Source organism: Priestia aryabhattai (assembly GCF_023715685.1).
Lineage (GTDB): Bacteria > Bacillota > Bacilli > Bacillales > Bacillaceae_H > Priestia > Priestia aryabhattai_B.
The window spans coordinates 115,343-346,028 of the sequence record NZ_JAMBOQ010000004.1 but is presented as its reverse complement, the minus strand read 5'-3'; the positions used below and the strand labels follow the sequence as shown (position 1 = coordinate 346,028).

246 protein-coding genes, 1 other RNA gene, 2 pseudogenes and 3 riboswitches (2 of these 252 cut by a window edge) are annotated in these 230,686 nt (G+C 38.0%); of the genes and pseudogenes, 68 read left to right on the top strand and 181 right to left on the bottom strand.

Translation table 11 applies throughout. The features are described 5' to 3' along the window. The 3 genes from M3225_RS20340 to M3225_RS20330 all read right to left on the bottom strand — a co-directional run. Positions 1–95: the 5' end (the start) of a hypothetical protein gene (locus M3225_RS20340; RefSeq protein WP_251396630.1), read on the bottom strand. Its footprint begins 184 nt before the window's first position; the window shows 95 of its 279 coding nt (coding positions 1–95); the start codon lies at positions 93–95; its stop codon lies off the left edge, out of view. 120 nt (positions 96–215) lie between these two features. Continuing rightward, complete coding sequence (locus M3225_RS20335) at positions 216–1,718, bottom strand: NAD(P)H-hydrate dehydratase (RefSeq protein ID WP_251396629.1); 1,503 nt, start codon at positions 1,716–1,718, stop codon at positions 216–218. An 11-nt stretch (positions 1,719–1,729) separates the two neighbouring features. Beyond that, a complete protein-coding gene (locus M3225_RS20330) occupies positions 1,730–2,770 on the bottom strand; it encodes a C45 family autoproteolytic acyltransferase/hydolase (protein ID WP_251396628.1) in 1,041 nt (346 codons plus the stop codon). Between the two features lie 142 nt (positions 2,771–2,912). Here M3225_RS20330 and M3225_RS20325 point away from each other — a divergent pair, with 142 nt between their 5' ends. The 3 genes from M3225_RS20325 (at position 2,913) to M3225_RS20315 (ending at position 5,806) form a co-directional block, all read left to right on the top strand. Beyond that, the gene (locus M3225_RS20325; RefSeq protein ID WP_251396626.1) at positions 2,913–4,790 is read left to right on the top strand and encodes a terpene cyclase/mutase family protein; all 1,878 of its coding nucleotides are present in this window, start codon (positions 2,913–2,915) and stop codon (positions 4,788–4,790) included. Between the two features lie 105 nt (positions 4,791–4,895). Then, positions 4,896–5,435 carry a GNAT family N-acetyltransferase gene (locus tag M3225_RS20320; protein ID WP_251396624.1) on the top strand — a complete coding sequence of 180 codons (540 nt, stop codon included), beginning with the start codon at positions 4,896–4,898 and terminating at the stop codon, positions 5,433–5,435. A gap of 101 nt (positions 5,436–5,536) precedes the next feature. Next, the gene (locus tag M3225_RS20315) at positions 5,537–5,806 is read left to right on the top strand and encodes a hypothetical protein (RefSeq protein WP_251396622.1); all 270 of its coding nucleotides are present in this window, start codon (positions 5,537–5,539) and stop codon (positions 5,804–5,806) included. On the opposite strand, the gene M3225_RS20310 is transcribed toward M3225_RS20315, so the two are convergent. From M3225_RS20310 to M3225_RS20295, 4 genes are all read right to left on the bottom strand, one after another. Next, on the bottom strand, positions 5,733–6,518 hold the full coding sequence (locus tag M3225_RS20310; RefSeq protein ID WP_251396621.1) for an ABC transporter ATP-binding protein: 786 nt from the start codon (positions 6,516–6,518) through the stop codon (positions 5,733–5,735). The two genes, M3225_RS20315 and M3225_RS20310, sit on opposite strands and share 74 nt — an antisense overlap. A gap of 18 nt (positions 6,519–6,536) precedes the next feature. Continuing rightward, positions 6,537–7,019, bottom strand: a complete 483-nt coding sequence (locus M3225_RS20305) for a GNAT family N-acetyltransferase (protein WP_251396619.1) — start codon at positions 7,017–7,019, stop codon at positions 6,537–6,539. Positions 7,020–7,177: 158 nt separating this feature from the next. Beyond that, positions 7,178–7,654: a site-2 protease family protein gene (locus M3225_RS20300; protein ID WP_251396617.1), complete on the bottom strand. Its 477-nt coding sequence runs from the start codon at positions 7,652–7,654 to the stop codon at positions 7,178–7,180. Between the two features lie 146 nt (positions 7,655–7,800). Beyond that, positions 7,801–8,619 (bottom strand): AraC family transcriptional regulator, encoded by an 819-nt coding sequence (locus M3225_RS20295; RefSeq protein WP_251396892.1) that lies wholly within the window; start codon positions 8,617–8,619, stop codon positions 7,801–7,803. Between the two features lie 138 nt (positions 8,620–8,757). Here M3225_RS20295 and M3225_RS20290 point away from each other — a divergent pair, with 138 nt between their 5' ends. Further along, positions 8,758–11,862 (top strand): glycoside hydrolase family 2 TIM barrel-domain containing protein, encoded by a 3,105-nt coding sequence (locus tag M3225_RS20290; RefSeq protein WP_251396615.1) that lies wholly within the window; start codon positions 8,758–8,760, stop codon positions 11,860–11,862. Between the two features lie 36 nt (positions 11,863–11,898). Here M3225_RS20290 and M3225_RS20285 read toward each other — a convergent pair whose 3' ends face one another. The 4 genes from M3225_RS20285 to M3225_RS20270 form a co-directional block, all read right to left on the bottom strand. Beyond that, positions 11,899–12,810: an EamA family transporter gene (locus tag M3225_RS20285; RefSeq protein WP_251396613.1), complete on the bottom strand. Its 912-nt coding sequence runs from the start codon at positions 12,808–12,810 to the stop codon at positions 11,899–11,901. Between the two features lie 98 nt (positions 12,811–12,908). Next, entirely contained in the window at positions 12,909–14,825 is a 1,917-nt protein-coding gene (locus M3225_RS20280; RefSeq protein WP_251396611.1) for a vWA domain-containing protein, read from the bottom strand. A gap of 11 nt (positions 14,826–14,836) precedes the next feature. Continuing rightward, entirely contained in the window at positions 14,837–15,727 is an 891-nt protein-coding gene (locus M3225_RS20275; protein WP_251396610.1) for an AAA family ATPase, read from the bottom strand. Positions 15,728–15,882: 155 nt separating this feature from the next. Further along, positions 15,883–16,113: a YkvS family protein gene (locus M3225_RS20270; protein ID WP_013056869.1), complete on the bottom strand. Its 231-nt coding sequence runs from the start codon at positions 16,111–16,113 to the stop codon at positions 15,883–15,885. A gap of 421 nt (positions 16,114–16,534) precedes the next feature. Between M3225_RS20270 and M3225_RS20265 the strand changes: the two genes are divergently transcribed. Further along, positions 16,535–17,029 carry an RNA polymerase sigma factor gene (locus tag M3225_RS20265; RefSeq protein ID WP_251396608.1) on the top strand — a complete coding sequence of 165 codons (495 nt, stop codon included), beginning with the start codon at positions 16,535–16,537 and terminating at the stop codon, positions 17,027–17,029. After that, positions 17,026–18,216 carry an anti-sigma factor gene (locus tag M3225_RS20260; RefSeq protein ID WP_251396606.1) on the top strand — a complete coding sequence of 397 codons (1,191 nt, stop codon included), beginning with the start codon at positions 17,026–17,028 and terminating at the stop codon, positions 18,214–18,216. The genes M3225_RS20265 and M3225_RS20260 overlap by 4 nt, the downstream gene beginning before the upstream one ends. A 28-nt stretch (positions 18,217–18,244) precedes the next feature. Here M3225_RS20260 and M3225_RS20255 read toward each other — a convergent pair whose 3' ends face one another. Continuing rightward, complete coding sequence (locus tag M3225_RS20255; protein ID WP_251396604.1) at positions 18,245–18,697, bottom strand: helix-turn-helix transcriptional regulator; 453 nt, start codon at positions 18,695–18,697, stop codon at positions 18,245–18,247. Between the two features lie 149 nt (positions 18,698–18,846). Between M3225_RS20255 and M3225_RS20250 the strand changes: the two genes are divergently transcribed. From M3225_RS20250 to M3225_RS20235, 4 genes are all read left to right on the top strand, one after another. After that, complete coding sequence (locus tag M3225_RS20250; RefSeq protein ID WP_251396602.1) at positions 18,847–19,230, top strand: hypothetical protein; 384 nt, start codon at positions 18,847–18,849, stop codon at positions 19,228–19,230. Positions 19,231–19,236: 6 nt separating this feature from the next. Beyond that, positions 19,237–19,458: a hypothetical protein gene (locus tag M3225_RS20245; protein WP_251396600.1), complete on the top strand. Its 222-nt coding sequence runs from the start codon at positions 19,237–19,239 to the stop codon at positions 19,456–19,458. 109 nt (positions 19,459–19,567) lie between these two features. Next, positions 19,568–19,745: non-coding RNA, 6S RNA (ssrS, locus tag M3225_RS20240), on the top strand. 146 nt (positions 19,746–19,891) lie between these two features. Beyond that, entirely contained in the window at positions 19,892–20,320 is a 429-nt protein-coding gene (locus M3225_RS20235; protein WP_013082985.1) for a pyridoxamine 5'-phosphate oxidase family protein, read from the top strand. A 27-nt stretch (positions 20,321–20,347) separates the two neighbouring features. On the opposite strand, the gene thiE is transcribed toward M3225_RS20235, so the two are convergent. The 5 genes from thiE to M3225_RS20210 all read right to left on the bottom strand — a co-directional run bounded on the left by thiE (position 20,348) and on the right by M3225_RS20210 (position 24,735). Beyond that, on the bottom strand, positions 20,348–20,992 hold the full coding sequence (gene thiE / locus M3225_RS20230; protein ID WP_251396598.1) for a thiamine phosphate synthase: 645 nt from the start codon (positions 20,990–20,992) through the stop codon (positions 20,348–20,350). A 13-nt stretch (positions 20,993–21,005) separates the two neighbouring features. Further along, positions 21,006–21,812 carry a hydroxyethylthiazole kinase gene (gene thiM, locus M3225_RS20225; protein ID WP_251396596.1) on the bottom strand — a complete coding sequence of 269 codons (807 nt, stop codon included), beginning with the start codon at positions 21,810–21,812 and terminating at the stop codon, positions 21,006–21,008. A 74-nt stretch (positions 21,813–21,886) separates the two neighbouring features. Further along, positions 21,887–21,995, bottom strand: a riboswitch (TPP riboswitch). A gap of 191 nt (positions 21,996–22,186) precedes the next feature. Continuing rightward, positions 22,187–23,404 carry an MFS transporter gene (locus M3225_RS20220; RefSeq protein ID WP_251396594.1) on the bottom strand — a complete coding sequence of 406 codons (1,218 nt, stop codon included), beginning with the start codon at positions 23,402–23,404 and terminating at the stop codon, positions 22,187–22,189. A 96-nt stretch (positions 23,405–23,500) separates the two neighbouring features. Continuing rightward, a complete protein-coding gene (locus M3225_RS20215; RefSeq protein WP_251396592.1) occupies positions 23,501–24,100 on the bottom strand; it encodes a TetR/AcrR family transcriptional regulator in 600 nt (199 codons plus the stop codon). Positions 24,101–24,270: 170 nt separating this feature from the next. After that, positions 24,271–24,735 (bottom strand): GNAT family N-acetyltransferase, encoded by a 465-nt coding sequence (locus M3225_RS20210; RefSeq protein WP_285885778.1) that lies wholly within the window; start codon positions 24,733–24,735, stop codon positions 24,271–24,273. Positions 24,736–24,905: 170 nt separating this feature from the next. On the opposite strand from M3225_RS20210, the gene M3225_RS20205 reads away from it, so the two are divergent. Continuing rightward, complete coding sequence (locus M3225_RS20205) at positions 24,906–25,412, top strand: hypothetical protein (protein ID WP_251396590.1); 507 nt, start codon at positions 24,906–24,908, stop codon at positions 25,410–25,412. 93 nt (positions 25,413–25,505) lie between these two features. On the opposite strand, the gene M3225_RS20200 is transcribed toward M3225_RS20205, so the two are convergent. Continuing rightward, positions 25,506–27,005, bottom strand: a complete 1,500-nt coding sequence (locus M3225_RS20200; protein WP_251396588.1) for a UDP-N-acetylmuramoyl-L-alanyl-D-glutamate--2,6-diaminopimelate ligase — start codon at positions 27,003–27,005, stop codon at positions 25,506–25,508. A gap of 473 nt (positions 27,006–27,478) precedes the next feature. Between M3225_RS20200 and M3225_RS20195 the strand changes: the two genes are divergently transcribed. Continuing rightward, positions 27,479–28,087, top strand: a complete 609-nt coding sequence (locus M3225_RS20195; RefSeq protein WP_251396586.1) for a DNA-3-methyladenine glycosylase — start codon at positions 27,479–27,481, stop codon at positions 28,085–28,087. 69 nt (positions 28,088–28,156) lie between these two features. Here the strand turns inward: M3225_RS20195 and M3225_RS20190 are convergent, their stop codons facing one another. The 5 genes from M3225_RS20190 to M3225_RS20170 form a co-directional block, all read right to left on the bottom strand. Then, on the bottom strand, positions 28,157–29,125 hold the full coding sequence (locus M3225_RS20190; RefSeq protein WP_251396584.1) for a sugar phosphate isomerase/epimerase family protein: 969 nt from the start codon (positions 29,123–29,125) through the stop codon (positions 28,157–28,159). Position 29,126: 1 nt separating this feature from the next. Further along, positions 29,127–30,131, bottom strand: a complete 1,005-nt coding sequence (locus M3225_RS20185; RefSeq protein ID WP_251396582.1) for a Gfo/Idh/MocA family protein — start codon at positions 30,129–30,131, stop codon at positions 29,127–29,129. 12 nt (positions 30,132–30,143) lie between these two features. Next, on the bottom strand, positions 30,144–31,169 hold the full coding sequence (locus M3225_RS20180) for a Gfo/Idh/MocA family protein (protein ID WP_251396580.1): 1,026 nt from the start codon (positions 31,167–31,169) through the stop codon (positions 30,144–30,146). Positions 31,170–31,201: 32 nt separating this feature from the next. Next, positions 31,202–31,927: a ThuA domain-containing protein gene (locus M3225_RS20175; RefSeq protein WP_251396578.1), complete on the bottom strand. Its 726-nt coding sequence runs from the start codon at positions 31,925–31,927 to the stop codon at positions 31,202–31,204. An 88-nt stretch (positions 31,928–32,015) separates the two neighbouring features. Further along, the gene (locus tag M3225_RS20170; protein ID WP_251396576.1) at positions 32,016–33,047 is read right to left on the bottom strand and encodes a LacI family DNA-binding transcriptional regulator; all 1,032 of its coding nucleotides are present in this window, start codon (positions 33,045–33,047) and stop codon (positions 32,016–32,018) included. A gap of 252 nt (positions 33,048–33,299) precedes the next feature. Here M3225_RS20170 and M3225_RS20165 point away from each other — a divergent pair, with 252 nt between their 5' ends. Further along, positions 33,300–33,875 carry a cell wall hydrolase gene (locus M3225_RS20165; RefSeq protein ID WP_251396574.1) on the top strand — a complete coding sequence of 192 codons (576 nt, stop codon included), beginning with the start codon at positions 33,300–33,302 and terminating at the stop codon, positions 33,873–33,875. Between the two features lie 29 nt (positions 33,876–33,904). Here M3225_RS20165 and M3225_RS20160 read toward each other — a convergent pair whose 3' ends face one another. From M3225_RS20160 to M3225_RS20150, 3 genes are all read right to left on the bottom strand, one after another. Beyond that, on the bottom strand, positions 33,905–35,239 hold the full coding sequence (locus M3225_RS20160) for a sodium-dependent transporter (protein ID WP_251396573.1): 1,335 nt from the start codon (positions 35,237–35,239) through the stop codon (positions 33,905–33,907). 170 nt (positions 35,240–35,409) lie between these two features. Continuing rightward, positions 35,410–35,592 (bottom strand): hypothetical protein, encoded by a 183-nt coding sequence (locus tag M3225_RS20155; RefSeq protein WP_251396572.1) that lies wholly within the window; start codon positions 35,590–35,592, stop codon positions 35,410–35,412. Between the two features lie 304 nt (positions 35,593–35,896). Then, positions 35,897–36,643, bottom strand: a complete 747-nt coding sequence (locus M3225_RS20150; protein ID WP_251396571.1) for a TspO/MBR family protein — start codon at positions 36,641–36,643, stop codon at positions 35,897–35,899. Positions 36,644–36,869: 226 nt separating this feature from the next. After that, positions 36,870–36,968, top strand: a riboswitch (TPP riboswitch). Between the two features lie 95 nt (positions 36,969–37,063). On the opposite strand from M3225_RS20150, the gene tenA reads away from it, so the two are divergent. Next, positions 37,064–37,753 (top strand): thiaminase II, encoded by a 690-nt coding sequence (gene tenA, locus M3225_RS20145; RefSeq protein ID WP_014460308.1) that lies wholly within the window; start codon positions 37,064–37,066, stop codon positions 37,751–37,753. A 28-nt stretch (positions 37,754–37,781) separates the two neighbouring features. On the opposite strand, the pseudogene M3225_RS20140 reads toward tenA, so the two are convergent. The 3 genes and pseudogenes from M3225_RS20140 to M3225_RS20130 all read right to left on the bottom strand — a co-directional run bounded on the left by M3225_RS20140 (position 37,782) and on the right by M3225_RS20130 (position 40,291). Then, positions 37,782–39,183 (bottom strand): annotated as a pseudogene (locus M3225_RS20140) (aldehyde dehydrogenase). Between the two features lie 13 nt (positions 39,184–39,196). Further along, the gene (locus M3225_RS20135) at positions 39,197–39,499 is read right to left on the bottom strand and encodes an ArsR/SmtB family transcription factor (RefSeq protein ID WP_251396570.1); all 303 of its coding nucleotides are present in this window, start codon (positions 39,497–39,499) and stop codon (positions 39,197–39,199) included. Between the two features lie 12 nt (positions 39,500–39,511). After that, positions 39,512–40,291, bottom strand: coding sequence for an SDR family NAD(P)-dependent oxidoreductase (locus M3225_RS20130; RefSeq protein WP_251396569.1), 780 nt, complete (start codon positions 40,289–40,291; stop codon positions 39,512–39,514). 308 nt (positions 40,292–40,599) lie between these two features. On the opposite strand from M3225_RS20130, the gene M3225_RS20125 reads away from it, so the two are divergent. Beyond that, positions 40,600–41,832 carry a helix-turn-helix domain-containing protein gene (locus M3225_RS20125; protein ID WP_251396568.1) on the top strand — a complete coding sequence of 411 codons (1,233 nt, stop codon included), beginning with the start codon at positions 40,600–40,602 and terminating at the stop codon, positions 41,830–41,832. Positions 41,833–41,971: 139 nt separating this feature from the next. Here the strand turns inward: M3225_RS20125 and M3225_RS20120 are convergent, their stop codons facing one another. The 9 genes from M3225_RS20120 to M3225_RS20080 all read right to left on the bottom strand — a co-directional run bounded on the left by M3225_RS20120 (position 41,972) and on the right by M3225_RS20080 (position 50,955). Next, positions 41,972–43,393, bottom strand: a complete 1,422-nt coding sequence (locus tag M3225_RS20120; protein WP_251396567.1) for an FAD-dependent oxidoreductase — start codon at positions 43,391–43,393, stop codon at positions 41,972–41,974. Positions 43,394–43,509: 116 nt separating this feature from the next. After that, a complete protein-coding gene (locus M3225_RS20115; protein WP_251396565.1) occupies positions 43,510–44,100 on the bottom strand; it encodes a superoxide dismutase family protein in 591 nt (196 codons plus the stop codon). A gap of 127 nt (positions 44,101–44,227) precedes the next feature. Then, positions 44,228–44,713, bottom strand: a complete 486-nt coding sequence (locus M3225_RS20110; RefSeq protein ID WP_251396563.1) for a YusW family protein — start codon at positions 44,711–44,713, stop codon at positions 44,228–44,230. A 116-nt stretch (positions 44,714–44,829) separates the two neighbouring features. Continuing rightward, positions 44,830–46,212 (bottom strand): aspartate kinase, encoded by a 1,383-nt coding sequence (locus M3225_RS20105; RefSeq protein ID WP_251396561.1) that lies wholly within the window; start codon positions 46,210–46,212, stop codon positions 44,830–44,832. A gap of 197 nt (positions 46,213–46,409) precedes the next feature. Next, the gene (locus tag M3225_RS20100) at positions 46,410–48,281 is read right to left on the bottom strand and encodes a PTS fructose transporter subunit IIABC (RefSeq protein WP_251396559.1); all 1,872 of its coding nucleotides are present in this window, start codon (positions 48,279–48,281) and stop codon (positions 46,410–46,412) included. Positions 48,282–48,293: 12 nt separating this feature from the next. Then, positions 48,294–49,208, bottom strand: coding sequence for a 1-phosphofructokinase (gene pfkB / locus M3225_RS20095; protein WP_251396557.1), 915 nt, complete (start codon positions 49,206–49,208; stop codon positions 48,294–48,296). Continuing rightward, positions 49,205–49,957, bottom strand: a complete 753-nt coding sequence (locus M3225_RS20090; protein WP_251396555.1) for a DeoR/GlpR family DNA-binding transcription regulator — start codon at positions 49,955–49,957, stop codon at positions 49,205–49,207. Before M3225_RS20090 ends, pfkB begins: the two co-directional genes overlap by 4 nt. 382 nt (positions 49,958–50,339) lie before the next feature. Continuing rightward, positions 50,340–50,480 carry a hypothetical protein gene (locus M3225_RS20085; RefSeq protein ID WP_013056833.1) on the bottom strand — a complete coding sequence of 47 codons (141 nt, stop codon included), beginning with the start codon at positions 50,478–50,480 and terminating at the stop codon, positions 50,340–50,342. A 121-nt stretch (positions 50,481–50,601) separates the two neighbouring features. Continuing rightward, entirely contained in the window at positions 50,602–50,955 is a 354-nt protein-coding gene (locus tag M3225_RS20080; protein WP_251396553.1) for a YolD-like family protein, read from the bottom strand. Between the two features lie 248 nt (positions 50,956–51,203). Between M3225_RS20080 and M3225_RS20075 the strand changes: the two genes are divergently transcribed. Next, entirely contained in the window at positions 51,204–52,043 is an 840-nt protein-coding gene (locus M3225_RS20075; RefSeq protein ID WP_251396551.1) for a YitT family protein, read from the top strand. 31 nt (positions 52,044–52,074) lie between these two features. Here M3225_RS20075 and M3225_RS20070 read toward each other — a convergent pair whose 3' ends face one another. The 14 genes from M3225_RS20070 to M3225_RS20005 form a co-directional block, all read right to left on the bottom strand. Next, the gene (locus M3225_RS20070) at positions 52,075–52,809 is read right to left on the bottom strand and encodes an ABC transporter permease (RefSeq protein ID WP_251396549.1); all 735 of its coding nucleotides are present in this window, start codon (positions 52,807–52,809) and stop codon (positions 52,075–52,077) included. Continuing rightward, positions 52,810–53,517, bottom strand: coding sequence for an ABC transporter permease (locus M3225_RS20065; protein ID WP_251396548.1), 708 nt, complete (start codon positions 53,515–53,517; stop codon positions 52,810–52,812). Next, positions 53,492–54,427 carry an ABC transporter ATP-binding protein gene (locus M3225_RS20060; RefSeq protein WP_251396547.1) on the bottom strand — a complete coding sequence of 312 codons (936 nt, stop codon included), beginning with the start codon at positions 54,425–54,427 and terminating at the stop codon, positions 53,492–53,494. The genes M3225_RS20065 and M3225_RS20060 overlap by 26 nt, the downstream gene beginning before the upstream one ends. A gap of 85 nt (positions 54,428–54,512) precedes the next feature. Continuing rightward, complete coding sequence (locus M3225_RS20055) at positions 54,513–55,766, bottom strand: sensor histidine kinase (protein ID WP_251396546.1); 1,254 nt, start codon at positions 55,764–55,766, stop codon at positions 54,513–54,515. Positions 55,767–55,872: 106 nt separating this feature from the next. Beyond that, complete coding sequence (locus tag M3225_RS20050) at positions 55,873–56,547, bottom strand: response regulator transcription factor (RefSeq protein WP_308215759.1); 675 nt, start codon at positions 56,545–56,547, stop codon at positions 55,873–55,875. A gap of 76 nt (positions 56,548–56,623) precedes the next feature. After that, positions 56,624–57,619 carry a ketoacyl-ACP synthase III gene (locus M3225_RS20045; RefSeq protein WP_251396545.1) on the bottom strand — a complete coding sequence of 332 codons (996 nt, stop codon included), beginning with the start codon at positions 57,617–57,619 and terminating at the stop codon, positions 56,624–56,626. A 196-nt stretch (positions 57,620–57,815) separates the two neighbouring features. Next, complete coding sequence (locus M3225_RS20040; protein WP_013056825.1) at positions 57,816–57,968, bottom strand: Fur-regulated basic protein FbpA; 153 nt, start codon at positions 57,966–57,968, stop codon at positions 57,816–57,818. 348 nt (positions 57,969–58,316) lie between these two features. Next, positions 58,317–58,481, bottom strand: a complete 165-nt coding sequence (locus M3225_RS20035) for a YezD family protein (protein ID WP_013056824.1) — start codon at positions 58,479–58,481, stop codon at positions 58,317–58,319. A 371-nt stretch (positions 58,482–58,852) separates the two neighbouring features. Next, complete coding sequence (locus M3225_RS20030) at positions 58,853–60,232, bottom strand: sensor histidine kinase (protein WP_251396544.1); 1,380 nt, start codon at positions 60,230–60,232, stop codon at positions 58,853–58,855. Between the two features lies 1 nt (position 60,233). After that, positions 60,234–60,908, bottom strand: a complete 675-nt coding sequence (locus M3225_RS20025; RefSeq protein ID WP_251396543.1) for a response regulator transcription factor — start codon at positions 60,906–60,908, stop codon at positions 60,234–60,236. Between the two features lie 144 nt (positions 60,909–61,052). After that, entirely contained in the window at positions 61,053–61,940 is an 888-nt protein-coding gene (gene galU, locus M3225_RS20020; RefSeq protein ID WP_251396542.1) for a UTP--glucose-1-phosphate uridylyltransferase GalU, read from the bottom strand. Continuing rightward, positions 61,937–62,341, bottom strand: coding sequence for a GtrA family protein (locus tag M3225_RS20015; protein WP_251396541.1), 405 nt, complete (start codon positions 62,339–62,341; stop codon positions 61,937–61,939). Before M3225_RS20015 ends, galU begins: the two co-directional genes overlap by 4 nt. Then, entirely contained in the window at positions 62,334–63,299 is a 966-nt protein-coding gene (locus tag M3225_RS20010) for a glycosyltransferase family 2 protein (protein WP_251396539.1), read from the bottom strand. Before M3225_RS20010 ends, M3225_RS20015 begins: the two co-directional genes overlap by 8 nt. Positions 63,300–63,312: 13 nt before the next feature. Further along, positions 63,313–65,490, bottom strand: coding sequence for a glycosyltransferase family 39 protein (locus M3225_RS20005; RefSeq protein WP_251396537.1), 2,178 nt, complete (start codon positions 65,488–65,490; stop codon positions 63,313–63,315). A gap of 240 nt (positions 65,491–65,730) precedes the next feature. Between M3225_RS20005 and M3225_RS20000 the strand changes: the two genes are divergently transcribed. Beyond that, on the top strand, positions 65,731–66,303 hold the full coding sequence (locus tag M3225_RS20000; RefSeq protein ID WP_251396535.1) for a GNAT family N-acetyltransferase: 573 nt from the start codon (positions 65,731–65,733) through the stop codon (positions 66,301–66,303). Positions 66,304–66,371: 68 nt separating this feature from the next. After that, positions 66,372–66,827 carry a hypothetical protein gene (locus M3225_RS19995; RefSeq protein WP_251396533.1) on the top strand — a complete coding sequence of 152 codons (456 nt, stop codon included), beginning with the start codon at positions 66,372–66,374 and terminating at the stop codon, positions 66,825–66,827. A 164-nt stretch (positions 66,828–66,991) separates the two neighbouring features. Here the strand turns inward: M3225_RS19995 and M3225_RS19990 are convergent, their stop codons facing one another. From M3225_RS19990 to M3225_RS19980, 3 genes are all read right to left on the bottom strand, one after another. Further along, complete coding sequence (locus M3225_RS19990) at positions 66,992–67,849, bottom strand: STAS domain-containing protein (protein WP_251396531.1); 858 nt, start codon at positions 67,847–67,849, stop codon at positions 66,992–66,994. 259 nt (positions 67,850–68,108) lie between these two features. Continuing rightward, a complete protein-coding gene (locus M3225_RS19985) occupies positions 68,109–68,801 on the bottom strand; it encodes an LrgB family protein (protein WP_251396529.1) in 693 nt (230 codons plus the stop codon). Next, positions 68,771–69,175 (bottom strand): CidA/LrgA family protein, encoded by a 405-nt coding sequence (locus M3225_RS19980; protein ID WP_251396527.1) that lies wholly within the window; start codon positions 69,173–69,175, stop codon positions 68,771–68,773. Before M3225_RS19980 ends, M3225_RS19985 begins: the two co-directional genes overlap by 31 nt. Positions 69,176–69,366: 191 nt before the next feature. Between M3225_RS19980 and M3225_RS19975 the strand changes: the two genes are divergently transcribed. Beyond that, entirely contained in the window at positions 69,367–69,798 is a 432-nt protein-coding gene (locus M3225_RS19975) for a MarR family winged helix-turn-helix transcriptional regulator (protein ID WP_182420741.1), read from the top strand. A gap of 99 nt (positions 69,799–69,897) precedes the next feature. Next, on the top strand, positions 69,898–70,185 hold the full coding sequence (locus M3225_RS19970) for a phospholipase (RefSeq protein WP_306385328.1): 288 nt from the start codon (positions 69,898–69,900) through the stop codon (positions 70,183–70,185). A gap of 36 nt (positions 70,186–70,221) precedes the next feature. On the opposite strand, the gene M3225_RS19965 is transcribed toward M3225_RS19970, so the two are convergent. The 3 genes from M3225_RS19965 to M3225_RS19955 all read right to left on the bottom strand — a co-directional run bounded on the left by M3225_RS19965 (position 70,222) and on the right by M3225_RS19955 (position 72,663). Then, positions 70,222–70,734 (bottom strand): GNAT family N-acetyltransferase, encoded by a 513-nt coding sequence (locus M3225_RS19965; RefSeq protein WP_251396886.1) that lies wholly within the window; start codon positions 70,732–70,734, stop codon positions 70,222–70,224. Positions 70,735–70,890: 156 nt separating this feature from the next. After that, positions 70,891–71,079, bottom strand: a complete 189-nt coding sequence (locus tag M3225_RS19960) for a hypothetical protein (RefSeq protein ID WP_251396900.1) — start codon at positions 71,077–71,079, stop codon at positions 70,891–70,893. Between the two features lie 159 nt (positions 71,080–71,238). Further along, entirely contained in the window at positions 71,239–72,663 is a 1,425-nt protein-coding gene (locus tag M3225_RS19955; protein WP_251396883.1) for a phospholipase D-like domain-containing protein, read from the bottom strand. A 172-nt stretch (positions 72,664–72,835) separates the two neighbouring features. On the opposite strand from M3225_RS19955, the gene M3225_RS19950 reads away from it, so the two are divergent. After that, positions 72,836–73,102: a diaminopimelate epimerase gene (locus M3225_RS19950; protein ID WP_251396525.1), complete on the top strand. Its 267-nt coding sequence runs from the start codon at positions 72,836–72,838 to the stop codon at positions 73,100–73,102. A 2-nt stretch (positions 73,103–73,104) separates the two neighbouring features. On the opposite strand, the gene M3225_RS19945 is transcribed toward M3225_RS19950, so the two are convergent. The 3 genes from M3225_RS19945 to M3225_RS19935 all read right to left on the bottom strand — a co-directional run bounded on the left by M3225_RS19945 (position 73,105) and on the right by M3225_RS19935 (position 76,319). Then, complete coding sequence (locus M3225_RS19945) at positions 73,105–73,704, bottom strand: DUF3298 and DUF4163 domain-containing protein (RefSeq protein ID WP_251396523.1); 600 nt, start codon at positions 73,702–73,704, stop codon at positions 73,105–73,107. A gap of 111 nt (positions 73,705–73,815) precedes the next feature. Continuing rightward, positions 73,816–74,670, bottom strand: a complete 855-nt coding sequence (gene folD / locus M3225_RS19940; RefSeq protein WP_028408722.1) for a bifunctional methylenetetrahydrofolate dehydrogenase/methenyltetrahydrofolate cyclohydrolase FolD — start codon at positions 74,668–74,670, stop codon at positions 73,816–73,818. A 248-nt stretch (positions 74,671–74,918) separates the two neighbouring features. Then, positions 74,919–76,319 carry an alpha/beta hydrolase gene (locus tag M3225_RS19935; RefSeq protein WP_251396521.1) on the bottom strand — a complete coding sequence of 467 codons (1,401 nt, stop codon included), beginning with the start codon at positions 76,317–76,319 and terminating at the stop codon, positions 74,919–74,921. A gap of 202 nt (positions 76,320–76,521) precedes the next feature. On the opposite strand from M3225_RS19935, the gene M3225_RS19930 reads away from it, so the two are divergent. Both M3225_RS19930 and M3225_RS19925 read left to right on the top strand, forming a co-directional pair. Then, a complete protein-coding gene (locus tag M3225_RS19930; RefSeq protein ID WP_251396519.1) occupies positions 76,522–76,992 on the top strand; it encodes a staygreen family protein in 471 nt (156 codons plus the stop codon). 52 nt (positions 76,993–77,044) lie between these two features. Then, positions 77,045–77,524, top strand: a complete 480-nt coding sequence (locus M3225_RS19925) for a hypothetical protein (protein WP_251396517.1) — start codon at positions 77,045–77,047, stop codon at positions 77,522–77,524. A 33-nt stretch (positions 77,525–77,557) separates the two neighbouring features. On the opposite strand, the gene gltD is transcribed toward M3225_RS19925, so the two are convergent. Both gltD and gltB read right to left on the bottom strand, forming a co-directional pair. Then, the gene (gene gltD / locus M3225_RS19920) at positions 77,558–79,039 is read right to left on the bottom strand and encodes a glutamate synthase small subunit (RefSeq protein WP_251396515.1); all 1,482 of its coding nucleotides are present in this window, start codon (positions 79,037–79,039) and stop codon (positions 77,558–77,560) included. A 16-nt stretch (positions 79,040–79,055) separates the two neighbouring features. Beyond that, a complete protein-coding gene (gltB, locus tag M3225_RS19915) occupies positions 79,056–83,609 on the bottom strand; it encodes a glutamate synthase large subunit (RefSeq protein ID WP_251396513.1) in 4,554 nt (1,517 codons plus the stop codon). Positions 83,610–83,743: 134 nt separating this feature from the next. On the opposite strand from gltB, the gene M3225_RS19910 reads away from it, so the two are divergent. Continuing rightward, positions 83,744–84,646 carry a LysR family transcriptional regulator gene (locus M3225_RS19910; RefSeq protein ID WP_251396511.1) on the top strand — a complete coding sequence of 301 codons (903 nt, stop codon included), beginning with the start codon at positions 83,744–83,746 and terminating at the stop codon, positions 84,644–84,646. A 161-nt stretch (positions 84,647–84,807) separates the two neighbouring features. Continuing rightward, complete coding sequence (locus M3225_RS19905; protein ID WP_251396509.1) at positions 84,808–85,878, top strand: DUF3900 domain-containing protein; 1,071 nt, start codon at positions 84,808–84,810, stop codon at positions 85,876–85,878. Positions 85,879–85,949: 71 nt separating this feature from the next. Here the strand turns inward: M3225_RS19905 and M3225_RS19900 are convergent, their stop codons facing one another. Both M3225_RS19900 and M3225_RS19895 read right to left on the bottom strand, forming a co-directional pair. Next, the gene (locus M3225_RS19900) at positions 85,950–86,129 is read right to left on the bottom strand and encodes an H-type small acid-soluble spore protein (protein WP_251396507.1); all 180 of its coding nucleotides are present in this window, start codon (positions 86,127–86,129) and stop codon (positions 85,950–85,952) included. Between the two features lie 78 nt (positions 86,130–86,207). Then, entirely contained in the window at positions 86,208–86,567 is a 360-nt protein-coding gene (locus M3225_RS19895) for a hypothetical protein (protein WP_251396505.1), read from the bottom strand. A gap of 220 nt (positions 86,568–86,787) precedes the next feature. Here M3225_RS19895 and M3225_RS19890 point away from each other — a divergent pair, with 220 nt between their 5' ends. The 3 genes from M3225_RS19890 (at position 86,788) to M3225_RS19880 (ending at position 87,727) form a co-directional block, all read left to right on the top strand. Then, positions 86,788–87,096: a hypothetical protein gene (locus tag M3225_RS19890; protein WP_251396503.1), complete on the top strand. Its 309-nt coding sequence runs from the start codon at positions 86,788–86,790 to the stop codon at positions 87,094–87,096. Between the two features lie 141 nt (positions 87,097–87,237). Beyond that, positions 87,238–87,384, top strand: coding sequence for a hypothetical protein (locus M3225_RS19885; protein WP_013056796.1), 147 nt, complete (start codon positions 87,238–87,240; stop codon positions 87,382–87,384). Positions 87,385–87,514: 130 nt separating this feature from the next. Then, a complete protein-coding gene (locus M3225_RS19880; protein ID WP_251396501.1) occupies positions 87,515–87,727 on the top strand; it encodes a hypothetical protein in 213 nt (70 codons plus the stop codon). A 60-nt stretch (positions 87,728–87,787) separates the two neighbouring features. On the opposite strand, the gene M3225_RS19875 is transcribed toward M3225_RS19880, so the two are convergent. From M3225_RS19875 to M3225_RS19860, 4 genes are all read right to left on the bottom strand, one after another. Beyond that, positions 87,788–88,222 carry a MerR family transcriptional regulator gene (locus M3225_RS19875; protein ID WP_251396499.1) on the bottom strand — a complete coding sequence of 145 codons (435 nt, stop codon included), beginning with the start codon at positions 88,220–88,222 and terminating at the stop codon, positions 87,788–87,790. A gap of 525 nt (positions 88,223–88,747) precedes the next feature. Next, on the bottom strand, positions 88,748–89,356 hold the full coding sequence (locus tag M3225_RS19870) for a methyltransferase (protein ID WP_251396497.1): 609 nt from the start codon (positions 89,354–89,356) through the stop codon (positions 88,748–88,750). Positions 89,357–89,424: 68 nt separating this feature from the next. Beyond that, positions 89,425–89,601 (bottom strand): hypothetical protein, encoded by a 177-nt coding sequence (locus M3225_RS19865; RefSeq protein ID WP_251396495.1) that lies wholly within the window; start codon positions 89,599–89,601, stop codon positions 89,425–89,427. Positions 89,602–89,696: 95 nt separating this feature from the next. Further along, positions 89,697–90,311 carry a poly-gamma-glutamate hydrolase family protein gene (locus M3225_RS19860; protein ID WP_251396493.1) on the bottom strand — a complete coding sequence of 205 codons (615 nt, stop codon included), beginning with the start codon at positions 90,309–90,311 and terminating at the stop codon, positions 89,697–89,699. A gap of 391 nt (positions 90,312–90,702) precedes the next feature. Between M3225_RS19860 and cyoE the strand changes: the two genes are divergently transcribed. Beyond that, the gene (gene cyoE / locus M3225_RS19855; RefSeq protein WP_251396491.1) at positions 90,703–91,620 is read left to right on the top strand and encodes a heme o synthase; all 918 of its coding nucleotides are present in this window, start codon (positions 90,703–90,705) and stop codon (positions 91,618–91,620) included. Between the two features lie 25 nt (positions 91,621–91,645). Here the strand turns inward: cyoE and M3225_RS19850 are convergent, their stop codons facing one another. After that, on the bottom strand, positions 91,646–92,584 hold the full coding sequence (locus M3225_RS19850; protein ID WP_251396489.1) for a carbohydrate kinase family protein: 939 nt from the start codon (positions 92,582–92,584) through the stop codon (positions 91,646–91,648). 1 nt (position 92,585) lies between these two features. Beyond that, the gene (locus M3225_RS19845; protein WP_251396487.1) at positions 92,586–92,795 is read right to left on the bottom strand and encodes a cysteine-rich CWC family protein; all 210 of its coding nucleotides are present in this window, start codon (positions 92,793–92,795) and stop codon (positions 92,586–92,588) included. A 165-nt stretch (positions 92,796–92,960) separates the two neighbouring features. On the opposite strand from M3225_RS19845, the gene M3225_RS19840 reads away from it, so the two are divergent. Beyond that, positions 92,961–94,319, top strand: coding sequence for a D-serine ammonia-lyase (locus M3225_RS19840; RefSeq protein ID WP_251396485.1), 1,359 nt, complete (start codon positions 92,961–92,963; stop codon positions 94,317–94,319). Positions 94,320–94,350: 31 nt separating this feature from the next. Here the strand turns inward: M3225_RS19840 and M3225_RS19835 are convergent, their stop codons facing one another. The 3 genes from M3225_RS19835 to M3225_RS19825 all read right to left on the bottom strand — a co-directional run bounded on the left by M3225_RS19835 (position 94,351) and on the right by M3225_RS19825 (position 97,675). Beyond that, on the bottom strand, positions 94,351–95,733 hold the full coding sequence (locus tag M3225_RS19835) for a PH domain-containing protein (RefSeq protein WP_251396483.1): 1,383 nt from the start codon (positions 95,731–95,733) through the stop codon (positions 94,351–94,353). Next, entirely contained in the window at positions 95,726–96,208 is a 483-nt protein-coding gene (locus tag M3225_RS19830; RefSeq protein WP_251396481.1) for a PH domain-containing protein, read from the bottom strand. The genes M3225_RS19835 and M3225_RS19830 overlap by 8 nt, the downstream gene beginning before the upstream one ends. A 135-nt stretch (positions 96,209–96,343) precedes the next feature. Next, positions 96,344–97,675, bottom strand: a complete 1,332-nt coding sequence (locus M3225_RS19825; RefSeq protein WP_251396479.1) for an NAD-dependent malic enzyme — start codon at positions 97,673–97,675, stop codon at positions 96,344–96,346. 300 nt (positions 97,676–97,975) lie between these two features. Here M3225_RS19825 and M3225_RS19820 point away from each other — a divergent pair, with 300 nt between their 5' ends. Next, positions 97,976–98,554: an LOG family protein gene (locus M3225_RS19820; protein WP_251396477.1), complete on the top strand. Its 579-nt coding sequence runs from the start codon at positions 97,976–97,978 to the stop codon at positions 98,552–98,554. Between the two features lie 29 nt (positions 98,555–98,583). Here M3225_RS19820 and M3225_RS19815 read toward each other — a convergent pair whose 3' ends face one another. After that, positions 98,584–99,795: a cytochrome P450 gene (locus M3225_RS19815; RefSeq protein WP_251396475.1), complete on the bottom strand. Its 1,212-nt coding sequence runs from the start codon at positions 99,793–99,795 to the stop codon at positions 98,584–98,586. A gap of 282 nt (positions 99,796–100,077) precedes the next feature. Between M3225_RS19815 and M3225_RS19810 the strand changes: the two genes are divergently transcribed. Both M3225_RS19810 and M3225_RS19805 read left to right on the top strand, forming a co-directional pair. Continuing rightward, positions 100,078–100,809: a ZIP family metal transporter gene (locus M3225_RS19810; RefSeq protein ID WP_251396473.1), complete on the top strand. Its 732-nt coding sequence runs from the start codon at positions 100,078–100,080 to the stop codon at positions 100,807–100,809. Between the two features lie 83 nt (positions 100,810–100,892). Further along, positions 100,893–101,438, top strand: a complete 546-nt coding sequence (locus M3225_RS19805; protein WP_251396471.1) for a DUF4825 domain-containing protein — start codon at positions 100,893–100,895, stop codon at positions 101,436–101,438. Between the two features lie 20 nt (positions 101,439–101,458). On the opposite strand, the gene M3225_RS19800 is transcribed toward M3225_RS19805, so the two are convergent. Both M3225_RS19800 and M3225_RS19795 read right to left on the bottom strand, forming a co-directional pair. Then, positions 101,459–102,361: a GNAT family N-acetyltransferase gene (locus M3225_RS19800; protein ID WP_251396469.1), complete on the bottom strand. Its 903-nt coding sequence runs from the start codon at positions 102,359–102,361 to the stop codon at positions 101,459–101,461. A 155-nt stretch (positions 102,362–102,516) separates the two neighbouring features. Continuing rightward, positions 102,517–104,376: an N-acetylmuramoyl-L-alanine amidase gene (locus M3225_RS19795; RefSeq protein WP_251396467.1), complete on the bottom strand. Its 1,860-nt coding sequence runs from the start codon at positions 104,374–104,376 to the stop codon at positions 102,517–102,519. A gap of 472 nt (positions 104,377–104,848) precedes the next feature. Between M3225_RS19795 and M3225_RS19790 the strand changes: the two genes are divergently transcribed. Beyond that, a complete protein-coding gene (locus tag M3225_RS19790) occupies positions 104,849–105,229 on the top strand; it encodes a plasmid mobilization protein (protein ID WP_251396465.1) in 381 nt (126 codons plus the stop codon). 382 nt (positions 105,230–105,611) lie between these two features. On the opposite strand, the gene M3225_RS19785 is transcribed toward M3225_RS19790, so the two are convergent. From M3225_RS19785 to M3225_RS19730, 12 genes are all read right to left on the bottom strand, one after another. After that, positions 105,612–105,806 carry a hypothetical protein gene (locus tag M3225_RS19785; RefSeq protein ID WP_374109843.1) on the bottom strand — a complete coding sequence of 65 codons (195 nt, stop codon included), beginning with the start codon at positions 105,804–105,806 and terminating at the stop codon, positions 105,612–105,614. A gap of 46 nt (positions 105,807–105,852) precedes the next feature. After that, entirely contained in the window at positions 105,853–106,878 is a 1,026-nt protein-coding gene (locus M3225_RS19780) for an N-acetylmuramoyl-L-alanine amidase family protein (RefSeq protein WP_251396463.1), read from the bottom strand. Between the two features lie 96 nt (positions 106,879–106,974). After that, positions 106,975–107,511 (bottom strand): hypothetical protein, encoded by a 537-nt coding sequence (locus M3225_RS19775; RefSeq protein ID WP_251396461.1) that lies wholly within the window; start codon positions 107,509–107,511, stop codon positions 106,975–106,977. 135 nt (positions 107,512–107,646) lie between these two features. Next, a complete protein-coding gene (locus M3225_RS19770; protein WP_251396459.1) occupies positions 107,647–108,969 on the bottom strand; it encodes an LLM class flavin-dependent oxidoreductase in 1,323 nt (440 codons plus the stop codon). Position 108,970: 1 nt separating this feature from the next. Next, a complete protein-coding gene (locus M3225_RS19765) occupies positions 108,971–109,693 on the bottom strand; it encodes a riboflavin kinase (protein WP_251396457.1) in 723 nt (240 codons plus the stop codon). A 165-nt stretch (positions 109,694–109,858) separates the two neighbouring features. Further along, positions 109,859–110,632 carry an amino acid ABC transporter ATP-binding protein gene (locus M3225_RS19760; RefSeq protein ID WP_251396455.1) on the bottom strand — a complete coding sequence of 258 codons (774 nt, stop codon included), beginning with the start codon at positions 110,630–110,632 and terminating at the stop codon, positions 109,859–109,861. Then, entirely contained in the window at positions 110,629–111,339 is a 711-nt protein-coding gene (locus M3225_RS19755) for an amino acid ABC transporter permease (protein WP_251396453.1), read from the bottom strand. The genes M3225_RS19760 and M3225_RS19755 overlap by 4 nt, the downstream gene beginning before the upstream one ends. A 27-nt stretch (positions 111,340–111,366) precedes the next feature. Then, positions 111,367–112,065 carry an amino acid ABC transporter permease gene (locus M3225_RS19750; RefSeq protein WP_251396451.1) on the bottom strand — a complete coding sequence of 233 codons (699 nt, stop codon included), beginning with the start codon at positions 112,063–112,065 and terminating at the stop codon, positions 111,367–111,369. A 74-nt stretch (positions 112,066–112,139) separates the two neighbouring features. After that, the gene (locus tag M3225_RS19745; RefSeq protein WP_251396449.1) at positions 112,140–112,961 is read right to left on the bottom strand and encodes an amino acid ABC transporter substrate-binding protein; all 822 of its coding nucleotides are present in this window, start codon (positions 112,959–112,961) and stop codon (positions 112,140–112,142) included. A gap of 69 nt (positions 112,962–113,030) precedes the next feature. Next, positions 113,031–113,297 carry a glutaredoxin family protein gene (locus M3225_RS19740; protein ID WP_251396447.1) on the bottom strand — a complete coding sequence of 89 codons (267 nt, stop codon included), beginning with the start codon at positions 113,295–113,297 and terminating at the stop codon, positions 113,031–113,033. Between the two features lie 26 nt (positions 113,298–113,323). Beyond that, positions 113,324–113,848: a GNAT family N-acetyltransferase gene (locus M3225_RS19735; RefSeq protein ID WP_251396444.1), complete on the bottom strand. Its 525-nt coding sequence runs from the start codon at positions 113,846–113,848 to the stop codon at positions 113,324–113,326. Positions 113,849–113,858: 10 nt separating this feature from the next. Further along, on the bottom strand, positions 113,859–114,389 hold the full coding sequence (locus M3225_RS19730) for a hypothetical protein (protein ID WP_251396442.1): 531 nt from the start codon (positions 114,387–114,389) through the stop codon (positions 113,859–113,861). 327 nt (positions 114,390–114,716) lie between these two features. On the opposite strand from M3225_RS19730, the gene M3225_RS19725 reads away from it, so the two are divergent. The 3 genes from M3225_RS19725 (at position 114,717) to M3225_RS19720 (ending at position 117,048) form a co-directional block, all read left to right on the top strand. Continuing rightward, positions 114,717–115,742 carry an LLM class flavin-dependent oxidoreductase gene (locus M3225_RS19725; RefSeq protein ID WP_251396440.1) on the top strand — a complete coding sequence of 342 codons (1,026 nt, stop codon included), beginning with the start codon at positions 114,717–114,719 and terminating at the stop codon, positions 115,740–115,742. A gap of 131 nt (positions 115,743–115,873) precedes the next feature. Continuing rightward, positions 115,874–116,008, top strand: a complete 135-nt coding sequence (locus tag M3225_RS29660; RefSeq protein ID WP_285885754.1) for a hypothetical protein — start codon at positions 115,874–115,876, stop codon at positions 116,006–116,008. Between the two features lie 218 nt (positions 116,009–116,226). Further along, positions 116,227–117,048, top strand: a complete 822-nt coding sequence (locus tag M3225_RS19720) for a Cof-type HAD-IIB family hydrolase (RefSeq protein ID WP_251396438.1) — start codon at positions 116,227–116,229, stop codon at positions 117,046–117,048. Positions 117,049–117,096: 48 nt separating this feature from the next. Here M3225_RS19720 and M3225_RS19715 read toward each other — a convergent pair whose 3' ends face one another. Both M3225_RS19715 and M3225_RS19710 read right to left on the bottom strand, forming a co-directional pair. Next, a complete protein-coding gene (locus M3225_RS19715; RefSeq protein WP_251396436.1) occupies positions 117,097–118,440 on the bottom strand; it encodes a 2-hydroxycarboxylate transporter family protein in 1,344 nt (447 codons plus the stop codon). 143 nt (positions 118,441–118,583) lie between these two features. Then, entirely contained in the window at positions 118,584–120,293 is a 1,710-nt protein-coding gene (locus tag M3225_RS19710; protein WP_251396434.1) for an NAD-dependent malic enzyme, read from the bottom strand. Positions 120,294–120,791: 498 nt separating this feature from the next. Here M3225_RS19710 and M3225_RS19705 point away from each other — a divergent pair, with 498 nt between their 5' ends. Next, positions 120,792–121,196, top strand: coding sequence for a hypothetical protein (locus M3225_RS19705; RefSeq protein ID WP_251396432.1), 405 nt, complete (start codon positions 120,792–120,794; stop codon positions 121,194–121,196). A gap of 27 nt (positions 121,197–121,223) precedes the next feature. Here M3225_RS19705 and M3225_RS19700 read toward each other — a convergent pair whose 3' ends face one another. From M3225_RS19700 to M3225_RS19665, 8 genes are all read right to left on the bottom strand, one after another. After that, on the bottom strand, positions 121,224–122,714 hold the full coding sequence (locus M3225_RS19700) for a peptide MFS transporter (protein WP_251396429.1): 1,491 nt from the start codon (positions 122,712–122,714) through the stop codon (positions 121,224–121,226). 528 nt (positions 122,715–123,242) lie between these two features. Beyond that, complete coding sequence (locus M3225_RS19695) at positions 123,243–124,607, bottom strand: allantoinase (RefSeq protein WP_251396427.1); 1,365 nt, start codon at positions 124,605–124,607, stop codon at positions 123,243–123,245. Positions 124,608–124,860: 253 nt separating this feature from the next. Next, a complete protein-coding gene (locus M3225_RS19690) occupies positions 124,861–126,288 on the bottom strand; it encodes a sensor histidine kinase (RefSeq protein ID WP_251396425.1) in 1,428 nt (475 codons plus the stop codon). Beyond that, positions 126,278–126,952 carry a response regulator transcription factor gene (locus tag M3225_RS19685; protein WP_013056756.1) on the bottom strand — a complete coding sequence of 225 codons (675 nt, stop codon included), beginning with the start codon at positions 126,950–126,952 and terminating at the stop codon, positions 126,278–126,280. Before M3225_RS19685 ends, M3225_RS19690 begins: the two co-directional genes overlap by 11 nt. A 179-nt stretch (positions 126,953–127,131) precedes the next feature. Further along, positions 127,132–127,290, bottom strand: a complete 159-nt coding sequence (locus M3225_RS19680; RefSeq protein WP_014460408.1) for a hypothetical protein — start codon at positions 127,288–127,290, stop codon at positions 127,132–127,134. A 30-nt stretch (positions 127,291–127,320) separates the two neighbouring features. Further along, positions 127,321–128,196, bottom strand: coding sequence for a peptidylprolyl isomerase (locus M3225_RS19675; RefSeq protein WP_251396424.1), 876 nt, complete (start codon positions 128,194–128,196; stop codon positions 127,321–127,323). A gap of 25 nt (positions 128,197–128,221) precedes the next feature. Beyond that, a complete protein-coding gene (locus tag M3225_RS19670) occupies positions 128,222–129,223 on the bottom strand; it encodes an acyltransferase family protein (RefSeq protein WP_251396423.1) in 1,002 nt (333 codons plus the stop codon). 297 nt (positions 129,224–129,520) lie between these two features. Continuing rightward, positions 129,521–130,933: an amino acid permease gene (locus M3225_RS19665; protein ID WP_251396422.1), complete on the bottom strand. Its 1,413-nt coding sequence runs from the start codon at positions 130,931–130,933 to the stop codon at positions 129,521–129,523. Positions 130,934–131,293: 360 nt separating this feature from the next. On the opposite strand from M3225_RS19665, the gene M3225_RS19660 reads away from it, so the two are divergent. Beyond that, entirely contained in the window at positions 131,294–131,947 is a 654-nt protein-coding gene (locus M3225_RS19660; RefSeq protein WP_251396421.1) for a GntR family transcriptional regulator, read from the top strand. Between the two features lie 29 nt (positions 131,948–131,976). On the opposite strand, the gene nhaC is transcribed toward M3225_RS19660, so the two are convergent. Beyond that, on the bottom strand, positions 131,977–133,383 hold the full coding sequence (gene nhaC / locus M3225_RS19655) for a Na+/H+ antiporter NhaC (protein ID WP_251396420.1): 1,407 nt from the start codon (positions 133,381–133,383) through the stop codon (positions 131,977–131,979). A 323-nt stretch (positions 133,384–133,706) separates the two neighbouring features. Between nhaC and msrA the strand changes: the two are divergent. Continuing rightward, positions 133,707–134,621 (top strand): annotated as a pseudogene (gene msrA, locus M3225_RS19650) (peptide-methionine (S)-S-oxide reductase MsrA). 3 nt (positions 134,622–134,624) lie between these two features. On the opposite strand, the gene M3225_RS19645 reads toward msrA, so the two are convergent. Both M3225_RS19645 and M3225_RS19640 read right to left on the bottom strand, forming a co-directional pair. Further along, positions 134,625–135,320 (bottom strand): YqjF family protein, encoded by a 696-nt coding sequence (locus M3225_RS19645; protein WP_251396419.1) that lies wholly within the window; start codon positions 135,318–135,320, stop codon positions 134,625–134,627. Between the two features lie 19 nt (positions 135,321–135,339). Beyond that, the gene (locus M3225_RS19640; RefSeq protein ID WP_251396417.1) at positions 135,340–136,293 is read right to left on the bottom strand and encodes an NAD(P)/FAD-dependent oxidoreductase; all 954 of its coding nucleotides are present in this window, start codon (positions 136,291–136,293) and stop codon (positions 135,340–135,342) included. A 200-nt stretch (positions 136,294–136,493) separates the two neighbouring features. Here M3225_RS19640 and M3225_RS19635 point away from each other — a divergent pair, with 200 nt between their 5' ends. After that, positions 136,494–136,826 (top strand): hypothetical protein, encoded by a 333-nt coding sequence (locus M3225_RS19635; protein ID WP_251396415.1) that lies wholly within the window; start codon positions 136,494–136,496, stop codon positions 136,824–136,826. 35 nt (positions 136,827–136,861) lie between these two features. Here the strand turns inward: M3225_RS19635 and M3225_RS19630 are convergent, their stop codons facing one another. The 3 genes from M3225_RS19630 to M3225_RS19620 all read right to left on the bottom strand — a co-directional run bounded on the left by M3225_RS19630 (position 136,862) and on the right by M3225_RS19620 (position 138,755). Next, on the bottom strand, positions 136,862–137,695 hold the full coding sequence (locus M3225_RS19630; RefSeq protein ID WP_251396413.1) for a flagellar motor protein MotB: 834 nt from the start codon (positions 137,693–137,695) through the stop codon (positions 136,862–136,864). Continuing rightward, positions 137,688–138,482, bottom strand: a complete 795-nt coding sequence (gene motA, locus M3225_RS19625; protein ID WP_013056745.1) for a flagellar motor stator protein MotA — start codon at positions 138,480–138,482, stop codon at positions 137,688–137,690. Before motA ends, M3225_RS19630 begins: the two co-directional genes overlap by 8 nt. Positions 138,483–138,611: 129 nt before the next feature. Further along, on the bottom strand, positions 138,612–138,755 hold the full coding sequence (locus tag M3225_RS19620; protein WP_196767225.1) for a hypothetical protein: 144 nt from the start codon (positions 138,753–138,755) through the stop codon (positions 138,612–138,614). 140 nt (positions 138,756–138,895) lie between these two features. Here M3225_RS19620 and M3225_RS19615 point away from each other — a divergent pair, with 140 nt between their 5' ends. Beyond that, a complete protein-coding gene (locus tag M3225_RS19615; RefSeq protein ID WP_251396410.1) occupies positions 138,896–139,174 on the top strand; it encodes a hypothetical protein in 279 nt (92 codons plus the stop codon). Between the two features lie 13 nt (positions 139,175–139,187). Here M3225_RS19615 and M3225_RS19610 read toward each other — a convergent pair whose 3' ends face one another. The 7 genes from M3225_RS19610 to M3225_RS19580 all read right to left on the bottom strand — a co-directional run bounded on the left by M3225_RS19610 (position 139,188) and on the right by M3225_RS19580 (position 149,449). Beyond that, positions 139,188–139,847: a serine/threonine protein kinase gene (locus M3225_RS19610; RefSeq protein WP_251396409.1), complete on the bottom strand. Its 660-nt coding sequence runs from the start codon at positions 139,845–139,847 to the stop codon at positions 139,188–139,190. Between the two features lie 119 nt (positions 139,848–139,966). Continuing rightward, on the bottom strand, positions 139,967–141,253 hold the full coding sequence (locus M3225_RS19605; RefSeq protein WP_251396408.1) for a cytochrome P450: 1,287 nt from the start codon (positions 141,251–141,253) through the stop codon (positions 139,967–139,969). 107 nt (positions 141,254–141,360) lie between these two features. Next, positions 141,361–142,854 carry an aldehyde dehydrogenase family protein gene (locus M3225_RS19600; protein ID WP_251396877.1) on the bottom strand — a complete coding sequence of 498 codons (1,494 nt, stop codon included), beginning with the start codon at positions 142,852–142,854 and terminating at the stop codon, positions 141,361–141,363. A 128-nt stretch (positions 142,855–142,982) separates the two neighbouring features. Next, complete coding sequence (pulA, locus tag M3225_RS19595) at positions 142,983–145,964, bottom strand: type I pullulanase (RefSeq protein ID WP_251396407.1); 2,982 nt, start codon at positions 145,962–145,964, stop codon at positions 142,983–142,985. 79 nt (positions 145,965–146,043) lie between these two features. Next, positions 146,044–147,438 (bottom strand): L-cystine transporter, encoded by a 1,395-nt coding sequence (locus M3225_RS19590; protein ID WP_251396406.1) that lies wholly within the window; start codon positions 147,436–147,438, stop codon positions 146,044–146,046. A gap of 254 nt (positions 147,439–147,692) precedes the next feature. After that, the gene (locus M3225_RS19585) at positions 147,693–148,061 is read right to left on the bottom strand and encodes a hypothetical protein (RefSeq protein ID WP_251396405.1); all 369 of its coding nucleotides are present in this window, start codon (positions 148,059–148,061) and stop codon (positions 147,693–147,695) included. A gap of 104 nt (positions 148,062–148,165) precedes the next feature. Further along, entirely contained in the window at positions 148,166–149,449 is a 1,284-nt protein-coding gene (locus tag M3225_RS19580; protein ID WP_251396404.1) for an ATP-binding protein, read from the bottom strand. 325 nt (positions 149,450–149,774) lie between these two features. Between M3225_RS19580 and M3225_RS19575 the strand changes: the two genes are divergently transcribed. Further along, positions 149,775–151,151: a M20/M25/M40 family metallo-hydrolase gene (locus M3225_RS19575; protein WP_251396403.1), complete on the top strand. Its 1,377-nt coding sequence runs from the start codon at positions 149,775–149,777 to the stop codon at positions 151,149–151,151. Between the two features lie 164 nt (positions 151,152–151,315). Then, positions 151,316–152,794, top strand: a complete 1,479-nt coding sequence (locus tag M3225_RS19570; protein ID WP_251396401.1) for a potassium/proton antiporter — start codon at positions 151,316–151,318, stop codon at positions 152,792–152,794. 39 nt (positions 152,795–152,833) lie between these two features. Here M3225_RS19570 and M3225_RS19565 read toward each other — a convergent pair whose 3' ends face one another. Beyond that, entirely contained in the window at positions 152,834–153,601 is a 768-nt protein-coding gene (locus M3225_RS19565; protein WP_251396400.1) for a polysaccharide deacetylase family protein, read from the bottom strand. Beyond that, positions 153,602–153,745 carry a hypothetical protein gene (locus M3225_RS19560; protein ID WP_251396398.1) on the bottom strand — a complete coding sequence of 48 codons (144 nt, stop codon included), beginning with the start codon at positions 153,743–153,745 and terminating at the stop codon, positions 153,602–153,604. A gap of 139 nt (positions 153,746–153,884) precedes the next feature. On the opposite strand from M3225_RS19560, the gene M3225_RS19555 reads away from it, so the two are divergent. Continuing rightward, the gene (locus M3225_RS19555) at positions 153,885–154,394 is read left to right on the top strand and encodes a hypothetical protein (RefSeq protein WP_251396396.1); all 510 of its coding nucleotides are present in this window, start codon (positions 153,885–153,887) and stop codon (positions 154,392–154,394) included. Positions 154,395–154,414: 20 nt separating this feature from the next. Beyond that, entirely contained in the window at positions 154,415–154,990 is a 576-nt protein-coding gene (locus tag M3225_RS19550) for a hypothetical protein (RefSeq protein ID WP_251396394.1), read from the top strand. Positions 154,991–155,036: 46 nt separating this feature from the next. Here M3225_RS19550 and M3225_RS19545 read toward each other — a convergent pair whose 3' ends face one another. The 3 genes from M3225_RS19545 to M3225_RS19535 all read right to left on the bottom strand — a co-directional run bounded on the left by M3225_RS19545 (position 155,037) and on the right by M3225_RS19535 (position 158,954). After that, the gene (locus M3225_RS19545) at positions 155,037–156,182 is read right to left on the bottom strand and encodes a toxic anion resistance protein (RefSeq protein WP_251396392.1); all 1,146 of its coding nucleotides are present in this window, start codon (positions 156,180–156,182) and stop codon (positions 155,037–155,039) included. Between the two features lie 23 nt (positions 156,183–156,205). Continuing rightward, positions 156,206–156,850, bottom strand: coding sequence for a 5-bromo-4-chloroindolyl phosphate hydrolysis family protein (locus M3225_RS19540; RefSeq protein WP_251396390.1), 645 nt, complete (start codon positions 156,848–156,850; stop codon positions 156,206–156,208). A gap of 166 nt (positions 156,851–157,016) precedes the next feature. Next, on the bottom strand, positions 157,017–158,954 hold the full coding sequence (locus M3225_RS19535; RefSeq protein WP_251396389.1) for an LTA synthase family protein: 1,938 nt from the start codon (positions 158,952–158,954) through the stop codon (positions 157,017–157,019). Between the two features lie 669 nt (positions 158,955–159,623). Here M3225_RS19535 and M3225_RS19530 point away from each other — a divergent pair. Further along, the gene (locus M3225_RS19530) at positions 159,624–160,076 is read left to right on the top strand and encodes a hypothetical protein (protein WP_013056728.1); all 453 of its coding nucleotides are present in this window, start codon (positions 159,624–159,626) and stop codon (positions 160,074–160,076) included. A gap of 2 nt (positions 160,077–160,078) precedes the next feature. Here the strand turns inward: M3225_RS19530 and M3225_RS19525 are convergent, their stop codons facing one another. Together M3225_RS19525 and M3225_RS19520 are read right to left on the bottom strand one after the other, a co-directional pair. Continuing rightward, positions 160,079–160,537, bottom strand: coding sequence for a glycosyl-4,4'-diaponeurosporenoate acyltransferase CrtO family protein (locus M3225_RS19525; RefSeq protein WP_251396386.1), 459 nt, complete (start codon positions 160,535–160,537; stop codon positions 160,079–160,081). Between the two features lie 4 nt (positions 160,538–160,541). After that, entirely contained in the window at positions 160,542–161,636 is a 1,095-nt protein-coding gene (locus M3225_RS19520) for a glycosyltransferase (RefSeq protein ID WP_251396384.1), read from the bottom strand. 152 nt (positions 161,637–161,788) lie between these two features. On the opposite strand from M3225_RS19520, the gene M3225_RS19515 reads away from it, so the two are divergent. Continuing rightward, positions 161,789–163,285: a phytoene desaturase family protein gene (locus M3225_RS19515; protein WP_308215762.1), complete on the top strand. Its 1,497-nt coding sequence runs from the start codon at positions 161,789–161,791 to the stop codon at positions 163,283–163,285. 31 nt (positions 163,286–163,316) lie between these two features. Here the strand turns inward: M3225_RS19515 and M3225_RS19510 are convergent, their stop codons facing one another. Next, on the bottom strand, positions 163,317–164,069 hold the full coding sequence (locus M3225_RS19510) for an SDR family NAD(P)-dependent oxidoreductase (protein WP_251396382.1): 753 nt from the start codon (positions 164,067–164,069) through the stop codon (positions 163,317–163,319). A 220-nt stretch (positions 164,070–164,289) separates the two neighbouring features. Here M3225_RS19510 and M3225_RS19505 point away from each other — a divergent pair, with 220 nt between their 5' ends. Next, positions 164,290–165,663 (top strand): MATE family efflux transporter, encoded by a 1,374-nt coding sequence (locus M3225_RS19505; RefSeq protein WP_251396380.1) that lies wholly within the window; start codon positions 164,290–164,292, stop codon positions 165,661–165,663. 86 nt (positions 165,664–165,749) lie between these two features. Here the strand turns inward: M3225_RS19505 and M3225_RS19500 are convergent, their stop codons facing one another. Continuing rightward, positions 165,750–166,028, bottom strand: a complete 279-nt coding sequence (locus M3225_RS19500) for an AbrB/MazE/SpoVT family DNA-binding domain-containing protein (RefSeq protein WP_025752053.1) — start codon at positions 166,026–166,028, stop codon at positions 165,750–165,752. A gap of 374 nt (positions 166,029–166,402) precedes the next feature. Further along, the gene (locus M3225_RS19495) at positions 166,403–166,783 is read right to left on the bottom strand and encodes a helix-turn-helix transcriptional regulator (RefSeq protein ID WP_013056721.1); all 381 of its coding nucleotides are present in this window, start codon (positions 166,781–166,783) and stop codon (positions 166,403–166,405) included. Between the two features lie 229 nt (positions 166,784–167,012). On the opposite strand from M3225_RS19495, the gene M3225_RS19490 reads away from it, so the two are divergent. Continuing rightward, positions 167,013–167,447: an Hsp20/alpha crystallin family protein gene (locus M3225_RS19490; protein ID WP_251396378.1), complete on the top strand. Its 435-nt coding sequence runs from the start codon at positions 167,013–167,015 to the stop codon at positions 167,445–167,447. Between the two features lie 42 nt (positions 167,448–167,489). Here M3225_RS19490 and M3225_RS19485 read toward each other — a convergent pair whose 3' ends face one another. Continuing rightward, a complete protein-coding gene (locus M3225_RS19485; protein ID WP_308215761.1) occupies positions 167,490–167,948 on the bottom strand; it encodes an anti-sigma factor in 459 nt (152 codons plus the stop codon). A gap of 39 nt (positions 167,949–167,987) precedes the next feature. Beyond that, a complete protein-coding gene (locus M3225_RS19480) occupies positions 167,988–168,173 on the bottom strand; it encodes a hypothetical protein (RefSeq protein WP_251396374.1) in 186 nt (61 codons plus the stop codon). Positions 168,174–168,357: 184 nt separating this feature from the next. Here M3225_RS19480 and M3225_RS19475 point away from each other — a divergent pair, with 184 nt between their 5' ends. After that, positions 168,358–168,756: a thiol-disulfide oxidoreductase DCC family protein gene (locus M3225_RS19475; RefSeq protein ID WP_251396372.1), complete on the top strand. Its 399-nt coding sequence runs from the start codon at positions 168,358–168,360 to the stop codon at positions 168,754–168,756. A gap of 164 nt (positions 168,757–168,920) precedes the next feature. Here M3225_RS19475 and proC read toward each other — a convergent pair whose 3' ends face one another. Genes proC through M3225_RS19455 form a run of 4 tightly spaced genes read right to left on the bottom strand, consistent with a single transcriptional unit; the run spans position 168,921 to position 171,695 of the window. Continuing rightward, positions 168,921–169,724, bottom strand: coding sequence for a pyrroline-5-carboxylate reductase (gene proC, locus M3225_RS19470; protein WP_251396370.1), 804 nt, complete (start codon positions 169,722–169,724; stop codon positions 168,921–168,923). Positions 169,725–169,727: 3 nt separating this feature from the next. After that, complete coding sequence (bshB2, locus tag M3225_RS19465; RefSeq protein ID WP_013056715.1) at positions 169,728–170,390, bottom strand: bacillithiol biosynthesis deacetylase BshB2; 663 nt, start codon at positions 170,388–170,390, stop codon at positions 169,728–169,730. Positions 170,391–170,413: 23 nt separating this feature from the next. Then, positions 170,414–170,761 (bottom strand): YojF family protein, encoded by a 348-nt coding sequence (locus tag M3225_RS19460; RefSeq protein WP_251396369.1) that lies wholly within the window; start codon positions 170,759–170,761, stop codon positions 170,414–170,416. A 46-nt stretch (positions 170,762–170,807) separates the two neighbouring features. After that, positions 170,808–171,695, bottom strand: coding sequence for a 5'-3' exonuclease (locus M3225_RS19455; RefSeq protein WP_251396367.1), 888 nt, complete (start codon positions 171,693–171,695; stop codon positions 170,808–170,810). 242 nt (positions 171,696–171,937) lie between these two features. On the opposite strand from M3225_RS19455, the gene M3225_RS19450 reads away from it, so the two are divergent. Next, the gene (locus M3225_RS19450; protein ID WP_251396365.1) at positions 171,938–172,249 is read left to right on the top strand and encodes a hypothetical protein; all 312 of its coding nucleotides are present in this window, start codon (positions 171,938–171,940) and stop codon (positions 172,247–172,249) included. A 50-nt stretch (positions 172,250–172,299) separates the two neighbouring features. On the opposite strand, the gene M3225_RS19445 is transcribed toward M3225_RS19450, so the two are convergent. Both M3225_RS19445 and panE read right to left on the bottom strand, forming a co-directional pair. Beyond that, on the bottom strand, positions 172,300–173,100 hold the full coding sequence (locus M3225_RS19445) for a GIY-YIG nuclease family protein (RefSeq protein ID WP_251396364.1): 801 nt from the start codon (positions 173,098–173,100) through the stop codon (positions 172,300–172,302). Next, positions 173,100–174,029, bottom strand: a complete 930-nt coding sequence (gene panE / locus M3225_RS19440) for a 2-dehydropantoate 2-reductase (RefSeq protein ID WP_251396363.1) — start codon at positions 174,027–174,029, stop codon at positions 173,100–173,102. Before panE ends, M3225_RS19445 begins: the two co-directional genes overlap by 1 nt. 250 nt (positions 174,030–174,279) lie before the next feature. Here panE and M3225_RS19435 point away from each other — a divergent pair, with 250 nt between their 5' ends. Further along, positions 174,280–175,200, top strand: coding sequence for a CobW family GTP-binding protein (locus M3225_RS19435; RefSeq protein ID WP_251396362.1), 921 nt, complete (start codon positions 174,280–174,282; stop codon positions 175,198–175,200). Positions 175,201–175,231: 31 nt separating this feature from the next. Here M3225_RS19435 and M3225_RS19430 read toward each other — a convergent pair whose 3' ends face one another. Further along, positions 175,232–175,390, bottom strand: coding sequence for a hypothetical protein (locus tag M3225_RS19430; protein ID WP_013056708.1), 159 nt, complete (start codon positions 175,388–175,390; stop codon positions 175,232–175,234). A gap of 297 nt (positions 175,391–175,687) precedes the next feature. Here M3225_RS19430 and M3225_RS19425 point away from each other — a divergent pair, with 297 nt between their 5' ends. After that, the gene (locus M3225_RS19425) at positions 175,688–176,014 is read left to right on the top strand and encodes a MerR family transcriptional regulator (RefSeq protein ID WP_013082852.1); all 327 of its coding nucleotides are present in this window, start codon (positions 175,688–175,690) and stop codon (positions 176,012–176,014) included. 91 nt (positions 176,015–176,105) lie between these two features. On the opposite strand, the gene rarD is transcribed toward M3225_RS19425, so the two are convergent. From rarD to M3225_RS19355, 14 genes are all read right to left on the bottom strand, one after another. Further along, complete coding sequence (gene rarD / locus M3225_RS19420) at positions 176,106–177,032, bottom strand: EamA family transporter RarD (RefSeq protein WP_251396360.1); 927 nt, start codon at positions 177,030–177,032, stop codon at positions 176,106–176,108. Between the two features lie 135 nt (positions 177,033–177,167). Then, positions 177,168–177,737: a cob(I)yrinic acid a,c-diamide adenosyltransferase gene (locus M3225_RS19415; RefSeq protein WP_251396358.1), complete on the bottom strand. Its 570-nt coding sequence runs from the start codon at positions 177,735–177,737 to the stop codon at positions 177,168–177,170. Next, positions 177,734–178,159, bottom strand: a complete 426-nt coding sequence (locus tag M3225_RS19410) for a bifunctional adenosylcobinamide kinase/adenosylcobinamide-phosphate guanylyltransferase (RefSeq protein WP_251396356.1) — start codon at positions 178,157–178,159, stop codon at positions 177,734–177,736. Before M3225_RS19410 ends, M3225_RS19415 begins: the two co-directional genes overlap by 4 nt. Further along, positions 178,111–178,725: a histidine phosphatase family protein gene (locus M3225_RS19405; RefSeq protein ID WP_251396354.1), complete on the bottom strand. Its 615-nt coding sequence runs from the start codon at positions 178,723–178,725 to the stop codon at positions 178,111–178,113. The genes M3225_RS19410 and M3225_RS19405 overlap by 49 nt, the downstream gene beginning before the upstream one ends. After that, entirely contained in the window at positions 178,683–179,456 is a 774-nt protein-coding gene (gene cobS / locus M3225_RS19400) for an adenosylcobinamide-GDP ribazoletransferase (protein WP_251396352.1), read from the bottom strand. The genes M3225_RS19405 and cobS overlap by 43 nt, the downstream gene beginning before the upstream one ends. Next, complete coding sequence (locus tag M3225_RS19395; RefSeq protein ID WP_251396350.1) at positions 179,453–180,013, bottom strand: bifunctional adenosylcobinamide kinase/adenosylcobinamide-phosphate guanylyltransferase; 561 nt, start codon at positions 180,011–180,013, stop codon at positions 179,453–179,455. Before M3225_RS19395 ends, cobS begins: the two co-directional genes overlap by 4 nt. Beyond that, on the bottom strand, positions 180,010–181,089 hold the full coding sequence (cobD, locus tag M3225_RS19390) for a threonine-phosphate decarboxylase CobD (RefSeq protein ID WP_251396348.1): 1,080 nt from the start codon (positions 181,087–181,089) through the stop codon (positions 180,010–180,012). Before cobD ends, M3225_RS19395 begins: the two co-directional genes overlap by 4 nt. Continuing rightward, positions 181,064–182,050, bottom strand: coding sequence for an adenosylcobinamide-phosphate synthase CbiB (gene cbiB / locus M3225_RS19385; RefSeq protein ID WP_251396346.1), 987 nt, complete (start codon positions 182,048–182,050; stop codon positions 181,064–181,066). Before cbiB ends, cobD begins: the two co-directional genes overlap by 26 nt. 4 nt (positions 182,051–182,054) lie before the next feature. Next, positions 182,055–182,663, bottom strand: a complete 609-nt coding sequence (locus tag M3225_RS19380; RefSeq protein WP_251396343.1) for an adenosylcobinamide amidohydrolase — start codon at positions 182,661–182,663, stop codon at positions 182,055–182,057. An 88-nt stretch (positions 182,664–182,751) separates the two neighbouring features. Beyond that, on the bottom strand, positions 182,752–183,711 hold the full coding sequence (locus M3225_RS19375; protein WP_251396341.1) for an ABC transporter substrate-binding protein: 960 nt from the start codon (positions 183,709–183,711) through the stop codon (positions 182,752–182,754). Positions 183,712–183,970: 259 nt separating this feature from the next. Further along, positions 183,971–184,103, bottom strand: a riboswitch (cobalamin riboswitch). Between the two features lie 90 nt (positions 184,104–184,193). Continuing rightward, positions 184,194–184,529: a thioredoxin family protein gene (locus M3225_RS19370; RefSeq protein WP_308215760.1), complete on the bottom strand. Its 336-nt coding sequence runs from the start codon at positions 184,527–184,529 to the stop codon at positions 184,194–184,196. A 167-nt stretch (positions 184,530–184,696) separates the two neighbouring features. After that, positions 184,697–185,299 carry a YpjP family protein gene (locus M3225_RS19365; protein ID WP_251396338.1) on the bottom strand — a complete coding sequence of 201 codons (603 nt, stop codon included), beginning with the start codon at positions 185,297–185,299 and terminating at the stop codon, positions 184,697–184,699. Positions 185,300–185,679: 380 nt separating this feature from the next. After that, positions 185,680–186,459, bottom strand: coding sequence for a class I SAM-dependent methyltransferase (locus M3225_RS19360; RefSeq protein ID WP_251396871.1), 780 nt, complete (start codon positions 186,457–186,459; stop codon positions 185,680–185,682). A gap of 134 nt (positions 186,460–186,593) precedes the next feature. After that, entirely contained in the window at positions 186,594–187,031 is a 438-nt protein-coding gene (locus M3225_RS19355; protein WP_014460467.1) for a BrxA/BrxB family bacilliredoxin, read from the bottom strand. Between the two features lie 241 nt (positions 187,032–187,272). Here M3225_RS19355 and M3225_RS19350 point away from each other — a divergent pair, with 241 nt between their 5' ends. Continuing rightward, positions 187,273–188,139, top strand: a complete 867-nt coding sequence (locus M3225_RS19350) for a polysaccharide deacetylase family protein (protein ID WP_251396337.1) — start codon at positions 187,273–187,275, stop codon at positions 188,137–188,139. Between the two features lie 30 nt (positions 188,140–188,169). Here the strand turns inward: M3225_RS19350 and M3225_RS19345 are convergent, their stop codons facing one another. From M3225_RS19345 to M3225_RS19320, 7 genes are all read right to left on the bottom strand, one after another. Next, positions 188,170–189,294: a conserved virulence factor C family protein gene (locus tag M3225_RS19345; protein ID WP_251396336.1), complete on the bottom strand. Its 1,125-nt coding sequence runs from the start codon at positions 189,292–189,294 to the stop codon at positions 188,170–188,172. 63 nt (positions 189,295–189,357) lie between these two features. Continuing rightward, on the bottom strand, positions 189,358–191,256 hold the full coding sequence (locus tag M3225_RS19340) for an ABC-F family ATP-binding cassette domain-containing protein (RefSeq protein ID WP_251396335.1): 1,899 nt from the start codon (positions 191,254–191,256) through the stop codon (positions 189,358–189,360). Next, entirely contained in the window at positions 191,237–191,890 is a 654-nt protein-coding gene (locus M3225_RS19335; protein ID WP_251396334.1) for an HD domain-containing protein, read from the bottom strand. Before M3225_RS19335 ends, M3225_RS19340 begins: the two co-directional genes overlap by 20 nt. Positions 191,891–192,014: 124 nt before the next feature. Next, the gene (locus M3225_RS19330) at positions 192,015–192,491 is read right to left on the bottom strand and encodes a glutathione peroxidase (RefSeq protein WP_014460472.1); all 477 of its coding nucleotides are present in this window, start codon (positions 192,489–192,491) and stop codon (positions 192,015–192,017) included. Between the two features lie 61 nt (positions 192,492–192,552). After that, a complete protein-coding gene (locus tag M3225_RS19325) occupies positions 192,553–193,071 on the bottom strand; it encodes a hypothetical protein (RefSeq protein ID WP_251396333.1) in 519 nt (172 codons plus the stop codon). A gap of 168 nt (positions 193,072–193,239) precedes the next feature. Further along, positions 193,240–193,374, bottom strand: a complete 135-nt coding sequence (locus M3225_RS29655) for a hypothetical protein (RefSeq protein WP_285885750.1) — start codon at positions 193,372–193,374, stop codon at positions 193,240–193,242. 142 nt (positions 193,375–193,516) lie between these two features. Next, positions 193,517–195,205 carry a formate--tetrahydrofolate ligase gene (locus M3225_RS19320; RefSeq protein ID WP_251396332.1) on the bottom strand — a complete coding sequence of 563 codons (1,689 nt, stop codon included), beginning with the start codon at positions 195,203–195,205 and terminating at the stop codon, positions 193,517–193,519. A 352-nt stretch (positions 195,206–195,557) separates the two neighbouring features. Here M3225_RS19320 and metA point away from each other — a divergent pair, with 352 nt between their 5' ends. After that, a complete protein-coding gene (metA, locus tag M3225_RS19315; protein ID WP_251396330.1) occupies positions 195,558–196,469 on the top strand; it encodes a homoserine O-acetyltransferase MetA in 912 nt (303 codons plus the stop codon). Positions 196,470–196,742: 273 nt separating this feature from the next. Here metA and M3225_RS19310 read toward each other — a convergent pair whose 3' ends face one another. Beyond that, entirely contained in the window at positions 196,743–197,471 is a 729-nt protein-coding gene (locus M3225_RS19310) for a hypothetical protein (protein WP_251396328.1), read from the bottom strand. A gap of 103 nt (positions 197,472–197,574) precedes the next feature. Here M3225_RS19310 and M3225_RS19305 point away from each other — a divergent pair, with 103 nt between their 5' ends. Further along, positions 197,575–197,799 carry a hypothetical protein gene (locus tag M3225_RS19305; protein WP_251396326.1) on the top strand — a complete coding sequence of 75 codons (225 nt, stop codon included), beginning with the start codon at positions 197,575–197,577 and terminating at the stop codon, positions 197,797–197,799. Positions 197,800–197,856: 57 nt separating this feature from the next. Here M3225_RS19305 and M3225_RS19300 read toward each other — a convergent pair whose 3' ends face one another. From M3225_RS19300 to M3225_RS19285, 4 genes are all read right to left on the bottom strand, one after another. Then, positions 197,857–198,054: a hypothetical protein gene (locus M3225_RS19300; RefSeq protein WP_251396324.1), complete on the bottom strand. Its 198-nt coding sequence runs from the start codon at positions 198,052–198,054 to the stop codon at positions 197,857–197,859. 600 nt (positions 198,055–198,654) lie between these two features. Continuing rightward, entirely contained in the window at positions 198,655–198,855 is a 201-nt protein-coding gene (locus tag M3225_RS19295) for a hypothetical protein (protein ID WP_374109842.1), read from the bottom strand. Between the two features lie 367 nt (positions 198,856–199,222). Then, on the bottom strand, positions 199,223–199,411 hold the full coding sequence (locus M3225_RS19290; protein ID WP_013056683.1) for a hypothetical protein: 189 nt from the start codon (positions 199,409–199,411) through the stop codon (positions 199,223–199,225). Between the two features lie 84 nt (positions 199,412–199,495). Next, the gene (locus tag M3225_RS19285) at positions 199,496–199,906 is read right to left on the bottom strand and encodes a hypothetical protein (protein ID WP_251396322.1); all 411 of its coding nucleotides are present in this window, start codon (positions 199,904–199,906) and stop codon (positions 199,496–199,498) included. A gap of 160 nt (positions 199,907–200,066) precedes the next feature. Between M3225_RS19285 and M3225_RS19280 the strand changes: the two genes are divergently transcribed. Both M3225_RS19280 and M3225_RS19275 read left to right on the top strand, forming a co-directional pair. Beyond that, a complete protein-coding gene (locus tag M3225_RS19280; protein WP_251396321.1) occupies positions 200,067–200,798 on the top strand; it encodes a polysaccharide deacetylase family protein in 732 nt (243 codons plus the stop codon). A gap of 463 nt (positions 200,799–201,261) precedes the next feature. Then, positions 201,262–201,426: a hypothetical protein gene (locus M3225_RS19275; protein WP_013056680.1), complete on the top strand. Its 165-nt coding sequence runs from the start codon at positions 201,262–201,264 to the stop codon at positions 201,424–201,426. Positions 201,427–201,549: 123 nt separating this feature from the next. Here the strand turns inward: M3225_RS19275 and M3225_RS19270 are convergent, their stop codons facing one another. The 3 genes from M3225_RS19270 to M3225_RS19260 all read right to left on the bottom strand — a co-directional run bounded on the left by M3225_RS19270 (position 201,550) and on the right by M3225_RS19260 (position 203,129). Beyond that, positions 201,550–201,774 carry a peptidoglycan-binding domain-containing protein gene (locus M3225_RS19270; RefSeq protein ID WP_251396319.1) on the bottom strand — a complete coding sequence of 75 codons (225 nt, stop codon included), beginning with the start codon at positions 201,772–201,774 and terminating at the stop codon, positions 201,550–201,552. Next, a complete protein-coding gene (locus M3225_RS19265) occupies positions 201,768–202,244 on the bottom strand; it encodes a M15 family metallopeptidase (RefSeq protein WP_251396316.1) in 477 nt (158 codons plus the stop codon). The genes M3225_RS19270 and M3225_RS19265 overlap by 7 nt, the downstream gene beginning before the upstream one ends. Before the next feature lie 135 nt (positions 202,245–202,379). Beyond that, complete coding sequence (locus M3225_RS19260) at positions 202,380–203,129, bottom strand: Cof-type HAD-IIB family hydrolase (RefSeq protein ID WP_251396314.1); 750 nt, start codon at positions 203,127–203,129, stop codon at positions 202,380–202,382. Between the two features lie 245 nt (positions 203,130–203,374). Here M3225_RS19260 and M3225_RS19255 point away from each other — a divergent pair, with 245 nt between their 5' ends. Further along, on the top strand, positions 203,375–204,217 hold the full coding sequence (locus M3225_RS19255) for a sulfurtransferase (RefSeq protein ID WP_251396312.1): 843 nt from the start codon (positions 203,375–203,377) through the stop codon (positions 204,215–204,217). Between the two features lie 75 nt (positions 204,218–204,292). On the opposite strand, the gene M3225_RS19250 is transcribed toward M3225_RS19255, so the two are convergent. The 4 genes from M3225_RS19250 to M3225_RS19235 form a co-directional block, all read right to left on the bottom strand. After that, complete coding sequence (locus M3225_RS19250; protein WP_251396310.1) at positions 204,293–204,937, bottom strand: FusB/FusC family EF-G-binding protein; 645 nt, start codon at positions 204,935–204,937, stop codon at positions 204,293–204,295. A gap of 135 nt (positions 204,938–205,072) precedes the next feature. Next, positions 205,073–205,351 carry a CD3324 family protein gene (locus M3225_RS19245; protein WP_285885856.1) on the bottom strand — a complete coding sequence of 93 codons (279 nt, stop codon included), beginning with the start codon at positions 205,349–205,351 and terminating at the stop codon, positions 205,073–205,075. A 366-nt stretch (positions 205,352–205,717) separates the two neighbouring features. Next, positions 205,718–205,846 carry a YuzL family protein gene (locus M3225_RS19240; RefSeq protein ID WP_013056674.1) on the bottom strand — a complete coding sequence of 43 codons (129 nt, stop codon included), beginning with the start codon at positions 205,844–205,846 and terminating at the stop codon, positions 205,718–205,720. Between the two features lie 65 nt (positions 205,847–205,911). Continuing rightward, the gene (locus tag M3225_RS19235) at positions 205,912–206,592 is read right to left on the bottom strand and encodes a class I SAM-dependent methyltransferase (RefSeq protein ID WP_251396306.1); all 681 of its coding nucleotides are present in this window, start codon (positions 206,590–206,592) and stop codon (positions 205,912–205,914) included. A 104-nt stretch (positions 206,593–206,696) separates the two neighbouring features. On the opposite strand from M3225_RS19235, the gene M3225_RS19230 reads away from it, so the two are divergent. Together M3225_RS19230 and M3225_RS19225 are read left to right on the top strand one after the other, a co-directional pair. Further along, entirely contained in the window at positions 206,697–206,921 is a 225-nt protein-coding gene (locus M3225_RS19230) for a DUF3892 domain-containing protein (protein WP_251396304.1), read from the top strand. Positions 206,922–206,933: 12 nt separating this feature from the next. Further along, positions 206,934–207,080 carry a hypothetical protein gene (locus M3225_RS19225; protein WP_013056671.1) on the top strand — a complete coding sequence of 49 codons (147 nt, stop codon included), beginning with the start codon at positions 206,934–206,936 and terminating at the stop codon, positions 207,078–207,080. Positions 207,081–207,384: 304 nt separating this feature from the next. Here M3225_RS19225 and M3225_RS19220 read toward each other — a convergent pair whose 3' ends face one another. The 3 genes from M3225_RS19220 to M3225_RS19210 form a co-directional block, all read right to left on the bottom strand. Beyond that, on the bottom strand, positions 207,385–208,260 hold the full coding sequence (locus M3225_RS19220) for a helix-turn-helix domain-containing protein (protein WP_251396303.1): 876 nt from the start codon (positions 208,258–208,260) through the stop codon (positions 207,385–207,387). 224 nt (positions 208,261–208,484) lie between these two features. Continuing rightward, on the bottom strand, positions 208,485–209,576 hold the full coding sequence (gene ribD, locus M3225_RS19215; RefSeq protein ID WP_251396302.1) for a bifunctional diaminohydroxyphosphoribosylaminopyrimidine deaminase/5-amino-6-(5-phosphoribosylamino)uracil reductase RibD: 1,092 nt from the start codon (positions 209,574–209,576) through the stop codon (positions 208,485–208,487). After that, entirely contained in the window at positions 209,573–210,322 is a 750-nt protein-coding gene (locus M3225_RS19210) for a GTP cyclohydrolase II (protein WP_186317017.1), read from the bottom strand. The genes ribD and M3225_RS19210 overlap by 4 nt, the downstream gene beginning before the upstream one ends. A 356-nt stretch (positions 210,323–210,678) precedes the next feature. On the opposite strand from M3225_RS19210, the gene M3225_RS19205 reads away from it, so the two are divergent. Then, complete coding sequence (locus tag M3225_RS19205; RefSeq protein ID WP_071275285.1) at positions 210,679–211,002, top strand: winged helix-turn-helix transcriptional regulator; 324 nt, start codon at positions 210,679–210,681, stop codon at positions 211,000–211,002. 118 nt (positions 211,003–211,120) lie between these two features. On the opposite strand, the gene M3225_RS19200 is transcribed toward M3225_RS19205, so the two are convergent. Together M3225_RS19200 and M3225_RS19195 are read right to left on the bottom strand one after the other, a co-directional pair. Continuing rightward, the gene (locus M3225_RS19200; protein ID WP_251396301.1) at positions 211,121–212,332 is read right to left on the bottom strand and encodes an MFS transporter; all 1,212 of its coding nucleotides are present in this window, start codon (positions 212,330–212,332) and stop codon (positions 211,121–211,123) included. A gap of 208 nt (positions 212,333–212,540) precedes the next feature. After that, entirely contained in the window at positions 212,541–213,596 is a 1,056-nt protein-coding gene (locus M3225_RS19195; protein WP_251396300.1) for a tartrate dehydrogenase, read from the bottom strand. 209 nt (positions 213,597–213,805) lie between these two features. On the opposite strand from M3225_RS19195, the gene M3225_RS19190 reads away from it, so the two are divergent. Further along, positions 213,806–214,483 (top strand): GntR family transcriptional regulator, encoded by a 678-nt coding sequence (locus tag M3225_RS19190; RefSeq protein WP_251396299.1) that lies wholly within the window; start codon positions 213,806–213,808, stop codon positions 214,481–214,483. 12 nt (positions 214,484–214,495) lie between these two features. Here the strand turns inward: M3225_RS19190 and zwf are convergent, their stop codons facing one another. Together zwf and M3225_RS19180 are read right to left on the bottom strand one after the other, a co-directional pair. Further along, entirely contained in the window at positions 214,496–215,995 is a 1,500-nt protein-coding gene (gene zwf / locus M3225_RS19185; RefSeq protein ID WP_251396298.1) for a glucose-6-phosphate dehydrogenase, read from the bottom strand. A gap of 125 nt (positions 215,996–216,120) precedes the next feature. Then, positions 216,121–217,032, bottom strand: coding sequence for an AEC family transporter (locus M3225_RS19180; RefSeq protein WP_251396296.1), 912 nt, complete (start codon positions 217,030–217,032; stop codon positions 216,121–216,123). A gap of 257 nt (positions 217,033–217,289) precedes the next feature. On the opposite strand from M3225_RS19180, the gene M3225_RS19175 reads away from it, so the two are divergent. Next, the gene (locus M3225_RS19175; protein ID WP_251396294.1) at positions 217,290–218,807 is read left to right on the top strand and encodes an alpha/beta hydrolase; all 1,518 of its coding nucleotides are present in this window, start codon (positions 217,290–217,292) and stop codon (positions 218,805–218,807) included. Between the two features lie 41 nt (positions 218,808–218,848). Here the strand turns inward: M3225_RS19175 and M3225_RS19170 are convergent, their stop codons facing one another. Next, on the bottom strand, positions 218,849–219,538 hold the full coding sequence (locus M3225_RS19170) for a DUF421 domain-containing protein (RefSeq protein WP_251396292.1): 690 nt from the start codon (positions 219,536–219,538) through the stop codon (positions 218,849–218,851). Between the two features lie 135 nt (positions 219,539–219,673). Here M3225_RS19170 and M3225_RS19165 point away from each other — a divergent pair, with 135 nt between their 5' ends. Then, the gene (locus M3225_RS19165) at positions 219,674–220,303 is read left to right on the top strand and encodes an NUDIX hydrolase (protein ID WP_251396290.1); all 630 of its coding nucleotides are present in this window, start codon (positions 219,674–219,676) and stop codon (positions 220,301–220,303) included. Between the two features lie 3 nt (positions 220,304–220,306). Here M3225_RS19165 and M3225_RS19160 read toward each other — a convergent pair whose 3' ends face one another. The 6 genes from M3225_RS19160 to M3225_RS19135 form a co-directional block, all read right to left on the bottom strand. Further along, a complete protein-coding gene (locus M3225_RS19160; protein ID WP_251396288.1) occupies positions 220,307–220,705 on the bottom strand; it encodes a PaaI family thioesterase in 399 nt (132 codons plus the stop codon). A 112-nt stretch (positions 220,706–220,817) separates the two neighbouring features. Next, complete coding sequence (locus M3225_RS19155) at positions 220,818–222,971, bottom strand: DNA topoisomerase III (protein WP_251396285.1); 2,154 nt, start codon at positions 222,969–222,971, stop codon at positions 220,818–220,820. A 376-nt stretch (positions 222,972–223,347) separates the two neighbouring features. Continuing rightward, a complete protein-coding gene (locus tag M3225_RS19150) occupies positions 223,348–224,646 on the bottom strand; it encodes an arsenic transporter (RefSeq protein WP_251396283.1) in 1,299 nt (432 codons plus the stop codon). A 15-nt stretch (positions 224,647–224,661) separates the two neighbouring features. Beyond that, positions 224,662–225,012: an ArsR/SmtB family transcription factor gene (locus M3225_RS19145; RefSeq protein ID WP_251396282.1), complete on the bottom strand. Its 351-nt coding sequence runs from the start codon at positions 225,010–225,012 to the stop codon at positions 224,662–224,664. A 381-nt stretch (positions 225,013–225,393) separates the two neighbouring features. Then, positions 225,394–226,170, bottom strand: a complete 777-nt coding sequence (locus tag M3225_RS19140; RefSeq protein ID WP_251396281.1) for a YibE/F family protein — start codon at positions 226,168–226,170, stop codon at positions 225,394–225,396. Then, the gene (locus tag M3225_RS19135) at positions 226,167–227,159 is read right to left on the bottom strand and encodes a YibE/F family protein (protein WP_251396868.1); all 993 of its coding nucleotides are present in this window, start codon (positions 227,157–227,159) and stop codon (positions 226,167–226,169) included. Before M3225_RS19135 ends, M3225_RS19140 begins: the two co-directional genes overlap by 4 nt. A 545-nt stretch (positions 227,160–227,704) precedes the next feature. Here M3225_RS19135 and M3225_RS19130 point away from each other — a divergent pair. Continuing rightward, on the top strand, positions 227,705–228,271 hold the full coding sequence (locus M3225_RS19130; protein WP_251396280.1) for a peptidoglycan-binding domain-containing protein: 567 nt from the start codon (positions 227,705–227,707) through the stop codon (positions 228,269–228,271). Positions 228,272–228,495: 224 nt separating this feature from the next. Here M3225_RS19130 and M3225_RS19125 read toward each other — a convergent pair whose 3' ends face one another. Both M3225_RS19125 and M3225_RS19120 read right to left on the bottom strand, forming a co-directional pair. Next, a complete protein-coding gene (locus tag M3225_RS19125; RefSeq protein ID WP_221779773.1) occupies positions 228,496–228,816 on the bottom strand; it encodes a 2Fe-2S iron-sulfur cluster-binding protein in 321 nt (106 codons plus the stop codon). Positions 228,817–228,964: 148 nt separating this feature from the next. Then, positions 228,965–229,144: a hypothetical protein gene (locus tag M3225_RS19120; protein ID WP_013082801.1), complete on the bottom strand. Its 180-nt coding sequence runs from the start codon at positions 229,142–229,144 to the stop codon at positions 228,965–228,967. Positions 229,145–229,523: 379 nt separating this feature from the next. On the opposite strand from M3225_RS19120, the gene M3225_RS29650 reads away from it, so the two are divergent. Further along, positions 229,524–229,658: a hypothetical protein gene (locus tag M3225_RS29650; RefSeq protein WP_285885380.1), complete on the top strand. Its 135-nt coding sequence runs from the start codon at positions 229,524–229,526 to the stop codon at positions 229,656–229,658. 67 nt (positions 229,659–229,725) lie between these two features. On the opposite strand, the gene M3225_RS19115 is transcribed toward M3225_RS29650, so the two are convergent. Continuing rightward, positions 229,726–230,686 carry the 3' portion of an MFS transporter gene (locus tag M3225_RS19115; RefSeq protein WP_251396279.1) on the bottom strand. Its footprint extends 350 nt past the window's final position, so 961 of the gene's 1,311 nt are visible here — the last part of the coding sequence; its start codon lies beyond the right edge, outside the window; it ends in the stop codon at positions 229,726–229,728.

Below are 230,686 nucleotides of genomic sequence, written 5' to 3'. Positions count from 1 at the left end.
CCAAACTGCATTATCGCAAATAACACGACTGTGATAAAGAAGAAAAGTGTAGGCACAGCTAAATGAATGCCTCTTGGTCTCATTGAGTAGTACACAACATCACTTTCTTTCTATGTAAAATCTTACGTAAAGTAACGTTATCATTTACAAAGAGTTTTGACAACTTTTTGAAGGATTTTGTCAACAAATTTTAATAATATAGCAGAAATTAGAAATTACTTCTCACTCAGCTGCCCGAAGACTGCCGGAAGTGCAGAAATTACGTCGCTTGCTAACATATCTATCGTTGTATGAACCCTATCGAGTAGCAAATCTGCTGCTTTTCCGTGAACATATACCGCATTACTGATTGCCTCTTGAAGAGAATCATGCTGCATAATAAAAGCGAGGATGATCCCTATTAATGTGTCACCCGTTCCACCTTTCGCAAGTCCTGCGTTTCCAGTTGTATTTACGTATTGTTTTCCATCAGGCGTTGTAACAATCGTGTTTGGACCTTTTAATACAAGGTATACACCATTTTCCACTGCATATTGTCTAGATATTGAAAATCGATTCGCTTCTACTTCTGCGATTGTTGTGTCCACGAGTCTGGCCATTTCCCCCGGGTGAGGCGTTAAAATCGTTGCGTGTTCTCTTTCTTTTACTTCTTTCGCCAAATCCGGCAGATGAAAAAGAGCATCCGCGTCGACCACAACAGAAACCGGCTGTTGAAGCACTTGTTCGACGACTTTCTTCGTTTCTTTCGTTCTCCCAAGCCCTGGTCCAACTGCAATCGCATCATACTTCGCTTCTTCTAAAGAAATCTCGCCTGCAAAAAAGCCATCTTTGCTTGGACATGGTTTATACATCACTTCTAACATGTGCGCAGCTGCAATCGCATGAATATCACTCGGAAGCGCAAGAGTTAGAAGCCCTGCTCCGCTTGTGAGCGCTGCTTTAGACGTTAGCATCGGCGCTCCAGGCGTTTGAAGTGAACCTCCTATTACGATTCCTTTTCCGTGTGTACCTTTATTGGAGGAAGCATTCCGGATAGGAAAAGATTGTTTAATATGCTGAGTTGACCATACCTCCTTAGGAGATGAACTTTTTTCAATTGCTAGCGGCGGAATACCGATATCTACTACAATCAACTCACCATAGCTTTCTTTGCTCGGGTATGTAAATGCCGTGGTTTTGGGCTGCTGAAGCGTAATTGTAGCATCTGCGCGTATCGTAAGCCCTTGCTTCTGTTCCATTACTCCACTTGGGACATCGATGCTGTATATGTAAGCCTTAGAATCTTTTATTTCTTTGATAATGTCATCGTAAGGAGGTTTGATGCTGCCTTTTACCCCTATCCCTAATAGACAGTCAATAATGACCGTATACTTTTTCACAGAGAAGTTGTCTCCTGCGGATTGCCACGTGAATCCAGCATTTTCATAGATGATCATTGCTTTTTTAGCTGCGCCTTTTATTTTTTCCCGTGCAGGAACTACCGAGACATCAACTTCATATCCTTTTGACTTCAACGCACGGGCAATAACAAAGCCGTCTCCTCCGTTGTTTCCCGTTCCTATAAACAGCCCTATTTTTTCATGTTTTTCTATTCGCTCGCTCAGCACGTTTGCAGCAGCTTGCCCGGCATTTTCCATAAGGGACTCTTCACTCATCCCAATTGTATTCATCATATAATCATCTACTTGATACATCTCTTGATTCGTTACAATTCTCATTATGCTGCTCCTTACTGAAACGGAAATGGTTCGTCTGTATTTACCGTTCCTTTTATTTTCGTTATAGTTAATTGTTCTCCTTTCAACCAATCTTCAAACGAGAAAATGAGAGGTTTTGCTTTTCGTCCAATTCCCACAATGACTTGCAGCGTCTCCGGTACATATGCCACTGTATGAAGCGTTCCAGCAGAATTCCGATAATCTTCTTTAAAAATACCGTATTCATCTTCATTAAATAAAGAGAAAGCTTCAAGAGGCGATAGCTTTTTTTCAATATGATCTCGAATATGATCGAGCCTTTCCTTTGACTCTACTAAATGATGACGATTTTCTTCGACTAGCTGATTAAAATGATTTGTACACCCCATCATCGTTCCTCTTTGTACATGAACGCCTCGTCCAGACGCTTCAACTACCGCTCCCTGTCCGGTGCGGTCATAAATGGAATAATTAAACGCATGACGGTGCGGTGCTCTTTCTAAAATAGCAACAGCTTCTTCTGTCGTTTCGCATGTTTCTAAAATAAACCGAGCGAGCGTACAGCAAATAAATCCGTTCGTTTGACGGCGGCGATTGACAAAATGATAGCCAATTGCTAATCCTTTTTCATTCATTCCATCCATTCGCCCAATCATTCTCGTTCCAAACCCGACGCTTGCATATCCTTCATTTGGCTGAAAAAGCAAAAATCGTCCTTCGTAAGTCTTAGGGTGATAATCGTAATTTCGCACATACACGCCGTGCTGTATAAGAGCAGAACATCCCGTTTTCTTCCACTCTTGCTGATACCCGCTGTACTCATGAATAACATCTTCAAGAGGCCAATCTAAGCCTTCTGCTAAGCCCACTAGCTCATCCCATAGTCCAGGGGCAAATAAGTCGTAATAATGACGAGCTTCTTTTGCTATCGTTTGATAGCTTCGTAATGAACGTTTTCTTCTTTTTTGATGATTTTCAAACAGCATTGTTCCTTTATGTAATTTCCCTTGCATTTTACCAAGCTCTCGGTAAGAGCCTCGTCCTTGAATGACTTCTACCTGTATTTCTTTCACTTCTATCACTCCAATTTTCCAGTACCTTTATTGTGCAGCAAGCGCTCTATTCTTTGCAACTTTCTCCTCTCATAGAACTCTCTTCCTTTGAATACAGTTATAAAGAAACAGGTCGAAAGATTGAAAAGCATTATCATAAGAGGTGATCATATTGCTAAAGGAAGTTCAGCTAGAGATTCAGCGAAGAATCGCCTATCTGCGCCCAACACAAAAAAATGACGGGTCATTTCGCTACTGTTTTGAAACAGGCGTTATGCCTGATGCGTTTTTAATTATGCTTCTTCGCACCTTTGATTTAGATAAAGAAGTGTTGATTAAACAATTAACCGAACGAATCGTTTCCCTTCAAAATGAAGATGGTCTTTGGACGTTGTTTGATGATGAAGAACATAACTTATCGGCCACCATTCAAGCTTATACAGCTCTTTTATATTCAGGCTATTACCAAAAAAACGACCGGATTTTGCGAAAAGCAGAAAGGTATATTATTGATTCAGGAGGCATTTCTCGCGCTCATTTTCTCACAAGATGGATGCTTTCTGTTAACGGCTTATACGAGTGGCCAAAGTTATTTTACCTCCCGCTTTCTCTTTTGCTCGTGCCTACCTATGTACCGCTTAACTTTTATGAATTAAGCACCTATGCCAGAATTCACTTCGTTCCGATGATGGTAGCAGGAAATAAAAAATTTTCACTTACTTCTAGGCATACACCTTCTCTTTCTCATTTAGATGTAAGAACAGCGAAACAGAAATCGGATGAAACTACTCAAGAATCACGCGCTTCTATTTTTTTAGTCGACCATTTAAAACAGCTGGCTTCTTTACCTTCTTACATCCACAAGCTTGGTTATCAAGCAGCCGAGCGTTACATGCTAGAAAGAATTGAAAAGGATGGAACCCTTTACAGCTATGCCACTTCTACTTTTTTTATGATTTACGGTCTTCTCGCTCTTGGCTATAAAAAAGATTCGTTTGTAATTAAAAAAGCAATCGACGGTATTTGTTCACTAATTAGTACATGCAGCGGCCACGCACACGTAGAAAACTCAACGTCAACCGTTTGGGACACGGCGCTGCTATCTTACGCTCTACAGGAAGCAGGTGTACCGCAGCAAGATCCTATGATTAAAGGCACAACCCGCTACTTAAAGAAAAGACAGCATACGAAGCTTGGAGATTGGCAGTTTCATAACCCAAATACAGCACCTGGAGGCTGGGGTTTTTCCGATATTAATACGAATAACCCTGACTTAGACGATACGTCAGCCGCTATTAGAGCCCTTTCTAGAAGAGCGCAAGCGGAGACAGATTATTTGGAGTCTTGGCAAAGGGGCATCAACTGGCTGTTGTCCATGCAAAACAAAGACGGCGGTTTTGCTGCATTTGAAAAAAATACCGACTCTGTTTTATTTACTTATCTGCCGCTTGAAAACGCAAAAGATGCAGCGACGGACCCGGCTACTGCTGATTTAACCGGTCGAGTGCTTGAGTGTCTAGGGAACTTTGCCGGTATGAATAAGTCTCATCCTTCGATTAAAGCTGCAGTAAAATGGCTGTTTGATCATCAATTGGATAATGGGAGCTGGTACGGCCGGTGGGGAGTTTGCTATATTTACGGAACTTGGGCCGCTATTACAGGACTGCGTGCTGTAGGAGTTTCTGCTTCTGATCCGCGTATCATTAAAGCCATTAACTGGCTTAAAAGTATTCAACAAGAAGACGGTGGATTCGGAGAATCATGCTATAGCGCTTCTCTGAAAAAATATGTACCTTTATCGTTTAGCACCCCTTCTCAAACGGCTTGGGCTCTCGATGCTTTAATGACAATATGTCCATTAAAAGATCGAGCCGTTGAAAAAGGAATTAAATTTTTGCTGAATCCAAATCTTACAGAGCAGCAAATTCATTATCCAACGGGAATTGGTCTTCCTGGACAATTTTATATTAAGTATCACAGCTACAATGATATTTTTCCTCTTCTTGCACTTGCCCACTACGTAAAAAAACATTCTTCGTAAAGGAACAGCGCCTACAGCTGTTCCTTTTTATACATAAAAGCAGGTTTTTTCAGGAAACAAGTGGAATACTTTTTAAATGTTAATAAAGAAAGGATGCATGAAATAATGAATGTTTCACCACTTTTAAAGGGAAAAAACGTGCTGTTAAGAAAACCAAAAGACAGCGATGTGAATGATTATTTAGCATGCAAGCAAACAAAAGAACTTATTCGTATGTACGGAGGCAATACTCGAAACTTAAAGCCTCTTACACTACAAGATGCCGAGCGGCATATCCAGTACATAGAGTCACAAAAGCTAAATTGGTGTATTGAATATCAGCAGCGTTTTGTTGGAGAAGCCCGGCTGACCGTTAACGAATACGACCGGCGCGCACGGTATGCAATTGGTTTATTTGATTCTTCTGTTTGGAATCAAGGACTGGGCACTGAAGTTACAAAATTGGTACTTGCGTACGCCTTTGAACACCTTCACTTGCACAGAATCGATTTACGGGTGCTCGAGTACAACCATAGAGCCATTGCTTGTTATGAAAAATGTGGCTTTGTAAAAGAAGGAATGGAGCGTGAAGGTGCTTTTATTGAGGAAACATTTCGGACAGATATTATCATGAGTATACTCGAACAAGAATATTACCAGCTGTAGAAGAAAGAACCAGCTGTCATCATTTTACTTTTTTTAAAGTTCGTATAGCCCAAGCCTTTTGTGAATAAAGTAACATAACTATATAACCAAAGGAGCTAACGATGACAACTTATGATTCCTCTTCTTTTGTATTTGTAACCATTGATAAAAATGACATTGCTGCTTTTCTACTGCTTGATATTATTTGCAGCACCACTATTTATGTAGCATGTAAACATTACCTCCACAATGAGCTTGTTTCCATTGCAAGCAGCGTTCTTTTCCCCATGGTATGTAAGAAGATTTCTCGACGCTATATCAGCTTTTTACCGGTTCTTTTAGTGACAGCCAAGTACGTTCCTTCTGCTGCTGAATCTCTACGGAGTGATTAAAAAATTTAGAAAGATGCGGCTCAGTGAGCTGGTCTTTCGTTTTTCCAGAGGAAAACACTTCTCCTTGACGCATACAAAGCGTATGGGTAAAGCACGGCAAAATTTCTTCTACATGGTGGGTAACATAGATAAGCGTAGGAGCTTTTGGCTGCTCTGCCATTTTTGCAATCAGCTGAAGAAGCTGTTCTCGGGCCATTATATCTAGACCTGTACATGGCTCATCAAGTATTAAAAGCTTTGGTGAAGCCATAAGAGCTCGAGCGATTAGCACTCGCTGGCGCTCTCCTTGAGAAAGCGTTCCGTACGCCTGATTTTGTAAATCTTCACACTTTAGCAGCTGCATTAATTCTATGGCTTGGTTCATATCTTTTTGCTCCACTTGTTCATATAAACCAATAGATGCAAATTTTCCGCTTAAAACCATTTCTAAAACCGTGTCGTCATCTCGAAACCGCTGTTGAAGCGAAGAACTTACCCATCCAATTTCTCTTCTGAGCTCGGACAGATTTGTTTCCCCAAATCTCTTTGAAAGGACTTCTACTTGACCTTTTGTAGGCCAGATATATCCGTTGATTATATTTAAAAGCGTCGTTTTTCCGGAACCATTTAACCCAAGCAAACACCAATGTTCTCCTTTTTTAACTGACCACGACACGTTTTTTAAAATTTCTTTTTCTGCTCGTTTTACGGAAATATTCTTAATGTTAATCATGCTAACACTCCTTTATTCTCATTTTTCATTATATATACTATAACAGACTAATGATTTACCCCATTTGTTAACTTGCTTTTCTTTTTTCATGCCAATTCTTTCAGCCACTTTAATCGATGGGTAATTGGCAGGGTCTATTAATGATATAATCTTCTGAAATTTCAGCGTATGAAGGCCGTAATCTAGGCAAGCTTTTGCTGCTTCACTCGCATAGCCTTTTCCCCAGCGGCTGCGTAAAAATAAATAGCCAAGTTCTGGTTCTACCTTGCCGTCCACCTTTTGAAGAACCATGCCGCACTGTCCTAGAAACTCTCCTTTCTGCTTATCCTCAGCTACCCACATACTAATGCCGTATGTTTGATAATGCTGCTTCATCCATTGAATCCAGCGAAGTGTGTCTTGTTCATTTTTAGTAGAAGAATAATACTTCATTGCTTCAGCATCCTCAAAGATTTTTATTAAATTACCTGCATCGCTTTCAGTCATGGCTCGCAGCGTCATTCGGTCTGTCTCAATAATCGTATGAATCCTCTCCTTTCTTATATTCCACAGCGTAATATCTTTATTATCCGCTACTCTTTTCTTTTCGTAAAGTTTTCCTTTCCTTCTTTAATTGAGACAGAAAAAAATGAACCAAAAAAGGCTGCTACACACAGCCCTTAATCTGGATCACACGTTTTTCCGTACCGTAATACGTTATATATAGCACGTCCATCGCTTGCAGACGTCTCTGTATATTGAATGGGTAACAGCGAAAAAATAACATAATAGACTGAAAAATAAACAAATTGATAGCAAAATATATCTTCAGGCAGGATATTAGCCATAATTAATCCATTTATTATAAAAATAGTAAGCAAATTAAACAGTACACCACCCGCATACACCATTGCATGAGAAATGCGACTGTCGTTCTTAAGATTTTCATATTTACAAAACGAGTCTAAAAAATACACTGACTTAATTTTAAGCTTCCCCATTTTAAGAATGGTTTTCCCTCTACCTATAGTAAAATCGACCTTCCCTCCGAAAATAATTGCCATGACGGAATGCCCCAGCTGATGAATAAGTGATACAAGTGGCAATACAAGACAGAATGACCACACAAACTTTGGAAGATCATTTAACCCAAACACCCTTATCCCTCCTTTTTGTTTCCTTTCTCTACTTTTCCTCTCCATTTTTACTTAAAACTACATTTAAATTCTTTTTTAAAATTCATACGAAATGACTAGCATTTACCGTAAGTCTTATGTTCTAGATAAAAACCCATGGATAAAATTTATGAAAAATACATTTTTCGAAAAACAGTTGGTGTAACGTTCTCCTGTTCTTTAAAGCGCTTGATAAAATAGCTTGGATGCTCATACCCTACTTGCCTTGCTATGTCTTGTACAGAGATATGGTTGTTTTTAAGCAGCAGTTTCTTCGCTTTTTGAATGCGCACGCGCGTGACGTATTCAAATGGCCGGATGCCAAGAGATTGTTGAAAAAGCAAACACGTATACTGCTCCGTTACGTTGAGCTGCTTCGCTAGTACTTCTAGCGTTAACGACTGATGATAGTATTTCTCGATATAACGAAGAACTGGGTTTAGCTGAGTAATTTGCTGCAAACGACTTTTGCTTTCTATATATACGCTGTCTTGCCTAAGTTTCAAAATGACGCTATATATTAGTTCAGAGCACTGCATGGTGCTAGATGTATGATTTTCTTCTAATCGATTCATTAGCTCTTGAAGCATTCTGTAAAGACTTTCAGCACATGTAAGGACGATTTTCCCAGAAGTAATAAATTGAAGAGAAAGCATGATATCATCAATCACACTGCCGTTAAAAGAAACCCAGCATACTTGCCATTCGCTTGTAATAGGGTAGTATTCATGCGGAACATGCGGAGTCAGAAACATCCCTTCATTTTCTTTTATAATATAAACCTCGTCATTTACACGAAGCTCTCCTCTCCCTTTTATACATTGAATCCATTGATAATCAGGAAACTCTCCCTGACGTTTAATATGCGTTTGATGTCTCCATCTTCCAGCGCTTGTAACATAGAATGGCAGTTTCATATCTTCATCTGAAAGAGCCGGAAAGTACATACGGTCCACATTACTTCCCCCTTTTTATGTGAATATAGTTATATTATCATGAAAATAATTAGATTGATAAGGTTTTCAGAAAACGTTATCATTTTCATATAAAATAATAAACTAGCACTTTAGAAATGAGGGATCGACATGTTAAAAACCGGCAAGAAATTTAATTATACAGCACCTGCAAACGGATATCCTGAATGGAATAACAACCCTGAGATTTTTCAGTTAAACCGTTCTAAGGCACACGCTTTACTTATGCCTTATCAAACGATCGAAGTGGCCTTAAAAAATGATAGAAAATCTTCTGTTTACTATCAAAGCTTAAATGGTAGCTGGTATTTTCATTTTGCTGAAAACGCAGATGGCCGTGTCAAAAACTTTTTCGCTCCTGAGTTTTCATATGAGAAATGGGACTCCATTTCAGTTCCTTCACACTGGCAATTACAGGGATATGATTATCCTCAATATACAAACGTAACGTATCCTTGGGTTGAAAACGAAGAGCTCGAACCTCCTTTTGCACCGACTAAATATAACCCTGTAGGTCAGTACATTCGTACATTTACACCTAAGTCAGAATGGAAAGACCAGCCGGTGTACGTCAGCTTCCAAGGCGTCGAATCTGCTTTTTACGTATGGGTTAACGGTGAGTTTGTTGGATACAGCGAAGACAGCTTTACTCCAGCTGAATTTGATGTAACTTCTTACCTTCAAGAAGGTGAAAACACGATAGCAGTAGAAGTATATCGCTGGAGTGATGCAAGCTGGCTTGAAGATCAAGACTTTTGGCGAATGAGCGGCATATTTCGCGATGTGTATCTCTATTCTACTCCGCCGGTTCACATCTATGACTTTAGCGTTCGTTCACTGCTTGATACCAGCTACAAAGATGGTGAACTTACCGTTTCAGCTGATGTTTTAAATTACTTTCAGGAAGGTACTCAAGACCTAACATTTGAAGCCATGCTGTATGACGCTAATCATCAAGAAGTACTTGAAGCTCCGTTGCAAACAAATCTAAGTGTGAGCGATCATCATACAATCTCCTTGCGTACACACATTAAAAACCCTGCAAAATGGAGCGCAGAAAGCCCTAATTTGTATACGCTTGTACTTAGCTTAAAGAATTCTGCTGGCTCTATTATCGAAACAGAAAGCTGTAAAGTCGGCTTCCGTACGTTTGAACTAAAGAATGGACTTATGACAATCAACGGCAAGCGCATCGTACTTCGTGGAGTGAATCGCCACGAATTTGATTCAGTAAAAGGACGGGCAGGCATCACGCGAGAAGACATGGTTCACGACATTTTGCTTATGAAACAGCATAATATTAACGCGGTGCGTACATCCCATTATCCTAATGATTCAGTATGGTATGAACTATGTGATGAATACGGACTGTATGTGATTGACGAAACCAATTTAGAAACGCACGGCACGTGGACTTATTTACAAGAAGGTGAACAAAAAGCTGTTCCAGGAAGCAAGCCAGAGTGGAAAGAAAACGTATTAGATCGCTGTCGTTCTATGTACGAACGTGATAAAAACCACCCTTCTATCATTATTTGGTCGCTTGGCAATGAATCATTTGGCGGAGAAAATTTTAAGCATATGTATACTTTTTTTAAAGAAAAAGATTCCACGCGCCTTGTTCATTATGAAGGAATCTTCCATCACCGTGACTATGATGCTTCTGATATAGAAAGCACGATGTACGTTAAGCCAGCAGATGTAGAGCACTATGCATTAATGAATCCAAAAAAACCTTATATTTTATGTGAATACAGTCATGCCATGGGTAATTCTTGCGGAAATCTGTACAAATACTGGGAGCTGTTTGATCAATACCCAATCTTGCAAGGCGGTTTTATATGGGACTGGAAAGATCAAGCTCTTCAAACAACAGCAGAAGACGGTACATCTTACTTAGCTTACGGCGGAGATTTTGGTGATACTCCTAACGATGGTAATTTCTGCGGAAACGGCTTAATCTTTGCTGATGGGACAGCTAGCCCTAAAATTGCAGAAGTAAAAAAATGCTATCAGCCTGTAAAGTGGACAGCAATCGACGCTGCAAAAGGAAAGTTTGCCGTTCAAAATAAACACCTGTTTACAAACTTGAACGCATATGATTTTATTTGGAGTATTGAAAAAAACGGTGAACTCATTGAAAAACATGCGTCTCTTTTAGATATAGCTCCTGATGATACAGACGAAATGACGCTTTCTTATCCTCTTTATCAGCAAGAAAATGAAACCGATGAATTTGTTTTAACTCTTTCTCTGATATTAGCCAAAGATACGGCTTGGGCTTCAGCTGGATATGAAGTGGCGTACGAACAGTTTGTACTGCCTGCGCAAGTCTCTGTACCTTCAGTTAAAGCTGTTTATCCTGCTTTATCAGTTGACCAAAATGAGCAAACTCTTACGGTTACAGGAACTAACTTCACGGCTATTTTTGACAAACAAAAAGGACAGTTCATCTCTTATATCTATGAGCACACCGAGCTGCTTGCGTCGGGTTTCCGTCCGAACTTTTGGCGTGCCGTAACCGATAATGACCTCGGAAACAAATTACATGAAAGATGTCAAACGTGGCGTCAAGCAAGTTTAGATCAGCATGTGCAAAAAGTAACTGTTCAGCCGCAAATTGACTTTGTTATCATTTCGGTTGAACTGTCTTTAGGCAACTCTCTTACTTCTTGCTATGTAACGTATACGCTATATAACAATGGTGAAATGAAGATTGAACAATCTTTAGCACCTTCTGAGACAATGCCTGAAATTCCGGAAATCGGCATGCTGTTTACGATGGATGAGTCTTTTGATGCTTTAACATGGTACGGAAGAGGCCCTCATGAAAATTATTGGGATCGTAAAACTGGAGCTAAGCTCGGCCTTCATAAAGGCAGTGTAAAAGAGCAAGTTACACCGTATTTACGCCCTCAAGAATGCGGAAATAAAACGGACGTTAGATGGGCCGCTATTACAAACAAGCAAGGACACGGCTTTTTGCTAAGAGGTCTGCCAACAGTTGAGCTGAATGCTTTACCTTACTCACCTTTTGAACTGGAGGCTTACGATCATTTTTACAAATTACCGTCAAGCGATTCAGTAACCGTGCGGGTTAACTACAAGCAAATGGGCGTTGGCGGAGACGACAGCTGGGGAGCTAAAACACACCCCGATTACACACTATATGCTAACCGCTCCTATACAAATACGTTTACGCTAAAACCTCTGTAAAAGTAAAAAGGACTTTCGTTTGAAAGTCCTTTTTACTTATGATGTAACCTCTGGCTTTCGCTGAGAAAGCAAAAATACCGTAGCGATAATAAGAATTGTACCTAACCACTCCGTCCATCCAAATGTCACATGAAGCCACAGAACAGAGAGCGCCGCTGCCGATAAAGGCTCTGCTGAAGCAAGAACAATTGCTTCAGAAGCGCTAATATGCTTCAAACTTTCCAAATAACAATAAAATGCAATGAGCGTTCCGAAGATAATCACAAATAGCACCGCACACAGGGACAATGGCGACCACTCACCGGCTATATGCCACGGTGGATGAATAAATGAAAAACTTACGCCGCCTATCACCATTCCCCAACCTACTACTTCAATTGAGCTCCATTTCGCAAGAAGACGTTTAGGCTGAAGCGTATAAAAAGCAGACGTTACAGCTGCTCCAATCCCCCAAAACAATGCCCACCCTGTAATAGACAACTCGTTGAAATTTCCGCTTGTTGCAAGAAAAAATGTCCCCGTTATGACCAGCACAACAGAAATAATTTCTACTTTCACCGGCCATTTTCTTGCTTGCACGGCTAAATAGCCAATAATAAATATTGGCGACGTATATTGAAGCACTGTAGCTGTAGCAGCGTTTCCTGCCTCAATAGCTGCAAAGTATGTATACTGCACGCCAAGCATACCGATTACACCAAACAAAAGCAGCGAAGTCCTCTCTTCTTTTGTTTTCCAGATTGCAAAAATATTGCGCTGCTTAGAGGCTATTGCCAAAAGCAATAACCCAGATACTAGCATACGAACGACGACCAGCCACTCTGCGTTAAAACCCTTATGCTGAAATAAATATTGAGCTACCGTGCCAGATACTCCCCACATCGTAGCGCCAATGATTACAAGCAGCAATCCCCATGCTCTTTTAGATGACGTTTGAACTCCTTCCACTTGCCATTCCTTCTCTCTTTTTCATATATATTTAACTTACCGCGCTCCTCGTTAACGGTCAATAGCAAAAAAAGTCGAAGCACTATGCTTCGACTTTTTTAAATACTTTTATGAAGTAATTTCTTCAGTAAAGGAAATAGCACATCGGGAAGCTCCTCGATGTTTGGTACTAGAATACTATATTTCCCGTACATATTTTGAATGGTTTTCTTTTGTCCTTCATCAATTTCACCGTTGGATAAGAAAACGTTGATGACTTCAATTCCGTGCTTGCGCGCTTCCAATACCGCTTCGTGCGTATCTACAATGCCATTTTGTTCATATCCCATAGCGGCTGGTTCACCGTCTGAAAACACAAGTAAAAACTTCTGCTGTTCAGAACGCTGAAGCAAGCGGCGTGTCATATGACGAATGGCAAATCCATCACGGTTGTCTTCTTCAGGTTCCAACTGCATAATTTCAGGACCGCTCTTACGCTTTAATGATGCTTGGAAGTCCATAACCGTTTGCAAGTAGTTAGGCTGGCTCGTTTCGGTGGCATCATTTGTATCTTCCCAAAATCCTACAATTTGATGAGGCACCATAACAGATTTTAACGCTTCATGAAATAGGGTAATCCCAAGCTTCGTTTCATCCATTTTATCGTACATCGATGCGGAACAGTCAACTAAAAGAGAAAAGACAGCATCAATTTGGGCAGAATCTTCATCTTTTTTATAAAACAAACGAGGATTATCATCGGTCCAGAGCTTGAGAAGCTTTTTATTTAATCGCCCAAAGTGCAGTTCGCTTCTAGGAAACGTTTTTTTATGTTCAAGCGTTTTTTCAATCATTTGCTTTAATTTCTTTTGATACGATGCAATGATTTTTTTATTCTCATCATACTGAACAACGTGATCGTCGTTCGGAAGTTTAGAATCTACAAAAACAGCATAGGCATGCTTATTTTCTTTGCCATATTCATAATCCGCTTCCCCGTCTTTTTCAGGATGCGTTTGCTCCATGGCCTCTATTTGAGAGTAATCGTTCCGCGATGTTTTTTGAGAAGACCCTTGCACCATTCCCATTGCTTGATCTCCATCGTCGCCTTCACGTACACCATCGCCTAGCATATCTGTTTTTGAACCTTGATCCATATCAAACTGCAGAAAACTTTGCGTCGCTTCGCTTGTCTCTCGATGCCACATTTCCATTTTCTCTTCGTGAATGTCTTCATCTCCGTCTTTTTCATGCTCTAAAATGTCATCGTTCACTAATGAATCTTTGCGTTTTAAATCTTCAAATGTTAAACCTTCTTCTAACTGATCATACTGGAGTTCAGCCAAGAAGAAATAGGTATTAAGCATATCTTTTTCAATAATATCATCGAAAACATCTACGAGTTCAAGACAGATGCGCGATACGTCTTTTGTTGTTTTAGCTTCATATACATTTGTTAGCTGTCTGCGAATAAAAGGCATCGCTAAGTTAATCGATTCACTCATTGAAGGAATTTCTTCAAACGGATTTTCAGTCGTCAATAGCAAATAGATGCCGTTAAAAAGTGCATCCGTATACACGCTTTTTGTTAAATTCGCACTCATTTGTGTAGCGAAATATTTTCTGTAGAGCTGTCTTCTTACTGCGAAGGCTTTTTTTGTTCCAGGACGTTCACGTTTGCATAATTCTTCTAAGCGAATATCTTCAAACAGCATAAAAAACTGCTTAGCTAAGCTAGGTACAGACGTTTTATTTATTTTCTTTAAATATGAACTAATCTCTTTAAAGTTTGAATGCTTATAGCTTCCGATGCTTCTTAAAAAAACATCACTTTTTAAGCCGTACACTTTGTCTTCTTCTGGACGATTATCCCAAAAGTGACTGAGATAAATAATACCGTGTACAGGGTCATAGTAAGAAGAAACGCGATACTCTACTTCAATTTCATCATTTTTTGTTAATGTTTTCGTTAAATCTGCAAGCTCCATATAGAGAAAGGAATCTACATTTTTGTCGTTAAATTTAATAAATCGCATAGCGCCACTCCTTACTCAAATAATGTTTCAGCAATATTTTGAATGGCGGCTTTTTCCCTTTCATCTTCTAGCTTTTCAATAATACCGCGTTTAATCGCGCGAAGAGGCGGCATATAAAGAGCTAAATCACACGTATCAATAAGCGCACGAATAGACGCAGCTTCTTCTGATACATGGCCGCTTTGAACTTGAGTAATTAAATCTGCAGAGAGCGTGACCAATTTATCAATTAATTTTTCGTCTTTCAACTGAGACTGAGACATCAAAACTTGTTTTAAGCTGCCCCCTTGAATATATGGCACTTCAATGACAACAAAACGATTTTTTAACGCTTCGTTTAATGGAACAGTCCCAACATACCCTTCGTTAATAGCCGCTACTACGCCGAACGTTTGCTGACCGCGCACTACATCTCCAGTGAATGGGTTAGTAATCATTTTCCGGTAATCAAGTACCCCGTTTAAAATAGGAAGCGTTTCAGGTTTAGCCATGTTAATTTCATCAATATATAATAAATGGCCTTTTTTCATTGCCTGAATAACAGGTCCTTCTACAAACTCGATACCTGTTTTACCTTCTTGTTCAGAAATTGTTTTAAAGCCAAGCAGCGCTTCTGCATCTAAATCAACCGAGCAGTTAACGCTATGCATAGGCTGAGAAAATAAATGCGACAGCGTTTCAGCAAGCTTTGTTTTACCTGAACCTGTAGGCCCTTTTAAAAGTACGTTTTTCCCTAGTGACAAGGCAATAATGGCATCTTCTAAAATATCTGCTTCTTCTGCTGTATAGCCGCCTTTTCCGATTAATAGCTGATCAGCATGGGACAGATTTTCATATTTACGATTCGCTAAGAGCGAAAGAACCTCTTTTGGTAATGATAATTGTGATAATTGAATTGACATAACAAAAAATCCTTTCTTTCTGCATACTTTCTATAGTTTACTAAAAAACACTCTTCTTCTCAAAGAATTGCTTTACCTACGCGTTTTTCTAAGGTTTCCGATAGAAAAATCGCAGTCTTTAAACATATATTCAGTAAAAAAAGTAGGTTATTCACCTACTTTTTTACGATTTTATAGTTTTTATGATTAACGACCGTTTTCATGGATTCGCCAGTTTCAGCATCTTTCCCAAAATCTACGATAACCGAATTGTCTCGCACTACCATAACAATTCCTTTAAATCCTTTATAGTCGCCTTTTTTAGGCTGAATAGTATCGCCAACTTTAGCTGCTTTGACTTTAGGTGCTTGTTCTTCTGTACCTTGTGTATTTTCTACGTCCATCATGACCCCACCTTTTCCAATTTACCGTGTTTTTTATAAGTGAAAACACAATTTAAATTACTTTTTGTTGAAAATACTTAGTTTATTTTCCCACAATCATCCATGGTTAAACACTATGTGTTTGTCCATTTTTATTTTGCAAACAAACGCTGTATTTTTTATTATGTATGTAGCTGTTTTTTGTAAGAGCACATCCTTGTTCTATCATAACATTTTCTGTTTCCTTCGAACACCAATTACCCTTTAGTTTTTTAAAAAAATGACAAAATAAACGGAATTATGTCGAATTTCATATGCTTTTCTTTTTAGTGTGATAAGCTATATATCGTATTTTAAGCATCTTTTATCTATTACATACGATTTTTGATAAAAAAACCGAAACTTTTATCCATAAATTGCGTTGATTAAATGAAAGGGGGAGAAAATGGCACAACAGCATAACTTTGAACACATTTATAAACAGCATATGCATGATTTGCTGCGCTACCTTCTCTCTCTTACTCGCAGAAAAGAATCAGCGGAAGATTTAATGCAGGAGACCTTTTACCGGGCACTTTTACACTTAGAAACATATAAAGGCGAGGAAGTGAAGCCTTGGCTGTTCAAAATTGCTTATCACGCCTTTATTGACTGGTATCGAAAAGAAAAAAAACGCCCTACTGTCGAAATAGAAGAATGGCACTTTACTCCTCAGCCGAGTGCTGAAGAACAAGTGATGATTCAAAGTGAAATCGACAGCTGGCTTTCTGATGTATCTGCTTTGCCTCCGGCTAAGCAGAATATTGTACTGTTACGAGATTATCATGGCTTCACATATGAAGAGATTGCAGAAATGACTGGCTTTACTCTGTCAAAAGTGAAAATGGACTTGTATCGTGGTCGTCAACAATTGAAAAAAAGAAAGGAAGAGGACGGATGAGCTGTCAAGATATGAAGCATCAATGGGAAAAATATAAAAACGGCACTTTGACAGACAAAGAAGCAGAAGCACTTGAAGAACATACGGAAAATTGTGAAGCATGCTCAGCTCATTTAGAGCACTTGCTAACCGAAGATGAACCGTTATCGTCAACTCCATCAACTACTCCGCTAAGTGACGATACGATATTGGATAATAAAAAAGTTAAAAAGTCCATTTATATTGCCAAATGGAAGCAGCGCCTTTCAAATGTGACAACTGTCATTAGCTCTGTGGTTCTGCTATGGATTATCGGCAGCTTTTTATCTATTGTATACTATCATCAATCAAAAACCGAATACATAAACAGCGTGAATCAAGCGGCTATAGAATCTGCTTTTCCGAACGTTCATATACGTGAAACCACTTCTGATACACAGTCCTTTTTCCGAATGCAGTCGCAAATGGAAGCTTATAAGCAAATTGGACGTGAAGAGCAGGCCATTGGGACGTTTACATTTCATCAGCTGTTTGATAAAACAAGCGGTGTAGAAAAAGAATTTTCTGGCGGTAAATACGACCTTAACCTTTCCTTTGTCTATCCTGATCCAAAAAAACTAAAGCAGCATGCACAAGAGTATAAGGAATGGTCGAATGAAACATGGAAAGCATTAGAAAATCTACCAAAAGGAACGGTAAGCGAAGTAGCTATTTCTTTTGATGATACGTATTCGCTAAAAGAAGTTCAGCAAAAAATGAACGCCATCGACAGTCGTGATTTTTCTACCTCTTGGTACGCGCTTAATACAGGCCACGAGCAAAAAACAAGCACAAAAGATGAGCCATTAATTGACTTAACATCAACATTTGGCTTTCCAGAGTTTTTAGACTTACCTTACGATCACAAAGGAAATCAAACGCACTCTATTAGCAAGTCGAACGTTTTAAATATGATGAAACTATTAGCCGATAATGAAGAAACGGTCCAAAAAGTTCGTCAGCTAGACCATTCCGATTTGTTACTAAAGCAGCGATATTCTTATGTAAAAAAACATGGAGTCGGTGTGTACGGCGTTGTGATTACAGGACCTACAAAAAAGCTTCTGAAATTAAAAAATGATCCGTCTATCACATATGCGTCACTTGGAGATGTAGAGCTATGGAATTGGTTCAACCGCCCTTCATCCGGTACGTTAATGAATCAGTAACAAGCACTTGAAAACAAGTGCTTGTTTTTTATTCATTCGTTAATTCTTCAAACCTTTCTACCGCTTCGCTTTTATCAAATGAACTAAACCATCGATAATCTTGGTCATCTAAAATACGATAGTGCTGACTAATCATATTTTGCTGCAGACGAAAAGAACCTTCTTTTTGAATCTCTTTCCACCATACTCTTCCCCCGAGCGTTTTATCTTTTGGAGAAGATACGCCGTTATGAGCAATGATTTCTACTACTTCTAAAGGGACGTCTCCTAAAACTGATTGAAGGATTTCACTGTCACGAAACAAACCGCATACTGCAACAGTGGTCGTCCACCCTGCTTCCGTTCGTCCTTTTTCAATTTGAACCAATGTTTTTTTTGAAATACCAATGACTTCAGCCATTCTGTCTTGTGAATAGTTTCTTTCTAAACGAATTAATCGTATTTTATCCGATACTGATTTAATCACTTCTTGTTTATTCATTTTTACAGCCCTTTCTATACACGTGCCTGTCTTTAGTGTAATATTACACCTAATCAAAGAAGAGTTTCAAGCGTTTCCCTTCGTTACAAGACGGGGAAATATACAGAAATGTTCTTTGTACAATAAAACAATTAAAAGGAGTTGAGAGTATGTATATCATTGTATGGGCCATGCTTGTGCTATACGCCTTGCTGCTAGCTCCGGGAGCAAGCGCCGCTGATGATTTGCTGTTTAAAAAACTTATCACAGGAAATTTTCAACAGGTAGATCCGCTCGTTGTTACGGCATTCTCTTTTTTAGGACTTTTCCCAGTATTGTTCATGATAATGATCTGTAAAAAAGATACATACAAACTGCCTGGATGGCCATTTTCTCTTCTATCATTTGCGCTTGGAGCTTTTTCTCTTTTGTTCTATTCTCATTGGAAAGGACAAAAAGTTCGGACTCGCTCGCGTATTCCTTTACGTTTCATTGCCATCATTTCTTCTCGTCTATGGATTGGACTATACTTAGCACTCACGATTGCGGGTTGACTGTCTATGGGTTCAACCAAAGCTTATCAAGAAGCTTTTATCCAGTCACAGCTTGTTAGCGTGATGACCGCTGATTTTTTTGTTTTAACGTGGCTTTCTTACTCCGTTATGACAAAAGAAAAGATAGCGTCCCGGCCTTATCTGTTTTTATGTTTCATTCCAGTTGCGGGCCCTTTTCTTATTTTGTTACTGCTTCACCGCCAGCATGATAGAGAAATAAAATTTTAAATAAAAGTCTTGCGTTCCAGTCATTATTCCGTTATAATCATTTCTTGTACGATGAAAGTTGATTAATTAGAAAACATTTATATATCGGCATTTTATTTACATTTGTTATACATACCTGCGCTGTGCGTATACTCATGTTGTCTTAAACCTTTGAGTGTTATAAGGGAGCTCAAAATTTAGCTGCAGATAGCACGCCCTTCTTGGGACGCTAAACCCGGCTATGAGGGCACCCACCTAGTAGATCTGGGTATTTAAGACACTTAGGGTTACGGCAGTGCGGGCTTATTTTTTAGTTAGCTGTAGCTAGCTTTTTTTATTTTTAAATTTAACAGTTTACATAATAATTTTATTGTTAACTTATATTTTTTTAGACATGTATGTTTTATTTATCTTCGATTGAGGAACATAAAAAGTAATAAAGGAGATGGATAAAATGAATGAACAAAAAATTGCTAAAAAAGTAAATGAAGTATTAGAAGGAAATCGTGTAGGAACATTAGCCACAGTTGTAAACAACAAACCCCACTCTCGCTATATGACATTCTTTAGCGATGAAGATGGTATCGCTCTTTACACACCAACAAATATCAATACACATAAAGCAGAAGAAATCGAAGCCAATCCGAACGTACACGTACTATTGGGCTACAGCGGCGAAGGATATGGCGATCAATACTTAGAATTATCTGGTACAGCTGTTCTTCGTACCGGTGATCAGTTAAAAGGACGTATATGGAACGATCATATGAAAGAGTGGTTTGACGGTCCAAATGACCCTGAGTATGTTGTTCTTGAAATTACGCCGAACGAAATTCGCTTTATGAATGAAGGCGAAGAAACTCCTCAAACTGTTCAGCTATAATAAAAAAGCGCACATTGTGCGCTTTTTTTATTTTCCTAACGCTTCTTTTAATTGAGCTGCTTTTTCTTTTGGAGACGCAGCTAAGCTAATCGCCGTAATAATAGAAACGCCATCTGCACCTGCTTCTACTACTTGTTTGGCATTTTCAGGCGTGATACCACCGATTCCTACAATTGGAAAGTCAATATTCTGGTTTCGCACTTCTTCAATTAATTTCGTACCTTGCACTGCTTTTGCGTCTTTTTTTGTGGAAGTAGGAAAAACAGGTCCCATTCCTACATAATCCGCTCCGTCTTTCATCGCCTGCTTCAGCTCTTGTACATTATGAACAGAGACGCCCACAATTCCTTTTCCTATTTTCTCTCGAACAACGTGAGCTTTTTCGTCTTCTTGTCCAATATGAACGCCATCTGCTTGTATGCGAATCGCTAAGTCAAGATCATCATTTACAACAAAAGGAACGTTGTGCTGGTGACAAATTTGCTGCAGTTCTTTCGCCAGCTGATATTTCGCTTCCCCCGTTAGCGCACCTTCGCCTTTTTCGCGAAATTGAAACACGGTAATGCCGCCTTCAATTGCTTCTTTCAACACTTCTCGCGGATCTTTTGTACAGTTATTGCTGCCCATTATAAAATAAACTTGCAGCAGCTTTTTAATTTCTTCGTTTGTCATTTTCCGGCTCCTTTTAACGTTGATGTACTCTTGCATATGATTCAATATCCTGCCCAGATAAAAGATGAAGCTGATTTAACAGCTCAATTTGGAAGCTTCCCGGCCCTTCTTCACCTTTTTTCACTGCGGCGATTTCACCTGCCACTCCGTAAAAACTTAAAGCAGCAACGCTTGCCTCGACATATTCTTTCTCTACAGCGGCGAAAGCTCCTATAATTGATGTCAGCAGACATCCAGTACCCGTCACTCTCGTAAATAACGGGTGACCGTTGTCTACTGTATACGTTGTATTTCCATCCGTGATTACATCTTGTTTACCCGTGATAACAATCACTGTATCTAATTTGTTCGCTGCTTTCTCAGCAAGTTCAATGACATCTCCTTGGCCTTCTAATGAATCAACGCCTTTAATGAGCCATGACTCGCCTACTACATTTGCAACTTCAGCAGCGTTACCACGAATAACTGCGATATTTAATTCTTCTACAAGCTGACGTGCCACTTCTGTACGAAACGGTGTCGCTCCAGCTCCTACAGGATCAAAAATAACCGGCACGCCATTTTCATTTGCTGATTTCCCAGCTATTCTCATTGCTTCCACTTCTCGAGCCGTCAGTGTACCCATATTTAAGACAAGCGCTCCGGCGATTCGTGCCATGTCAGCCACTTCTTCCTTCGCATAAGCCATAACAGGTGAAGCTCCTAGTGCAAGCAGTCCATTTGCTGTAAAATTGGTTACCACAACATTCGTAATATTATGAACAAGCGGACTTGTATCTCTTACTTTTTCTAATTGAGCTGAAATTTTACTAATATCCATGTTCTCTCACTCTTTTCATTTAGTTTTAACCCTGCAAAAAAAGACAAAAAAGCACCTTGCATGCGCAAAGTGCTTTGGTATGTACTCACATTCCCTGCGCTGGCATTATCCAACAGGTTCAAATGGTCAACAGGCGTCCCTGTACTCTCAGCCTGCCCCGCGCAAGCTCCCATACTATTCTTGTTACGTTTAAAGTTTACTATTAACCTTTTTTATTTGCAACCATTTCACTGTTTTGCCGATTAAATAAAGCTTCGCTATAGGCTGAGTAGCGTTGTAAATCTTACACCTTTACTAAAAGAATAATCAAAAGACCTCCCATAAGCTACTAGAGGTCTTCTATTTTAAGAATTCTATCATTTTTTTCCTTCTCGTTATTTCTCTTGAACCGCCTGATTTCTCACAGCTGTTTTTCGGTCCTTCCCTGCTCTTAAAGATAAAAGAAAACAAAGCAGCAGAACAAGTGCAGCTGATACGTATGGATAATTAATGTTTATATCAAAGAGAAAGCCTGCTACAACGGGTCCAATAATATTCCCAAGACTTGTATAAGCAGAATTTAGTCCGGCTACATACCCTTGGTCGTCTTGTGCCATCATCGACATTTGCGTGCTGATTGCGGGACGTAAAATATCTGTTGCTAAAAAGACGATAAATGTCACAACAATAATAAGCCAGTATGTGTGCACAAATAGCGTAAGTAAAATAAAAAGTCCCGTCATCATCAAGCAAAACGAAATTACTCTTTTTTCACCGAACTTATTTAAAATCCAGCCAAAAATCGTAACCTGCACCACAGCCCCTGCAATAGAGCCAAATGTAATGACAAACGCAATATCTTTTGGTGTAAAGCTAAATTTATGATCAACAAATAGTGAAAAGATCGTTTCATAATTGGATAATCCAAACGATGTCACAAAAACGATAATTAAACTTAAAAAATAAGGTTCTTTATAGGAATTCATAAGCTGCAGTAGCAGCCGATCTTCTTTTGGATTCTCTTTATTTGAAACAGCAGGATTTTGTACAGGACGGGACTCCGGCAAAACAAACAGCGTAATCACTGCAGCCAAGCCTCCTGCTACTGCGGCCATATAAAACGGTACGCGCATGCCGTATTCAGCTAAAAAGCCTCCGATACCTGGCCCAATAATAAATCCTGTTGTAATCGCCGCCGTCACATAGCCCATTCCTTTAGCGCGTTCTTTAGCAGACGTCACGTCTGCTGTATAGGCCATAACAGCAGGCATAATAAGCGCGGCCCCGACCCCGCCTAACATTCTGGATACAAATAATAAAAGAGGGGTACTCACTGAACCAAAGAACCATTCAGACAGGGCAAAAACAATCATTCCCGCTACAATAATTTTCTTTCTCCCTAACGAATCTGATAACCGGCCCGCTAAAGGTGAAAACAGAAATTGAGTTAACGAAAACACCGCTACTAAAAGCCCCATCACGCTGCCATTGATATGAAGCTCTGTCATATATGTTGGCATAATTGGGATAACGAGACCGATTCCCGTAAAGATAATAAAAATATTTAGCATAAGCAGCAAAATCGCCGCTCGATTTCTTAACAATAATGACATATAAACCTCCTGATTACAAAAATACTGAACGTTCGGTCTATAAAAATACAAAATAATGAGGGATTACTCATTACCGCAATAAGCATCCCCGACTATTTAAGAAGACCTTGCTATAATTCCGTTTAAAAATACATCGATTGCTGAATGGTAAAGCTGCAGGGCATTTTCCGTGCTCGTTTTTCGAGACATGCGGCTCATCCCCACAAACAGCCCTTCTAAAACCACTGCAAGCTGTTCTGCATTTTTATGAGAAAACTCACCTTCATCAATGCCTTTTTGCAAAAGTTCGCGGTTAAACTCCACGTGTCGTTTCACCATCTCATCAATTCGCTCTTCGATATCGCTACCCTTTTCCTCGTTGTTAAAAAACTCATCGGCAGCTTTCGTAAGAGGATGATTCAAATCATCTAAAATGATTTGCTCCGCAATTCCAAAAAGCTTATCTCTTGTTGTTTTGTAAAGAGCCTCTCTTTCTTTCCAGTTTCTTTCCCACTCGAGATCCCATTCGTCTATTAAATAGAGAAAAAGTCCTTCTTTACTTTTAAAGTGATAATAAATATTCCCTTTACTGCTTCCCGTAGCTTCTACAATTTCCTCAATAGACGTAGCTTTATAGCCTTTTTGGGAAAACAATGCTTTAGCGGCATCTGCCACTTTTCTTTTTGTTTGTTCACTTTGAAGCTTTTTTTTATTCAAGCTATTTCCACCGCCCCGCACATTTATTATTTATACTGAACATTCGTTTTGTATTATCTGACACCTATACTACATAGGAAAAACCTTTTTGTCTAGTGAGAAAACCGAGTTTATACCTTTTTTATATGAATCATGACAAAACAAAAAAACAAAGCCTTTTAAAAAGGCTTTTAATCATTCAGTTCTTTTGTCATAAATACACTGTATGGATCTTCTTTGTAGGTAGAAAACGGTTCGCATTGGTAAAATCCAAAACTGGCGTATAGCTTTCTAGCCGGTTCAAAAGCGGGTGCGGATCCTGTTTCTAAGCTTAAGCGTCGGTACCCTCGTTTTTGTGCTTCATTTATTATGTACTGCAGCAGCTCTCTAGCAATTCCTTTCCGCAAATGGGCGGTGGCTGTTCGCATCGATTTAATTTCTCCGTGGTGCTCATCTAGCTCTTTTATAGCCCCGCACCCTGCTAGCTGACTTCCTTCCCACACGCTCCAAAACGTAATATCATGTTGTTTTAAGCTTTCAATATCTAGAGCATGAATACTTTCAGGGGGCGAATGTAAGTTCATTCCTTGAAGGTGAGAACTTACTAATTCAATAACTTCATTGTTCGTTAAATGGTCTCTTTTTATTTTAATCATCTTCTCTTCCTTCCTCCTACCATGGGGATATCAGCTACAAACCGACTTATGAATAAATTCACTGTCGACCTTCAAAAATCCTTTTATACACTCTCTTCTTTTTCTCCACTTATTAAAACCGACTTTGCCAAGCAGGTGTTTCATACATTGTTAAACGGAGGTGAAATTCGTTGAAGAAAGTTTTATTTTGTCTTGTCCCTCTTTTGTTTTTATTATCCGCCTGCTTTAGTGATCCTGTTCAAGATGATTTAATCGACTATAACAATCAAGATTTAAAAAAAGCCGCTCAGCTTGAAAAAGAAGCGATTGACGCATACGATTCTGTTACAGGCGCTAACTACACAAGTGACGCTGTTATGTACGATACGATGACGAGTGAAGTCATTCCTACCTATCGTAAATTTGTTGACGAACTGGAAAACATCGATGTAGAAACCGACGATCTTCGAAAGGTTCATGAAGGCTATATAAAGGCTGCCAATACCCAGTATAATGCTTTTATTAAAATCGTCAGCGCTTTAGAAAAGCAGGACCGCAACCTTATTGCTGAGGCAAACGCTATGCTTGATGAAGCCCGAAAAGGCATACGCGATTACAATGCAGCTATTAAAAAGCTGGCTAAAGAACATGATGTAAAAATTGAAGAACCAAAACCACAGCCGGAAAACAGCCTATAGTTTTGATGCAAAAAGAAGGTCTCTAAAAATAGTAAGAGACCTTCTTTCGTATGGTGTTTCAGTTTCTGCACGTTCGATAAATGAAGAAGAATATTAAGAAATATTGCTTAAAGACGCATAATAAGAGGCAATAATTTCTTCATCTGAATGCGGAATTTCGTTTCCTTTTACAAGCTGAGCGCCGTTAATACAGCCGCTTGTAAGTAAAATAATATCATTCGGCTTTCCTAAAGAAAGCGACTTTAATACTCCTTCTGTTCGAGTAGGGGCGCGGTGAATATTACTTGCGCTCGGATTTGAAAAACCCGTTATCACTTGATCTACGATTACGTTCGGATCATGATGACCTGGATGATCAACCGTTACTATAATTTCATCAGCTTTCCCTTCAATGGTGCGTGCCATTTTAGGCATTTTATTAAAATCTCGAATGCCTATCCCTGCAATCATAACAATCAGCTGGTTATAATCCAACTTTTTTACTTCTTCTACTAAACGAGTAAGGGCCACAGGCGTATGGGCATAGTCTAAAATCACTTTTTGGTTATTTGGACCTTCTATCACTTGAAAGCGCCCTTCTGGACTTTCCAATTGAGGAAGTACGCTAATAATATCTTCAATGTGATATTCAAAGTGGAGAGCTGTACCGACGGCCGCTAACACGTTAGCAATGTTGTAATCACCATATACAGGCACTACTACTTTGTATGACTGTCCTTTATAGAGTAAATCAAAGAAAGATCCTCCTTCTTTAACGATAATGTTTTTTGCTTGCAGAGTTGCTTCCGCATTATTTAATAAACTATACGTGACTTTAGGTCCTTCAAATACCCTACTTAAGTCTTTCCCCATGTCCTGATCATCTATATTAATAACGGCATGTTTTGCCTGTTGAAATAATTTCATCTTGCATTTTTTATAGTGCTCAAACGTTTTATGATACTCTAAATGCTCTTCTGATAAGTTTGTGTGAATGGCTACATCAAAATAAATATTTTCTACTCGCTGCTGATCAATAGCAATTGAAGATACTTCCATCACTGCCGCTTCATCACCTCTTGTATACAAATCATAAAAAATTTTATGCAAGTCTACCGATTCAGGCGTTGTAGGCGTACTTTTTTTATAAACTAACTTCTGCTTTGATGACCAAATGCCGGTCGTTCCAATCGACCCTGTTGGCAATTTTAAAAGAGTTAAAAGCGACCTTACGTAAGCTGCTACGGTTGTTTTACCATTTGTACCGGTAACGCCAATTGTCTCAATTTTTTCATCCGTATAATCAAAATACATTTTAGAAAAAGAAGCCATTACTTTGCGAACGTCGTCAACAGTTAAAAACGTACAGTGAGAATACTGGGTGCTCAAAAGACGAAGCTTCTCAACGCTTGTCCCAAAGACTGCTACGGCTCCTCTAGCTATAGCTTCTTTAATATATTGATGTCCATCTTCATTTTCACCTTTTATACTAAAAAATACTGATCCGTCGTGAACCTGCTTTGAATGATATGTTAGATGGGTGATCGTTTGAGATGCAGGCCCAAAAATATTTTTAATTGATAAGTTCGTTAATGTATCAAAGTGGATGTTCATAGCTATTCCTCACAGTATATAAATTTTATTTTTAATATGTTCTAAAATCCTTTAAATACTCTTTGAAGGATATTTTTTCTTTACTTCCATTTATAAAGAATTTTCTCCAATTCAATCTTTTTATTCTGCTTTCATGTGTAGAACGAAAATGAAGAAAAGACGGATCACTATTTTTTAAAACTAAAAGCATGTAAAATATGGATGAACTACGTGTCATCTATCGTATCAGCAGCAAAAGCCAAGTATTGTAGTAAAACATTCCCCCTAAACGTGCAAAACGAAACCATTCTTTAAAATAAAGCAATTTTATAGAGGTAAGTTGGATCATGCTGATGCAAATACTGGAATGTGACGTAAGAGAAATTACTTTACTAATCAGTCCCTCCCTTTGCAAAATAACAAAGAAAACATCATAATAAAAGATGCGCATAACAGCGTAAATGAACCTGCTTTGAAAGGATGGACTACAGCAAATGACGCGTTCTCTTTTAGCAATTGAACCACTTCCTCTTTTATTTTATCAACAGCCTACACTTGAATTAGCTCAGTCGCTGTTAGGATGTCTTCTTGTTCACGAAACGGCAGAAGGAACTGCATCTGGTTTTATTGTAGAAACAGAGGCTTATAAAGGGCCTTTCGACCGAGCAGCTCATAGTTTTAACAACCGGCGCACAAAAAGAACGGAAGTAATGTTCGGCCCTCCTGGTCATGCCTATACGCATACGATGCATACGCATTGTTTACTCAATGTTGTAAGCAGCAATATTGATTATCCAGAAGGCGTCCTCATTCGAGCTATTGAGCCATTTAGCGGCAAAGATTTGATGAAAACTAGACGTCGAGGGATGGAAAACGAAATAAATTGGACAAATGGTCCTGGGAAACTAACAAAAGCACTGGGAGTTTCAATGGATTTGTACGGTCATGATTTAACCAGCCCTCCTCTTTATATTGCTCGTGGCTTCACTCCTTCAGCGATTTCCGCCGGACCTCGCGTTGGCATTGATAATTCTGGTGAAGCCAAGGATTACCCTTGGCGCTTTTGGGTTACCAATCACCCGTTTGTATCGAAATTCAGGTGAACGATATACTAATTGAAGTATTGATGCACACAAAAGAAGCACCTCTTTTTTAGAGATGCTTCTTTTGCTTTACGCCCACCACATTTGTGACGGAGTTTCTTCAATTAATACACTTTGTAAGTTCGTAACCGCGCGTTTAAATCCTTCTTCAATAGACATGATTGGGTCTTCATGTTCAATGCTGACTACATAATCGTATCCGTATGTGCGAAGTGCACTCATCATATCGGACCACTCTTTTACGTCATGTCCGCATCCTACCGATCTAAATGTCCACGCACGCGTTTGGACTTCTCCGTATGGCTGCATATCCGTCAGGCCATACATATTAATATTATCTTGGTCCAAGTACGTATCCTTTGCATGGAAATGATGAATCGCATTTTCTTTTGCTAAAATTTTAATAGCTCCTACCGGATCAATTCCTTGCCACCATAAATGACTTGGATCAAGGTTAGCGCCAATCGCTGGACTTGTTTTTTCGCGAAGCTTTAGTAGCGTGTACGGAGTATGAACTAAAAATCCACCGTGAAGTTCTAAACCAATTTTCACATTATGCTTCTCCGCTAGTTCTCCAATTTCTTTCCAATAAGGAACAAGCTTGTTTTCCCACTGCCAATTCAATACATCTCCATATTCATTAGGCCAAGGTGTAACAGGCCAGTTTGGATACTTAGCTTCTTCGTGATCTCCAGCTGTTCCAGAGAAGCAGTTAACCACTGGAACATCTACTAATGATGCTAGTTGGATAGTCTTGCGAAGCGTTTCGTCAGATTCTTTGGCAAAACTTGTTTCAGGTGAAATAGGATTGCCGTGGCAGCTAAACGCGCTGATTGTAAGCCCGCGGTCTTTTACCTGCTTCATATATGCTTCTCTTTTTCCTTCATCTTCAAGCAGCTCATCTAGCGGACAATGACTGTTTCCCGGATAGCCGCCCGTTCCGATTTCAACAGCATGAAGACCTGCTGCTTTTACTTTATCTAACATCTCTTCAAAAGAAAGATCCGCAAATAAGACCGTGAATACTCCAAGTTTCATTTTAGTTTCCCCCTGTGCGATATATTTCGTCAATAATGGCTGAGACCTGAAGCGCTTCTTGTGGCTTTACCACTAATTCAGCATTTCCTTTACACGCTTCAACGAAATTTTTAGCCTGACTTAAGCTGTAATCATCTTCTCCATCTATCCAAGGTGACGTACTGTTCATGAGCATACCGTTTTTAGACGTGTATAGTTCAAACGGAAACACGCTTAAACCGCCCTCTATCCCTGATATACTTACGTGCTCTTCATCATCTTCGATATTAGCAGCCCAAGAAGTTTCTAAAAGAAGGGACGCCCCATTTTTAAATTTAATATAGGCCGTTACATGATCATCCACGCTGAATGTTTCATGATCAAATGCTCCCCATTGATTTAGTTGATTCGGCGTTTTACTCAGTTCATTATATGTGCTTCCAAGTACTTCAGTATGCATTGGATTTCCCATTAGCCAAAGCGTTAAATCAAGCAAATGGCAGCCGTAATCAATTAAACTGCCTCCGCCTTGAAGATCTTTGTTCGTAAATACGCCCCAACCGGGAACTTTTCGTCGACGCATCGCTCTGACACGTGCAACTAGAGGTCGTCCTACCTCTGTCATCATTTTTTTCGCCGCCTGCGCTTCTTTCATGAACCGGTAATGATACGCAATCGCTAACTGCTTACCCGATTCTCTAGCAGCAGCAAGCATTTCTTCACCTTGCTGTTTAGACATCGCCATTGGCTTTTCACATAGGACGTGAACGCCTGCTTTTAGCGCTTCTACTGCAAACTCGGCGTGAAATTTATTCGGTGTACAAATACATACAGCATCCACTTCTTTAAACATATCTTTATAATCGACAAATACGTGAGGGATGTTATGCTCATTGGCTACCTCTGTGGCTCTTTCACTATTAATATCGCTAAGCCCCCAAATCACACATTCATCACCTAGTTGTTTGAATGCTGGGATATGTCTGCTTACAGCAATCCCTCCTGCTCCGATTATGCCAATTCTCACGTTTTTCACCTCTTACACGCGCGTAATTTGTTTCGTTTGACTTGATTTTAAAGCTGCTAAAATAACAGCAAGTGATTTTAACCCTTCTTCACCAGGAACAGGAGATTCTTTATCTTCTGCAACTGCATCTACAAATTGTTCAATGACGTGAGAATTGCTTTGTCCGCCTTCATCGTTTGACTGAATTTTTCCTAATTCATAGTTCACCACTTCACCTGTTGCATATTGTGCAACTAATGAATACTTCGGATCGTCCTCTAAACGAAGAATCCCTTTCTCGCCGTAAACAATCGTGGAGTTATCTTCTTTTCCATTGTAAGCCCAGCTTGCCGCAAGCGTCCCGATAATTCCGCTTTCCGTTTTTAATACGCACACAGCATTGTCGTCTACGTTTGCAAAGTCTTTTGCATTGCTTTCCACAAATGCACCAACTTCTACAATTTCTTCACCCAATATGTAGCGAAGCATATCGGTTTTATGAACACCTAAATCTCCCATAGCACCAATAAATGCTTCGTCTTTTTTGAAGAACCAGCTTTCTTTTCCGTCCACGCTCCAACCTTCCGGACCACCGTGGCCAAAAGCCGTACGAAAACTATAAATTTTACCGATTTCCCCTTTTTCAATAAGTTCACGAGCTTTTTGATGGGAAGCTACAAAGCGCTGATTATGTCCGATCATTAGTTTTTTACCGTTTGTTTTTGCTGCTTCAATCATCGCTTTCGCTTCTTCTTCTGATGTTGCCATCGGCTTTTCACACAGGACATGAACTCCGCTGTTTAAAGCTGCAACCGAAATAGGCGCATGAAGATAATTGGGCGTACATACGCTCACTGCTTCCACTGTACCGCTTGCTAAAAGTTCTTCATAGTTTGTGTAAGCTTTTACACCGTACTGCTGTGCTACGCTGTTTGCACGTTCGGCGTTTATATCGCAAACGGCTACTAATTCTACTTGTTCATTCATCTTATATTCTGGTAAATGGCGGTGTTGCGCAATGCTTCCACACCCAATAACCCCAATTTTTACTTTTGTCATCTTTCCTATCCCCTTTGCTTAAGCATTATTAATTAGTTTTTAACAGCGATTGATTCAAGCGGTTGCGCATTACCGTAAACAGGACGTTTTCTCTCTGCTGGCTTCGCCCATTTAATAGCATTCATAAGGACACGCTGAATGTCTTTGTTGTGATATGTTGGATATGTTTCATGTCCAGGCCTGAAATAAAATATTTTTCCATTTCCGCGTTTGTACGTACAACCGCTTCTGAAAATTTCTCCGCCTTCAAACCAGCTCGTAAAAATCAGTTCATCAGGTGCTGGAATATCAAAGTGCTCTCCGTACATTTCTTCGCGCTCAAGCTCGATGAATTCACCAATACCTTCCACAATCGGATGGCTTGGTTCTACTACCCATAAGCGCTCTTTTTCATCCGCTTCACGCCATTTTAAGTCGCAGCTTGTGCCCATTAACGTCTTGAAAATCTTAGAAAAGTGACCTGAGTGTAAGACAATAAGCCCCATACCGTCTAGTACGCGCTGCTTTACTTTCTCAACGATGTCATCTTTTACTTCGTCATGTGCTAAATGTCCCCACCACACTAAAACATCCGTTTGATTTAATACTTCATCAGTCAAGCCATGTTCTTCTTCGTCTAATGTTGCAGTGTGCGTACGAAATCCTCCTTCTTCTAAGAAAGAAGCGATGGCCCCGTGAATGCCTTCAGAGTAAATTTCTCTTACAACCGGATTTTTCTTTTCATGACGATTTTCATTCCATACTGTAACATTAATCATTTTCATATCCCCTTTTTTGTAAATGCTAATTTATATCCCCTTTTTTTATGAATACTAAACTTTGGTTAACCGGTTAACTTACTGTGGTTCACCAGTGCTTAGCAGTTGAATCTCGAATAATAAGTTCAACCGATAATTTTACATGCTGCAGCGTGCTGAAACGGTGTTCAATTGCTTGAATAACAGACGTTGCGGCTACTACTCCTTTGTTAAATACATCTTGACGAATTGTTGTTAGACTTGGAGATGAATAGCTACTAAACGTTATGTCATCAAACCCTACGATTGAGTAGTCCTGCGGAATTCTTTTTCCCTTTTCTTGCAGTGCTTTCATAATTCCAAGCGCCAGCGTATCAGAGGATGCAAAAACCGCCCGAATATCCTTATGATCTTGCAGCAGTTTGTTTCCTAAATTGTAGCCGTTATCAAATGAGCTTTCGTTCGCTTCAAAAACAAACGTCTTTGATGGTGTAATGCCCGCTTCTTTTAATGCTTTCTCGTAGCCTATATACCTCTTCTTATCCACTGGACTATTGACGAGGTGATGGGCGATAAAGGCAATTTCTTGGTGCCCCAAACCCACTAAATGTTTTGTAGCTAGATATCCTCCATACTCATCGTCTACAGAAATATGATGATAATCACGTTCGTACTTTTCGTATGTATCTACTAGCACAATCGGATTCGATAACGCTTTCATTTTTTCATACAATCGATGCGGGAAGACTCCTAAAAACAGGAGACCATCAATATTTCTCGTTCGAATCCATTTTAGGCAATCAGCTGGGCTACTCACTCCAGATATGACTAGATCATAACCATGCTTACGGATCCCATATTCAATTCCACTAATCATTTCGCTGTAATAATGGTTATCTTTAAATATAGTAGAAAGAGAATCATCTGTAAGCGGAAACATAACGCCAATCATATTGGACTTTTGTTTTGAGAGACTAACGGCAGTTAAGTTTGGTTCATAGTTCAATTCTTTTACCGCAGCTAAAATTCGCTCTTTTGTTTCATCGGATACTTTGTTAATTCCGTTTAAGACGTAAGACACTGAAGCTGCAGACACCCCTGCATGCTTTGCTACATCACGAATCGTTATCTTTTCTCCCATAAAATCTCTCCAGTTAAACGGTTAACTATTTACTCGTTCATTATAATTCACTCCTTTATTATCAGTCAACGTATTTTTCAAATTATCTGTTAACTATTATAATATCTTCCTGGATTGGTATGTTTTAAGCAGTGACAAGATGTATTGACACCTGTTAATCTTTGAAACGTACATATAAAGTTCGGTGCCCAGTACGCGCACCGATCCGTGATAAAAGGGGCGTTCAAAAGGATTTCAGGAGGTACTTACTTTATGTTTAAGAAACTAGCAATTATTGGAGCACTAGCAGTTCCTATGTTCGGCATGAGTCACGGGGCAAATGCCGCTGAAACAACCCATCGCGTAAAAGCCGGAGAGACTCTTTACAAGATTGGCGCTGAATACGGCGTTACTGTTAAACAATTAAAAGAAGCGAACCACAAATCTAGCGACTCTATTAATGCAAATGAAATATTAACAATCCCTAACTCTATTAGCGAAAGTGATAAAGAGTTGTTAGCTCGCCTTGTACAAGCTGAAGCAAAAGGCGAACCTTACGCTGGCAAAGTGGCTGTAGCAACAGTCGTTTTAAACCGCGTGGATAGCGATTCTTTCCCAAACTCTATTCATGATGTCATTTATCAAGGTACACAGTTTACACCTGTACAAAACGGTGAAATTAATAAAGCAGCGGATGCTCAAGCAAAAAAAGCTGTAAATGAAGCTCTAGCTTTTAGAGGTCAAGGAAAAGGTTCATTATTTTTCTTTAATCCAGATAAAACAAGCGACCAATGGCTTCGTCAAAAACAGGTTACGATCACGATCGGACATCATGTTTTTGCAAAATAAACAAAAAAGCACTCATCTGAGTGCTTTTTTTAATATGCAACAAGTAAGCTTAATAGAACAGCTATAATAATAATAGGCAACACGTATTTAACTAGAAAGAACCATGCGTTGAATAATTTAGCGCCTTTTGTACTTCCTGAAATAAACTCTTCATACACGGCTTCTTTTTTCATTTTAAATGTCACAAAAATCGCAATGGCTAAACTTCCAAGAGGCAGCATTAAATTGCTCACAAAAAAGTCAGCTACGTCAAATATACTTCTGCCAAAAAGCGAGATGTGTTTTAGCACACCAAACGAAAGCGCTGATGGAATGCCTACTATAAACACAAGAACCCCTGACAAAGAAGCGTAGCGAGTTCGTTTTGTTTGATCGTCTTTGGTTAAAGCAGCTACAATAATTTCCAGCAGTGAAAAAGCAGACGTAAGCGTAGCAAACAGAAATAAAATTAAAAACAGCGCTAAAAAGACGGTACCAAACGGCATCTTCTCAAATACTGTTGGCAAAACAACAAACAAAAGTCCAGGCCCTTCGGTTGGCTTTAATCCAAACGAAAAAACAGCCGGAAAAATAGCTAAGCCCGCTAGCAGTGAAACAAACAAGTTCAAAATAGCGATGGTGCCTGCAGAACGCGTCAAGCTTACTTTTTTCCCTAAATAAGAGCTATATGTCACCATGCAGGATAACCCCACGCAAAGCGAGAAAAACGACTGGCCAAGCGCATAGAGAATAGATGACCCTGTAATGGCTGAAAAATCCGGTTTTAAAAAGAATTTTACTCCTTCTAAAGCCCCGTCTAATGTTAAAGAGCGAACAACGATAATGATAAAACAGATAAATAATAGCGGCATCATGTATTTATTAGCACGCTCTATTCCTTTTTGTACGCCTTTTGAAATAACAAACACTGTAATTAATAAAAACAGCGCCTGTGCACCTAATACTACATAAGGTTGACTAATGACGGCATTAAACAGCGGCCCGTACTCTTTTCCGCTTAGCATACCGGTTACGCTCATAATCGTATATAAAATCACCCAGCCGCCAACGACGCTGTAAAAGGAAAGCAACACGACACAGCTGAGTACTCCTAGCCTACCAATCCATACCCAAGCGGACTTTGGAGCAATTGCCTTATAAGCACTAATCGCTTCTTTTCCCGTATGTCTTCCAATGATAAATTCTGCCAACAGCAGAGGCAGTCCAATAAAAATCGTGAATAAAATAAACAACGCAAAAAACGCTCCACCGCCACTGGTTCCCGTTACGTATGGAAATTTCCATATCGCTCCTAGACCAATTGCTGCCCCAGCAGATGCTAAAATAAAACCGAGGCGTGAAGACCACTGATTTCCTTTACTCATATAATGTTACTCTCTCCTCTTCTAAACTCAAAACTCACCTGATTAGTACTGTACCATAAATGCAGAAGAAAATCATTCCCGTTTTACTTTTTTCTATAAAATGATATCTCTATAAAAAAATGAAGAAGCAGCGGCTTCTTCATTTTAGGCTCGGTCTTTTTATTCAACTATTATTCTCTGTACGATGATTCGTCTCCACGATAAGCTTCGTGATTTGATATTTCTTCAATATGCATATGCCCTTCTCTTTCTAAACGAAGAACCGTACGCTCTGCATCCTCATAACTCTCGCACGTTACTTGTTTATATTCCATATCATCTTTATCTGTGTAAGCCACGATATATGTTTCCACTTTAACTCCTCCTATATATAACCTATATGTAACGTGTTTTGCCTTTTTCGTTTATTTCTAAACATATAGGCTCCAAACATAAAGCCTAGCATACTATAATAGCGGAACTTCAATTTAAAAAAATTGAATTTTTCATTATGCACCGATGCAACATGGAGGTTACACTTATGACATTTATTTTATCATTCGTACCAATTGTTGTTCCTTTTGGTATTTTAATTAGCTTAATTGCTTTTACAGCTGCTTTTTTACAATCAAAAGAGCATCATAAAAAGCTCTAGCTTACAAAAGCTAGAGCTTCTTTTTAAAAACGTCTATAGCGTTTAATCAGCCCCACAATAATAGCAATTGCTAATAAAACAACTGAAATGATAACAGTAATTACAATTGGCTGATTTCCACTTTGTTTCACTGCAATGGCAATATAAGCCCAAATAAAAACAAGCGGATAAACAGCGTCTCGTTTTTTTAATGTAAACGCAATGCCCAGCGCAGCTCCTACCAGCAGCATAATAATGGTCCAAGCTAACTCATTTAGGCCAAGTAAGTGCTGTATTCCATTTGCTTGAAATACGACAAACACATTGACAATAGTCGCAACAGAAATCCATCCAAGATAAAGAGAAATCGGCAGACGCATAAACCATGTTGTCATCCGAGAATGCTGAATAATGGAATACACAATCATTAATGTCCCTAAGATCAAGAATATAACTAAAAGTGATAACTTATAGTTATCGTTTTGGAAAATAAAAATCCACGCACTATTTAACAAACAGTTTAGAAAAAACCAAATGCCGATACGTGCGTATATTTCCTTTTGGTCTTCTCTTGCAAAAAATTGACGTATAACCCAAATAGTTAATAACAAATAAATAACGCCCCAGATAGCAAAGGCATAACCCGCTGGTGTAAACAACGTAGGAACTTGCGCAGAAGCCTCTCCCGTTGTTTTGCCTCCTATCGGAATGGCATTTGCTAAATAATTCACAAGTAGTGTAATAGCCAAGCCTACTGTATTTAATACAGCATACAAACGAAATTTTGCCATTTTATTCTCTCCTTTCTTCTATTTATATAGGAATGTTTGGGAGACGAAAACGGCTCTTCCCTTCATTAATACCTCTTCTTCCCTAAAAATATGCATTTTCAAACAAAAATGATTAAAAATAGCTTAAAGAAGCTACCTCTTTAAGAGATAAAAACGGTTAGGGCACAATTTCCCATAACGCTTTCTATTTTTCAGAATATATGGTAAGTTAAAGATAGGTTAATAGGAAGTCCACTAGGGGTGCCCACCGGCTGAGACAAGTTTTCTTGATCCCTTTGAACCTGATCTGGCTCATACCAGCGTAGGAAAGTGGCAATGTTCAGTTTTTTACTGTCCTTTGCCACTCCGTTTATAAACGGAGTGTTTTTTATTTCCTTTATGTGCTTGTTTGTGACTTCCTCATATTAAAGGAGGATTTTGATGTCATTTTCATCTCAATTAAGACAAGAAGCAAACTATATTTACGAAGCAATTTTTAACCATCCTTTTATTAAAGGAATCGCTGAAGGAAACGTACCAAAAGAAGCGCTTATTCACTACGTTTCTCAAGATTACGAATACTTAACAGCATTTGTCCGCATTTACGGCGCTGCTTTAACAAAATGCCGCACGCGTACCGAAATGGAAGCCTTTAATGCCGGCATTTCTACGGTATTACATAGTGAAGTACACCCTCACAATAATTTTTGTGAAGTAGCAGGCGTACGTTATGAAGACCTTCACACTGAGACGCTTTCACCGACGGCCAGTCACTATATTAATCATATGATGAGCGTTGCGCATACAGGCAGCTTAGCGGAAATCATTGCAGTGCTCCTTCCATGTCCGTGGACGTACGTTGAAATTGGCCAGCGCATTACAGAACAAGTAAATCCATCTCCTTCTCATCCTTTTTATGAATGGATTCAGTTTTATAATAATGAAGAAATGAATGGCACAACACAATGGTTTTGTAACAAGCTTGATGAACTTGCCGAACAAGCGACTGAAGAAGAACGTAATCGTATGAAAGATCACTTCATCAAAAGCTGTGAACTGGAGTATTTATTTTGGGAAATGGCGTATACGCAAGAAAAATGGCCGCTTTCTCAGCTTTCACTTTCAAAATAACGAAAGAGCCTTCTATCAGGAGGCTCTTTTATTTCAATATTTTTTTGATCATTTTCAAGTTTTGTTTCTCCGAAGGATAGCGGAATGACAAATCAAACTTGGTTGTTTGAGACAGCATGCTTTTAAAATGAGAAAATGTCTGAAAGCTGTCTTTTCCATGATATTGACCCGTACCGCTTTCTCCTACTCCGCCAAACGGCAAGTATGGCGGAGCGATATGCATAAGCGTATCATTTATACAGCCCTCCTCCAAACGAAAGACGCTCCGTTATGAAGTTTTGTACATCTTCACTTTCTGTAAATAAGTAAAGAGCTAACGGCTTAGCTTTTTCTTGAACTTTATGAATTACTTCGTCTAGTTTTTCGTATTCAGTCATAGGAAGAATAGGCCCAAAGATTTCTTCTTGCATGACATCTGATGTCCAGCTTACTTCACTTAACACCGTAGGTTCTATTGTTAGCGTGTTTTTATTGTACCCGTCTCCAATTATAGCGTTTCCGTCTTTTAAAAACTCAACTAACCGAGTAAAATGGCGCTCACTGACAATACGGCCGTAGCGGTCGCTTTCAAGCGGATTACTACCGTAAAATTGATAAATCGCTTCGCGAAGTTTCTCCACCAGCTGCGCTTTCACTTTTTTATGAACGAGCAAATAATCAGGAGCAACACACGTTTGGCCTGCATTCATTCCTTTGCCAAATATAATTCTTTTTGCTGCAAGATCTAGGTTTGCATCTTCATGTACAATACACGGACTTTTTCCGCCTAGTTCAAGCGTGACGGGAATAAGCTGCTTCCCTGCTTCTTGCATAATAATTTTCCCTACATTTACACTTCCCGTAAAGAAAATATAATCAAGGGGCTGTTTTAAAAGCGGGCTTGTGGTGTCTACAGCGCCTTCAATCACCGTCACAAATGCTGGATCAAAAGCCTCAGCTAGTAATTCTTGTATAACGCGAGATACGCTAGGCGTTAATTCAGAAGGCTTAATAACAGCCGTGTTCCCAGCGGCAATCGCTCCTACTAAAGGAGACAGCGCTAATTGAAACGGATAGTTCCACGGGGCAATAATTAGCGCTACTCCATACGGTTCAGGAACGATTTTCCCTTTAGAACCCACGTGTGTTAAAGCGGTTTTTACTTTTTTAGGCTTCATCCATTTTGCTAAATGTTTAAGCGTAAATCGAATTTCCTCTAGTAAAATCCCAATTTCCGACGTGTAAGCCTCTACTTCAGATTTATTTAAATCTTGTTTTAAAGCATCCATAATTCTCTGCTCGTTTTGTTTGACTACGTCTCTGAGCTTATTCAGCGCTTGAATACGGCTGTTGATACTTTTTGTCTTTTGCGCATAGAAATATTGCTTTTGCGTAGAGACAATATGTTCAATGACCGTTTCATCTGTGATATAGAGTTGCTCGTGGTTCATCCCTTTCATCTCCCTATAAACATTCGGCTTCAACTGTAGCAAGCAAGCTTTTTAATAGCTCAACTGCCTCATTTAAAGCTAATGAATAATATCTCTGCGTCCCTTTTTGTTCAATTTGCACAAGCTTTTGATCGCGTAAAATTTTTAAATGATGAGAAATTGCCGGTCGTGATAGAGTAGACTCGTTTGCAATTTCATTAACGGTTAAAGGTTCTTTTTCCGCGAGCAGCAAAATAATATCTTGTCTTGCTGAATCGCTTAGCGCCTGAAAAACAGGAATGCTGGCGCGAAATAACTCGACTGCTTTTTCACTCATATATATTCTCCTCTATTTAATTTCTTGTGTTCTTCGGACAACAGATGCAAGCCACTTTCTTGGCACGAAGCGCGGGATGAACGTGGCAAGACGAAACTGTACTCCTGGTACGATAACCGTCTGCCCTTTCATAAATTTTTTATAGCCAACTTTCGTCACAGTTTCTACATCCATCGCACCGCTTTGAAAAAGCTTGGAGTTGCTTAGCTGGGCTCGGTCGCTAAAACCAGTTTTAGTCGGACCCGGACATAGAGCACTTACCGTTACATTGATACCTTTTAATTCATTTTCAAGGGCCTCTGTGAAAGATAATACGTACGCTTTCGTTGCGTAATATACTGTCATAAGCGGACCCGGCATAAATGCAGCAACGGACGCAATGTTTAAAATTTTCCCGCCATTTCTTTTGACCATATCGGGTAAAAATAATTTTGTTAAATGAGTTAATGCTCGAATGTTTAAGTCAATCATGTTTAACTCTTCATCTAAAGCTGTTTCAATAAATTTACCGTATAGTCCAAAACCAGCATTGTTCACTAAATAATCAACGTGCATTTCTTTATTTTTAAGTTCTTCATATAGTGACTGTATCTCTTCTTCTCTTGATAAATCCTTTACAACCGTTATCACTTCAATATCATAAGTAGATTTTAAATTCTCTCCAATAGCTGTTAGTTTATCAGCGCTTCTGGCAACTAAAATTAAAGGGTGCCCATCCTTTGCAAATTGATAAGCTAACTCTTTTCCTATTCCTCCCGAGGCACCGGTGATGAGCGCATAATGCTGTGACATAGTGTTCTCTCCTTATGTTTATATGTTCAAGAACTTAAACATTTAAACATATCTTATAGGATCCATTTTTTCCCGTCAACTGTTTTCTATACTCTCCTATTCTTCTCTATTTTCCATTTTTGCCATTTGCGCATTTCTGTACATTTTTTTACAAAATATGCGTTTTCTTTACATAGAAGGCTAATGTCGTCTAGTTTTGACAACCTTTGTCACCTAGCAGGAAAACAAGTGAAGATATGGTGAATACAACATACAACAAATAATCCATTACATAGTTGGATGAAAATAGATAAGGGAGGAAATGAAAAATGATGGAGACATATACAATTAAAAAAGTAAGTGATCAATTAGAGGTAGAAAAGAAAACGCTAAAACAATGGGAAAAATTATTGGGCAGCTATTTAACAATTGAACGAGTAGATGGGGCCCGTGTCTATACAGAGGAACAAATTGAATTATTTAATGATATTAAACAGCTGTTTGATGAACAATGTACGTTAGATGAAGTGAAAGAATATGTTCAGCTGCTTATAAAGGAACAAGAAGAGCAGGAACATTTAGTGATGGAATCAGAGGCAGCGGTTTCAAAAGAAGAAGAACCGGCACAGTTGAAAACTGCTAAAAAAGAAAACGTCATTGATTTTCAAGAACACTCCAATAAACAAATGAAGCAAGAAAAGAAAAAAGCTGCTGAAAAGCAGGAAAGCATTTCAGAAAATAAGCAAGAGAAGACCCCTCCTATACCTGAAGCACGATTAGCTACTGAAGAAGAAAAGCAGGCTATTTCTGCTTCTATTGAAGAGCCAAAACCAAACGACCTTGTTGTGAATGAAAAAGAAATGCTTCAAGGGGAATTAGTAGAAGCTGTTCGCCGGTATGAAGATGTGTTTGAGGTACTTGATACGTTTAAAGCTGATTTGTTAAAAGAAATGCGAGAAGGAATGCGAAATGAAGTTCGCGAAGAAATTGTCGGAGAAGTGAAAAGAGAGCTCGAAAAAAGTGCTACTCAAACTGTAGAAATGGTGGAGTCAGTCGGGGCATACATTTCTGAGTCTTCAGAACGCAGCGCAAGAGACGTAGAAAATATGTCTAAAAAAATTATCCGCTCTAACGAAAAATCGTTTGATGAAGTTACTTCTCTGATTGAAGATTATTCAACAATCGCTGAAGAGAAAACAGAGGATATACGCCTGTTCATGAAAGATGTAATGGAGAATGCGGATGAGTCCTCTAAAGAAATGCAGTATTTATTAGACCGATTCTCAAGCAATTCTACCGTTGCTATGAATCAAGTAAAATTTATGGTTGAAAAATTAAACAATTCTTCAACCAATACGACAGAAGAGCTTCGTGATTTAATTGATTCGATGAATGAAGAACGAGTCTATTATTTGAAAGAAATGGAGAAAGAACGTAAGCTTCATCGTCAAAGCGTAGCTGAACGCGAAGAGATGTTTAGTGATTTTGTCCAAACCTTTAGACAAACTGCCGCTGCTGATATGAAGCGAAAACGGAAGTGGTGGAAGCTGTTTCTCTCCTGAAAACACCGGCCCTATGGTAATAGGGCCGGTGTTTTTTGATAGTATGAACAATAGTAGTTTGTATGTAAGAAATGTTAAGGTAACGTATGGCGATGAGACGTTATACTTTGAAAAACATGATAGCCGCTTACCGATACGCCTATAGTTCCCGCTCCTGGAAACACTGTATCTCCGCATAACCACAGTCCTTGTAAGCCGGATCGATGCGAAATACTGTTAAACAGGGCATGTCTAACGTTTGCGGAAAGCCTCCCACTCCGCCGTTTGGGCGAGAAGTGAACCTCTCCCATGCTTTAGGAGCTCCTGAAATTTGATGCTCTGCTTCTTCAATGTTAGGAATAACGGTTTTAATTCCCGCTATCATCTTTTTCTCAAGAACTTGTTTTTGAATATCATAGGCTTCTTTGTTACTCCACTTGCTAAGCTCAATGTGAGTAGACGCTGTAATTGTACACTTGCCTTCAGGCGCACGAAAACGATCATCAGGATGAGAAACTGAGATAAATAAATGATTTCCTTCTGTCATCTCCCCTTGTTCGGATTGAAGTACTTGCTGAAACAACTCTACCTTTTGCGGCAGATCTCTTTCATCAATCGCAAAATACATCGAAAACGTTCCCCACTGTGCAATCTCGCCTTTTTCTTTTGCCCGCTTATGGATATGTTGGTAATCTTCATCATGTAGCAAAGACTTTAAGCTTTGAACCGGCGCGTTGCATACAACGTCTGATGCACGGTAACGGTTACCTCTACGATCATGCAATATCCACCCGTCGTTATCACGCTCTATCTTTACTACTTTCCTTCCTAGAGTCGTTTTTCCTCCGTTGGCTTTAATAGATTTTTGCAGTGCTTCTGCGACTTTGTATAAGCCACCCTTTACATAAAAAGCGCCTTCGTGATAGATATCCAACGCTAGACATCCAATAAGCATTGAACAGTTCTCACTCGTTGTCTGCATGCTGTCTATTAATTGACCATCAATAAAATGAAGAAAGTCCGTTTCGTCTAACAAACTGTGTTTTTTTAGCAAATGACTAAACGATTGATGAAAATAAGGCAACAGCTTCACAGAACCAAAATTCAATGAACTTACCAGCCTGCTCCACTCACCGACTGTCAGAGGAGGAAGAACCGGCAGAGACTGCATAAGCTTACGAATTTCTTTTGCAATTCTAAAAACATTTTCATAAAAGCTCCTAATATTCTTCGCTTTATGAGGAAATTGTTTTTGAAGATAGGAAATATGCTGATACCGGTCTTGATGATAAATCAGTGTACGATGAGGAAGATAGACTTTCATGATTTTTTTAAGAGAAATCTTTTCAATTTCTAGGCCAAGGTACGTGCCGATTCGCTCATGTATCCCTCCGCGCTCAAATCCCATTCCAAGCGTCGCTCCAACAGGAAACGTATAGAAATGGCGCTGAAATTTCCCTGCACAGCCTCCCCATTCTCGAGAAGCTTCTAAAACCGTCACTTCATAGTCATGTTTAGCTAAAAACGCTCCCGCTGTTAACCCACCTATTCCTCCGCCTATTACCACAACTTGCTTATGCATGTTTTCACCTTCTTTAGCTCTTTCTTCTATTGTGCAAAAAAAAGAAGCTCATCGCAATTTAGAAGCGGCTCGTTACTGAAATAAAAAAGCCGTGAATGATCTCACAGCTTTTTGGCTTATTTTGTAATCACTCCACAAACAATCCGATCTCCTGAGTTTCCTGAAGGATCCGTGGTGTAATCGTCGACTTTATCATGTATCACTAATGCCGACCCATCCATATCCAAAAGAGAATTCGGCTTTCCTTCTTGCAGCGTGACAAGAGAAGCAAAAATTTCTGTATCTACTTTGCCATTTGGAGCAACTTCTAGATTGGGCAAATCACCTGCATGCGGGCCTTTTGTATTTTTAAAGCCATGTTCACGTTTAAAAGGATTAAAATGAGCACCCGCTGTTTTAAAATCCGGTACCTCACATTTTCCTATTTCATGAATATGAAATCCATGTCTCCCCGGTGAAAGACCTTGAGCAGTCAATTTAATGTGCACACCGTTTTTTGCCTCTGACAGCGTAGCCTCTCCTACTTTTTTGCCTGATGTATTCGTTAAATCCACCTTAACAGGTTCTACCGATACCTCGCTTGTTTCTTTCGCTTCCTCTGCTTTCAAATGGTTTTCATGAGCGTTATTTTGCCCTTTTACCATACTGCATGCCCCTAACAATAACAAGATAAAGACTACGCATCCGTTCATTATCCACTTTTGCATCAGTGACTCCTCCTTTTGCTTATTTATCAACATCCTTTCACTATTCTCCTTTTTTTAGACATAAAAAACGGCTCTTTTATATAAAAAGAGCCGCTCGTGTTGTCACTTTTTTCTTAGCTTTAACGTCTTACTTTTGTTTAAAATTGTATTCTTTTTCCGTTCCGTTTGAAAAACGAACTTCTAATTCAAACGACTGAAAATCCTTTTTTAGACCAAACGCATCAATTACTTCCTTTTTTACATCTTTATTGGGCGTATGTTGATCAAAATTCAACTTTTTAAATTTAGAAGATAATTTATTAAAAGCTTCGTCTCCGTTCAAGTGTTCATCGTTAATATTATCATCCACTTTGGCCTCTATCTCATCATTTTCATTTTCATAATCGGCTTCATAATCATTATTGAGCCCCTTATAGTCCACTTCCAAATCAAATTTTGAAAAGTTAAAAGATGTGTTTTCACTTTGAGTATCATAGCTCATCGGCGTTCCGCCATTTGTCACGCCTTGTTTATTCTGAGCTTCTCTTGCCGGTGCTGCATCATCATTGTGGCATGCTGAAAGTACGCTAATACCTATAAGGGAAAAGAATATGAAAAAGGGTCGTTTCTTCACTGTATTTCCTCCTTTTGGTTCACTCTTCCTTCCCTTTATGTCCACAAATTTGATTTTTATACGCCTTCACTAGAAAACCCCACTCTCTAAAAAGAAAGCGGGGTTTTTCGTCCTGTTCATTTTACATTAGAATAAGAAATGCTGTACATGCTGTTAAAATACGTATTGTAAAGAGCTTGAACAGCACGGTCTAAAGCGTCTGCTTTCACACCAAACATCATGCTCACCTCAGAAGAACCTTGGTTGATCATTTCAAGATTCACTTCAGCACGGGCAAAAGCTTCTGTAGCTTTTGCTGCAATTCCTACTGTACTATTCATTCCTTCTCCTACTACCATAACCATAGCAAGATCACGTTCAATAAAGATTTCATCTACTTCAAGCTCTTTTTCAATTCGAGCAAATACACGCTCTTCCACATCTGGTGTAAGCTGATGCTCGCGCATAATGACAGAGATATTATCAATTCCTGAAGGAGTATGTTCGTATGAAATACCTTCATCTTCTAAAATTTCAAGCAGCCTTCTGCCAAAACCAATTTCACGATTTAATAAGTATTTGCTCACATGAATGTTGCAAAAACCTTTGTCCCCAGCGATTCCAACTACCGGCGTATCGCCGTGGGGACGCTCAGCTACAATGAATGTACCCTTTGCTTCAGGGTTATTTGTATTCTTTACACATACAGGAATACCTAATTTATAAACCGGCTCTAGCGCTTCATCATGGAAGACAGAAAAGCCTGCATAGGATAGTTCACGCATTTCTCTGTATGTTACTTCTTTCATTTCATGAGGCTTTTCCACAAGTCTTGGATCCACGCTATAAATAGCATCTACGTCAGTAAAGTTTTCATACAAATCAGCTTTTACTCCAGCTGCTACAATTGAACCTGTAATATCTGACCCACCGCGCGAGAACGTAACCATGTTCCCTTCTTCAGAGTAGCCAAAGAATCCTGGAATCACCAGAATGCCCGAACGCTCTCTTAGCTGCGGTAGTTTTTCATAAGACAATGGAAGCACTCTTGCTCTTCCTGGTTCATCGGAAACAAAAATACCTGCTTCTTTCGGATTTACATAATGAGCTTCAAACCCTAAATGGTTTAAATAAGCAGCCATTACCTTTGCATTATTATCTTCTCCGCTTGCTTTTAGACAGTCTAATAAGCGAAATGGATCATTTTTATGTAAATCAATAAGTGATTGTAAATTCGTAATAATGTCAGTAATAATCGTTTCCGGTATAGACAAGTCAACAACGATTTCACGATAGCGATCAATTACTTGCCCAAACTCATCTACGTAATCTTCTCCAAGCTGTATTTTGGCAGAAAGTGCGATTAGCAAATCTGTCATTTTTGTATCTTCTCCGTATCGCTTGCCCGGAGCTGACACAACTACCAGCTTTCTCTCTTTATCAGACGTTACAATATGCGCAACCTGTTTAAATTTCTCTGCGCTTGCAACTGAACTCCCGCCAAACTTCGCAACCTTCATGTTTGAGACACTTCCTTACTTTGTTTTTAATATTCGATTATTGTAACATATTTTATCAAGTAGAAAAGCTTATCTATCTAACTTTTCTAAAAATTAAAGGAATACTAACGTAATTGTACTCTCATAAAGAACAAATGTCTACTACAAAAACACAAATAAAGACTGATTTTACATCATGTAAAATCAGTCTTTATTTGTTATTCTGCTTTTGGCTTTTTTAATACACCTACAAGGACCGCTGTTACAATTGCACCAATTAAAATCGCTAGTGCATATAAAAGAGGGTTTCCTTGTACAATTCCGATAACGAATACACCGCCGTGTGGTGCTGGTAAACCGATGTGGAACATCATTGTTAAAGCACCTGCTACTGCAGCACCGATAACCGATGCGGGAATAACGCGGCCTGGGTCAGCTGCTGCGAATGGAATCGCACCTTCTGTGATAAATGAAAGACCCATTACATAACATGTTTTACCTGTTTCACGCTCTTGACGAGTAAATTTATTTTTGAACAAAGTTGTCGCAATAGCCATACCTAATGGTGGAACCATACCGCCTGCCATAATCGCTGCATGAGGTGCATAGTTTCCAGCATCAATCATTGCAATACCAAATGTAAAGGCTGCTTTGTTAATAGGACCACCCATATCAATAGCCATCATACCGCCTAAGATAATACCTAGTAACACTAAGTTACCTGTACCAAATCCACTTAACCAGTGCGTTAATCCTTTGTTAATTGCACTAACTGGTTCATTTACAACATAAAGCATAATCAGTCCTGAGATGAAAATCCCAAATAGCGGATAAAGAAGAACTGGTTTAATTCCATCAAGCGCTTGCGGTAAACCGCTGAATAATTTCTTTAATCCCACTACTACATAACCCGCTAAGAAACCAGCGATTAAACCACCTAAGAAACCGCCTCCACCAGAAGCTGCTAAAAGACCTGCAACCATACCAGGAGCTAAACCAGGACGATCAGCAATACTCATTGCAATGAACCCTGCTAGTACCGGTACTAGTAAGAAGAATGCATTATCTCCGCCAATTGTTTTTAGCGCCGCTGCAAACGCATTGTACGTTGGATCTTTTGGTTCTGCTGAGTGAATACCAAACATAAATGAAATGGCAATTAAGATCCCGCCACCTACAACAAACGGAAGCATTGCTGATACACCGCTCATTAGGTGTTTATAAAACCCTGTACGCTCTGATCCTTTACTTTCTCCGCCTTCTTTGCTGCCACCGCCGCCGCTGTATACAGGAGCGTCTCCTTTTAACGCGCGGTTAATTAATTCTTGAGGCTTTCGAATTCCTTCAGCTACTGGAACTTGAATGACTTTTTTACCTGCAAAACGTTCCATTTCCACTTGCTTGTCCGCTGCAACAATAATAGCGGTAGCGTTTTCAATTTCTTCCTTCGTCAACGCGTTTTTAACACCGCTGGAACCGTTTGTTTCAACTTTGAGTGTCACATTCATGTCTTTCGCTTTTGCTTTTAAGCTGTCCGCTGCCATATATGTGTGTGCAATTCCTGTTGGACAAGCCGTTACAGCAAGCACTAATTGATCTGAAGCTGTATCCACTTCTTCTTCCGGCGCTTCATTTTCAGTTTCTTTATCATCAATTGCTTTAATAACTTCATCAATTGATGATGCCGTTAGCAACGTTTTTCGGAACGATTCGTCCATTAATAACGTAGACAAACGAGATAGTGTTTCTAAGTGAGCATTATTCGCTCCTTCACTCGCTGCAATCATGAAGAATAAGTGTGCGGGCTGTCCGTCTAATGATTCATAATCAATACCTTCTGTTGAGCGTCCAAATGCAATGGCCGGTGTTTTAACCGAGTTTGTTTTTGCATGTGGAATGGCAATGCCTTCCCCAATTCCCGTTGTGCTTTGAGATTCACGATTTAAAATTGCTTCTTTATAGCCAGCTCGGTCGCTTAAGCGACCAGCTTCGTCTAATTTTCCAACTAACTCATCAATAACATCAGCTTTTGATGTGCTCTTTAAATCAAGAATGATTGTATCTTTTTTTAATAATTCAGTAATCCTCATTCTCGGTTCCCCCTACTCTACCTTTGTGATTGACACTTGTTCACGAAGCGTCTCTACATCTTCTGCTGTACATAATTCAAGTGAGAATGCTGTGGCACTTCCTGAAGCGACTCCTGTTTGAAAGGCTTCTAACAAATCTCCTTGTTTTACATAAGAAGCAATAAATCCAGCTACAAGTGAATCTCCAGCTCCAACAGAATTTTTCACTGTTCCTTTAGGAACTGTGGCACTGTAGACACCGCTTTCGTTAATAAGAAGGGCTCCATCGCCTGCCATGGATACAACGACGTTTTGCGCTCCTTGTTCCACGAGCTTCTTACCGTATACTAGCGCATCTTCTGCACTGTTTACTTCTACATCAAACAATTCTGCAAGTTCATGATGATTCGGTTTGATAAAAAACGGCTTGTGAGACACGACGTCTAGCAAGGTTTTCCCACTTGCATCTACTACAACTTTTACTCCGTTCGCTGCTGCTAGCTCAGTTAACGTTTCATACACAGAACTTGGAAGCGTTTTCGGTATACTCCCCGCTAATACGAAGATATCGCCTTCAGTCATTTGCTTTACTTGATTCAATAAAGACTGAAGCGCTTCGTCTGTAATAGCAGGTCCTTGACCGTTAATTTCTGTTTCTTTTTCTGTTTTTAACTTTACGTTAATACGCGTATCTCCATCAACTCTTGTAAAAGCTGTTTCGATATTCTCCGCTTTTAAGTAGTCTTCGATATAGGTTCCTGTAAAGCCGGCTACAAAACCGAGAGCTTTATTATCAACACCTAATCGCTTTAAAACGCGAGAGACGTTAATGCCTTTTCCTCCTGGAAACTTGGCTTCATTCGTTGTGCGGTTAAGTCCGCCTTCTTCGAATGCTGAAACATGTACTACGTAATCAACGGATGGGTTCAAGGTACATGTATAAATCATGATTTCACAACCTTTATGTCTGTTTTGTTTGCATACTGTATAAGTACATCGCTAGGTACGTCATTTGTTATAATTTTTGCTTCATGTAAATCGGCTATTTTCGCAAAGCTTGTTTCAAAAAATTTAGTAGAATCTGATAAAATATAAGATTCTCTAGCCAGCCTCATTGCCGTTTGCTTGATTAATGCTTCTTCTGGATCAGGAGTTGTATATCCATATTGATGGTGAATCCCATTTGCTCCCATGAAACACTTATCAAAACGGTACTGCTCAAGACTTAAAAGGGCTCCATTGCCAATTAAAGCGCCCGTTTTATGTTTAACAGATCCCCCAATTAAATAGAGGGTGATACCTTGTTCTAGCATCGGGTTTAAATGCATTAAACCATTTGTCACCACAACTACATCTTTTTGCTTTAAAAAAGGAATCATTTCATACGTTGTAGTTCCTGCATCTAAAAAAATACAGTCACCTTCATTTATAATGGAAGCCGCATACTCTGCAATGTTTCGTTTATCTTGAACATTTTTAGCAGATTTTTCGATAACGCTCAGTTCGATTCGTTTACTGCGAATAAGCGAAGCGCCACCGTGAACACGTTTGAGCATTTGCTCTTCTTCTAGTTGACTTAAGTCTCTTCTAATTGTGGATTCCGAAGCGCCTGTAACTTCGATAAACTCTTGCACTTTTACAAGTTCTTTCTCTTTTAAAAGTTTTAAGATTAGTTGATGTCTTTCCGGCGTTAACATGTTCTAGCTCCTTTTTCAAAAAAGCGTTTTCATTTATTTCATGTACTTACTTTATCACGGTTTACATTCAAAATCAATCATAAAAAATCAAAAACATTCATTTTTTTAATTACAAAATAAAGTTTTTTGAACGAACAATTAGATTTGTATTTGTTTTAATAATAGTTAATACAAAAGGAAATAAGCTGGTAACTCAAGAATTTGTCTACTTTTCTCATTATATGTAAAGGTTTTCTTCTACTCAATTAGCTATGACTGTTTTTGACTATTTCTTGACCGATTGAATTTTTCCTGACTGAATCAAGCTTAGCTTGTCCTGATTTAATAAAAGCCTATACACTAAAAAAGTTGTCCACCTTTTTGGACAACTCGAAGTGACCCATCATTTAAATAGAAACAGAAGCATATATAATATGGAAGCAAGGGCAGAAGAAATAGCTAAACTTGAGATAAAACGAACGAGTCTTTTTTTAATGAACTGCGTTAATTCGATTTCTCTTACTTGAGTTTTTTCATTTTGCATACAATATCCCTTCTTTAATTAAAATTTCCTAGTAGCTAGAAGTTACTACTCGCAGAATATGCTTTTATGTATTGTATGCAAGCGTTAAAAAAAAGATACAAAACGAACAAAAAAGCTACTCTTAGCTAGAGTAGCTTTCATCTTTCCACACATTTGCTTCAATTACTGCATCCGCTCGAATCGAATATGTATAACAAGGGCCTGTAACCATCAGCGTATTCGACTGCAGCGAGACTTTATCAATCGTCACTCGTTCATATCTTTGAATATGTCCTGCTTCATAGACGTGAAGCGTTACTGGATGATGCTCCGAGTAACTGTTCATAATGACATTTTCAATATGCTCAATCTTTTCTTTTTCCAATCCTAAAGGCTGCTTATGCGCCTCGGGACTGTACATTTTTTTCATTTTCTCTAAATGCTCGGGCATTACTAACTTCGCATACTGTTTTAATTCATCTTGATACACGTTCATTCTCCCCCTTGACTCTTGCTTCTATTTTACCGAACGAACATTCTCATTGCAAAACTTTTTAATCAAAATAAAAGCAAACAATTCATTTTTTCATACTCCATAAAAACTGTCAAAAGATTTTATGCTGATAGCAGAAATTGATTTTTAAAAAAATAATAATATCCCATCTTTAATTCGGCCTCTAGAGTTGGTATAATACATTGTCATGACTGTGTTTTCGGAGTTTTTGATGATTGGAGGTAACGTTCATGATCAATAAAATAAAAGAAATTATCCTCATTATTCTAGGGAGCCTTATTTTCGCACTGGCCATTAATTACTTTGCTATTCCAAATGAATTAGCAGAAGGCGGCGTAACCGGTGTAACAATGATTACCTATTATGTACTAGGCTGGTCTCCGGGTATCACAAACTTTATATTAAACGGTTTGCTGGTACTGATCGGATACAAATTGCTTCACAAACGTGTGATTGCTTACACAATTATATGTATTATTTTCACATCTCTATTCCTACATATAACTGAAGGACTGGGAAATCCTCTTGACGATACGTTACTGGGGGCTATTTTTGCTGGTATTTTTGCTGGTGTAGGACTCGGACTTGTGTTTAGAGGAGGCGGAACTTCTGGAGGCTCTGCAGTTATTGCCCGCTTAGCTAATCAATATCTAGACTGGAATATTAGCAAAACGATGCTAGCAATTGATTTATTAGTTGTAGCAAGCGCTTATTTTGTCATCGGTGGAGAAAAGACGATGTACACGGTTATTTCTCTTTACATCGGAACAAAGGTGCTTGATTATATCATTGAAGGACTCAACCCCCGCAAAGCAATCACCATTATTTCACACCGTTCAGCTGAAGTAGCCGAACAAGTCAATAAAAAGATGCAACGCGGCGTCACTGTCTTCTCTGCTCATGGAAGCTATACAAAAGAAGCAAAAGACGTATTGTACGTGGTTGTGAACAAACAAGAACTGCTAGAGTTAAAGCGTATTATTCATAAAGTCGACGAACAAGCTTTTGTTGTTGTCCACGATGTGCGCGACGTTTTTGGAGTAGGCTTTACTATTCCAAAAGCCAGCTGAAAACCCGCTATAAAAAAGCGGGTTTTTTCTATTATATATGTTTGCGCTGAAAATACAGTAAACCCGCTGCTACAAAAAGCAGAAAGCTGCTTATAATAACCACTAAGAAAGTCTGTGTAGTCAGCATCAACTCCCATGATGCTTTTCCGGTTACACCTAACATTCCATACGTTGGCTGAGTCCAAGGGTACCAGGGGCCAAATCGTTCAGAATTAACAACAAATAAATTCGGTAGTGTTAAAATGACATTGACTGTTAAAGATGCTCCAAAGCTAGAAAGTGCCATCGATACAACTAGCATAAACGCAATAATTGGCAACACTGCAATCCAGCCGCTTAGCATATTTCCAGCCATCATTTTTAATGGAATAGTACCGGGGTAGTCTTTCAAAACGCTAATCCCTAACAAAACAACAAATACAAATACTTGAAGAATTCCCATGAAAGCTGCTGCTGTGATTAATTTTGCTCCGTAAACTGATTTCCTTGTTACAGGAAGAGATAATAATTGTTTCCAACCTCCTGCTTCGTGTTCATATCGGCAAACAAACGATGTTACTAACCCGCCAGTTAACGGAAAAAGCAATAATCCGTGAACATTGGCAATGAAGGCACTTGCCATGAGCCATTTTATTTTTCCACTTGGCATCGCCTGATCACCCACAAAAAGGATAGCAGCGATAAGAATAGGATTAACAAAAAGATATACCCAGGCTTTTGTTTTAAACAATTTAAACCATTCTACCTTACATAATTGCAAAAACATTCAAGCCACATCCTTTCTGATAAAGTGAAAGGCGCCTGCACCATATAAAAAAATGCCGATAATCGCACCTGTTATCATATACGTATTCCGGTAATCGGAAAACACTAGCATCGGCCATTGCCAGATAAACCAGCTCGGCAAGTCTCCCATACCACTCATTATCACACTCATCATAATACCTAGTGCAAGAGAACCGCTTTGATTTTTAAAAAGCATAGATAGCCATATTTGAATAGCTACAAACGGGATGGCCGAAAAGAACGGATAAAAGTTATAAACAAAAAGAGTTTTCCAAGAAGGCGGAAGACCAAAGCCCAACCACCACCCTAGCCCGATTATACTGATCAATAGAACAGCAGAAGCGATGAGTAACATAGCCATAACTACTATAAATTTTCCCGTATAAACACTTAGTCTGCTTACAGGTAAGCTCAGTAGCTGCTTCCAGGAGCTTCTATGATATTCAACATGCGCTATATTTGAAGCAAGAATCGTTCCTCCCAGTAAAAAAGCTGTTGGAAGTGTAATGTTTATTTCATGAAAAAGACCTTCCCACACATTTGGATTTTGTTGAATTAAATATTCATATCGAACGCTATAATCAACCAGTGTTAAGCCTATTACACCCGCTGGACCTAAAAGTAATAAAAGCCAGAGCCCTTTTCTTTTTAATTTCATACACTCAGCCTGCAGTATTTTCATGAACATGTTCATTCTCCTCGCTCGTCAGCTTTAAAAAGATATCTTCTAGTGATTTTGTTTTTTCTTCAACGCGATAGATAGAGACATTTTCTTGCACGAGCTGATAAACGAGATGTGCCACTTGCTCATGATCAATATAATCTAGAAGGAGACTGTTTTTATCGATAGTAGGTACAAATCCGTTTGTTAATAGTATCGTTTTTGCCTTTTCTATCTCCCCTATTGTAAATGCCACTTGATGGTTGGCCTTTTTGCGAAGCGATTCAATTGACCCATTAAATAGCATCTTTCCTTTTGTAATAATGCCTACTTGAGTCGCTAAGTGGTCAATTTCATAAAGTAAATGACTTGAAATCAACACGGTAACTCCGTTTTTTCTTGGCATTTCTTTAATCAATGAACGGATTTCTTGAATTCCTGCAGGATCTAGTCCGTTGGTTGGTTCATCTAAGATTAATAAACGAGGGTTTCCGAGAAGTGCAGAAGCAATACCAAGCCGCTGTTTCATCCCAAGAGAAAAGCCTTTAACTGGACGATTTGCTTCTTTTGTTAATTTTACAATATCTAGTACTTCATCCACTCTTTTTTTAGAGACTCCCAGTATTTTGCGAAGTACTTCTAGATTTTCTCTTGCCGTTAAATGAGCATAATAGGAAGGGCTCTCTACAAGTGAACCTATCTTTTTTAATGCTCGAATATGCTGCCTGTGGTTTTTTATACTTTCTCCAAACAGCTCGATTTCGCCGCGCGTTGGCTTCATTAAACCGAGCAGCATTCGAATCGTTGTGGTCTTCCCTGCTCCGTTGGGTCCTAAAAAGCCATAGATTTCTCCTTCTTTAATGGATAGATTCACTTCACTTACAGCTTCTACTCCTTTAAATACTTTTATCAGCTGAGTCGTTTTAACAATTTCCACTTTTATCACCTCTCTATTACTATAAACAGAGAAAGTTAAGAGGAAGGAAAAGAAAGGTTAAAATTCGTTTAAAAAAGCGAGTGAATTAGTCCCTCGCTTCGTACGTAATTTGAATATCCGTTCCATTTTTCGTTGAATGAATCGACCACGTTAACTCCATTTCTTTAATCATTGCATCAACAATAGCTAGACCTACACCATTTTGTTTTGTCTCGCTATTCTTTTTAAAGCCTGACCCTTTATCAAAAATGATAAGGGAAGATGAACCATTATTTTGAACAAGACGAAAACCGATAAAGCGACCTTCTTTAGCATGACGAATCACGTTTTGACATAAATTATCTATTATTCTTTCTAACCACTGTACATCTCCGTACCAGTATATGGACTGAGACGACAGTTGAATACCCACTTCCATATTCGCTTCCTCAAATAGTGGATACCACTGAGCAATGCTTTTTCTGAGAAATCGAACCATGTCAATTTCCTCTTCTCGATACGGATATTTTCCATTTAACAGCAGCGTATAGGAAAATAAATTATCTATTAAACTGCTGACAAATTCTACTTTAGTATCAATCACCTCAAGAGCTTGTTGAACATTCAACGTCACTTCTTCGTTTTTCAGTTGATAGATATGAGTTCGAACAGTCGTGAGTGGTGTTCGTAAGTCATGCGATAGACTCATAATTAAGTCTTGCCGTAGCTGTTCTTCTTGCTGCTCTCGATTCCGACTTTCATGAAGCTGTTTAACCATTTGATTAAACGATTGTTCTAGCTGCCCTATTTCATCCGTGGAGCCAGATACAACAGGCAAGGGAATTCCTTGTTCGTCTTTGTTATTCATAGCAGTTTGTAACGCTCGCAATCTCTTTCGAATTTGAACGAAAAAGAATAGAGAAAGTACAATAAAAGAAAGCACAATTATAAAAACAAACCCTAAATAAATGTTATAGTAGGCTGGATCTAGTTTCTGAATAGGTAGCTCAACGGCTTTTTCCGGCACTTCAATTACCATAAAACCTTGCTTTTTATCTGCTCCGATAAAGGCAAGAACCGTATACGGGTCGTTTCCATATCGGCTTTTTATAAATTCAGCTGTATAAGAAGATGACCATTTCTTCGGGAGTGATTCATTGTAAGGAAACGGAAGCTTTGTTTGTCCAGCAGCGTTTACCCAAAACATTGAAGCTTCAGGGCATTTTTTCTTTAATAATTTTAGCTTTTTATTGATTGTTTCCTCATTTGCTCCTTCTAGCTTTTGGGCTTCTTCATTCCACATTTGTTCATAATAGCTTTTTCCTTTATACTCTTCATTTAATAATCCTTGAATACGCATAATAGAAACTGTGATAAGCCATGCCCCCCAAAAAATGATACCGGTATAATTAATACAGCTACAATCATAATTAAAATATACTTCATGATAAGAGACTGTTTAATATTCATTGCTTTATCCTATAGCCAATCCCTCGTATTGTTTCAATAATTTCTGGCTTAGCTGCATTTTTCTCAAGTTTTTCTCGTAAATAGCGAATATGTACCATTAACGTTTTATCCCCTTCTATATACCGCTCTTTCCATACCCCTTCATAAATTTGTTCTTTTGTTAAGATTTGATTTAAATGCTGAAGGAAATAAGTAAAAATATGAAATTGCTTACCTGTTAAACTAATTTCTTCACTTGTCTCCCTGTTCATTACACGATAGTCTCTCATCGAAATATGCAAATGTTTTAAAATAAGTTCCTCTTTCTTTCTTGAAAACCTTCTTAACAATACTTCAAGCCTCGCCAACAGTTCTTCTGGATGAAACGGCTTTGTGACATAGTCATCGGCAAACTCTAGCCCCATAATCTTATCTTCTAGAGCTGTACGAGCTGAAAGCATTAAAACAGGGACATCAGGTGCTAATTTTTTAAGCTTTTTTCCCCCTGTAAATCCATCTAAGCCAGGAAGCATTACATCTAGAATGACAATATCCGCTTGTTTAATAAACTGACTGGCGCTATCTCCCGATTGCAACCAAGTAACTTCATAGTTTTGCTTTTTAAGCTCTTTTTGAATCATTAATCCAATTTCTTCATTGTCTTCAATGTATAAAACGTGATTCCTATACACCCTCCTTTACTTCTTTTTCCATTTTATCGAACTCTTGCTAACAGTAAAAGACAAAAAAGCTAAAAGGCGATGCCTTTTAGCTTTTTTCGTTACACGTCCATTTAATTAACACACCACAGTGCGTTAATCCTCCTCCAAACCCATAGAGAATAAGAAGGTCATTTTCCCGTACTTTTCCTGTCACTATTCCTTCGTTCAAGGCAAGCGGAATAGAAGCTGAAGATGTATTTCCGCAGTATTGCACACTTGTTAACGTTTTATCCGTTGAAACACCTGTTTTGGCACAAATAGCTTCAATCATTCGAAGGTTTGCACTGTGCGGAATAAACCAATTTACAGCAGAAAGTAAAATAGAGGTATTCTTTAATAATGCTTCCACTCCTTTTGGAACCGTTCGGACGGCAAAGCGATATACTTCACGTCCGTTTTGAACTAAATTCCCACTCGAATTAATTTCTTTTCCTGAAAGAGTGTCAGATAAATTAGAGCGGTATAAATTTACGCCTCCGCTTCCGTCCGTTCCGTAATGACATCCTAAGAAACTTGGATTATGCTCGTCGTACTCTACAAGCATGGCTCCCGCTCCATCACCAAACAGCACGCATGTTGCCCGGTCCGTATAATCTGTAATTTTCGACATTACTTCCGCACCGATAACTAAAATCTTTTTATGTAACCCCGATGTCACTAAGCCGTTTGCTACATGAAGGCCATATGTAAACCCAGCGCATGCGGCACTTAAGTCAAATGCTGCAGCCTGCTCAATATGAAAATAATCTTGAATCTGACACGCGACGCTAGGAAAAAAGTGATCCGGCGTTGTTGTAGAAACAATAATTGCATCTACATCTTCTATTTCTACAGCATATCGTTGAAGCAAATTTTCAACTGCTTGAATGGCAAGCGTAGACGTGTATTCTCCTTCATCTGCAATTCGTCGTTCTTTCATTCCTGTACGCTGCACAATCCATTCGTCATTTGTATCTACTATTTCTTTTAAATGGTCGTTCGTTAATTTTTGCTTTGGTGTATACGTCCCCATACCTGTGATTCTAGCTTTTGATTGTATCATTTCTCCACCTCAAATCAGTTGATACTTAATTATAACACCTGACTTTAATATCTGGTACTAATTTATTAACAGATAAAAAGCGCAAAGGCATACCCTTCACGCTTTGTGTATTAAATAATTATCTATAATAACCTCTTTGCCAATTATTCAACTAAGTTTTATTTTCCCTTTATTTTATTGCACGTAAGCTTTCTTTTTACTTACTACGTGCCTGATACTCTTTTTCTAAGTCAGAGAGTGTGAGTTCAAAAAGATGATGGTTTTCTTTTTTATAAATTCCTTTTTTCAATAACTCTTCAATGAGGTATTGTTTTCTTTGCCGCACTGCTGCCCGTAATAAATTTTCCATCTTTTCTCCTCCTATTATATTAATTTAAAAATAAAAAAAGGCTCCTAACGTAGGTCAGAAGCCTTCGGTAATCCGATCAGCACAGGAATGAAACTGTCAGACTTTTATAACTAAAAAGGGGGGGGAAGCTGCTACTTTAGCAGCTTTACACTTCTCATCGTAATACTCATAAAACCTATAACCTAAACTTAATTCAAAAAATTCTAAATCTTTTACTGTAAGGAAAGTCAATCTTTCTTCGAATACGCATGTTTTCTATATTTGGCGCAGTACGTGCTTGCCCCCGCTGCCAAGACGTCGCTAATTAGGCCAGCCTTTCAGTCTCTCTCAATAAGTATTTAATTGGGCTTATTTGTGGCTTGCTACTTTACTTTTAGCTAAAAAGCGGTTTTTCTCCGTACTGTCTACTTGAGTAATTTGTCCGTCGTGAAGAGTAATTAATACAGATCCATAGTTGATTTCAGTCAGTAATTTAACAATATAATCTAATTTTTCTTGTGTAATTGAAGCCATTTTATCATTCTCCTATTCATAGATAATTTTATATTTTAGTTGCAATTGAATAAACAAAGCGAACAACATCTATAAGTACTTGTATAATGAGCAGAAGATAAATGCATGGTAATCCTCCCCATATGTTCATTTGAAGATTGAGATATTAATAGCCACAGCCAATGTACAGAAAAGGCCCACACTAGTAACGAACAAGTATGAGCCTTCGGTTGACCGATCAGCTTCTTTAGCATCCCAATTTTTTCAAAAGATTTATACTATCTATATTATTTACACTTTACCTATATGTCAAGTAGGGATTAAAAAAATAAATAGATATTATTAATTTTTTTTATATCTTTGTTCTAATTAAAAAACTCATCTGTATGAACTTACACAGACGAGTCTTTTTTATTGCTATTTTTTTTGATAGGTAGTGTCACCGTAAAGACGCTTCCTTGTTCTTTTTTGCTTTCTACACGTATTGCGCCCTCATGCAGTCGCACAATTTTTTTTGTAATAGCTAGACCGAGGCCGCTTCCTTTTAACGTTCTGGATTTATCTACTTTATAAAAGCTTTCAAAAATATATTTTTGATCTTCTTCTGCAATACCAATTCCATTATCCTTTACTTTTACGTCTATTTCTTCGTTTTTTAGATGAATGGATATCTTCACAAATCCATTTTCAGGCGTATATTTGATCGCATTTGTTACTAAATTTAGCCAAACTTGCTCTAACAAATCTTTATCTGCTTCCATTTGAACATTGGATAAATCAAGGTCAATTTCTATGTTCTTTTTTGTCCACTGAGGTTCTAAAGCCATGACCACATGCCTGATTTGTTCATCCAATCGGTATTGTTGCAGCATTAGCGTTTGATGTTCAGAGTCAAGAGAAGCAAGCTTTAGCAAATTGGAACTAAGCTGAGAAAGTCTTGTACTTTCTTTTTCAATGATTGTTAAATATTGTATCTTTTTATCTTCACTTACGATATCATCTTTAAGTGCCGCTGAAAAACCGCGAATAGAGGTCAGCGGTGATTGAATTTCATGCGAAACGCTTGCGATAAACTCTTGCCTCATCGTTTCTATTTTGTTTAATTCTTTAGTCATTTGATTAAAGTTTTTAGTTAACAGACCGATTTCATCATTTGTCGCGTGCTCTACTTGCACATTGTATTCGCCTTGTCCGACCACTTTCATCGCTGTACTAAGGCGCTTAATTGGTTTAATAATAATCGTTGAAACATATGCAAATAATACAATACCTACTAATAAAATCGTAATAAGCTGGATATTTTGAACATCTTGAATAACTGAAAATTGCCGCTGTGGATGAGACTGAATAAATAGAGCATACGATCGGCCATTTTCTTTAAAAGGAAGACCCACTACGTTTGGCTGTGGACGATCACCTTTTTCCTCATTTAAATTAGAATAACGCTTCCCATCTAACACTTGATCCACTTCTTCTGGTGTAATTGGAATAGGCGGCCCTGGCTGTCCTAATACTTTTTCTTCATGCTGATCATCAATAATAATAAACGAAAAATGAATAAATGATGAATTAGATAAAAATCTTGCAGCTTTGCCGGAGTCTTCTGCTCCGTACAAATCGATAAAATCTTCTCCTATCTTCACCATATCCTGACCTAATCGCATTTCGAGCTTCTGCTTACTAAGAAATGTCGTGACGACAACGGTAATCACAACGCTCAATAAAATCGTAATAATGAACGATAGCACCAGCTTTACATAAATTGATTTCACGTTAACACCCTTCTACTCTGTAGCCTAATCCGCGAATTGTTTTGATTTCCATACCGACGTTTTCCATATGATTAAGCCGCTCTCGCAGACGTTTTATATGAACGTCTACCGTGCGCTCATCTCCTTCATAATCATATCCCCAAATTAATTGAATAAGCTGATCACGAGTGAAAATCTTTCTAGGAGAACTAACTAACGTGAACAGTAATTCAAACTCTTTTAACGGCAGCTGTTCGCTTGTTTCTCCCGCACTCATCTCTAGTTTAGTACGGTCTAATTTTATATTCCCCATATAGATTATATTGTTAGCTTCTACTCGGTACCTACGTAAAAGGGCCTTTACACGAGCAACCATTTCCTGAGGATCAAATGGCTTCACGACATAATCGTCTGTTCCAATATCAAATCCTTTTAGTTTATCATGCGATTCGCCTCTAGCTGTTACCATCAAAACCGGTATATCAAAATACTCCTTAATTTCCTTTGTTAGTTCCCATCCGTCTTTAAATGGCATCATGATATCAACGACTGCTAGATCAATTCGAAACTCTTCCATTTTCGACCATGCTTCTTCACCATCTGCTGCTTTTATAATTTTAAATCCTTGATTTTCTAAATATAATGATATCAGCTCTCGAATATGTTGATCATCATCTGCCACTAATATTTGAATCATACATGTCTCTCCTTATCCCTAAGTTTGTCCAGCTTTTACGCACAGTAAGCTCTCTGTTTATACCAAACAGAGAGCGACATAAGATAATAAAAGGATTTTATACTTCAAATATGAACTGAATATGAACAAACTGATTAAATCCTATTAGCTGAAGTTGTTTGCTCGTTCTTTTTCTACAATTCCCTCCAAATACGATAAAAACGTTTGACGTAAATCTCTACGCTTTAACGCAACTTCTACCATCGCTTTCATATAGCCTACCTTATCTCCAATATCAAAGCGCTGCCCTTCCAGTTCAAGAGCAAACAGGCTCTCTTTTTCACATACCACACGCAGTGCATCTGTTAATTGTAATTCATTTCCTACCCCTCTTTCAATCGTTTTTAGATAAGAAAAAATAGAAGGATTTAAAATGTAGCGTCCCATAACGGCAATAGTTGACGGAGCTTGTTCTATCGATGGTTTTTCAATCAAGTCATTCACTTCATGAAGGCTGCCAGATTTATTTTGTGGCTTGATGATGCCATATTTTGATACTTCTTCAGCATCCACTTTTTTAACTCCGATAACTGATTGATTAGTCGTTTCATACGCTTGGATCATCTGTTTGAGCGCAGGTTCTTCAGAAGTCATAATATCGTCTCCAAGAAGAACGGCAAACGGCTCATCTCCAATGAACTGTTCGGCACAAAGAATAGCATGGCCGAGGCCTAACGGCTCTTTTTGACGAATATAGTGAATGCTGGCCATTGATGAAATCGTTTGGACTTCTTTTAACATTTCGAACTTGTGCTTTTCTTCAAGCATTTGCTCTAATTCAATTGATTTATCAAAATGGTCTTCAATTGATTTTTTGTTTCGGCCTGTAATAAAAATAATACTTTCAATACCTGATTTCACAGCTTCTTCTACAATATATTGTACAGCAGGCTTATCGACAATTGGCAGCATTTCTTTCGGCTGCGCTTTTGTCGCTGGCAAAAAGCGAGTTCCTAAACCGCCTACTGGAATAACTGCTTTTTTTATCGTCATATATGAATCCCTCTTTCTTTTTTAGTAGTAAATACAAATAATTTAGTACCAATAAAATTGATACCGACACTTACGATTGTGATCAAAAGTTTACTGATTAGCAGCGGTATACCCCATTTATTATATAGAACAGTCAACAGAAAAGACATTAGGGATAAAGTGATCAAATTTACGATCACGAATGAAATCACTTCACGCTTCCTGCTTTTTTCTTTTCTCTCAAACGTCCATTTACGATTCATGACATAACTATTTAAAATGCCCGCACTATATGAAATCCACTGCGCTAGTATGTAGTTAACACCGATTGTTGTTAAGATTGCGTATACTATAAAATCAATCAGTGTATTTACAACTCCTACTAACGCAAATTTAATAAAAGATATCCATTTGTTAGTCACGAAGAGATACTTCCTTGCGTGGCTCAAACTGATACTTTTCACGGACAATATAGAGTGGACGATTTTTTGTTTCATCGTAGATGCGGCCAATATATTCTCCAATCATACCAAGCATAATTAAAATGATGCCGCTAAAGAATAGCTGAATGACAATTAATGACGACCACCCTGTGATGGTGCTGTCGGTAAATAACTTCAAATACAGCACCACTAAAAGATAAATAAAACCGATACCAGATAGAGTTACACCAGCATAGCTAGCTAGCTTTAGCGGTTTATATGAAAAAGACGTAATGCCATCCATTGAAAGCTTCAGCATCTTTTTCAAAGGATATTTCGACTCTCCAGCCAAACGCTCGTCTCGCTCATATTCTACCGCTATTTGCTTAAAGCCAACCCAGCTTACTAATCCGCGAACAAAGCGATTTTTTTCTTGAATACTATTCATTTGATTGCACACTTTACGATCTAGCAAGCGGAAATCCCCTGTATCGAGCGGAATATCAATATCGGTCATCGCACGTAAGAAACGATAAAACATAGCAGCTGTTTGCTTTTTAAAGTATGTTTCTCCTTTTCGCTTTGTACGCTTAGCGTATACAACGTCGAACCCTTGCTTCCATTTTTCAATCATCTCTAAAATCAATTCAGGCGGGTCTTGCAAATCAGCATCAATCACAACGACCGCCTCTCCTCTTGCATAATCCATACCAGCTGTAATGGCAATTTGATGACCAAAGTTACGGGCAAAATCTAATAAAACAACGGCCGGGTCTTGCTCACTGTAGTCTTTAATTATCTCTGCTGTTCGGTCTCTACTGCCGTCGTTCACGAAAAGAAGCTCGTAAGCTTCTTTCGTTGAACGCATCACTTCTGTTAAACGGCGGTAGGTTTCATGAATCACTTCTTCTTCGTTGTAGACAGGAACAACAATAGAATATTTAATAATTGAACTCATGTTCATGTCCTCCTTATTTAAGCGTTATTTCGTATAATGTTCCATTTCCAGATGGTCCTTGCTGAGAACTTGATGAAGTAGACTGCCATTTGGAAGAAGGAACCTCCTTACTATTTTCTTTAATCCACGTTATAACGTCAGATTGACCTCCCTTGCCCATTCCAGACAAGTAGAAATATTTCACTTCACCTTTTTTAATCATGGCTTTTAATTTACTCACCGTTAGAATTGGATCTGAACCGCTAAATCCACCCATTGCCATTACGGGCTTGCCCGTTTCGATAATATAAGGCGCAGCTGAAGTTGAATCCGTTGTTGCAAATAAATATTTTTCACCTGTATTATTTTTTGTTAAATAGTTTAGTAGCTTTTTGTTTACTTCTGCGTTCATTCCTCCACTTTTTTGTTTTGAAGATGATGATTTGCTTGAAAAGCTATTTGGCATTAGCATTTGACCGCTATTTGACAAACCGCTTGGCGGCTGCATTTGATTGTTTGACGATGAATTGCCGCTAGAGCTTCCTGGAGGCTGCATGCCATTAAAGCCAGACTGTTTGCTATTCGTTGCTGTGCTTGGAGGTCCTCCCATACCGCTTGAAGAATCAGGACCTGCTGCTGGAAGCATGCTATTTCCACCATAAATAATTGGTGTCATCGCCCAGTACGCCGGCATTGCAAGCAAGACAACCATTGCTGCGACTCCTAGATAATTCGTCACAGAATTTTTACGTTCTTTACGAACAGCTAAAACAAGAGCTAAAATGACGCCCAGTGCCCCTACACCTGCAATTGGCGCTACGCCGATTGAGCTCACATAAGGAGACATGATATATACTTGAAGCGCTGCTGTTGTTAAAATACCACCCGGCAGCAGCCATAATTTCCAACCATTACGCTGTTTGTACATACTCCATAAAGCTACTGCTCCCGCTCCTGCAAATGCTGCGATTGGAGGTGCCAGCATAATTAAATAATACTGATGGAAAAATCCTGCGATACTAAAGAAAACAGCTACTGGTAGCAGCCATACTAACCAAAATAAACTTTCTTTTTGTTTTGTCGTGTAAGGTCCTTTAAATTTCACTCCTGCAAATAGACCCACGATTGAAAAGATTACAAATGGTAATAACCAGCTGATTTGATCTGATAACCCTTTTTGGAACAGTCGGAATGGACCAGGATTACCTGTGTTGAACATTCCATTTTGATTTCCTCCGCCTGGAGCCTGCATTTTTTGAGAAGAGCTGCTCTTTCTTTGATTGGAGCTTTGTGAAGAATCAGCACTTGAATTACTATTTTGTTTTGTTTCACTGCTTGCTGTTTGCTGCTGAGTTTGAGCAGGCTGTTTATGACTGCTTCCCGTCACGCTTGTATTTCCAGTTAAACGATTAATACCGTTATATCCGAAAGCAAGCTCTAGAACTGAATTTGTTTGACTGCTCCCCATGTAAGGTCTCTTATCAGCAAAAGTAGAATCCACTACAACTGCCCATGAGACAGAAACAGCGAGCATCAGTGCAGTTGCTGTTGTTAAAAAAGCAATTTTCTTTTTCCAAGTGATTTTGGTTGCCACTACATAGAAAACATAAAATGCTGGTAAAACCATGTATGCTTGAAGCATTTTCATATTAAAAGCAACACCAATCATCGCAAAAGCGGCTAACACCCAGCCAAATTTAGCAGTGCGCACAGCACGAAATAACATCCATGTTGCTACTAATAATGTAAACACAAGCATACTATCGATATTATTTGTTCGGCTTACCGCCGGTACAATTGGCGTCAGAGCCATTGCAAGAGCAGCAAACCTCCCAGCCCATACGCCAAACGTATGTTTCATGAGTACGTATAGTAAAAGGACTGAACCGATGCCCGCTAATGCTTGCGGTAGAATAACGCTCCATCCGTGAAACCCAAATATTTTGGCGCTAATTGTCTGAATCCAAAACACAACCGGCGGCTTATCAACCGTTACATAGCCTCCTGGATCAAAAGATGCGTAAAAGAAATTATGAAAACTTTGAAGCATACTTTTGACAGCTGCCGTGTAATAAGCATTGACGTATTCATCTGTCCAAATTTTAAATAAATTCAAAAACGCTGCAATTAAAACAATTGGAACTAAAAATAAGTCTATTCTTTTTTTGTTTGAAGTTCGTTCTTCCTTCACTTCACTGTTCATGTGTTTCATTTCACTCCTTCGTAATTTCTGACTTTAGTCTAACAAGCTTATGTGAACTCATTATGAACAGCAAAAATAATTTTTTATTTTAAAAAAAGCCGTTTGACCTCTTACGCTCCACAATGAAATATTTTACAATTAAAGAATCAAGTACATGAAATAGAAAGCGTCTTTCTGGGATGCTGCAGCTTCTATGACACATTATTATCAACACTTCATCCACTTCTTGCTGAGAAAGGAGACAACTTTATGATTCAAGTAAAAGATATATACGGAAATTTACCCACACTAGAAACAGAAAGACTCCGCTTGCGGAAAGTTACAAAAAAAGATGTGCGCGATATGTTTGAATATGCCTCAAATGAAAAGGTAAGCAGATATGTAAATTGGGAAAAACACCGAAAGCTTCAAGATACAAAAGAGTTTGTTTCCTTCGTTTTAAAGCAATATAGCAACCACACCATTTCTCCTTGGGCTATGGAAATCAAAGCCTTGAAAAAATGTATTGGCACTATTGACTTTGTCACTTGGAACCCTACTCATCGCATTGCGGAAATTGGCTACGCGATTTCCGAAGCTTATTGGAATAAGGGATTTGTTACTGAGGCAGCTGAAAAAGTAATTGCGTTTGGATTTGAAGAAATGGATTTAGTCCGCATTCAAGCGAGGTGCTTTGTTGAAAATGCTGCATCTGAGAAAGTGATGAAAAAAATCGGCATGTCTTATGAAGGAACGATTCGAAAAGCCATGTTTATTAAGGGAGCTCATCAAGACTTAAAGTTATATTCAATCTTGCGAGAAGAGTATATACGTAACGCTTAGAAAATTTATAAAATACTTTCCATAACATAGGCTAACTTCAACACTAACTCTTCATTTTGAGGTGAACAATGTTGGAGCAGGCAGTTCAGCATTTAGATCTATCTGCACATGGTTTGTGGTTTCCGATTACGGTTAGTTTATGTTTATTTGCTCTTGCCCTTGTTTTATTTAAACGCCAGCTAACTTGGCGAGATTTTTATATCACGTTTAGCGTAGTGGGATTTGTTTGTTGGCTTTGTGATGTTATCATTACGCGGGTCTTCAACATGATTGATTTGGGAGATCCAAAAGTTACAGGACTCGGAGATATTGTAAGCTATACATTCATTCCACCTTCCCTTTCCATTTTATTTTTAGCTTACTTACCAAATAAAAATAAATGGCTTTTATCACTTCTCTTTTGCGCTGGTTCACTACTCATAGAGTACGGCATGATGAAAAGCGGCTATATGCGTTTGAACGGCTGGTTTTTTGTCTATTCAATCGTGGTATACTTCATCGTTTATGCTTTTGTGCTGCCATGACACATCAAATTCATTAAATAAAAAACGGATGTTTGACAACATCCGTTTTATACAATTCACTTACTTTCTACCTACTGGAATCCACATTTCACAGCGATGTCTGAAAGAATGAATATCTTCATGTGTAACGTACACTTCTAATGTTGGTGCATATTTATAGCCGGTCATTTTATCCGACGTGGTGACAAATGCGTGCGGCTATGTTCTTCAGGACGTCTAAACCCAATTTTCAAAAGGGCTGCTTCTAAATTTGCTTCTGTTTTAATTTGATTAAAATCAATTCCCAGTTTTACCACCGTTTGGGCAATTTCCGGTCGTATCCCCGTTATAATAGTTTCTACTCCTGCCAATTTGAGAGATTGATGAATTTTGAAAAGATTGTCTGCTACCATTGTATCGATAATCACGACACCGGAGATATCTAAAATAAGATAAGATAACTGAAGGCTTGTCCCTTTTTTCAGACAGGTCTCCATAATAACTTGCGAGCGATGAGTATCAATTTCTCCAATAATTGGCATAATGGCTATACCTTTTGTAACGGGTACGAGCGGAACTGAAAGTTCTTCTAATGACGTATAAGCTAAATTCATCATATATCGATTATGCTCGTCGTAAATTTGACCAAAAACACATGTCACCGTATCTAAAAGAGGATCAATTCGATCACTGACATGCAGCATGGTAATTGCAGCAAACTGATGCTCCTCTAGTTCTCTTGTAAATACATCCCACATAACGCTGCGATAGATTGGAAGGGTACCTAGTGCTTTTTCTAAAGGAATATTTTTTTCCACTGCATATTTACCTGTCTCTAGTGCCCATTCTTTAACAAGTTTAAGTACAGCCTCTTGTTCTTCAAATAGTAATCTTCCAAAATACTCCATAATTGACACTCGCCACTTCAAAATTTGCTTTTCTTTCAATTCCTCTGGACTTAGCGTATGTGTAGAATCTAAACGTTCGGCTAATTTTTCTGACAAGCTATATTTATGTTCAAGAATCTTTTTTCCTATATACACGAGCTCCTCTTTTCTGCTATTTTTACTGTGTATATAACCTTGACTAAGCCTACTTACCCATCCGACAATTGACTAGCCTACCTAAAAATAACAAAAAAGCGGTTATTTTATGAATTTTCTTTCTTCTTATTATAGTACCAGAAAAAGAGCCGCATAACTTAAAGCTTGCTGCGGACAAAACTTATGCTTTTGTATAAAAAACAATCCTGTTCCAATTGGAACAGGATTGTTTTTTATATTCAATTTATTTTATCTCATCTTATACTTGAAATAGCCAGACAACAATCGGCCCAAAAACCGAGCCTAGTACAGCGCTTAACGTCATTGATACTGAGCTCATCGATACTGTTAGTTCACCGTATTCAAATGCTTTAGAAGTTCCTAAGGCGTGAGAAGCGCTGCCTAGTGCAATTCCTTTTCCTAAAGAACTCTTAATACGAATCCACTTTAAAAGTAAAGGTCCAAGGATTACTCCCGAAAAACCTGCAATCATAACAAATACCACGGTCATGGATGGAACGCCCCCTAGTCCCGTGGCAATTTGAATCGCAACCGGAGTGGTAATGGACTTAGGAATAATGGATAAAATCAGGCTTCGATCAATGCCGAATACTTCAGCGAACACAAGCCCACTGATCATGCCTGCAAATAACCCTACAAACACTCCTCCAATAATAGGAATGCTGTATTTTACTAGCATCTCACGCTGTTTATACAGTGGATACGCTAATGCAACAACCGCTGGTCCTAGAAGTGAATTAATCCATTTGCCTCCAATCATATACTCATCATAGGAAACATGAAAAGCAAGCAAAAGAAGAATAACGAATACGGTTGTAGTTAAAACTGGAATAAGAATTGGGTAGGAAAATCGTACGTATACTTTTGCCATGACTAGATACAGAGCAACTGTAGCTATGATTATAGAGATCGCGATAAAGAATTCTTGCACTGTTGTTTCTCCTTTCGTTTGTTCGCTTTCTTTTCCAAAAGTTGGCTCGCAGTCCCTGCGGCGGCCATCGTAACGATGGTACTAAGTACAATGATTAAAAATAAAATCACTCCGCTGCTTGAAAGAAGCGACGGATAATTCATCACCCCTGCCATAGCTGGTATGAATAATAGCGGTAAAAAAGATAACAAGAAACTTGCTCCGTCTTCAACCACTTTGATGGGAACAACTTTGCACGTTAAGCAAATGAGCATTAAAATTAAGCCTATAATACTGCCTGGAATAGGCAGGTGAAGCATATGGTGAACGGCTTCGCCAATCATAGAAAAAGCATAAAGAATCGCGATTTGTAAAATGATTCGTATCACTTTCATTATAGGTCACTGTCCTATAGATAAAGAACAGCTGTCCTCCTCTCTTTATTTTGTCATGTTGTCTAACATTTAACTATATAAACACACTTTACTTTACCTACTTTTACTTGTACTATACAACTATATATACATTTGTATTATACAAGTATATAATTCTTTGTCAATGAATGATTTTGTAAGGGGCGATTATGATGCAAGAAAAGAATTCAATTGAATTGATTGAATATGAACTTACTACCTTTATTAGACGAGCTGTCTATCTTGATAATTCCGAAAATAAAATAGGAAATTTAGAAAGATCAGCTTATTTATTATTACGGCAATTAGATGAATTTGGACCAGCTCGTGTAAAAGAACTAGCAGAAGCATTTAAACTGGACATTTCAACTCTTTCTAGACAAGCTGCCGCTTTAGAAAATAAAAAGCTTATTTCCCGCTCCTCTGATCCTTCGGATGGACGCGTCAGCCTATTTAACATCACAACACGTGGGAAACAAATGCTGCAAACCGATAAACAAATGCGTCTTGAACGCTATCATAGTATGTTAAAGAAATGGTCAAGTGAAGAAAAGGAGCTGTTTGGCAAACTATTAATGCGGATGAATGACGCATTTATCGATTAAATAGAAAGTCATGAAAATTAGGCTGCTACTGCACGGTGTTTGTCCCTGTCTCTTTTCTTTTTCTTGCATTTACTGTAGAGAGACTATTGAAAAGGATGTATGATTATGTCTGTTCCGAACAAACGGAAAGCCACGCCCTGCCTTTTCCCCGGCTATAAATGGTGTGGTCCCGGATGCAGTGGTCCCGGATGTCCTGTAAATGATGTAGACTGCTGTTGCAAATACCATGATTTATGCTATGAAGATTACGGTTCATGCCGCTCATGTGATGAGCAATTTCTTGACTGTCTTTGCTCCAAAGCAAACCCGTACAGTTTAAAAGGAAGACAGGCATACGCCATGTATACCTATATGCGGCTAAAGTTAGCTTTAAAACAATATGACTAAGCATAAAAGAGGTGAATTGAAAAATTCAGCTCTTTTTTATACCATTTTATCCGTATGAATCCAAAAGCGTTGAACAACAGCTCCGTCCTCTTCTATATAATCTTCGTCCTGTATACCACCGTTTGCCAAAATAGTTTGACGAGAAGCGGTGTTCCAATCATCGCACACAACTAATGCCCGTTGAACTCCCAGCTTTTTGATTTCTTGAAGAGATAACTTTAATAGCAGCTTCGCATATCCTTTTTGTCTTTCGCTCGGCCGAATACCATAACCTATATGCCCTCCGCTGTTTCGAAGTATTTCACTTAGTTTATGACGAATATTAACTACTCCTATCACTCTCTCATTATGCATTAGCCAATAGGTGGAATCGGGCACATATCCTTTTTTTAATCCGATCCCTTTTTCCGCATCTACTAACTCTTGAACCATTTCTTCAAAGTAAGCAGGGTCTTTAGCAATTACCCACGGAATCATTTTTTCTCCGCTTTCTTTCCATTCATTATAAAAACTCATATAAGCCTTTTTATAAGCTGCATCTGGTTTCATTAAAACGGCGGTTTCCACGTACCTTCCTCCTTTTTTATTTATTATATTTATACTACCGATTTTTCCCAATAAATAAAAGGGGATAATTTACATCATGTGATAGTTGTATTAACTTATTTATAAGATATAGAACAAAGAGATCGAGACATAACTAAATCAATCCAATCTAAAGACGAACAAATGAGATAAAGGAGCTGGTATAGATCGCTTGTTACACCGCTGTTGATTTCCGTGCAAGACTTCGCTTTCCGCGGGCGGCCGATGAGCCTCCTCGTCGCTTCGCTCCTGCGGGGTCTCATCTATTCCGCTTTTCCCGCGGGAGTCTTCGTCTTGCCCTCCAATCAACCGCTAGAAGCACCTACATACATAAAACCTACGTTCACCCTACCAATAAAAAAATCCGAACGAGTTTGATTCTCTACCAAGAATCTCGATTCATCGTTCGGATTTTCCTTCAGCTAAAATACGTTTGTCCCCACCTCTTTTTGTTAAACTGCCGATTGTTTAAATAAATTCCTTAAAAAACCTTGTCACTTTTGCAAGGGTGTACAGTAAGGTTCGCTTCATAGCAGGTTCTTCTTTCTTTTGAACGTCAGGAGATTTAATCCATCGCTTGTGATTGGCTATAAGGATACTTTTATCCATTTTGTTTTCCATCGCCACCTTCAACTCTTTTGCAAATTCTTGACTATCAATAATAACCACGGATTCATTATTCAAAAATGTAGAACGGGAATCTAAATTAAAAGAGCCTACGGCGCTGAGTCTTTGATCATAAATCACAGACTTTGCATGGATCGAATAAGGTCCTTGGTATTCGTAAAGCTTTACACCTGTCTTCATAATCGTATCCCGCATACTTATATACCCGGAAAAAGCCAACACATTGGGCGTAGATGTAACTGAATTTGTGAGTAGCGTCCATTGAACGGCTGGCTTCTTTTTCATGGCTGTATACTTGCTCATCGCATTGGTTGGCACCACATAAGGACTTTGAATAAGAACAGAGCGTTTAGCTCCTTCTGCCAGATTAATAAACGTTTTCCACATAAAAGGTCTTTTATTAAAGCGTTCAATTGGATTATGAATAAAAGAAACACGCTTTGTAGGAACGGTGGAAGCATTCCAATTAATTTTAGGAGTCGCAAACTGTTCTCCTACTTGCTTAGCTTTACCATATTGCTGCAGTAGCAAAGCTTTCATTTCCTTTCCCTGATCGACCTGGTACTGCGTGAGATGATGAAAAGCTTTTTTGGTGTAAGGATGAGCCCATAATTCGTTTATATAATTTTGCATTTGAATCATGACGCTATCTTGCTCGTATTTGCTGTTTGTAATAAAGACATCACGGTCATAGACGAAGTCTGGAGGAGGCTTTTTAGCTAAATACTTGTCCCCTATATTCCGTCCTCCTATTATACCTAGTCGCCCGTCTACAATCATTATTTTGTCATGCATACGATTTTGCCACGCCCAAGGTTTAAACAATTGAAATGGTTCGTAATATTTCACTTCGATATTAGGATGTGAAGCTAATGCGTAGAGCACGCCTCTTCGATTCCCTCGTAAGCCGTTAGCTATCCCATCTAAAAGAACGCGAGTATGGACGCCTCGATCAGCTGCTTTAAAAAGAGCGGCCATAATTAAATCTGTGGACTCTCCTTTTCCTATTGAGTAATAAGCAATATCAATCGATTTCTCAGCTTCTTGAATCATTTGAATACGAACTCTTCCTGCCTCATACCCATCTTCAAGAAGTCTCACTCGGTCCGTGGACTCACTCTGGCCAAAAAAGCTGGCCGGTTTAATTGAAGTCGTTTCCTCTCCTGTTTTTAAAGGTACATAAAAGAGAACAACTGCTGTTATAACCACATACAAAATATATAAAAATAAAATAATAAGTAATCCTTTAAGTGCTATTTTTATCATCGCAACTCCAGCTTTTTGTCTTTTTCTGTTATCGTTCACAAATAATGATCATTACATGCAAGGAACTGTTTCCTTGATTCCTTTACTCTTTGTCATTTTGACACATTCATTTTTTCTGATTCAATATTTGTATAGTATGCTAGTACATATCATAGAAAAAAGGATGATTGTGATGGAGGAATATTCTTTTCGTTTTCATATTACAGATTCTTACCCTTTGCAAAATGAAAACGATAAAATAGAAGCTGTTGTACGCACCAAAATCAAGCATGCGGACCGAGGATGCTTGTATGAGGGTTATCTTCGTGTTCATATCACTAAAATCGGGGTATTTCCTGTAGCAAAAGATATTGCTGAAGCGATTAGCATTCGTTCGCTTCGTCAGCAGTTAGCGGCCGAATTAAAAAGATACGTACGGCCGCACCGCAATTTTTTATAAACTTATCCAAACATTTGTCCAAGTGGACTTTCATCTGCAATAATATCTTGAATAGCATAGATAGAAATTGGAAAGTAAGGAATTCCATATACATAAGGGGCCAGGTCATACAGCTGATAAAATAGCACAAGCGATTTATCAGCGATATAAAAATCTTGATCTGGTTTAATTCCTTTATATTCTCCAAGAACCATAATATCGCGCTCTTTTATTTGCTCTCCTACTATTTTAGAAAGAACATTCACATAATTACTGTCTTTTTTAAATAAATCTTTTAGTTGATACGTTTTTCCAGTCAGAACATTAAACGTTAACGGAACTACCACGGTCAATCCGTGCGCTCCACCGGAATAAGCAAAATTGACAAGTGTTAAGCTAAGCACATTTCGCTCGTTTGTTTTCAATTCATAATAACCCGTTTCTTCTGTATCCGGATTTTCTCCATATCCCTGCTGACGAATTAATTCATTCGTACGTTGCAAGATTTTACTGTTAATGCTGTGCTGAACAGCTTGATTAGTCAAATGTACAGCTGGATAGTAAACGTTTAACTTTTTCTTCACCATTTGTTGAGAATATACCGTTGCAGGTAACGTAACCATCGCTTCCTCCTCTTTCTATACAGGTTGTTACATTCTATTCTTTTAGCTTTCATTCCATTACTGAAGCAAAAAAAATCCCGTGCATATACGCACGGGATTTTTAACTTTTTATTATTTTACATTGTTAATTGTTTTAGCAGCGTCTACCGTATTTTTTAATAACATTGTGATGGTCATCGGACCAACTCCGCCTGGTACTGGTGTGATATAACCTGCAACTTCTAAAGCCGCTTCGTAATCAACATCACCAACGAGTTTACCATTTTCCATTGTGTTACCTACATCAATTACAATGGCACCCGGCTTAATATCATCTGCTTTTATAAGTCTAGGTTGTCCTACAGCTGACACAAGAATATCAGCTTGTTTTGTTAAAGCAGATAAATCTTTTGTGCGAGAGTGAGCAATTGTTACCGTTGCACTTTCTTGAAGTAACAGCATGGATACTGGTTTACCCACAATATTGCTTCGTCCAATTACTACCGCATGTTTACCTGAAATTTCTTCACCTGAACGTTTAATTAACTCAACGATACCATGTGGTGTACATGGTAAATAGCACTCATCGCCAATAACCATATTTCCTACGCTTACTGGGTGGAAACCATCTACATCCTTTTTAGGAGATACAGCATTTAATACTGCCTTTTCATCAATATGTTTTGGTAATGGAAGTTGAATAAGAATACCATGAACAGATGGATTTCCATTTAAGTGATGGATTTCGTTTAGAAGCTCTTCTTCAGTAATCGTTACGTCACGTTTGATAATTTCAGATGCGACACCGATTTCTTCACAAGCCTTTGCTTTTGCTTTTACATATGATTGCGAAGCAGGATTTTCTCCTACTAAAATCACGGTCAAACCAGGAACGATACCTTTTGTTTTTAATTGAGCTACCTCTTCTTTTAATGCTGCGCGCAGTTCTTGCGCTACTTCTTTTCCTTTAATTACTTTCGCTGTCATGATGTTTTTTGCTCCTTTCAACTGTAACCATTTAATAAATGTACGAATTATAGTTATTAATCTAACACAAAAGTTCGGTTTTGTTCAATGTTTTTATTATTTTTATTTTAAATAGCTGAAAATAAATAACAAATAACGTATATTCCATTCTTATCGTACTATAATATTGTGTATTCATCAAAACTGTTTTTATTTAAACGTTGCTTTTTCAAATTAAAAACCGCACCTTCGGCACGGTTTTCGACGATTTATTTTTCTGTTGATATGCTTTTCTTAGTAGTCAACGGCAGCACGTCTTCCTCTGTTTTTAGGTCCTTTACATGCATTTTCTTGAGAGGCGCACTTATTTTCTTATTTTTCGGAGGTTCTTCAAAATTCTCTACCCAATCACATAGCAGTTCAAATCCTTGATAGACATATGGCAGAAGAGGCTGAAGCTTTCGATCTGGGTCAATTTGATGATTCCACACTAAACTATCAATGTGGTTTCCATTTTCAATTACATAGTGACGGTGAAGGTGCTGTTTACCAGAATCTTTTACCAATTGTTCATAAGGATAAGCATGAATATCTGGAAAAATAAGAGCATCTAACGACCCTGTAATGCTTATCAACGGAACGGAAATATCACCTGTATTTTCAATTTCACGAACCTTTTGCTTTACATCTTGCGGCCTTTCGTGATAATCATATTTTTCAAAAATAGAATCTAACGAACGATCTCTAACTCCGTTTTCAAAAAGCGTTAAGTATTTTTGCCACGGAATGCTTCCAGGTGCTTGACTGTCAAACTCATCTCTATATATATTAAGCGTTAAAAACCAATAATACTGGTCATGATATGGCCATAAAAACTCAGATCCCTTTGGCAATCCTGCTTGATACAACCGATGCAAAGCTTCTTCTTGCAATTCACCTACTGTATACATTGCTTCTTTGGCATGATTTACGACAGGTGTTAGGGAAGTAATCAAATTATCGTGATCAGCTCGCCACATAACTCCTTCCCATTCAACGCCTCCGTTAAAAAGCTGAGGCTCTCCATTTTTCCCGTCGTTTTCTAAAGCGTAGCGAACAACATAACCCCCATTAGAAATACCTAACGCATACGTTTTTATATCAAAATATTCTGTCACTTCTTTTTGAAGTTTGTGACGATAATTTTTAAACAAAAATTTCTGAGCCATTTTTGTCACTTCGCGGTATTGAATATGCCATTTTCTGATGGAATCTTCTTCTTTGACTAGAGCGTTCTTTGCTTTAGCAAATGGATCATCTCTCACTTCTTCTCCCTGAGTTCCTTTATCAGAAGAAGCAAACGCAAACCCTTTTGCCAACACATAGTCGCTGAACAGTAAATCCGTTGATTTCTCATCTCTGGTAGCTGGAACTCCCGACATAACTAACTTTCCATTCCAGTCATCAGGAATTCGAATGAGAAATCTACCACCATCAACTTCGCCTTCTACTTGAACTCCCGTTATTTCTTCAGGCTGGTACATGTAATACCATCCATTTTTTTCTTCTTTTGTTCCCCAATAGATAGGAGCCAGTCCAATGTTCCCATAGGCAGTGGCTGCTTGAAATTGAAGAGGATTTTTAGTCGTTAACCAGTTTCCATATTTACCGTCAAACGTTGTGATATTCAAGTGATAACCTCCATTCACATTTGCTTTTGAAGACAATCTGTGGGGACTGTACACGCATAATTTCAGTTAAATATTACCATCTATTTCTTAAAAAGTACATCAAAACGCCTTTCTTACAGAAAGAAAGTAGACATTTATCACAACTGAGCCCATAGTGCCGTATAATATTGAAATTTATTCAAAAAAAGGAGTGTCAATGACTATGAGTTCGTTTAATTCTTCAAAACTTTCTACGACTTTTATTCCCCCTGCTACTTCCTCCTATCCGGTTTCCGGAAGAAAATATACCCTTACTCATTCTGATACAACAGGTCAGCTTTTTTTAAGCATCGGTTGCTCATATAACAAGAAGGCGATAGATGAAAATATGCGGGATGAAGTACTAGCTTCTCTTCATGTAACAGACCGCCAAGCTGTTATTCAAGGCGAAGTTTTTGTCAGTGGAGGTGAGTTTAGCCGCGAGCAAGCACAGCTTCGTTATCACATTTTCCGTCGTGAGCTCCCGCTTGCTTTAGAAGCAATATTTTACGGAGACCAAGCGTTTTTTCAACATTATCCAGACTTGCTAAATACACCGATCTACATTTATTTTGTATCGGCTTATCAAGAATTTAGAGGGTGGTCCTATTATCAAACGCCTAAATTTTATTTAAAACAAACATGCAGCAGCTAGCACTCTAGTGCATAAACTAATGAGAAATAAACGAGGAAGGTGTGAATATCTGATGTACAGTCAATGGATTTACCCCTACATGCCGCACTATTACCACCCAGTGGTTCCTACTACGAATGAAAATTATTTAGAACCTTATAGATACAACGAAGACTTATTTTCTTATATCCCGCATGAAGAAGAGGAAGTTAGATCTACACGCGATGTAGACCGAGTGATGAAAATTTTAAAACGCCAATACCAGTCTATCTACAGAGATGCTCAACGAGGCGGGATGGATAGCAAACTAACAGAATACTTATTTCGTTCCATTGTAAGGTTTGTTGATGATAACTATAGCAATTACAGCGGATCCATTAACGAACGCGTCGAAAAAGCTGCACGACAGCTAAAAAAACGTGAACCGTGGATATTTGAACTTTTTAACTTATACAGCGTTTCTCCCGCTTCACAAGTTCGGATTACCAATACAATTTCAACTGTTTCATTTGAAAATTTACGTAGGGGAAATGACGTACCAAATCCTAGATAACAAAAAAACCGCCACGATTGTGACGGTTTTTTGTTATGGTAATACAGTTGCGCCCATTAGATGGCTATCAACTTGTTTAGCTACTTCACGCCCTTCATGAATAGCCCATACGATTAAACTTTGACCGCGGCGAGCATCACCAGCAGCAAAAACACCTTCAACATTTGTTTTGTAATCTCCATACGCTGCATCTACGCGACGATTTTTCGTTTCAACACCAAACGCTGATAGGATTGGCTGCTCTGGACCTTCAAATCCAATCGCGATAAAGACAAGCTGAGCTGGCCATACTTTTTCCGTTCCTGGAATTTCGGTAAAGATGTACTGTCCATTTTCACCTTTTACTTTTTCCATTTGAACCGTATGAAGTTCTTTCAGATTGCCTTGCTCATCTGCCACGATTTTTTTCGTTTGAATTGAATATTCACGTGGGTCATCCCCGAATTTCGCCTGAGCTTCTTCATAGGCATATTCAAGATTAAATACATGTGGATATTCAGGCCACATATTATCCACTGTACGCTCAGCAGGAAGCTGAGGATGTTTACCAAACTGAACAACACTGCGGCATTTTTGACGAAGAGCAGTAGCTACACAGTCAGCTCCCGTATCTCCGCCTCCAATAACAATAACGTCTTTTCCTTCAGCATCAATAAATTGACCATCTTTGAAGTTAGAGTCTAAAAGGCTTTTCGTTGAAGTTGTTAAGTAGTCCATTGCAAAGTGAACTCCTTTTGCTTCACGACCTTCTAATACTAGATCTCTTTGCTTCTGAGCTCCTGTACACAAAATCACAGCATCATATTGTTCTTTTAATTCTTCAGCGGTAATGTCTTTTCCAACTTCCGTATTCGTTACAAAATCAATACCTTCTTGCGTTAATAAACGAATACGTCTTTCCACTACTTCTTTATCTAGTTTCATGTTTGGAATTCCATATGTTAGTAAACCGCCAGCACGATCTGCTCTTTCATATACCGTCACTGAATGACCTGCTTGGTTCAGCTGATCTGCGCTTGCTAAACCTGCTGGCCCAGAGCCAATAACGGCAATTTTTTTGCCCGTTCTCTTCTCAGGAATACGAGGAGTAATCCACCCATTCTCAAAGCCTTTATCAATAATAGCGCGTTCGATATTCTTAATCGAAACTGCTGGATCTGAAATAGCAAGCGTACAAGAACCTTCACACGGAGCAGGACAAACGCGTCCTGTAAACTCCGGGAAGTTGTTCGTTTTCATTAACCGGTCTAATGCTTCTTTCCAGCGTCCTTTATAGACTAAATCATTCCACTCTGGAATTAAGTTATAGATAGGACATCCAGAAGTAAAAGCATTAATATCCATTCCCATGTGGCAAAAAGGTGTGCCACAATCCATACATCGTGCTCCTTGACGGCTTAGTGCTTCATCAGATAAAGGAGCAGCATATTCTTTCCAATCACCTAAACGTTTTAACGGGTCACGTTCCTTCCCTTTTTCACGTTTGATTTCCATAAATCCTGTTGGTTTTCCCATTGTACTCTCCCCTTTCTTACTGAGCTACCGCTTCTTGTTGTTTTGCCGATGCTTTCTTTTCTTGTTTTGCATTTTCCTCAAACGCACTCATAGCTGCTTCTTCGTCCGTTAGTCCAGCTGCTTTTTGCTCTTCAATGCGATTCATCATGCGTTTATAATCATTCGGAATCACTTTTACAAATTTTGAAAGTGATTCTTCCCAATTTTCTAAGACAAATGCTGCTTTATGACTGTTCGTATATTTTAGATGATTTGTAATCATCTCTTTTACTTCTTCTGCTTCTTCTCCTTTTAAGCTCTCAAACCCAATCATGTCTTTATTGCAAAGGTTTTTGAATGCTTCTTGATCGTCAGCAAATACGTAAGCAATACCGCCCGACATTCCTGCACCAAAGTTTTTACCTACATCGCCTAATACGACAACACGTCCGCCAGTCATATATTCACAGCCGTGATCGCCAATTCCTTCAACCACTACGTTTACACCGCTGTTACGAACTGCAAAACGTTCCCCAGCTAGCCCGCTAACATAAGCTTCGCCACTTGTTGCACCGTAAAATGCAACGTTCCCGACGATAACATTTTCCCCTGACACAGCTGTTGTTTCCTTAGGTGGAGCAACAATGATTTTACCGCCTGATAAACCTTTTCCGATATAATCATTTGCATCTCCAGTTAGATACATAGACATTCCTTTTGGAACAAATGCACCAAAACTTTGTCCTGCAGAGCCAGTGAATCGAAGGGTAATTGTATCTTCTGGCAGACCTTTCTCACCGTAACGCTTTGTAACTTCACTTCCTACAATGGTTCCAGCTACACGGTTAATATTAGAAATTGGAAGTTCTAGCTCGACTTGATACTTATACTCGATTGCTTGCTGTACCGCAGGCAAAATCTTTTGTATATCAAGAGATTCATCAATTTTATGGTTTTGAGGTGTTTTAAAGGTACGTACACCTTCAGCTTGATATAAAAGAGTTGTTAAGTCTAAGTGCTGAGCCTTCCAGTGATTTTTCGCACGTTCGCTAACGCTTAATACGTCTGTACGTCCAACCATTTCATCCACTGTTTTAAATCCAAGTTCAGCCATAATTTCGCGCACTTCTTGTGCAACAAATTTCATATAGTTAACGATATGATCCGCTTCTCCTAGGAATTTTTTACGAAGCTCTGGATTTTGTGTTGCCACTCCAACTGGGCATGTATCTAAGTGACACGCACGCATCATGATACAGCCTAAAACAATTAAAGGGGCCGTAGCAAAACCAAACTCTTCTGCTCCTAAAAGTGCTGCCATTACTACATCTTTACCCGTCATTAATTTCCCGTCTGTTTCAAGCACTACTTTTTCACGAAGACCGTTTAACATAAGCGTTTGATGAGCTTCTGCTAAGCCAAGTTCCCACGGTAGTCCCGTATGTTTAATACTTGTTTTTGGAGACGCTCCCGTACCTCCGTCGTAACCGCTAATGACAATAACATCCGCTACCCCTTTTGCTACTCCGGCAGCAATCGTTCCTACACCTGCTTTTGAAACGAGCTTGACACTGATTCGTGCATCACGGTTTATATTTTTTAAGTCATGAATAAGCTGGGCTAAATCTTCAATCGAATAAATATCGTGGTGTGGAGGAGGTGAAATTAAGCCTACTCCTGGCGTTGATCCACGCACATCTGCCACCCATGGATATACTTTGTTTCCTGGAAGCTGACCGCCTTCTCCAGGTTTTGCACCTTGTGCCATTTTAATTTGAAGCTCATCCGCATTCACAAGATAATGACTTTTTACTCCAAAACGCCCAGAAGCAATCTGTTTAATCGCGCTGCGGCGATTATCTCCATTTTCATCCAGAGTGTAGCGGCTAGGATGCTCGCCACCTTCACCACTGTTGCTACGTGCACCTAAACGGTTCATCGCAATCGCTAATGTTTCATGAGCTTCTTGACTTAAAGATCCAAACGACATAGCACCTGATTTAAAACGTTTTACAATCGAATCAACTGATTCCACTTCATCAATGGAGATAGATGAACGCGTTTCATTAAACGAGAATAGGTTGCGTAGGAAACCGATGCGTTCTTCATTAGCCGATTCAGAGAATTTTTTAAACAAGCTGTAATCTCCCTTGCGGCAAGCCCACTGCAGCGTGTGAATGGTTTTTGGATTAAACGCATGATGCTCACCCGTGTGTCTCCACTGGAAGTCACTTCCCGACTCTAGCGTTTGCTCAATTGTTTCAACATAAGCATTGTCATGACGTGTTTTCGCTTCTTTCGCAATAACATCTAAACCAATACCGCCAAGCTGCGAAGCAGTACCTGTAAAATATTGCTCGATAACCTCTGCACTGATTCCAACTGCTTCAAAAATTTGTGCGCCCCGATAACTTTGCACCGTTGAAATACCCATTTTAGACATTACTTTTACGACGCCTTCAGTAACGGCTTTTACATATTTCTCAACAGCATAGTCATACGATACGTTCAACGTACCTGCGTTAATTTCATTTTGATATGTTGCAAAAGCAAGATATGGATTAATTGCGTCTGCGCCGTAACCAATCAGCGCTGCAAAATGGTGTACTTCACGCGCTTCTCCTGTTTCCACTACAATGCTTGCCTTTGTACGATTTCCTTTTCGCACTAGGTGCTGGTGCAGCCCGCTGACCGCTAATAACGCTGGAATAGCTACAGATTGAGCACCTGCTTCACGGTCTGTCAAAACAAGAATGCTAGCACCGGCGTTAATTGCCGCTTCAGCTTCAGCAAATACGCGATTAAGATCTGCTTTTAAATCATTTGTAAACACAGCAGATATGACAGCACTTTTGAAATCTGGATGAATTGCAGACTTTAGCTGCTCAGTTTGATCGTTTGTTAAAACCGGCGTCTCGAGCTGAATTCGATGAATATTTTCTTTTGTTGGATGCAGTAAATTCCCTTCTGCTCCAAGCAATGTCATTGTCGATGTAACCAACTGTTCACGAATAGCGTCAATCGGTGGATTCGTTACTTGAGCAAACAGCTGCTTAAAGTAATTGAACAACGATTGAGGACGATCAGACAGCACGGCTAACGGAGTATCGTTACCCATTGAACCAAGCGGATCTTTTCCTTCTGTAATAACTGGAACTAAATATTTATGAATATCTTCATACGTGTAGCCAAATGACTTCTGGCGAATAACCAAATCATCGAAGTATTCAGATTTTTTATCCTGTACTTCTGGCAACGTTACCAGCTGTTCATCTAACCACTCTTGATAAGGCTCAGCCTGTGCCATTTCAGATTTAATTTCTTCATCTGAAATAATTCGGCCCTCCTCTAAATCGATTAGAAGCATTTTTCCTGGGCTTAAACGATCTTTATATAACACATTTTCATCTTCAACATCAATGACGCCTACTTCTGATGAAAGAATGATGTAATCATCTTTTGTAACATAATAACGAGCTGGACGTAAACCGTTACGGTCTAAAATGGCACCGATTTGCTTTCCATCCGTAAACGAAATAGCAGTTGGACCATCCCATGGCTCCATTAATGCGCTATGATACTCATAGAAAGCACGTTTTTCTTGTGACATGTGCGGATTCTCAGACCAAGGCTCTGGAATAAGCATCATCGCTGCATGCGCTGGCTTGCGGCCGGCCAACACAAAGAACTCTAGCGCATTATCTAACATGGATGAGTCGCTTCCTTCAGCATCTAAAATTGGAAGAACCTTCGGCAAATCCTTACCAAATGCGTCTGAAACGAACTGCTGTTCACGCGCTCTCATCCAGTTTTGATTACCACGAAGCGTATTGATTTCACCGTTGTGAATTAAATAACGGTTTGGATGTGCTCTTTCCCAGCTTGGGAACGTGTTTGTGCTAAAGCGAGAATGCACTAAAGCAAATGCAGAGGTAAAGTCTTCATCTTGCAGGTCAAGATAAAAAGCATCAACTTGCTCAGGCGTTAATAACCCTTTGTACACGATTGTTCTGCTTGAAAGACTCGTGAAATAAAAACGGTTTTGACGCGCCTGCGCCCAATTTTCTGCTTGCTTGCGAATAACATATAGTTTGCGTTCAAACGCTAAGTCATCTTGGGTACTGTCATTTGCCCCAATAAATACTTGTCGTACGTACGGACAGCTTTCTTTTGCAACTTTTCCGATTTTTCCGATATTTACAGGTACAGTTCTCCAACCTAATAACGTTTGTCCCTCTTCTTCAATTAATTTATTAATATAAGCTTCAATTTCTCGACGCTCGTCTTCGTTATTTGAGAAAAAGATCATCCCAACTCCGTAACGACCTTTTTCTGGCAAGTTCAATTCAACGCATGTCTTTTTAAAGAACGCGTGTGGAATTTGCACCATTAATCCAGCTCCATCTCCTGTTAGCGGATCGCTTCCCTGTCCGCCTCGATGGTCAAGCTGGCAAAGCATATTTAGTCCTTTTTTAACGATATCATGTGACGCTACGCCTTTCAATTGAGCGTATAGTCCGATTCCACATGCATCGTGCTCAAATTCAGGACGGTAGAGACCTTGAGCTTTTGGCATTTGATTGTATGTCATCTTCTTCTCCCCCGTTCGTTTTCTTTATCTTTTTAAGATCACCTGTTTACATTGTAAGTTTTCAAATCAATATAAACAATATATAATTTAGATAAAACTAATCTAATTTTGATATATATAAATGGAGGATGCCTATGGAACTGCGTCAATTACGCTATTTTATGGAAGTTGCAAAAAGAGAACACGTATCTGAGGCGGCAGAATATCTGCATGTAGCTCAATCAGCAATCAGCCGTCAAATCGCGAACCTAGAATCTGAGCTAGGTGTTAGTTTATTCAAACGCGAAGGAAGAAATGTCAAGTTAACAGCAATAGGAAAAGTCTTTCTTGAGCATACAGAGACGGCTATGAAAGCTATTGACTATGCGAAAGAACAAATTGATGAATACTTGGATCCCGAAAGAGGAACGATTAAAATCGGATTTCCAACAAGCCTTGCTAGTCACCTGCTTCCTACTATTATATCAGCCTTTAAAGAAGAACATCCAAATGTTGCTTTTCATCTTAGACAAGGTTCGTACAAATTTTTAATTGAATCGGTCAAAAAAAGAGATATCAATATTGCTTTTTTAGGTCCTGTTCCTATAGAGGACCAAAGTATAGAAGGGCATATTCTATTCACTGAAAACCTTTTAGCCCTTGTTCCTTCTCATCATCCGCTCGCTGAACGGGACAACATCCGGCTACGAGATTTAAGAAACGAAAATTTTGTGCTATTTCCAAAAGGATTCATTTTACATAAAATGGCCTTTGATGCTTGCAAACAAGCAGGATTTATGCCAAATATTTCATCTGAAGGAGAAGATTTAGACGCGATTAAAGGTCTTGTATCCGCAGGAATTGGCGTCACACTTCTTCCTGAAAGCACTGTGTCTGAAACAACTCCCCGTTTTACTACTAAACTTGCTATTCATACGCCGCAGCTTCAGCGCACAGTCGGGATGATTATTCCTAGAAATCGTGATTTAGCGCCTTCTGATAAAATTTTTTATAAGTTTGTCAAAACCTTTTTTGAACGTTTGGAGCAGTATAAATAAGAGAGACACCCCGTCTCTCTTATTTTTTTGCTTCACACACTATTTCTCAGCTGATAAATAGTCTAAATAGATCTTCTGCCCTTACAGCTAACAAGCATTGACGCTTACCGGACTCTTTCTTATACTGAAGTAACTGACTAAAAAGAAACAAGGTGACTGCTATGGATTTTAAAATTAATTTTTTATCATTTTACGTAATACAAGTAGAAGGAAAAGAAGAACAGGCCTCTAAACAATATAAGCATTTTCAAACGCTTGATACCGAAGAATATGAAGAAAATTCCATTAAAGATTTTTTAGACGGTGAGTTTAAAAAAATTGTAAAACGCAAAGTAGAGCGACACCCCAAAGCAGAACAAGTGCCTACAAAGCTCGGGTATTTTGTAGTTGAACCAGGACATGCTCTCGATTCAAACCCTAATTATAATTTATTTCACCGCACTCGTTTTGCCACAACCAAAGAAGAATTTGAAGAAAACAGCGAGCAGTTTATCAATGCTTATCTTGATACTGCAGCCGTTCGAGGAGGAGCATTTTTAGTTGTATCTGCTGTTCCAAGAAAATATTTTGATCATGCTTTTGTGTTTATTTTAAAATGTGACTTTGAGCCAAAAGTGGCTTCAATTTCAGATGAATCAACTCTTATTCGCCATGTAGAGATGGCAATTACTACTAAAAATATGAAATCTATTCAATACCCATACATGCCTGAAGAAGGCATGGTCGAAGAAAGCGAGCTTGTCATCCACCAAGCGTCTCACGCCCGTTACTTTGAAGACTTTTTAAAATTCATTGACTACAACGAGCCGATGCCTGAGGTTATGAAAACACAAGTGATGGATATGGTGCGTGAACACGTCAGCGAAACGTTTGAAGCGGAAAGCGTAGAACTCGAACAGTTTGAGTCGGACATAGAATTGTGGGCAACAAGTGAAAAGCGTGAGCTTCAAGAACGTTTAGATACGCATCAAGTTATGGAAGCTGCTGCTCATATCGTCGAGCATACGCCTGATGCAGAGTTGAAAATGAAGCTTGGTGAAACAGAGATTAAAGGACTGTTAGCTGATTTCGGTGAAAATATTCATTTAGCGAAAGTGAACGGACGCTACGTGGCTTTAATTGAAGCAGAATCGATTCTATTTGAAAAAGGCGCTTCTCCGATTGAGTTTCATAAGCCGGATGATTTGCACGGAATTATTGAAAAAATCAGCAGTAAGCGTTGGGAAGAATAAATAAAAGACAGAGAGCTGCGTTGTGCTCTCTGTCTTTTATTTAACTGAAAAATGAGCTCTATTTATCCACCTTAATGCTCTACTAATTGGTTCACTGCAACATTTTGTTCATTCTCCGGCTGACCTAGCGGATAAATTCTTACCATATCATTTTCTTCGCTTACATGTTGAATATAAATGGCCGTATCGTTATACGTAACGTTAGCCATAACGGGTGAATCAGCAATTTGTTTTGCTCGCTGCTTGTCCACGTTTCTTCCCCCCCTCTATGTTGACATACATATAAGGTTTGCTTAAAGAATGGATGCTATTCGCCGTCTAAAGTAGTTCTACCGTTTTTTAGCGGTGCGGTAGCCAAGGTAAAAAATGAAAGAAGTATAGGTAATAAATGCAGCTCCAGCTAGCAAGATCATTTTGTGATGATGCCAAAGGGCCACATATGTTTTGATGAAGATCCCCTTTGTAAGTAAAATATATTGATACACAATAAAAGCAACCACTAAAGCAAGAAACAGCACTCGAAACAAACGAATGAAATCAATATTAGATAAAACGGAAGCAGCTTTTACCCAGGGTGATGTAGGAGGCTGCGCTTTTTTAGTGCTTCGGCCTTTAGACTTTTGTTTCTTTGCAGGCGGAGCTTTTGATTCTTCTATTTTAGGTGCTGGTTTTTGTTTTCCTTGAGCCATCGGTCACTTTCCCTCTTTCTTAAATAAAGTGTCTAAAAAAGAAGCTTTTCTATTTTGCATATTCAAGAAAGGGTCAGCTATCTCCTTTTCCCTCTTAAAAATACTTTCCTTTTTTAAATACAGAATGTCTTTAGGTATATGCCCAGAGCATTTTTCTTATCTTCGCATACGTTATATCGTGTTTGATTTGAATTTACTATTTAAAAGGAGCGGTGCCCTAATGAACCCTTATTATTTCAACCCTGGATACATTCCTCAACAAGTTGATTACTCAGTTCAACAATACTATCCCCCTTACGTACCACAGCATGAAGAATACGATGAGAGACAGCAGCTTCAAAATCTTGGAGGATTTGAACGGAGAATTCGTACGCTTGAGAGACAAAATGAGGAGCAAATGAGAGAAATTACTCGTTTAAATCGCGTTGTAGAACGACATACTGACCGTATAAACAGATTAAATCAGCGCTTACGCAATGTAGAAAGAAGACTTAACATTCCATTTACAGCAAGCCAGGATGGATTTTAAACTCACCTTAAGCATTCTCGTTTCTTTTGAGCGAGAATGCTTTTTTACATATCTTCCGTCGTTTTTGATAGCACGAAGGATATTTGATTAAACTTTACATAAAATAAAATTTGACTATTAAAAAGAAAAGGAGAAAATCACATGAAATCCCCTGTTGTTATTTGCCCTAACTGTCATTCTCAAAAAGAGCTTGCTACCGTTCTAACTGCTCAGTCTAATCAAAACGTTATTTATACATGCTCAGCTTGCGGCTATAAGCTGACAAATATTAAAACAAGCAAAGGATAATGAGTATCTCTCATCTCACTTAGTACCTATACCCCATACGTTCTTCATTTCCATATACAAAAATTAACGTTTACGTAAATGTCATTAATTTTGTATACTGATAGTATTATGGGAAAAGGAGTTGAAGAAGTTGAAGTTTAAAATGAAGGAACGCGGGCAGCTGCATTTGAGTCCCGAAGGAAAACAATTAATTTTAGACTTATACGAATCAAATACGATGGAATCTGCAAATGAAGCTTTGGATGCTGAAACGAGAAGCTATCACAGTGGAAAAGCCGATGGGATACAGGCTATTTTACTTCTTTTAGGGGTACAGCTAGAAGAAAACACTTCACAATCATAAATGATTGCCCTATAAAAATCATAAAAGCAGACGCACTCTTGTAGTGAATGCGCCTGCTTTTTATGATTCTTCTTGCTCAAATTTTACAATTGCAGCCTTAGCACGATCTCTTAGTGACAGAAGGTCTGACTCTACCTTTAAGATGTTTTTCTTTTTCTGGTCAATCAGCTTGAGCTGCTCTTCAACCGTATGTAACACTTGCTCTAACTTTTCTTTTTGTTGACTTGTTCCTTTCACTTGCCTATAATCCATCTTTTGTATTTCAAGAGTATCACTTAAAGCAAGAAATTCCTGTAATTCTTGAAGTGAAAAACCCATGACTTCTTTGGCATTCGTAATTTTCTTTAAAAATTCTACATGTTCTTCGGTGTACAGACGAAATCCACCTTCACTTCTTGGAGGTGCCGGCATCAATCCAATTTGTTCATAATAACGAATCGTACGTTTTGTTAAACCGCTTTGCTTCGCTACATCATCTATTTTCAGTTCACTCATTTTTAAATCTCCTTTAATCAATTAACAATGTCAACTTTTCATAGTTGTTACTATTATACACTAACGCTAGGCATCTCAAAACAAATCTGAACAGCTGTGCACTTATTTAAAAATAAATAAGCAATTTCTTCACCCTTTTTAGAGTAAAAAAATTGCTTATACAGTATATGCTGGGCTCTTTTCTCTAAAATCTTATCATGAATGCCGTTTTTGTTAATTTACGATTTAGCATACAAATTAATAAATTTGTTTTTTTGATATTTCTTATTTCTATCCACTAAATGTTTATTAACTTGTATGTAGCCTTCTCTTTCTGTACTAGCCCCGCCTGCGCTGAGTACACCGATAGCCACGCATGCTATCCAACCTAGTTTCATTATAGCAGAAAGCGCTTACATAATAAAGTGTTATGCTTTAATTTCTAAAAAGTTATAAATAAAATCAGCAGGTCTTTTTCTAGACCCTGCTGATTTGTTAAATAGAACCGGCGACGATACAGCTTTATAAAACAGTAAATAAGTCGTCTTAATAAGCTATTTTATAAATCAAAAACCGTTCATATGGATTTTTCTGATCCAGCTCTGGCAGCATTACTTCTTCTTTTAAAATAAAAGAAGGGTGTTTTTCGAGATGATGAAGATAATCCTCCGAACTATAATATAAAATCAAATCAATCTCGCGCTTATTCTCTTCCCACGAAAGCAAAATATTGTTCACTACTTGGATAAAAATTTGAACTGAAAAAGGATTAAAAAAATAAAAGCAGTTGTCTAGTGGATGAATCTTATATTCCTGGGCTAAACAACACTGAAAATGAATATGATGTTTGCGGCCCTTGGCTTTTTTTAAATAGCGCCTCTGATTATCTATGGCCTGCTCATAAAAGTGCTCATTCATTTCTATCCCTACAGCGGTGGCATTACATAGGTAGTTCACATAAAAATTCAGCCTTCCTTTTCCACACCCGAAGTCGACAATTCTATCGCTGCTTGTTAGCTCATACTGAGTGAAAAGTGTTTCTAATGCACTATAAGGCGTGGGTTCATAACGATGGTAATGAAATGAACCATTAAATCCCTTTTGTTCTCCCGTTGTTTTTATGTTTAATAAAGCATCATAATATTGCTCATTCATGGTCAATCTCCTGTTTATAGTTGTTGAAAAAGAGAAAGAAGGACAGATGTCCTCCTTTCTCTTTTTTCTCACTCTACTTTCACACGCATTTCTGATATTTTAAGACCGATCTCTTCGATTAACTGCACAGCTTCTGCTCGTTTTTGATCATCTAATGTGCTGACTTCTTGTATATCTATGCCTTTCAAATATCGATAAGAGGCTTTAAGACGTTCTAGGGTATCTTCTTGGTCAAACGTTTTCATGATTATCTCCTCCAGTATATGTAGTTACTATATGTATACCACAAACATGCACGTAATAAATCTAACATGTTTAATAAATACTAAACGTATCTGATTTATCTCAGAGGAAATGTACTTCTAATGGCTGATATATACTCAAAAAATTCCTGGGTTTTAGAATTTTTACGTTCATTTCTTGTATTGGTTGCAAAAAAAGCTTCTCTTTGCGCTTTACTTATCTCAATTTGAACACCCATCCGCCTAGCTGTTTTATTAGTTATATTTCTAGGGCTTATACCGGAAAAAGGGTCTTGATCTGATAAAATTTCTGTACTAAAACCTTTGGAAACAAGCGCTTCATGTACTTTTGACCTTAACGCTTTGTCAGCACCGCCGATTTTAGTGTGTTTTTTACTTTTATCATTGTATCCATGAAAAGATACTGCATAGTCTTCTTTAGATATAATAGTTAACGCATGAGGTTCATCAAAATGAGTGGATGTGATATGAAGATCAGCATTTCCTGATTTCTTTAATCCTTCAAATATATAGTATGAGTATTCGTTTCCTGCTAAGCCAACTGCAAGTTCGGATGTTCCAGTTTCGATACCTCCGCCGTGTATCGCAAGCATTATAATGTTAGAAGGTCTGATTTCAAATTGAATTTTGTAGTCTTGGTTATATACTTCATAAGAGGCAAGTTCAGAGAAGCTAGCATATTTATCTGGCATCATATATCCTCCTTGTGAATAAGACATAGTAAATAAACTTATTAGTCCTTTCTTTAATGTACCACATCTTTTCTTTCATCACATACTATGTGATTGCAATTACCAATAAATATGGTACGATTAAGTTCGAGTTTCTTGCTCGTTAAAAGTTCACCAGATAGTCAAAATTTTCATTTTTAAGCATTCTGTTTTTATCTTATAATAAAGGATGTACTTATTTTTAAGTGGTAATTCGACGTTTTTCTTTGTTTTTTTAAAAAGTTCAAGGAATGTTAACAAATTTTACGAGCAACCTTGATGTAATTACGATATTTTTTTGTTAAAATAGTTTAGTTGATTAATAAAGATTAGGTTTATTCATGCAAGAATAAGCTCAAAAAGGAGAATTGCTGTGAAAAATACCGAAGTTATCACAAAGGAATCACTTCCTATCAATCAGTATTTTTCCCGGGAAGTAATCAGTGCTATTATAAAAACTGGGATTATTAAATCGAACTCTCTAGGAATGGTTGCTGGGCTTTGTCTCGCAATTGCTGTTAATGACTTAAGCTTTGTGACACAAATTCCTATCATTATTTTGGCTTTAATTGGGACATCCTTTGTTGTAGGAGGAGCTGGGGCAGTTAATAACTTCTATGACCGTGATATCGATGCTATCATGAAACGTACAAAAGACAGACCGACGGTAACAGGAGCGGTCAACCCTAAATTTGCTCTATGGTTAGGACTGGCTTTATTTGTTATCGGTGTAGGTATTTTATTTTTAGTTTCTAACATGGCCGCCATCATGGGTATTTTAGGATTTTTCTTTTATGTAGTGCCTTATACTATGCTTACAAAACGTACAACAATTTATAACACCGAAGTCGGAAGTATTTCTGGAGCTATGCCTCCAATCATTGGATGGGCCGCTATTTCACCAGACTTATTTCATCCGGTAGCAATTGGATTGTTTGTATTTATGTTTTTATGGCAGCCTCCTCACTTCTACGCTATTGCGATTAGAAGACTTGAGGAATATAAAGCCGCAGGTGTACCAATGCTTCCTGTAGTAAAAGGTATTCGCCGTTCAAAAGTTCAAACACTTGTATACTTAGTTATTTTACTAGCGGCATCTTTCTTATTTTTATCGTTTAGTAAAATTATTGCATTTACAATGTTCGGTTTAACACTAGTTTGGATGCTTCTTGGGATTTTTGGATTTAAAAAACTAGAAGATACAAAATGGGCTACTTTAATGTTTGTGTTCTCATTGAACCACCTTACGATTATTTTTGCCCTTATGATTGTACTGTCATTTTTCAAATAATAAACTGTATAAAAGCAGGTAGCTATCAGCTACCTGCTTTTATACTAGATACATCTTTTGCTTCGAGCGAAATCATTCCTCCGTATCTCGCCGAAACTGCTCCCCCTAAAGCGTTGGCAAACATTGTATACTGCTCCCATGCTTCCTCACTTTCAGGCAAACTTTTTTCGTGAACATACCATAGAATTCCTGCCATAAACGCATCACCCGCTCCCTTCGTGTCTATCACCTGCACTTTTTTTGCACTCACATGAAGCGTTTGATTTGCAGTAACGGCTACTGCACCATTTTCTCCTTGAGTGACCCACACGTACGGAATATGATACGCTCTCAGTTTTTCTATACTTTCTGTAAGGTCTGTTGAATTCATCAAAAATAGCAGCTCATCTTGAGAAATTTTCAAAATGTCTGTTTCATACAAAAACTGTGTTACGATATTTCTACATGCTTCTTCACTTTCCCATCTTTTCATTCGAATATTCGGATCAAAAGCTACAAGCATACGATGTTGTTTCGCGAGCTTCACAGCTTCCTTTGTAGTTTCCTGGGAAATCGGATGAAACAAAGTGCCTGATCCAAAATAAAAAATCGCTGCCTGCTCAAATAGAGCTTTCTGCAGCTCCTGTTTATACACTTGCTCATGAGGGGTAGAATCTATATAGGAATGGAAGTAACGATCTCCTTCTTTACTTTTATGTACATACACTTCACAAACTTTTTTAGTCTCCGATGTTACACAGCCGCTTTGGTTTACTCCTTCAATTAAAAGTTTCTTTCTCACGAAATCACTTGTTTCATCACTGCCTAACTTGCAGATATAATATGCTTTTGCTCCTAACTTCTGAACTCCAACTGCTACATTAACGGTTGTGCCTCCTAAAAAAGGGTCAAAGCTAGTGTTAGATTCGTTTTTCGCGATAAAATCAATAAATGCCTCACCGTATGAAATAATTCCTTTTTTCACGTTAATCCTCACCTTCTTTCTTCTGTCTCTGAACGCATTTGACACATACACACGCTTTCCCTCTACTTTCTAAAGGAATATGTTTAAACACATCAGAAGTAAAAACTTTCTGCATACACCAACACTCTTCTATTTCTCTGCCTTGTACAGAAGCACAGTTATTTTTCTCTCCACAGATAGGACATCTGCTATCATCGCCTGAAAATGCCATGAATCCCTCTCCTTTTTTCTTCTATGCAGTTGTATGGGGTATCTTTATTAGTATACAAGAGGTGGTTGAAATGCGCTTTCTACTTTTTGATATTTTCGTTTTCAAAATCTCCTATTCTTGGTACTATACATATAACGGAAATAACACATTGCGAAAGGAGCCTTTATGACAACAAACTTATTTCACCAAAAACCCCTTGCTACATGGATGCGTGAATATCCTTTATTAACACCTTTAATCAATAAACAGGAAATACTTTGGATAAACCCTTATATAAGACCTGCTCAAGAAGCACTTTCGTCTCTTCCTTTACACACCAAAGATATAAAAGATGCAAAAGAACGACTTTCTCGCTTTTCTTCTTTTCTTCAAATCGTTTTTCCAGAGCTGAAAGCATCAAAAGGAATAATTGAATCACCTCTTCAAGAAATTACATATATGAAAGACTATTTAAATCAACAAATGAATAACAAGCTGCAAGGAAAATTACTGATGAAATGCGATCATGATCTTCCCATATCAGGTTCTATTAAAGCAAGAGGCGGCATTTATGAAGTATTAAAATTTGCTGAAAGTCTTGCTATCAAAGAAGGGATGCTTACCGAGGAAAGCATCTACGCTCTTCTAACTGAAGAACGATGTAAAGAGTTATTTTCTTCTTATTCTATTGCAGTAGGATCTACCGGTAATTTAGGTTTAAGCATTGGTATTATGAGCGCCACTCTAGGCTTTAACGTCACCGTCCATATGTCAGCTGATGCTAAGAAATGGAAAAAAGATCTGCTTCGTTCTAAAGGTGTAACCGTTATTGAATATCAGTCTGACTACGGAAAAGCCGTGGAAGAAGGACGAAAGCAAGCCGAAGCAGACCCCACCTGTCATTTTATTGACGATGAACAGTCTAGAGATTTATTTCTTGGTTATTCCGTCGCTGCTTTACGTTTGGAAAAGCAGCTAGCCGAGCAGCAGATTCAAGTAGACGCCAAACACCCTTTGTTTGTCTATCTACCTTGCGGAGTAGGCGGAGGTCCTGGTGGTATTACATTTGGATTAAAAGAAATATACGGTGATCACGTTCACTGCTTTTTCGCTGAGCCTACTCACTCTCCTTGCATGCTGCTTGGCTTAATGACCGAGTTACATGCTCGCATTTCCGTTACAGATATTGGACTTGATAACTTAACAGCTGCCGATGGACTAGCTGTAGGAAGGCCATCTAGCTTTGTAGGCGAAACGATAAAATCGCTTATTAGCGGAATTTATACCGTAGAAGATGATCAACTTTTCCGATTTATTTATGAGCTAGCCAATCGTGAAAATATGTATATAGAACCTTCAGCAGCCGCTGGTTTACAAGGGCCTCTTCACATAATGGACAGCGGATCTTCATATATACAAGCGCAAGGGCTAGAAAACGATATGTCACAAGCTACTCACCTTGTATGGTCAACTGGAGGCAGTATGGTGCCAACTGATGTGATGAATAGTTATTACGAGCAAGGAAAAAATCTAATGAGTAGATAACGTCAAAAGGCATGGAGAACAATTATGTTCTTCATGCCTTTTTAGACGAAGTAGCTCGCAGAAAGATAGGATGCCAAATCTCAAATGGAAAATATCCCGACTTATAGCTGCCGCTTATACCCATAGTTGAAATTTTCACTTTCCGGTATCCTCTTTTCCATAAAAAGGTGCCTGCAAACACCTCAATTTCTTCCACTTTCTTTCTTCTAATAATCGTTGTTTTTCGTGTTAAAAACTGCGATCGAATACTGACAAATACCTCGTTCATCATCAAGCCGCCTTGGCGATAGCCCAACCAGTGAATAAGTACGTATGCGAGGCATAGCACGGCAATAACCCACACAAACATTGATTTCCAAAAGCTGATGCCAATCCCTGCCGCTGCAAATAACAAGAGCGGTAATATTAATGGGTACCATGCATATTGAATAGCTGTATTTCTTGGACACTTTATATATTCATAATGCGGCACATATACGTTCATTAATGCTGAAATCTCTTTTTGTTGGATAAACGGGTGCAAATAGACCTTTTCTTTTAAATCAGAGGTTACTACATTTAACGAAACGGAAGACCATCCAAATAAGCGTCGAAACAACCCTTCTTCTATCGTAACAGCCTGTATTTTATGAAACGGAATCGTAAGGGATTTCTTATTCAACAGTCCGTATTTAATATGTAGATAATGGTCATAGCGTTCCACTGTAAAACCGCCAAATCGTATCACATACAAAACGATAGACAGTAAATAAGCAAGCACCACAATTACAGCCACTAATACAAATAAACCAAGCATCGATTGATGAATCACTTCTTCGTAAGCTGTCTTCACCCAGCGGTTGATATACGTATCAATATACTGATAGAGAAAACCAAGAGCAGCAAAAATATAGCCAAAATTCCCAGAAAACGCAGCAGCTAACGCCAGCTGTTTCACCGAAACTTTCATCTTACGTTCAGGACTTTTTTCTCTTACTTCCGGCTGACTTCCTGACAGCTTTAACGTATCTTTAAGATGGTGCGCTTCTTTTAGTGAAATACCAGATAAATCAATTTCAGCATCCGTACCGCTGCTGGCCGTGTCAATACGAAGTCGGGCTAAGCGAAGGATCCTAAAAACAAATGGCTGATCTAACTGAATCGATTGAATGCGATTTCGTTGAATAAATCGTTTTTCTTTTTTTAAAATCCCTTTGTACAGGCGCACTTCCGTTTCCGTTACTTCATAACGAAATTCTCTCCAAGTAAAAAAAGCAAATACAGCGACTACGCCTCCCGCTAATAGCGTTGCCCACCAATATGTAAACAACAGGTGCCGATTGACAATAAATACAAACACAAAAGGCAGGATATTATTTTTTATATGTTCAATAAATGCTATGGCAATATATAACGGATGCAGCCGCTTACTCATCTTCATCATCTACCTCTGCTAGTCTAGCAATATACTCTCGCAGTGCTTCAGCATCTCTTTGTCCGAGTGCAGGAATTTCGACGCTTCCAGCTGCTGTGATGATTTTAACAGATGCCAAGTCAAATTTTCGAAAAATCGGCCCTGTCAAAGTTTCAACGTGCTGCACTTTTACAAGCGGAATTTTCGTATGATACCAGATGAATAGCCCTCGTTGCACATCAATTTGAGTATCCGTTACTTCATATGAATATACATTCATATATACATTTGGAGCTATAATTGTATATATGATAAAGCTAACAACCAATAGTCCAGCTGATATCCATCCAATAATTGACCACCAATCAAAAAAATGAACGAGTAGAAAATAACCTGCTGTTGCCAGAAGCCACAGGCCATGCGTAAAAATTGATTGCCAGCGCATCGCTTTTTTAGCCTCAAGAGGCAGTTTTCCCTTTAAATGTTCAAACTCCATAAAAGCTCCTTTCTCTACCTTTTTTAATAGCTCTATTACTATTTTACGTTAAAAAAGGAAAAAAGTTTCACAGTTTACCATTTTCTTATTATTTTCGATAAAAACAAAGCTGCCTATTTCTAGGCAGCCTTGTTTTTATCGATAAACGCCGTCTTTCTCACCGTGTACGACAGCGGCTCTTTCAACTGCTTCAGATACTGCTTCATGTACAGCTAGATTAAGAGGGTGAGGAACTAAATCACCTGCACGCGTTGAATTCGCAATGGCTTCAGCTGCAGCTACAAGCATCGTATGCGTAATATCGCGCACTCCCGCATTTAATACTCCTCTGAAAATACCTGGGAAGCCAAGTACATTATTCACGGACCTTCCGTCAGTAGCATAAATAGCTCCTGCTTCAAGCGCATCTTCAGGTTCAATTTCTGGCTTTGGATTAGAGAGGGCTAGAATGATTTGCCCTTTTCGGATCCATTCTTTTTGTATTAAACCAGGTACACCCGTTGTCGCAATGACAATATCACAGCTTTCCATAAGCTCTTCTAACGAATCCGCTACTTTTCCACCGTAGCTGATTAAGCGCTCATTCGCTTCGGGAGACTTATCAGCTCCTATCACCTGTTTGACACCGTAAGCCATGAACATTCTGCAAGTAGCGATACCGGCAGCTCCTAAGCCAATTTGTCCTACTCTAGCTTCTTTCAAATTCACACCTGTGCTGCGACAAGCTGAAATAGCTGCTGCTAGTGTCACAACCGCTGTTCCGTGTTGATCATCATGCATAACTGGAATATCGAGTTCTTCTTTCAAGCGTTCTTCAATTTCAAAGCAGTGAGGCGACCCTATATCTTCTAGTAAAATACCGCCAAATCCCGGTGAAATATTTTTAACCGTTTTAATGATTTCTTTCGGTTCATTTACATTCAACAAAATAGGGATAGCGTTTACATTGGCAAGTTGATCAAATAACGCAGCTTTTCCTTCCATAACCGGCATCCCTGCAACTGGGCCAATATTTCCTAACCCCAATATAGCTGTACCATCCGTTACGATCGCAACCGTGTTTCCAATACTCGTATAAATCTTAGCTTTATCGGGCTGTTCTTGAATAGCACGGCAAACGTTTGCTACACCTGGTGTATACACTCTTCTTAAGTCGGCGATCGACTCAATTTTCATTTTGCTTTTCATTTGAATTTTACCGCCTTCATGCGCATGGAGAACTTCATCTGATACTGTATGTAAAGTAATGCCTTCTAAACTGCGAACCGCTTCAAGCAATTGTTCAAGCTGGTCTTCACTTTCAACTTGAACCGTAATGCTTCTCATGGTGTAGTTATGTCCTACTTTAACGGTTTCAACTTCGCCGATGTCTCCTCCAACATTTCCAATAGCAGTTGCTACTCTTCCTAAGTTTCCCGGTACGGTTGGTGTTTGTACCATTAATGTGCGTATTAAATTATTCATCATATCCCCCTTGTCCTAATCCTGCAGTACGTATGCTTACTAAATGAAGCCTTTAAAACGGTCAAATTACCCATAAGTTCATGTTATCTACTTATCTTACAAGTAGATCTATACGTACTCTCTTTTCCATCAAAAGAAAAGTAATAGATAACGCTTTCAAAAAGCTGTTTCGCTTTGATTATAAGCAAAGTTTTTAGAATAATCAAGCGATGACATTGTGAAAATTCATAAATTATTAAGAAGGAATTTGTTCTTCATAAACAGAAAAGACTTATATAGAGAAGAAACAAAGGAGTGAAGCAATTGAAATCAATTTGTGTGTTTGCAGGATCAAGCGCTGGGATAAAAACGGAATATAAAGAGGCCGCCGTCTCGCTAGGACGTTACATGGCCAAAGAAAACTACCGGCTGATCTATGGAGGCTCACGAATGGGCCTAATGGGAGAAGTCGCAAATGAAATGCTCCAACATGGGGGCGAAGTCATTGGTATTATGCCCCGCGGTTTGTTTAGCGGTGAAATCGTTCATACCGCGCTAACAGAACTCATCGAAGTAGAAAGCATGCATGAAAGAAAAGCAACTATGCACGAGTTAGCTGATGCTTATATTGCACTTCCTGGAGGTTTCGGGACATTTGAAGAGTTGTTTGAAGCTCTTTGCTGGGCTCAAATTGGTATACATAAAAAACCAGTGGGATTATTAAATGTGAACGACTACTACAACCCGCTTATGCAAATGGTTCAGCATGCCGTAGATGAAGGGTTTTCTACTGATTCTGCTATTCGTCTAATTAACATTTCTGATACTCCCGAACAGCTTATCTCTTCAATGGACACCTATGCTTCTCCTTCAGGTGACCAAAAATGGAACACTGAACGCTAAAAAGCAAGCGCATAATTTGCGCTCGCTTTTTAAGCGTTATTAAAAGCAATCTCATATTTTTTCACACCAAAAACAAAAGGGCTATCTATTGGCTTTAAAGACTGATTCTGAACTTTCGAAAATCCCCCTTTTTCTAGTAATTTAGCAAAGGCAATTTTCCCTTCCATTCTTGCCAGCGGTGCTCCTAAGCAAAAATGGATGCCAAACCCAAAGCTCACGTGAGGATTCTTTTTACGATTAACTACAAAAGTGTTAGGGATTTCAAACTTAGCTGAATCTCTATTTGCACTTGCTGCCCAGCTAATCACCTGCTGCCCTTTTTTAATCTTACATTCTCCAAATTCTACATCTTCAGCAGCTATGCGTCCAATCGCTTGAATAGGAGGATAATAGCGAAGAGTTTCTTCCACCAGGTTCGGAACTAGCGATATGTCTTGACGAACTTCATCCTGCACGTCTAAGTCTTCTGTCATATACCGGACTCCGTTAGTAATTAAGTTTGTTGTTGTTTCATTGCCTGCTACTAGCAATAGAATACAAAACCCCAGTACTTCCTCTTCTGTTAAATGTTCGCCGTCAATTTCTGCTTCTAAAAGCAGCGAAATAAGATCTTCTTGTTTATTTTTCTTACGCTTGGCGATAATTTCTTTAAAATACCCTTGTAAAAAAATCACGCCGTCATTACGCTTTTGCATCATTTTCGCAAAAGCTTCGTCTGAATTATTTTCAGCACCGCTGACTAAGTCATCGGAGTACTTTTTGAACAGTGCTCGATCTTGTATAGGTACTCCTAGTAACTCTGCTATTACAATAATCGGCAGTGGTCCAGCAAAGTCTTCTACTATATCAAACTGTTTTTTGCTGTTTACTTCATTTAATAAATAATCTGCAATTTCTTCAATATGACTCTCCAAGTGCTGAATAGCTCTTGGCGTAAAAGCTTTGTTCACTAAGTTTCGTAATTTTGTGTGTTTTGGAGGATCCATCATTAAGATACTTTCTTGACGTTCTTCCATTGCTCGTTTAGATGAAAAAAGCAATGGGTTTTTTAAAATATATTTTACTGTTTCATAATCAAATACATCCCAACAGTTTCGGCTTTCATCGTAACGAATAGGTGCCTCCTGACGCAGAGTGTTATAAATATCAAAGGGATAAAGCTGCTGTTCAACGGATTTAATTTCTTGCATAGGAATCAAGTTAGCATAACGATTTTCTCTTTTCACTACTTTTGGGTTCATCTCGTCTTCCTTCTTTCGTTTAAAAGTAAACTCGTTAAGTTTTTTAATTGTCTACAGATAAAAGAATTTTTTTCCATCTTTTATCTTTTGATAAGCCTATCACAAGGTTTTTGCACTTTCAACGGACATAATCAGAAAATTTTGTCAATTATACCGAAGACTTATTTTATTCAAGGTCTAACTCAGTGATTTTTTCCATTTTTTAGTTCATTTATCTTGTTTCATAATAATCATATAGATGGTTACACTACAAGTAAGTACGTAAGAAAGTAGGGATCTCATGTGATAGATGCCCTTATGTGGGGTGGTGTCTCAGGCTCAGCTGTACTAATCGGAGCTATTATAGCTATCTTTGTACCTTTAAAAAAACAGTTGACTGCTTATATTATGGCTTTTGGCACGGGCGTTTTGTTAGGAGCTGCTGCCTACGAGCTCATTCAAGATTCGGTAAAAGAAGCGGGGATTATTGCTGCTTCTTCAGGCTTCTTAACTGGTGCAGGGCTCTTTACTCTTCTTGACATGTCCTTAGCTAAAAAAGGCGCTCACAAAAGAAAACGTTCTAACCACCTTGCCCCCGCTAGCTCGGGACTAGCAATCTTTATAGGTACCATTATGGATGCTATACCTGAGTCACTTATGATTGGCGCAAGTTTGATTGAACAGCACCGCGTTAGCTGTCTGCTTGTTGTCTCTATTTTTATTAGCAATATACCCGAAGGAATCTCCGGGACAAGCGGACTACTAAAAAGCCAATACAACCAAAAGAAAATTTTTTCATTATGGCTTTCAGTTTTGTTCATATCAGCTCTCTGCTCTTGGATTGGATACCTATTTCTTCAAAACGCTACCCCAAATATGATGGGTTTTATTGCCTCATTCGCCGGGGGAGGAATTATTGCAATGGTTGCTTCTACGATGTTGCCAGAAGCTCTTGAAGAAGGTGGTCCTGTTATTGGTTTTATTGCTTCATTAGGGTTATTAACTTCTATTATTTTGGATTATATGTCTTTTTAATGAATAAACTTATATTTTTTATGAAACAAAAAATATAGGTCTTTCGTCTTTACAAGTAGATATAAATAAAAGGAGTTACAATCATGAAAAAAATATATGCTTCTCTTTCAATTTGCTCTGTACTCACTTGCTTATCAGGGTGTGCCTATGCGCCTCATAATAATCTGTCTGCTGAAAGAGTCTCTGCTTCTTCTATTCACCATACTTCTTCTTTAGAACATGAGACTTCAATAGAGGAAATTACAAATAAACTTCCGGGACACTTTTATTTGAAAGGCATAACCTTTCAAAATGCGCAAAAACCTTATTACTTAGCAATTAATTACACTGCAATAGATAATCAGCATACGTTTGAAAAAAGCTGGACGTCTGTTAAAACCAAACGTACACTTTTACATAACGCAACCATCTTACTTTCTGTCGTACAAAATGTTGACAGCGTTCACTTTACTATTAATACGACTGTTCCTCAGACAATCACGATTACTCGAAAAGAGTTAACCGACTTCTACGGAATTGATCTGCGGAATTATAATGACGTGAATCAAGTGTGGAAAGCAAAATACGAAGGGCAACAAGAAAAAATTGATGAATTTTATGATGCACATCCTATTACGGAAATGCAATAAAAGCGGTCCATGGCCGCTTTTTAAAGTTGGTTTTTCATAAACACCTGCTCAAGTTTGATTCCTTCATCTGTATATAAATCTTGAAAGCCAAATGATTTTAACATTTTCACGAGTAAGCTATTCCTTTTTGCAGGTACATTATATGTATTGTAAGCAATTGGTCCATACATATTAAAAATGGATACCAATAAAAAGCCCAGAACTTCCTCTCGATTTGAGATATTTTCCTTAACGCTTCCTTGATAAAAAGTAACGGAATTCACGATGCCTATGGAAGAAAAATTCTTTTGAAATAATAGATAGCCAACTTCTTCGTTTCTTTCATTCAACGCAATAAACGATTCTCCATCTCGAATACAGTCAAATTGATTTTTCCACGGAACATCGTATGTATAAAAAGATAGGTTCTGAATATCTTTTGCAAGCCCTCGCTTTAGCGAATACGTAAACTGATTCTTCTTTTTAAGTAAGGGAGAGCGAAAACTACCTCTATGCTTTAGAAATAAAAGCGTATCTACAATCTCATATCCATATTTCTGATAAAGGTGAATGGCTTTTTCATTAACCTTAAATGCTTCCAGACTAGCTTCCACTACTCCCTGTTGTTGATACCTCTCAAGTGAGGCTTTTAGCAAGGCTACGCCAATTCCCATTTTTCGGTAAGATAATGCTACGCTTGTACCTCCATTCCAAGCATGTTTTTTTCCTTTAACCTTTTTTATTCCATTTAAAATAATTCCAGCTGGTGTTTCATTATAAAAAGCGACAAAAGAATGATCGACAGATAGATGATCGAAACCAAATCTACAAGTGAATTGATCTAGTGACAGCGCAATGGGAATATAATAATCTTCAAAACCCTTATTGAATGCTTTTAGCGCATCAGAAAACGAACACTGGCTTAGGGGCTTAATTATAATCACAGTACATTCATTCCTTTTTTAAAAAAATAATAAGCTAAAAATCATTATAAGAAAACATTATTAATATCATTCTGAATTTTTGTAGTTTTTTTCAAAAAAGAAAGAGACATACCGTTTAAATACCCTGTCTCTTCCTTTTCTTTTAACACTCTATTCTATTGTTTTTTAACCTCTACATCCGAAGCTTTCACAAACGCATAGCGGTGATTAAAATAAATTTGATAGTATTCGTCTTTCCCAACAATCATTTTGTGATCGTTTGGATTTGTTGTAAAAGTTGGTGCATAGTAATAGTCACTTGTTACTTTTTCTACCCCTACGTACACCTGCTCCGGAGAAATTGTATACTGAAGTGGCACCATCTCTTTAACCGGTATATTAGAAGGATAGGCTGAAGCTTCGGGGAAAGCACCTCCATATACTTGAATGCTTTCTTTTCCTGCTTTTGGCGTTAATAATATGCCTGTACCTTTACTTGTATTTTTATTATGTGGATTATAAAACCACGCTTTTTGTCCTCCGTACCAAATCGCTGTCCATTCTCCTTTTGTCTCAGCCACTGCATACGTTTGTCCTGTTACAGCTTTGCTTCCCCAATCTAACGTTTGTTTCGTTCCTGGTCCTGAAGCTGCAGGCTCATCCAGTAACGGTGAATCATTGCTAGGGGCTTGATGCAAATACACAAAGTTGGTCGGCTGCTTTGGCGCATCTGATACCTCTGGCTGATTGTTTTTAAAGACTGGATTAATTGTAACGGCTGATTTGTTTGTATGCTGGCGCTCAACTGGGCTTCCTACTAAATCCATATAGTGCCCCCAGTCCCAAAACGGCCCAGGATCTGAATGCATACCTGATTGAGCTTTAGGAGACAAACCCGGTACCTCGTCATGACCAATAATATGAGCTCGGTTTAACGGAATATTATATTCTTTGGCAAGGTGGCGTACGAGCCTTGCTGAAGAACGGTACATTTCTTCTGTAAACCATGTGGATCCTTCAAGCGCGAACCCTTCATGCTCGATTCCAATACTGTGCGTATTAAAATACCAGTTTCCTGCATGCCATGCTACATCTTTGTTATCAATCATCTGTGCAATGTGGCCATCACTTGAACGGATTACATAGTTTGCAGCTGCTCTATTAGGATTAGCAAACAAATCAATCGTTCCATCATAACTCACTTCCGTATCATGAATAACAATATAACGAACATCTGATTTTTGACGATTTGCAATATCATAGTTTCCGTAATCTGAAGGACTTTCGCTAAATTTCCCGTAAAAAGCAGGGATGTATTCACATTTTAAAGAGGCCGGACACTCGGCTTTACTCGTATTCGAATTTTCAGCGCGAGGAATCGGTATATCTATATTGTGAGGAGAAATTTTAAGATGCTGTCCGTCTAACGTTGTACGCTCTGCTCCTTTTTCCAACGTTTTATATACATCATCGGCAAATACTTGAGCGTTTTCTTTATCCTGGGAAGAACTGTAAGCTACGACTGCGTCGTACCATTTCTGATCGGTAGACGGTACGTTTCCATTTTTGTCTTTTGCAATAAAAGCTAGCACAGCAGCGCCACCGCGAATATTTTGCACAGGATCTTTTTTTAATATTTCTTTATCTGACTTAAGCAGCTTAGCAGCTAAGGAAAGCGTTTGCTGTTTGTCATATGCTGGTTTTGAAGGCGCAGTTCCGTTTCCTTTTCCATCTTCTGAAAAAGGGATGTCGGTTAAATGCATAAGGCCGTATCCCCCAGCCGCACTAGGTTCTCCATTATGATTTTCCCAGCGCGACTTGTTGTAGGAAATTGCTTTTAAAAGCGAAGTTGGCACACCAAATTCTTTAGATGCTTGGACAAATGCTAGCTCCAAAGAATCCGACTGATTCTCCGCAGCCTGAGCAACTACAGGCTTTTGTAGCATATGAATAGGCGTATAAGCTGTACACATGACCCCAGCAGCAAGCATGGCTATCCCTATCTTGTTTAGTTTTAATCGTTTTTTTAGTTTCAAACGTATTCCTCCCCCGTAGAGTATGTAAATGAGATAAATAAAGACATGATCTGACTTTACCTCGTTCTCAACCATTTCGTCTTCTTTCTTTCTATTCCCTTGAGACAATAGTCTAGAAGATTCGACAGAATTACTAGGAGGAAAGATGTGGTACGATGGAAAATCGATAAAAATCGTCCCTCTTCTTTAAAGTTACGCTCTCAAAAATGGTTGAGTACGACAGCGGTACATTCACCCATTTTGCTGCCTTTTCGATAAAGTAGCGATATTGTAGATAATGACATTCCTTCTATAATTCAACTATTACTAAACCAAATTTCTTAATTTACCAGTTTTTTAACAGACTGTACGTTCGATATTTTAGTAACTTTTCACCATAGTTAACCATGGAAAAGGTTGCTATTATTAAAGACAAGAGAATGTTTACATATGATTGAACGTAGCAAGAACTGCTCTTGAAAGGAGATACCTTATGAGAGGACACAGCATTCCAGCAATTAAGTTGAATGAAGAAGAAAAAGAAAAATTAGAGGAACTTATTGAACATTATAATTTAAAACGAACGTCTCTCATTCGAAAATTTATTATGGATGGAAGAGTTAAGCCACCTTTAATCGGCAAAGAAGCAGGTGTGGAACTATTAGTTAACCTGCGAAAAATTGAGGCTGAACTAAGCCGGCTAAGCAATAATATGCATCAAATTGCAAAGTACTTACATAAACCAAAAGATAAGCAAAATCATTCACAGAACCTTGAAGAAATCCTATTAGAAATGATGAAAAAACAAAAGCATGTACAAGAAGATGTAGAGACTATTTCAGAGCAGCTTAGCGATCATTTATACGTCAAATAGAGAAAAAAAGAGATTGAGATATAACTAAATCACTCCAATCTAAAGACGAACATATTGGATAAATGATCTAGTATGGATGACTTGTTACACCGCTGTTGATTTCCGTGCAAGACTTCACTTTCCGCGGGCGGCCGATGAGCCTCCTCGTCGCTTACGCTCCTGCGGGGTCTCACCTATTCCGCTTTTCCCGCAGGAGTCTTCGCCTTGCCCTCCAATCAACAGCTAGAAGTAACTACATACATGAAACCTACATTCACCATCACCATGAAAAAATCCGAACGATGAATCGAATTCTCCATCAAGAATCTCGATTCATCGTTCGGATCTTCCTTCAATTAAAATACTTTTGTCCCAGCCTCATTTTTTATAAAGAAATAGGAATTTAAATACTTTTTTTCATACCGCACTTTGCGCATGTACGAATAAAAATAAAGTCTTTTACTAAGCTTTTAAATTTTACATGTCCACAGTTATCACATCTGCCTGCAACTTTATCTGGAAACTCTTCATATACATATATTTTTGTTAAATCAATCACTTCTTGTTGCTCTTCCATTTCCATCACACCTTTATGCATCTTTACTATTCATCTCTTTATATTCTATCAAAAATAAGGAAAATTACTAGGGTGAAAGCTTCAAAGAACATGCAGTTTTTTTTGCCCGTTCAGCTTTGTACCACCATTTTTCTCTATCTAAAAATGCTTTTACATTCAGTATTTTTTTATCGTGAAGTGTAATGATGGCTACCTCAGCTCCTTCTTTTGAAAAGGTTACGGCTGTTTCCAATTTTTCTTCCGTTACAAACACTTTTAATGTTTCCAAATTTTCTTTTGTTAATTCCGCAGTTGTTATTGTTTCTCCTTCAATGATCGTATCTTTTTTTTCAATAAAATGTCCTCCATCAATCACCCAGGCTGCACGCGTTTCACCATAAACACGAAAGATCGAATTCTTTTTTAAATGACCTGTTCTCTCTGACATATTTGCATACTTATACGTCTCAGTATCCTCGGTTGTTTTTATCCATAAAGGTTTATATAAAGCAGTAGTTTTTGAAAAACCTTCCGCGTCAGAGGCTTCCACAGATTTTGTGGACTTAGGCTCTAAGTTTAAAAACCGTGCAATGCCTTTTGCATATGCCAAGGCCATGTCTTTTAGAAATTGAGGGTTTTTTAAGAGTTTTGCATCGTGTTCTGTATCAATAAACCCAATTTTAATTAATACAGACGGCATATATGAACGCCTTAACACAGCATGATTAGCTAACTTTCTGCCTCGGTTAGAGTGGTTGTATTTAGTGAGAACGAATTTCACATGATCGTGAATATCGTTTCGGAACACAATGGTTTGGTTATTTATATTTTTGCTATAAATAAAATCTTCATATCCCGTTTCGCCACCTGCATTTATATGAATTGATAAATATACATCAGCACCCCACGCATTGGCTTTATTTACCCGTTCATTTAATGACAGAAACACATCGGTTGTACGCGTTGTACAAAGAGAAAACCCTTGATAGTGAGTAGAAAGAAAAGAGATTATGTGCTGTTGAACAGCTAGCACTAAGTCCTTTTCATATAACTCGTTGACTGCAGCCCCTGAATCTTTTCCTCCGTGACCTGCATCTAAATAAATTTTTTTCATATAACCTGTCTCCTCCTTATTCGTAGCATATGCATGAATAAGCGAAGAGGTTTGTTATACAAAACTACTTTTATGTATAAAGCTTTTTGCTATAGCTCATTTAGAGGTCTTTACAACTGATTTACCATAGCTGGTGACATTAAAATATGTATTTGAACCATCATCTTCATTAATGACAACGTCTAAGTCATGAAAAGAGCGATGAAGTTCTTTTAATAGCGCTTGATCTTTCGTCTGCTCTAGCTGTTCGGCCAGCTTCTCCATATGCTGAAAGTCTTTCCTTAGAACAGAATCTTTTACTACAATCGTGCTAATCGTATTTTTAATAGCTGTTGCTTCTTCTTGTACGGGAGGCCAATCTGGGTGTTCAATAGCACTCCATCCAGTCAGATCATTTAGTACGTCATGATGTTCAGCTATAAAATCTTTTGCCTGCTGATCGCTACTTTCCAGCTTATTAATTTTCTGTTGATTCACTTTTATGGCACTTGCCTTTATACTTTGCTGTGATAAAAAAGGAATTTTTTCGTTCTGGTACAATATCCATCCTGCCGCTCCTCCCCCAACTAGCAGAACGGATAAAAATATCGAAATGATAATACGTTTCTTCTTACTTTTATGTCTTCTTTCCATTTGACTCCTTTCCGGGTATTCAAAACCCTTTAGGCCTTATGAACTGAAACGAATAACCTACAAAGGGAATTTTATCATATTTTCAATATTAAAAAAATTAAAAAAGAGACTCCTTCGAGTCTCTTTGAATCTACTTCAGTTAACTTTCACTTGTGCGTAGCGATTTTTGGGAACATTCAAATGCAAGTGACTTCTTAATGTACTCCCTTCGTATTCTGTACGATACAAGCCTCTTTCTTGCAAAATCGGTACAACGTGTTCAACAAAGTCGTCTAAGCCATGCGGAACGCTTGAATGAATAATAAAGCCGTCAGCTCCCTTTTCTTCAAACCACTGTTCCATTAAATTGGCGATATGCTCTGGCGTTCCAATAAATTGGGTTTTAGGTGTAGCAATTCGCAGCGCCGCTTCTCGCAGTGTCCACTTATGTTTTTTAGCGTTTTCTTTAATTTTGTCAGTCGTACTGCGAAAACTATTACTTCCTATATCTCCTAAGTCAGGAAACGCCTCATCTAATGGAAACTGTGAAAAATCAAAATGATCGAAAAAGCGTCCTAAATAGTTTAGCGCATGTTCAATCGTCACTAATTGAGAAAGCTCTTTATATTTTCTTTCGGCTTCTTCGGTTGTACTGCCAATGATAGGACCAATTCCCGGGAAAATTAAAATCTCGTTTTCCTCGCGTCCTTGTGCTGCGGCTCTTGATTTTACATCTTGGTAAAAAGCTTTCGCTTCTTCTAAATTGTCTTGTCCTGTAAACACTGCGTCAGCCGTTTTCGCTGCTAACTCTTTGCCGCTTTCAGAAGAGCCTGCTTGAAACACTACAGGCTGACCCTGAGCTGAGCGGCCAATGTTTAACGGGCCTTCTACAGAGAAGAATTCGCCTTTGTGATGCAACCGGTGCAGCTTTTTCTCCTCAAAAAATTGGCCGGTTTCTTTATTTCGAATAAATGCATCATCTTCCCAAGAATCCCATAATCCCTTTGTTACTTTTAGAAACTCTTCAGCTATTCTATAGCGTTTATCATGAGTGGGATGTTCTTTTCCATAGTTAAGCGCAGATCCTTCTAGTGGAGATGTTACAACATTCCATCCTGCTCGGCCGCTGCTAATATGATCAAGTGAAGCAAATTGTCTAGCCACCGTAAAAGGCTCGCTGTAGGAGGTCGATAGAGTGCCAACTAAACCAATATGAGAAGTCACAGAAGCAAGTGCTGATAGAATGGTAAGAGGTTCAAAACGATTTAAAAAGTGCGGAAGCGATTTTTCATTAATATATAACCCATCAGCAATGAATACTAAATCAAATTTTCCTTCTTCCGCTTTTTGAGCCTGCTGCTTGTAAAAATCGAAATTAACACTGGCATCTGCCAAAATTTCAGGGTGTCTCCATGCCCCCATATTTCCTCCCACTCCATGAATAATAGCCCCTAGCTTTAATTGTCTTTGATGTGTCATATTACCATTCTCCTTTTTCATATCCATTCATAAATTCTCGTAATTGATTGGTTAAACCGCCTGCTCCAAAGCGAAGGACCCCTTCTTTTTCTGTCTTTCTTTCATTCCCTTCCTGTGCAAATTGTAAGAAGGCGATAACATGAACTCTTCTAGGGTGAATATTTACAATTCCTTCGTCATAAAACCATTGATCAATTGTATTGTAAATGCCTTTATTAACTCTGAATTGACTGTGGCACCAATTAAAAAACTGTAGATCAGGTAGATTTAAATAACGCGTTCGCCCTAGATTGGATTTTGTATATTCACTAGATACGTAGCCCATATGCTGAAACCTTTGCTTAACTTGTAGCGTATCAGCTTTAATTTGATGCTTTAAAAACTCAATGGAAGGAAACTTCTTTTCCCCTCGCACCCGAAAAATTACGTCACATTGGACTGACTCTCCATAAATAACTTCGTTAAAATCCAAAATATGAACCTCAAACGTTTTAGATAGTTCCGATCCAAATGTCGGCTTAACGCCTACATTCATAACTCCTATATGTTCAAGCCCCCGCAGGTGAACGATAACACCGTACACACCATTCTTTAATTCCTCATGCTGAGTATCTATATTAGCTGTTGGAAACCCCAAATGTCTTCCTTGCTGTCTTCCAGTTACAACCTGGCCTTTTATAAAAAGTTTTTTGCTTGTTTTAGTTTTTAATGCCGCTTTATTCACTACCTTCACCCTTCTTCCCTTAAGTCTAGTAAAAAATAAAAGGTTCTTTACACAATGTCACGCATTGTGCAAAGAACCTCTAGTGATCTAGTCGGTTTGTTTAATTTGATGATTTCATCATATACTTATTATCCCTATGAGTCAAGTTGGTTTTTAATCAAAGTATTAGATTGTTTTTTCATAAATATAAGAGTAAGGAGAATGCGTTGGGTTGATACGCTTAAGAAATTGCTTTGTTCGCTCTTCTTTTGGATTTGAAAATATGTCTTCAGGATGACCTTGTTCGACAATCTTTCCTCCGTCCATAAACACAACGTGATTAGAGACTTCACGGGCGAAACTCATTTCGTGCGTAACAATAATCATGGTAATTCCTTCTTCAGCAATTTTACGAATAACAGATAGTACTTCACCCACTAGTTCGGGGTCCAAAGCGGACGTCGGCTCATCAAATAAAATGACTTCAGGATTTAAAGCAAGCGCTCTAGCAATTCCCACTCGCTGCTGTTGACCTCCTGATAACTGACTTGGATAAGCATTTGCTTTTTCAGCAAGCCCCACTTTTTCAAGGACGTCTAAACTGCGTTGTTTCGCTTCTTCCTTTGGCAACTTTTGAACAATAACTAGCCCCTCCATAATATTTTCAATAACGGTTTTGTGTTTGAACAAATTGTATTGCTGAAAAACCATCGTTGTTTTTTGTCGAAGAGTTAAAATGTCTTTGCGGTTTGGCTTTTGGCACTGAACCGTAAATTGATCAATAGAAACTTCTCCTTCATCTGCTCTTTCTAAGAAATTAATGCAGCGTAAAAACGTAGTCTTTCCAGAACCACTCGGTCCTAAAATGGTCACAACGTCGCCTTTTTTAACAATTAAATCAATACCGTCCAATACTGTATTGTGACCAAATGTTTTTTTGATATTAGTTAATGTAATCATACAACCCCTCCTCGATTATAAACAGTTAATTTCCGTTCAAGCAGCGCTGTTATTCCTTCTATTAACATCGTCAACATCCAATAAATAAGAGCAGCAGCAATATAAGCTTCTAGAAACTTGAGATTATTCGAAGCTACAATATTAGCAGCACCGTTTAACTCTTTTTGCGATACGATAAATGCGATAGAAGACGTATGCAAAAAGCCGATAAAGATATTACATAAATTCGGTAAAGACAAAGCAAACGCTTGGGGAAAAACAATTCGTTTCATCGATTGAAAACGATTCATTCCAACGGAATACGCAGCCTCAATTTGTCCTTTTTCTACAGCTAACAAACCAGAGCGAATAATCTCTGACATATAAGCTCCCGCTGTAAAAGACAAAGCGATTAATACAAATACGACAATAGGAATGCTGTTTGCATTAAAGCCCCACTCATAGTAACGTGATAGTTTATTAATAAATAGCGGGAACCCTAGGTAAATAACCATAATATGAAGAATAGCAGGCGTTCCTCGAAAAAATGATACGTATACGTTGGCAATAGGCGTTATTATTTTCACTGAATTAATTCTCACAGCAGCAACAGCAATACCAATAAGCAATCCGCCTAGTAACGGACCAATGGTAATAAGGAGTGTTAAAGGTAATGCCTTTAAAATTTCTACAAATGCTGTCCATATAAACGGTACATCAATAACCATGTTTACACCTCTTTTAGTAAGCTCGTTTTATACATGAACAGGCTGATCGTGTCTTTGCAGCTTCTGTTCTGATTTCACAAAAAATTTCTCTAATATAATCGCTACAAAATAATAAATAATTGCAAGTGCAATATATACCTCAACTGCATGAGCCGTTGCTGCGATAATGGTATCTCCTCTTCCCATCATATCCATTACACCAATCGTAAAAGCTAAAGACGTATCTTTTAAAGAACCAATCACAAGGTTTCCAAAGTTAGGAAAGGCTACAACGAGGGCTTGCGGTAGCACAATTCGAGTGAACGTTTGTGTTCCGGTCATTCCTATACTATACGCTGCTTCGGTTTGCCCTTTATCTACACTATTAATGGCACCGCGCATCATTTCAGAAAAAGACGCCGCCGTGCTCAATGAATACGTGATAATAACAAATACGAGCGGAGCCATTCTCGAAACGTCAATATGAATCAATTGTAAAAAGGCAGGTATCCCATAAAAAACTAAAAATAATTGAATTAAAATAGGCGTCCCCCTCATAAAAGAAATATAAACTGCTGCTATTTGACTTAACACAGGTACTTTATAAATACGCGGCAGGGCAATAAACAATCCCAAGGTACTGCCAATCACAAGTGAAGCAACCAAAATCCAAATTGTAATATGCAAATAAGATAATAATTGAGGAATAGAGGTGAAAATCAGCTCTATATCAAATGCTTTTCCCATCTTTTTCTCTCCTTTGTTCTCCTCTACAGGTAGCGAAAGGACCCAAGTTTAAGGCTTGGGTCACAGTAAGTGCTTTAGTTATTTCCAGCTGCTTTTGTATAATCTTCTACTAGCCATTTTTCGCTTAATTTTGTCAATGTTCCGTCTTCTTTTATTTCTTTTAGCGCTTTATCAACATCTCTTTGTAAACCTGTTTCATTTTTGCGAAGCATAAAATATACTTTTGAATTTGAAATAGCAGGTCCTACAACTTTTTGCTCTGCATCTGCTTGTTTATTGACAAAGTCAACTGCAAACGGCGTACTAATCGTAGCATCCGCGCGTCCTGTTTTCAGCTGCGTTTTTGTATCATCAGATCCTTGACCTGAATAGACAATATTAATTTTATTTCCATGTTCTTTGTTATACTTATCGATTAAGTTAGCAGAGTTACTCGTTGCTCCTACAATTACCTTTTTACCACTCAAATCTTTAATTGATTTAATTGACGTATTTTTTTCATTTACAACTACATGTAGCGGAAAGATATTATAAGGTTCTTTATTAAATAGGAACTTTTGTTTTCTCTCTTTATTCACTTCCATTTGATGAGCTACTAAATCAATTTTGTTCGATTCCAAGCTCAAAAGTAAATTAGAGAAATCCATCGTTTTAAATTCAAACTTATAGTTTGGAAGACGTTTGTCTATTTCTTTAACAAGCTCTACGTCATACCCTGTTAGATTCCCTTTATCGTCAATAAAGCAAATGTTTGGAAATTGCGTACCGGTTCCTACAATAATTTTTTGCACTTTGTCTTTGCTTGCGTTAGCCGATGTTTCTTTATTGGATGCTCCGCAAGCTGCTAACAATAAAAGAAGTGATAAAAAGATAGCTGTCAGCTGTAGCTTTTTCATGTGTTTTGTCCCTCACTATGTCTCAAAATAGTTTATTATTTTAACGAATTGATAAAATGGATGTTCTAGCTATTTAACTATTGGTGAATAGTCTTCAATCAATTTTTCTATTTGTTCATAATCTTTTTCAGTAACTCCTTCAAACTGCCCCTTATCTCCAATTTCAACGACCGGTACATGACGAATACCGTATTTAATTTCAAGTAAATCTCGCAAATAATCTTTTCCTTCTACATCGATACTTTCATATTGATATCCTTTCTCATGAAAATATGCCTTTAGTTCTTCGCAATGATGACAACCTTTTCGATTCCATAATAAAATCTTTACTGACATGGTTTCTCCTCTTTTCTTTTTAATTATTAATTAGCTTTTTGTAACTCCTTGTGTTTTTCTAACTCATATCTTTCGGGATGTAAGATTTTCCTTAAGAATACGCCTTTTCCTTCTTCCCCTTGATCGACTTCAAAAAAGCGTTCATACCCTTTCCTTTCATACATAGGAATTAACCACGGATGTCGATCAGAAGTAGCCAACGTAACTGCAGGCGCCCCCAGTTGATCTCGAATAATCGTTTCTTCAACCCATGTTAAGAGTTTAGAACCTACTCCTTTCTTTTTAACCAAAGGATCTACCGCAAACCACCATAAGAAAGGCCAGTTTGTTATTTCTTTATACATTCTTGCTGTAATCGTAGCTACGATTTTTTCATCACTTTCCATCACGTAGCAGCGGCTGTTTTGAATGTTTTCTTTTACAAGTTCAATCGTTGCCGTCGCGGCGGGAAACTTAATTCCTAGCTTTCGAATCGGCTCGTATGCTCGAAGTGTTAAATCCAACAGCTCTTCAGCATCTTCTACGGTTGCTAATCGAAATAATTCACTCATTTTCTTCACCTCATTTTATAAATGTTTGAAGGGATAGATCGGCTTTATAAATCAGCTCATCCACAGCTTCCTTTAAACGACTTTTGGCATTCACATTATTGATGCCTGCAAAAGACACGTATTCATGCAGTAGAAAAAGACTGCTGAGCCAATAAGGTCTACCTAAAAAAGACGCTAAAAGTTTTAAATCATATTTAGCTTTTAGTAAAGAATTCACATTTTCACCAATAAGAATTGGCAGAAGTATTTTTTTATGCAATAAATCTTCCGGCACTATTTTTGTTAGTTGTTCAAAAGACTGTACGTATGTTTCATTTACTCCAGATAACAGAACGACAATACTTTTAGCTTGGTTCACTTTTGAAATGAATGCCTTTACTTCTTTCTGAGCTTCCTCCTTTAAAGCGTATACATCGTGATACAAAATAGCTTCTGCACGCACTCCTTTTGAGGTTAAGCAAGCTTCTAGCTCATCTATTACTGAGGCTATTTGTTGATAATCCTGAGAGCTTCCGTTATACAAAATACATATATCGCTCACTTTCTTCCCCTCCTTTTTACAGCAAAAAGGCTCCTGGAATTTACTCAGGAGCCTTTGGTAGACCAATCAGCTTTAACTGTTTGTTTGATAAAACCGGAGAATAAAGTAAAGTGTCTTTGAAACATACTCACTTAATTCTTATTTATCCAAGTTGTTTTATCGGTTTTTCTATTTGATGATTCAACTATATAGCCTCAAAATGGCAAAGTCAACTTATTTTACAAAAAATATTTTTCTTTTAAAAAACTCTTTTCATCTGGAAAACCCTTTGCTAAAATTAATCCCAATTATTCTTACCTTTTTTATCAACTTTAAGGAGTGTTTTCAGTGAAATTAAGTATTTTAGATCAAAGCCCACGTTATGAAGGTGAGCGTGCTGAAGATGCATTTCAGCATACCATTCAATTAGCTCAGCTAGCAGAAGAACTTGGTTACCATCGCTTTTGGGTAGCGGAGCATCATGACTCTGAGCATGTTGTAGGATCATCACCTGAAGTGTTAATTTCTCACCTGCTCGCTAAAACTCATCATATCCGTATTGGTTCAGGGGGTGTTATGCTTCAGCACTACAGCCCTTATAAAGTAGCAGAAAATTTTAATGTTTTAGCCTCATTATCTCCAAATCGCATCGATCTTGGAATCGGTAGAGCACCAGGAGGACTACCTCATTCTACTCAAGCCTTGCAACAAAACTCTCAGCCCACTAAGTCCTTAACAGACAAACTGATAGAACTTAAACAACATCTAAACGATACGCTGCCAGAAGATCACCCGCTTTATGGTTTAAAAGCCTATCCAAGGCCGGAAAAATCAGCAGATATGTTTTTACTGGGAGCAAGTGCTTCAAGCGCAGAGCTTGCGGCTTCATTAAACCTTCCATATGTATTTGCTCAATTCATTAATGGTGAGCAAAAAGTGCTAGAAGAAGCGGTTTCTGTCTATAATCAGCACGTTTTATCTCATGCACGCACGCTTGTCGTTGCGCTTTCCGTCATCGTAGCGGATACTTCAGAAGAGGCAAAAGCATTAGCATCCAGCACAAAAATATTTAAAGTATACTTACAAAATGGTAAGTCCGTTACATTAGGCTCCAAAGAAAAAGCTGAAGAATTTGGTCAGCAGTCCAAAGAAAGCTATCGAATTGAAGAAAAAGAAGCAAACGTTATATACGGTACAAAAGAAACCGTTCGTCAAAAGCTCCAAGCTTTGAAACAGGCGTTTTCTGTTAATGAATTTATCATTCTTACTGCTATTCAAGATTTCGAACAAAAAAAGCGATCTTATACGCTTTTAAAAGAAGCATTCAATGAAGGAGATGCGCAGAAAACTAATCAAACTCTAGCTGCTTACTAATCAAGAGGCTGGGACAAAAGTGTTTTAGTCGAAGCAAATACGAACTAATGATCGAAATTACCGATTAATAGTTCGTATTTTTTCGTTATCGTGGTGAACGTAGCTTTCATGTGTTTAGTTGCTTCTAGCTGTTGATTGGAGGGCAAGGCGAAGACTCCTGCGGGAAAAGCAGAACAGATGAGACCCCGCCGGAGCGCAAGCGACGAGGAGGCTCATCGGCCGCCCGCGGAAAGCGAAGCCTTGCACGGAAATCAACAGCGGTGTAACAAGTGATCCATACTAGCTCATTTATCCTATTTGTTCGTCTTTAGATTGGATTGATTTAGTTATGTCTCAATCTCTTTGTTTTATCTTCTTACTAGGAGTTCAAACAAAGTATACGCAAGCCTCTCATTTTTTTCGAAAAATCATTAAATTGAATCCAGCGTTTTTTTATAGTACCATATGAAGATATGAGTCTAGTAGAAGAAGGGAACTTACAAATATGCCTTACAAAATGATTGTTTTAGATTTGGACGATACACTATTATGCGATGATCACACTATTTCTCCGCGTACGAAAGAAGCATTAATGAATGCGCAAGAATCAGGAGTAAAAGTTGTACTTGCTTCTGGACGACCAACTTACGGAATGGTTCACATCGCGAAAGAGCTAGAGTTAGAAAAGTACGGAAGCTTTATTTTATCGTTTAATGGGGCAAAAATCATTAATTGCCTAACAAATGAAGAGCTATTTAGCAGTACATTATCTCCGCGCATCGTTGCACGTCTGGACGATATTAGCCGCGATGAAGGCGTTTTAATTCATACGTACGTTGGAAATGAAATTATAACCGAAGTAGAAAATAAATTTACGGATATTGAAAGTGACATTACAGGTCTGCCGATCCGTGTTGTTTCATCCTTTGCTGATGCCGTTACAGAACCTGTTGTAAAAGTACTAATGCTTGCAGAACCGGAAAAGCTGGTTCATGTTGAAAAGAAACTTCAAAAGCAGCTTCAAGGAGAGCTAAGCGTAATGCGTTCTAAACCATACTTCCTTGAATTTACAGAAGAAGGTGTCACAAAAGGGACAAGTCTACATTTATTAATTCAACAGCTTGGCATTACACGCGATGAAGTGATTGCCATTGGCGACAGTTATAATGATCTTGCCATGATTGAATTTGCTGGGCTTGGCGTGGCAATGGGAAATGCTCCTGAAGATATTAAAGAAAAAGCCAACCACGTAACAGATACAAACATGAACGACGGTGTGGCAAAAGTTGTGGAAGAATTTATCTTAAAACCTGTTAGCATTTCATAACACAAAAAAAGCAGCTCGTATGAACCGAGCTGCTTTTTTGTTTTGTTTTTATACTCCCAAAAGCTTCATAAGAAGCGTAGCTAAAATCACAGTGGAAGCGCCTCCAAGTCTTGTTGCTACTTGAGCAAATGGCATAAGTGACATACGGTTGGAAGCTGATAAAATCGCTACGTCTCCCGTACCTCCTAGACCGCTGTGACAGCCGGTTACAATGGCAGCATCCACAGGATGCATTTTCATCATTTTACCTACAAAATAACCTGTTGCTACCATAGCGATAACAACTGCTGCACATACAACTACATAGCCTGGTGTAACAATTTTCACTACATCTTCAAGAGGAATATACAGAATTCCTAGTCCTACCATTAACGGCCATGTTAAGCTCGTAGAAATGAATTTATACATATGGTATGCACCTTGCTCCATCTTAGTAGGCATTACTTGTAAACATTTGACTAGCGTTGCCGCTACAATCATTAAAACTGGACCTGGAATTCCTAAAAACTTATGTGCTAAGCCTCCGAAAATAAAGAAACTACATGCAATTAAAAGACCTGCGCCCATTAACGAGAAATCTACTGGTTTCTTGATATTTGTATCTTCTGAGATGCCATCTCCACCTTTTGTCTTCACAAGAACTCCATTACCTGTTAGTTCTGGCTTTTTCTCTCCTAGACGTTTCATTAAGCCGGCACATACAATAGCAACGACGTTTCCAATAACAGCAGCTGGAATCATTTGCGACACAAAAGATTCTGCTGAACTACCTAAAATTTGAGAATAGGCAAGTGAAAGCGGTAAAATACCTTCGCCAATCCCTCCTCCAATGATTGGTACAACGATATAGAAAAATGTATGTTTTGCTCCGTAACCAAATAACATCCCAACAGCTACGCCTGCAGCTACAGCGGCTAGCGTACCTAATACAAGCGGTACGAACATACGTGTAAAGCCTTGAATTAAAACTTTACGGTTCATACCAAGAATACTTCCGGCTACTAGACAAGAAATATAAAGGTATAAAAAGTTTGATGTTTTCATCAAAGTTGTTACCGCTTCCATAGACGTGGGATTTAAAACATTATAAAAAACTAATACGGAAGGTACAAGCAGTGATAAAATAGCTGGTCCGCCAATATCTTTTAAAATCGGAATTTTTAATCCTAAATCACCAAGCAGCATTCCCATTACCATAATAATCGCAAATCCGCCAATCATATCTGGAGGAAGCTCGTTGTAAACGGCAGCACCATATACAATTAATGCAAGTAAAACATATAGCGGTAGAGGAATAACTCCTACTTTAATATTGTTGACCCGGTTCCAAAACCCCTTATTTTTAGGCTGCGAATCTTGAGTAAACGTTTCCAATTTACGTGCTGTATTCATCTCATAACCCCCTGTGGTTCTAATATAGAGAATCATATACAACTTTAAAAAAACTATATACGTTATGTAACTTAAGAATTCTTTTTGTAACTAAAAAAAGCACAGCTTCTTTTTTCGGAAGCTGTGCTTTTTCTATCTAAAAATTAAGCATTTACTGTTTCTAGAGCTTTAATTTCTTTGTATTTCGGTTCCCACATTGCTGCTTTTACTGCTGCTTTAACATCTGCTGGAACTTCTTTTGCAACGCCATCTTTAATCGCTGCGTTAGCAACCGCTAAAGCAACGTTATATGATACTTCACGTAATTCTTCTACGCGTGGTAGTAATGAAGCACCTGGTTTGCTGCTGTCTACCATTTGAGCTACAGCGTGTGCACATGCTGCGAACATGCTGTCTGTAATAACTTCTGCTTTTACCACGATTGATCCAAGACCAAGACCTGGGAAAACAAAAGCATTATTAGATTGACCAATTTCATATTCCACACCATCGTATTTAACTGGTTCAAACGGACTTCCAGTCGCTACAAGTGCTTTTCCTTCTGTCCAATTTAATAAGTTTTCAGGAGTAGCTTCCGCAAGCGGAGTTGGATTTGACATTGGTAAAATAGCTGGGCGTTCTACATGCTTCGCCATTTCTTTTACGATTTCTTCTGAGAATGCGCCTGCTACACCAGACGTACCAATTAAGATTGTCGGCTTAATTTGTCTGACAACTTCTAAAAGAGAAATTTTGTCTTCTTCACGGTTCCAGTCCTTCACTTCTTCTGCTTTTCGTGCATAAGGCGTTTGGAAACCTAATAAGTCGTCCATGTCATCTGTTAAAAGGCCTCGGAAATCGACTGCCCAGAAGTTTTTGTATGCTTCTTCTTCTGTGATCCCGTCTAATACCATTGCATCACGTACTTGATCTGCAATACCGATACCTGCTGTACCTGGTCCGAAGATTAAAACACGGTGGTCACGAAGTGGCATTTTAGACACTTGAACTGCTGAGAAAATAGCGGCAAGCGTTACGGCACCTGTTCCTTGAATATCATCATTAAACGTTAGAATTTCTTTTCCGTACTTGTTAATAATGTTACGAGCATTTACATTACCGAAATCTTCCCAGTGTAACAGTGCATTAGGGAATATTTCAAGAGATTTTGAAATGAATTGATCTACGAAATGATCATAGCGCTCACCGCGGATACGTTCATGACGGTTTCCGATATATAAAGGATCATTTAATAATTTGTCATTGTTTGTTCCTACATCAAGAACAACTGGAAGTACTCTGCTTGGATCAATTCCTGCTGCAGCTGTGTATACCGCTAATTTACCGATAGCAATATTAATACCACCAACGCCCCAGTCACCAATTCCTAAAATACTTTCTGAATCTGTAATAACCATTAAATCAATGTCTTCACTATTTGCATCGATATTTTTAAGAGCTTCTTCAATGCCTTCTACATTATCGATTGACAAGTATACGCCACCCGGACGGCGATATTCGTGGCTGTATTCTTGGATTGCTTGTCCAACTGTTGGTGTATAAACAACCGGAAGCATTTCTTTTAAGTGATCTTGCAATAAACGATAAAATAATACAGCATTACGGTTCTGTAAATCGTTTAAATACACATTCTTACCAAGGTTATCTGCCTGAGCTAAAAATTGCTCATATGCACGTTTTGCTTGCTCATCTAAAGTTAAAGTCATTGGAGGAAGTAAACCTTCTAATCCTAACGTTTTACGCTCTTCTTTTGTAAAAGCTACTCCTTTGTTTAACATTGGAGCTCCTAAAATTTCTTTCCCACGTAAAGTCGTTTCAATTGTTTCATTATCTGCAAAAAATACGTTGCGCATACGACTATCTTCCTTTCTGTAGACTTGTATGACAAGCATACAAGTTGGTTAGATTTAAGTAATTAATACCTTATATGGATATTACTCATATTATTCAAATGTCCGTTAACTTTTTATGAATAGCTTGCTAATTCATTTGACAATAGTATATTTTATGCCTATCTATTTCTGCTGTCAACTATTTTAGTAGAGCAATTTTTTAGTTATAAAGAGGTATAAATTTCTGAATTTATTATCTTTTATAAATTTTCTTTTTATATAGGTACTAAGAACCCTCTTTATTCTATTCATTTCTTTTTGAAAGCCAAAATAATCCTTTAATATGGAAAAAATGTTTAATTATAAAAAATTTATTTTAAAATAATTTTAGCTTACATATAAAAGAATATTTTTTATTTTTTTGTCTATGCTGATTAGTGAATTACTATGAATATTCTTTCCTTTCTATCTATACATATAAACTACATAGTTCTTTTTTATAATAATGGAGGGTATTGTATGTTAAAACCAGATACAGCTATTATTTTTGGATTTCTTATCGAAGAAGCATCCAGTCGATTAGACGATCAAGAGATTAAAGAAATTGCGGCTAAAGAGCTAGAAAATGGAGAATTGGTGTTTGAAGAAGCAAGTTACTTTTATAAACGTTTTTTTATCCCTGCTTCCTCTGAATTAAGACAAGCTCTTCGCCGAGAGGTCTTATCGCTTCATTTAACATTAAATCAAATCAAAAATGCTCATGCAAACGGATCGATGTCTAAAATTGCTCATATGCATCAAATTATTGCAGAAACTGAAAAATCAACAAACGAACTTAACAGACTTTTAAACCTTGCGTTCTACGAGGGTGAAGATGATCAGACCTATGCCTCCTTCATGAATATTTTTTCAAATAAATCATAAAAAAACCGTCCTTGAGGACGGTTTCTCTTATTGAACACCTTTCATTAAACGCTGAATTTTGGGCGAAATCATTAGCACAATTACACCTAAAATGACCGACACTCCGCCCAATGCAGCGAAATAAACAACTTGCGAAATGTTTTCATAATATTGAACAAGCTGAGCATTGATTGCCTGCGCCGCTGCGCTTGTTAAGAACCATAAACTCATCGTTTGAGCAGAAAACGCTGCAGGTGCTAGTTTTGTTGTAGTTGATAACCCTACTGGTGATAAACAAAGCTCTCCAACTACAACTAAGAAGAAGCTTAGCACTAGCCATAGCGGGCTCGCTAATGTTTCATTTCCATGAATACTAGCCGGAATAACCATGACAAGGAAAGAAAGCCCTGCAAATAAAAGTCCTAATGAAAACTTCTTTGGTGTAGAAGGCTGTCTGTTTCCTAATTTTACCCAAAGCGCTGCAAAAACTGGCGCAAATATAATAATGAATAACGGATTTAACGATTGGAACCAACCAACTGGAATTTTAAAGCCGCCATACGTTAGCTGTGTATGATCTTTTGCATACGTTGCTAAAATTGTTGACCCCTGCTCTTGAATCGCCCAGAACATTACTCCAGAAATAAAAAGAGGGATATAAGCTAATACGCGTGAACGCTCATCAGCTGTTGTCTTAGGACTCTTATACATAACAACAAAGTAAATAATGGGAATAACAATCGCTAAGATACTTACAAATAAAATCACGCCTTCAACGGTTAAAATGCCCGCTAAAGAAGTCAGTACAATAAAGATTGCAAGTACAACTGCAACAAGTGCAATAGTACCAAATACTTTTTTGCGTTCTTCTGGTTTTAAAGGATTTGGAACTTGTCTACCTGCACGACCTAGGGTTTTACCTCGTGTAGCCATAAATACAATTAGACCTAAAAGCATTCCTACTGCTGCGATTCCAAAACCTAAATGATAGTTATATTTTTCTCCTACTGTTGAAACAACTAGCGGTGCGATAAATGCCCCTGCATTTACACCCATATAGAAGATACTAAATCCAGCATCTCGACGGTTATCAGTCGGACTATACATATCGCCCACAACGCTCGAAACGTTTGGTTTTAATAAACCTGTTCCAATGATAATCAAGAACATTGAAATAAACAGCGCTGTTACACCTGCTGGCAATGCCAGCACTAAATGTCCCAGCATAATAAATATACCGCCGTAAAACACCGTATTAGATGTACCTAAAATGCGGTCTGCAATCCAACCGCCAATAATTCCAGACATATAAACAAGGGAACCATAAATAGAAAAGATCGCTAAAGCGGTTCCTTGTTCCATTTCTAATCCACCATTTGCAATTGTATCGTACATGTACAATACAAGTAGCGCACGCATTCCATAGTATGAAAAACGCTCCCAGAATTCTGTAAAGAACAAGGTAAATAACCCTTTAGGATGTCCGAAGAATCCTTTTTGAGGAACTGTTTCATACACTTTTTCTCTCTCTACCGACATATTCCTTAACCTCTCTTTCAACCGTAAACCATCATAGACAAAACTGTCAAAAAATTATGATGATATAAAAAAATAGAAACAAGAAAATTTTATTCTTATAAAATGATTCTGTCAATATCAGAATTTTACAATGAGTGCATAAAATACGATTTTTCATTATAAAATTGCACCTATAAAAAGCTTTAAACCAAGATTTCTTTTCTTGAAATATCTTTTTGAAAATTTTTTTATACAAAACCTTTGATTACAAAGCATCTGATTATCTACTTTTCATACAACCAGATAATATTTTTCTTTTTAGGAATTTTTTCTGTATATTAAAAGAAAGGCTTTATTATTTTTTCATTATGCTTCCCTCAACCAGAAATATACTTTTTCAGAATAATAAAAACCTCTTTAAAAATGTTTCTTTTGTTATAGTAGATATTCTTTTTTTCCTCTATGTAGTAACCTTAATATAAGTCATCTCATTTTTTTATGTAAAAAAAGAGATAAAAGATTTATTTTTTACCTCTTTTTGCACTATACCTACAATTTTACGTATTCACCGTTTACCATTTCCCCTTTGTGAAGAGGAAACACACCTTCTTCTCTACTGTATACAATTGTTCCTCTAGTAATGGTAGTTAAAATAACGCTGTTAAATACCATTCCTTCATATATACTGTGCTTATGTTTGAAAACCATTCCTTCTTTTGTCACTTTTTCAGTTTGGTCCAGATCAACGATAACCAAATCTGCATCGGACCCTAGCAAAATGCTTCCTTTTTTAGGATATAAACCGAATCGTTTAGCTGGATTGGTTGATACAAGCTTGGAAATGTTAGAAAGAGAAATTCCTCTATTGATGGCTCCCTCACTAATCATCGCTTGCAAAGAGTACTGACCGCCTGATATCCCACCCCAAACTTTAAATAAATCATTCTGATGAGCTGTTTTTAATTCAATAGGGCAAGGAGAATGATCCGAAGAAATCATATCTACTTCCTCTGATTCGATACAAGCCCATAATTTTTCTTTTTGACTCCTACTACGAAGAGGAGGTGCACACTTAGCCGTTACGCCAATTTCTTCAAAGTCTTCTTCTGTAAAAAGTAAATAATGCGGACAAGTTTCCAGCGTAACGTTCATTCCATTCTTCTTTGCTTCCGTAATAAGCTGCACTGCTTCATAGCTGCTAATGTGTACAAAGTGAAGCGGACATCCCGTTTCTTCACCGTACTCAAGCGCTTGCTTTACTGCATTTACTTCTGCTAACACAGGTCGCGTTTCTAAATAATCTTTAATAGCAGTTTGTTGTTGCTTCTGTTTAACCTGTTCAAGCTTTTGTATTAAGTCATTTCTTTCAGCATGTAGGGCAAGCACCTTGTTTAGTTTCGCAATTTCCTTCATTCCTTCGTATAATGTGAGGTCATCTGAGAAATCAAATTCAGAACCGGCTTCTGACATAAATGCTTTAAAACCTATTACACCCGAATGAGCCATTTTGGCTAATTCTTCTTTATTGCCAGGAACCAACCCTCCCCATAAACCGTAATCCACTACCGACTTTTGATCAGCCAGCTTTTTCTTTTCCCACAGCGCTGCTTCTGTTACGGTAGGAGGAACGCCGTTTAAAGGCATATCAAAGTATGTAGTACAGCCTCCTGCGGCCATAGATGCTGAACCGTAATCAAACCCTTCCCAATGGTCTCGGCTCGGTTCATCAAAATGTACGTGAATATCAATCATTCCAGGCAGAACGTATTTTCCTTTAGCATCTAAGTATTTTTTTGCTGGTATGCTAACACCTGGCGCTATTTCTGCAATTTTTCCTTTTTTAATACCTATGTCCGCTTTTACTATTTCATCTTCTAACACGATCGCACCATCCCGAATAATTAAATCGTACATTTTATCAAACTCTCCTTTACTTAACTACTTCATCTTTTTATTCAATGACGTAGTCTGCTATTGTTCTATCATGCACTGTTTCCTTTAAAAAGTCTTTATCATTGTAAAGAAACCTAACACATGGAATGATCATTACGTTAGTTAATATAACTGAATTATCTGATTTTTACACCCGCTATTTTATCCAAACTTTTCTTTTTCATTTGGTCACTTTCACTAACTAAAAAAAGGAATGCCTGCTGGCATTCCTTTTTTAACTCTTTTTCACTTTTTGTGACATTGGCAATCTTACTGTAAATGTACTTCCTTTTTCTTGTTCACTTTCTACGTCAATTTTTCCTTTATGTGTTTCTACAATCCATTTAGCGATTGCTAGGCCTAGCCCATGCCCTCCCATTTGACGGGATCGAGATTTATCAGCACGATAAAAGCGGTCAAAGATCCGATCCTTTTCGTCGGGATGAATTCCAACCCCTGTATCACATACTTTTAATATACATTCACTCCCATGCTGAACCACTTGAATGCTTACATTTCCGTGAGGAGTTGTATATTTAATAGCATTGTCTAACAAAATGTAAATCAGCTGAGTTAGACGCTCTTGATCTCCATTTACCACTAATTTTTCTGGCGTATCCAGCTGCAAATCAATATGTTTGGAAATCGCTAGGGTTTCAACAGATTCCATTACCTTTTGCACCGCATCTGTAATATCAAAGGGCATCATTGCTTTTTCTACTTTATTAGAATCTGAGCGTGCAAGCGTAAGCAAATCACTGACAAGACTCGTCATCCGCTTCACTTCAGCTTTCATATTATTGATTAATTTTTTAGAAAAAGGATCTTCTGTTACTTCCTCTTGCATTTCTAAAGCATTGATAGAAGAAAGCATAACGCTAAGCGGTGTTCTTAATTCATGGGAGGCATCCGCCACAAACTCTTTTTGCTTTTGGAAAGCTGTTTCAATTGGGACCATCGCACGTTTTGACATTAAGCGACTGATATAAATGGCTACTCCTACAAACAGTACCGTAAGACTCAGCATAATAATAAGGAGCCACTTTAACAGCTGATAAAGAAACGAAACGTCTTTCCCGATATAAAGCATCCCTAAAAATTGACCTTTATAAAAAATGGGTTCCCCCGCCATCATTAAATCAATATCTATTTTGCCTTCCCCGTTTTGCCCTTTTACTCCTTCAATGTGTTCAAAACTAGGGCGCGGGGCTTTTATTCGTTCTTTCCGCACTTCATTTTCAATAGGGATCCATCCATCAATTAAATCTAATAAGTTAGAGCGAAGCCGCTCGCTCGCTTCGTTTCCCATAATAAGGTCCCCTTCAGGACTAATTACATAATAAAAAAATTGATCTTCACCGGCTACGACAATGTTTTTGTACTCTTCTTTCGACTGTTGATCCGAGCTGTTTATCGCTTGTTTAATTAAGATGCTTTGGACAATTCGGGACTCTTGTTTTAGCATGCTATTTAAGTTTTGCTGCTGACTATTGGATACAACCACATATACCAATGCATAAACAATAAACACGAATAATAGCAGAAACAGCATTAGTAATGCGCTATATCGGAATGTTAAACGATTTTGCGTCTGGCTGAATAAATCTTGCTTTACTTTTTGTTTTACTTTCTGTTTAGCTCTTGTAAGGAGTTTAACTTTCAATTTTGTAGCCTACTCCGCGAATGCTTTGAATAAGATCCTGTTTGTTAAATTTCTCTAGTTTTTTTCGCAAAAGTTTAACCGTCGCATCAATCGTTTTAATAGAAACATCTGATTCGTATCCCCATACCCGGTCTAAAATAATATCTCGAGAAAGAACTTGTCCTTTGTTTTTCACTAAAAAATCTAGCAGTTGAAATTCACGAGGACTTAATTGAATAAACTCCTCGTCAAACTGCACGGTTTGACTTGCTCTTTTTAATATCATGCTGGCGATCTCTACTTCTTCTTCTAAAATTGGCGCATAATTACGACGAGACAAAGCGCGAAGCCTTGCAAGCAGCTCGTCAATTTCAAATGGCTTAATAACGTAATCATCCGCTCCCGCATCTAAGCCTTGTATACGATCTTGAACCGCATCTTTTGCTGTTAACATGAGAATAGCTCCGGCATATCCTTCTTTTCTTAGACGTTTACATACATCAATTCCGTCTCCATTTGGCATCATCCAGTCAAGAATTAACACATCATAATGCGCTTCAGATGCATAGTCATATGCATCATTCCCTTCCGTCACCCATTCGACGTTATAGCCTCCTTTTTTCTTCAGCATATAACTAACTAATTCACCTAGCTGCAAATCATCTTCTGCTAGCAGTACATTCATTCTGCGTAACTCCTTCCTTCATTTGATACATTTCGCTGCATCCCTTTGTTTACTTTATTATACAAAAAGAATCAGCAGAAACAAGCTGCCTCTACTGATCTCTTTTCATTTTAATTTTCCCTATCTATACTCAGCACGGGCGCAAACTGCTGTCCAGTAGTTTGCATCTTTTGTACTCTTTATGAATGCCTAACGATTTGATTTGAATATGAAGGATTTGATCCATTAACAGTTTCTGTCACCTTTACAACACGCCGGCATATCTCAGCTCGTACACCTCTGTGCTTCAATTGTTCGACGATTTTTTCTAACTTACTATAAGACGCTGTTTGTTTCATATCCATCCCCTCATTTCGTTAAGGTATTATTTATGAATCAAGTTTGTTTGTAATATCATATTTTTTCTTTAGCTTTTGTAACCATGTTGGATACTCTGTTTGGTATTTTTGATCAAGCAGCGTTTGCTTAATTTTTGCTTTGCTATTTTCATATGTTGCTTTTTGCGCTTCTTTTTTGCCTGTTACTTTAATAATGTGATAACCGTATTCTGTTTTAACAGGATCACTTACTTCATTTACCTTCATCGAAAATGCTTTGTTGGCAAAAGCTTCGACCATATCGCCTTTTTTGAAGTATCCAAGGTTTCCACCATCTGATTTAGAAGCTGTATCTGTTGAATATTCTTTTGCTAGCTTAGCAAAATCTTCTCCTTTATCAAGCTTTGCCTTTACTTCTTTCGCTGTCTTTTCGTCTGCTACTAAGATGTGGCTAGCTTTTACCTGTGCTTCTGTAGCTAGTGAATCTTTATTTTCATTAAAGTACGATTTTATTTCACTATCTTTAATGTTAATAGTCGACTCAACCATTTTTTTTGCTTCAATATTTGTCTTTAAGTCTTTTTTCAGCTCTGACAATTTTACGCCGCTAGATGTTAATGCTTGATTTAATGCATCTTCTCCCCCGTACTGACTTTTAAGGTTTTCCAATTCAGCATTAATTTCTTTATCGGTTACTTTAATATTTTGTTTAGCTGCTTCTTTTGAAATGACTTTTTGTTCAATCAGTGAATCAAGGACGCTTGATCCTCCTTGGGCAAGAAGTGCTTCGTACAGCTGATCTTTTGTGATTTTTTCATCACCAACGGTAGCAACTACCTTTGATTTATTCATTGCTACGGCACCAATAGCTACTGCAGCAATAATGACAACGGCTGCAATAATCATAATTATTTTGTTTTTAGACATCGTTAAACTCCTTTTCCATTTCTCATTACTTACCTAAACTTAAACTTTTGCGCGTTGGTAACGGTTTAAGCTCAATTAAAGGTCTTGCAATAGTAGATACGTATTTACTCGACAACAACCACGCCACTCCACAAGCTCCAATTAGAAGAATGCTGTACCCTTGTACACTTTCTATCCAGTCTCCAAAAGAAGATAGGCGGATATATTTAATCAGAAATCCATGTAGCAGATACACATAAAAGGTTTGAGCACCTCGAGATGTAAAGGACATCGTTTGTGTAGGGATCAAAGCTAGAAAGGAAATCGTCATTGCTAAGCTGATGCTATAAAATAGCGTACGAATGGTCATTCCCTCTAATTGATTTACACCTAAAGAGGCATAAGATTTTGAACCAAATAACCACTCTTTCTCAAAATCCGGTGCTACATACTGGATCCACAGAGCAATAATCAACAAAGTGCCTCCAGCTACTTTTTTGCAAGAAACAGACGTTAACTTTTTAAAATGTTCTTTTTTCATATAAAATCCTGCTAAGAAGAAGGGAAAGAATACAAATGTTCTAGAAAGACTTAACGTTGTTTCTAGCGGTTCACATAAGCCAATCATAATTCCTAAAACTGCCGCGACGGCTAAGGGATATTTGATTTTTGTAAAAATGAACAACATCGCGTTCCAACAAAATAAACTCAATAAAAACCATAGCGACCAAGCTGGCTGAAACACTGAAACTTCGAATGTGGATTCATCATACAGTTTATAGTCGTATACCGCATAGATAAGTTGAAAAATAATATAAGGAAGTAATACTTTCTTCGCCATCTTCCACATATATCCTTTTTTTCGGTATCCCTTTGCAAAATAGCCGCTTATTAAAATAAACGCTGGCATATGAAAGGTGTAGATAAATATGTAGAGTGTTCGTAACCACTGTTCATCATTGATGAAGGGAGTTAACAAATGGCCAAACACTACTAATACAATTAAGATAAATTTTACGTTATCAAAATACGCATCCCGCTTAGCCATTTGACCTCCTCCTTTCTTTCGCGTTCTAAGGATTTGTACGACGTGCTGCTGCGAATATCTTTTCTTTACATTCCTTACTATACATAGTGAAAATGAAAAAACAGTGAAAGCCTTTCTTTTTTCTATTTTTAAATATGGCGCCGCTAAATAAGTTTGACAAATGGCGCCTCTTTCTCTACTATATAGATACGCACCCTATCCAATTCAATTTCGCTTGTTGCGGGACACTTAACCAGTACGGATGGATAGGGTGTTTTTGTATGCAAAAAAAAGCAGAAGACCTAGGTCTTCTGCTTTTTATTTTGCTAGAGGCTGACTGTCATGTTTTCTGTTACCTGTTTTATTTTTTAAATAATAAAACAGGTAACAAAAAAGGACAAATGGGATACCGCAGTATAATGCGATACGCTGACTCTCATCAAAAGCCAGTCCTACACAAGCAGCAAAGCATAAAACAAACGCTAAAATAGGTACAATAGGATATAAAGGAGCTTTGTAAACAAGCTTCGATACATCATTCCCTTCTTTAACATAGCGTCTTCTGAACATAAAATGAGAAGCTGCAATAGCCATCCATACAGCTACAACTGCAAATCCAGAAATAGAAACTAATACTAAGTAAACAGTAGTTGGTGCAACCACGCTTGACAGCAAGGACAGACATGCCACTCCCATGCTGATAAGTAATGAATTAAATGGAACTCCTTTAAACGTTACTTTCCCTAACCAAGTGCTAACCATTTTTTGATCGGATAATGACCAGAGCATTCTCGAACATGCATATAATCCTGCATTAGCGTTTGATAATAAAGCTGTTAAAATAACCAAGTTCATAATATCTGCTGCGTAAGGAATACCTATTTGATCAAATACCGTCACAAAAGGACTTTCTAACACTCCTGCTTGTTTCCATGAGATCAACCCAGATAGTACAAACATGGCGCCAATAAAGAAGAAGAACGTACGCCAAATGATATTTTTAATTGCTCGAGGTATGTTCTTTTCCGGATCCTCTGTTTCCCCCGCCGTAATACCGATTAATTCTGTTCCCGAAAAAGCAAAGCTAACGGAAACCATCGTAATTAATACAGGCATAAGTCCATTTGGAAATAAACCGCCCTCTCCTGTAAAATGAGAAAGCATCGGCGCTTTTTCATGACCGCTAAGAGGAATGAATCCAAACATCGCTGCTGCGCCTAAGATAATAAATACAATAATCGTTAATACTTTAATACTTGAAAACCAAAATTCTGTTTCGCCGAAAAAACGTACAGATGTTGCATTTAAACCAAATAATAGAATGGCAAACAGCGCGCTCCATATCCAAACCGAAACGTCAGGAAACCATCTTTGCATAAGCAGGCCAGACGCTGTAAACTCTGAACCGACAGATACCACCCAAGTCAGCCAGTAGAGCCAGCCAACCGCAAAACCAGTTCCCGGCCCTATAAACTTCGTAGCGTATACTTGAAATGATCCTGACACAGGCATTGCTACGCTTAGTTCCCCTAGACATATCATGACTAAGTACATAATTAATCCACCGATTAAATAAGCAAGGAGTGTTCCACCAGGACCTGCTGCGTTAATTGTGTAACCTGAATTAAGAAACAACCCCGTACCGATAACACCGCCAAGGGAAATCATAAATAAATGACGGCTTTTCATTTTTCTTTGTAACTGATTCATAGATGTTGTATTCTCGCCCATTATGTGCCTCCTTTTATAGTAAACCTATCCAAAAACTTGGTTTATTTACACATCCTATATAAACTCTTCTCTGCAGAAGTAGGCTCTATTTCTTCCATATGTAGAATTTTGTATATTGTATACAATATACACTTCTTAAATCTTTTTACGATTATATCATTTTTCAGATTTTTTACAACAATGAATAGTAAAAAATATTTCAATAATTCTATTTTTTATATTCTAACTGAGATTAAGTAAAGTGGTATGATATGATTATTTTTACACCTGCATGTTCTTTCTCGCTATTTTTGTACTCTTTCATCACCATTACATGAAGAGAAAGAACGGCTGATGCGATATTTATTTTAGGGGGAAACAATGAACAAGGGGCCTATGATTTATCATTCGTTAAAAGATCATGTATATAACTACATAGCAAGTCAAATTCAAGATGGTACACTGCTGCCTAACGACAAAATAAATGAAGCCAGTATTTGTTCTCAGCTGAATGTCAGCCGAACACCTGTGAGAGAAGCGCTTATTAAATTGGCTTCAGATAACCTATTAGAATACAGGCCGCGCAGAGGGTTTACTGTAAAAGAAATTGATACACCAAAAAAACTAGAAGTATTTGAAATCGTCGGTGCTTTAGATGGTCTTGCAGCTGCCCTGTCAGTTGATCACTTAACTGAAGAAGATTTTACGAAGATGAATGAGCTTATTGAAAAAATCGATGTTTCTATTGAATTAGAAAATTATCAAGATTATCAAAAATATCAAACGTACTTTCATCGAGTGTATTTAAACCGATGCGATAATGAGACCTTAAAAGAACAGCTTATGTCTTTACAAGACGGATTCATCAGACAAACGTACTTTAGCGATGATAAAAAAGAACTATATACCATTTTACATGTAATGAATGAACATCATCGACATATTCTGAAACTTCTGAAGCAGAAAAAAAAATCGGATGTTCAGCTTTACCTTCAAAATGTCCACTGGAAAATCGAATATCCAGAAATGATCTAATTAAAAAGCAAGCACCGAAGTGCTTGCTTTTATTTTGCTATGGAAGAACGTTGTTTTTCTTCTTTTACGTACCAAATAAATTTCCCTGTATATCCGTAAATAATCGCTAAGATAATAGAAACAAAACTCAGCCACATAAACGGCAGATAAGCGAATGTAGAAATCCCAAGCGTTGTAGCTAGAAATACACCGTTATCCGTCCACGGAACCATTCCAGAAGTTAAGGTTCCTCCTACTTCTGAGTTACGGGCAAGCACTAGACGCTGTATTCTTAACTTGTCATAACTTTTCTCCATAATCTTCGGTGTTAAAATCAATGAAACATACATCGCACAACCAAATATATTCCCTAATAATCCCACGAAAATAGTAGAAGCTGTAACGTTTCCTGGATTGACAAGGATTTTTTCAAATTTAGATAGCAATACCTCTAAGACGCCAAGCTCATCTAATAAACCGCCAAATCCTAATCCAAAAATAATAACAATAATGGAACCGACCATGCTTAAAATCCCGCCTCGATTTAATAGCTCACTTAAAAATGTATTGTCGGTATTAATTTTAAATCCTTCATAAGCCGTATTAAATGCACTAGCTACATCCATATGTTGAAAGACAATTGCCCATATAATTCCTAATAATGAACCAACCCCAATTGCTGGAAGAGAAGGTTTCTTTAATGCTAAAAGGACAATGACAGCCAAAGCAGGAATCAGCACCCACCCACTGATATGGAATGTATCCAACAGCGAAGACTTTAATTCTTCTACACGTCCAGCATCAAAATCTTTACCTCCATACATAAACCCTGTTACCGTAAATAATACTGCCGTAATGAGGTAAGCAGGAATATCCAACACTAACATTGCTTTTACGTGATCAATAACATTCACTCGAGCCATTGACGCAGATAAAATGGTACTGTCAGAAAGAGGAGAAAGCTTGTCTCCAAAATAAGCTCCTGAAATTACGGCTCCTGCTACTAAAGGAAGCGGCATACCTAGCCCTTGTCCGATCCCCATCATCGCAATTCCAGCCGTTCCCACCGTTCCCCAAGATGTCCCCGTTGAAATAGAGGTAATAGAGCAAATGATAAGTGTAGCAAGTAAAAAGAATGTTGGGTTAATAAATTCTAACCCAAAATAAATAAGAGAAGGAACAACCCCTCCGGCAATCCATGTTCCAATTAACGTACCAACGGCTAATAAAATTAAAATAGCTTCCAAGCCGTTTGATATTCCTTTTGTAATGGCCCCTTGCAGCTGATTATACGTATACCCAAGTCGTACTCCTAGCGCCATAACAATAAACCATGAAATAAATAAAGCGAGCTGAATAGGTAAATTAAAAACAGTAGCAAATGAAATAACAACAGCTAAAAATAAAGCAAGCACAATCATTATTTCCCACATAGATGGTAAACGGGTTGTGTTCAAACTAGCTCCTCCTAAACTGGTATGTAGATTCTGGAATGTGGTATCGTTTAAGAGTAAAACGTCCTTATTCTTTAATTGTTCCTCTTACTGCTTGAACGTATGTATTTCTATGAGTGCATAAACAATAAACTGCATCTTTTTAAGAACATAAAATAAGGATACTCGCGTAAACAATAAGCCATTTTTCTTTTATCCAGTGGTCATAATACCATAAGAGTGTGCTTTCTTACAAGACTAGTTATGAAGCGCTTTCTGTTTGTTTATACATTTTAATATATAAATATATTTTCATTTATTTTATTCAACGAAAGGAGGAAAGTAACATGAAAGAATATGCAACATTTGCAGGAGGGTGCTTTTGGTGTATGGTCGCTCCTTTTGATCAACTTCCAGGAATCAGCAGTATCCGCTCTGGCTACGCGAGAGATGAACAAATCACTTCTGAATTTGCTACTCTTCCGAAGAAAGAGAGCGAATACGTAGAGGCAGTGCAAATTGTATGGGATCCTTCTCAAATTACGTTTGAAGAGCTGCTTAATCTGTATTGGCAGAATTGACCCTACGGATTCCGGCGGACAGTTTTCAGACCGCGGACCATCATATCGAGCTATTATTTTTTATCATAACGAAAAGCAAAAAGAAACGGCTCTCGATTCTAAAAAAAAGCTAGCCCAAAGCGGACGCTTTAAGCGTCCTATCGTCACACCTATTTTACCTTTTTCTTCTTTTTACGAAGCAGAAGAGCAGCAGCAGGATTATTATCGAAAAAATGCATTTCACTATAAATTATACAAAGAAAGCTCGGGGCGAACTGATTTTCTGAAGCAGCACTGGCCAAAGGACCGCTCATACCTTAAAGAAGTTCTAACGCCTATGCAATACTTTGTTACGCAGGAAAACGGAACCGAACCCCCTTTTACGAATTTATATTGGAATAACAAAAAACAAGGAATTTACGTTGACCTTCTAACCGGAGAAGCACTGTTCAAAACGTCAGATCAGCTACCTTCTCATACAGGATGGCCGATTTTTAAGCGCCCCATTTTATACGCAAATATAAAAAAGTGCCGGCGCAGCATTCTATAGCGCTAAAAAGCAAAGAAGGAGATAACTATTTAGGTTTACTTTTAACAGAAGAAAATAGCGAATACTATCAAGTAAATTCCGCGGCTCTGCGCTTTATTCCAAAAGAGAAGCTTAAAGAACAAGGCTATGAAGACTTTTTAATTTTATTTTGATGCTTATACTTTTTTAAAAGGATAAAAATAAGCCGTTACTTGATTTGCGTAGTGTACAGTTAAATCGTGATTGTCCGCCGGACGCAAAAAAGGCTGAGTAATGGAATCATCTATTATTTCACACTCCCCTTTTTGCAGCTCCCAAGGATCATGATAAAGGTCTCCTCTGTAGACATTTCCTTGATGAGTGGTAAATAAGCAGTAACGCTCTGTAAGCCAATGAGCTACTTCTCCTTTTTCACTGTGATAGGACGGAGAGGTACTTCTATATGTAAGCCTTACTCGCTCTTGTTTTGAGTCTCTGTGCGTTCGAACTGACTGAAAAGAAATATGGTTCTGCGTTTTGTTGAACGTCATAGCAGCGTGGTAATAAGGTAAGTGAAAAAAGTGCCGAGCAATCCATACTCCTAGTGGATTGCTTGCATCTAAACTAAAAAAATAAACGCCTTTTTCCCCTTTATATGTAACGTAAGTACGCACATTTAATTCATATAACCGTGAAAAGATGGGCACAGCGGGCGTCCCTTTGAATCGAATGTCTGTCATCGTAAAAGGCACAAGGGCAATCCATGCTTGATTATCATAGGTGTCAGGTTCTAACTGATCCGGCAATAAAGAAGCCAAAAACGAAGGATCTACAGGCCAATGAATAAACAGTAAATCTTTCCACGTTTGTTTCATTATCCAATTATTTTTCACTTCTTGCTCTCTCCTTTTTTTAGATGTTCTTTCCCATCAATTCAGCGGCCGCCGATTTCCCTGACAAATATGCGCTCTCTAACCGTGAGTGATTCGTCACGTCTTCTCCTCTTAAAAAAGCATCTCCTGCCACTAGTAGTGACGGCATGATTTCAGCAAAGGGCTGATGAAGAACTCGTTTAACCTCTGCATAGCGCCATTTCTTTAACTGAATGCTTTTAATATGATTTGCACCTATCCATTCTTTTATTTCATTTTTTATTGCCCACAACAACTCATTTTCATGTTCATCAAAATGTTTTTCTGACCAGTCTTTATTCATATATACGCTAAAAACAGACGTCTTTGATATTCCTTTTTGCTGATGGTTAACGATTCTTTGGATTGTGCTAGATGGATTTGTGAGTTGACCATGGTCACCATACGGCACCTCTTTGTAAAGCTCCACGATAGCAACTAAGCAGGGACTAAATTTCAGTGTCTTAAGGATAAATTGGTCCGCTTGTAACTTACTGTTATTAAGTATCTCAATAACCTGAGGAGAGGGAGGAGTAAAAATGATATCAGTCGCTTCAAAAATCTCATTTTCTTCTGTATACAGCTGATATCTTCCGTTTTGAAAATCAATGGTTTGAACTTTTCGATTCACATATACACATAGATCTTTTGCTAAATATTTAGCTAACGCATTCATGCCATTAATACTTTGATAGCGAGGGTGATGGTCACCAAACCATTTCTTAACTTCCTTATCACCTATCCATTTATTTACGTCTTGTTGAAATTCATCCGATCTTACTGTAAAAAATTGAGCTCCGTAATCTGCTCTTCCATCTCCTACTCTTCGGGTGGCCATTCGCCCCCCTACACTTTTACTCTTATCAAGAAGAAAGACCTCTATTCCTGCTTTTTGTAATTCAGCCGCTGCTGTAAGGCCGGTCATTCCCGTACCTACTATTCCTACTCGTCTCATTTTTCCCTCCTTATTTAACTCATTTACTTACAGTATAAAAAAAGTAGAATGATTGGGCTAATTTAAACTGTCGTTTTTTATTTACCTTCGCTCCTGCTTGTCTCAAAAAAATAGTCTACTATTCCTTTCAGCTGAGTATACTTGTTGTATACAAATATATCTTTACCTACTAGTACGTCTATAGACAGGAGGACTGTTACATGATGCTCTACGATATTGGACATAAAGTATATTACGAAGTATTTAATACAGCTCGCCCTAAAATGAAGGACGCTCACCAAGGACGAAGCTGGGGCTATGTTTATAAAAGCCTCAATGGACAACCTACAAAATTTTGGATTGATTTTACGCACGGACGTTTTATGTATTTCCAAGTTGAAGACAAGTGGTATCGCGTGCAATATTTGCAGTCCAATGATAAGAAAAAAACAGCGGATGTCTTTAAAGGCGCTCTCATTGACTTGATTTTAGATGGAATGGATCTCAAGTTAGTACGAGGAAACTTTGAAAAGAGAAGACTCTTAGCTTTATAACATATAGAAAAACAGCCGTAAAAGCAGTCCTGCTTTTACGGCTGTTTAATTGTACGAGGAGTAATCAATATTTCAACCCTTCTATTTTTCGCTTTTCCAGCTGCTGTATTGTTAGATGTCACCGGTTTGAACTCTCCAAATCCTTTTGCACTGAACATGCTTGGATTAAGCTTATCGTTTTTTAAAATAACTTTCATAAAGTTAACTGCTCTCATCACGCTTAACTCCCAGTTGGATTCAAAACCAGCGTTGCGAATGGGGACGTTATCGGTGTGACCGCTAATAATGATATTACGTGGAGGATCAATCACCAAAAGTTCTGAAATATCATTTGCGATTTTTGTATCCTCACTCCGAACTTGCGCTCTCCCCGAATCAAACAATACATTGTCTCGAATGGAAATTAAAAGACCTTCCTCGGTTAGCGAAGTCTGTAATTGATTTGTTAAGTTTTTCTTTTGAATATACGCATTAATTTTAGATTGAATTTGCTGAAGCTCTTCTTGGTCAGCTTCTCGAATGGTTTGCTCCTTTTGTTCGCTCGTTAACGATTGCGAAGAAGCAGAAGACTGATTGGGAGCTGTCTCCACTTCGTTTGTTTTTTCCGTACTTTTAGCTGCAGGAGTATTTGAAGGCTGCACCGCTTCTTCAGATTCCTGCAGAGATTGAAATTCCATCACGCCCGTTCCTCCGACGAACGCTTCATTAAATGCGCGTGAAAGGTTCTTAAATTTTTGCGCATCGACTGAGCTCATTGCAAATAATACAATGAATAAAGCAAGTAAAAGTGTAAGCAAATCTGAGTAAGGAAGCAGCCAGCTTTCATCGACATGGTCCTCCTCATGCTTTCGTTTTCTGCGTCTACTCATTTATGCCCACTTCACTTTCTTGAAGAAGCTTTTTACGTTCCGCTGTTGGCAAATAAGAAGCTAGCTTTTGCTCAATTACTTTTGGAGTTTCCCCTTCTAACAGTGAAAGCACTCCTTCAATCATCATATACTTTACCTTTACCTCATGTTTCGATTTACGCTTTAGTTTGTTCGCAAATGGATGCCATAGTACATATCCAGTAAAAATACCAAGAAGCGTAGCAACAAACGCCGCGCTGATCGCATGTCCTAGCGTATCTGTATCTTCCATATTCCCAAGCGCAGCAATTAACCCAATAACAGCTCCAAGTACACCCAGAGTTGGAGCATATGTACCTGCTAAAGCGAAAATACTTGCACCTGTTTGATGTCTTTCTTCCATAGCATCAATTTCCTCAGACAACACGTCTCGTATATAATCCGCACTTTGACCATCAATAGCTAAATTCAAACCATTTTTCAAGAAAGGATCATCTACATCAATAATTTGGGCTTCAAGTGATAGTAACCCTTCTTTTCGAACAACTTGTCCCCATTCAGAAAACATGGATACTAAATCAACGGGCTGCAGCATTTTTTGTTCTTTAAACAGGACACCAAAAAGTTTTGGGACTCTCTTGATTTCATTTGAAGGAAATGCAATAACTACCGCTCCGACGGTTCCGACAATAATAATTAAAATAGCAGCCGGATTTCCTAACACAGATGGATTAACTCCTTTGAAAAACATGCCTACAATAAGAGAGGCTATTCCTAAAATCAGTCCAATAAAAGATGTTTTATCCATATATAATTCTCCTATCCTTAACTTCCTGTTCTTTCTTTTTGTGTATTTTATACTCATCTTTTATTTCGACTATTTCATAGAATTTTTAAGCTTTTTATGAATCATATTTACAATTACATCTTTTCTCTATCATAAAAACACTTTTTTCAACTTTTCATACAGAATATCTGAAGGTCCAGCTATAATTGCTACAATTTGATTTTCTACATAAATAGCAGCCGTCATCTTATTATCTATATCAGCTAAAATTGCAAATCCGACGTTAATCTTCAACTTTATTCACCTCTGTAATGTTCTTGTTTATTCAACATATAAAAAGAAAAGTCTTAACATTTATTTTTTCGTGTTTCATTGACATTTGTAAATTTTATATTAAGATTATGTAAATGGATTGACAAAACGGAGGTGATATCATGCTACTAGAAAAATACTGTAAAGATACTGATTTAATGATTATCCAGTTTACGATCGAACTAACAAAAGACATTCACGCTAAAATCTCCGCACGTACTTTATTTTATGAAGAACAGGTGATACGCTATGCTGAAAAAAGAATACGTTCTTTCTTACATCCTCTTTCCCTTAAACATACGCTAAAATTTGTCTATCAATCTGAAATACTACAAACCATTCTATTTAAATTAAAACCAACTTTTGAGCAGCAGCATTTACTGCGCTGTATTTCATCTTAAAAAGGAGTTCCCTTTAGCGGAAACTCCTTTTTGATTTGATTCTACGATATAAACGATATGTTTTTCTAATAACGTTTAAAAGCGGGTACGGTAAGCGGATATGGTACTTATCAATAAACGGATAAAAGGTGTAATAAGCTTTTACAAGGTCTGTCCATTTTTTATCAATACCTTCTTTATAAAAGTCAGAAATATCCACCACATATCCTCTTCCATCTTTCATCATGACATTTTTGCCATGCACATCATACGGGTTTAAACCCTGGCTTCTTGCATAGTCCAAAGCTGTGTTCACATCTTTTATGACTTGTTCTGGAATCTTTATTCCCCGCTGTACGGCATCATACAAGGTAACGCCTGTAAGTCTTTTTAAAATCAAGTACGTCTTTCCCTCATGAAAAAGTTGAGAATAAGCTGGGTGAACGCCCAGCTTTCTATACACTTGCGCTTCTTTTTTTACACCATAGACGGCTCTTCCGTATACTTTCACGACAAATTCAGGGTAATTCTCGTGCACAAACACACCGGCATAGTTTCCTTTACCAATAAGTACCCACTCTTTTGTTTTGTTCGTAACTTCAACTGGATCATAGTCACTTTCACTTTGAATCATAACTTGCGTTAGTAATGATGTTTCAACTAGCGACACCAACTGTTTAATTGTTTTATCCATAGTCCCCTCTAAAAATCCTTCAGTAATCTCTATCAAATATTATCTTATGATAAATCTCAATGCAGGATGTGTCAATAAATTGACAGCCTGATATAAAGAGGGAAAGTGTGCCCATTCGTTCAAGGCTGCGTGTGAACTTTGTGAACATTCACATTCAGTTCTTCTTTCATATTCAGCATCACGCCCGCCATTGGAGCAATAGACTCGGGCTTAGTAAACTGAAATAAAAAGCGCTTTGTCATTTCTGAAAGAAAAATAGTTACTATTTCAGTGATATAGTCCATGCCCCTTTCCGCTTGATGCTCAATCCCAAGCGGCATATACATATAGCTTGGGACATCAATGGACCCTCCTTTTTCAAAACGGTCAGGTAAAAATTCGCTTGGCTCTAAAAAATAATCTTCATGGCGATGCATCATATAAGGGCTAATTAACATAATCTCCCCTTTTTTAATACTATAACCATTTATCTGTATATCTTCACGTGCTTGACGCCCAAATAGCCAAAGAGGCGGATACAACCTCATGCTTTCAGCAATTATTTTGCGCATATAGGTCAGATTTTTGGTTGAAAGTGATTCGCCGCTAGCATAGGCTTGAATTTCTTTATGCAGCTGAAGATGTTCCCTAGTATTTTGAGACAGTAAATGAATAGACCAGCTGCATACGTGCGTAATCATTTCATACATCGAAAGGAATATAGAATTTAGCTGTTCGTATATTTCTCTTTCATCGATGTCTTCTCCGCAAGAATTCAATATATACTGCAGTAAATCATTCTCTTCGGTTTTGTTTTGAACACGCATTTGAACACATTCAAAAAGAAATTGTTCTAGCTGCTCATCTGAGTCAGGCTGGTGCAAAGGTAGACGAATATAAATTTTGCCTAACTTTTCTTTTTTTCTCCTAAGCGCTTGAACATAGTGAATTTTATCTTTATCCTCAATCGAAATGCCAAATACAAGTTGAAGGAGTACAGCTACGACTATCTGTCTAATGTCTTTTACTATTGTTCGAAGCTGCCCTTTTTCCCACGTTTCCGTATGCTTTTCAATTATTTTTGCGATTGCTTCCTTATTATAGGTTAGATGTTGTTTAAGTTGTGAGGGTTGAATGGGGCTCATATATAATGCTTCATCTGTCCATAACATTTCTTCACCTAGTAGCGTTTTAAACATATGCGTTAATTTAATTTTTTGAAACGCCTTGCTGTTTGTAATGACTACATCTTTAATAATTTGAGGGTCTCTCGTTACATAAAAGCGCTTGTGCGCAACTCTAAATGTTGCAATTTCTCCATACTGAGTCAAGTTTTCCAAAAAACCCAGTGGGTTCTCTCTAAACTTTTGCAGGTGACCGGTAAGCTTATACGACGAGGGGCCCTGTATAACCGGCAATGTTATCACTCCTTTTCTGAAAATGCGGGACTTAAACAAATAAAAGAGTAGTCCACTAAAGACTACTCTTTTTCACACAAAGATATGCTATTGATTTTCACAAAAAAACTTACTTATTATTCCATATTAATCCATACGCTTTTAACTTCAGTGTAATTATCAAGCGCATAGCTTCCCATTTCACGACCAATTCCTGACTGTTTATAACCTCCAAACGGGCTTGCTGCATCAAATACGTTGTAGCAGTTCACCCAAACTGTACCCGCTTTAATACCATGAGCAATATAGTGTGCTTTCTTTAAATCCTGTGTCCAGACGCCTGCTGCTAGACCATATGCTGTATCATTTGCTTTGGTAATCAAATCATCAAGATCGTCAAACGGCATAGCAGCTACAACCGGACCGAAGATTTCTTCACGAGCAATCGTCATAGAATGATCGACATCTGCAAAGATAGTCGGCTCTACGAAATAGCCTTGATCAAATGGAATGTTTCCTCCTGCGAGTACTTCCGCTCCTTCTTCAATTCCTTTATCAATATAGGTTTTCACTCGTTTTTGCTGCTGCGCAGATACAAGCGGGCCCATTGTTGTCTCATCTGCTAATCCATTCCCTTGTTTAATAGATTTCGTTTGAGAAACTAAATCAGCTACGACATTATCATATAAGCTTTTTTGAACATACAGACGACTTCCAGCACAACATACTTGTCCCTGATTAAACATAATACCTGAAAGCGCACCAGGAACTGCTTTTGTTAAGTCTGCATCCGGCAGGATAATGTTTGGTGATTTCCCTCCAAGCTCTAACGTCACACGCTTTAAGGAGTCGCTAGCTTGTTTCATAATTGCTTTTCCGACAGCAGTAGATCCCGTAAAAGCAATTTTATCCACGAGATCATGATGAACGAGCGGCTCACCTGCTGTTTTCCCGTAGCCTGGCACAATATTTAATACGCCTTTTGGGAACCCAGCTTCATCGGCTAGTCGAGCTAAGTAAAGTGCAGAAAGCGGCGTTTGTTCTGCTGGCTTGAGCACAATTGTACATCCAGTTGCCAAAGCAGCTCCGAGCTTCCAAGCGGCCATTAAAAGCGGGAAGTTCCACGGAATAATTTGGCCAACAACTCCTACTGGTTCATATCTCGTATAGTTAAAATACGCTCCTTGCACAGGAATAGTTTGTCCAACCATTTTAGTTGACCACCCAGCAAAGTAGCGGAAATGTTCAATTGCTAATGGAATGTCTGCATTTGATGTTTCACGAATTGGTTTTCCGTTATCAAGCGTTTCAAGCTGCGCAAGTTCCAACTGATGTGTTTCCATTAAATCAGCTAATTTATAAATGAGTCGGCTTCTTTCAGCTGCTGACATCTTTGTCCAAGGTCCGTGATCGAATGCTTCTCTAGCCGCTCTCACGGCACGATCAATATCCTCTGGATTTGCTTCAGCTACATCTGCCAACCTTTCACCCGTTGCTGGATTCACCGTTTCAAACGTTTTTCCTGAAACAGAGTCTACCCACTCACCGTTAATGTATAGCTGTTTAACTCCTTTTAAAAACTCCACTACTTTCGGACTCATTTCAACTTTTTTCGCTCCAAGATTTCGCATCAAATACATACCTCCCCACTAATTTCGAAAACGCTAACAATGAATATTTTACCATGTTATCTAGTAAAATCAACAATTTTGCATACAATATTCTGAATTTTTCTACATGTATTCTAGTTATTTAAAACTTATCTTACTAGTACAAATGTCGAAAGAGGCGCAACGCTTACTATGTTTCCTTTCACCGTACGAAGCGTTTTTGTTCCCGCCTGCTCACCGTCAACAAGTAATCTCCACGTTCTGTTAGAAGGCAGATGAACCGGTTGAGCTTGTTTATTTGCATTATGAATCACCATTATTTCGTTTGCTTTATCTTTATTGGCTTTAGCATTTAACGTATAACCTACTACGTTTGCTGGTGCATCAACAAAGCGTAAATTTTGATGAATGGCTTGTGCACTCGTCATTCTAAATGACGAATATTGCTTTCGAAGCGCAATAAGTCCCTTCATATAATCTACTTCTTGGCTGAAAGCTGCTCGGCGCTTCCAATCTAACTGATTGACAGAATCGGGAGACTGATAGCTGTTATGATCTCCGCCTTTTGTTCTCATAAACTCTTGACCTGCATGTATAAAGTTAATTCCTTGGGATGTTAAAATAATTGAAGAAGCAAGCTTATGCATTTGCTTTCTCGTTTGTTCCGTGTCAGCAGGGTTCGTCAGCTGAAGTTTATCCCATAACGTATGGTTATCGTGTGCTTCTACATACGTGACAACTTGATCTGGATCTTCATACGTGGCAGTTGAACGATCATAATCTATTCCAGCTGCTATACTTTGCTGTATGAGCTTTTCTTGTCCTTGTTTTCCATTAACAAATCCGTTTTCCTGATCAAAAAACACGCTGCCTTTAAGACCATCTCGCATACCGTCATTAAAGTGAGCTATGCGCTTCATATCCTGAGCGTTTTTCTGGTTAGCTTTTAGCTTAGCATCAAGCTCGGTTCCTAGATCCCAGCCCTCTCCTAGTACGATAATGGAAGGATCAATTTTATCTAACCTCTTTCTCACTTCATTCATTGTCTTAGTATCATGAATCCCCATTAAATCAAATCGAAACCCGTCAATATGGTACTCTTTTGCCCAATAAGTAACAGAATCTACAATAAACTTCCGAACCATTTTCCGTTCAGAAGCCGTGTCGTTTCCAACACCCGTTCCGTTGGATAGAGTTCCATCTTCTTTATAACGGAAGTAGTAGCCTGGAACTAATTTATCAAAGCTATGCTCACTCACTGCATACACATGATTATAGACAACGTCCATTACCATACGAAGCTGCTTGTCATGAAGCGTTTGAATCATTTGTTTGAGCTCAATAATTCTAGTCTTAGGATTATATGGGTTTGTTGAATAGGAACCTTCTGGGACGTTATAATTTTTCGGATCGTATCCCCAGTTAAACTGCGGCTCGTTTAATTTGGTTTCGTCCACCGTACGATAATCATAAATAGGCAGGAACTGAACATGCGTTACACCTAAGTCTTTAATATAACTGAGTCCTGTTTTTACTCCATTTGGTCCTTGCGTATTCCACTCCGCTACGCCTAAATATTTTCCTTTATTTTTGATACCGCTCTCTTTTTGAGACGATAAATCTCGTACGTGCAGTTCATAGATAATCGCATCTTCTGGATTTTTAAATTTCGGCTTATTCGTACTCCACTTTCTCGGGTTTGTCTTAGCCAAATCTACGACAACTCCACGATCTCCATTCACTGTTGTTGCTCGTACATATGGATCAACCGCTTCGTTCCAGCTGTTCCCAATTTTTACTTTGTACGTATAAATTAGTTCATCTTGATTTCCTTTTAACTCCGCTTTCCACGTTCCTTTTTCACTTTTAGTCATAGAAATTTCTTTTACAGCTTTCGAGTTCCATGACGAATAAGTCACTAGCTTTGCTTCGCTTGCGGTTGGAGCCCATACGCGAAAATTTGTTTGTTTCTTAGAATATGTGTTTCCTAAATCATTTCCGCTATACGCATACTTTTCATCAAATTCTTTCGTGCGAACGACATTTCCATTGACTACCTCAGCTGATCCGTATCCTTTTTGCTTAACTCTATACGTTTTTGTAACGTCCAGAGGCTGTTTTGTTATGATTTTAACCTTAGTAGTAACAGAGTCTCCTCCATCTTTACAAGGTATCACTTTCTCAATGTGAGCTCCGTCAATTTCAATGTCTCCTAAGCTCTTAGAAGAGTCAAACGGTACGTTTGTTTCTAAGGTAATTTGATTAAATGTATCCATAGTCGCTTTCGTGATTTTCCGAGTGACATCTACTCTAGCTCTATCATAATAAATTCGATTTTGCCCTTGAACAATCCATACTTCTACATTTCCATCTTTACCAATCTTGGTAATAAGGCGGTCTCCTCCGTCTTTATTTTCCCAATCGTTGTCACTAGTAGAATGGCGTACAATAAAACCAATTTTGTCAAATAAATTACCAGTTTCACTGTTAATTGTGTAAGTTGCTCTCTTCCCAAAATTCGTGTCTTCCGTAAATTCGATTTGCTTGCCTTCTTTTTCATCACCTGGCCATGTCCAAATGTTCCACCCGCTGTAATCTCCGTCATACCGATGATAATTTAAGGTAACGTTTACTTTATCAAACTTCGGTAAATCTCGGTATTCACCGTCAGGAGGAGACGTATATGTATGTTCATCTCCGCTTTTCACCCATACTTCTCCTTCACCGTTCTCCACTGAAATGAAGTGGTCTCCTCCATCTTTTTCCCACGACTCTGTTCGAACAATAAAACCTACTTTGTCATAAGTACCGGGTAATTCAACTTCCGCTACTTTTCCAAATTGATCTTCTCCTGTAAATGCGTAAGGCTTCCCTTCTCCGCCTTCAGGAAAAATCCATAATCCCCATTCCTTTGTATCGTTTGAAGCAGGCTGATAGTGAATCGTGATTTTTGTTGCGTCTGCCGAAGATGCAAACGATTGCATAAATGGGCTAAAAAAAGAGCTTACTAGTAAGAGTAAAGCCGTCAGTACCATTGCATATTTAATCCAACTACGTTTCAATGAAAACCCTCCCGTAAAATAGAGTACGTACACATTTTTCACTATAACCTTTTTTGAAAGCGTTATCATAAGTATTTTTTCCTATTTTATGTGAATAAAGAAAAAAAATCCATAGTTAACAATGTTAACTATGGATGCCCCATCTCTTTTACACTTCTGCTGTTTCAGGGGAGATTGTTTGATCGTTGTATACGTTTGTATCTAGTTCTTTTGTTAATTTACTAGTTACGACTCCGGCTGTCATGCTTCCACTTACATTAAGCGCCGTACGCCCCATATCAATCAATGGTTCTACTGAAATTAATAATCCTGCTAGCGCTACTGGCAAATTCATAGAAGATAATACAAGCAAAGCCGCAAATGTAGCTCCTCCGCCAACACCTGCTACGCCAAACGAACTAATTGCTACAATGGCAATTAACGTGAAAATAAATGAAGGTGTTAAGGGATCAATACCTACCGTTGGTGCAATCATAACGGCTAACATGGCTGGATATATTCCAGCGCATCCATTTTGACCAATTGTAAGACCAAATGAACCTGCAAAATTCGCAATTCCTTCTGGAACCCCTAACTGTCTCGTTTGTGTATTAACGTTCAAAGGCAATGCTCCAGCACTTGTACGGGAAGTAAAGGCAAACGCCAATACAGGAAATACCTTCTTAACGTATGTGATCGGATTTACACCTATGATTGTTAGAATAAGTAAGTGAACAATAAACATAGCTGCCAATGCGACATATGATGCTACAACAAATTTTCCAAGTTTAACAATCGCATCAATATCACTCGTTGCTACTGTTTTTGTCATAATTGCAAGTACCCCGTAAGGAGTTAAACGAAGAATTAGCGTCACTACACGCATTACAATTGCATAAAGCGTATCAATAATTTTTGAAAATAACGCCGCTTCCTCAGCCTTTTTACGCTTCACACCTAAATACGCAATTCCAACAAATGCCGCAAAGATGACAACGCCAATCGTAGAAGTTGAACGTGCGCCTGTTAAATCAAGAAACGGGTTAGCTGGTAATAATTCTACTACTTGCTGCGGGATTGTTTTTGCTTCTAAACTAGATAAATTGTTTTCTAAGTCCTCTCCGCGCTGAAGTTCAGCTTCCCCTTTTGTGATTTGGACAGATTCTAAATTAAAGCTCGTCGTTGTAAAAATACCAATAGCAGCTGCTATCGCTGTTGTGACAAGCAAAATTCCAATAATTAAACTACTAATCTTTCCAATATTGCTCGTTAATTTTAAACGAGTGAATGCCGCTACAATCGATACAAATACAAGCGGCATGACAATCATTTGAAGAAACTTAACATATCCGCTTCCTACAATGCTAAACCAATCGGCTGTTAGTATCGTTACTTGATGAGTCGGACCATACACCCACTGAAGAGCAAAGCCAAAAATAATCCCTAGTCCAAGCGCCGTAAACACACGCTTTGAAAATGATACATGTTTTTTCTGCATCATAAACAGCCCTGCAAGCAATGCCAGCATAATAAGGATGTTTAGAATGACTAATAAGTTATTCATAGATGTTCCCCCTGTAATTTTCTCCATAAATTATGTCTATATTACTTATAATATAACAATACCAATAAGTCAACTAGGTTTTATAGTTTTTCCAAAAGACAGTTTTTTTCGAATAATCTTAACAAAATAAAAAAAGCTAAGGATTTTCCTTAGCTTTCTACTTTACTCTTGTATGTACTCCAGTGTTCTTTTGCTCCGTTATCAGAGATAGTCTTTTTTTCGTCACATCGGATGTACTACATTTATATATACGATTACATTTCATATAATTCATTTAGCCATTTTACAAACAAATGTCTAGGTAATTCTAGTTCGTGAAGCTCAACATATTGAATATCAGATAGAGTCGTTCCTCTAGCCATATAAAAGTACCACTGCCAGCCAATATCTTTAGCAATAGCATAGGATTTAGCTAGGTCTTGCCTATTGTCTGCCCGCTGCATATCATTCATCCACTGCGTTTCATCCGCTTCGTACTCGTAATAATGGAGAGTATATTTATCACACCAATAAGCAAGGTCTTGATGGGAAAACGGATTTTCTCCGTCACATACTTGAAGCAATAGCATTCTTAAATTTTCCGGTGTATACGGTAATATAATTTTTTGATCTGCACGTCTCATTTTGCTACCTTCCTGACATGTTCGTTTCTTTTATTACATCATGTACGGCTGCGTTTAGCAATAAGAAATGGATGACGTTTTCATTACTTTTCGTTTACAACATTTCATTTACTTGCGAAAACGGCCGTATCTTTGACATACAGAGGCAGTCCAATTTTAACAATCGTCCCTTTTTTCTGTTCACTCTCAATCTGCAGGGTACCGTGATGATCATGAATAATTTTGGAGCTGATTGTTAATCCAAGCCCCATTCCTTTTTCTTTTAAAGTAAAAAACGGTTCTCCTATATGTTCTAGGCGGTCTGTAGAAATTCCTACTCCTTCATCTCTAACTTCTATACAAATATGATCATCATGCGCTGTTTTGATTGTAATATAAATATTTCCAGGCTTATCCATGGCTTCGATTGCATTTTTAAAAACATTAAGTAATACTTGAATAAGGTGATTTTTATTTCCATACACACTAGCGTTTTGTGTTTGTTCATCGTATAGGAAGTCAATGTTTTTCAATAAAGCTTCATGGGAAGTTAAACTCATTACATACTTAACCGCTTCTGTAAGAGAAAACACGCGAAAATGTTCACTTTCAGGCTTTGACAAAAGGAGCATTTCACTGACAATACCATTAATTCGTTCCAGCTCATCAAGCATGATATTAGCATACCCTATCGCGGATCGGTCTGTTTCTTTCATGAGCTGAACAAACCCTTTAATACTCGTAAGTGGATTTCTAATTTCATGAGCAATTCCAGCAGCTAATTCGCCTACTACAGACAGCTTTTCCTTTTTTATCAGAAGCGCTTCTGCAAGCTTTTGCTGAGTAATATCTCGTCCAATCGTAATAAGAGCTTTTCTTGAGCCATCATCAAAAAATACAGGTATTTTAATAACATCAAATGTTTTGACGTCACCGTTCGGTATTTCAAATGCTTCTTCCGTGCGTACTTTTTCCTTTTTTATCCAAGCTTCTTCATCCGATGAAATACAGTGTAAGAAAGCGGCTTGAAAGAAAGGCACAAGCTCCCCAAGTTCTGCATCTGTTTTACCTTTGTAATCAATACCCTTTAAATGATAAAGTTCTCTTCCAAAATCGTTCACCGCCACCCATTTGCCAGCTCCATCTTTAAAACAAATAAAATCTGGCATTGAGTTTATTAATGTAGCAAGCTGATACTGTTCATCAGACACCTGTGTATGAAACGAACGCTTATGAAGTAAATAAATTGTGCCAGCCGTTATGCCCACTAGTAAAATATCTTTTATTAAACTGCTAAGAGCGTATGCTCCTTTAAAAAATGCCATTGTTTGAAAGACGATGTACACCCCTACAAGCAGAAGACCTGCTATCGCCACTGCTTTTCGTACACCCTCCCTATTTTTTATCAATATTTCCCACCAGCCTTTGTTTTTTACGTTAACACCCTCTATGTCTCATCAATTAAGTTCTGAAGATTCTTCTTACTTTTAAACTAGTTTACCTTATTTTTTTATTCTTATCTAATACCTTTTTTTATTACTTTTGACACAGTTTCTTTTATCCCCTTTATTTGTTTCCATATTTTCATTTTAATTGAATTATTTTCTCTATCAAAATAGGAATTTAGATACGGAATAATCTGGAACATTTAGGTAATAATACTCTTTTTTGTATTTTCTTAATATTATAAATTCGAGTAGTGTCAACTATATCGATAAATTTAGGGGAATTTTAATGAAAAAAACCGTGATTTCTTTGGCTGTAGCAACAAGTTTGACTCTATCTTTTACAAGTGTACAAGCTTCTACTTCTGCAAATGCTTCTCACAATCAAAATTCCGAACAAAAAGTATGGAAAAAAGTCAATGCTGAGAAAATTTATCAAGACATTGCGTATCTCTCAAAAAAACCTCGTGTGGCAGGGACTGAATCTGAACTTGAAGCTGCTACATTTGTTCAAAAGTGTTTGTCTAAAATAGGCTATCAAAGCGCAGTAGAATCTTTTACATTTACCGGTTACACGCCAGCAGCTAGTTTTTCACTAAGCGTGAACGGTACAAGCTACTCTCCAACAACTTTTACTTATAGCACCAATGGAAATGTTACAGCTGAAATTGTAGATGGAGAGCTGGGTACAAAAGATAATTTGGCAAACAAAGATGTGAAAGGTAAAATTGTATTAGTTCAGCGAGGCTCTATTACTTTTGGTGAAAAGGTATTAAATGCTGCTGAAAAAGGTGCTGCAGCAGTCATTATTTTTAACAATACAGACGGTGAGCTAAACGGAACGCTTGGCGGCGCTAATGATAACTACATCCCGTCTCTTGCTGTTACCAAAGAAGAAGGTGAAAGAATTCTTACTTCTATTCAAAAAGGCGAAAAGCCTTCAGGTACAGTAAAAATTGAAGGAGCTGTCGTAAGTGAGCGAACATCTTATAATGTAACCGCCACTAAATCTTCTACTTTTAAGAAAAAAGGAACAAATGATATTATTGTAGTAGGTGCTCATCATGATTCTGTGGCCGGGGCGCCTGGGGCAAATGACGATGCTTCTGGAACAGCAATGGTGCTTGAATTAGCTCGTGTATTTAAAGCTCTTCCTACTGATACAGAACTGCGATTTGTTACATTCGGAGCTGAAGAAGTAGGCTTACTAGGATCCGAGCATTATGTTAGTGAGCTATCTGAAGATGAGAAAAATCATATTGTTGGAATGTTTAATTTAGACATGGTAGGAAGTCGAGATGCGGGAGATTTGGTGATGAATACAGCTGATGGAACACCAAACCTTGTCACAGAATTAGCTCAAGCTTCAAGTACAAGATTAAATGGGGAACCTACGCCATTCCAAGCTGGCGGCCGCAGTGATCACGTTCCATTTGCAGAGGCAGGAATACCGTCCGTTCTATTTATTCACAGTCCGTCTGAACCTTGGTATCATACGCCTGAAGATACCCTTGATAAAATAAGCAAAGAAAAACTTCAAGATGTGGCTGAGATTGTTGGAACAGCTATTTACGATCGTGCTCGTCCCGACCATCAAGGTTCTTCAGTTAAAAAGAGAGCAACATTTAAAGCTCCTCATCTTTATCACGAGCAAGATGTCAAATAATAATCTATCCCTGTTATTCATACATGACCAAAAAAGAGATGTTTATGCATCTCTTTTTTTGATAAGCAGATTTCTCAAGGTTTTAAATCTATTATGCTACAATTATTATAGAGGAACCTCACTTATTGCTTACATAAAAATTTTGAACAAAAGAGGTGTATTTTTTGGATTTTACGGTAGACTATTCAATTCTTTTATTATCTATTCTCCTTGTCATAGGGGTACTTACTGCAAAGTTCTCTACTCGCCTTGGGGTCCCTTCGCTTGTACTCTTTATTATTGTAGGAATGGTTGTTAGCCACTACATCTATTTTGACAATGCTCTTTTAGCACAAGGATTCGGAATATTAACGCTTATCATTATTCTTTTTGATGGGGGCGTGCAGACCAAATGGAAAGATGTCAAACGCGTTGTTCGCCCTTCCGTTTCATTAGCTACTTTCGGAGTCCTCATTACCACAGTTTTAACCGGTGTACTTGCCAAATATATTTTAGGCGTTACTTGGCTTGAAGGCTTTTTATTTGGGGCAATCGTTGGCTCCACAGATGCTGCAGCCGTGTTCTCTGTACTAGGGACACAGAATATCCGCCAAAAACTAAACTCCACACTAGAAGCAGAATCTGGTTCCAATGATCCGATGGCCATCTTCTTAACCGTTTCTATTATTGAATTAATTCAACATCCAGACGCTCCTATCCTCTCATTAATCCTTAATTTCTTTTGGCAAATGGGAATCGGACTGTTACTTGGTTTAGTACTTGGAAAAGCATCCGTTTGGATTATTAATCGAATTAATTTGGATTCTTCAGGACTTTACCCTGTGCTTACATTGTCATTGGCTGCCTTAACCTATGGAATTTCCACATTTGTAGAAGCAAGCGGTCTACTCGCTGTATATGTAATGGCAGTGGTAGTAGGAAATGCAGATCTAACTTATCGTCATACAATTGTCCGCTTTAATGAAGGTTTTGCATGGATGATGCAAATTTTAATGTTTATTTTACTCGGCCTTCTTGTCTTTCCTAATCAACTGCTAGATATCATTTGGCAGGGTATACTATTATCTCTTTTACTTATGTTTGTCGCTCGTCCACTCGGCGTATTTCTTTCTATGATGTTTGCTAAATACTCATCCCAAGAAAAGCTGTTTATTTCTTGGGCCGGTTTAAAAGGAGCTGTTCCAATTGTATTGGCTACTTATCCTATGATGGCAGGTTTGGAGAACAGCACGCTCATTTTTAACGTCGTTTTCTTTGTCGTCTTAACTTCCGCTCTTCTTCAAGGAGCAACAATCGCTCCTTTAGCCAAATTTCTAAACCTTTCTCAAGGTGAAAAAGAGACGGTTCCTCACAGTCTCGAGCTTGTTTCGATGGGTAAAACTAAAAATGAAATGATTGAGTTGAAGCTGGTGGAACATGCAGATATATCAGGAAAATCGCTTGAAGAACTTCATCTCCCTGAAGATATTTTAGTGACTGCTGTTATTCGAGAGGATAAATTACTTACACCTAGAGGTAATACACAAATTTTTGCAGGTGATACATTATATATTCTTATTTCGAAGAAAAAACGGGATAAAGTAAAAGCGTTTTTTCAAAAAAATACGTCTGATGTGGACGAAAGAGAAGGAAAAACCAGCTAAAAAAATAGCTAAAGCTTTTAATAGAAAAACAGCACCCACTTATTGAACGGAGTGCTGTTTTTGCTGCTGCATCAAATAAAGAGATTTATAATTGGGGTGATGTTTCAAAAGTTCTGAGACCGTTACAAATTTATATCCCTCTTCCTTTAACTTCGGTAAAATTTGTTTTAATGCTTCAATGGTTTGAGTTCGATCTCCTCCAGTATCGTGAAACAACACAATATCTCCTGACGTAGCATGATTAAGTACTTGACTTACAATTTTACCTACACCTGGATTCCTCCAATCAAATGTATCTTGATGCCAAGACCACAGAATAACGGTATACTGCTGATTCTTAGCAGCTTTTACTACCCGGTCATCATAATAGCCAGTAGGTGGACGAAACAGGTAAGGTTTTATTCCCGTAATAGCTTGTATACATTCATCCGCTTTTTCAATTTCCTGTTCAATTCTCTCTACTTCCTGGCCCCTTACTTTCAAATGGCTATATGTATGATTAGCAAGCTCATGACCTTCACGAACTTCTCTTTGAGCAAGCTTGGGAAACAACGTTATTCGGTCGCCGACTACAAAAAAAGTTGCTTTAGCTCCGTACTTTTGCAATAAATTTAAAATAGTCGGTGTATATTCAGGGTCTGGCCCATCATCAAACGTAAGTGCAATTAACTTCTCATCTTTCATGGGAACTTCCCACACGATATCTCCTTTTTTTTCATAATAAAATCGGCTCTTCTTTGCAGCATCCACCTGAATACCATAGAAATTAATGGAAATAATAATGATAATTGACAAGCACCATTTCACTCAATGACCTCCTTTTTTGTCTAGGTATGATTCATGCGTATTGTCAATAAAAGCTTTAATACCAACTGCAAATAATCGTTCATCACCCAAACACACGCGCTGTTGACGGCGATTAGCTGCAGAAGTTGATTTACGGTTTTTCATAGTCTTCTCTCCATTACTAATTGATTGTGTTTTTAGCTTTACCAAAAAATCAAAAATAAACCTACAGGTTCCAACATGGCGAAAACATTTTTATATAGTGATTACACGCTGTCTAGCGTTTTGAATAGGAGATATATACATGCGAAAATTTTATTTAGCTTTTCTGTTAATGATAAGCGGAACCATGGTTATACTGCCTTCTGTTAAAGCAATCAGTGAAAGTAACGAGAAACATCAGCATTTCACCGTAAGCGAACAAGGATATTCTATTTCATTGCCTAATGAATATACGCTTCAAAAAGAAGAAGATGGAAAAGATATTCTTTTTTCAAACAAGACTCCCTATACGTGGATGCGAATTGAAGTCCTCTCTGGGAAAGAAAGTGCAAGCAAATCATATCTAGATTGTTCAAAAGAATTGTTTGATGACCAGTTTGGAAAATCGTTAAAAACTTCTTCTACATCCCTATTTATTCAACCCGTTTTGTTTGCTTCTACAGCTGGGAGTAAAAAAGAAACGGCAAAGCTATATGTATTAAGAGAAACAAAGGGGCACCCTGCTTTAAAAATCACGATGGTTACGGCTAAAAATTCTGATGATGAAAAAAAGTTAATTTCAATTGTTAACTCAGTAAAAACGCACGAATGAAAATAGATAAGGAAGCCGCTATGAAAAAAAAGATATTTCTTGTTTGCTTTATATGTTTGGTGAGTGGCTGCTCAACTGCTTTTCATGAAGACCTTATCAACACACAAGAAGAAACTCTAAGAGAACGCTTGCCACAGCAAAAATTCACCTATCCTTACAAAGGAAGCAGCAGAACAGATGTGGGTTATCTTAAAAGGAGCACGAACCAAAACTATACGCTTTACGTACTAGAAGGATACGAGTTTACCGAAGAAGAGCCTCGAAAAGATGTTATTTACAATAAAAAAAATGATGCTTTGTGGATGCGTATTGAAGTGTTTCCATCAAATAAAAGTGTAGAGGAGCTCAATAAAGAAACAAAAGAAATTTTAAGAGCTGGTTTTTCGGAAGTGACTTCCCTTGATACACACCTCATTCACCATAATTTAGAGATAGAAGCTGCGTACGAAGCATCAGATGATAAAAGTAACGCATATGGTTTTCTTGTTCGAAAGCAAAATCACCAGCCTACTTTCCGGTTAACTATCTTTGCTCCTAAATCCGAAAGAGAGTTAACTCCGTTTTTAGAAATGGCGAAAACGCTTCAAAATACGTAGATAGATTTAAAAAAGTCGGTTTACAAAGTGTAAACCGACTTTTTCTCTATTTTAAATCTAATAATTTGGTTTTTAAGTCTTTCTCCATTTGATATAGCTCTGATTCTGCCTCAGTACGCTTCGTACGTCCTTCTTCTTGAATCTTTAGTACTTCTTCTAACGTGGTAATCAAATCGGACTGCGTTTTTTTCAATGTTTCGATATCGACGATCCCCGCTTCGTTTTCACGAGCTACTTCAATCGTATTCTGCTTGAGCAGCTCTGAATTTTTAGTAAGCAAGTCATTTGTTGTCTTAGATACTTGCTTTTGTGCTTCCATTGCTTTCTTTTGGCGTAATAAAGTGGTTGCGATTACCACTTGATTTTTCCAAAGTGGAATAGCCGTTAAAATGGAGCTTTGGATTTTTTCCACAAGGGTCTGATTAACTTCTTGAATTAATCGAATCTGCGGTGCACTTTGAATCGCAATTTGACGGCTCAGTTTTAAATCATGCACTCGTTTTTCTAGCCTATTGATAAATTGATTTAAATCATTGACCTCCTGAGCCATCAAATAGTCATTTTTTTGAGTTGCTGTTTGCTGAAGCTGGGGCAGCGTTTCATTTTGCAACGCCACTAGCTTGTATTCTGCCGCTGCAATGTAGACGTTAAGCGCCTCGTAAAACTGTCTATTTTTATCATATAAGCTATCGAGCATCGTAATGTCTCGATACAGCATTTGTTTTGAGCGCTCTAACTTATCTGCAATTTTATCAATTTCAACATTAATGCTTTGATATTTTGTTAATAAATTTTGAATAGGCCTAGAGACTCCTGAAAACAATCGACCGATGACTCCTTTTTTCTTTGCAGAAAAATCATCGGGATTCACTTGGCGAATCTTACTCATCAAATCTCCTATAACGTCTCCTACTGGTCCCGTATCTTTCGTTTGAACATGCTGTAGTACGGATTGAGAAAACTGAGATAGTTCTGACTGAGCTGCTACCCCGTACTGTAAGATAGCCTGCTGATTTTTATAATCAATTTGATTTGCGATTTTCTGTGCTTTTTCCTGATATTCCGGTGTCAAATCATCGTATGTGTTTCTTTTTGCAGCGCGAGAGTCTGATTGTAACTGTGGAGTAGGCGACGCAAAAGGGTCATCAAGAAGCGCATCTAACGAGTGATTTTGATCATATTCTTTCATCATAAATCCCATCCTTTGCATTTACATTACTTTGTACGATTAGTAGCTGTCGGTATATATGGCTGCTCCTCTTCAAATGCTTGTTTTAGCACTTTAAGCTCTACATCTAATGTCAGTTTATCTTGTGAAAGTGCATTTGTTAATAAATGCTCATACTTCCCTGATAACCCGCGCAGCATATCTTCCGCTTCATGAAGACTTTCTTTTACTTCTATGCTTTTTGTTGGTTTTGATAATAAAAACATATACCTTTCAATAACGGTAACCGTTGATTGTAAGTAGTTCGTAAAAAACGGCTGAACGTCTTTATATCGTGCGGGCTCTTTTTCTACCATTTCAATGATGCTTTTGCCTACTTTGTATAGTTTAGAAAGTTCTGTCCACATATGAACAGATCGAATTTTAAAACGATAGCTTCCAATGGTTCTTAACTGCTTTCTTGCCTCTTTCACTTGATGACGAACGTATGCAATTTCTTCTCTATACGGATTTTGATAATGACGTCGAGCACTACTCATAATAAAAAACAGGCTCATCACGATCATGACTCCTATACTAATGCCAAAGGATTGAATAATCGTGGTATTAAATCCAAAATAGCTGACCGGAACGGCTACTGCTCCTGTTGCCCAAATGGCAAGAATCTTTTTTATTATTCGAACGACTTTCATCGCTTTCACTCCTATCTTAAATGTGACCGAACTTTTAAACGTATACATATTATACCATTGTCTTCCCGTCTCTTAAAACGATTACTGTTATAATTTATATACGGATAAAACCCTTAAAAGTTTCACAAAACAAAAAAACAGGCAGCTTTTATAGCTGCCTGTTTCTTTATTGATCTTCGCGCTTGTTGTAATCATACTTCGAACGTTCAATTGGTTTGAACCCTTCTGGTGTATGAAAGCGGAGTAAGTCTCCGTAAACAAGTTTATCTGATAGTTCTAGCTTTTTCTTAACTAGCTCATCATACTTATCATACTGTTTCGCTTCCTTATCTGAAAGCTGCTTGCCCGTTGCATTATCATACACTTTTTGATCAACTTTTGTTACCTTCGGTGTAACAAAGTCACCGTTACGGAAAGGTACAACTTGCTGATGTTCTTTTGATAATAAGTCTGTACCAAAGTCAATATAGTCTTTTGTATCAAGACCTAATAAATGCATCACTGTTGGGCGAACATCTACATCTCCACCATACGTATGATTTACGCCGCCTTTAAGACCTGGTGAAGTAATGAATAATGGTACGCGCTGCAGTTGAGCTTGTTCAAAATCATTGATGTTTTTACCCATTACTTTGCCCATTGCGCGCTTATGGTTTTCAGAAATACCGTAGTGGTCACCGTACATCACGACCATCGTATTGTCTGCTAAACCAGAGGCTTGCAAGTCCTCAAAGAATTGCTTGATTGATTCATCTAAATAACGAGCCGTTTGGAAGTATTGGTCAACTGACTTATCTCCCGTATTGTGAGGTTCAATCGTTTGGTCTTCCTTATCTAGCGGATAAGGGAAGTGGTTTGATAACGTAATGAACTTCGCACTAAATGGCTGCTTTAAGCCTTTTAGATACGGCATTGATTCTTTGAAGAATGGTTTATCTTTTAAACCATAGTTCAGCGTATCTTCTTCTGACATGTTGTAATAAGCTGAATCAAAGAATTTCTCTACACCCATTGATTTATACATTTCATCTCGGTTCCAGAATGATTTCCCATTCCCGTGGAACACAGACGTTGTATAACCTTGCTGATCTAAAATACCAGATAGCGACTGATATGTGTTATTTGCTTTTGTTGTAAATACAGAACCTTGAGGTAAGCCGAATAATGAGTTCTCCATCATGAATTCTGCATCTGACGTTTTACCTTGCCCTGTTTGATGGAAGAAGTTATCGAAATACAATGTGTTCTGATCTTTTAATAGTGAGTTCAAGAATGGCGTTACTTCTTCACCATTTAACTTATAACCAATCATAAATGACTGAAGTGACTCTAATGAAATATAGATAACGTTTTTGCCTTTTGCTTGCCCAAAATATTCTTTGTTCGGCTCAGCATATGTTGCTTTTGCATAGTTCTCTACCTCAGCCACATCACTGCTATCTGCTAGCGCGCGCTGTGCTGAAGATTTCGAGCTTTGGATGATATCATAAATCGTATAGTTATACGTTCCTAAATATTTTACTAAATAGTTGCGGTCAAATGTTCTCGTTAATAGTTGAGGACGATCCATTTCCGCTAGTGCGATATTGGCACTTAAGAATAAAATCCCTGATAAAAATACACCTGTCACAGTACGTCGACTAATTGTTGCTGGTAAGTCAACTTTTTTCCATAGTACCAAAACTAAAAGAATAAAGAAATCTGTAAAGTATAAAATATCAGTTGGGCTAATTAAAGCCATGGCACTGCCGCCTAATTGACCAAAATTGTTTGACTGAGTCAATACAGGAACAGTAATAAAATCATTAAAGAAGCGATAGTATACTACATTTGCGTACAAGATGAATGAAAGTAAAAAATTCATTCCAAGCAATGCTCGTACTTTTCCGCGCCCTTTAAATAGTAATGCGATGGCAAAAAAGAAAATTGCTGAACCAATTGGGTTTATGAAAAGTAAGAACTTTTGCATAAAATTATCTAGCCCTAAGTTAAATTCGATACGATAAACGGTATACGTTTTAATCCAAAACAACAAAACTGCAATTAGAAATAACGGCAGCTGTTTCGAAAAAATATTTTTACCGTTTGTCATGAGCTGTTTCATATTCCCACCTCTGTCTCTATTGAAATTTAAGCTCACTTTTATTTTTATAGTAATTGTAAAAATAAATCTCCCTTACAAAAAATGTAAGAGAGCTAATCTGTTCTTTCACATTTTAACTCTTTTAAAAAAATTGTCAACACCACCACGTATAATTTTCACCAAACGTGAGAAAATAACTACTTTCTTATTCCCAGCTCTATCGGCTTTTAAACACAAATGTATCCTGCGCTTTTTTCTTCTCGCTATTTAATACGGACAGCTTCTCTTTAGGTTTCAATATTTTATATTTATTTTTTATTTTGTCCAATATACATATAAATTTAACACTTGCCTTAGTTTCCCTTCTACTTTACAAGAGAATGCATAAAAGCACTTGTGAATATTTGTTATATCACTACCTCTTATTTTCTTTTCTTTCTACAGTAAACCACATATTTTGAGTCATTTCTTTCTTTAAATATGAAAAAAATGTGTCAGTTTGCATCGAAAATTTTTATTTTTTTACCTTTTTGTTTATAATATAAATTATAAATATTATTTGAAATTTCAGATCTTTTTAACGTCTGATCTAGAAAGTGCATTTTTTATATAAAATTGGAATGAGTACGGGCTATGCATGCTTGTATACCTAAAAGTTTAAACGTCTTACATTTTTATAAAGGAGAAAAAATGAAAGAATGTATTGTTTTCATTACAAATATTATTAATGTATTACACGACGGATTAATTTATATTTTTTATTTACTAGGATTTTCTCTTTCAGATAAAGAACTTCACTTCTGGATTATTGGTATTATTGGACTGCTCACGTTTTTAAGCGTTTATATGATTTTTAAATTATTGTCAAAATGGAAATTTAGTATTACAGCTATTTCTTTTATCTATACCCTCACCGTTATGCTTGTCTTAGTTTTTGCTATTGAAATTCAGCAAGGAATTACCACTCGAGGTAATATGGAATTTGATGATGCCATAGCAGGTTTATGGGGATTTTTAGTCTTTTTTAGTATTTATATCGCCTTTGCTTCTTTTTTTCTTTTATCCAAGAAATTATTGTCTTCGAATAAGGAGAAAAAAATAAAAACCGAGGCCCCTACTCGGAGCCAAAGGCACGTTAATTAATTTCATTTGAGTTTCAAAACGACTTGATGAATTCGTATTCGATTATACCGTTGAACCAAAATAAACGGTACGTTTGCAACCATCGCATAAATAACCATCCAAACACCTATAGACGGAGAGTTCCATATAAAAAAAAGAATAGAAGGAAGTATGCTAATCCAGTGAGTTAACTCTGCTCGATTTGTTTCAATTAAAAAAAGCTGTGCATATTCCTTCGTTCTACTCTCCCATTTCTTTTTGTAAAACCCTCGTTTAAATAGCTTTCCTGCATCAGGAAGCCACGTTTTCCATCGGTGTACCCCTAGTTTCTTATATATTCCAACTGTTTCCCAGCTTTGAATCTTAAACAGCACAAGGTTCTTTTTTAAATAAAAGGTAGAAATTTTTGTACATCTGTAGGCGATGAACATGTGAAGCACAAACCATGCCATGATATTAATTAAGAGCTGAGCACCTGTCATTTTATCACTTTCTTCTTTTTTCTTCTTCTATAGATATGCTGCGTTCTTTCCATTTAACTTGCTTTCTCACCGTTGTTTGGATGAAAGACCATACGAATAGACCCAGAAAGAACAGCACATGAATAGGAAATAAGCACAAAGAAAAAAAGGTAAACGAACCTATTTTTCTTAAGCTATTAAATAAGAGACCTACAAAGCAAGCATAACTGCTAATTGCCAAGCCTGCATGTTGATTCCATAGGGTAGGTAAAAAAAGGACATAATTAATCATGCTAGTAAGCCATAAACTTACTAGAAATAAATAAATGGCTTCCGTTTTCCCTGCACCTGAAGCAAAACTTTTGCTCCATCCTCTTATAAGGTTCTTCATACCATTTGGATACATGCGCATGGAAAGAGCTCCTTGTCCACTCATACATGTAATAAATTCACCTTGTTTGTTCATTTTCTCAACCAGCTCCATATTTTCAACCACTTCTTTTTTTATCCCTTCGTGGCCTCCGCTTTGAAAGTAGAAGACTGTGCTGCAAAGCAAGCACTGCCCGAAACCGACAGAAGGGCTTTTCCAATTTTTAAAGAGATGAAAAGCGCCAATCGATGCAAACGTAACATAGTGAAATAAAGCAGAAAACATTTCATAAGGCCTCTTAACAAGATGATAAGGATGAACCGACAACACACCCCCTTGCTGTTGATAATAGAAAAATATTTTTTCAATTCCGTCTTTCTCTACCGTAATATCAGCATCTAAAAACAAGAGCACTGAGCCTTTTGCTTCTCTTGCTCCATTCCAGCATGCCCATGACTTTCCTAGCCATCCAGCTGGAAGTGCCCCCGGGTGCATTACTTTTACGCCAAATGCTTTGGCTACGCTCTCAGTATTATCTGTCGAGTTGTCATCTACAACAATCACTTCAAAGACAGCATTCTGTAGTTGGAGTGACTGCAATAAGAAGGTAAGATTTCTTTCTTCATTTCTAGCGGGAATAATAATGGACAAACATGACATATCATTTTTTACTATTTTTACACGTTTAAATGTAGGGATAGTGATAACAAGCGTACCCGTCAAGACAAGAGCAACCAGTAAAAAAGACATCCCTTTCTCCTTTCCTTCACGTATGAAATTTAGCGAACTGGACAAAATAAAAAGTTGTAGACCTATTTTTATTTTTCGTGAAGTCATTTTATACACATTGTCGACAACTCGCTTTTGTTTTATAAGGAGGAAAAAAATCGAAAAAGAAAGTAATTGTTGTAGGCGCAGGTTTAGGTGGTCTGTCAGCTGCTATTCGTCTTTCAGCTGATGGATATGATGTAACAGTCGTTGAAAAAAGCGAGCGAATTGGCGGTAAGTTAAATATTCGCAGCGACAAAGGATTTTCTTTCGACACGGGTCCTTCTATTTTAACAATGCCGTGGGTGCTAGAGCAGCTGTTTGAAAGTGCAGGCCGCAATATCCACGACTACTTAACAATAGAACGAATTAAGCCTCAGTGGAGAACTTTTTTCCAAGATGGAACACAAATTGATTTGACCAGCGACCTTCCCAGCATGCTTCAGCAGCTTCAAGAGCTTGCTCCAGAAGACATTGAAGGTTTTTTTGACTATTTATCTTATGTAAATAAAATGTACGAATCGAACTTAAAAAGTTTTTATAAAAAAAGTTTATCTGGACTGCATGATTTACGAACGATGCACACGTTAAAAGAACTGCTTCAAATGGATCCAATGAGATCTATGGACGCTACTACACGCAAATATTTTTCAAATCAACATTTGCGTCAATTGTTTAATTTTTTAATTATATACATTAGTTCTTCTCCTTATCATGCACCGGCCGTATTAACACAGCTTGCTCACGTTCAGCTAGGATTGGGTATTTATTACGTAAAAGGCGGAATGTACAAAATTGCTGAAGCTATGGATAAGCTTCTTCAAGAACTTGACGTCACTGTGCATCTAAATACGCCAGTAAAAGAAATTACGACAAGCGGAGCAAAAGCAACTGGAATTACACTAGAAAACGGCGAAAGTCTATCAGCGGATATTGTGGTATCTAATTTAGAAGCAATTCCAACTTACCGATATTTATTAAAAAATCATGAGCAAGCAGCTAAGCAAACTCCGCAGTTTGCAAAATTTGAACCTACTGTTTCTGGCCTTGTTCTTTTATTAGGAGTTAACAAACAGTATAAGCAGCTTCAACATCATAATTTCTTCTTCTCAAAAAACCAGAAAGAAGAGTTTGATACAATCTTTAATAAAGGTAAAGTAGCAATGGATCCGACAATTTATATTGGCGTATCATCTAAACCAGACCCTACGCAAGCTCCTGAAGGAAAAGAGAACCTGTTCGTTCTTACTCATGTACCTCCTTTAAAAGAAGGAGACGACTGGGCTGCATTAAAAGACCGCTACCGTGATATCGTATTGAAAAAACTTGCGGCAATGGGATTAGAAGGATTACGTTCAAGCATTGAATTTGAATATACGTTTACCCCTACTGATATCCAGGAGCTTTACGGTGCTAATGGCGGGTCCATTTATGGCGTAGCAACTGACCGCAAGAAAAATGGAGGTTTTAAAATTCCGGCAAGAAGTCAGCTTCTCTCTAACCTTTATTTTGTAGGCGGCTCTACACATCCTGGAGGCGGTGTGCCAATGGTCACATTATCAGGTCAGCTTACAGCCGATGCTATTAATGAAGATTTTCATCTTCCGCGTATTCAAAAAGATATTGGATAATGAAAAAGTGCAGGAAATTCCTGCGCTTTTTTTAAAAGTTCATTTTTGACTGTCCACCGTCTACGTTTAACGTCGCACCTACTATCCATGAAGCTCTGGAAGATGCTAAAAAAACAACAGCGTTCGCCACTTCTTCCGGCTCCCCAAAGCGTCCCGCTGGTATTTCATTTTCAACAAACTGCTTAATCTTGTCCGGATTTTCCTCCATTCTCTTTTTCCAATTACCCGTCTCATGCAAAATGCTTCCCGGCGCAACTCCATTTACACGAATTCCTTTAGAAATCATTTCATCTGCAAAAGACTTCGTGAAGCTGATAAGTGCTGCTTTTGCATTATTGTACGTGACTTTTCCTCCACTTTCCCTTCCGAAAATAGACGTAACGTTAATGATTGCCGCATCTTTTGTCATATGCGCCGCTGCTAGTTTACTCAAATGTACGGCTGAAAAGTAGTTTAGCTCCATCGCTTCCTGAAAAAGAGATAAATCTGTTTCCATTGCCGTGCTTCCATTACTTCCTCCAGCGTTATTAATTAAAATATCAATGCTTCCGAAGTCGTTAATGAATTTCTCAATTAATGCAATTCTATCCGCTTCGTTTGTTAAGTCTGCTGTATATGTACGTACGTTTCCTAATTCTGATTGTGCATGCTGTAATGCTTCCTCTCCTCTTGCAGCGATTCCAACGTTTGCTCCTTCTTGAATAAACAAAGCAGCAATAGCTTTCCCAATTCCTTTTGATCCACCGGTAATGAGTACATTCTTACTTTGCAACTGTAAATCCACACATATCCCTCCACGTTAAATGATAACTACTATACTTTCTATCATAGCCCACTGCGTCTCAAAATTAAAATCATATACTAGTTTACCTTTTTCCTCCTTTCAAAGTGCTTTGGTTTATGGATACGTTCTTTGAATTTATTGACAGAACTCTTAGCAAAAACAAGCCGTGGCGTGATATAATGCTTTTTGGTGTAAATGTTTTCAAATTGGGGGTTTTTTAATGCAACAAACGTTTTCAACGTCTCAAAAAGTTAAACAATTCATTTTTATTTTATTTCCGATATTGGTCACCCAATTTGGAATGTTTTCAATGACTTTTTTTGATACGATGATGTCAGGAAGAGTTAGTGCGGATGACTTGGCAGGGGTAGCAATTGGTTCAAGCTTATGGGTGCCTGTTTTTACAGGACTAAGCGGGATTTTAATGTCTATTACGCCAATTGTTGCACAGCTTGTCGGAGCTAATCAAAAGAAAAAAGTTCCGTTCTCCGTCATTCAAGGACTTTACGTCTCCATTTTAATGGCCGCCGTTATTATTTTAATCGGCTTTTTTGTTGTTAGTCCTATTTTAAAAGGGATGAATTTAGAAGCAAACGTGATGCGCATTGCCAAACAGTATTTAATTGCTTTATCTTTTGGTATTATTCCGCTTTTTATTTATACGGTTTTACGGAACTTTATTGATGCTTTAGGGCAAACTCGTACGTCTATGCTTATCACCATTTTAGCACTTCCGATTAATGTAGCTTTAAACTATGTATTAATCTTCGGTAAGCTGGGCTTCCCTCACTTGGGTGGAGTAGGCTCTGGTTATGCAACGGCCGTTACATATTGGTGCATACTCATTGTATCCATTGTGATTATTCATAAAAAAGAACCTTTTTCTAGCTTCGATTTATTCAAAAGATTTCACCGTATATCTTTTTCTGCTTGGAAAGAAATATTAAAAATTGGTTTACCTATCGGTTTTTCCGTATTTTTTGAAACAAGTATTTTTTCAGCTGTCACGCTGTTTATGAGCTCGTATAATACCATTACAATCGCTTCTCACCAAGCAGCTATTAATTTTGCCTCATTTCTCTATATGATTCCGCTGAGTATTTCTATGGCTTTAACGATTGTTGTGGGATTTGAAGCGGGTGCTAAACGTCATCAAGATGCACGAAGCTATAGCAGGATCGGTGTAACTATCGCTGTTGGCATGGCTTTTGTTTGCGCAGGTCTTTTATTTACTCTTCGAGAATCTGTAGCTTCTTTGTATACAAAAGATGCAGATGTACTTGCATTAACTTCTCATTTTTTGATTTATGCAATTTTCTTTCAGCTTTCTGATGCTCTTCAAGCTCCTATTCAAGGCGCTTTGCGAGGATATAAGGATGTAAATGTTACCTTTTTAATGTCCTTGGTATCTTATTGGGTAATTGGTCTACCTTTAGGCATTATTTTAGCAAAATACACCGATTTGCAGGCGTTTGGCTATTGGATTGGACTAATTGCGGGGCTCGCTGCAGGAGCAACAGGACTTGCGTATCGTTTAATAAAAATACAAAAAAAGCAGTTGCTAGAGGAGAATAAATCTTCTCGAACGGCTTAATCAAAAAAAGAACGTTCTCAAAAGAACGTTCTTTTTTGATGTAAAGCTGGATTGATATTCTTCCTTATACTAAGGCTTAAAGCTTCTTATTTATTTAAGGTACGCTCTAACTCTTGTAAAAGCTGTTCCGCACCTTTTTTACTTAACACAACATTTCCATTCCCAAATGTTAAGTTTTCACGCGTAATTTCCCCAGTTACTAAGCAAGCACCATACGGGCTATACTTTTGTAAAATAATAATATCTTCATCAACATATATTTCTACTGGATCACCTGTGTTGATATTTAAGATACGGCGCAATTCAATAGGAATTACTACGCGACCCAATTCATCTACTTTTCGTACAATTCCTGTAGACTTCATAAAATCCATTCCTTTCATAGTAAACAAATAATATCTTCTCGATACAAATCTAGTCAAATTCGTCAGAGTTGCTAAAACCAAAATGCTTCAATGATGGTCTGATAACGGTTTATAAGTTCTTAAAATATGGCAAATAACGCATTAAATAGATTTATATACACTTTGTATCATATCAATTCGCACACTATTTATGAATAGTGCATAATCTTTAAAATCGAATCTATCCATATATGTTAAAAGTGTGTATTTTATCCATAATATAACTATATATCCATCTTTTACACTACTTTGTACCCATTTTATAACTTTTCTTCCGACATAAGACGACAAAATCAGCTATAGAAAAAACGTGCCTTTTCTAACTAAAGACACGTTCATTTGGACCCGAAGTTGTCACGGATAGCTTTTTGAATCATTGCTTCACACCGCTCCAGCTCTACTTTTAATTGTTTTTTATATAATTTAGCTTTCTCTTCTCCCTCATTTGTAAATGTATAATAAACCACTTCCTGAAGCTTCATTCCTTCTTTTTTACGCTTGACCTGTTTGAGGACACCGTCTTCAATCAAGTCATGAAGAGCTTTGTATACTTCAGAATGATTAGGTTTGAATCCAAAAGGTCGAAATTCATCTCTCAACACATCTAATAATCGAAGGCCATACAGACGCTCTTGTTCCGTCATCGTAATCATATATAATTTTAAGAAAGCACGTTGTTTTAATAGAAAACCACTGGATGTACGCTTTTCTCTCATCTCAACTTCCTCCTTCACATACTTGCTTTCATTCAGAATAATAGAAAGCTCTATACGTAATTATACTTTTTTTATTCTACATAATCCTTCTTTTTCACTCAAAATCTCTTTTTTTTCTCACATTTTTTCACTTATTTACGCGTTTTTCTCATTCTTTGTAAGCAGGCATTGAATTTTCTTTTTTTCATATATATAGAAGGAATTTACGTGAATATAAGGAGGGATTCCTTTGAGTAAAAAATATGAAGAAATTGATTGGGGTTCAATTCAGCATAAGGTAGAAGATATGCTTGGAAATCACTTTTGGAGCGATTTAAATCACATCTTGCCAAAGCGATTTCCAAACGTCGATTTATATGAAACCGATAAAGAAGGCATTATCGTCGTTGAAGTTCCTGGACTACAATCAACTAACGACATTCAAATCAAGCTGGACGCAAATATATTAACAGTTGAAGGGAACGTTCCTTATACTTATGAAGCATCTAAACAAAAGTTAAAGCTGAACGAACGCCATACAGGCGTATTTTCTCGCACGGTCAAACTTCCTTTTCACTACACAGACGAACCAGTTCGCGCTAAGTACAAAAATGGATTATTGGAAATTCGACTGAATAAGATAGAAAATGATCAAACGATTGCCATACAATTTGAAGATGATTAACTGCACGTAACAAAAACCCTTCTGTTAGCAGAAGGGTTTTTGTTAGAGCGCTGATCTTAACACCGTGTTTCCTTTTGGCGTCTTATTATTCGCATTCGGTTCTAAAGTAATCGCCATGACATCCCACTTTTCAGCCTGTTCTTTTTGGCTCATCGTATAGACCACTGTCCCGTTTCCATTTTTATCTGTTACAAAAGCACCTGCCGGATGGGGCTTATCACCTTTTATGAGCCACACCTGATAGACTTCATTCTCCTTTACGTTTTTCAAGTTGTTCGCTTGAATGACCACATTTAAATTTCCACCTTTTTTCGTAAGAGATGCTGTTGCTTCGCCAGAAACGTTCGGCTCTGCCTGCAGCTTCATTGTTTTTTCAGATGTAAGAGGTTCATTTTGAGGAGCAACCGAAACATTTGGTTCTTGTTTGCCTTTGTCTTCATCTTTCAACAGAAAGTAGCTGTTTCCTGCTACAGATAAAAGAAGTGCCGCAGCTAATCCAATAATGATAGATTTTGTATTTGATTTCTTAGACGTAGCATGTTATTTTTCATTTTTTAAAGCTATTGGTTCTACCTTTGTCTCCTCTTGATCTTCTTCGAATACATTCGCAAGTATTCGCTGTTTCATTTCTGGCGGAAGAGATTGTTCTGGTGTCAAATACGTTAGATCTCCAAGAACTTCCTCCAGTTCTCTTAGTTCTTCTTGACAGCTTTGACAGTTTTTCAAGTGCATTTCAAACTCTTTTTTCTCATGGGAAGTCAACTGATCATTATAGTAATCAATGAGTCCTTATTATATAATCGAATTATCTTTGAATTTGGATCACTTTCACATCTTTTAAACGTACCTTTATTTTTCAAAACTGACAAGTAATTATACTTTTTTTATGGAATAGGAGCGAAATCGTCCAATGAAACATCTGATTCTTTTTGATGGCATATGTAATTTATGTAATAACAGTGTTCAATTTATTATTAAACATGATGAACAAGCTTTGTTTTCTTTCGCTTCTCTTCAATCAGATTTCGGAAAGCAGCAGCTAGCCTCTCACGGCTTACTTCCTGAGCAATTAGACAGCATTGTATATATCCACGGAAAACAAAGATATGTAAAATCAACGGCTGCTTTAAAAATCGCCAAGCGCTTAGATGGACCTATTAAATTTTTATATGCACTCATTATCATTCCTGCGCCTATTCGAGATATAGTATACGACTGGATCGCTCGCAACCGATATAAGTGGTTTGGCAAACAACAGCACTGCATGCTCCCAACTTCTGATACGAAAAAGCGTTTTGTCGATGACTAAAAAAGCTTTGCACATAGAGAAAAAAACCAGTTCCGAAGAGGAATACTTTTATATTAAGAAAGTCTATTCATTAAAAAATCCGAACTGATTCAACATTCTAATGAAAGAATGCTGAATTATAGTTCGAATTTTTCTTTAGCTAACATATTGCTGTACCAGCTTTTTTAGCTTCCACCCATTGCTTTTTTATTCGTTGCTTCAATTGCCTGCTTAATTATTAAGGAAAAGTCTTGTTCTTTCATCACTTTTAACCCTTCGGCAGTAGCGCCGCCCGGAGTCGTTACTTGCTCTCTTAAAGACGCAGGGTCTTTGGTTTCATGCAACATTTGCACAGAGCCATACATCATTTGAATAACTAAATCTTTGGCTGTTTTTTTGTCCACACCGTAAGCAGTAGTTGCATCAATTAACGATTCTGCAAAATAATACAAAAACGCCGGTGCACTGCCAGTTACAGCCGTTAGCTCATGTACTTCTTTCTCTGAACACTCATGCGCTTCACCAATTCTTTTTAAAATCATTTGAAGCACTTCTTTATGCTCTTTTGTGGCAGAAGTTCCAAGTGTATACAGAGACATCGATTGTCCAATCATAGCAGCTGTATTTGGCATAATCCAAGCGGCAGGCGTATCCTGCGGAAGATGATTTTCTAAGTAACTCGGACCAATTCCTGCTGCTAACGTCACAACAAATTGTTGATCTAAATGAGTCGAAAGTTCTTTGAGAACGGAAGGGTGGGCCTCGGGAGGCATCGCTAAAATAATAACATCCGAATTGTCAACTTCTTGGCGCCAATTTTGCGTCGTTTGTACACCATATGTTTTTTCAACTCGCTGTAATCGCTCAATATCTCCGTTATTTGACATCACCACTGCCTCGATACTGTCAGCACTGCTCGTAACCAAACCAGCCGCTACAGCTTCAGCCATTCGTCCTGCTCCAATAAATAAAATTCGCTGTTTTTTCATCTGTTACTCCCAGTTATATGTCCAGAATTCTTCTCTTGTTAATAAACGTTCCATTTGCGGATAGTCAGATAAGCGGTCAAAGTCGATTGCGTTCATCATTCCTTCTGTTTGAGAACGATGCGCTTTTAACGCTTCAATTTTTTTATCTTTCATCGCTGTCACATCAAAAATAACATCTGGTTCTCCAATATGTTCAATGCGATCTTTTGAAAACGCATGACACCAAACAACCGGACGCTTTTCTTTTGGCATACGTTTTACCGCTTGAATCGTAGCTGCTCCCGTAGCATTATGATCAGGGTGTACCGCAAAGCCAGGGTAATGCGTTAAAATGTGAGTCGGTTTTACATCGTTAATAATTTCTTCAATTTTATCTGCAAAGACATCGATATCAAGAAATTCTAACGTTTTATCACGAAGCCCTAGCATACGCAAGTCTTGAATATCCAAAACGTTCGCTAAATCTAAAAGTTCTTTTTTTCGAATTTGAGGTAGAGTTTCACGGTTAGCAAACAGCGGTCTACCCATATTGCGTCCCATTTCACCTAGCGTAACACACGCATATGTAACGGGCGTTCCTTTTTGTCTAGCTTGCGTGATCATTCCTGCTGCTCCATATGCTTCATCGTCAGGATGCGGAAATACAATTAATAATCTTTCTTCCATGTTCTATTCTCCTCTCTTTTCTGTTATGAAAACGGCTGTTCACTTAATTGAAGGGCAACTGCTAAACGACCTTCAAAGTCATGCCCAGCTAGAAGAAGTCGGCCTTCTTCATCGATTTCCCAATCTGTTAATCCCTCTGCATAAATCCATCCTAAATCAATTTGAAGACCTACACGATAAGGACCTTCTCCAGTTATCTTTCCGCTTGAAATAGTGACTTTACCATTGCGAATAAAAGCCCCAACTGTCATTACTTTTTCATTTACGTGTGAAGCATATGCACCGTTTGTCGTTTCAAGGTGTACATATACGTTTTTATTTAAAAATGTTTGTATTTTTTTTTGGACTGTTTCTTTATGAATTGGTTGCACGCTTGTTACTCCTTTCTCATGTTCATAAATTGTATTGTACTAAAAATCATGAGCGAATCCTAATGTTTAGTTCTAGACTTTGAATTTCTTTATTCCATTGTTCAGAATCATACATAAATGTTAATTCTCCCCAAGTTAACATACTGATTTCTTGAATGTCTATAATAATCTCAGCGAGTTCACGACTAAGCATACCTAGTTCTTTTCCTTCTGCCAGCTTTTTCTTGTAACGATTAAAAGCTGGATCTAATTGTTCAATTTGTGCATAAATTTCATGGATAGAGCCATATTGTTGAATAAGAGGCAGTGCGGCTTTTTCTCCTACACCTGGAACGCCCGGAATATTATCAGATTTGTCACCGAGCAATGCTTTTACGTCCACCCATTGACGAGGATGAATATTATATTCTTCTTGAAAGTGCTTAAAGCCATAGACAAGATCGCCAACCTGCTTTTTAGCAATAATTTGCGAAATATGTTGATCTAGGAGCTGAAGCAAGTCTCGGTCGTTGCTATAGATGTACCCTGGACTTTGCTTTTCCTTACTCCACTTGCTTGCAAGTGCTCCAATTAAATCATCTGCTTCATAAGAAGACAATGACATTTGATAAATGCCTACTGTGTCAAAAAATTGCTTTAAGGTTTCGTACTGCTGAATCAGCGGCTGAGGCAGCTCTGCTCTTGTTTGCTTATATAGTGCATATGTATCTTTACGTTTTGTATCCTCGCGCTTAACATCCCAAGCGACGAAAATATGACTTGGCTCATATTGGTGAATCAATGCATGCATTTTTTGAATCGTTACTCTCAGGGCATTCGTAAATTGGCCCTTACTGTTTCTTGTCAACGCTGCTTCATCTCTGCCATAAGAAGTAGCAAAATAACAGCGGCTTAATAAATTAAATCCATCAATTACTAATAGTGTTTCGTTCACATAGTCACGTCCTTTGAAAACTTTGCTCCTTTAGCTTTTAGAGCAAACATACTATAGCACTTGTTCTTTGCACGCGTCAATGAAGTGCACAGAGCTCAAACCCCCCCATTTTTTTCTCTCAATGTAAATGTGGTATAAAGATGTTAAATTGTTGTTATGATTTATTCGTTTGACTTTTAGAACTTTTGACTATCCTATAAAATGAGGATGAAAGATCAATCCTACAAATGAAGGTGAAAAAAGTGAATAAAAACACGATGATTAAAACATTAAAAGTTATATCTGTTTTGTCGCTGCTCGCTTTGTTATTTATCATTGCTTATGATCGTTCCATGTCTACATTCATGATTATTTTGTTCAGTTCGCTCATTTTCTTTGTATTTGTACTTAGCGACTTTTTTTTTGATCGCAAGCCGTGGGGATTAAAAGGCCTTCAATTATATATATCACTGATGTTATTCATCATTGCCATTTTTGAAATGCATCAAGTTGTAAGTTCACTTTGCGTTATTTCCATTATGGCCTTGCCAAAAGTTATTGACGAATTAGCTTAAGTGTGAATGATAAATGATAAAATCCATGATCATTGTGATCATGGATTTTATTACGTTTTGAGTAATTTTTCAGAGATGCGAAGAGCTTCTTCTATGCCAAATTTACGCACTAAACTGATGGCTTCCTTTATTTCTCGCTTTTTCAAATCATGAGTTGGATTTAAATTTAACAACACTTGAATAACAACTAAATCCCGCATCGTAAACATCATATTCTTTTTCATGTCTCGCTGAAATGTATACTGCTCTTTTAAGAGCCTGTCACTTATTGCTAACACTTTCGACTCCGGAAGATGTAGCTGCGCTCCTGCTTCTTGACAAGACCACAATTTTTTCACTCGATCTTCAGCATTCATATTTGCGACTCGTGCATATGTAATATCGCTGTTTTCTTGGCGAATCTCTATATCTTTTAACGTTGGCTTTAGCACCGTTTTTCGCTTGGAGACTTTTTTCTTATCAACTCCTGTATCCCTGAGGACTCTGCCGTGAACGGTGTAAATGTCGTATTCATTTTCTCTTTTTACATCCTGTTTATTATATTTTGGAAAATAACCATTTACAAGCATCGTTCTCAGCATATCTAATTCTTTTTTTAATCCATGAACTTCAATATATCCAACAGTATGAATTTCTTTGTGGAATTTTTTTGTGTTGCTAACGCCTTTTCCTGCAACGTGAGCTCTTACTCTTTCTGATAGAGAGCCCGTCGTTGTTCCGATATACAAAAGCCTTCCGGGTTCATCAAAGAAAAAATAAATGCCAGGAGCTGCAGGCAATTGTCCCATTTCTGCTGTACTTAGCAGCTTTTGCAGTACCTGCATGACTGCTAAATCAATTTTTGTTGTCATTATTTTTGATAACCTTTTAACATTTCTTCATACACTTTTAGATGCGTATACACAGTTTGAAGAAGCGGTACGTGTATAGCCGATTTTTCAGCTAACTTCAGCAAATATCCTTGAAGGTGGTCTCCTTCAATTTGAGAACTTTTTTCCATATCACGCTGCATCGATGACTTCATGTCATACGTCATTTTGTCCATCGTATTCATATGCTGTTCAATAATCCCTTCAGCTAATGGTGCATCGTATGCCATCATAATATTTTCAACTTCTTTAAAAAGCTCCTGTACAAATTGACGCCCGCCTTTTGCTGCTAACACTGGGCCAACAGGTGCGCGCATAAGAGTGGTCATGCCTGACATAACCGTAATAAATAAATACTTATGCCACATATCCTGTTCAATATATGAACTTTTTACAAACGAAGCTTTTGTACCACTGAACGCTTGCTCAATCAGTTGTAATTTTTCTGTTTCCTTCTGCTTAAATTCACCAAATACAAGTCTGTGAGTAGGACTCGTCTGGACGACATCACCATCTTTGTTTAAAGTTGTTTCAATAAAGCACAGTCCCCCAATGACTTTTTCTTCCCCAAAAGCTTCTTGCAAAGGAACGACGTGAGCCATACCGTTTAACAAAGGTACTATAACTGTCTGAGTCCCTACAAAAGGGCGCACATCCTCAATTGCTTGTTTAAGATGATAAGCCTTAGTTGTGAACAAAATAACATCATAAGGCTCTTTCACCTCAGATTTTGTAATAGCTTGTACAGGTGAAGTGAAGTCACCGTGTACGCTCTTGATAACAAGTCCATTTTGTTCCAGCTCTTTTTTTCTGCGTTCTCTGACAAGAAAAGTAACATCTTCTCCTTTTTCCACAAGCCTGCCTCCAAAATAACCTCCAACGCCGCCTGCCCCCAAAACTAATATTCGCATAACTTTTGCTCCCCTTTTCTTTTTCTTTTATTGTAGCACAGCTAGTTTGAAATTTTATAATATTCTTATTTCATTGTATTTTGAGTTTTTTACAAAAGATAGCCATAGCGCTTTTAAAGTTGTTATAATGAATAAAAAAAGCATGAGAACTTACGCTCAGACATTTGTCCCCTCTTGGATATACTATTTACCAATCCATAATCGGAAAAGTTTCGATTTAAACAATGTTATTTACATAGGAGAGACTGAAATGAAAACAGAAATCTACATTTTATCTGGATTTTTAGGCAGTGGGAAAACAACTTTACTTAAACAGCTGCTTCAGCAAGAAAAAGATCGTAATCGCAATATTGCTGTTGTGATGAATGAGCTTGGCCAAGTTTCGATTGACTCAAATGAAGTAGAAGAAGACACGCCGTTAAAAGAATTGCTAAACGGCTGCGTGTGCTGTACTATTCAAGGTCAATTTGAAACTCAGCTTCATTCACTTCTACAGGAGAACACATTGGATGCTATCTATATAGAAACAACCGGAGTTGCACATCCGATTGAAGTGTTGGATGCCTGTATGTCTCCTCTTTTTGCGCATCAAGTCACAATTAAAAGTATTGTCACCACACTCGATGCAACAAGGTGGAAAGAACGTGGTTCCTTAAGCATTCAACTTCAAAAACTTCTTCAAGAACAAGTAAAGCATGCAGATGTAATTTTATTAAACAAAACGGACATGCTGTCTGAGTCGGAAAAGTCTTCCCTGCTTTTTGAGATTCAATCAATTAACGCTAGTGCAATGACATTATTAACGACATTTTCCCGTGTGAAGCTTGATGTGATTCAAAAAGCTCAGCTGTCTCAAAAACAGCAGCATCATAAGGCTCATGTTGAAGATCATCTTCATTTGAAAACATTTGTATATGAGTTTACAAAAAAAGTGGATCTTGAATTATTTGAAAATTGGCTGCGTCAAATGCCAGATACCATTTATCGCATTAAAGGCTATATGCGCTTTACTCATTCGAATGATACGTATTCGTTTCAATATTCATACGGCATGCCTCTATATATGAAAGAAATGATGAAGCTACCCACCACTCTTGTCTTTATAGGGGAAAACCTCGATCACGTCAAGATGAAACTAGAATTATTCAATCTTGAACAGCAATCCAATTAAAAATCCCGCTCTAGGCGGGATTTTTTATTACTTATAAACAGGCATTTTGTACTCTGCGCAAAATTTCATACGCACGATTTCCGGCTAATTCTGTCAATTCTTCAAATTTCTCATCTCTTTTCAAATCGAGTTCAATAATTTCTTTTGCCAGCTCAATAATCTCTTCTTTTTTCAATTGTTGCACCGCCATGTAAAACGCCCTTCCCTTTTAGAATTTATGTATATTCTCACATTTATTTTCTATTCATCATTTTGAAAGCAAGTGATTAACCACAAGGCTTTATCCTGTATGGTTAACCACTTGGGATCGAGTTAATCACTAGTTTATAGGACTCTTTTCCCTATTTCATTATTTATGTCACTTTTTCTCACATAGTAATTCAAAAATATAACATATATATGTTAGAATGTATTACATGTTATAAATTTTTGTATTTTTTTCCTTTATAATAATAACATACTACTACGTACTCAGGGGTGAGGGAAATTGTCTACGAATGAAGCTTCATATCGAGATAAAAAAGTCATGTCTATTGGGATTGTAAAAGAATTAACCGGTTTATCAGAAAGGCAAATTCGCTACTATGAGAAAAGAAGCCTTCTCTTTCCAGATCGAACCAATACGGGTATCCGAAAATATTCGTTTTCAGATGTCGAACGATTAATGGACATTGCTGATCGCATAGAAGAAGGAGTCCAAACAAGTGAAATACGAACAGAACTGGCTAAAAAAGACGAAGCAAGGAAAATGAAAGAAGTAAAAAATCAAATGCTTCAAGGTCAGTTGAACGCTCATTTCAAGCGAAAGTTATAAAGTATACATACGGTGACTTTTCCGTCTCCGTTTTTATTTCTTTACTGCAGACAAAAAAGCGCATATCTAAAGATATCCGCTTTTTTGTCTGTTAAGCCGAACGCCCTTTAAAGAATTTGGGCTGATGGGAACTCATGAATTTAGTTTTAGATAAAATGAACATAACCGAGCCGCCCCAAATGAACAAAAAGGCAATCATCTCCACGCTAGAAAACGGTTCGTGATACACAAACACCCCTAATAAAAGCGTCATGGTAGGAGCAATATACTGTAAAAAACCGACCATCGATAGTGGAATAAGCGGGGCCCCTTTAGCGAAATACAATAGTGGCATAGCTGTAGCAACGCCGCCTCCAATTAAAAGAGCGCTCAAATCAAGCGACTGAAGCGAAAAACTTGAAGATCCTTTGACTAAAAGAAAAATAAAATAAATAACTGCAATAGGTGCGACCATCATCGTTTCAATCGTTAACCCTACTTTTGCTTCTAATTGAATGGTCTTTTTTACAAGACCGTACAAACCAAAGCTAAACGCTAAGCTTAATGATACCCACGGAATGTGCCCGTATGTAACTGTCATAACGATAACACCTATAGCAGCCAATCCAACAGACGCACCTTGCCAAAAATTAAGCTTTTCTTTTAAAACAACTATACCAAGCAAAATACTAACGAGCGGATTGATATAGTAACCTAGACTTGTTTCAATAATATGATTATGGTTAACCGCCCAAATGTAAACAAACCAGTTAATGCTGATCAGCACGGAAGCCACAAATAAAATGACTGCTTGTTTCGTATTACGAAATAATAAACCGAGCGTCTTCTTTAAAGAACTCATTTGCTTTGTCAAAAACAAAAGTAAAAGCATAAAAACAAATGACCATATAACACGATGAGCAAGTATTTCGTTCGCATTCACCTCACCAAGAAGCTTCCAGTAAAGCGGAAAAAGCCCCCACATGACGTAAGCGCTGGCTGTATAAACAATACCTGCTCGTTTAGAATCTTGATTCATTTCTCAACCTCTTTTCTTTATCTCTCTGTCTCTTATCATTATAGATGCATTTACCACTTTTTTATAGCTTTATTTTACCTCTCGAAATAGCTCATAAAAAAACGATCGTTTTTAGCTCGATCGTTTTTTTATACGTTATTTTTTAGACTGTTTAAATACTTTGGCACTGCGAATATACTCTACATCTTGTACATTTTCTCTCGCGTTAGCGATTCGAGCCGCAGCAAAGAAATAATCGGATAAGCGATTTAAATACTGCAGCACCGCCATATTAATTTTATGCTCACGCTGCACGCCAACAACAAGCCTTTCTGCGCGGCGCGTAATCGTCCGGCAGATATGAAGCGTTGTCGCTGCAGGTGTGCCTCCAGGTAAAATAAAACGCTCAATGGCCGGCGCTTCTGACATATAGACATCAATGCGCTTTTCAAGTACTGCTATCATGTCATCTGTTACTTTGTACGGATGATCATCTTTTGCGAATGCTAAATCACTTCCACAGTCAAAAAGCTCATGTTGAATCGTAACTAGCTCTTCTTTTACGTCTTTTAATGTTGTTTCATCCAATTGATAAATGGCTTGACCTACAAAGCCATTTAGCTCATCGATTGTACCGTATGCTTCCACTCGAATATCATCTTTATTTACTCTTCCTCCAATTAAGCTTGTCTGCCCTTTGTCCCCTGTTTTTGTGTAAATGTTCATTGTATTTCCTCCTTCATTCGATTGGCAATTCCGTACCAAATGTGATCTACTTTCTGGGCATGTGCCACTAAACTCTGATACGCATATCCGCATTCATCTCTCCACTGCCGCTCTATTGGATCTAAAGGAACAATCCCTTTGCCGACTTCAGTTCCAATCACTACTAACTGTTCCCATACACCGCTGTCTCTCCACTTCTGTATTAACTTTTTAACAACAAGGTGTGGAGCTTCCAGCTCGCTATGTATTAATTCCTTAACATAGTGCTCAAATCCTTCTAACACAATGTAACTTTCTTCGAACTCAAACGCTGGTAAAACAGGAGCTTCATACAAACAATGCCATTTTACCGACTCACTGGCATAATGCTGCTTCACCCATTTTCTTTTGCCGGTAAATGCACCGCCGAATACGAAATGCATGTTCTTCTCTCCTTTGCCTGTTTGTATGTACACGTTACTGAAAAGCCTTCTCCATAGGAAAAAGAAACATCCCAAAGCGACGCTGTCTGTTTAAAATGGGACGCAATTAAACGTAAAGGTCCGCCGTGTGAAACAATAGCAATGTGACTCAATTGCCGACTTGCCGCCAAATCGATTGCTTCTTCCCACGCTTCCCAAACTCGGTTTGAAAAGCCTGAGAAGCTTTCACCATTCGGAGGCGTATGTTCTGTCCAGTGATCAATCCAATTTCTATACGCCCGTATGTTTTTTAAATCTTCATATGTCTTCTCTTCCCAATCTCCAAAATGCAGCTCACGCCAACTTTTACTTTTAACCACTTGAGATTTCGGAAAAACAATCGAACTTGTTTCTAGCGCTCTTTTTAAGTCACTGGAAATAACCAGCTGAGGTTCTAGAGAAAGCTCTTTTAATTTATTTTTTCCTTCTATACTTAAAGACGGATCACTCCACCCTATATATTTTTTTTGTTGATTTTCAAGCGTCATGCCGTGACGAATACATGTGATAACCAAAGAATTATCCATAGAAACGTTTCTCCTCCTTCAATGCTTGCCCCTATAACATCTCCTGTTACGCCACCAAACTGCGAACGATAAAATCGTATCCACAGCCATAAAAAACAGACAAAGAAAAGGATAATGAATTTATTGTCTATAAAAACAACGAAAATAGCAACTAAGAATAGGCTCATGATCATAAATGCATAAATAGACCGTTTGGTGACTCCTTTTTGAAAATAAGCAGCAAGACCCGTATCTTTAGCCGGCTTATCCCTCATCAATAAGAAAGCTGCTCCGATTCTTGGAAGTGTAAAGACGGTTACACATTCCCAAATCGACAAAGAAGAAAGAGACGCTAACTCATAGATCGCACTAAAACGCAGCAGAAGCAGAACAATAAGAGAAAGAATAGCAAAAGACCCAACGTGCGGATCACTTAAAATCTGCAGTTTTTTTTCCTTTGACTGATGAGAAAAATATGCATCACTTACATCCATCCATCCGTCTAAATGAAGGCCACCCGTTAAGACAAGCGACAAAAGCAAAACTAAAATACTGCTAACGATAGCAGTGATAGGTGAATAGTGAAGCAGCTGTAAAAAGCTATAAAACAACAAACCTAGTAACATGCCAATCCAAGGCAGCACAAAAAGTGAGCGTGCCGTTCTTTTTTCAGTCCATTGAACGGTTTTAGCCAGTGGTAAGATCGTAAAAAACTGGAGAGAGATTCGTAGTATGGCTATCCATTCTTTCATTTGCTTACACATTCCTTTCCTTTTTTAAAACGATAAAGTCCCGCTTCTACACAAATAGCCACATCTGCTTTTTCTACAATATACTGATGTAATTTCCCTAACATATGCATATAGCTACATGTCGGCTCCTCTAACACGCCCGCTTCAAACAGTTCATTGGATACTAGCACGACCGTCTGAGACTGCGCAAACAGCTTATTGAGCGCTTTTATCATATGACAAAGAACATGCTGTTTGCCTTCTTTTGTTTGCCATCTTTTTTCTGTTAAAAAAAGCTCATTGGCAAGCCAGTTCGTGACACAATCTAAAAGTATAACATCATCACTTTGAAGGTTTGGCAGAATTTGTTGTAAATCTACAGACTGCTCTATCGTTACCCAAGGCGTGTTCGCTGCTTGGCGTTCTGTTTGATGAAGCTGGATGCGTTTTTGCATTTCATTATCTGTTTGCCGACTTGTGGCAATATAAACAGCGCGCTTTGTACAAAAGGTTTGAACCATGTTCTCCGCTGCACGTGATTTGCCGCTTCGAACGCCTCCGCTAATAAAGATGATCATATTTCATCGAGTCCTTGTTTGATTACTTTAAGTAAATAGTCATTTTCTTCTTTTGTTTTTACAGCCAAACGGATATAGCGTCCATTTAAAAAGGGAAAGTTTTCAGTATGGCGAGCTACCACGCCATGACTTGCTAAATAGCCAAGCCATTCACGCGTTTTAATAGAAGACGGAACGCTGCAAAGATAATAGTTTGTTTGAGAAGGAGAGACCAAAAGCCCCCATTCCTCTAGTTGACTCAAAATCCGTTCCCGTTCTTGTTTAATATAATGTACGGTGTTTTTTACAAAGTCTTTTTCATCTACACATATCATCCCTACTTGCTGCGACAATCCATTTACACTCCAAGGAGGCTGCTTTTTAGACATCTTGCTAATGATTCTTTCATTTGCCAAAATATAGCCAAGGCGAAGCCCGGCAATATTAAACATCTTTGTCATGGAACGCACAATAATGATATGCTCATAATCCAGAATAAGAGAATCAAACGAAGGCTGATGTTCGACAAAATCAATAAATGCCTCATCAATCATTAAGTATGTACCATGATGAACAGCAGCTTTTACTACTTTCATCCATTCTTCATGACTATACATAACGCCCGTCGGATTATTTGGGTGACAAATCCACAGTACTTTTATGTCCGGGAGAATACTCATAATCAACTCTATATCCCAGCTCCAGCCATTTTCTTCAGCTAAAGGAATGTATGTCACTTCACATCCATAAGCTTTACTTGCTTGTTCGTATTCGACGAAAGTCGGCTGTACAATCCCTGCTTTCTCTTCTGAAAATAAAGAAGCAATAAGAAAAAATGCTTCAGCGGCGCCATTTGTTGGCAGCACTTGAGCAGCGGAAACACGATGAGCAGCTGCAAGTTTATTTTTTAAGTCTGTTACTTGAGGATCAGGATAACTAAACGCAGCATCCTTGAATTCGTTCCACTTTTCGTGAAGCACAGCTGGAGCCCCTAAAGGATTTGTGTTCACACTAAAATCTTTTATATGCGACAAATTCTTGGCCCCTATTGCTTTTAAAAAGACATTGGGGTTAGCTCCATGTGTAGGTAATAGCACTAATAACTCCTCCTAACAAAAGATATAATAACCAAGTAGCATAGACCGTCCTCTTCATAATGAAAACAGCTTGTTCAATATGACCGGCTTGCAGAGGAATGAGTGGTTCGCCCATCTTTGCACGATTAGATTCTATGCCTTTATATGTATTAAGCCCGCCGAGTTGAACACCTAAAAGAGCAGCCACTGCGCTTTCCCCGTATCCGCTATTTGGACTTGGATGCTTCTTAGCATCACGCTTAATCAAACTCATTACATGCCAAAGAGAATACTTGCTTTTTGCTACATTAACAGCGGTCATCACCACTGCAGTTAACCGACTTGGAATATAGTTTAATACGTCATCGGTTTTTGCACTAAAGTAGCCAAACAGAAAGTAGCGGTCATTTTTGTACCCAACCATTGAATCACATGTGTTAATAGCTCGGTAAAAAAAGGCTAGGGCTCCTCCTCCTATAAATGCATAAAAAAGCGGAGCTGTAATACCATCACTTGTATTTTCAGCGACAGTCTCTACCGTCGCTCTGGCAATTTCTCCTTCTGACAAACGATCTGTATCTCGTCCCACAATCATGCTTACTTCATATCTAGCTTTCTCCATATCTCCTAGCTGAAGCGGCTTTTGTACCTTATAAGCAGCTTCACTTAAGGAACGAGTAGATATGGTAGTCGCAATCATTACGCCCTCTACTAAAACACCTGCTATAAAATGAACTCCGTACAAAATATGAAGGAATAAGAAAGGAATAACTCCTGCGAGCACAACCATACTTATAACAAGAAGCAATCCCTTGAATCGTTTTCCTGTACCTTTATTTAACCTGGAATCCATCCAATAAATCCACTTGCCAAACCAACGCACGGGATGCGGCCAATTTTCCGGGTCGCCTATGATTCGGTCAATTAGTAAAGCAATCGTCATGGCCGTCATGTGTGCAATCATCACTTGTGTAATACTCATTTCTTCACCTCTTTTCCTTAAGTCCCTGCTCTAAGCTTATTTTCACCAGCTTGGCTACCGCTTGACCTAAAGCGGTCATAGAGCCTGCATATTCATATAACGGTCCCTGCTGAGACGCTGCAACTGAGATACTGTCCGTAGATGTTCCCGTAGCAATCGTCTTTGTAGCTGGATCTATGACACCCAGCTGTGACAGCATTTTTGTTTTGGCTTCTGTAGCCGCAATAAAAAGCTGTAAAAATGCAGCATCTGTAAGCTTTCCTTCAATAAAAAAAAACATATTAATTGTACCAGGAGAGGAATAGAATGGGACAGCTTCATCAGCTGTAATGTCCACTGCGTTTCCTACTCCCGCCGTTATCACTGAGGCTACTCTTACTCCGTAGCCCTCATAACAGTAAATCGCTCTTTCCTTTAACCAAACGGCTGTCATCAAACCTACGATTTGATCATGACGCACATTTTCTTTCATCAAATATTGCTCATACTCCAAAGAAGGAGTATCTGAATAATAGTTCTTGTGAACAAATCGATTGTAAAAGGTGTCCGTTTCCGTAATACCTGTTCCTAAAACGCCTGAGCTGTATGTTTTATAAGAAGTCTCGGTTTTCATGATTAAAAGCTCAGGCCGTTCTTCAATTTTAAGATGTGAAAAGGGACCAATCCCCTTTTCAATTCGAACTGGAATATGGTCCCTCTTCTTATTTATTGTACACCTCAGGGTATACCGCTTTTGCTAAGTCCTCTAAGCCATCTACAATACGAGGTCCTAAGCGATTGATTTTGTTTTGATCAATCTTCTCAATGTTACCCTCTTTTACAGCAGTCATGCTGCTCCAAGCGGGACGCTTCATAATCTCATTTTTATCTGCATCATACGTTGCTATAATAACGTCAGGGTTTAACTTAACAACCTGCTCTTCAGAAAACTTAACCCAACCGTCTTCACTAGCCGCTACGTTATCAGCACCGATCATAGTAAGCATTTCGTTCATGAACGTACCTTTTCCTGTTGTATAAATCTCAGGAGCTCCTGATACTTCTATCCATACTTTTTTACGATCTTCTTTTGAAATCGTTTTTGCTTTTTTCTCAATTGAAGCTACTTTTTCTTTCATGTCTTTAATTGTTTGGTTAGCTTCTTTTGTTTTACCCGTTAATTTACCGATTTGCGTAATAGAATCATAAACCGTATCAAACGTCGTTGAATCTTTTACAACAAATACCGGAATACCCGCGCTTTCAATTTGTTTAAATACTTCATCTGAAACGCCCATACTTGAAGCGTGTGCCAGCACTAAATCAGGATTTAAAGCAATAACTTTTTCTGCATTAACGTTCATATCTCCCACCTGCGCTTTTTTCTTTACGCTTTTAGGATAATCATCGTTGCTTGTTACACCGACTAATTCTTTTTCAAGGCCAAGGGCATATACAATCTCCGTATTACTTGGCATTAATGAAACGATTTTCTTAGGCTGTTTTTTCAACGTAATTTCTTTATCACGCGCGTCTTTTACCTTTACTGGAAACGCAGCTTGTGACGTTTGTGCTGTATCTTGCTTCGTTTTTTTATCACTGCTGCTTTGGTTGCCTGAACCGCATGCTGCAAGTACGATGACTAACAGTGCAATAATGGAATACGAAAGCCATTTTTTCATCTAAATACTCCCCCTATATATTGTTCATTGTGAATACGAAACCTCTATGTTAAAGGAAAAGCAAATGACCATGCAAAAAGCAGCGCTATCCCGTTTTTTCCGCTTTGACTATGTATACTGCTCGTCGGCAGCTTCAAAATAAAAAAGCTTTACTTTCAATTGAAAGCAAAGCAGGTAACGTCAAGGTAAGCAGGAAAAGAATCCATTCACTATACTTGATATGTATGTTCATTACCCTGCTTCACCCTTCCTCGAAGGTTTCACAGCTAACAATAAGGCAGGTCTCCTGACTTACGCACAAAGCGCTTACAGTGGCGGGACCGCGCTGGTTTTTCACCAGACTTCCCTTTTCACTCAATCTTTAAATTGAGACCTTATTGCTTTACGATTATTCACTTGTCCTAGTATACCCCACTCATCGAAAAATGGAAATAGCAATTCTCACAAAAAAAGCTGCGAGAATGCTCTCGCAGCTTAGGGAATTAAAGAGTTGCTAAAAATTCACGGACCGCTTCAGGCGTTTTAGCATTTGCACTGTGCAGGTGCGCAATTTTTTCACCGTTTTTATATACAAGAAGAGAAGGAATACCCATTACATTGTTTTCAGCAGAAAGTTCTTCAAACTCATCCTTGTCAATTTTAAACCATGCTTTATCTGTATTTTCGTCAACGATTTCACCAATGAACATATCCAAACGTTTGCAATCAGGACACCACGTTGTCGTAAAAATCCCAACGCTTAGTGTTTCATTCTTAATTTGTTCGCGAAATTGTTTTTCTTCCGTAAATTGTTTCATTGTGTTACCTCCAGCATTTATTCTTTCCTTCTCACTATTCTATGGTAAGAAGTCTGACTTCATTATAAACGATTTTTTTATCGTTGTGCTAATGTTTCAGCTTATTTAGACCATAACGGTTTTAGACGTAAAAAAATGCTAGCTTAAAAAAGCTAACATTTCGAAATCGTAGAATGTTGTGTCTATTATCAGCTAAACCATTTAGGCGGCATGTTTCGGTTCCAATAAATTTTCCCTAAATCATAATGCTTTTGAAAATTATCTGCAGCCGCATGATAGTGAAAATTAAACCAGTATCCATCTTTTGGAGGGTTTTCACGCCGCACATGAAACCGTATTAAGTCCTGACCGGTTTCCCGGTCATATACATGGAAAATCTTTTCACCATAGCCAGCAGCGGGGTGCTCGCTTATCTCGAGATTCTGAATTGACTGTTCACGTTCAGTGCCAATGCCGGTCAGCACTTCTTCAATTTTAGGTAACACTGCTTGACGAAATTCATCTTCAATGACAGGCCCAATTTTCGTTCCGAATTTTTCCACTGACTGTTTTTCGGCTGATTCCATTGCATACGTAACAAATGATGAAACGTCTTCATATTTTGGTTCTTCATATGGCAAATGAATATCTTCTATAACAGCTGTGACAGGAGTTGTTTCTCTTACATACCCTGCTTTATGTTGCTTGTCCGCTTTTGCATCATCAACGTATAAATATTCTGGTGGAGTGACAAGCCCAAATGTAAATACTGTAATAAATACAACTAGCATTCTTTTTATCCATCTAGGCATTCGTATCTTTCCTTTCTCATCTTTTCCCATATGGTCTTTTCATATCGTAAAATTCGTTATCATAACTCACTAGGTATTGTAACATACTTATTAATTTTTTACCTATATTTGCTTATTCATTTATGCTGTCTACGGGCATTCGACGACTTTTTAGTTAGCACCTTCCTTCTTTTGTTTGAGGTTGTCACACCGAGCGGAAACCTATACAAGATATTCCTGTTTTGCTGGATGCTTAAACACAAAAGTATTTTTATGTTCAAAAATATATCATACTTTTATGAACTTTAGATGAAATTCACAAAAAAAACTTCCAAAACTTTTTAATTCCTAAAAGGTTTTGGAAGTCTTTTCAATGATCGTGCTTCATTTTACTTTTTTGTTTATTTTTGTATGTCAATTGTACCGTAATGAAATTTTGATGTTTTTCGTTTTTGCACAGTAAATCCATGCTCTTCAAAACGACTGCTTTTCCAATGATCTTTTAACACGATCTTTTGTTTGGCCACTCTTTTTGCTTCTTGTATAGCCATTGGCGTCAACGTGGTATACAATGCGATCGCTTTAATACCATTAATTCCATTCGATTCATCAATTTGCTCTTGAAACATGGGATCAAAATAGACAACATCAAAAGAATTATCTTCACAGCATGCCAAAAACGATTCAAAATTTTGATGAACCACGTTTATACGCTTCATTGCATCGTTCAACTCTTTTACGTCACTTTTCCAATTTAAAAGTCCTTGTTTGACTAAATAAGCTACATAGCGGTTGCCTTCTAGTCCGACAACTTTTCCGCTTTTCCCTACCGCTGCGCTCGCCATCATGCTATCCGATGCAAGACCAAGTGTACAGTCAAGCACGCTCATTCCTTTTTCCAAACTAGCTGCTTCAATAAACGGATCACGTTCTCCACGCAGCCATCTCTTCACTCTAAACATAGCGGAATTTGGATGAAAAAAAATAGGTTCCTCTTCGTTTTGGACATGCAATTCTACTCTATTCTTACCGACAACCAGCACGTCTGCAGCTTGAAGATTCTGAAGATCTGCAACGGATTTTTTCTCTCTTGTTACAAAAGGTATACTTAAATCGGCGGCTATCTGTTTGGCTTTTACAATCATGTGTTCATTTGTTCGACCAGCAGTCGTAACAATCACTTTCATAACTCCCCCTACACTGTTTGGCTATTTACATAGAGAAAAAGGATGCCGCTAGACATCCTTTTTCTTATAAAGTATATGCGATTTTTCTCTAAAAATCTACATGCTAGATGTGACAAAAGCAGGACATTTTATGAACAGTGCTGCTTAAAGCCATTTAAAATGTTTTCAAAAATAACTTCTAACGGCTGACCTTCAATTTCATGTCGAGGAATAAAATGAACTACTTCTTTTCCTTTTAAAAGCGCCATAGACGGTGATGAAGGCTCAATGTCCCCAAAATATTCACGCATTTTAGCTGTTGCTTCCTTATCTTGACCGGCAAAAACTGTTACTACTTGATTTGGTTTTTGCTCAGACTGTAAGTATGCTTGTGTTGCTGCAGGACGTGCTAAACCAGCAGCGCATCCACAAACTGAATTAACTACAACAAAAGTTGTTCCTTCTACGTTTTCCATAAAATCAACTACGGCTTCCTCTGTTGTTAATTCTTCATAACCAGCTTGAGTTAATTCTTGACGCATTGGTTTAACTAACTGACGCATATATTCTTCATATGCCATTGACATATTAACATTCCTCCTAACAATCATTCACGCTAAAAGCATACTATAAAAGCCAGGAAAAATCTAGCTACTCACCTTTCAAATCCTTATCGTTGTCCCATTTCCCTTTTCCCTTTGACAAAGAAAGACTAAAACCGGGTCATATCATCTAATTTTTTTCCATAAAAATGTCGATTTTTACTATTAATATTCCATTTTTTGTACTATAGTAGTAAATAGTAGTTTAGTAGAAAGGATTTTCAAATTGAACCAGCGATTTAAACCGAACAAACGATTTTATGCATTCTTGTCTTTAGTGTTAGTGATCGTGACTTCTTTGTTTTTTATTACAGAAGCCAAAGGAAGTGAATCCGCTGCATCTCAGCAAGCCTTAGCATCTACTGCATTGCCGCTGAAAGAAGCTGCATCTTCAGCACAACCTGAGAAGCTGCTTAATACACTTCACCATAATATGTATGTAGCAAATACGGTGAACGATCAAAATCAAGCTCTTACACAGCCTGTGTACCTTACATTTGACGATGGTCCAACACCTGATACTCTTCATATTTTAAATGCTTTGCGTCAATATAACGTAAAAGCAACTTTCTTTATGTTAAAGCATCAAATTGACGCTCACCCTGAAATTGCTAAAAAAGTAGCACAAGAAGGACATGCCATCGGCTGTCACGGCGTCTCCCATGATATTCATGTCATGTATAGTGAAGATGGCGCTGCATTAAAAGAAATGCAGGAGTGTCAAGCAACAGTTAAGAAAGTAACCGGTGTTGACAGTAAGTTAATCCGCGTTCCTTACGGCAGCGTTCCTTATTTAAAAGAGCCCCACCGTACAGAGTTGCTAAGCCACTTTAAATTATGGGACTGGAATGTAGACAGTGAAGACTGGGCACTTCGTTCTGCACCTAGAATTATTCAGGCCATTGAACCTCATATTCAAAGGGTTAACTCCAATGGAAGAACACCAGTCATTTTATTTCATGATAAATCCTTTACTGCACAATCCCTTCCCGCTATTTTGACTTACTTAAAGCAGTCCGGTTATCAGCCTATTAAAATTGATAACACCATGCAGCCTATGCAGTTTCCAACTCCCGCTGCAAAACATTCATAAAAAAGATCATTCAAGTGAATGATCTTTTTTTTATGCTTTTCTGCTTTCTGTCATTTGTTTCCAAACAGAACCTTTTGCTTCTTCTCCGCCTTCGATACGTTCAATCGCTAGCTTGATTTGTAAATCCACCTCAAATTCTTTATCATTCTCTGCTGCTTTTAATGCAGGAAGAGCTGTCTCGTCCCCTACTTCGTATAAATACATAGCTGCACGCCAGCGCACAAGCTTGTTTTTATCGCTAAGAGCTTCACACATTGCTGGAATACCTTCTTCAAAGCCTAAATCTGACATGCAGTCTCCAGCAGTACGGCGCACAGTCACTGATTTATCTTTTAATGCTTTGTATAAATAAGGTAGTACCGTTTTTGATTCAATCATTCCTAAATAGACCGTAGCTAAGCGGCGAATAGATGCCTTTTCATCATCAAGCGCTTTATTTAAAACGTCTAAATCAGCTTCTGTTGGATCCATTTGTTCTAAATGGGCATAGCGCACTGACCAATCTTTGTCTTCTAACATCTCTTCTGTAACTTTATAGGTTTTACGCGGTTGTACAGTTTTTCCGCCTTCTTTTTCTTCTTGTGCATTGGCCACAAGGCGAGTTAATCTTTCTTGCGGATATGCCGCTGCTAACTCTTCCACTACTTCGTCGCCGATAGCAGCTAATTCTCCATAACGAACGCCTTGTTCTTTCCATTTCCGTTCTAATACCACATTATCTGAAAAACGTTGAAGTTCTGCTATCGCTTTTGCGAATCGTTCGGGCAGACCAAAGCGCTTTTCTTCATTTCCGTCTGTTAACTTGACTTGCATCGGTACATTTTTAAACATTTGAACTGACACATTGACCTCACCAAAATGCTCATTCATTTTGTGCTGTTCATTGTTACTTTGCAAATCTTCTCCAAACGCTGCACGAACTTGCGGCAAAATTTGCTTCCAATCATATTTAGCATTTCGTTCTACTGCTAAGAAGTCTGCTACGTGGTAGACTCCTTTTACCCCTTCTACTTTTAAAATGTCTTGAACAACTTCGGGGGCCGCTTCAGCATTTTTTTTCGTATAGTTATTGCTTTTTCCGCCTGATAACACTTCGTCTAAATTAATTTTCATTGTATTCGGACTTGGCGTCGGCTCAATTGATTTAATGTTCATGTCGTATCGTGCTCCTCTCATTAAAATTGTAGCATGTGGCTTATACTCAGTCTAACGACTTGTTTACGCGTTTTCAATTTCTTCAATCAGCTCTGAAAGCTCTGCCCAACGATCGAGCAGTGCACTTAATTCTTCATTTGCTTTTTCTTGTTCTAACGATAGGTTATGCGCTTTTGTATAATCGCTGCCCACCTGTTCAATTTCGCTTGTTAAGCGTTCAATTTCTTCTTCTTTTGCTGCAATATTATCTTCGATTTCTTCCCATTCTTTTTGTTCTTTATAAGTTAAGCGACGCTTTTTCGCTTTCTCCGGCTGTTTTGGCTTTTCTTCTTTCACTTTAGCTTGCTGAGCCATTGCCTGCTTCTTCTTCATCGCTTCTTCCAATTGATCCGTATAAGCGCCAAAATAAGTCGAAATGTTTCCTTCTCCTTCAAAGACAAGTAAGTAATCTGCTACTTTATCTAAGAAATAGCGATCATGTGATACGGTGATAACGACACCTGGAAATTCTTCGAGGTAGTCTTCAAGCACCGTTAGCGTTTGAGTATCCAAATCATTAGTCGGCTCGTCTAGAAGCAAAACATTCGGCGATGTCATCAATAATTTCAACAAGTATAAACGACGGCGCTCTCCTCCTGACAATTTTTGAATCGGTGTTCCGTGTGTATGTGAAGGAAATAGAAATCTCTCAAGCATTTGCGATGCAGAAATCATTTTTCCATCCGTCGTATGCACAACTTCTGCAGATTCTTTAATATAATCAAGCATGCGTTGATTCAAATCCATATCGTCGCTTTCTTGGGTATAGTAAGCAACTTTAACCGTTTGTCCTCTGTCAATTTCACCGCTATCCGGCTCGATTCGTCCTGCAATCATATTCAAAAGTGTAGACTTACCGCTTCCGTTTTTTCCGACAATTCCAATTCGATCTTGTTTTTTCACGATGTGCGTAAACTCTGAAAGAATGATTTTATTTTCATACGTCTTAGACACATCTTTTAATTCAAACACTTTTTTCCCAAGGCGACTGCCTGCTAAGCTTAAATCCAGTGATTCTTTTTCAGAGGAATCGAGTTTCCCCTCTAATTCATCAAATCGTTGAATACGCGCTTTTTGCTTAGTCGTACGCGCTTTTGCTCCTCTACGAATCCAAGCCAATTCATTGCGATATAAGTTGCTTAATTTTGCTTGAGTTGCTTTTTCCTGCTCTTCTCGAATCGCTTTTCCTTCTAGAAAAGCAGCATAGTTTCCTTTATAGCTATATAAATTTCCACCGTCTAATTCAAAAATTCGATTTGTAACAGCATCCAAGAAATAGCGATCATGAGTAACAAGCAGCACGGCTCCTTGATATTTGGATAAATATTCTTCGAGCCATTTAACTGTCTCATAATCCAAGTGGTTAGTTGGCTCATCTAAGATCAATAAATCAGGTGTTTGAATTAGGCTTTGCGCAATTGACACGCGCTTTTTCTGTCCACCTGAAAGCTCACCGATTTTTGCACTCATATTTGAAATTCCCAGCTTCGTTAAGATCGACTGTGCGTTAGAATTGGCTTCCCACGCGCTCATCGCATCCATTTTCTGCTGTAAATCGTACAATGTTTGCTGGTTTTTTTCGTTTGCAGAATCTTGCTCTAACGCATACAGAGCTAGCTCATAGTTTTTTAATAAGTTAAGAAGAGGCGTATCTCCGCTGAAAACTTGCTCTAAAACCGTTAAGTCTTCATCAAAATCCGGATGCTGCGGTAAATATGTCACTCTGTAGTCTTTAGCATGAACAATATCCCCTTCATCTCCCAGCTCTAGACCTGCGATAATTTTAAGAAGCGTCGATTTTCCTGTTCCGTTTACACCGATTAAGCCGATTCGCTCATTTTCCGTAATTGTAAATGTTAGTTGATGAAACAGCTCTTTTTCTCCATATGTTTTTGTTAAGTTTTCAACAGTCAGCATTTTCATAATGATAATTCCACTCTTTCTTAAATTGAACTAAAAATTCTTTCATATATGTATGTCGCTCTTGCGCTAGAGACCTTGCTGTTTGAGTATTCATTAACGCAGTCAGCTTTAATAACTTTTCATAAAAATGAGCAATAGCCGTTGATTTCCCGTGTCTGTATTCTTCTTCCGTCATTTCACTTCGTACAGCAACGTTTTCATCATACAGGGCCGTGCCTTTAGAACCTGCATACATAAACGTACGTGCGATACCAATTGCACCGATCGCATCTAAGCGATCTGCATCTTGAACAACTTGACCTTCAAGCGTAGCCATAGCCGGACGATTTCCGCCTTTAAATGACATCGTTTGTAAAATGTGAACAATATGCTTGCAGTCTTCTTCTTTTACGTGCTGACTCTTCAGCCACTCCCACACTTCTTCGTACGCTTTTTCAACATCTTCCACTAGCTTATCATCTACAACATCGTGTAAAAGCGCGGCTAGTTCGATAACTTCCCGGTTGCCGCCTTCTTTTTTATATAAAAGCACTGCATTTCGACGTACGCGATCGATATGCTGCCAGTCATGGCCCGTCGTGTCGTGCGCAAGCTTTGCTTGAACCCACTTTTCCGTCTCAGCTATTTTATTCATTTGCTCACCTCAATTATATCCACCATTATTTTAGCACAAAGTAAGGCGCTCGTCTCACTGACAGCTGAGCACCATTTGAAAACCCTTGCTGAAAAATAAAAAACAGATGGAGATCCACCTGCTTTTACAGCAATTCTTTTATATCTTTTTGAATATCTTTTGGTGCAGTTTGAGGTGCGTATCGCTTCACGACTTCACCTTGACGATTCACTAAAAACTTTGTAAAATTCCACTTTATCGCTTTAGAACCCAGTAGACCCGGTGCTTGTTCCGTTAAGTATGTAAATAACGGGTGTGCATGCTCACCTTTTACATCTACTTTTGCAAACATCGGAAACGAAACGCCATAGTTTAACTCGCAAAATTGTTCAATATCATTTGAACTTCCTGGCTCTTGACCACCGAACTGATTGCAAGGAAAACCTAGAACCGTTAGGCCGTTTTCTTTTTCTTCTTCGTACAACGCCTGCAAATCTTTATATTGAGGGGTGAAGCCGCATTTGCTAGCTGTGTTCACAATCAACAGTACGTCACCTTGATAGTTAGATAGCGATACGTCTTCGTCTTTAATTGTTTTTGCAGAGTATTCATATACGCTCATCAAAACGCCTCCTTTTCCCTATTGTAATTCACTTTATTTCTGAAGTACAACTGAAACGCTCTTATAATTTGTCGTAAAGAACCTTTAGCTGATCAGTCGTTTGCAGCATATAATCAATCATCTCGATTAAATCTCCTACTTGATCTTCGTAAATAAATCGGTTAAAGGTCACCACAATATTGTTTTCATATTCGCTTCCTCCGACTTCATGAGTAATACGCTGCTTAACAACTCTTGTCGTTCCCCAAATCCGCTCACACATTTCCTGTATATTTCTAAACTCAGCTTCTTCAAACGGTTTTTGTTTTTTTAGCTGAAAATGAATATAAACTGTACACCCTGGTTTTTCTATACGGGAAGGCGTTAATTCGGCATGAATGTTGTCTAAGTCGGTTGATAAAGTTAGCGACGCGGTACAGCAAAAATGCTGTTGAAAAGAAATGCGGTACGTTCGAGTAAACTGAGCTAAGTCTACAAAATCTTCGCGATTCGTAACAGATACTTGCCCAGATAAGTCAAGATCATAGATCTCTCCTTCTACAACCACTTTTAAATTATCAAATACAATTGGATCAAACATTTCAACTACCTCCTTTTTTATAAAATACGAACAGTCAGCTCTTCTTCTTTCTTGCCAAATTAATTCATAACATACCTGTTATTTTGTAAGAAAGAGATTGAGACACAACTAAATCAATCGAATCTAAAAACGAACAAATTGGATAAATGAGCTAGTATGGATCACTTGTTACACCGCTGTTGATTTCCGTGCAAGACTTCGCTTTCCGCGGGCGGCCGATGAGCCTCCTCGTCGCTTACGCTCCTGCGGGGTCTCACCTATTCCGCTTTTCCCGCAGGAGTCTTCGCCCTTCCCTCCAATCAACAGCTAGAAGCCACTACATACATGAAACCTACGTTCACCATACCAATGAAAAAATCCGAACGAGGTTGATTCTTCATCAAGAATCTCGATTCATCGTTCGGATTTTCCTTCAACTAAAATACTCTTGTCTCAGCCTCTTCTCTTAAAAAATACCTAATGCATGTCCATTTTCATCAATATCCATATTGAGCGCCGCAGGTTTTTTGGGAAGTCCAGGCATTGTCATAATTGAACCTGTTAGCGCCACGAGAAAGCCAGCTCCAAGCGAAGGGCGGAATTCCCTTACCGTAATTTTAAAATCAGTTGGTCGCCCAAGCTTCATCTGATCATCACTTAACGAATACTGCGTTTTGGCCATACAGATCGGCAGGTGATCCCACCCGTTTGCTTCAAATTGCTGTATTTGCTTTAACGCTTTTGGAGCAAAATCTACGCCTTGTGCTCCGTATACGGTTTTAGCAATAGCTTCTACTTTTTCTGGAATTGAAGCTGACACATCGTAAAGAGGAGAAAACTGACTTTCTGTCTCGTTCATGACTTCAAGAATTTTTTCAGCAAGCATGACGCCTCCTTCTCCACCTTTTTCCCATACTTCTGTTAAAGCAACTGGAACATTCTTTGAACCACACCAATTCATAAGCGCTTCTACTTCACCTTTTGAATCCGTTACAAAACGGTTCACCGCTACAACATAAGGAACGCCGAATGCCTGAATCGTTTCAATATGTTTTTCAAGGTTTTCAATTCCCGCTTCTAAAGCCTCAATGTTTTCTTCATTTAAACGCTCTTTAGGAACGCCTCCATGCATTTTTAAAGCGCGAATTGTTGCAACAATTACCACCGTTTCTGGTTTAATATCTGCCATACGAGCTTTAATATTTAGGAATTTTTCTGCGCCTAAATCTGCCCCAAATCCCGCTTCCGTAACTACATAGTCGCCTAGTTTTGCGGCCATTTTTGTTGCAATGACGCTATTGCAACCGTGGGCAATATTAGCAAAAGGACCTCCGTGAATGAGGGCTGGAGTATGTTCCAACGTCTGTACAAGATTTGGTTTAATCGCATCTTTTAAAAGAAGAGTCAGCGCTCCTTGTGCACCTAAGTCCGCAACCGTTATAGGCTCATTGTTCATGTTATAAGCTACAACAATAGACGCTAAGCGACGCTTTAAATCTTGTAAATCTGACGCTAAGCAGAAAATAGCCATAATTTCTGATGCAACCGTAATATCAAACCCATCTTCTCGCGGAACACCTTGCATCGGACCCCCTAATCCAATGACGATCTGACGCAACGCGCGGTCGTTTAAATCAAGCACTCGTTTCCACGTGATTTTACGTGTATCAATACGCAATTCATTGCCTTGATGTATATGGTTATCTAAAATAGCTGCCAGCGCGTTGTTAGCTGTTGTGATGGCATGAAGGTCTCCAGTAAAGTGTAAGTTAATATCCTCCATTGGAAGCACTTGAGCATAACCGCCTCCAGCGGCACCTCCTTTAATTCCCATTACCGGACCAAGAGATGGTTCACGCATGGCGACAATCGCTTTTTTATCTAATCTATGTAATGCCTGAGCTAAGCCAACCGTCACTGTCGACTTCCCTTCTCCTGCTGGAGTTGGATTAATAGCTGTAACTAAAATCACTTTTCCATCTTTTTTTGTGTTTAAACGTTCCATAACGGACAAAGAAAGCTTGGCTTTATAATGTCCGTACGGCTCTAACTCGGCCTCTAAAATATCTAGCTGCTCGGCAATCTCCTTAATCGGTTTAATCGTTGCCTCTTGTGCAATTTGCAAATCACTTTTTATTTGCTTCTTAGTTGTCATATAAAAACCCCTTTTCTGGTGAAAATTCTTTTTAAACACTTCATCAAAAAAGGATAAAATCCATTCTTTGGGGGAGATATGAAGTTTAATAAATACAGGAACGAACTCCGCTATAAATTTTACTAAGTTTCAGTCAAGCTAAAAAAGCATAGCAACGCTCCAGTTTAACCTTATTGTACCATTTCATTTTGGCCATTACGCATATTAATGCTCTTTTTTTTCAAAATTCAATTGCTTAATATTCTGTATATTCCTATAATAGTATATTGTACATAAATGTTGAACCTCATCTTCACGTGAGAAAGAACATTTATACGCGTCATTACTTCGAAATCGAATAGGAGGAATTTTATTGCCTATTAATATTCCACGTGATCTTCCGGCAAAAGAAATTTTAGAAAAAGAGAGAATTTTTATTATGGACGACGTGCGCGCGGTTAACCAAGAAATTCGCCCGCTTAATATTGTTATCCTAAACTTAATGCCGGAAAAAGAAAAAGCTGAAACTCAATTATTACGTTTACTCGGGAACTCACCGCTGCAAGTGCATATTACACTTCTTTACACGGCAAGCCATAAAGCAAAAACAACGAGTAGAAATCACCTAGATCAGTTTTATAAAACGTTTGAACAAATTAAAGAGCGAAAATATGACGGAATGATTATTACAGGAGCACCTGTAGAACATATACCATTTGAAGAAGTAAACTACTGGAAAGAACTTCAAGAAATTATGGATTGGTGTAAAACAAATGTGACGTCAACCCTTCATATCTGTTGGGGAGCCCAAGCCGGACTTTATCATCACTTTGGCATTAACAAGCGACCTCTTTCAGATAAATGCACGGGTGTATTTACACATGTTGTATCCAGTGAAGAACCGATTAAGCTGCTGCGAGGATTTGATGATGTCTTTTATTCTCCTCATTCCCGTCACACTGACGTAGACATGAATGAAGTAAAAAATCATCCTGACCTTGAGCTTCTTTCCTACTCTGAAGAAGCTGGTGTTTATATGGCTATGTCTAAAGACGAAAAGTTTGTTTTCGTTACCGGGCACCCAGAGTACGACGTTCAAACACTGCAAGAAGAATTTCTTCGAGATACAGAAAAAGGGCTAGAACCAAAGCTTCCGGAACACTATTTCCCAAACAATGATCCCGACAAAAACCCTTTAAAAACATGGCGCTCTCATGCCAACCTGTTGTTTATAAATTGGTTGAACTATTATGTTTACCAAGAGACTCCATATCTGTGGGAATGAAAGAACCGATCTGTCCCAGTGTTTAATTAATACGCATGCTCTTTTTCATGCTGAAACTACCGTATTGATAACAGTTCCTAAAATCAATGATGAGAAATAAATCATTTTAACCAATACTTTAAATGAAACTGCAGCAACCGAGAAATAAAATAGAAAACCTGCTACTCTAAACGAGTAGCAGGTTTTCTATTACCTATTCTTCTTTGTTCCGCAATTAAAGCTTTCTTTCAAAAGTTTAGCACCGAAAACCCTGCGTTTTTTTTACCCTCTTCCTCATTCTCCCTCTTCATCTTCGTCTAGCTTCGCTTCATCCATTTCCTTCTTTTGTTCTTTTATCATTGAGTCTAGCCATTCAGGCGGCTTCCCGTCTTGTTTTTCATTGTATACTTCTGATGCATCTTTTTCTTCCAAAGAGGATAAGATGTCATGAATATCATTTTGATTACCTAAAATATTGCCAAATCCTTGAGTCACTTTTTTATGACTTCTAAAGTTTGTCGGAAAGTTATTGCCAAAATTTACAGCTGAAGCATCTTCAATCGTACCAATATGAATGTCACCTATGCTAAAAGTTGATTCTAGAGTTTTATCAGGCTCCCTCATTTCTTCTGTATGGATTAGTTTGTAAGGGACACTTTTCTCATTAATTTTAACTGATATTTCGGAAGGCTCTTTTTCTTTATTTTTTGCTTCATTGTTCTGACTCCCGGAACTTAGATTGTCATCAAACTCATTTGTTGTTTTTTTACCTTTCTTTCTCGGCGCTTGAAATTGACTCGCTTGTGAAGGAAAAGTATTACCGATATTCAGAGTTCCACTAAGTTCCTTTACATCAATATGTTCTAAATAATAAGACAGTTCGTCCAAGTTCAGTGTTTGAACGTTCTTTATATCTAAATGAAGAGAATGTACCTTTCTTTTTGAAAATTCATTCATGTTTCTTTCTAAATTTGTGAGCCTTTTTTCAATAGTTTCGAGTATATTCAGCACCTTTTCATCCATAGAGTTTGACCCCTTATTTGATTTAACACTTTTAGCCCATCTACAACATATAATGGTGTATTAGATGACTTCTATTAATGTCTCATATGTATAGGGAGGAATTATGAAAATAGATCTCAGTTCTCCTCAGATCGTTTTTGATGATATCACCGTAAATGCAGTTAAAGACAACGCAGGGGTTTTTATAGGGAAAAATGTTCAACAAAATTGGGAAACTACTATCAGCAGCAGTAATTCAGGTTTCGGCACAATTTCCGGAGATGATAATCAAATATCCTATAACACACACCTCGTTCTTGGTGAAGATGATTTAAATGATTCTTTTTGAGTAGGTCACCAAAAAGGAATTTATACAAAAAGTTTTTTTGATTCTAAACCTAAACATCTATTCATTATTCTTTCTAGGTATTTTCGCAATGGTGGTATTATTTGAAATTTTATTAGAATCACCAACGATTTTTCCGAAACCATCAGAAATTTGACTTTTATGATTCCATTTATATTGAATATTAACGCCGTAAAATAAGCCTGAACTGTTTTGGATTTTATTTACTTTAATCGAATGATAGTGAATATTAACCATAGACAACACCTCACAGACAGCAATTTACTTCACCTAATTCAATATAAAACTGAAAATACAGTCCTGTTTGCCTCAAATTGAATGTTTCTTTAATTATTTAAGCTTTCACACCTTTTATATGATACTTACTCCATTTACTATAAAAGTATTCCTCTCATTACCTTTTAGTCTATATTAACAGCTATAATTTCCATCAGAAAATAAGCTAGCAAAAAACCATCTGTATAAAAGATGGTTTAAATCTATTAATAATATATTCTCGCCACTCTGACAGAATAATTAATAGAATGCCTAAAAAGGTATCTACAGAGCTCAGTTTTCCTTATTTAACTTTGTGTAACAGGGGCGTTGTTGAAATCTATATGTTCAGAAAAATAGGAATCAACGATGTCATTATCGTTAATGATATTTACAATTTGAGAGGCAAAGTTATTATAGCCGATTATTTCACCAAACCCTGTATTACTTTTCCAATTTACTTGCCAATCTGATTGGGTATTTTCCCCCGTGAAAATACCCGAATTAGTAGAAATATACGTAACATTAAGATTAGTAAATTTTATAATCAACTTTTTTCAACTTCTTTCATCTTCTTTTTCCCTAGAATTGAGAAACTGGTTGAGGATTAATGTTTTCCGGCTGGGTAATTGGCGTGTCACAAACATCTTGATCATTAATGATATTGGTACTGCCCAATATAGCTGAATTTACAGCAAATCCGTTTCCTAAGTTAAATTTCCCTTGGGAATTCCAATCTGGCTGGCTATTTTGACCCGAAGCAATTACTGAATTGGAAACCATACTTACCACATTTATTTGGTTGAAAATGACGGAAACAGGCATTAGTCAATTCCTCCGTTTTCTAAAATTTTAATGCAGTATATGCACCCTTTTAAAGTATGGTTCAATCGATTTTCTGCAATCAAAAATGTTAGTTATGTCTTACAGTCATTAATTTTATATATATTCTTCTTATAAACCGTTTTGTAAAACCCCTTTAGCAAGCTTGAATTGGGGGTTTTCTCGGTCATCCTTGATAAAGAAAAGCATTTCTTTTCTCCAAAGTCATCGTTTCTTTTTTGTAAGTAGCTATGTTTTTCTTTTTAATTTGCATTTAGAACATAGTTTTATCAAATAAATAAAACACAATCTTCTAAGAGATTGTGTTTTATAGTTCTTTAATATATTCAATGACTGAATCTGGAAATTCATTTCGACTTCCGCAATTTCCACAATAAAATCCGCTATATTCGTCTGTCGCAACGTACTGTCTTAAAAGAAACAATGTTAACCTGTTTGGGAGACCGCATTCTGTGCAAAACGCCAGGTATTTGCTGCGCTGTCTGTTTGCTGACATACGTTTCATCCTTTCGATTAACCATAGAAAGCGTTTTCTTATTTATATGGAGCTTTCTTATTAGTTTATGACAGCAATTACGGTCTATCTCCAATTATTGTCGCGGCGAGAAGGGCGGAATAACCGCAGAATTAAATTAATTACAAGGGCAATAGCCAAAATATTAATTAATAACCCAAAAATCCCGCCCAGTGCACCCATATGACCAAGCAAACCGCCAAATAACATCCCTGCCAACCCCCCATACAGCAGTCCACGGGCGAATCCTCCTCGGTTTGAACGGGTAACGCCTCGATTTACAGTTCCATTTCTGCGGTTTGAAAAATTAGACCTCGGCTCATTTTGTCTAACGCTTGGCTGTCTATTAAACGACCGCTTCCCCGAACGATACGACCTTGCACTTACGTTATAGTCATCGTGATAGGAAATATATTCAGCTAAGGGAGATAAACTTAGCGAAAAAATCAATGCTACGGCAATCATTATTTTTTTCATCTGCTTTTTCCTTTCTTCACCTAATAGTAACTGTTTATTATAGTGCGCTGTTTCATGCATATCATACGTTTTGACACAAAAGGGAAATTCAGCTTCATACAAAATTTTTAATCGGGTATCATAACGTTATACTTTGCCCTAGAAAGGAGCGTACATGTACATGATACGAAAAATTAGTATATTACTTTTCACACTGTGCTTCTTATTTAATGGAGCTCTTCCTGCACTATGTAAAGCGGAACAAGTAAAAAATGTAGCTGTGCGTGACCGTTTGCTTTATCAAGGTAATAACCAACTAAAGCAAACCGCCCTAACATTTGACGATGGACCGGATCCGCGCTTTACTCCACATGTGTTAGATCAATTGAAAAAGCATGGTATTAAAGCAACCTTTTTTCTTATTGGGGCAAAAGCTCACGAACATCCTGAGCTGGTGAAGAGAATGGTAGCTGAAGGTCATGCTGTTGGGATTCATACCTATTGGCACCCCAATTTACTAAAAGAATCGACTGAAAAGTTTCACTGGGAAATTGCCAAAACTCAGGCTATTATTAAAAACATTACCGGTTTTGAAACACAGCTGTTTCGTCCGCCGTATGGAAATTTAACGCAAGAAATGATCAACGAGCTGCCAAATGAAAATGTCTATGCGATTAACTGGTCTTCTGATTCATTAGACTGGAAGCAGATCCCAGAAACAGAAATCACCAAAAATGTATTTAAGAACATGCACGACGGAACAATTGTTTTGATGCACGACGGCGGCCATTGGACCATGGACCTTTCAAACACCGCAAAGTCGCTGGATACCATTATTCCTAGACTTAAGCAAGAAGGATATCATTTTGTGACCGTTCCAGAACTTTTGCACATCCCTTATCCAAAAAATTAAGCTCCAAAGAGTTTCTGATTTAGAAACTCTTTGGAGCTTTACGATTTCCCTTGATAGAAAGTAAATATGCCTCTCCTACAAAAAGATCGTGTCAAAAGATCTAATTCAACTCATCTTAAAACTCAAAAATATGCCTTATTTCTTCAAAACGTTATCATACTAAAGATACAAAAAGAGGCATTCTTTTTTTGTTCCATCGCTCTACAATAGAGGGAATTTACGGATAACCTCTAAAATAGGTTTTAAGTTGCATGATTAGGAGTAAATATTACTATAACTACTCTCATATTTTTAGACAAGCTGCATATATATAAAATGAGAGAGTCGAACGTATTCCACATATCCCTAAATTTCTTCTTCTCACAAAAAAATTGACGAACTTTTTTTGTCAACAGGTGCGTATAGATATGATAAAATTCCTATATAATGACCTGGATTCATTTCTAAACAAGGAGTTTTGACTATGATTAATGAACAAGAGACGTTGTTATTTATTAAAGAACTTGGCCGCTTGTTGAAAGACTATCAAAACTGTTCAAACGCCTCTGTAAAAAGTGAAATATATAAAGATATCGTATTGTTGAGCAATGTTATCCAGTTAGATCACGTGAACGTTTCTTACGCTTAAAAATTCCTTTTTATTTCTTTATAAATTTCAGTTTTTCTACTATAACTACAGAAAAGGAAGAAAGGAGACGATTTCCATCCATCTCTTTTCTTCCTTTTCTCGTTCTCGTGTTTTTATGATTATTTAGAACATAGTTTTATTAAATTTAACATAGAGTTTTTCGAGTGTCTTCGGTCCAACTAGTCCATCTACCTGCAGATAAAGTGCTTGTTGAAAAGCTTCTACCGCTTTGAGAGTGGAAGACCCGAATATACCGTCTGCTCCTCCAAAAAGAGAATAACCTAAGTGAATAAGCATACGTTGGATTAACTGTACTTGATTTCCTCGATCTCCGTATTTAATTAGCATTCTTGAAGCCTTTGCCGTCTGTTTTTAGGTGCTTTTCCACTTCGAAGCTCCGGCAAAGATAAACCGAACGTATATTGAAAATGAGGATAATCTTTTAAGGTTTTCCAATCTCCTCCCCATTCTAACCCGATTCTTTTTCCTATCTCTCCCGCTTTGTTCCATCTTCGATCAATGGTCCAGTCAACTTCTCCGTTGTTATCAAGCAGCGCAATGTCAAAAGCTAGTCCATAATTATGAGAAGAATAGCCGTCTTTGGCATTAGTCACGATACTTCCTGGTGTTGTTCGGCCTTGTGAATATAGTTTATGCTGATGCTCTATCGATCTAAATCCTTCAGTGATCATAACAAATATGCTTTCTTTATATGCTTGCTGAATGAGCTCGTACGCTTTTTCTTGCACTACTTCATGTACATCCTGTAATTTATTTTCTGCTTTTTTTAACAGCTTGTCTAATGATAAATCGCTCATACTCCCCACTCCTTAACTAGATAGCTTCTCCTTATATATACGTATAAGACGAACTCTAAGGGAGGCATCCAGTATCAGTTTATGCGAGAAGTAGTTAAGTTGTGCAAAAGTACCGCCTGCTGTGTAGAGCTGCTATTATTTCAGTACCCAGTGGCTGATAGCCTTCGCTACTCCGTTATTGACATTTGTATCTGTCACCCAGTCCGCTGCTTCTTTTACAGCTTCCTGAGCATTTCCCATGGCGATTCCACACCCTGCCGCTTCAATCATAGCCATATCATTTAAGCTGTCTCCCATCGCAATGACTTCATCCATTGAAATGCCCAAACGTTCACATACAGTCATGATCCCTTTCGCTTTGTTAATACCAAGTGCATTAATTTCTAGATTCGTTAAACTAGAGTTGCTAATTTCAAAATCTGAAATGCCGGTTATTTGTTTCAGCACTTTTTCTCGTAAAGCATCATCTGGAATATCGTAGCCAAACTTCAGCCATTCTTGTGAGGCAATATCTTCTGGAAATTCATCTCTCCATACTTTATCCGTAGTCACAGCCCAAAAGTTAAGCTCATGATCTTGCGTTAAATTCCACATTTTCTCAATGTAAGAAGCATCAATTAACTTTCGTTCTACAAGCTGTCCAGATTCATCCCAAATTTCACTTCCGTTTACTGTAATAAGGTAAGAAGATAGCTGAAGAGATTGCGCGTATTCACGGCATGTTAAAAGAGATCTCCCCGTGCTTAATACTACATGAACACCTTGTTCTTGAGCTTTAGCAATGGCCTCACGATTTTCTTTAGAAATTTCTTGCTGATTGTTCAGCAGCGTTCCATCCATATCTAGTGCGATCAATTTAAATTCTTTCTTTTCATTTGTTTGCATCTTTCTCTCTCCTTCTCATCAATAGTAGGTATAACATTACGCTGAGCATTTGGCTTATACTATGTAACTCTTACTATAACTGTAGCACAGGAGCATTTCGCTCTGCATCAGATAAGCGCTAAAATGGTCAATTATTCTACGGGGAATAATTGAAGGAAAGCAGCATACCTTTGCCGTAATTTATATTTAACGCTTTTCATTTTTATTTATTTCAACTAGAATTTTTGTAAAAGGATGTGAATGTTATGAACACTATTATTTCACCAGCTGACTTACATACTGCATTACAACAACCTGAACACTCCATTGTTTTGCTCGACTGTCGATTTACCCTTGGAAAGCCTGAGGCAGGCGCAGATGCTTATCAAAATGAGCACCTCCCGGATGCTCATTATTTGGATTTAGAAAAAGATTTGTCCTCTGTAGCTACTTCTCACGGAGGCAGACACCCGCTGCCTGATGTTCAAAAACTAGCTCAGAAGCTCGGTAACTTAGGAATTAATGCTGATTCAAAAGTCGTCGTTTATGATGAACAAAACGGAATGATGGCTTCAAGAGCATGGTGGCTACTGCGATATATAGGAATTGAATACGTACAAATTTTAAATGGAGGTTTTGATAACTGGAAACAATCGGGATATGAAACAACTAAGAGCGTCCCAGTAGCTTCTCCTCAAACTTTTGTACCTCTCATTCAACAAGATTGGGGACTTGCAGAAGTTGAATACGTAAAAGAGAACCTTCATAATCCTAATGTGGTTCTTATCGACTCTCGTGAAAAAAAGAGATATCTCGGCTTAGAAGAACCCATTGATTTTATAGGAGGACATATTCCAGGCGCCATTCATTCTTTTTGGCAAGATGTGTTAACCTCAGAAGGTTTATGGAAAACAGATAAAGAGTGGAAGGAGGTGTTTTCAGCTATTGATTCTGACGCTGAAATCATTGTATACTGCGGATCGGGTGTATCTGCTTGCCCCAACGTTTTAGCTTTAAAATCAGCAGGTTTTCCAAATGTAAAATTATATGCCGGCAGCTGGAGCGATTGGATTAGCTATAGTGACAATCCTATTGAGAAAAACGGATAGACAAAGAAGGCTCAGTCTCACCAAAAGTATAGGGACTGAACCTTCTTTTTTTGTATTCTTCTTATTAGCCGCATATTATTTACTGAGCCTTAACATAAAATCATGAAGCCTCTCTAAGGTAAGAAGGTTTTGATTACATGCTTCGCTATTTTGACAAATATAATTTCCTCGTTGTGTAAATGTCCCTTGAACAGTTCCTTTGATTTCAGCAGTGAACATACCGACTTCCTCGTAGCTGTGACAAAGTGTGCATATCCCCTTCTGGTTGATAGGTTTAAAAGTTCCTTGAATACCTTTTAACTTCTGGGTAGACGGATCCTGCGCTACGATAAACTTTCTGTTTGAGCCTTTATCAATCCAGCTAACATATGAAATGCTCGTTAGATCAATGCTATCAGCAGAAGGGACTTTTAACTTTTTCACTTTTGGAAACAACTTTTTCACGCCAGCTTCTGTCAAGGATTTAAATGGAATCACGTAAGGCTTTATACTTTCTAAAAACACTTCTGCTTGTTCTTTATTTTTAACTTCAGCAACTGGCAACAGTAATTCTTCCTGTTCCTCGCTAAGACCATCAAACACATTTAAGACTTTTTCTTTTGCAAGAGCTTTTAAAGCCTGCAGCACATCGGAATTGTTCACTGTTCCATGCCCATTGATAAGGATTTGCGTTTGGCTTTTGATAAAGTTATATTGATCATTTCTTATAAACGCTTCCACGTTCTTCACTCCTTCTTCATTTAATCAGCTACTTTTTACTTTACCGTATGGACTTCTTTTACGAAATGTAAAAAATAAATCAGAATTAAACTATACCTAAAAAAGCGCGGGCATTCAGTCGCCAGCGCTTGATTTCTACCGTTGCTTTTTATATACAATTTTTTTGATGGTTTCGTTTGATAAAAAGTATTCACGGGCTAGTTCCTCAATTGAAGTTCCTTTTTTAAATAAAGTCTTAATCTGTTCGTTTCGCTCGTCAATCAACTTTCTTCCACCAGAGCAAGTTCCCCATTTTCTTTTTGCCTTCTGCGGCTTCGGAATATAAATGGTTTCTCCTTGAATGTATTTTTGAATTTCACTAATCAGCTCTTCAGGTAAAATATTTGTTGCTTTTACATACGTCATTTCTGCCAGCTCCTTATGTGATTTTGCTTATACAATAAGGGGCAAAGCCGTATATATTAGAAATGAGATATGCTCGGTTAGGCGATGTATATTACTAAACCGTCCACCCCATGCAAAGTATCGCCTCTCTAATATCAGGCTTTGCATGAGACGCTGCAGTATCCGGTAAACATCTTTTATTTACCATTTATTACACCTCCGCTTTACTTCGAATGTAAACCAAACTTGTATAAAATTACAATTATTGGCTCAGATTTTATTATAAGCTATCTATAATCTTGCACACAACACCTTCTTACTTATAAAGATGACACCATAAATAAAACGAACTTGCAAAGAGTTCGTTGTTCTCACTGCAAGTTCGTTTTATTTTTGTTATGAACGCTTCTGCTTTTTGTTAGCTGAACTGCTTTGAACACCTTGTTCAGAAGTTGTTGTCCCTTGTCCTTCTACATTTGGTGAACCTAGCTCTGATTTTGAGCGGTCTTTTTTAATTTTACTCATGGCACTCACCTCCAGTTTGTAGTGTACCCTTTGTACAGCTACATATAAGGAGACGTGGGCTGTTTTTATTGTTTCTTTAGCATAACTAACCATAAAAACGTTAAGGCTTGTTTTAATTCATGAGGGAGCTGTCCAATCAGCTTATCTGTAACATTTCGCTTATATACACCTTCGCCATCGATTACTTCCCATCCGTTTTCTTTTGCAAGCTGTTCAAACTCCCACGGCATCATCGTATTGCAAATAACGTCTTCACCGTATAGTCTTTGAAAACTATTAGTGCGAGGTTGAGCAGTTGGTCCAAGAATGCCTACGCATGCGTATCCTTCTCGTTTTACAACTCTGTACAATTCCTTCAGAGCTAATCGCGGATGCTCTGTCCATTCTAGCGCGTTGATCACCATAACCCCTTCTACTGATTCAGAAGACAGCGGGAGCTCCATAATATCAGCTTGAGCGAACGACAAATTTTCACTTTTATGCAGCTCAGATGCTTTTTGAATCATTTCTTCTGATAAATCAAGACCGATTGCTTTATATCCAGAAGCGGCTAGAAGAGACGTCCCAAACCCATCACCACAGCCGACGTCTGCTAGCAAAGCACCTTTTTTAAGGTGTTTTTGAATAAATGGAATAACTGTTTTCCGACTTCCGTTTTTCCACATTTCTTCACTTCGGCTATTCCAAAATGATACTTTTTGGTTCCACTCGTCTTGAGCTTGATCATGCCAATTAAATGTTGTCATTTTTTATCCCCTTTGCACTCTTTTCTTTACCTTATCACTTTTTACAATGAATAAAAACGACTATTTCAGCAACCATATAAATGTAAAGGAAGGTGTTTATTTTTATGAAAGAACGTTTCGTTGCGGTACGTAAAAATGCAGACGGTGACCTGCTAGAATTTCAAACAGCTTCAGGAGCTGTTTTAACCTATGAAGAAGCGTTAAAGAAAGTAGAAGCAGGAGACATTGAGCATGTGAGTACCTTTGTAGGGAAAGACGGCGGTACGTATATTCGCAGTATTCCTGATCATGACAAAACAAATAATCTGGATGCATTGCCATCATTTTAAAGGAGAATAAATATGACAAAAAAGAATAATAAAGGAAGCGCTAATCAAAGTAATCCAAAAACACAGCACCACCTTGTTGAAATGGGTGAAGAAATTTCAAGCGGGGATAATTCAAAGGGAAACAAACGCAACAAAGATCAGTCAAGTAAAACACAATAAGAAAAAGCCGTGCTAAGAAGCACGGCTTTCGCTATTAATGTTGGCTTGGAAGACCTAATGTTGAAAAATCTCCTGTTGCTACGCTTGTTCCAACTGAAGCAACACCTGCTACTAATGTAAATGCTAATGCCATACCGACTAATACTTTTTTCATGATTATTTCCTCCTCTTTCTTTGATTTGACTCTAGTGTATCACAGGATAAAAGTAGATGAATTTCTTTCTATTCGCATTTATCACCTTAAAACCGCTTGTTTTCTCCATTTTGATAGAACTTTCTCAAAAATTATAATGATAGGAATATTTTAAACAAATAGCGTTTCAAGTTCTTTCTCTACTAGCTTGACGAATCGCTCGTTTCTTTGCAGGGTGAAAATGGTCATAGACTTTTCCATATATTCTTTCCCTTGTTCAATTCTACCTAATTTAATTAAACTCTCCCCTGCTTGATAATGAAGTTCTCCAAATAAATACATCGATTCATTACTAATGCACAAATCGATTCCTCGGTTGCTATATATTAATGATTCATCGTAGTTACTCATATCTCCAAGCGTTTTGGCAAGTGCATTTAAAATTCTAATTTTTATGTTTTCATCTTTCGTTTGAGGGAGCTCATTTAAGCTTTTGAGTGCTGTTTGATATGTATCTAGAGCCTGTTCATACTCTTTCTCTTCATAAAGAATAATTCCAATGCTATTTAAAATTTCGATTTCTCTTTCTTTATAAAACGTGGCTGATTGTTTAGTAAGCTCGATCGCGTGGTACATTTTAGACAGTGCATCTTCTTTATTATGATGAATGTAATACACACAAATACCTTCGTGCCACATTAAAAATTGCTTGTTTAGCGGATTTTGAAACAGCGGACTTTCTTTTTCTTTTACAATGATATTATGAATAGCATCATAATCTCTCTGACGAATATATTGACGAATTAATGATTGAACCGCATCTACGTAATCAAGTCGAGGTGATTCTACACTATCAAAAAAGTAGTTAACATCTACGCCAAGGCGCTTAGAAATTTTATAGAGGGTAATGCTTGATGGATATTCTTCACCGTTTTCAATTTTGCTGATTTGCGCTTGTGTACAAATGTCTCTTGATAATTCTTGTTGTGTCAACCCTGCCATTTTGCGAAGGTCTCTCATAACACTCCCAATTCTATACTCTCTCATCTCTTTTCTCACCCTTACTTTCACATAATATATTCTCTCTATAAACATATAGTGCTTTTATTTAGATAGTCAACTGTAAAAGTGTTAAAAATTTATACAATGTTTCTAAATTGACCATTCCCTATAATAGCAAATTAATCTATAAGAGTAAAATAGTGTATGATTTCTCTTCTTCCAAAAAAACCTACAAAAAAATGCAGCCATTATGGCTGCACGCACATTTTTTATTTATAAACGGGATATCCAACAAATTTAAAGTCTTTGCCGATTGACGTCACCGAAAGACGCTCTACATCCACTGCATCCCACATCTTTTCTACGCCTTTTCCTTCTAGGAAAGTAGGAGCTTCTTTTCCTCCAGAAAGCTTTGGTGCCATATACAGTACCAATTTATCAATTAAACGCTTTTCTACAAATGCGGCATTCACTTCGCCGCCTCCTTCAATTAAAAGAGATGAAACAAATTTTTCACCTAGCATAGAAAGCATATCTTCAAGGTTTACTTTGTCCTCACCGCTTGTGACAAATACTTCGACGCCTTGCTTTTGGAGCTGTTCTTTTTTTTCTTTTGAATAGCCCTGACTTGTAAATACCCACGTTTGGGCTAAAGAATCCGTTGCTAGCTTGGAATCAAGGGGCATACGCAGCTTCGAATCCATCACGATACGAATTGGGCTTCGGCCACCTTCAATGCGAGTTGTCAGCTCGGGGTTGTCCTTAATGACCGTGTTCACCCCTACTAAGATACCCGCTGTTTCATGACGCAGCTGATGTACATCCAAACGAGCTTCCTCAGACGTAATCCACTTGCTGTGAGAAGAAGCAGTTGCTATTTTACCGTCTAACGTAATGGCTGATTTTAACGAAACAAACGGTTTCTTCGTTACAATATACTTATTGAAGACCTCATTCATTTGACGTGACTCTTCTTCACATACACCTGTTATGACCTCAATACCTGCGTTTTCTAAAATTTCAACTCCATTACCTGCTACTAAAGGGTTGGGATCTAAAGTTGCTATGACCACTTTTTTTACACCGGCTTCAACTAAAGCTTCAGCACAAGGACCTGTACGTCCGTGGTGTGAACAAGGCTCTAGCGTTACGTAAGCAGTAGCTCCTTTTGCTTGTTCGCCAGCCATTCGCAGGGCATGAATTTCAGCATGCGGTTCACCAGCTTTTAAATGCGTACCAATTCCAACGATTCGATTGTCGTTTACAATAACCGAGCCTACAAGCGGATTTGGATCTGTTTGTCCTTTTGTTGCTTTTGCGTTTTGTAAAGCTATATTCATATAAAATTCGTGGTTAATCAAAGAAGAACCTCCTCTTTTAAGTGTCCTGAACGTTTAACTTTGGTGTCTAGATACTTTTCATTAAACTGAGATACATCTCCCCACAGTGGAACGCGCCCTGATAAAAGTGCTCCGTTTTTCTCAAGTGCGATTAGCTTTTTCGGATTATTCGTAATCAGCGTAACGGGTTTTTGACGCAGTACTTTTAACACGCTGATGGCATCGCTATAGCTGCGGGTATCATCTTCAAATCCTAACCCTTCATTAGCCTCTACCGTATCAAATCCGTTTTCTTGAAGAACGTATGCCATTGCTTTACTGAATAGGCCAATGCCGCGTCCCTCGTGATTCGCTAAATAAAACAGCGCTCCGCTCCCATTTTCGACGATCATTTTCATAGATTGTTTTAATTGAAAACCGCAGTCGCAGCGTTTGCTTCCGAAAATATCTCCCGTATGACAGATGCTGTGCATACGAATGAGTGCCTCATGCGACTCTTGAAAATCTCCGTACACAAGAACACTCGATTGCTGCATGTCAGCCAAATTAGCTCCTTGCATTTTTTCAATGAGTTCTTCCGTACTTAAGGCTCCTTCTTTTACATTATCAGAACGCAACCATGAATACCAACTAAATACTTGTGTCTCACCATCCAGATTCACAGGAAGCGTAATAGGTCCTACTATATAAATAAAATGGTCTTCATTTTTTACTACGTTAATTTTATCTTTTAAAATTGAAACAACTTTTTGGTTAATCACAGTCATTTCCTCCTCTTACGTATCTTCTCACTTATCTACCATTTTCATGTTTTGCTCAATTTCTCACATGAACAACTGTTTTTTTTGTACTTCACAACATTTATTTTTTTAAATTGGTTTATCAGCTTACTAAAAGTAAGTAGGTTTACTTGCATAAAGTATTATATGACGATACATTTATCTTGTAAAGCTTTTATGTTCCATTTGTTACTTTTAGTAATTCACTTCTTTAATTGTATAAATTATATAATTAAAATTTAAACACGTAAAGTAATTTATAATATTTAAGTAATTAAATTACACAACACTAGATAAAATACTGACTTTGCTTTATACTATAGGAAGAGAATGGAGGTAATAACATGGACGGTTTAGCACTCTGCCCACGTTTTGAAAAGGCTGTTACTATACTAACGAAACGTTGGACGAGTTTGATCATTTTTCAACTACTTTCCGGCTCACAACGATTTTCTCAAATGCAAGAAGCACTTCCAGTAAGCGGAAGGCTCTTATCCGAGCGCTTAAAAGAATTAGAGCATGAAGGAATTGTCATTCGTACAGTTATTCCGGAAACTCCTGTTCGAATTGAATATTCTTTATCCGAAAAAGGATTAGCGCTGGCGCCGGTGATTCAGGAAATTCAAACATGGTCCAGTGAGTGGATTACAAAAGAAGAAGTGGAATAAAAGGAATCTCTAAAGAAATCAGGAGGGCTTCTACATAAATGTGTTCACAGCCGTTTTCTTTAGAGCCTCATAAATAAAAAAGGCATGCTCCCCTTGAGCACGCCTTTTTTTATTTATGTTATTTTCCTAAGGATTCATTTTGAGAAATAATACGTTGCTTCTGGCTTTTTCGGCCGTGTAATACAAGATATACTGCTATAGCTAAAAGAGCAATAATGGAACAGAACACATACATTCCTCTGTACCCCGCTGCTGTGGATAGAATGCCTAATAAAAAGGACCCTAATCCCATTCCAGAGTCAAAAAACACAAAAAACGTAGCTGTGGCGACGCCTCGGCGATGAGGAGAAGCTTTTTTTACAGCAATGGATTGAAAACTTGATGTAATCGTCCCAAAACCTAATCCAATCAATGCTCCTGCTAATAAAAACACCCAGCTTGTTGTCGCTTGGCTAAGTAAAAAGATACCGATAGCTAAAGATAAGATTGATGGGTATACCACGCTGTTTTCTCCGTATTGATCAAACCATTTTCCTGTAAAGGGTCTAGAAGCCAATAAGCACACTGCGTATACAACAAAGAAAAAGCTTGAAGCTTGAGTAAAGCCCATTTCTTTTGCATAAATAGACACAAACGAAATAACACTTGCATATGAAAAAGCTACCACAAGGCCGGCGACAGAAATAGGCAGCGAACGGTATTCAAAAAACGCCGCAAAGCCTTTGGTTGGCTGCATTTCATTTGTTGTAGAAGAAGCTGGCTGCACCTCAGGTACACGAAGTACTAGACTGCATAATACTGCTAAAACAGAAGATATAACCGTAACGGTGAAGACCGCTGTATGACTCAAGCTATTTGTTAACGTTAAGCCTACAAACGGACCTACTACCATCGCTAAGTTCATGAACGTCGCATAGTACCCCATCCCTTCTCCTTTTCTCTGTTCTGGGATTACATTTGCAACGATTGCTCCTGTGGCAGTTGTGCTCATTCCAAAACCAATACCATGAAGCACACGCAGCAGCAATAGCGCTGATAATGAGTGGATATTCATATATAAAATAGAACCAATTAAAAAGATTAAGACACCTATTAATAGTACTTTCTTTTGTCCTAATGTTGTCATCCACTTACCGGCTAGCGGCCTGAACACAATGCCGGACACTAAAAAGATTGTCACAATTAACCCTAAGCTTTGCTTACTTGCATGAAGCTCATCCGTTGCAAACAGCGGCAATGTAACAGTTAACATATAAAAAATGACAAAAACAAAAAAGCTAGTCAATGAGACCGCTAAAAAATCTTTTGTCCATAATTTCGATTTCTGCATTATTTTCCTCCTTTTATCTTTTCATTCGTATCTATTTATTAAAACAAACTAAAACATAGTCTAGAAATAATATGTATACGAATTATATCAACTCAAACTATTATAGGGTTCATATATGTAAGTGTCAACATGTATTTATCGATTTTATTTTCCTATAGAAACAAATGAAATATAAAAAAGACACAAAAATTTGTGCCTTTTAGAACCTTCACTTCTTTAAATGAAAAATAATCTGATCCGTTACTTCACTAGTAGTTGCGTTGCCTCCAACATCTGGTGTAACGATGCCCGATTCCGTCACTTGTTCAATAACCTCTAACAAATGACTGCCTAATTCTTGTTCACCAAAATGATCCAACATCATTTTTGCCGTCCAAACCTGTCCAATTGGGTTTGCAATTCCTTTTCCGACAATATCAGGAGCAGACCCGTGCACGGGTTCAAACATAGAGGGATATTTGCCGTTCACATTAATATTTGCAGCAGGAGCAACGCCAATACTTCCCATAATAGCAGCTCCGATATCTGTTAAAATATCTCCAAATAAATTACTTGCCACAATTACATCAAAACGACTCGGCTTCGTGATGAAAAAAGCCGCCAGCGCATCGATGTGCTGTGAATCTGTTTCAATATGAGGATAACTCTTTGCGACATCTTGAAACACTTCGTCCCAAAACGGCATGGAATGCACAATTCCATTTGACTTCGTTGCGCTTGTAACTTTTGCTTTTCTTTTAGAAGCTAATTCAAACGCATAGCGCATCGCTCGTTCTGTTCCTTTTCGGGAAAAAACCGCATTTTGAATAGAAATTTGATCTTCTCCTTGATAAATCCGGCCTCCTACTTCACTGTATTCCCCTTCACTATTTTCGCGAACAACGATTAAATCAAAATCTTTTGGGTTCGTTAGTGGAGATGCGATGCCTTTTAACCTCTTGGCTGGACGAATATTAATTACCTGCTGAAATTCTCGACGGATCTTAATGAGTAGACCCCATAGTGACACGTGATCTGGCACAAGATTTAAATTTCCTACGGCTCCTAAAAAAATTCCGTCAAAGTCTTGAAGCTGCTTTAGCCCATCTTCAGGCATCATCTGTCCGTACTTCAAATAATAATCACAGCTCCAAGGAAATTCTGTAAATTCAAATTTTAATCCCCCGTGAATATCTGCAATCGTATGAAGGACTCTAACCGCAGCCGGTACAACTTCTTTCCCTACTCCATCTCCTGGTATATTCGCTATTTTTAACGTTTTCATAGAAAATCCCCCTGTGTCTTTTATGTAAAAAAAACTATCGGTCGACCGTCGACTTATATTATCTATTTGATTATACTGAATAAGGAGGTTTTTCTCAAGAAAATTCTGAATATAGTCATTCTCTTAAAAAATCAAAAATTATTATGACTCTTATGAACAAGCGTATTATAATTAGGAAATAAATGATTATAAATAAACGAGGTATATCAATGAACAATTTTGATTTACATAAGCCGTTACCATACTATCTTCAATTTTATGAAAAAATTAAGCAAATGATTGTGAACGGTGAATATGAACCGGGTCAGCGAATCAATGAAACCCAGCTAGCTAAAGCATTCGGGGTCAGCCGCTCTCCTATAAGAGAAGCAATGCGTTTATTAGAAAAAGACGGCCTTTTAGTTGCAGATCAAAAAACAGGCTTTATTGTTTATTCCCTGTCTACTGAAGACGTAGAAGAGATTTATCAAATTCGTACAGCTTTAGAGTCTTTAGCCGTTGAGCTGTGTATCACTCGCGCTTCGGATGAAGAGCTTCTTTTCATTGAGCAGTTGTTAAACAGAACCACTGAGGAAATGCAGCAAGGAGCCGAAGATTCTCGGCTTATTGAACTAAATGAACATTTTCATCAGTTGATTCTTCAATATAGTCATAATAAACATTTAAAAAAACAGCTCGATAGCGTAAATGTATTGATTTATTTTTGTCGGGTGCTTAATTTTAAAGGTAAAGGACGGGCTGCTGAGATTTTAGATGAGCATCAGCAAGTGTTCACCTTTATGAAAAAACGCAGTTTAAAGGCCGTTGAGCATATGCAAAAACATTTACATCATGATCTTGTTCATTTACAAAAACGATTAACCATCAAAAGCGCCTCTTTAAATTAAGAGGCGCTTTTTTCAAATCGGTAAAAACACTCCAGGTGCTTCCCCATGTTCATCGTCATCGAGCCACCATTTAAAGCCTTCTTGTGCAACTAATTTCTGCGCTTCTTTAGGGCCTTGTGAACCAGATGGATATTCATGAAGCGGCAGCATATCAGCCTCAAATGCATCTAATACAGGCTGCACCCACTGCCAAGATAGTTCTACTTCTTTCCAATGAGCGAAAAATGTGGAGTCGCCGATTAATGCGTCGTAAATAATTCGTTCATATGCTTCCGGGACACTTTCTTCTTCTCTTGAAAACGTAATACGAACCGGCTCAATAACACCATTTTTTAATGGATTTTTGCTATTAAGCTGCAGAGCGACGTTTTCGCTTGGACTAATTTCGATAATAAATAAGTTTGGTGCTACTTTGTCATAAGGAGTTTCATACAGACCTTTTAAGGAATCTTTAAATTCTACTACGATACGAGTTGATTTTTCTTTCATTCGTTTGCCCGTTCGAATATAAAAAGGAACACCTTTCCAAAATGGATTATCAATCCATAAACGCGCTGCTACAAACGTGTCATTTTTAGAGTCTGCTTCTACGCCGGGCTCTTCTTTGTATCCTCTAACAGATTTGTGATCGATTTCTCCGCTTCCATATTGTCCTCGTACAACATCGCGAGCTACTTCTTCCCCTTGAATTTTTCTCAGGGACTCCATTACTTTTTGCTTTTCTTCTAAAATGTTTTCTGAGCAAATCCGTTTTGGAAGATGCATGGCTGTCATCATGAGAACCTGTAGCATATGATTTTGAATCATGTCGCGTATGGCCCCCGTATGATCATAATACCCTGCACGATTTTCAACACCGACTGTTTCACTTGCCGTAATTTGCACGTTCGCAATGTGTTTGTTATTCCACAGCGATTGCAGTACGGGGTTCGTAAATTCAAGCGCTTCTAAATTTTGCACCATCGGTTTACCTAAATAATGATCAATTCGATAAATTTCCTCTTCTTTAAATGTACTGCTTAGCTTCTCATTAAGCTCTCTTGCTGAAGCAAGATCATGTCCAAACGGCTTTTCAATCATAAGGCGCTTCCAGCCGCTGGTTTGGTCCAAGCCGCTTTTTTTTATATGCAGGGCAATTACATCGAAGTATTCGGGTGCTACGGACAAATAAAATAAACGATTCCCTTCACTTCCATGATTGGTTTCTTGCTCATTAACAAGCTTTAGTAGCTGTTCGTAATCTTCTGTTTTGCTTGCCTCTACTGCTTGATAATGAAACAGCGACAAAAAAGCTTCTTCGTTACTTTCCATTTTCCGTCTCGAAAAATCGTTTATAGATTGCTTTACATGCTCTTTAAAATCAGCATGAGATAGCTGCTCGTACCCCGACCCAATAATAGAAATAGCAGCAGGGAGCTTTTTGTCTGTAAATAAATTATAAAGAGCGGGAAAGATTTTTCTTTTTGCTAAATCACCCGTTGCGCCAAATAAAACAAAAGTTAAGGACTCCACTTTTTTTCCTCCCGTCAGGTTGTATGTATGATGGATTTTCTCTTCTCCTAGCTTACCTCTGTTTATTTGGGAATATCCTTTTTTCATCAAAAAGGACGCTCACAAGTGCGAGCGTCCTTTGTTATTTACATTAAAATATTTGTCATTCCCCACAGCAGTAAAAAGCTCAGCAGAATAGTCATATTTGACACGGTGCCGACAAATTTTTGATCGTATTTGAATTCTACTGCGTAAGGTAAAACTGATCCCGCTACCGGTAGAATGAAGCAAACTAAGATTGTATACCGGAACATATCTTCAAATGGAAGCAAGAAAAACAGCGCAATTCCTACGCCAAGTCCGATTACGTAGCGGATACTTAAAAACATAATAATTTTTTTCAAGTAGCTTTTTTGGAACGAAAAATTTAAATATACACCTAAAAGCAAAAGAGAAAGCGGCATATTAGCTTTAGAGATAATGCTTGAAACGTCTAATACATATGATGGTAAATGAATGCCTATAATCGCAAGAAGACAAATGATTACATAGGTAAGAAGCGGCATCGATTTTAATACTTTGTATAAAATCTTTTTAAATTCAATGTCAATATCATCTCCTGAATAGTAGCTGCCAATTACATAGCATAAAACAAAAATAACAAAGGCATTTCCGACATCAAACATACCAAAATATTTAAGCCCTTCTTTTCCCCAAATGCCTTCTACTAACGGATAAGCAAACATTCCAATATTAAACCCTGGAATCATCATCGTCAGCATGCCTTTCACTTTTCGCTCATCTTTTCGAAAAACAAAAATTCCTACAGCAGCTAACAGCAAGCCATAGACAATCCCAATAACTAATAGTAAGATAAGCGATCCATCAATTTTAATACTGCTGAATGTGAGAATAATCAAGCAAGGCATTGTAATATTAAAAATAATTCGTGCTAAAGCTTCCCCGTCTTTTTGCTGAAGGAGGTTTGTTCGTTTTAGTATGTATCCTAATAGAATGATTGTAATGGAATACAAAAACTGACTGTTAAAGCTACTCATAGACCTACTCCCTTACCCTCTTTTATACTTATTTAATCGATTGTTTTACCCTGTCTTTTTTAATCCTTGTTTCATTATAATATAAGCAGCCTAAAAAGAAACTAGAGAATTGGATGCACTTTACCTGTTTGTTAGACAAAAACACCTTAGGAACAAATGAAAAAACTTTCCTCCAAACTGATTTTAAAACAGGACATTTTTCTTTTTTATGGAATTTATTTAAAAGGTATGTAGTATTTTTATGAGGAGGAAGAAACGTGAAACGAAAAATGATAGCGCTTACTTTTTCTGCTGCTCTTTGTTTTTCAGCTTCAGGATCTCTTGTTGAAGCTTCTAACAAAACAGATGTAATTCCAAATGCTGATCAGTCGGCAGAAACCTATTTTGATGGAGCGAATGGGAATTGGCTCACCACTAAAAACCCCGCTCAATATCAGCAAGCTACGCTCTATGGCAACATTGGGCTTACTCCTTATAACTGGGGAAAAGCTGAAGATGAATCAGGCTGGTATCGAATCAATCAGCCTGCTGCGGTTAAAGGAACGCAAGTAAATGGAATTTTCGAAGACGCTCAGTTCGTCATCCGAGTTCCTGATAACTGGAATGGGAAACTTGTGGTAGCCGGCATTCCTGCCACGCGCAACGAAACGTCCACCGATTTATTATTCAGCGATTACGTCCTTAAAAAAGGCTATGCGTTTGCCGCGATTGATAAAGGAACGCAAGGAGAAAGTGATCCTAACGATCCTTTTGCTAAAATAAAAAATGCACTTGCTAACGAAGACGACAGCGTAGCAGAATGGAATATGCGCTATCGTCAAATGACAAAAGCTGCCCAGCAATACTTGACTACTCATTACTCGGACAAACTAATCGACCCGTCCAATCGAAAAAATCCTGCAAGCGATTTGATTCGAAACAATCATAAAGTACCAACGTATGCGATTGGAATTTCAAACGGTGGATATGTCGTCAGATACGCACTTGAACACGATAATCCAAAACAAACAAAAGAGCCTCGTTTATTTGATGGAGGCGTCGATTGGGAAGGCGTATTATGGAGTGCAAAAGCGCCCAATTTAATTAGCTCACTAACACCCGTTGTAAACAACGCAGAAGAAGCGCTGTACGGAACGGGAAAAGAACAGAAAAAAGCCATTAAACAAATGTATAAAGCAGGTCTTCCGAAAGGATCAGAAAAATTATGGAATTATCATGATCAAGTGTACTGGGCGGTCACATTAAACATTTACCGTGATCACTTTGATCCGACAGCTCCCGGAAGAACAAACTGGCACAACTATTTAAACTTTACTTCATCAGGCCTACGCGATCGCTCATGGGATTACATTTTTGAAAATTATCGCTATCAAACCCGTCCAAAAAGCGTAAAAGAAAATGTAGCAAAAGTAGAAAATACAGGTGATATCGATGTTCCTCTTATCAGTATGACCGGCTCTCTCGATTCACTTATCTTTCCATCTATCCATGCTGAAGGCTATGAAAAGCTCGTTAAAAAAGCTGGTAAAGCAAAGCTTCATCGCCTCTATACCATAAAAAATGGAAATCATGTTGATAGCTTAGTATGGAATAAACAAACGGATCCAAATCAAGAGCTTCAGCCCCTGCTTCCTTATGCCCATCAATCTTTTGATTTGTTAGTAGACTGGGTGGAAAATAAAAAAGCAGCGCCTGCAAGTAAAGATATTAAAGCACCTCAAAACAACCTTAAAGTAATCGACATAAAATCCGGGCAAGAAGTAGATCCCCGCTAAACAAAAACAGAAAGCAAGTGTTACTTGCTTTCTGTTTTCTTTTAGTCTTCATAATAATCAAGATACAGATGACCTGCTGAGTCTGCTTGCCCTAAAAATACCTTGTCGACTGCGGCACCTTTCTTTTTTAGCTGCTCTTTAACCCACGCTACGCTATACCCCAGCTCATGAACAGCTTCTTTCATTATATTTCCATCCATGATAATCGTTTGAGGTAATTTTGTATGTTCTCCTTTCAACGATAAATCTTCCCGCGTAACGTTCTGCTTTTCTTTTTTTAACAACACGCTTAATTCGCCGTTTGTTTCAAGCATAGCAAAAGCTACGTCTTCCACATAAAAGATATCTTTTTTCCGAAGCTGCTCCATGAGCTCATCTACTGTATATTTTTCTTTTTTTACATTTTCCTCAAGAATTTTTCCTTCTTTAATGAGAATCGTCGTCGTCCCTTCCACCGCTTTTCGAAAGCTTATACTTTTTAACGATACGTTAGATACAACAATAAGGAACGATGCCCACACTAAAATCGCTACTACGCCATGACTTGCCTGTAAATCTACATCCATTGAAATTGTTCCCGCAATATCTCCAATTGTAATGCCAACGATATATTCAAAAAAAGAAAGTTTGGATAACTGTTTTTTCCCTAACAGCTTTGTAATAAAAAACAAACCAAGTAAAATCAACACTGAACGAAGTACCACTTCCATCCAATGATTCAACGCATGCACCTTCTTTACTAAAATTAATGTATCCTTTATTTTGTGCATATTTTTATGTATGAACGCGTTTTTTATCTTCCATTATTTACATACCCTTCATGACAGGTTAGAGTAGAAAGAAGTAGGAAACAAATTGGGGGACTTATGATGAACGATGAAGTGTTAACCGTATTTAACGACCAACAGCAGCGCATAGGAACAGCGTCTCGCAAAGAAGTTCATGAAAAAGGCTATTGGCACGAAGCGTTTCACTGCTGGTTTGTCAGCAGAGAAAATGATACAGACTATATTTTTTTTCAAATTCGCAGCGAGCAAAAACAAGATTATCCCAGTGCACTCGATATCACAGCTGCGGGACATTTGCTTCATACAGAAACCGCTCAGGACGGAGTAAGAGAAATTCACGAAGAACTCGGCGTAAACATTTCATTTGATGAATTGCTTCCTGTGGATGTCTTTAAATACGAAGTATCTCAGGCACACTATATTGATAAAGAATTAGCACACGTATTTTTATACCACAGCTCTCATCCGCTCAGTGCTTTTACTTTGCAGCAAGAAGAAGTATCAGGACTTGTAAAAGCGCCGTTTTCTCACTTTTGCGAACTGTGGCTTGGAAATCAAATAGAACTGATCATTGAAGGAATAACAAATAAAAAAGAGCCTATTCACCGTATAGCACACAAAAGTGAATTTGCTCCTCATCCCAAAGCTTACTATGAAACGATTATTACATTCATTAGCCAGCATCTTCATTCAGTAGAAAAAGCTTAGAATCTAAGCTTTTTCTACTGAAAAAATCATATACGTTGCACTGCCAAGCGCAACAAGCTTGCCGCTGCTGTCTTCAATTTTCACTTCTCCAACAGCAAGCGTTTTGCCACGGTGAGACAGTGTAGACTTTGCAACTAAATATTCACCTATTCCTGGTCTTGTGTAATTCACTTTTAACTCAACTGTACTGGCACTTTCCTCCTCAGAAAGAGAAGACCGCACAGCCGAACCAACCGCCGCGTCGATAAGCGTGGCAATAACGCCTCCATGAACCGTTCCTCTTCCTTGAAGAAGCTGCGATTGAATTGTAATTTTTAACTCTGCATATCCTTTTTCAAGCAGCGTTTCTTCGATGCCAATATAATCCCAAAACGGAATCATCCCTTTACTCGTTCGTTTCATCAATCTCATCCTTTGTATAAGTAAACTACGTAAGAGATTCTAGAAAAGCTGGAAAACTCCTGTTTTTCATATACAAAAAGCGCTTGCTCTTTAGCAAACGCTTTTTATTTCTCTACTTTTCAAATAAAAACTGCACTTTGTTTTCTTTCCATTCTAACTTGGAATTAAATGTCTTATCACCTTTTTTAAAACCTTCAATCAAGTCTGTCTGTCCTTCGCTTAACAGCTTTTTTAAATTAGCTTGCGTGACTGTTTTACCTAAAATCTTTTTCGATACGGTAAATGTGCATTTTGTTTTTGCATAGTTTGAGCATCCGTAAAAGGAGCCTTTATCGACTACCTTTCCGTCGCAAAGCTTGCACGAACCAAACGATTTAGAAGAAAAACTTTTACCTTTGCCTTTGCCTTTTCGCTGAATGGATTCAGTGTCGTATCCGCTGAAGTTCCACTTGCTTTCTGCTTCGACAGCGTCTTCGATAATTTTAGCTGACAGCTTCTTTGTTTGTTCCATAAAAGCGGCAGCTGATGCTGCTCCTTGCCCAATTTCAGCTAAACGTTGCTCCCACTTAGCCGTCATTTCTGGAGAAGCTAAAATTTTATCTCCAATCGCGTCAATCAATACCTTTCCTTTATCAGTCGCAAATACTTGGTTTTTTTTCACATCAACATATTTACGGTCTTTAAGCATTGTAATGATTCCAGCACGCGTAGCTTCCGTGCCTAAGCCTTCTGATTTTGCTAAAATTTTCTCCAGCTCATCATTATCTAAATGCTTACCCGCTGTCTTCATCAGTGTAATCAACTGACCTTCCGTGTAGCGTTTTGGAGGCTGTGTTTTACCTTCTTTCACGTCTACCTTAATAACTTTTCCCGTTTCGCCTTCTTGAACATTAGGGAGAATGACATCGTCATCTTTCTCATTTTGAAAAATCACCTTACGCCAACCTTCTTGAATTTGCTGCTTTCCTTTTGAAATAAAAGCTGCTCGCTTTTCCACGAGTGTCGTAATTGTTGTATAGTCGAAAATCGCTTTTTCATAGTGTGCCGCAATTAGCCGTCTTACGACTAGGTCGTAAATTTTCTGCTCGTCTCCTGACAGTTTGCTAGGGTCCTTCACTTGTTCCGTTGGAATAATCGCATAGTGATCGCTCACTTTTTTTGCATTTACATAGCGTTTATTTTCTAGAATCGAAGCGGAAGGAAGCGGAAATAAATGTTCATATTCAGAAAAAGCACTCAGCTTTTCTAAAATCTCAGGAAATGTTTCCGCTTCTCCTTCTGTTACGTAGTTTGAGTCTGACCTCGGATAAGAAACAATTCCTTTCTGATACAGCCCTTGCAGCACATCAAGCGTCTTTTTAGGAGAAAACTTAAACGCCTTATTCGCCGTTGCTTGAAGTGATGATAGGTTAAATAATAGAGGCGGTTGGAACTCTTTTCGCTCCGTTACGAGTTCATGAACTTCCGCGTCTTTTCCTTCGCAAAACTGAGCAATTTTATACGCCATTTCTTTTTCTTTGAGACGCGATTCTCCGTCTTGATGCCATTTGCCTTCATACTTCTTTCCTTCAATATCAAACTTAGCAAGCACTTCCCAAAACGGCTCTGATTTAAAATTATCAATTTCTTTTTCACGCTTCACAATCAAAGCAAGCGTCGGAGTCTGAACGCGTCCTGCTGAAAAAACATCTGACATGCCATGCTTTTTTAATAAGATGCTATATACGCGTGAAGCATTCATCCCAACGACCCAATCCGCGCATGCTCTTGTATATGCTTCATAATAAAGGTTACGCGTATCGCTTTCGTCTTTTAACTGTTGAAACCCATCATAAATGGCTTTTGGAGTTAAAGAAGAAATCCACAATCGTTTCATCGGCTTATGCACACCTGACAGCTGAATGATATTACGGACGATTAATTCTCCTTCGCGCCCCGCATCTCCCGCATGTATAATTTCTGTGACCGTCGGCTTTTTAAGCAATTTTTTTACCACTTGAAACTGCTTCGCTTTTGAGCGCGTCACTTCATATTGAAAACGATCTGGAATCATCGGCAGCGTGTCAATTGACCACTTTTTCCACTCCGGCTTATAATCTTCCGGACTCACAAGCTGACATAAATGCCCCACTGCCCACGTCACATACGCTCCGTCCGTAAACACTTCATTCGGTGGAATCTCTAAATAGCCGTCGCGACGCTTCGGCTTAAACTGTGAAGCTAGCGTCGATCCTTGATCCGGCTTTTCTGCAATAATTAACTTCATGTATCTAATCACCTTACATTTCAAATTTCCATGTGAAACTTAGTCAGTTTTATTATTTTATCATAGAAAGAGCTGTTGGAGTATGAATGGGGAGAAAAGTAGTTTAGATGAGAGATACATATCTCATTTTAAAAACGTGTCGTTGTCCGTTATACCTTTTCAATAAAAAAGCTGTAGATCGATTTTCTACAGCTTCAATACGCACCTGAATTTTCCTGGCAACACCCATTATCATACGAACTAAAATAACACTACATCTTGAGAATTCCCCGGTAACTCAAGAGTATAGAGAATGAGTCAAAATTTATTCTCTCGGCTCATTTGGCTCTAACTATTACTTGCCTGTTTCAGCAAAACAAATCTCCTTTAGCACGTGTTATGAAATAATGAGTAACCAAATATACAAACCAGCAAGCGTAATAAACAGTGTCGGAATAGTTAAGATAATACCCGTTTTAAGATACGTTCCCCATGAAATCTTCACGCCTTTTGTCGAAAGAACATGAAGCCATAAAAGCGTCGCTAAAGAGCCAATCGGGGTAATTTTCGGGCCTAAATCCGATCCAATGACATTTGCATAAATCAACGCTTCCTTGATTGTTCCAGCTGCGTGTGTTGCATCGATTGCTAGTGCATCAATCATAACTGTTGGCATATTGTTCATAATCGATGAAAGAATAGCCGCAGTGAATCCCATACCGATTGTTGCTGCAAACAGTCCATGGCTAGCCGTTGCTTGTATCACGTCAGCCAAAATTTCTGTTAAACCAGCATTACGCACGCCGTATACAACGACATACATGCCGATCGAGAAAAAGACAATCGCCCATGGAGCTCCCTTTAACACTTTTTTTGTGTGAACCGCTCGGCTTTTTTTGGCCATCATTAAAAACAGGATAGCAATAATACCTGCGATGATAGAAACAGGGACGCTAAAGAATTCTCCAATTAAATATCCTAGTACTAACAAAACTAAGACAATTCCGGACAGCCGGAACATTTTCTCATCTTTGATGGCATCCACTGGCTTCTGCAAATCTGCTACATTGTATTTCTTAGGAATTCTTTTGCGGAAATACACATACAAGACCATAATACTCGCAAACAGAGAAACCAAATCTGGAACAATCATGCGTGATACAAATTCAGAAAAGCTAATACCAAAGAAGTCGGCTGATACGATATTCACTAAGTTACTAACAACAAGGGGCAGCGACGTTGTATCCGCAATAAATCCACTTGCGATAATAAACGGAAAAACCATTTTATCGTCGAACTTTAACGCCCGAACCATGGCTAAGACAATAGGTGTTAAAATCAAAGCTGCTCCGTCATTAGCAAATAGCGCTGCTACAACAGCTCCAAGAAGAGACACGTAAACAAACATACGCACGCCGTTCCCTCCTGCAGCTCTAGCCATATGAAGCGCTGCCCATTCAAAGAAACCAATTTCATCTAAAATTAAAGAAATAATAATAATAGCGATAAACGTAAGAGTCGCATTCCACACAATGCTGGTTACCTCAAGAACATCTTGAAAATCAACAACGCCTGCCAGTAAAGCAAGAATTGCTCCCCCGCAAGCCGACCAACCGATTGATAAATTCTTCGGCTGCCAAATGACAAAAATTAATGTTACTAAAAAAATCAATGATGCTAGTACAACTGATGTCACTTTTTAAACCTCCAATTATTCACAACAACTAATACGTAGTCCTTGTTTTTCTAGCTCTTTTAAGCGTTCGTCCTGACTTGGTACAGATTCAAGTATGCCAAGAACAAACTCATAGTACTGGCTTTCTTTATTAAGAGAATAAAAAATCCATTGCCCTTTTCTTCTTTCTTTCACAAGCTCAGCATCTCTTAATTTTCGTAAATGCTGACTAATTGAAGGTTGGCTAGCTTGATAGATATCCACGAACTCACACACACAGCATTCATTGTTCTCTATTAATTTCACCATCGAAAGCCTTGTTTTATCTCCCAATAATTTTAAGATTTGGGCTGCCTTTTCAATACTATCTATAGATTTTGTACTCATTAATGAACACCTCCTACTCCATTTCAATTGATATATAATAATGGGCTGATGTATTAATGTTCATTACTATAATTGATTTCTAAATTATTTACAATTTTTTTAGCGAAATGCAATGGATAAAATATGAAGAATAATGACTGGGTCTGATTCTTAGGCTTTGTTTTAATAGATGTAATTTATATATTTGATAATTATCATCGGTTTTCATCATGAGCTTCATCCTGATAGCTCCCCGCAACTGTCCTTTTATAATGTCTTATCTTTTTGAAATTCATGAAATCTTGTTGAGCTGTCTTTTCATTTAAACTTTGTTACAAAAATCTACACCTTAATTGTTAGACTATAACTAGCAACTAAGGTGTAGATTTTTAATTAATCGGCTTATTTTAGAACTCGCTTCGCTTTTTCTCTTTTTTGTAAGAAAATAGAGGCACTAATCCAAGAAGTAATCGGAATAATAATGGCTACACCAATACCTCCGCTTAAAATAGAAATGACTTCTGCACAAAAAGTTTTCGAATTGATAATATCTCCAAACGAATACGACAATCTCTTAAACCATATAATTAAAGTCAAATAACCGCCTACAAAAGCAAAATACAGTGTATTGGTTGTGGTGCCCAAAATATCTCTTCCGATTTTTAAACCAGAATGGAAGAGATTTTTTTTAGTTACGGACGGATCATGAACAAATAATTCATTCATAGAAGATGAAATAGATAGCGAAATATCAATGATCGCTCCTATAGCACCCATAATAATTGTACAAATGGCTATTTTAGCAAAGTCAATTCCAACATAAAGTGAAAAAGCGTTAATTTCTTCTTCCTGTTCTTCTCCAAATCCTTGAATCAGTGCATGATGTTCAGTGATAAAAATAAAAAGTACTAAAACGGCTAAGGTAAGAATCGTTGAAACAAACGCAGCAAGCGTTTTATTATTGAATTTATTGATATAAAATAAATTAATGCAGCTAATGATTGTACAAGCGATCAACGTCACAATAATCGTACTTTTTATAGACAGCATAAAGAGAATGGTTAAAAAAACAACGCCAAAATTCAAAAACAGAGCAAGGAACGATCTAATTCCTTTTTTCCCGCCCACAATACTCATAAGGATAAATAAAATAAGAGCAAGCGATAGTAAAACGTTCACTTTCTTTTCCCCTTCCTAAAAATAAAAAGAATCGAAAGATAGAGTGTAATGGGAATCGTTAAAACAATGCCAATGCTGCCAGTAAGAGCACGGATTAACTCTAACGAGAAATTCATCGAAAACGTGTATCCTAAAGGAGAGCCATTTTTCAAATAAAGAAGAACCATTGGGATTGTTCCGCTTATATATGAAAAAAATAAAATATTCGTCATCGCTCCCATGATGTCTCCGCCAATTTCCTTGCCAGATTTCAGTAAGTCCTTGTGTGTTATCTCTTTATTCTTTTCATATAGTTCATAGACAGAAGAAGTAATCGTAATCGCTACATCCATAACAGCTCCTAAAGATCCTATTAATACCTCACTCATAAATATTTTTTGAGGAGGAATCGTCACAAACTCCATTCCTTCATAATGAAGGCCATTAGAATCTGTTAGTTGCATGACACCATACGCAATTAAAAGAGAAACAAATGTACCTATTAAAGTTGAAATAATCGCTACATGCGTTTTTTCTTTATTACCGCTTACTAATAATAAAGAAATAACTGTAAAGAGAACGACAGCTACAATACATACAGCTAACAAGCTCACATTCCCTAGTGCTAAATATACATTGAGGGCCCCGATTAAAAGGACAATATTAATAAATAAGCTAATGATTGAATAAAAACCTTGTTTTCTTCCAATAGCCAGCAAAATTAATACAAATAAACCCGCGACAGCGGTAACCTGCTTGTCCCGCTTCACTCCTTCAATCGTTCCGTTTAGAGCATGCTGTGAATTCTTTTCTAAGGAGACAAACAGATCTGTCCCTACAGTGTACTTTTGATCATAAGCACCTGAGTATGAGTACGTATTCTCTAAATGGATAAGCTTTCCTTTATATTTTCCGTTCATTATTTTAGCAACAATTTTCTGAGAATATACGGTATCTTTGTTATGATTTAAATCAGCAGATTTGTTTTGTTCTACAACATTCGTCTTCACTACCTCAGCTATCGGTTTTTTATAAAGAGAATAATTGTGGTTTGTTAAAAACAGGGCTACACACAAACAGCAAATTCCTAGTATGTATATAGAGATTTGCTTACGTGATGATTTACTGGACTTTACTTTCAAAAAAAGATTCCTTATATGCTGAGAATACAGAGGAGACATAACATACTTTCCTTTCTGGTTATCATTTGAACGCATGGCTTTTGAACATGAAGAGACTGCAAAGAGGTCTAAATTCCTTTGCAGTCTTTTCATTCATTTATTATGAGCGTTGTACAGCAAGACATACTGTAGGTAGAAAAGACGCTCAAACCTACCGTTTTTCACATTCCGTACTGTATCAGAGAAAAATGAAATTATAGTGAAAATATAGAACAATCTATCCACTTCACTAGTTTTTTATGACTATTTTATATAATCATAGGAATATAAAAACAAATAGAGAATTGCCTGCGCTATAATAAATTGACTTTATAGCTACAGTTATAAAACTCATGAAAAGCGACAAATAGTTGCTAAAACAAGGAGGTTATTTCATGTTAACGAAAAAAACACTTGTCATGCTTTCTACTCTCACGCTTGTAACAACATGCGTATCATTCAGCACTCCAACTGCTGGAGCAGCTGCTAAAGATACCTACTCACAAAAAATTGAAGCTAAAGCAGAAACAAGGCCTACGCTTCGTAAAGGTTCTAACTCTAGCTATGTAAGAGACTTACAGCAAAGCTTAAAAGATGTGAAGTATAACACATCAGTTGATGGAATTTTTGGTACGCAAACACAAAATGTAGTAAAAGAATTTCAAATCGATCACAGCTTGTCTCCAGATGGTATTGTTGGCCCCTTAACATGGGCAGCTTTAGATGAGAACAAGGTAGAAAGAAAGCAATTTCCTGTCAGTACAGCTATTACATTCGGTAAAAAAGAATTGGGTGAAAATATTGTCTTCAGTACAGACGACCGCTTACGGAAAGATAACAACGATAAAGCTTACTATAGATTCGTAGCAAAAAATAAAGACTGGATGGATCAAGGGGGATCAGGTACCATAGGGTGGTATCATATTTACAAAAATGGAGATGTGATTGAAGCATCCAATTAAATCTATTTACAGATAACGGTTCGAAAAAAGCTTTTATAATCACTCTTTTGAGTGATTTACTACTCGTCTTACACAATGCTAAAATTTAAAAACATCATTCCGTAGGTATTTTACTTGAACAAGAACAGCTTTTTCTCCCCACAGCTGTTCTTGTTATTTTTTTAAGCAAAAATACCAAAAGCAGCATGTGAACATTCCACACGCTGCTTTTTTCGATTACAGGACTACTCTGCGGGTCGAGGCCCTGCTTCGCGCCCTGAGCTTTCTACCGTTAGTATTGGCCGAACAGTGACATCTTCATTTACGCGGATTTGGCAAGATAAGCGCAAATGATCTTCAATTGAACTTTCTGAGTATGCATTTTTCTCTGCATTTGTTAAATCACAATATTCGCCTTCGAGCACTTCTACCCTGCAAGTCGTACATTTGGCTTTCCCGCCGCACCGATGAAGAATATTTATACCATTGTCTTCGAGTGCCAAGACAAGCTTTTTTCCTTTTTCCACTTCAAAACTTCCGTATCCCAAAACAGTTACTCTTGGCATGTACCTCCCTCTTTCCCTCTACTGTGTACAAGCGATTTGAATTACACTATATGCAGTTTCTTTTTATTGCATGCCTGTAATAAGTTGCAATCCATTATTTCTACTGATTGCGACATCTGTTTGTACGTTACAAACCCCTTTTACACGCCTAAATCCAATTAAGAAGACCATCGTTTTGTAATACGGCAACTAAAACTACAATCCCAAGTATAATAACAGGTATCAGTGCTTTTAAAATTTGATACTTAGATAATTCTATGCGTTGAGGCTCCTTTAACAAATGACTTTGATTTAACTCAGTATTGTTTTCACTTTCTTTATGATTCATGTTCCTCTGCCTTTCTATTTTTTATAGTGCGGTTCATATCTACTTCTGCCGAAATAACAAAAGTAGACACAAAATTTCTTCATAAAAACCATCTTAACCTTTTTAAGAACATGTTATACTAACAATTCTATTTTAAAATAAGCCCCTATCATATGTTTCAGACAAACAAATTTACCTTATTTCCCTTCTTAATAGCATTTCAAATCGGCAGACTAGGCTTTTCACATCACTATCGTTATTTATAATTAAAAGAGGCTGGGACAAAAGTATTTTAGCCAAAGAAATATCCGCACACTTAATCGAGATTATTAATTAATTGTGCGGCCTTTTTTCGTTGTTATGGTAAACGTAGGTTTAATGTGTTAGTTGCTTCTAGCTGTTGATTGGAGGGCAAGGCGAAGACTCCTGCGGGAAAAGCGGAATAGGTGAGACCCCGCAGGAGCGTAAGCGACGAGGAGGCTCATCGGCCGCCCGCGGAAAGCGAAGCCTTGCACGAAAATCAACAGCGGTGTAACAAGCAATCCATACCAGATCATTTATCTAATTTATTAGTCTTTAGATTGAATTGATTTAGTTATGTCTCAATCTCTTGTATGTTGGTTTTTCGGAATCTTAATTTGTTTAATATCTCCTAGCACGTAAATATAAAACATTAAGCCTAGCAACAATACAATTCCTGCTACAATAAAGCTTAGATCAAAAGAACCAGTTTTATCCAAAAGATATCCCGTTAAAGCTGTAGCTATAATTCCTCCAAACAAATTATTAGCTAAATTAACAATAGAACTGAGAAGGGAAATAGAGCCTGCAGGCGCAATTTCCGCAGAAATAGACCAGCCGATTGGTGCAGTTGCAGATATACCTGCCAGTCCAATCGAGATACAAATCATTGCTACGACGACACTATTGGTGAAAATAGATCCTAAAAAAACAAACCCTAAGCATAATCCTACAACAATAATCGTGCGATATACTTTTTGACTGTTATATCCTTTTTTTATGAGGTAATCAACAAGCCACCCGCCAACTAAAATGCCAGCAAATGTAGCAATTAGCCAAGGTACTGCCGTAAGCAGACCCGATGACATGATATCCATACCATATTTTTCTTTTAAAAAAGTTGGCAGCCACGTTAACAGTAAGTTAAACGTATATCCATAGCCTGTAAACCCAATCATTAGCCCCCAGACTTTTCGATTCGTAAATAATACTTTTAAGGTATGTAAAAATTTTGATGTTTGCTCATCGTTCGCATTTAGATTATTTTCTTGAATATACTTCAACTCATCATCTGATATGCGTCTATGCTTTTCTGGTTTTTCGTAATAAAACCAAAACAGCAGCGTAAACAGCACGTTTATAATTCCAATGGATAAAAATGCTGTGCGCCAATCAAATTTGGTGATGAGAAACGCTACAAGAGGCGCGCCAAGTACATTTGAAAATTTGGCCGCTGAATCAAACAAAGAATTTGGTAAGCTTCTTTCGTCTGGAGGAAACCATAGCGACGTAGCTTTTGACGCTGCCGGAAAAGCTGAAGCA

Coding starts and splice junctions, on each gene's coding strand:
- M3225_RS19310 (WP_251396328.1), bottom strand. CDS start 197,471: ATGGATGAAAAGGTGCTGAATATACTCGAAACTATTGAAAAAAGGCTC.
- motA (WP_013056745.1), bottom strand. CDS start 138,482: ATGGATAAAACATCTTTTATTGGACTGATTTTAGGAATAGCCTCTCTT.
- M3225_RS20275 (WP_251396610.1), bottom strand. CDS start 15,727: ATGTCAATTCAATTATCACAATTATCATTACCAAAAGAGGTTCTTTCG.
- M3225_RS19540 (WP_251396390.1), bottom strand. CDS start 156,850: ATGAAAGTCGTTCGAATAATAAAAAAGATTCTTGCCATTTGGGCAACA.
- cobS (WP_251396352.1), bottom strand. CDS start 179,456: ATGAAAGAATGGATAGCCATACTACGAATCTCTCTCCAGTTTTTTACG.
- M3225_RS20280 (WP_251396611.1), bottom strand. CDS start 14,825: ATGCGATTTATTAAATTTAACGACAAAAATGTAGATTCCTTTCTCTAT.
- M3225_RS19825 (WP_251396479.1), bottom strand. CDS start 97,675: ATGATGAATAATTTAATACGCACATTAATGGTACAAACACCAACCGTA.
- M3225_RS19860 (WP_251396493.1), bottom strand. CDS start 90,311: ATGCCAGATAAATATGCTAGCTTCTCTGAACTTGCCTCTTATGAAGTA.
- M3225_RS19740 (WP_251396447.1), bottom strand. CDS start 113,297: ATGTCAGTAAAGATTTTATTATGGAATCGAAAAGGTTGTCATCATTGC.
- M3225_RS19230 (WP_251396304.1), top strand. CDS start 206,697: ATGAAAGAACGTTTCGTTGCGGTACGTAAAAATGCAGACGGTGACCTG.
- M3225_RS19735 (WP_251396444.1), bottom strand. CDS start 113,848: ATGAGTGAATTATTTCGATTAGCAACCGTAGAAGATGCTGAAGAGCTG.
- M3225_RS19865 (WP_251396495.1), bottom strand. CDS start 89,601: ATGAAAACGTTTGACCAAGAAGATACCCTAGAACGTCTTAAAGCCTCT.
- M3225_RS19305 (WP_251396326.1), top strand. CDS start 197,575: ATGAAAATAGATCTCAGTTCTCCTCAGATCGTTTTTGATGATATCACC.
- M3225_RS19760 (WP_251396455.1), bottom strand. CDS start 110,632: ATGATTACATTAACTAATATCAAAAAAACATTTGGTCACAATACAGTA.
- M3225_RS19550 (WP_251396394.1), top strand. CDS start 154,415: ATGAAAAAAAAGATATTTCTTGTTTGCTTTATATGTTTGGTGAGTGGC.
- M3225_RS19340 (WP_251396335.1), bottom strand. CDS start 191,256: ATGAAAATGCTGACTGTTGAAAACTTAACAAAAACATATGGAGAAAAA.
- M3225_RS19680 (WP_014460408.1), bottom strand. CDS start 127,290: ATGAAACAAACAGCGTCTTATAGTAAGTTAGAAAAAATCGTCGAACAA.
- folD (WP_028408722.1), bottom strand. CDS start 74,670: ATGACAGCGAAAGTAATTAAAGGAAAAGAAGTAGCGCAAGAACTGCGC.
- M3225_RS20260 (WP_251396606.1), top strand. CDS start 17,026: ATGAGCTGTCAAGATATGAAGCATCAATGGGAAAAATATAAAAACGGC.
- M3225_RS19180 (WP_251396296.1), bottom strand. CDS start 217,032: ATGAGTAGCTTTAACAGTCAGTTTTTGTATTCCATTACAATCATTCTA.
- M3225_RS19955 (WP_251396883.1), bottom strand. CDS start 72,663: ATGATAAAAATAGCACTTAAAGGATTACTTATTATTTTATTTTTATAT.
- M3225_RS19905 (WP_251396509.1), top strand. CDS start 84,808: ATGGATTTTAAAATTAATTTTTTATCATTTTACGTAATACAAGTAGAA.
- thiE (WP_251396598.1), bottom strand. CDS start 20,992: ATGACAAACGAAGAAATTAAAAAGCTGCTGCAAGTTTATTTTATAATG.
- proC (WP_251396370.1), bottom strand. CDS start 169,724: ATGAAAAAACAGCGAATTTTATTTATTGGAGCAGGACGAATGGCTGAA.
- M3225_RS20295 (WP_251396892.1), bottom strand. CDS start 8,619: ATGTACTTTCCGGCTCTTTCAGATGAAGATATGAAACTGCCATTCTAT.
- M3225_RS20005 (WP_251396537.1), bottom strand. CDS start 65,490: ATGAAACACATGAACAGTGAAGTGAAGGAAGAACGAACTTCAAACAAA.
- M3225_RS20305 (WP_251396619.1), bottom strand. CDS start 7,019: ATGACGCTGCGAGCCATGACTGAAAGCGATGCAGGTAATTTAATAAAA.
- pulA (WP_251396407.1), bottom strand. CDS start 145,964: ATGATAACGCTTTCAAAAAAGGTTATAGTGAAAAATGTGTACGTACTC.
- M3225_RS20160 (WP_251396573.1), bottom strand. CDS start 35,239: ATGAGTAAAGGAAATCAGTGGTCTTCACGCCTCGGTTTTATTTTAGCA.
- M3225_RS19205 (WP_071275285.1), top strand. CDS start 210,679: ATGGACGGTTTAGCACTCTGCCCACGTTTTGAAAAGGCTGTTACTATA.
- M3225_RS19600 (WP_251396877.1), bottom strand. CDS start 142,854: ATGCGAAATCTTGGAGCGAAAAAAGTTGAAATGAGTCCGAAAGTAGTG.
- M3225_RS20125 (WP_251396568.1), top strand. CDS start 40,600: ATGATGGAGACATATACAATTAAAAAAGTAAGTGATCAATTAGAGGTA.
- M3225_RS19335 (WP_251396334.1), bottom strand. CDS start 191,890: ATGAATAAAATAGCTGAGACGGAAAAGTGGGTTCAAGCAAAGCTTGCG.
- M3225_RS19830 (WP_251396481.1), bottom strand. CDS start 96,208: ATGGAGTTTGAACATTTAAAGGGAAAACTGCCTCTTGAGGCTAAAAAA.
- M3225_RS19380 (WP_251396343.1), bottom strand. CDS start 182,663: ATGAAAACCGAGACTTCTTATAAAACATACAGCTCAGGCGTTTTAGGA.
- M3225_RS19755 (WP_251396453.1), bottom strand. CDS start 111,339: ATGGTTATTGATGTACCGTTTATATGGACAGCATTTGTAGAAATTTTA.
- M3225_RS19780 (WP_251396463.1), bottom strand. CDS start 106,878: ATGAAAAAAATTTATTTAGATGCAGGTCACGGAGGAAAAGATTCAGGG.
- M3225_RS20335 (WP_251396629.1), bottom strand. CDS start 1,718: ATGAGAATTGTAACGAATCAAGAGATGTATCAAGTAGATGATTATATG.
- M3225_RS20040 (WP_013056825.1), bottom strand. CDS start 57,968: ATGGAAAATTTATTACGGGCAGCAGTGCGGCAAAGAAAACAATACCTC.
- M3225_RS19590 (WP_251396406.1), bottom strand. CDS start 147,438: ATGAATAACTTATTAGTCATTCTAAACATCCTTATTATGCTGGCATTG.
- thiM (WP_251396596.1), bottom strand. CDS start 21,812: ATGGATATTAGTAAAATTTCAGCTCAATTAGAAAAAGTAAGAGATACA.
- M3225_RS19710 (WP_251396434.1), bottom strand. CDS start 120,293: ATGCGCAACGTATTTTTTGCAGATAATGAAACAATTGAAACGACTTTA.
- M3225_RS20210 (WP_285885778.1), bottom strand. CDS start 24,735: ATGATTAAAATAAAAAGAGACCATTTAACGAACAATGAAGTTATTGAA.
- M3225_RS19715 (WP_251396436.1), bottom strand. CDS start 118,440: ATGAATACAGCACGTAAATTGGAAACGTTTACTCAAGATTCGCAGCCT.
- M3225_RS19375 (WP_251396341.1), bottom strand. CDS start 183,711: ATGAAAAAATGGCTTTCGTATTCCATTATTGCACTGTTAGTCATCGTA.
- M3225_RS19300 (WP_251396324.1), bottom strand. CDS start 198,054: ATGGTTAATATTCACTATCATTCGATTAAAGTAAATAAAATCCAAAAC.
- M3225_RS19835 (WP_251396483.1), bottom strand. CDS start 95,733: ATGAGTAAGCGGCTGCATCCGTTATATATTGCCATAGCATTTATTGAA.
- M3225_RS20075 (WP_251396551.1), top strand. CDS start 51,204: ATGATCAATAAAATAAAAGAAATTATCCTCATTATTCTAGGGAGCCTT.
- M3225_RS19845 (WP_251396487.1), bottom strand. CDS start 92,795: ATGGCATTTTCAGGCGATGATAGCAGATGTCCTATCTGTGGAGAGAAA.
- M3225_RS19695 (WP_251396427.1), bottom strand. CDS start 124,607: ATGTACGATTTAATTATTCGGGATGGTGCGATCGTGTTAGAAGATGAA.
- rarD (WP_251396360.1), bottom strand. CDS start 177,032: ATGAATCAAGATTCTAAACGAGCAGGTATTGTTTATACAGCCAGCGCT.
- M3225_RS19415 (WP_251396358.1), bottom strand. CDS start 177,737: ATGAACATTTACACAAAAACAGGGGACAAAGGGCAGACAAGCTTAATT.
- M3225_RS19585 (WP_251396405.1), bottom strand. CDS start 148,061: ATGAGACGTGCAGATCAAAAAATTATATTACCGTATACACCGGAAAAT.
- M3225_RS19395 (WP_251396350.1), bottom strand. CDS start 180,013: ATGATCATCTTTATTAGCGGAGGCGTTCGAAGCGGCAAATCACGTGCA.
- M3225_RS19720 (WP_251396438.1), top strand. CDS start 116,227: ATGCCTTACAAAATGATTGTTTTAGATTTGGACGATACACTATTATGC.
- M3225_RS19700 (WP_251396429.1), bottom strand. CDS start 122,714: ATGTCGGTAGAGAGAGAAAAAGTGTATGAAACAGTTCCTCAAAAAGGA.
- M3225_RS20055 (WP_251396546.1), bottom strand. CDS start 55,766: ATGCGTATTCAAGGATTATTAAATGAAGAGTATAAAGGAAAAAGCTAT.
- M3225_RS20180 (WP_251396580.1), bottom strand. CDS start 31,169: ATGACAAAAGTAAAAATTGGGGTTATTGGGTGTGGAAGCATTGCGCAA.
- M3225_RS20190 (WP_251396584.1), bottom strand. CDS start 29,125: ATGAAACTTGGAGTATTCACGGTCTTATTTGCGGATCTTTCTTTTGAA.
- cbiB (WP_251396346.1), bottom strand. CDS start 182,050: ATGAGTATTACACAAGTGATGATTGCACACATGACGGCCATGACGATT.
- M3225_RS19995 (WP_251396533.1), top strand. CDS start 66,372: ATGTTGGAGCAGGCAGTTCAGCATTTAGATCTATCTGCACATGGTTTG.
- M3225_RS19505 (WP_251396380.1), top strand. CDS start 164,290: ATGCAACAAACGTTTTCAACGTCTCAAAAAGTTAAACAATTCATTTTT.
- M3225_RS19750 (WP_251396451.1), bottom strand. CDS start 112,065: ATGGGAAAAGCATTTGATATAGAGCTGATTTTCACCTCTATTCCTCAA.
- M3225_RS19365 (WP_251396338.1), bottom strand. CDS start 185,299: ATGCCTAGATGGATAAAAAGAATGCTAGTTGTATTTATTACAGTATTT.
- M3225_RS20045 (WP_251396545.1), bottom strand. CDS start 57,619: ATGATACAATCAAAAGCTAGAATCACAGGTATGGGGACGTATACACCA.
- gltB (WP_251396513.1), bottom strand. CDS start 83,609: ATGACATACAATCAAATGCCAAAAGCTCAAGGTCTCTACCGTCCTGAA.
- M3225_RS20255 (WP_251396604.1), bottom strand. CDS start 18,697: ATGAATAAACAAGAAGTGATTAAATCAGTATCGGATAAAATACGATTA.
- M3225_RS20270 (WP_013056869.1), bottom strand. CDS start 16,113: ATGATGGACGTAGAAAATACACAAGGTACAGAAGAACAAGCACCTAAA.
- M3225_RS19190 (WP_251396299.1), top strand. CDS start 213,806: ATGAACAATTTTGATTTACATAAGCCGTTACCATACTATCTTCAATTT.
- M3225_RS19890 (WP_251396503.1), top strand. CDS start 86,788: ATGAACCCTTATTATTTCAACCCTGGATACATTCCTCAACAAGTTGAT.
- M3225_RS20235 (WP_013082985.1), top strand. CDS start 19,892: ATGAATGAACAAAAAATTGCTAAAAAAGTAAATGAAGTATTAGAAGGA.
- M3225_RS20315 (WP_251396622.1), top strand. CDS start 5,537: ATGACAACTTATGATTCCTCTTCTTTTGTATTTGTAACCATTGATAAA.
- M3225_RS20310 (WP_251396621.1), bottom strand. CDS start 6,518: ATGATTAACATTAAGAATATTTCCGTAAAACGAGCAGAAAAAGAAATT.
- M3225_RS19775 (WP_251396461.1), bottom strand. CDS start 107,511: ATGGAAAGAAGACATAAAAGTAAGAAGAAACGTATTATCATTTCGATA.
- M3225_RS19870 (WP_251396497.1), bottom strand. CDS start 89,356: ATGAATGAGCAATATTATGATGCTTTATTAAACATAAAAACAACGGGA.
- M3225_RS19160 (WP_251396288.1), bottom strand. CDS start 220,705: ATGAAACGAACGAGTAAAGGGATGATTCCGTTTTGGGATTATATTGGC.
- M3225_RS19925 (WP_251396517.1), top strand. CDS start 77,045: ATGTACAGTCAATGGATTTACCCCTACATGCCGCACTATTACCACCCA.
- M3225_RS19255 (WP_251396312.1), top strand. CDS start 203,375: ATGAACACTATTATTTCACCAGCTGACTTACATACTGCATTACAACAA.
- M3225_RS19195 (WP_251396300.1), bottom strand. CDS start 213,596: ATGAAAACGTTAAAAATAGCGAATATACCAGGAGATGGAGTAGGGAAA.
- M3225_RS20245 (WP_251396600.1), top strand. CDS start 19,237: ATGGGTTCAACCAAAGCTTATCAAGAAGCTTTTATCCAGTCACAGCTT.
- M3225_RS20070 (WP_251396549.1), bottom strand. CDS start 52,809: ATGTTTTTGCAATTATGTAAGGTAGAATGGTTTAAATTGTTTAAAACA.
- M3225_RS19980 (WP_251396527.1), bottom strand. CDS start 69,175: ATGAAAGTGATACGAATCATTTTACAAATCGCGATTCTTTATGCTTTT.
- M3225_RS20065 (WP_251396548.1), bottom strand. CDS start 53,517: ATGTTCATGAAAATACTGCAGGCTGAGTGTATGAAATTAAAAAGAAAA.
- M3225_RS19640 (WP_251396417.1), bottom strand. CDS start 136,293: ATGAGACGAGTAGGAATAGTAGGTACGGGAATGACCGGCCTTACAGCA.
- M3225_RS19745 (WP_251396449.1), bottom strand. CDS start 112,961: ATGAAAAAGCTACAGCTGACAGCTATCTTTTTATCACTTCTTTTATTG.
- M3225_RS20265 (WP_251396608.1), top strand. CDS start 16,535: ATGGCACAACAGCATAACTTTGAACACATTTATAAACAGCATATGCAT.
- M3225_RS19220 (WP_251396303.1), bottom strand. CDS start 208,260: ATGAGAGAGTATAGAATTGGGAGTGTTATGAGAGACCTTCGCAAAATG.
- M3225_RS20175 (WP_251396578.1), bottom strand. CDS start 31,927: ATGATTAATGTTACAGTATGGAATGAAAATCGTCATGAAAAGAAAAAT.
- M3225_RS19155 (WP_251396285.1), bottom strand. CDS start 222,971: ATGAAGTTAATTATTGCAGAAAAGCCGGATCAAGGATCGACGCTAGCT.
- galU (WP_251396542.1), bottom strand. CDS start 61,940: ATGACGATAAAAAAAGCAGTTATTCCAGTAGGCGGTTTAGGAACTCGC.
- M3225_RS19165 (WP_251396290.1), top strand. CDS start 219,674: ATGATGAACGATGAAGTGTTAACCGTATTTAACGACCAACAGCAGCGC.
- M3225_RS20000 (WP_251396535.1), top strand. CDS start 65,731: ATGATTCAAGTAAAAGATATATACGGAAATTTACCCACACTAGAAACA.
- M3225_RS19265 (WP_251396316.1), bottom strand. CDS start 202,244: ATGAGCGATTTATCATTAGACAAGCTGTTAAAAAAAGCAGAAAATAAA.
- M3225_RS19770 (WP_251396459.1), bottom strand. CDS start 108,969: ATGACACATCAAAGACAATTAAAGCTAGGGGCTATTATTCATGGAGTG.
- M3225_RS20170 (WP_251396576.1), bottom strand. CDS start 33,047: ATGGGAGAAAAGATAACGATTCGTGATGTAGCAAAGCATGCAGGGGTG.
- M3225_RS20010 (WP_251396539.1), bottom strand. CDS start 63,299: ATGAGTTCAATTATTAAATATTCTATTGTTGTTCCTGTCTACAACGAA.
- M3225_RS20150 (WP_251396571.1), bottom strand. CDS start 36,643: ATGGCAAAATTTCGTTTGTATGCTGTATTAAATACAGTAGGCTTGGCT.
- M3225_RS19405 (WP_251396354.1), bottom strand. CDS start 178,725: ATGGATAATTCTTTGGTTATCACATGTATTCGTCACGGCATGACGCTT.
- M3225_RS19260 (WP_251396314.1), bottom strand. CDS start 203,129: ATGCAAACAAATGAAAAGAAAGAATTTAAATTGATCGCACTAGATATG.
- M3225_RS20025 (WP_251396543.1), bottom strand. CDS start 60,908: ATGATTCAAATATTAGTGGCAGATGATGATCAACATATTCGAGAGCTG.
- M3225_RS20115 (WP_251396565.1), bottom strand. CDS start 44,100: ATGCAAAAGTGGATAATGAACGGATGCGTAGTCTTTATCTTGTTATTG.
- M3225_RS19225 (WP_013056671.1), top strand. CDS start 206,934: ATGACAAAAAAGAATAATAAAGGAAGCGCTAATCAAAGTAATCCAAAA.
- pfkB (WP_251396557.1), bottom strand. CDS start 49,208: ATGATTTATACATGTACCTTGAACCCATCCGTTGATTACGTAGTACAT.
- M3225_RS19790 (WP_251396465.1), top strand. CDS start 104,849: ATGAGAGGACACAGCATTCCAGCAATTAAGTTGAATGAAGAAGAAAAA.
- tenA (WP_014460308.1), top strand. CDS start 37,064: ATGTCATTTTCATCTCAATTAAGACAAGAAGCAAACTATATTTACGAA.
- M3225_RS19970 (WP_306385328.1), top strand. CDS start 69,898: ATGATTATGTCTGTTCCGAACAAACGGAAAGCCACGCCCTGCCTTTTC.
- M3225_RS19410 (WP_251396356.1), bottom strand. CDS start 178,159: ATGCATTTCGTATTCGGCGGTGCATTTACCGGCAAAAGAAAATGGGTG.
- M3225_RS20120 (WP_251396567.1), bottom strand. CDS start 43,393: ATGCATAAGCAAGTTGTGGTAATAGGCGGAGGAATAGGTGGGTTAACA.
- gltD (WP_251396515.1), bottom strand. CDS start 79,039: ATGGGAAAACCAACAGGATTTATGGAAATCAAACGTGAAAAAGGGAAG.
- M3225_RS19240 (WP_013056674.1), bottom strand. CDS start 205,846: ATGAGTAAAATTAAAAAAGACCGCTCAAAATCAGAGCTAGGTTCACCA.
- M3225_RS19705 (WP_251396432.1), top strand. CDS start 120,792: ATGTTAAAACCAGATACAGCTATTATTTTTGGATTTCTTATCGAAGAA.
- M3225_RS19815 (WP_251396475.1), bottom strand. CDS start 99,795: ATGAACCCAAAAGTAGTGAAAAGAGAAAATCGTTATGCTAACTTGATT.
- M3225_RS19320 (WP_251396332.1), bottom strand. CDS start 195,205: ATGACAACTAAGAAGCAAATAAAAAGTGATTTGCAAATTGCACAAGAG.
- M3225_RS20200 (WP_251396588.1), bottom strand. CDS start 27,005: ATGAACATCCACTTTGATACATTAACGAACTTATCAATTAAAAATATT.
- M3225_RS19950 (WP_251396525.1), top strand. CDS start 72,836: ATGGAGGAATATTCTTTTCGTTTTCATATTACAGATTCTTACCCTTTG.
- M3225_RS19575 (WP_251396403.1), top strand. CDS start 149,775: ATGAAAAAAACCGTGATTTCTTTGGCTGTAGCAACAAGTTTGACTCTA.
- M3225_RS19430 (WP_013056708.1), bottom strand. CDS start 175,390: ATGGCGGTGCAACAATTGAAAAAAGAAGAGATTATTGAGCTGGCAAAA.
- M3225_RS19885 (WP_013056796.1), top strand. CDS start 87,238: ATGAAATCCCCTGTTGTTATTTGCCCTAACTGTCATTCTCAAAAAGAG.
- M3225_RS19670 (WP_251396423.1), bottom strand. CDS start 129,223: ATGGCTAAGCGGGATGCGTATTTTGATAACGTAAAATTTATCTTAATT.
- M3225_RS19665 (WP_251396422.1), bottom strand. CDS start 130,933: ATGGGCGAGAATACAACATCTATGAATCAGTTACAAAGAAAAATGAAA.
- M3225_RS20135 (WP_251396570.1), bottom strand. CDS start 39,499: ATGAGTGAAAAAGCAGTCGAGTTATTTCGCGCCAGCATTCCTGTTTTT.
- M3225_RS19660 (WP_251396421.1), top strand. CDS start 131,294: ATGAACAAGGGGCCTATGATTTATCATTCGTTAAAAGATCATGTATAT.
- M3225_RS20035 (WP_013056824.1), bottom strand. CDS start 58,481: ATGGCTTCAATTACACAAGAAAAATTAGATTATATTGTTAAATTACTG.
- M3225_RS19840 (WP_251396485.1), top strand. CDS start 92,961: ATGACAACAAACTTATTTCACCAAAAACCCCTTGCTACATGGATGCGT.
- panE (WP_251396363.1), bottom strand. CDS start 174,029: ATGCGAATATTAGTTTTGGGGGCAGGCGGCGTTGGAGGTTATTTTGGA.
- M3225_RS19275 (WP_013056680.1), top strand. CDS start 201,262: ATGATTAATGAACAAGAGACGTTGTTATTTATTAAAGAACTTGGCCGC.
- M3225_RS20250 (WP_251396602.1), top strand. CDS start 18,847: ATGTATATCATTGTATGGGCCATGCTTGTGCTATACGCCTTGCTGCTA.
- M3225_RS20080 (WP_251396553.1), bottom strand. CDS start 50,955: ATGAACGTGTATCAAGATGAATTAAAACAGTATGCGAAGTTAGTAATG.
- M3225_RS20320 (WP_251396624.1), top strand. CDS start 4,896: ATGAATGTTTCACCACTTTTAAAGGGAAAAAACGTGCTGTTAAGAAAA.
- M3225_RS19270 (WP_251396319.1), bottom strand. CDS start 201,774: ATGCTAATTAAATACGGAGATCGAGGAAATCAAGTACAGTTAATCCAA.
- M3225_RS19545 (WP_251396392.1), bottom strand. CDS start 156,182: ATGATGAAAGAATATGATCAAAATCACTCGTTAGATGCGCTTCTTGAT.
- M3225_RS19535 (WP_251396389.1), bottom strand. CDS start 158,954: ATGAAACAGCTCATGACAAACGGTAAAAATATTTTTTCGAAACAGCTG.
- M3225_RS20100 (WP_251396559.1), bottom strand. CDS start 48,281: ATGAGGATTACTGAATTATTAAAAAAAGATACAATCATTCTTGATTTA.
- M3225_RS19475 (WP_251396372.1), top strand. CDS start 168,358: ATGAAACATCTGATTCTTTTTGATGGCATATGTAATTTATGTAATAAC.
- M3225_RS19145 (WP_251396282.1), bottom strand. CDS start 225,012: ATGAGTACAAAATCTATAGATAGTATTGAAAAGGCAGCCCAAATCTTA.
- M3225_RS19945 (WP_251396523.1), bottom strand. CDS start 73,704: ATGGTTACGTTACCTGCAACGGTATATTCTCAACAAATGGTGAAGAAA.
- M3225_RS20130 (WP_251396569.1), bottom strand. CDS start 40,291: ATGTCACAGCATTATGCGCTCATCACCGGTGCCTCGGGAGGAATAGGA.
- M3225_RS19685 (WP_013056756.1), bottom strand. CDS start 126,952: ATGAATGTACTGCTAGCAGAAGATGATTTGCAGCTAGGTGAATTAGTT.
- M3225_RS20290 (WP_251396615.1), top strand. CDS start 8,758: ATGTTAAAAACCGGCAAGAAATTTAATTATACAGCACCTGCAAACGGA.
- M3225_RS20195 (WP_251396586.1), top strand. CDS start 27,479: ATGACGCGTTCTCTTTTAGCAATTGAACCACTTCCTCTTTTATTTTAT.
- M3225_RS19495 (WP_013056721.1), bottom strand. CDS start 166,783: ATGAGAGAAAAGCGTACATCCAGTGGTTTTCTATTAAAACAACGTGCT.
- M3225_RS19610 (WP_251396409.1), bottom strand. CDS start 139,847: ATGGATAAAACAATTAAACAGTTGGTGTCGCTAGTTGAAACATCATTA.
- M3225_RS19530 (WP_013056728.1), top strand. CDS start 159,624: ATGAAAGAATGTATTGTTTTCATTACAAATATTATTAATGTATTACAC.
- M3225_RS19630 (WP_251396413.1), bottom strand. CDS start 137,695: ATGAGTAGACGCAGAAAACGAAAGCATGAGGAGGACCATGTCGATGAA.
- M3225_RS19895 (WP_251396505.1), bottom strand. CDS start 86,567: ATGGCTCAAGGAAAACAAAAACCAGCACCTAAAATAGAAGAATCAAAA.
- M3225_RS19355 (WP_014460467.1), bottom strand. CDS start 187,031: ATGTCAATGGCATATGAAGAATATATGCGTCAGTTAGTTAAACCAATG.
- M3225_RS19120 (WP_013082801.1), bottom strand. CDS start 229,144: ATGAATCATAAAGAAAGTGAAAACAATACTGAGTTAAATCAAAGTCAT.
- M3225_RS19965 (WP_251396886.1), bottom strand. CDS start 70,734: ATGAAACCAGATGCAGCTTATAAAAAGGCTTATATGAGTTTTTATAAT.
- M3225_RS19520 (WP_251396384.1), bottom strand. CDS start 161,636: ATGTCTTTTTTACTGGTTGCTCTTGTCTTGACGGGTACGCTTGTTATC.
- M3225_RS20085 (WP_013056833.1), bottom strand. CDS start 50,480: ATGCAAAATGAAAAAACTCAAGTAAGAGAAATCGAATTAACGCAGTTC.
- M3225_RS20105 (WP_251396561.1), bottom strand. CDS start 46,212: ATGAAGGTTGCGAAGTTTGGCGGGAGTTCAGTTGCAAGCGCAGAGAAA.
- M3225_RS19200 (WP_251396301.1), bottom strand. CDS start 212,332: ATGCAGAAATCGAAATTATGGACAAAAGATTTTTTAGCGGTCTCATTG.
- M3225_RS20090 (WP_251396555.1), bottom strand. CDS start 49,957: ATGTTAACGCCGGAAAGACATCAACTAATCTTAAAACTTTTAAAAGAG.
- M3225_RS19285 (WP_251396322.1), bottom strand. CDS start 199,906: ATGAAAAAAATAATGATTGCCGTAGCATTGATTTTTTCGCTAAGTTTA.
- M3225_RS19875 (WP_251396499.1), bottom strand. CDS start 88,222: ATGAGTGAACTGAAAATAGATGATGTAGCGAAGCAAAGCGGTTTAACA.
- M3225_RS19125 (WP_221779773.1), bottom strand. CDS start 228,816: ATGCCAAGAGTAACTGTTTTGGGATACGGAAGTTTTGAAGTGGAAAAA.
- M3225_RS19295 (WP_374109842.1), bottom strand. CDS start 198,855: ATGGTTTCCAATTCAGTAATTGCTTCGGGTCAAAATAGCCAGCCAGAT.
- M3225_RS19130 (WP_251396280.1), top strand. CDS start 227,705: ATGTTAACGAAAAAAACACTTGTCATGCTTTCTACTCTCACGCTTGTA.
- M3225_RS19210 (WP_186317017.1), bottom strand. CDS start 210,322: ATGACTGTGATTAACCAAAAAGTTGTTTCAATTTTAAAAGATAAAATT.
- M3225_RS19910 (WP_251396511.1), top strand. CDS start 83,744: ATGGAACTGCGTCAATTACGCTATTTTATGGAAGTTGCAAAAAGAGAA.
- M3225_RS19675 (WP_251396424.1), bottom strand. CDS start 128,196: ATGTCTAAAAACAAAATAATTATGATTATTGCAGCCGTTGTCATTATT.
- M3225_RS19330 (WP_014460472.1), bottom strand. CDS start 192,491: ATGAGCGTATATGAATACTCTGCAAAAACAATTAAAGACGAAGACGTA.
- M3225_RS20220 (WP_251396594.1), bottom strand. CDS start 23,404: ATGTCATTATTGTTAAGAAATCGAGCGGCGATTTTGCTGCTTATGCTA.
- M3225_RS19345 (WP_251396336.1), bottom strand. CDS start 189,294: ATGAACATTAAATCAATTGAGCCGACGCCAAGTCCGAATACAATGAAA.
- M3225_RS19560 (WP_251396398.1), bottom strand. CDS start 153,745: ATGAAAAACCGTAAATCAACTTCTGCAGCTAATCGCCGTCAACAGCGC.
- M3225_RS19805 (WP_251396471.1), top strand. CDS start 100,893: ATGAAAAAAATATATGCTTCTCTTTCAATTTGCTCTGTACTCACTTGC.
- M3225_RS19615 (WP_251396410.1), top strand. CDS start 138,896: ATGCTACTAGAAAAATACTGTAAAGATACTGATTTAATGATTATCCAG.
- M3225_RS19500 (WP_025752053.1), bottom strand. CDS start 166,028: ATGAAGTCTACAGGAATTGTACGAAAAGTAGATGAATTGGGTCGCGTA.
- M3225_RS19785 (WP_374109843.1), bottom strand. CDS start 105,806: ATGCATAAAGGTGTGATGGAAATGGAAGAGCAACAAGAAGTGATTGAT.
- M3225_RS19325 (WP_251396333.1), bottom strand. CDS start 193,071: ATGTTTGATCCAATTGTATTTGATAATTTAAAAGTGGTTGTAGAAGGA.
- bshB2 (WP_013056715.1), bottom strand. CDS start 170,390: ATGGAAGAAAGATTATTAATTGTATTTCCGCATCCTGACGATGAAGCA.
- M3225_RS19280 (WP_251396321.1), top strand. CDS start 200,067: ATGATACGAAAAATTAGTATATTACTTTTCACACTGTGCTTCTTATTT.
- M3225_RS19445 (WP_251396364.1), bottom strand. CDS start 173,100: ATGACAACAAAAATTGATTTAGCAGTCATGCAGGTACTGCAAAAGCTG.
- M3225_RS19555 (WP_251396396.1), top strand. CDS start 153,885: ATGCGAAAATTTTATTTAGCTTTTCTGTTAATGATAAGCGGAACCATG.
- M3225_RS20165 (WP_251396574.1), top strand. CDS start 33,300: ATGTTTAAGAAACTAGCAATTATTGGAGCACTAGCAGTTCCTATGTTC.
- M3225_RS19975 (WP_182420741.1), top strand. CDS start 69,367: ATGCAAGAAAAGAATTCAATTGAATTGATTGAATATGAACTTACTACC.
- M3225_RS19930 (WP_251396519.1), top strand. CDS start 76,522: ATGAGTTCGTTTAATTCTTCAAAACTTTCTACGACTTTTATTCCCCCT.
- M3225_RS19235 (WP_251396306.1), bottom strand. CDS start 206,592: ATGACAACATTTAATTGGCATGATCAAGCTCAAGACGAGTGGAACCAA.
- M3225_RS19635 (WP_251396415.1), top strand. CDS start 136,494: ATGATGCTCTACGATATTGGACATAAAGTATATTACGAAGTATTTAAT.
- M3225_RS19290 (WP_013056683.1), bottom strand. CDS start 199,411: ATGTCAGCAAACAGACAGCGCAGCAAATACCTGGCGTTTTGCACAGAA.
- M3225_RS19435 (WP_251396362.1), top strand. CDS start 174,280: ATGAAAACAGAAATCTACATTTTATCTGGATTTTTAGGCAGTGGGAAA.
- M3225_RS19525 (WP_251396386.1), bottom strand. CDS start 160,537: ATGACAGGTGCTCAGCTCTTAATTAATATCATGGCATGGTTTGTGCTT.